Origin of the sequence: Pseudomonas marincola, assembly GCF_900116605.1 — a bacterium.
GTDB classification, from domain to species: domain Bacteria; phylum Pseudomonadota; class Gammaproteobacteria; order Pseudomonadales; family Pseudomonadaceae; genus Aquipseudomonas; species Aquipseudomonas marincola.
In genome coordinates, this window is sequence record NZ_FPBC01000001.1 from 742,963 (window position 1) to 973,648 (window position 230,686).

At 58.0% G+C, this 230,686-nt stretch carries 189 protein-coding genes and 1 pseudogene (1 of these 190 cut by a window edge); 77 read left to right on the forward strand and 113 right to left on the reverse strand.

The window, feature by feature from the left end; translation table 11 throughout:
- The 6 genes from BM395_RS03610 to BM395_RS03635 all read left to right on the forward strand — a co-directional run.
- A protein-coding gene (locus BM395_RS03610) for an HvfC/BufC N-terminal domain-containing protein (RefSeq protein WP_090508917.1) crosses the window boundary here: on the forward strand, positions 1-697 show its 3' portion. Its footprint begins 92 nt before the window's first position; only the last 697 of its 789 coding nucleotides appear in the window; the start codon falls outside the window, past its left edge; it ends in the stop codon at positions 695-697.
- Entirely contained in the window at positions 690-1,211 is a 522-nt protein-coding gene (locus tag BM395_RS03615) for a DoxX family protein (protein WP_090508918.1), read from the forward strand. The genes BM395_RS03610 and BM395_RS03615 overlap by 8 nt, the downstream gene beginning before the upstream one ends.
- Positions 1,212-1,228: 17 nt before the next feature.
- Positions 1,229-1,582, forward strand: coding sequence for a hypothetical protein (locus BM395_RS03620; RefSeq protein ID WP_090508919.1), 354 nt, complete (start codon positions 1,229-1,231; stop codon positions 1,580-1,582).
- A 99-nt stretch (positions 1,583-1,681) separates the two neighbouring features.
- A complete protein-coding gene (locus tag BM395_RS03625) occupies positions 1,682-2,944 on the forward strand; it encodes a TolC family protein (protein ID WP_090508920.1) in 1,263 nt (420 codons plus the stop codon).
- Positions 2,941-4,428 (forward strand): efflux RND transporter periplasmic adaptor subunit, encoded by a 1,488-nt coding sequence (locus BM395_RS03630; protein ID WP_090508921.1) that lies wholly within the window; start codon positions 2,941-2,943, stop codon positions 4,426-4,428. Before BM395_RS03625 ends, BM395_RS03630 begins: the two co-directional genes overlap by 4 nt.
- Positions 4,425-7,541 carry an efflux RND transporter permease subunit gene (locus BM395_RS03635; RefSeq protein ID WP_090508922.1) on the forward strand — a complete coding sequence of 1,039 codons (3,117 nt, stop codon included), beginning with the start codon at positions 4,425-4,427 and terminating at the stop codon, positions 7,539-7,541. The genes BM395_RS03630 and BM395_RS03635 overlap by 4 nt, the downstream gene beginning before the upstream one ends.
- Before the next feature lie 38 nt (positions 7,542-7,579).
- Here the strand turns inward: BM395_RS03635 and BM395_RS03640 are convergent, their stop codons facing one another.
- The 5 genes from BM395_RS03640 to ppc all read right to left on the reverse strand — a co-directional run bounded on the left by BM395_RS03640 (position 7,580) and on the right by ppc (position 13,343).
- The gene (locus tag BM395_RS03640; RefSeq protein WP_090508923.1) at positions 7,580-8,440 is read right to left on the reverse strand and encodes a DUF72 domain-containing protein; all 861 of its coding nucleotides are present in this window, start codon (positions 8,438-8,440) and stop codon (positions 7,580-7,582) included.
- 51 nt (positions 8,441-8,491) lie between these two features.
- Positions 8,492-8,851 carry a hypothetical protein gene (locus tag BM395_RS03645; RefSeq protein WP_090508924.1) on the reverse strand — a complete coding sequence of 120 codons (360 nt, stop codon included), beginning with the start codon at positions 8,849-8,851 and terminating at the stop codon, positions 8,492-8,494.
- Positions 8,852-8,950: 99 nt separating this feature from the next.
- On the reverse strand, positions 8,951-9,634 hold the full coding sequence (gene tsaB, locus BM395_RS03650; protein WP_090508925.1) for a tRNA (adenosine(37)-N6)-threonylcarbamoyltransferase complex dimerization subunit type 1 TsaB: 684 nt from the start codon (positions 9,632-9,634) through the stop codon (positions 8,951-8,953).
- 175 nt (positions 9,635-9,809) lie between these two features.
- A complete protein-coding gene (gene adk, locus BM395_RS03655) occupies positions 9,810-10,457 on the reverse strand; it encodes an adenylate kinase (RefSeq protein ID WP_069899515.1) in 648 nt (215 codons plus the stop codon).
- A gap of 249 nt (positions 10,458-10,706) precedes the next feature.
- Positions 10,707-13,343: a phosphoenolpyruvate carboxylase gene (gene ppc, locus BM395_RS03660; protein WP_090508926.1), complete on the reverse strand. Its 2,637-nt coding sequence runs from the start codon at positions 13,341-13,343 to the stop codon at positions 10,707-10,709.
- 184 nt (positions 13,344-13,527) lie between these two features.
- Between ppc and BM395_RS23275 the strand changes: the two genes are divergently transcribed.
- The gene (locus BM395_RS23275; RefSeq protein WP_170860540.1) at positions 13,528-13,671 is read left to right on the forward strand and encodes a hypothetical protein; all 144 of its coding nucleotides are present in this window, start codon (positions 13,528-13,530) and stop codon (positions 13,669-13,671) included.
- An 88-nt stretch (positions 13,672-13,759) separates the two neighbouring features.
- The gene (locus BM395_RS03665; RefSeq protein WP_090508927.1) at positions 13,760-14,089 is read left to right on the forward strand and encodes a hypothetical protein; all 330 of its coding nucleotides are present in this window, start codon (positions 13,760-13,762) and stop codon (positions 14,087-14,089) included.
- Positions 14,090-14,286: 197 nt separating this feature from the next.
- On the opposite strand, the gene BM395_RS03670 is transcribed toward BM395_RS03665, so the two are convergent.
- The 20 genes from BM395_RS03670 to BM395_RS03765 form a co-directional block, all read right to left on the reverse strand.
- Positions 14,287-14,634: a hypothetical protein gene (locus tag BM395_RS03670; RefSeq protein ID WP_090508928.1), complete on the reverse strand. Its 348-nt coding sequence runs from the start codon at positions 14,632-14,634 to the stop codon at positions 14,287-14,289.
- 69 nt (positions 14,635-14,703) lie between these two features.
- Positions 14,704-15,384 (reverse strand): hypothetical protein, encoded by a 681-nt coding sequence (locus tag BM395_RS03675; RefSeq protein ID WP_090508929.1) that lies wholly within the window; start codon positions 15,382-15,384, stop codon positions 14,704-14,706.
- A 470-nt stretch (positions 15,385-15,854) separates the two neighbouring features.
- On the reverse strand, positions 15,855-16,181 hold the full coding sequence (locus BM395_RS03680) for a PA3694 family proteiin (protein WP_069899521.1): 327 nt from the start codon (positions 16,179-16,181) through the stop codon (positions 15,855-15,857).
- Positions 16,178-17,056, reverse strand: coding sequence for an alpha/beta hydrolase (locus tag BM395_RS03685; protein ID WP_090508930.1), 879 nt, complete (start codon positions 17,054-17,056; stop codon positions 16,178-16,180). The genes BM395_RS03680 and BM395_RS03685 overlap by 4 nt, the downstream gene beginning before the upstream one ends.
- A complete protein-coding gene (locus BM395_RS03690) occupies positions 17,056-17,802 on the reverse strand; it encodes a TIGR00266 family protein (RefSeq protein WP_090508931.1) in 747 nt (248 codons plus the stop codon). The genes BM395_RS03685 and BM395_RS03690 overlap by 1 nt, the downstream gene beginning before the upstream one ends.
- A gap of 62 nt (positions 17,803-17,864) precedes the next feature.
- Positions 17,865-18,491: a PAQR family membrane homeostasis protein TrhA gene (gene trhA, locus BM395_RS03695; RefSeq protein ID WP_090508932.1), complete on the reverse strand. Its 627-nt coding sequence runs from the start codon at positions 18,489-18,491 to the stop codon at positions 17,865-17,867.
- Positions 18,492-18,742: 251 nt separating this feature from the next.
- The gene (locus BM395_RS03700; RefSeq protein WP_170860541.1) at positions 18,743-20,038 is read right to left on the reverse strand and encodes a flavohemoglobin expression-modulating QEGLA motif protein; all 1,296 of its coding nucleotides are present in this window, start codon (positions 20,036-20,038) and stop codon (positions 18,743-18,745) included.
- A gap of 29 nt (positions 20,039-20,067) precedes the next feature.
- Positions 20,068-20,619 carry a hypothetical protein gene (locus BM395_RS03705; RefSeq protein WP_090508933.1) on the reverse strand — a complete coding sequence of 184 codons (552 nt, stop codon included), beginning with the start codon at positions 20,617-20,619 and terminating at the stop codon, positions 20,068-20,070.
- A 195-nt stretch (positions 20,620-20,814) separates the two neighbouring features.
- Positions 20,815-21,519: a TetR/AcrR family transcriptional regulator gene (locus BM395_RS03710; protein WP_244528918.1), complete on the reverse strand. Its 705-nt coding sequence runs from the start codon at positions 21,517-21,519 to the stop codon at positions 20,815-20,817.
- A gap of 165 nt (positions 21,520-21,684) precedes the next feature.
- The gene (lysS, locus tag BM395_RS03715) at positions 21,685-23,184 is read right to left on the reverse strand and encodes a lysine--tRNA ligase (protein ID WP_090508934.1); all 1,500 of its coding nucleotides are present in this window, start codon (positions 23,182-23,184) and stop codon (positions 21,685-21,687) included.
- A 212-nt stretch (positions 23,185-23,396) separates the two neighbouring features.
- Positions 23,397-24,492, reverse strand: a protein-coding gene (prfB, locus tag BM395_RS03720; RefSeq protein WP_141124073.1) for a peptide chain release factor 2 whose coding sequence is annotated in 2 segments (ribosomal slippage) — positions 23,397-24,419 and positions 24,421-24,492 — 1,095 coding nt in all. Because the reading frame shifts where the segments join, the coding sequence is not laid out codon by codon here.
- An 89-nt stretch (positions 24,493-24,581) separates the two neighbouring features.
- The gene (locus BM395_RS03725; protein WP_239655495.1) at positions 24,582-25,571 is read right to left on the reverse strand and encodes a response regulator; all 990 of its coding nucleotides are present in this window, start codon (positions 25,569-25,571) and stop codon (positions 24,582-24,584) included.
- Positions 25,572-25,625: 54 nt separating this feature from the next.
- Positions 25,626-26,630 carry a chemotaxis response regulator protein-glutamate methylesterase gene (gene cheB / locus BM395_RS03730; RefSeq protein WP_090508935.1) on the reverse strand — a complete coding sequence of 335 codons (1,005 nt, stop codon included), beginning with the start codon at positions 26,628-26,630 and terminating at the stop codon, positions 25,626-25,628.
- Complete coding sequence (locus tag BM395_RS03735) at positions 26,627-28,990, reverse strand: hybrid sensor histidine kinase/response regulator (RefSeq protein WP_090508936.1); 2,364 nt, start codon at positions 28,988-28,990, stop codon at positions 26,627-26,629. The genes cheB and BM395_RS03735 overlap by 4 nt, the downstream gene beginning before the upstream one ends.
- Positions 28,987-29,661 (reverse strand): chemotaxis protein CheW, encoded by a 675-nt coding sequence (locus BM395_RS03740; protein ID WP_090508937.1) that lies wholly within the window; start codon positions 29,659-29,661, stop codon positions 28,987-28,989. Before BM395_RS03740 ends, BM395_RS03735 begins: the two co-directional genes overlap by 4 nt.
- Positions 29,654-30,922 (reverse strand): CheR family methyltransferase, encoded by a 1,269-nt coding sequence (locus BM395_RS03745; RefSeq protein WP_090508938.1) that lies wholly within the window; start codon positions 30,920-30,922, stop codon positions 29,654-29,656. The genes BM395_RS03740 and BM395_RS03745 overlap by 8 nt, the downstream gene beginning before the upstream one ends.
- Entirely contained in the window at positions 30,915-31,439 is a 525-nt protein-coding gene (locus BM395_RS03750; protein ID WP_280142207.1) for a chemotaxis protein CheW, read from the reverse strand. Before BM395_RS03750 ends, BM395_RS03745 begins: the two co-directional genes overlap by 8 nt.
- 4 nt (positions 31,440-31,443) lie before the next feature.
- Positions 31,444-33,084, reverse strand: coding sequence for a methyl-accepting chemotaxis protein (locus tag BM395_RS03755; RefSeq protein ID WP_069899535.1), 1,641 nt, complete (start codon positions 33,082-33,084; stop codon positions 31,444-31,446).
- A gap of 137 nt (positions 33,085-33,221) precedes the next feature.
- Complete coding sequence (locus BM395_RS03760; RefSeq protein WP_090508939.1) at positions 33,222-34,874, reverse strand: GMC family oxidoreductase; 1,653 nt, start codon at positions 34,872-34,874, stop codon at positions 33,222-33,224.
- A gap of 145 nt (positions 34,875-35,019) precedes the next feature.
- Positions 35,020-35,799, reverse strand: coding sequence for a tellurite resistance TerB family protein (locus tag BM395_RS03765; RefSeq protein WP_090508940.1), 780 nt, complete (start codon positions 35,797-35,799; stop codon positions 35,020-35,022).
- A 239-nt stretch (positions 35,800-36,038) separates the two neighbouring features.
- On the opposite strand from BM395_RS03765, the gene BM395_RS03770 reads away from it, so the two are divergent.
- From BM395_RS03770 to BM395_RS03800, 7 genes are all read left to right on the forward strand, one after another.
- Positions 36,039-36,950 (forward strand): LysR family transcriptional regulator, encoded by a 912-nt coding sequence (locus tag BM395_RS03770; protein ID WP_069899538.1) that lies wholly within the window; start codon positions 36,039-36,041, stop codon positions 36,948-36,950.
- Positions 36,951-37,059: 109 nt separating this feature from the next.
- On the forward strand, positions 37,060-38,526 hold the full coding sequence (locus BM395_RS03775) for a gamma-aminobutyraldehyde dehydrogenase (RefSeq protein WP_090508941.1): 1,467 nt from the start codon (positions 37,060-37,062) through the stop codon (positions 38,524-38,526).
- 92 nt (positions 38,527-38,618) lie between these two features.
- Positions 38,619-39,770, forward strand: coding sequence for a putative ABC transporter substrate-binding protein YdcS (gene ydcS / locus BM395_RS03780; RefSeq protein WP_090508942.1), 1,152 nt, complete (start codon positions 38,619-38,621; stop codon positions 39,768-39,770).
- A 269-nt stretch (positions 39,771-40,039) separates the two neighbouring features.
- Entirely contained in the window at positions 40,040-41,080 is a 1,041-nt protein-coding gene (locus BM395_RS03785; protein WP_090508943.1) for an ABC transporter ATP-binding protein, read from the forward strand.
- Between the two features lies 1 nt (position 41,081).
- On the forward strand, positions 41,082-42,032 hold the full coding sequence (locus tag BM395_RS03790) for an ABC transporter permease (RefSeq protein ID WP_090508944.1): 951 nt from the start codon (positions 41,082-41,084) through the stop codon (positions 42,030-42,032).
- Complete coding sequence (locus tag BM395_RS03795) at positions 42,022-42,831, forward strand: ABC transporter permease (RefSeq protein ID WP_090508945.1); 810 nt, start codon at positions 42,022-42,024, stop codon at positions 42,829-42,831. Before BM395_RS03790 ends, BM395_RS03795 begins: the two co-directional genes overlap by 11 nt.
- 64 nt (positions 42,832-42,895) lie before the next feature.
- The gene (locus tag BM395_RS03800; protein WP_090508946.1) at positions 42,896-44,320 is read left to right on the forward strand and encodes a gamma-aminobutyraldehyde dehydrogenase; all 1,425 of its coding nucleotides are present in this window, start codon (positions 42,896-42,898) and stop codon (positions 44,318-44,320) included.
- A 351-nt stretch (positions 44,321-44,671) separates the two neighbouring features.
- On the opposite strand, the gene BM395_RS03805 is transcribed toward BM395_RS03800, so the two are convergent.
- The 3 genes from BM395_RS03805 to BM395_RS03815 form a co-directional block, all read right to left on the reverse strand.
- A complete protein-coding gene (locus tag BM395_RS03805) occupies positions 44,672-45,442 on the reverse strand; it encodes a tellurite resistance TerB family protein (protein WP_090508947.1) in 771 nt (256 codons plus the stop codon).
- Between the two features lie 226 nt (positions 45,443-45,668).
- Positions 45,669-47,384 (reverse strand): single-stranded-DNA-specific exonuclease RecJ, encoded by a 1,716-nt coding sequence (gene recJ, locus BM395_RS03810; RefSeq protein WP_090508948.1) that lies wholly within the window; start codon positions 47,382-47,384, stop codon positions 45,669-45,671.
- 45 nt (positions 47,385-47,429) lie between these two features.
- Positions 47,430-47,957: a winged helix DNA-binding protein gene (locus BM395_RS03815; RefSeq protein ID WP_069899547.1), complete on the reverse strand. Its 528-nt coding sequence runs from the start codon at positions 47,955-47,957 to the stop codon at positions 47,430-47,432.
- A 254-nt stretch (positions 47,958-48,211) separates the two neighbouring features.
- Here BM395_RS03815 and BM395_RS03820 point away from each other — a divergent pair, with 254 nt between their 5' ends.
- The 5 genes from BM395_RS03820 (at position 48,212) to BM395_RS03840 (ending at position 52,729) form a co-directional block, all read left to right on the forward strand.
- Positions 48,212-48,973 carry a 5-oxoprolinase subunit PxpA gene (locus BM395_RS03820; RefSeq protein WP_090508949.1) on the forward strand — a complete coding sequence of 254 codons (762 nt, stop codon included), beginning with the start codon at positions 48,212-48,214 and terminating at the stop codon, positions 48,971-48,973.
- Complete coding sequence (pxpB, locus tag BM395_RS03825; RefSeq protein WP_090508950.1) at positions 48,970-49,674, forward strand: 5-oxoprolinase subunit PxpB; 705 nt, start codon at positions 48,970-48,972, stop codon at positions 49,672-49,674. The genes BM395_RS03820 and pxpB overlap by 4 nt, the downstream gene beginning before the upstream one ends.
- Positions 49,671-50,588 carry a 5-oxoprolinase subunit C family protein gene (locus BM395_RS03830; protein WP_090508951.1) on the forward strand — a complete coding sequence of 306 codons (918 nt, stop codon included), beginning with the start codon at positions 49,671-49,673 and terminating at the stop codon, positions 50,586-50,588. The genes pxpB and BM395_RS03830 overlap by 4 nt, the downstream gene beginning before the upstream one ends.
- A 27-nt stretch (positions 50,589-50,615) precedes the next feature.
- Positions 50,616-51,407, forward strand: coding sequence for a putative hydro-lyase (locus BM395_RS03835; protein WP_090508952.1), 792 nt, complete (start codon positions 50,616-50,618; stop codon positions 51,405-51,407).
- Positions 51,408-51,502: 95 nt separating this feature from the next.
- Positions 51,503-52,729 (forward strand): NRAMP family divalent metal transporter, encoded by a 1,227-nt coding sequence (locus tag BM395_RS03840; RefSeq protein WP_069899552.1) that lies wholly within the window; start codon positions 51,503-51,505, stop codon positions 52,727-52,729.
- Between the two features lie 74 nt (positions 52,730-52,803).
- On the opposite strand, the gene BM395_RS03845 is transcribed toward BM395_RS03840, so the two are convergent.
- Positions 52,804-53,346 (reverse strand): YaeQ family protein, encoded by a 543-nt coding sequence (locus tag BM395_RS03845; protein WP_069899553.1) that lies wholly within the window; start codon positions 53,344-53,346, stop codon positions 52,804-52,806.
- Between the two features lie 94 nt (positions 53,347-53,440).
- On the opposite strand from BM395_RS03845, the gene BM395_RS03850 reads away from it, so the two are divergent.
- Entirely contained in the window at positions 53,441-54,640 is a 1,200-nt protein-coding gene (locus BM395_RS03850) for a CaiB/BaiF CoA transferase family protein (protein ID WP_090508953.1), read from the forward strand.
- Positions 54,641-54,757: 117 nt separating this feature from the next.
- A complete protein-coding gene (locus tag BM395_RS03855; RefSeq protein ID WP_069899555.1) occupies positions 54,758-55,471 on the forward strand; it encodes an endonuclease in 714 nt (237 codons plus the stop codon).
- A gap of 50 nt (positions 55,472-55,521) precedes the next feature.
- Here BM395_RS03855 and gtfA read toward each other — a convergent pair whose 3' ends face one another.
- Positions 55,522-56,964 (reverse strand): sucrose phosphorylase, encoded by a 1,443-nt coding sequence (gene gtfA, locus BM395_RS03860; RefSeq protein WP_090508954.1) that lies wholly within the window; start codon positions 56,962-56,964, stop codon positions 55,522-55,524.
- Between the two features lie 857 nt (positions 56,965-57,821).
- Here gtfA and BM395_RS03865 point away from each other — a divergent pair.
- Positions 57,822-61,148, forward strand: coding sequence for an autotransporter outer membrane beta-barrel domain-containing protein (locus tag BM395_RS03865; protein ID WP_170860542.1), 3,327 nt, complete (start codon positions 57,822-57,824; stop codon positions 61,146-61,148).
- A 73-nt stretch (positions 61,149-61,221) separates the two neighbouring features.
- Here BM395_RS03865 and thrC read toward each other — a convergent pair whose 3' ends face one another.
- The 4 genes from thrC to xerD form a co-directional block, all read right to left on the reverse strand.
- Positions 61,222-62,631, reverse strand: a complete 1,410-nt coding sequence (gene thrC, locus BM395_RS03870; RefSeq protein WP_069899558.1) for a threonine synthase — start codon at positions 62,629-62,631, stop codon at positions 61,222-61,224.
- Positions 62,632-62,679: 48 nt separating this feature from the next.
- Positions 62,680-63,984 carry a homoserine dehydrogenase gene (locus BM395_RS03875; RefSeq protein WP_069899559.1) on the reverse strand — a complete coding sequence of 435 codons (1,305 nt, stop codon included), beginning with the start codon at positions 63,982-63,984 and terminating at the stop codon, positions 62,680-62,682.
- Between the two features lie 134 nt (positions 63,985-64,118).
- A complete protein-coding gene (gene dsbC, locus BM395_RS03880; RefSeq protein ID WP_069899560.1) occupies positions 64,119-64,856 on the reverse strand; it encodes a bifunctional protein-disulfide isomerase/oxidoreductase DsbC in 738 nt (245 codons plus the stop codon).
- Between the two features lie 172 nt (positions 64,857-65,028).
- Positions 65,029-65,925, reverse strand: coding sequence for a site-specific tyrosine recombinase XerD (gene xerD, locus BM395_RS03885; protein ID WP_090508956.1), 897 nt, complete (start codon positions 65,923-65,925; stop codon positions 65,029-65,031).
- Positions 65,926-66,031: 106 nt separating this feature from the next.
- Between xerD and BM395_RS03890 the strand changes: the two genes are divergently transcribed.
- Positions 66,032-67,867 carry a cation:proton antiporter gene (locus BM395_RS03890; protein WP_090508957.1) on the forward strand — a complete coding sequence of 612 codons (1,836 nt, stop codon included), beginning with the start codon at positions 66,032-66,034 and terminating at the stop codon, positions 67,865-67,867.
- Between the two features lie 55 nt (positions 67,868-67,922).
- On the opposite strand, the gene BM395_RS03895 is transcribed toward BM395_RS03890, so the two are convergent.
- The 6 genes from BM395_RS03895 to ffh all read right to left on the reverse strand — a co-directional run bounded on the left by BM395_RS03895 (position 67,923) and on the right by ffh (position 72,068).
- Positions 67,923-68,339 (reverse strand): acyl-CoA thioesterase, encoded by a 417-nt coding sequence (locus BM395_RS03895; RefSeq protein ID WP_090508958.1) that lies wholly within the window; start codon positions 68,337-68,339, stop codon positions 67,923-67,925.
- Between the two features lie 177 nt (positions 68,340-68,516).
- On the reverse strand, positions 68,517-68,867 hold the full coding sequence (rplS, locus tag BM395_RS03900; RefSeq protein WP_069899564.1) for a 50S ribosomal protein L19: 351 nt from the start codon (positions 68,865-68,867) through the stop codon (positions 68,517-68,519).
- A 42-nt stretch (positions 68,868-68,909) separates the two neighbouring features.
- Positions 68,910-69,662 (reverse strand): tRNA (guanosine(37)-N1)-methyltransferase TrmD, encoded by a 753-nt coding sequence (trmD, locus tag BM395_RS03905; protein ID WP_069899565.1) that lies wholly within the window; start codon positions 69,660-69,662, stop codon positions 68,910-68,912.
- Between the two features lie 5 nt (positions 69,663-69,667).
- Positions 69,668-70,204, reverse strand: a complete 537-nt coding sequence (gene rimM / locus BM395_RS03910) for a ribosome maturation factor RimM (protein WP_090508959.1) — start codon at positions 70,202-70,204, stop codon at positions 69,668-69,670.
- A 6-nt stretch (positions 70,205-70,210) separates the two neighbouring features.
- On the reverse strand, positions 70,211-70,462 hold the full coding sequence (gene rpsP / locus BM395_RS03915) for a 30S ribosomal protein S16 (RefSeq protein ID WP_069899567.1): 252 nt from the start codon (positions 70,460-70,462) through the stop codon (positions 70,211-70,213).
- Positions 70,463-70,688: 226 nt separating this feature from the next.
- Positions 70,689-72,068, reverse strand: coding sequence for a signal recognition particle protein (ffh, locus tag BM395_RS03920; protein WP_090508960.1), 1,380 nt, complete (start codon positions 72,066-72,068; stop codon positions 70,689-70,691).
- 157 nt (positions 72,069-72,225) lie between these two features.
- Here ffh and BM395_RS03925 point away from each other — a divergent pair, with 157 nt between their 5' ends.
- Both BM395_RS03925 and BM395_RS03930 read left to right on the forward strand, forming a co-directional pair.
- A complete protein-coding gene (locus tag BM395_RS03925; RefSeq protein WP_069899569.1) occupies positions 72,226-73,026 on the forward strand; it encodes a cytochrome C assembly family protein in 801 nt (266 codons plus the stop codon).
- Positions 73,027-73,035: 9 nt separating this feature from the next.
- Positions 73,036-74,322 carry an HlyC/CorC family transporter gene (locus BM395_RS03930; protein ID WP_090508964.1) on the forward strand — a complete coding sequence of 429 codons (1,287 nt, stop codon included), beginning with the start codon at positions 73,036-73,038 and terminating at the stop codon, positions 74,320-74,322.
- On the opposite strand, the gene BM395_RS03935 is transcribed toward BM395_RS03930, so the two are convergent.
- The 5 genes from BM395_RS03935 to BM395_RS03955 form a co-directional block, all read right to left on the reverse strand.
- Positions 74,291-75,061, reverse strand: a complete 771-nt coding sequence (locus BM395_RS03935) for an SGNH/GDSL hydrolase family protein (protein ID WP_090508966.1) — start codon at positions 75,059-75,061, stop codon at positions 74,291-74,293. The two genes, BM395_RS03930 and BM395_RS03935, sit on opposite strands and share 32 nt — an antisense overlap.
- Positions 75,058-76,239: a formate-dependent phosphoribosylglycinamide formyltransferase gene (gene purT / locus BM395_RS03940; RefSeq protein WP_090508968.1), complete on the reverse strand. Its 1,182-nt coding sequence runs from the start codon at positions 76,237-76,239 to the stop codon at positions 75,058-75,060. The genes BM395_RS03935 and purT overlap by 4 nt, the downstream gene beginning before the upstream one ends.
- A 119-nt stretch (positions 76,240-76,358) precedes the next feature.
- Positions 76,359-76,547, reverse strand: a complete 189-nt coding sequence (locus tag BM395_RS03945) for a DUF1289 domain-containing protein (RefSeq protein WP_069899573.1) — start codon at positions 76,545-76,547, stop codon at positions 76,359-76,361.
- A complete protein-coding gene (locus BM395_RS03950; protein WP_069899574.1) occupies positions 76,547-77,071 on the reverse strand; it encodes a gamma carbonic anhydrase family protein in 525 nt (174 codons plus the stop codon). Before BM395_RS03950 ends, BM395_RS03945 begins: the two co-directional genes overlap by 1 nt.
- A gap of 16 nt (positions 77,072-77,087) precedes the next feature.
- Positions 77,088-77,690 (reverse strand): CoA pyrophosphatase, encoded by a 603-nt coding sequence (locus tag BM395_RS03955; protein WP_090508970.1) that lies wholly within the window; start codon positions 77,688-77,690, stop codon positions 77,088-77,090.
- 167 nt (positions 77,691-77,857) lie between these two features.
- On the opposite strand from BM395_RS03955, the gene BM395_RS03960 reads away from it, so the two are divergent.
- A complete protein-coding gene (locus BM395_RS03960) occupies positions 77,858-78,415 on the forward strand; it encodes an NUDIX hydrolase (RefSeq protein WP_090508971.1) in 558 nt (185 codons plus the stop codon).
- A gap of 19 nt (positions 78,416-78,434) precedes the next feature.
- Positions 78,435-78,944 (forward strand): L,D-transpeptidase family protein, encoded by a 510-nt coding sequence (locus tag BM395_RS03965; RefSeq protein WP_090508973.1) that lies wholly within the window; start codon positions 78,435-78,437, stop codon positions 78,942-78,944.
- 51 nt (positions 78,945-78,995) lie between these two features.
- Here BM395_RS03965 and BM395_RS03970 read toward each other — a convergent pair whose 3' ends face one another.
- The 3 genes from BM395_RS03970 to purL all read right to left on the reverse strand — a co-directional run bounded on the left by BM395_RS03970 (position 78,996) and on the right by purL (position 83,607).
- Positions 78,996-79,313: a YqfO family protein gene (locus tag BM395_RS03970; protein ID WP_090508975.1), complete on the reverse strand. Its 318-nt coding sequence runs from the start codon at positions 79,311-79,313 to the stop codon at positions 78,996-78,998.
- A gap of 109 nt (positions 79,314-79,422) precedes the next feature.
- Positions 79,423-79,692: a CDGSH iron-sulfur domain-containing protein gene (locus tag BM395_RS03975; RefSeq protein ID WP_090508978.1), complete on the reverse strand. Its 270-nt coding sequence runs from the start codon at positions 79,690-79,692 to the stop codon at positions 79,423-79,425.
- 18 nt (positions 79,693-79,710) lie between these two features.
- A complete protein-coding gene (gene purL / locus BM395_RS03980; protein ID WP_090508980.1) occupies positions 79,711-83,607 on the reverse strand; it encodes a phosphoribosylformylglycinamidine synthase in 3,897 nt (1,298 codons plus the stop codon).
- 167 nt (positions 83,608-83,774) lie between these two features.
- Between purL and mltF the strand changes: the two genes are divergently transcribed.
- Entirely contained in the window at positions 83,775-85,244 is a 1,470-nt protein-coding gene (gene mltF / locus BM395_RS03985; RefSeq protein ID WP_090508982.1) for a membrane-bound lytic murein transglycosylase MltF, read from the forward strand.
- Positions 85,245-85,286: 42 nt separating this feature from the next.
- Here the strand turns inward: mltF and tadA are convergent, their stop codons facing one another.
- The 4 genes from tadA to guaB form a co-directional block, all read right to left on the reverse strand.
- Positions 85,287-85,775, reverse strand: coding sequence for a tRNA adenosine(34) deaminase TadA (gene tadA, locus BM395_RS03990; protein WP_090508984.1), 489 nt, complete (start codon positions 85,773-85,775; stop codon positions 85,287-85,289).
- Positions 85,775-87,142 carry a multicopper oxidase family protein gene (locus BM395_RS03995; protein WP_069899582.1) on the reverse strand — a complete coding sequence of 456 codons (1,368 nt, stop codon included), beginning with the start codon at positions 87,140-87,142 and terminating at the stop codon, positions 85,775-85,777. The genes tadA and BM395_RS03995 overlap by 1 nt, the downstream gene beginning before the upstream one ends.
- Before the next feature lie 379 nt (positions 87,143-87,521).
- Positions 87,522-89,102, reverse strand: coding sequence for a glutamine-hydrolyzing GMP synthase (guaA, locus tag BM395_RS04000; RefSeq protein ID WP_069899583.1), 1,581 nt, complete (start codon positions 89,100-89,102; stop codon positions 87,522-87,524).
- A 211-nt stretch (positions 89,103-89,313) separates the two neighbouring features.
- Complete coding sequence (guaB, locus tag BM395_RS04005) at positions 89,314-90,783, reverse strand: IMP dehydrogenase (protein WP_069899584.1); 1,470 nt, start codon at positions 90,781-90,783, stop codon at positions 89,314-89,316.
- Positions 90,784-91,081: 298 nt separating this feature from the next.
- On the opposite strand from guaB, the gene BM395_RS04010 reads away from it, so the two are divergent.
- Entirely contained in the window at positions 91,082-92,722 is a 1,641-nt protein-coding gene (locus BM395_RS04010) for a mechanosensitive ion channel family protein (protein WP_090508986.1), read from the forward strand.
- Between the two features lie 537 nt (positions 92,723-93,259).
- Here the strand turns inward: BM395_RS04010 and BM395_RS04020 are convergent.
- From BM395_RS04020 to tssA, 18 genes are all read right to left on the reverse strand, one after another.
- A complete protein-coding gene (locus BM395_RS04020; RefSeq protein ID WP_090508989.1) occupies positions 93,260-95,671 on the reverse strand; it encodes a type VI secretion system Vgr family protein in 2,412 nt (803 codons plus the stop codon).
- A gap of 39 nt (positions 95,672-95,710) precedes the next feature.
- Positions 95,711-96,724 (reverse strand): serine/threonine-protein kinase, encoded by a 1,014-nt coding sequence (locus BM395_RS04025; RefSeq protein ID WP_090508991.1) that lies wholly within the window; start codon positions 96,722-96,724, stop codon positions 95,711-95,713.
- Positions 96,721-97,449 carry a PP2C family protein-serine/threonine phosphatase gene (locus BM395_RS04030; protein ID WP_090508993.1) on the reverse strand — a complete coding sequence of 243 codons (729 nt, stop codon included), beginning with the start codon at positions 97,447-97,449 and terminating at the stop codon, positions 96,721-96,723. Before BM395_RS04030 ends, BM395_RS04025 begins: the two co-directional genes overlap by 4 nt.
- Positions 97,449-100,964: a type VI secretion system membrane subunit TssM gene (gene tssM / locus BM395_RS04035; RefSeq protein ID WP_090508994.1), complete on the reverse strand. Its 3,516-nt coding sequence runs from the start codon at positions 100,962-100,964 to the stop codon at positions 97,449-97,451. Before tssM ends, BM395_RS04030 begins: the two co-directional genes overlap by 1 nt.
- Before the next feature lie 23 nt (positions 100,965-100,987).
- On the reverse strand, positions 100,988-101,848 hold the full coding sequence (gene icmH, locus BM395_RS04040) for a type IVB secretion system protein IcmH/DotU (protein WP_090508996.1): 861 nt from the start codon (positions 101,846-101,848) through the stop codon (positions 100,988-100,990).
- 5 nt (positions 101,849-101,853) lie between these two features.
- Positions 101,854-103,185: a type VI secretion system baseplate subunit TssK gene (tssK, locus tag BM395_RS04045; protein WP_069899591.1), complete on the reverse strand. Its 1,332-nt coding sequence runs from the start codon at positions 103,183-103,185 to the stop codon at positions 101,854-101,856.
- Entirely contained in the window at positions 103,182-103,673 is a 492-nt protein-coding gene (gene tssJ, locus BM395_RS04050) for a type VI secretion system lipoprotein TssJ (protein WP_170860543.1), read from the reverse strand. The genes tssK and tssJ overlap by 4 nt, the downstream gene beginning before the upstream one ends.
- A gap of 5 nt (positions 103,674-103,678) precedes the next feature.
- Positions 103,679-104,875, reverse strand: a complete 1,197-nt coding sequence (gene tagH / locus BM395_RS04055; RefSeq protein WP_090509000.1) for a type VI secretion system-associated FHA domain protein TagH — start codon at positions 104,873-104,875, stop codon at positions 103,679-103,681.
- A gap of 19 nt (positions 104,876-104,894) precedes the next feature.
- Positions 104,895-105,035 carry a type VI secretion protein gene (locus BM395_RS23770; protein ID WP_090509219.1) on the reverse strand — a complete coding sequence of 47 codons (141 nt, stop codon included), beginning with the start codon at positions 105,033-105,035 and terminating at the stop codon, positions 104,895-104,897.
- Positions 105,036-105,107: 72 nt separating this feature from the next.
- The gene (locus tag BM395_RS04065; RefSeq protein WP_090509221.1) at positions 105,108-106,625 is read right to left on the reverse strand and encodes a sigma-54 interaction domain-containing protein; all 1,518 of its coding nucleotides are present in this window, start codon (positions 106,623-106,625) and stop codon (positions 105,108-105,110) included.
- A gap of 10 nt (positions 106,626-106,635) precedes the next feature.
- On the reverse strand, positions 106,636-109,251 hold the full coding sequence (tssH, locus tag BM395_RS04070; protein WP_170860544.1) for a type VI secretion system ATPase TssH: 2,616 nt from the start codon (positions 109,249-109,251) through the stop codon (positions 106,636-106,638).
- 6 nt (positions 109,252-109,257) lie between these two features.
- Positions 109,258-110,265, reverse strand: coding sequence for a type VI secretion system baseplate subunit TssG (gene tssG, locus BM395_RS04075; RefSeq protein WP_090509003.1), 1,008 nt, complete (start codon positions 110,263-110,265; stop codon positions 109,258-109,260).
- Entirely contained in the window at positions 110,229-112,016 is a 1,788-nt protein-coding gene (gene tssF, locus BM395_RS04080) for a type VI secretion system baseplate subunit TssF (RefSeq protein ID WP_090509005.1), read from the reverse strand. Before tssF ends, tssG begins: the two co-directional genes overlap by 37 nt.
- A gap of 251 nt (positions 112,017-112,267) precedes the next feature.
- The gene (locus tag BM395_RS04085) at positions 112,268-112,540 is read right to left on the reverse strand and encodes a PAAR domain-containing protein (RefSeq protein WP_090509006.1); all 273 of its coding nucleotides are present in this window, start codon (positions 112,538-112,540) and stop codon (positions 112,268-112,270) included.
- 11 nt (positions 112,541-112,551) lie between these two features.
- Positions 112,552-112,962, reverse strand: coding sequence for a type VI secretion system baseplate subunit TssE (gene tssE / locus BM395_RS04090; RefSeq protein WP_069899597.1), 411 nt, complete (start codon positions 112,960-112,962; stop codon positions 112,552-112,554).
- Between the two features lie 14 nt (positions 112,963-112,976).
- The gene (gene tssC / locus BM395_RS04095; RefSeq protein ID WP_069899598.1) at positions 112,977-114,452 is read right to left on the reverse strand and encodes a type VI secretion system contractile sheath large subunit; all 1,476 of its coding nucleotides are present in this window, start codon (positions 114,450-114,452) and stop codon (positions 112,977-112,979) included.
- Positions 114,453-114,477: 25 nt separating this feature from the next.
- Positions 114,478-114,978, reverse strand: coding sequence for a type VI secretion system contractile sheath small subunit (gene tssB, locus BM395_RS04100; RefSeq protein WP_069899599.1), 501 nt, complete (start codon positions 114,976-114,978; stop codon positions 114,478-114,480).
- A gap of 29 nt (positions 114,979-115,007) precedes the next feature.
- Positions 115,008-116,564: a type VI secretion system protein TssA gene (gene tssA, locus BM395_RS04105; protein ID WP_090509008.1), complete on the reverse strand. Its 1,557-nt coding sequence runs from the start codon at positions 116,562-116,564 to the stop codon at positions 115,008-115,010.
- A gap of 876 nt (positions 116,565-117,440) precedes the next feature.
- Between tssA and arcD the strand changes: the two genes are divergently transcribed.
- Entirely contained in the window at positions 117,441-118,868 is a 1,428-nt protein-coding gene (gene arcD, locus BM395_RS04110; protein WP_090509010.1) for an arginine-ornithine antiporter, read from the forward strand.
- A 119-nt stretch (positions 118,869-118,987) separates the two neighbouring features.
- Here arcD and BM395_RS04115 read toward each other — a convergent pair whose 3' ends face one another.
- Positions 118,988-119,977: a sulfate/molybdate ABC transporter ATP-binding protein gene (locus BM395_RS04115; protein WP_090509012.1), complete on the reverse strand. Its 990-nt coding sequence runs from the start codon at positions 119,975-119,977 to the stop codon at positions 118,988-118,990.
- Positions 119,978-120,569: 592 nt separating this feature from the next.
- Here BM395_RS04115 and cysP point away from each other — a divergent pair.
- The 3 genes from cysP to cysW are packed head-to-tail and all read left to right on the forward strand — an operon-like array spanning position 120,570 to position 123,330.
- A complete protein-coding gene (cysP, locus tag BM395_RS04120) occupies positions 120,570-121,583 on the forward strand; it encodes a thiosulfate ABC transporter substrate-binding protein CysP (protein WP_090509014.1) in 1,014 nt (337 codons plus the stop codon).
- A 41-nt stretch (positions 121,584-121,624) separates the two neighbouring features.
- On the forward strand, positions 121,625-122,503 hold the full coding sequence (gene cysT / locus BM395_RS04125) for a sulfate ABC transporter permease subunit CysT (protein WP_069899721.1): 879 nt from the start codon (positions 121,625-121,627) through the stop codon (positions 122,501-122,503).
- Complete coding sequence (gene cysW / locus BM395_RS04130) at positions 122,500-123,330, forward strand: sulfate ABC transporter permease subunit CysW (RefSeq protein ID WP_069899604.1); 831 nt, start codon at positions 122,500-122,502, stop codon at positions 123,328-123,330. Before cysT ends, cysW begins: the two co-directional genes overlap by 4 nt.
- Before the next feature lie 198 nt (positions 123,331-123,528).
- Here cysW and BM395_RS04135 read toward each other — a convergent pair whose 3' ends face one another.
- Genes BM395_RS04135 through BM395_RS04150 form a run of 4 tightly spaced genes read right to left on the reverse strand, consistent with a single transcriptional unit; the run spans position 123,529 to position 127,857 of the window.
- Positions 123,529-124,923 (reverse strand): amidase, encoded by a 1,395-nt coding sequence (locus BM395_RS04135; RefSeq protein WP_090509016.1) that lies wholly within the window; start codon positions 124,921-124,923, stop codon positions 123,529-123,531.
- Positions 124,920-126,218: a TRAP transporter large permease gene (locus BM395_RS04140; protein ID WP_090509017.1), complete on the reverse strand. Its 1,299-nt coding sequence runs from the start codon at positions 126,216-126,218 to the stop codon at positions 124,920-124,922. The genes BM395_RS04135 and BM395_RS04140 overlap by 4 nt, the downstream gene beginning before the upstream one ends.
- A complete protein-coding gene (locus BM395_RS04145; RefSeq protein ID WP_069899607.1) occupies positions 126,215-126,787 on the reverse strand; it encodes a TRAP transporter small permease subunit in 573 nt (190 codons plus the stop codon). Before BM395_RS04145 ends, BM395_RS04140 begins: the two co-directional genes overlap by 4 nt.
- 29 nt (positions 126,788-126,816) lie before the next feature.
- Entirely contained in the window at positions 126,817-127,857 is a 1,041-nt protein-coding gene (locus BM395_RS04150) for a TRAP transporter substrate-binding protein (protein ID WP_090509019.1), read from the reverse strand.
- A gap of 332 nt (positions 127,858-128,189) precedes the next feature.
- Here BM395_RS04150 and BM395_RS04155 point away from each other — a divergent pair, with 332 nt between their 5' ends.
- From BM395_RS04155 to BM395_RS04170, 4 genes are all read left to right on the forward strand, one after another.
- Positions 128,190-128,867 (forward strand): GntR family transcriptional regulator, encoded by a 678-nt coding sequence (locus BM395_RS04155; protein ID WP_201970346.1) that lies wholly within the window; start codon positions 128,190-128,192, stop codon positions 128,865-128,867.
- A gap of 253 nt (positions 128,868-129,120) precedes the next feature.
- Positions 129,121-129,849, forward strand: a complete 729-nt coding sequence (locus BM395_RS04160) for a maleate cis-trans isomerase family protein (protein ID WP_090509021.1) — start codon at positions 129,121-129,123, stop codon at positions 129,847-129,849.
- 1 nt (position 129,850) lies between these two features.
- Positions 129,851-131,290: a dihydropyrimidinase gene (gene hydA / locus BM395_RS04165; RefSeq protein ID WP_090509026.1), complete on the forward strand. Its 1,440-nt coding sequence runs from the start codon at positions 129,851-129,853 to the stop codon at positions 131,288-131,290.
- Positions 131,287-132,072 (forward strand): 2-keto-4-pentenoate hydratase, encoded by a 786-nt coding sequence (locus BM395_RS04170; protein ID WP_090509028.1) that lies wholly within the window; start codon positions 131,287-131,289, stop codon positions 132,070-132,072. The genes hydA and BM395_RS04170 overlap by 4 nt, the downstream gene beginning before the upstream one ends.
- Before the next feature lie 9 nt (positions 132,073-132,081).
- Here BM395_RS04170 and BM395_RS04175 read toward each other — a convergent pair whose 3' ends face one another.
- The 6 genes and pseudogenes from BM395_RS04175 to BM395_RS04200 form a co-directional block, all read right to left on the reverse strand.
- Positions 132,082-140,967: an Ig-like domain-containing protein gene (locus BM395_RS04175; protein WP_090509030.1), complete on the reverse strand. Its 8,886-nt coding sequence runs from the start codon at positions 140,965-140,967 to the stop codon at positions 132,082-132,084.
- Positions 140,968-141,611: 644 nt separating this feature from the next.
- Positions 141,612-153,821 (reverse strand): annotated as a pseudogene (locus tag BM395_RS23535) (tandem-95 repeat protein); the annotation flags it as partial.
- 18 nt (positions 153,822-153,839) lie between these two features.
- Positions 153,840-155,966 carry a site-2 protease family protein gene (locus BM395_RS04185; protein WP_170860545.1) on the reverse strand — a complete coding sequence of 709 codons (2,127 nt, stop codon included), beginning with the start codon at positions 155,964-155,966 and terminating at the stop codon, positions 153,840-153,842.
- 2 nt (positions 155,967-155,968) lie between these two features.
- Complete coding sequence (locus BM395_RS04190) at positions 155,969-157,468, reverse strand: efflux RND transporter periplasmic adaptor subunit (protein WP_090509036.1); 1,500 nt, start codon at positions 157,466-157,468, stop codon at positions 155,969-155,971.
- A complete protein-coding gene (locus BM395_RS04195) occupies positions 157,465-158,238 on the reverse strand; it encodes an efflux RND transporter periplasmic adaptor subunit (RefSeq protein WP_090509037.1) in 774 nt (257 codons plus the stop codon). Before BM395_RS04195 ends, BM395_RS04190 begins: the two co-directional genes overlap by 4 nt.
- Positions 158,235-159,749, reverse strand: coding sequence for a TolC family protein (locus BM395_RS04200; RefSeq protein ID WP_090509225.1), 1,515 nt, complete (start codon positions 159,747-159,749; stop codon positions 158,235-158,237). The genes BM395_RS04195 and BM395_RS04200 overlap by 4 nt, the downstream gene beginning before the upstream one ends.
- Positions 159,750-160,267: 518 nt before the next feature.
- Between BM395_RS04200 and hmgA the strand changes: the two genes are divergently transcribed.
- The 4 genes from hmgA to BM395_RS04220 all read left to right on the forward strand — a co-directional run bounded on the left by hmgA (position 160,268) and on the right by BM395_RS04220 (position 164,283).
- Positions 160,268-161,554 (forward strand): homogentisate 1,2-dioxygenase, encoded by a 1,287-nt coding sequence (gene hmgA / locus BM395_RS04205; protein ID WP_170860546.1) that lies wholly within the window; start codon positions 160,268-160,270, stop codon positions 161,552-161,554.
- 354 nt (positions 161,555-161,908) lie between these two features.
- Positions 161,909-162,700: an outer membrane protein OmpK gene (locus tag BM395_RS04210; protein WP_212633013.1), complete on the forward strand. Its 792-nt coding sequence runs from the start codon at positions 161,909-161,911 to the stop codon at positions 162,698-162,700.
- Between the two features lie 168 nt (positions 162,701-162,868).
- Complete coding sequence (locus BM395_RS04215; protein ID WP_090509044.1) at positions 162,869-163,711, forward strand: DMT family transporter; 843 nt, start codon at positions 162,869-162,871, stop codon at positions 163,709-163,711.
- An 89-nt stretch (positions 163,712-163,800) separates the two neighbouring features.
- Complete coding sequence (locus BM395_RS04220) at positions 163,801-164,283, forward strand: LEA/WHy family protein (protein WP_090509045.1); 483 nt, start codon at positions 163,801-163,803, stop codon at positions 164,281-164,283.
- Here the strand turns inward: BM395_RS04220 and BM395_RS04225 are convergent.
- Positions 164,277-165,356, reverse strand: a complete 1,080-nt coding sequence (locus tag BM395_RS04225) for a GGDEF domain-containing protein (RefSeq protein ID WP_090509047.1) — start codon at positions 165,354-165,356, stop codon at positions 164,277-164,279. The two genes, BM395_RS04220 and BM395_RS04225, sit on opposite strands and share 7 nt — an antisense overlap.
- Positions 165,357-165,782: 426 nt before the next feature.
- Between BM395_RS04225 and BM395_RS04230 the strand changes: the two genes are divergently transcribed.
- From BM395_RS04230 to BM395_RS04245, 4 genes are all read left to right on the forward strand, one after another.
- A complete protein-coding gene (locus BM395_RS04230; protein WP_090509049.1) occupies positions 165,783-166,148 on the forward strand; it encodes a hypothetical protein in 366 nt (121 codons plus the stop codon).
- A gap of 101 nt (positions 166,149-166,249) precedes the next feature.
- The gene (locus tag BM395_RS04235; RefSeq protein ID WP_069899622.1) at positions 166,250-166,594 is read left to right on the forward strand and encodes a zinc ribbon domain-containing protein YjdM; all 345 of its coding nucleotides are present in this window, start codon (positions 166,250-166,252) and stop codon (positions 166,592-166,594) included.
- Between the two features lie 143 nt (positions 166,595-166,737).
- A complete protein-coding gene (locus BM395_RS04240) occupies positions 166,738-167,529 on the forward strand; it encodes a substrate-binding periplasmic protein (RefSeq protein ID WP_090509051.1) in 792 nt (263 codons plus the stop codon).
- 2 nt (positions 167,530-167,531) lie between these two features.
- Complete coding sequence (locus BM395_RS04245) at positions 167,532-167,738, forward strand: hypothetical protein (protein WP_090509053.1); 207 nt, start codon at positions 167,532-167,534, stop codon at positions 167,736-167,738.
- 16 nt (positions 167,739-167,754) lie between these two features.
- Here the strand turns inward: BM395_RS04245 and BM395_RS04250 are convergent, their stop codons facing one another.
- Positions 167,755-168,204 (reverse strand): YHS domain-containing (seleno)protein, encoded by a 450-nt coding sequence (locus BM395_RS04250; RefSeq protein ID WP_090509055.1) that lies wholly within the window; start codon positions 168,202-168,204, stop codon positions 167,755-167,757.
- Positions 168,205-168,408: 204 nt separating this feature from the next.
- Here BM395_RS04250 and BM395_RS04255 point away from each other — a divergent pair, with 204 nt between their 5' ends.
- Positions 168,409-169,203 carry an NYN domain-containing protein gene (locus BM395_RS04255; RefSeq protein WP_090509057.1) on the forward strand — a complete coding sequence of 265 codons (795 nt, stop codon included), beginning with the start codon at positions 168,409-168,411 and terminating at the stop codon, positions 169,201-169,203.
- A 369-nt stretch (positions 169,204-169,572) separates the two neighbouring features.
- Here the strand turns inward: BM395_RS04255 and BM395_RS04260 are convergent, their stop codons facing one another.
- From BM395_RS04260 to BM395_RS04290, 7 genes are all read right to left on the reverse strand, one after another.
- Positions 169,573-169,926, reverse strand: coding sequence for a RidA family protein (locus BM395_RS04260; RefSeq protein ID WP_090509059.1), 354 nt, complete (start codon positions 169,924-169,926; stop codon positions 169,573-169,575).
- A gap of 37 nt (positions 169,927-169,963) precedes the next feature.
- A complete protein-coding gene (locus tag BM395_RS04265; RefSeq protein WP_090509061.1) occupies positions 169,964-171,367 on the reverse strand; it encodes an FAD/NAD(P)-dependent oxidoreductase in 1,404 nt (467 codons plus the stop codon).
- On the reverse strand, positions 171,364-171,681 hold the full coding sequence (locus tag BM395_RS04270; RefSeq protein WP_090509226.1) for a (2Fe-2S)-binding protein: 318 nt from the start codon (positions 171,679-171,681) through the stop codon (positions 171,364-171,366). Before BM395_RS04270 ends, BM395_RS04265 begins: the two co-directional genes overlap by 4 nt.
- Positions 171,674-172,798 (reverse strand): NAD(P)/FAD-dependent oxidoreductase, encoded by a 1,125-nt coding sequence (locus tag BM395_RS04275; protein ID WP_090509063.1) that lies wholly within the window; start codon positions 172,796-172,798, stop codon positions 171,674-171,676. The genes BM395_RS04270 and BM395_RS04275 overlap by 8 nt, the downstream gene beginning before the upstream one ends.
- Before the next feature lie 107 nt (positions 172,799-172,905).
- Complete coding sequence (gene dctP, locus BM395_RS04280) at positions 172,906-173,907, reverse strand: TRAP transporter substrate-binding protein DctP (protein WP_090509065.1); 1,002 nt, start codon at positions 173,905-173,907, stop codon at positions 172,906-172,908.
- Positions 173,908-173,946: 39 nt separating this feature from the next.
- Positions 173,947-175,245, reverse strand: coding sequence for a TRAP transporter large permease (locus BM395_RS04285; RefSeq protein WP_090509067.1), 1,299 nt, complete (start codon positions 175,243-175,245; stop codon positions 173,947-173,949).
- On the reverse strand, positions 175,238-175,801 hold the full coding sequence (locus BM395_RS04290) for a TRAP transporter small permease (RefSeq protein WP_090509070.1): 564 nt from the start codon (positions 175,799-175,801) through the stop codon (positions 175,238-175,240). Before BM395_RS04290 ends, BM395_RS04285 begins: the two co-directional genes overlap by 8 nt.
- A gap of 151 nt (positions 175,802-175,952) precedes the next feature.
- On the opposite strand from BM395_RS04290, the gene BM395_RS04295 reads away from it, so the two are divergent.
- Positions 175,953-176,909: a LysR family transcriptional regulator gene (locus BM395_RS04295; RefSeq protein WP_090509072.1), complete on the forward strand. Its 957-nt coding sequence runs from the start codon at positions 175,953-175,955 to the stop codon at positions 176,907-176,909.
- A gap of 294 nt (positions 176,910-177,203) precedes the next feature.
- Here the strand turns inward: BM395_RS04295 and BM395_RS04300 are convergent, their stop codons facing one another.
- The 3 genes from BM395_RS04300 to aptA all read right to left on the reverse strand — a co-directional run bounded on the left by BM395_RS04300 (position 177,204) and on the right by aptA (position 180,444).
- Entirely contained in the window at positions 177,204-178,700 is a 1,497-nt protein-coding gene (locus tag BM395_RS04300; RefSeq protein WP_069899631.1) for a CoA-acylating methylmalonate-semialdehyde dehydrogenase, read from the reverse strand.
- Between the two features lie 101 nt (positions 178,701-178,801).
- Positions 178,802-179,098 carry a cupin domain-containing protein gene (locus BM395_RS04305; RefSeq protein ID WP_090509074.1) on the reverse strand — a complete coding sequence of 99 codons (297 nt, stop codon included), beginning with the start codon at positions 179,096-179,098 and terminating at the stop codon, positions 178,802-178,804.
- On the reverse strand, positions 179,098-180,444 hold the full coding sequence (gene aptA / locus BM395_RS04310; RefSeq protein WP_090509076.1) for an omega-aminotransferase AptA: 1,347 nt from the start codon (positions 180,442-180,444) through the stop codon (positions 179,098-179,100). The genes BM395_RS04305 and aptA overlap by 1 nt, the downstream gene beginning before the upstream one ends.
- A 120-nt stretch (positions 180,445-180,564) precedes the next feature.
- Between aptA and BM395_RS04315 the strand changes: the two genes are divergently transcribed.
- The 14 genes from BM395_RS04315 to BM395_RS04380 all read left to right on the forward strand — a co-directional run bounded on the left by BM395_RS04315 (position 180,565) and on the right by BM395_RS04380 (position 195,831).
- Positions 180,565-181,494, forward strand: coding sequence for a LysR family transcriptional regulator (locus tag BM395_RS04315; RefSeq protein WP_090509078.1), 930 nt, complete (start codon positions 180,565-180,567; stop codon positions 181,492-181,494).
- 159 nt (positions 181,495-181,653) lie between these two features.
- Positions 181,654-182,577 carry an aldo/keto reductase gene (locus BM395_RS04320; protein WP_090509080.1) on the forward strand — a complete coding sequence of 308 codons (924 nt, stop codon included), beginning with the start codon at positions 181,654-181,656 and terminating at the stop codon, positions 182,575-182,577.
- Between the two features lie 16 nt (positions 182,578-182,593).
- The gene (locus BM395_RS04325; protein ID WP_090509082.1) at positions 182,594-183,895 is read left to right on the forward strand and encodes an NTP/NDP exchange transporter; all 1,302 of its coding nucleotides are present in this window, start codon (positions 182,594-182,596) and stop codon (positions 183,893-183,895) included.
- 304 nt (positions 183,896-184,199) lie between these two features.
- Positions 184,200-184,865 carry a TetR/AcrR family transcriptional regulator gene (locus tag BM395_RS04330; RefSeq protein ID WP_069899637.1) on the forward strand — a complete coding sequence of 222 codons (666 nt, stop codon included), beginning with the start codon at positions 184,200-184,202 and terminating at the stop codon, positions 184,863-184,865.
- 12 nt (positions 184,866-184,877) lie between these two features.
- Positions 184,878-185,465 (forward strand): IMPACT family protein, encoded by a 588-nt coding sequence (locus BM395_RS04335; protein WP_090509084.1) that lies wholly within the window; start codon positions 184,878-184,880, stop codon positions 185,463-185,465.
- A complete protein-coding gene (locus tag BM395_RS04340; protein ID WP_090509086.1) occupies positions 185,462-186,019 on the forward strand; it encodes a DUF922 domain-containing protein in 558 nt (185 codons plus the stop codon). The genes BM395_RS04335 and BM395_RS04340 overlap by 4 nt, the downstream gene beginning before the upstream one ends.
- A 191-nt stretch (positions 186,020-186,210) precedes the next feature.
- Positions 186,211-187,785, forward strand: a complete 1,575-nt coding sequence (locus tag BM395_RS04345) for an ABC transporter ATP-binding protein (RefSeq protein WP_090509088.1) — start codon at positions 186,211-186,213, stop codon at positions 187,783-187,785.
- 10 nt (positions 187,786-187,795) lie between these two features.
- On the forward strand, positions 187,796-188,902 hold the full coding sequence (locus BM395_RS04350; RefSeq protein ID WP_069899641.1) for an ABC transporter permease: 1,107 nt from the start codon (positions 187,796-187,798) through the stop codon (positions 188,900-188,902).
- Between the two features lie 42 nt (positions 188,903-188,944).
- Complete coding sequence (locus BM395_RS04355) at positions 188,945-189,871, forward strand: ABC transporter permease (RefSeq protein WP_069899642.1); 927 nt, start codon at positions 188,945-188,947, stop codon at positions 189,869-189,871.
- A gap of 201 nt (positions 189,872-190,072) precedes the next feature.
- Positions 190,073-190,759, forward strand: a complete 687-nt coding sequence (locus BM395_RS04360) for an SDR family oxidoreductase (RefSeq protein WP_090509090.1) — start codon at positions 190,073-190,075, stop codon at positions 190,757-190,759.
- Positions 190,760-190,941: 182 nt separating this feature from the next.
- On the forward strand, positions 190,942-192,297 hold the full coding sequence (locus BM395_RS04365; RefSeq protein WP_069899644.1) for an 8-oxoguanine deaminase: 1,356 nt from the start codon (positions 190,942-190,944) through the stop codon (positions 192,295-192,297).
- Positions 192,298-192,600: 303 nt separating this feature from the next.
- Positions 192,601-193,683 carry a BMP family ABC transporter substrate-binding protein gene (locus BM395_RS04370; protein WP_069899645.1) on the forward strand — a complete coding sequence of 361 codons (1,083 nt, stop codon included), beginning with the start codon at positions 192,601-192,603 and terminating at the stop codon, positions 193,681-193,683.
- A 94-nt stretch (positions 193,684-193,777) separates the two neighbouring features.
- Positions 193,778-194,737 (forward strand): 2-oxoglutarate and iron-dependent oxygenase domain-containing protein, encoded by a 960-nt coding sequence (locus tag BM395_RS04375; RefSeq protein WP_069899724.1) that lies wholly within the window; start codon positions 193,778-193,780, stop codon positions 194,735-194,737.
- Positions 194,738-194,883: 146 nt separating this feature from the next.
- Entirely contained in the window at positions 194,884-195,831 is a 948-nt protein-coding gene (locus BM395_RS04380) for an adenosine deaminase (protein WP_090509092.1), read from the forward strand.
- Positions 195,832-195,935: 104 nt separating this feature from the next.
- Here the strand turns inward: BM395_RS04380 and BM395_RS04385 are convergent, their stop codons facing one another.
- The 4 genes from BM395_RS04385 to BM395_RS04400 form a co-directional block, all read right to left on the reverse strand.
- On the reverse strand, positions 195,936-196,403 hold the full coding sequence (locus tag BM395_RS04385) for a copper chaperone PCu(A)C (RefSeq protein ID WP_090509094.1): 468 nt from the start codon (positions 196,401-196,403) through the stop codon (positions 195,936-195,938).
- A 76-nt stretch (positions 196,404-196,479) separates the two neighbouring features.
- Entirely contained in the window at positions 196,480-197,856 is a 1,377-nt protein-coding gene (locus BM395_RS04390; protein WP_090509096.1) for a PepSY-associated TM helix domain-containing protein, read from the reverse strand.
- Positions 197,857-197,920: 64 nt separating this feature from the next.
- Positions 197,921-199,966: a TonB-dependent receptor family protein gene (locus BM395_RS04395; RefSeq protein WP_090509098.1), complete on the reverse strand. Its 2,046-nt coding sequence runs from the start codon at positions 199,964-199,966 to the stop codon at positions 197,921-197,923.
- Between the two features lie 166 nt (positions 199,967-200,132).
- Complete coding sequence (locus tag BM395_RS04400; RefSeq protein WP_069899650.1) at positions 200,133-200,522, reverse strand: DUF2946 domain-containing protein; 390 nt, start codon at positions 200,520-200,522, stop codon at positions 200,133-200,135.
- Between the two features lie 296 nt (positions 200,523-200,818).
- Here BM395_RS04400 and BM395_RS23305 point away from each other — a divergent pair, with 296 nt between their 5' ends.
- Positions 200,819-200,992, forward strand: coding sequence for a hypothetical protein (locus BM395_RS23305; protein WP_090509100.1), 174 nt, complete (start codon positions 200,819-200,821; stop codon positions 200,990-200,992).
- Positions 200,993-200,999: 7 nt separating this feature from the next.
- Here the strand turns inward: BM395_RS23305 and BM395_RS04410 are convergent, their stop codons facing one another.
- The 3 genes from BM395_RS04410 to BM395_RS04420 all read right to left on the reverse strand — a co-directional run bounded on the left by BM395_RS04410 (position 201,000) and on the right by BM395_RS04420 (position 206,556).
- On the reverse strand, positions 201,000-202,187 hold the full coding sequence (locus BM395_RS04410) for a multidrug effflux MFS transporter (protein ID WP_090509101.1): 1,188 nt from the start codon (positions 202,185-202,187) through the stop codon (positions 201,000-201,002).
- A gap of 75 nt (positions 202,188-202,262) precedes the next feature.
- A complete protein-coding gene (locus tag BM395_RS04415; protein ID WP_090509103.1) occupies positions 202,263-205,403 on the reverse strand; it encodes an efflux RND transporter permease subunit in 3,141 nt (1,046 codons plus the stop codon).
- A 4-nt stretch (positions 205,404-205,407) separates the two neighbouring features.
- Positions 205,408-206,556, reverse strand: a complete 1,149-nt coding sequence (locus tag BM395_RS04420) for an efflux RND transporter periplasmic adaptor subunit (RefSeq protein ID WP_069899653.1) — start codon at positions 206,554-206,556, stop codon at positions 205,408-205,410.
- Between the two features lie 143 nt (positions 206,557-206,699).
- Here BM395_RS04420 and BM395_RS04425 point away from each other — a divergent pair, with 143 nt between their 5' ends.
- Positions 206,700-207,323: a TetR family transcriptional regulator gene (locus BM395_RS04425; RefSeq protein ID WP_069899654.1), complete on the forward strand. Its 624-nt coding sequence runs from the start codon at positions 206,700-206,702 to the stop codon at positions 207,321-207,323.
- Here the strand turns inward: BM395_RS04425 and BM395_RS04430 are convergent.
- Complete coding sequence (locus BM395_RS04430) at positions 207,318-207,524, reverse strand: heavy-metal-associated domain-containing protein (RefSeq protein WP_069899655.1); 207 nt, start codon at positions 207,522-207,524, stop codon at positions 207,318-207,320. The two genes, BM395_RS04425 and BM395_RS04430, sit on opposite strands and share 6 nt — an antisense overlap.
- Positions 207,525-207,714: 190 nt before the next feature.
- Here BM395_RS04430 and BM395_RS04435 point away from each other — a divergent pair, with 190 nt between their 5' ends.
- The 3 genes from BM395_RS04435 (at position 207,715) to cueR (ending at position 211,457) form a co-directional block, all read left to right on the forward strand.
- Positions 207,715-208,101, forward strand: a complete 387-nt coding sequence (locus BM395_RS04435) for a hypothetical protein (RefSeq protein WP_069899656.1) — start codon at positions 207,715-207,717, stop codon at positions 208,099-208,101.
- Between the two features lie 98 nt (positions 208,102-208,199).
- The gene (locus BM395_RS04440; protein ID WP_069899657.1) at positions 208,200-210,575 is read left to right on the forward strand and encodes a heavy metal translocating P-type ATPase; all 2,376 of its coding nucleotides are present in this window, start codon (positions 208,200-208,202) and stop codon (positions 210,573-210,575) included.
- Positions 210,576-211,055: 480 nt separating this feature from the next.
- Positions 211,056-211,457 carry a Cu(I)-responsive transcriptional regulator gene (gene cueR / locus BM395_RS04445; protein ID WP_090509105.1) on the forward strand — a complete coding sequence of 134 codons (402 nt, stop codon included), beginning with the start codon at positions 211,056-211,058 and terminating at the stop codon, positions 211,455-211,457.
- A gap of 37 nt (positions 211,458-211,494) precedes the next feature.
- Here the strand turns inward: cueR and BM395_RS04450 are convergent, their stop codons facing one another.
- From BM395_RS04450 to BM395_RS04460, 3 genes are all read right to left on the reverse strand, one after another.
- Positions 211,495-212,100: an HAD family hydrolase gene (locus BM395_RS04450; RefSeq protein ID WP_090509107.1), complete on the reverse strand. Its 606-nt coding sequence runs from the start codon at positions 212,098-212,100 to the stop codon at positions 211,495-211,497.
- The gene (tesB, locus tag BM395_RS04455; protein WP_069899659.1) at positions 212,097-212,966 is read right to left on the reverse strand and encodes an acyl-CoA thioesterase II; all 870 of its coding nucleotides are present in this window, start codon (positions 212,964-212,966) and stop codon (positions 212,097-212,099) included. Before tesB ends, BM395_RS04450 begins: the two co-directional genes overlap by 4 nt.
- 187 nt (positions 212,967-213,153) lie before the next feature.
- Positions 213,154-213,729 carry a GNAT family N-acetyltransferase gene (locus BM395_RS04460; protein ID WP_090509108.1) on the reverse strand — a complete coding sequence of 192 codons (576 nt, stop codon included), beginning with the start codon at positions 213,727-213,729 and terminating at the stop codon, positions 213,154-213,156.
- 137 nt (positions 213,730-213,866) lie between these two features.
- On the opposite strand from BM395_RS04460, the gene BM395_RS04465 reads away from it, so the two are divergent.
- From BM395_RS04465 to BM395_RS04490, 6 genes are all read left to right on the forward strand, one after another.
- Positions 213,867-214,787 carry a histone deacetylase family protein gene (locus BM395_RS04465; RefSeq protein WP_069899661.1) on the forward strand — a complete coding sequence of 307 codons (921 nt, stop codon included), beginning with the start codon at positions 213,867-213,869 and terminating at the stop codon, positions 214,785-214,787.
- 90 nt (positions 214,788-214,877) lie between these two features.
- A complete protein-coding gene (locus BM395_RS04470) occupies positions 214,878-215,525 on the forward strand; it encodes a TetR family transcriptional regulator (protein ID WP_090509110.1) in 648 nt (215 codons plus the stop codon).
- Positions 215,526-215,704: 179 nt separating this feature from the next.
- The gene (ureE, locus tag BM395_RS04475; protein WP_090509112.1) at positions 215,705-216,205 is read left to right on the forward strand and encodes an urease accessory protein UreE; all 501 of its coding nucleotides are present in this window, start codon (positions 215,705-215,707) and stop codon (positions 216,203-216,205) included.
- A complete protein-coding gene (locus BM395_RS04480) occupies positions 216,202-216,876 on the forward strand; it encodes an urease accessory protein UreF (RefSeq protein WP_090509114.1) in 675 nt (224 codons plus the stop codon). The genes ureE and BM395_RS04480 overlap by 4 nt, the downstream gene beginning before the upstream one ends.
- 14 nt (positions 216,877-216,890) lie before the next feature.
- Entirely contained in the window at positions 216,891-217,505 is a 615-nt protein-coding gene (gene ureG / locus BM395_RS04485; protein WP_069899665.1) for an urease accessory protein UreG, read from the forward strand.
- 24 nt (positions 217,506-217,529) lie between these two features.
- Entirely contained in the window at positions 217,530-218,102 is a 573-nt protein-coding gene (locus BM395_RS04490; protein WP_090509116.1) for a HupE/UreJ family protein, read from the forward strand.
- 22 nt (positions 218,103-218,124) lie between these two features.
- Here BM395_RS04490 and BM395_RS04495 read toward each other — a convergent pair whose 3' ends face one another.
- The 4 genes from BM395_RS04495 to BM395_RS04510 form a co-directional block, all read right to left on the reverse strand.
- Positions 218,125-219,366, reverse strand: coding sequence for a TIGR03862 family flavoprotein (locus BM395_RS04495; protein WP_090509118.1), 1,242 nt, complete (start codon positions 219,364-219,366; stop codon positions 218,125-218,127).
- 113 nt (positions 219,367-219,479) lie between these two features.
- Entirely contained in the window at positions 219,480-220,808 is a 1,329-nt protein-coding gene (rhlE1, locus tag BM395_RS04500; protein ID WP_090509120.1) for an RNA helicase RhlE1, read from the reverse strand.
- 33 nt (positions 220,809-220,841) lie between these two features.
- Positions 220,842-221,462: a 3'-5' exonuclease gene (locus BM395_RS04505; protein ID WP_090509122.1), complete on the reverse strand. Its 621-nt coding sequence runs from the start codon at positions 221,460-221,462 to the stop codon at positions 220,842-220,844.
- An 8-nt stretch (positions 221,463-221,470) separates the two neighbouring features.
- Positions 221,471-221,950 (reverse strand): NYN domain-containing protein, encoded by a 480-nt coding sequence (locus BM395_RS04510; RefSeq protein ID WP_090509124.1) that lies wholly within the window; start codon positions 221,948-221,950, stop codon positions 221,471-221,473.
- A 201-nt stretch (positions 221,951-222,151) separates the two neighbouring features.
- On the opposite strand from BM395_RS04510, the gene BM395_RS04515 reads away from it, so the two are divergent.
- A complete protein-coding gene (locus BM395_RS04515; protein WP_090509127.1) occupies positions 222,152-222,721 on the forward strand; it encodes a cysteine hydrolase family protein in 570 nt (189 codons plus the stop codon).
- A 52-nt stretch (positions 222,722-222,773) separates the two neighbouring features.
- Positions 222,774-223,433 (forward strand): YciC family protein, encoded by a 660-nt coding sequence (locus tag BM395_RS04520; protein ID WP_090509129.1) that lies wholly within the window; start codon positions 222,774-222,776, stop codon positions 223,431-223,433.
- Between the two features lie 9 nt (positions 223,434-223,442).
- Here BM395_RS04520 and BM395_RS04525 read toward each other — a convergent pair whose 3' ends face one another.
- The 3 genes from BM395_RS04525 to hrpB form a co-directional block, all read right to left on the reverse strand.
- Entirely contained in the window at positions 223,443-224,186 is a 744-nt protein-coding gene (locus BM395_RS04525; protein WP_090509131.1) for a substrate-binding periplasmic protein, read from the reverse strand.
- Positions 224,186-225,031 carry an SDR family oxidoreductase gene (locus BM395_RS04530; protein ID WP_090509134.1) on the reverse strand — a complete coding sequence of 282 codons (846 nt, stop codon included), beginning with the start codon at positions 225,029-225,031 and terminating at the stop codon, positions 224,186-224,188. Before BM395_RS04530 ends, BM395_RS04525 begins: the two co-directional genes overlap by 1 nt.
- A gap of 257 nt (positions 225,032-225,288) precedes the next feature.
- On the reverse strand, positions 225,289-227,826 hold the full coding sequence (gene hrpB, locus BM395_RS04535) for an ATP-dependent helicase HrpB (RefSeq protein WP_090509136.1): 2,538 nt from the start codon (positions 227,824-227,826) through the stop codon (positions 225,289-225,291).
- Between the two features lie 140 nt (positions 227,827-227,966).
- Here hrpB and BM395_RS04540 point away from each other — a divergent pair, with 140 nt between their 5' ends.
- On the forward strand, positions 227,967-228,386 hold the full coding sequence (locus BM395_RS04540; protein ID WP_090509138.1) for a polyribonucleotide nucleotidyltransferase: 420 nt from the start codon (positions 227,967-227,969) through the stop codon (positions 228,384-228,386).
- 219 nt (positions 228,387-228,605) lie between these two features.
- Positions 228,606-229,490, forward strand: a complete 885-nt coding sequence (locus BM395_RS04545; protein ID WP_090509140.1) for a cation diffusion facilitator family transporter — start codon at positions 228,606-228,608, stop codon at positions 229,488-229,490.
- A gap of 31 nt (positions 229,491-229,521) precedes the next feature.
- On the opposite strand, the gene BM395_RS04550 is transcribed toward BM395_RS04545, so the two are convergent.
- Positions 229,522-229,956 carry a DUF6515 family protein gene (locus BM395_RS04550; protein ID WP_090509142.1) on the reverse strand — a complete coding sequence of 145 codons (435 nt, stop codon included), beginning with the start codon at positions 229,954-229,956 and terminating at the stop codon, positions 229,522-229,524.
- Between the two features lie 147 nt (positions 229,957-230,103).
- On the reverse strand, positions 230,104-230,673 hold the full coding sequence (locus BM395_RS04555) for a hypothetical protein (protein WP_244528919.1): 570 nt from the start codon (positions 230,671-230,673) through the stop codon (positions 230,104-230,106).
- Between the last annotated feature and the right edge of the window lie 13 nt (positions 230,674-230,686).

The window sequence follows — 230,686 nt, forward strand, 5'->3', positions numbered from 1 at the left end:
GCAACGCTTTGCGATCTATCGCAACAACGTCACCCGCTCGTTGATCGACGCGTTGGCAGACACTTTTCCGGTGGTCGCTGAGCTGGTGGGTGCAGACTTTTTCAACTTGCTGGCGCACAGCTACATTCAACACAGCCCACCCACCAGCCGGCTTCTGGTCGAGTACGGTGAAACCTTTGCCGACTTCATTCAAGGCTTTGCACCGGCCGCCAGCGTGCCGTATCTGGCGGATGTCGCGCGCCTTGAGTTCGCCAGAGTCCGGGCTTATCACAGCGCCGATATCACCGCCCTGACGCCGGTTGCGATCGCCGAGGTAATCGGCCAGCCCGAACACTTGGCCAACATGACTTTCGCCCTGCATCCGTCCGTGCAGATAGTCCACTCACGTTTCGCCCATGTCTCGATCTGGGCCGCGCATCAAGGCACGCATGACCTCGCCGCGGTTGATAGCCAATGCGCCGAAACAGCGCTGATTTTGCGCAACCGTTTAATCGTCGAAGTCATGGCCATTCAGCCAGCCGACGCGGCGTTTATCAGCGCACTGCAACAGGGCCAGCCGTTTGCCAAGGCGGCCGAGCTCGCCATGGACGTGGTCGCTGAATTCAATCTAAGCCCACCACTCGCTCACCTGATCAACACCGCCGTGATCGTGGGTTATGCCTATCCGGGCGCCTCATTAGGAAACAACCATGTCTGACTCCCCAACATTCGCCAACGCCTCGGCACCGGTAAAACTGATCGCAAAAGCGATCGACTGCTGCAAGCGGATTCCCTACAGCCTGATCGCTTTTATTGCGCGCTTCTCGATTGCAGCGGTGTTCTGGAAATCGGGCCAGACCAAGGTTCAAGGCTTTGTCATCGACATCGTCTCTGGCGATTTCGAATTGGGCGTGCCGCAGTTGTCCGGTTCGGCAATTCCCTTGTTCACAGAAGAATACAAAGTGCCGCTGCTTTCCCCGGAGTTTGCCGCCACGCTGGCCGCGTTCGCCGAGCACCTGTTCCCAGCGCTGCTTTTATTGGGCCTGGCCACTCGTTTTTCTGCGCTGGCACTGCTGGCCATGACGCTGGTGATTCAGTTGTTCGTATACCCCGATGCCTATCCGGTTCATGGCACATGGGCGGCGGTATTGCTGATGCTGGCGGCCAAAGGGCCGGGCAAGCTATCAATCGATCATCTGATCGCAAAACACTATGGCTATAAATCAGCCTGAGACGTTAAAGTACGACCATGACTGCCATCACTCGCCTGTGCCTGCGTTTGCTCATCGGCCTGACCCTTGCCTTTAATGGCATGGCTCAAGCCGAGACGCATATGCCCTGCCCGATGCAGGCAAGCGAGCAGAACGCCATGCATGCCCAGCACATGATGGATACGATGGATTGCTGCAACGACGCGGCAGATCACCAGTCCAGCAAAACGCCCTGCAAAGACGGCCAGGACTGCAGCAGCGCCAATATTGTGTTGCCCCTGCCCGGCCTGACTACGCCGCTGGCGTTCTCTGCGCAGCGCACCCTCTCGACCTATCAAAGCTTCATCCCTGCCAAGACCCCGTCCGGTGTCTGGCGCCCGCCCCGGGCCTGATTCCTGTTCTGACTTGATCACATCGCTCACGCCTTGCGCCTGAGCGAGCTGGCGTGCCGTTGCGCACGCCAGATCATCAATATGACTGGAATCAGTACGATGAAAGTTCACCGTAGTCATCCACGACGCAGTGCCTGCGCACTCGTCTGTAGCCTCGTGCTTGGCGAGTTCATCCCGAACATCAGCAGCGCCCTGACGCTGGATGAAGCCTTGCGTATCGCCGAAGCACAAGCGCCCTCCCTGAACGCCCAGACTGCCGATGTTGAACTGGCGCGCAGCATGGCCAAGCCGGCCGACCAATTGCCCGACCCGAAACTCTTGCTGGGCCTGAACAACTTTCCCATCAGCGGCGATAATCGGGGCGAGTTGAACGCCGAGCCGATGACCATGCAAATGGTCGGCATCTCTCAGGAAGTCACCAGCAGCGACAAACGTCAGGCGCGGGTGGCCATGGCTCAGGCCACAATCGAAACGGCGCAGGCCCAGCGCCAGATCGAGCGGTTGAATGTGCGCCTGCAAACAGCGCTGGCATGGATTTCTGCGCGGGCGACTGAGCAAAAACTGCAGTTGTTCAAACAGCTCTACAGCGAAAATAAACTGTTCGCCGCCGCCATTCGCGCCAGCATCGCCGGGGGTCAGGGCCAGTCTGCCGACAGCGTCGCGCCCCGCCAGGAAGCCCTGTTATTGGCAGAACAACAGGACAGCCTTGAGCAGGAACGCAGCCAGCAACGTGCCGCATTGCGCCGCTGGATCGGCGAAGACGCCCGCCAACCGCTCACCGGCAAGTTGCCGCAATGGCAGCCTGCCCCGGCGCAATTCAGTCATGCACTGGAGCAGCATCCCGAGCTTGCGGTGTATGAACCCATGAGCCGTCAGGCCGACGCTGCGATCAGCGCCGCCGTTGCCGAAAAGCAGCCGGACTGGGCCTGGCAGGTGGCGTACCAAAAGCGCGGCGCAGATTTCGGTGACATGGTCAGCGTGCAATTCAGCGTCGACTTGCCGGTGTTCGCTGGCTCGCGCCAAGACCCGAAAATTGCCGCTAGCCACTCCGCGCGCAATCGTCTGGACGCTCAACGCGAAGCCAAACTTCGCCAGCACCGCCAGCAGCTCGATGATTTGCAGGCGCAGTACCACCGGCTCGACCGCGCCGTGGAGCGCAGCCAGTCACAGTTGATCCCGCTGGCTATCGACAAGGTGCAACTAAGCCTTGCCGACTACCGCGCCGGCAAGAATCAACTCGCCAATCTGATCAGCGCCCGCCGTGAACTGATTGAAGCCCGCCTCAGGGATATCGACCTGCAACAACAGCGCTCACTCGTCAGCGCCAACCTGCATTACGCCTACACAGAGATCAGCCAATGAACACTCATCGCACCTACACGCTGCTCGGCGCGGCAATTCTGATCGGCCTCGGCGCCGCCGGGGGTTATTGGCTGGCACTGAGTAGCGGCGAGCACGCCGCCGACATGTCGGCGATGCAACCCGCTGTGGCCGATAAAAAGGTCCTGTACTGGTACGACCCCATGTATCCGCAGCAGAAGTTCGATAAACCCGGCCCGTCACCGTTCATGGACATGGCCCTGGTGCCGCGCTACGCCCAGCAAGAAGCCTCGGGCGCTGCCGTGAGAATTGACTCCGCCGTGGCCCAGAACCTTGGCATACGCTTGGCGCCAGTGGTTCGCGACACGCTCGATTCGACACTGGACGCCACCGCCAACCTGAACATCAGTGACCGCGACCGCGCCGTATTGCAGGCCCCCGAACAGGCCTTTATCGAGAAGGTGTATCCGCTGGCAGAAGATGATCTGATCCGCGCGGGTGAGCCGATAGCCGACCTGCTGATTCCCGAATGGGTACGCGCGCAAGAAGAGTTTCTGGCGCTGCGCAGCAGTGGCAACCGCCAACTATTGGCAGCCGCCCGCCAGCGCATGCGCCTGATCGGCATGCCGGCCGCGCTGATTGCAACGGTTGAGCGCGGCGGCAGGACCCAGACCGTATGGACATTGACCAGCCCGATTAACGGCGTAATCAAAAGCCTGGATGTGCGCCGTGGCATGCGCCTCAATGCCGGCCAGGATTTGGCCAGCATCAGCGGTTTGGGCACGGTATGGCTGGACATAGACATCGCGCAGGGCAATGCAACGCGCGTGCAACCTGGCCAGTCACTGGAGGCACGCCTGAGTGCATTTCCAGGTGAAGTGTTCAGCGGCAAGGTCAAAGCCATATTGCCGGAAACAGACACCGACAGCCGCACGCTGCGGGTTCGCGCAGAACTTGATAATCCACAAGGACGCTTAAGGCCGGGCCTCACTGCGCAGGTTCGGATAAATACCGGAGCCGGTCGCGAGACATTGTGGATACCCACCGAGGCACTGATTCGCACCGGCCAACGAACACTGGTCATGTTGGCAGTCGGTGAAGGTGCTTATCAGGGCGTGGAAGTTCGCACAGGGCTCGAAGCCGGAGACCGCAGCGAAATTCTCGCTGGCCTGCAGGCGGGGCAAAACGTCGTGGTTTCAGGGCAGTTCCTGCTCGACTCCGAAGCCAGCTTGCAAGGGGTCGAGATACGCCGGCTGAGTGACAGTGCGGCAACCGAAGATGCAACAACTGCAAAACCTCTGCATGCCTCGCAAGGTGAAGTCATCGAGGTCAGTGCCAACGCTATCACCGTCGCCCACGGACCGTTCGAAACACTCGGCATGCCGGGCATGACCATGAGTTTCAAACTCGCCAAAGCAGAGCTTGCCGACGGTATTGAGGTTGGCGCGCACGTGCGCTTCGCGGTCAGCGAAGCGGATGCAGGGCTGATCGTTGAGCAACTGCAGGCAATGGAGGCTCAGCCATGATTGCTGCGTTGATTCGCTGGTCGGTTAACAACCGGTTTCTGGTATTGCTCGCGACCTTGTTCATCACGGCATGGGGAACGTGGGCGGTGCAGAATACCGCAATTGATGCCCTGCCCGATCTCTCCGATGTACAGGTGATTATCCGCACGCCCTACCTCGGACAGGCGCCGCAGATTGTCGAAAATCAGGTCACGTATCCGCTCGCCACGACCATGCTTTCAGTGCCCGGCGCCAAGACCGTTCGCGGCTATTCGTTCTTTGGTGACAGCTACGTGTATGTGCTGTTTGAAGACGGCACCGATCTGTACTGGGCGCGCTCGCGCGTGCTCGAATACCTGAGCCAGGTACAAAGCCGCTTGCCCGCCGAAGCCAAGCCCAGCCTGGGCCCGGACGCCACCGGCGTTGGCTGGATATACCAGTACGCGCTGGTTGACCGCAGCGGCAAACACGACCTTGCGCAACTGCGGGCATTGCAGGACTGGTTTCTCAAATTTGAGCTGAAAACCATCGCCAACGTCGCTGAAGTCGCGACTATCGGCGGCATGGTCAAGCAATACCAAGTGGTACTTGATCCGGTGAAAATGGCCAGCCTGGGGATAACCCAGGCGCAGATCACCGCGGCAATTGGCGAGGCCAATCAGGAAACCGGCGGCGCGGTCATGGCGCTGGCCGAGACCGAGTTCATGGTGCGCGCTTCGGGCTACCTGAAAACATTGGATGACTTTCGCGCCATCCCCCTGAAACTCAGTGCACGCGGAGTCCCGGTCACGCTCGGTGATGTGGCGCACATTCAACTGGGCCCGGAAATGCGCCGGGGCATTGGCGAACTCGATGGCGAAGGCGAAGTGGTGGGCGGCGTGGTGATTTTGCGCAGCGGCAAAAACGCCCGCTCCACCATTGCCGCGGTGAAGAGCAAACTGGAGGAACTCAAGAGCAGCCTGCCGGAGGGCGTCGAGATCGTCAGCACTTACGACCGCAGTCAGTTGATTGACCGCGCGGTGAGCAATCTCAGCTTCAAGTTACTTGAAGAGTTCGTGGTGGTTGCGTTGGTCTGCGGGCTGTTTCTCTGGCATCTGCGTTCCGCCATGGTCGCCATCGTCTCGCTGCCGGTTGGCGTGCTGATCGCCTTTGCCGTGATGCACCAGCAAGGCGTCAACGCCAACATCATGTCGCTGGGCGGCATCGCCATTGCCATCGGCGCAATGGTCGATGCCGCGGTGGTGATGATCGAGAACGCGCACAAGAAGATCGAAGCCTGGCATGAGCAAAATCCGGGCAAAACCCTCGAAGGCGCTGCGCATTGGCGAGTCATTACCGACGCCGCTGTAGAGGTCGGCCCCGCGCTGTTTTTCAGCCTGATGATCATTACCCAGTCGTTCATTCCGGTGTTCACTTTGCAGGCGCAGGAAGGCCGCTTGTTCGGCCCGCTGGCGTTTACCAAGACTTACGCCATGGCAGCCGCCGCCGGTTTGTCGGTGACGCTGGTACCGGTGTTGATGGGCTACTGGATTCGCGGGCGTATTCCCAGCGAAAAGCAGAATCCGCTCAACCGCGGCCTTATCGCGATTTACCAGCCGCTGCTCGACGCGGTTCTGCGCAAACCCAAAACCACTATGATGGCTGCAGGCCTGCTGTTCTTGAGTGCAGCCTGGCCGTTGGCGCATTTGGGCGGCGAGTTTTTACCGCCCCTCGACGAAGGTGATCTTTTGTACATGCCGTCCGCGCTGCCGGGTTTATCCGCGCAAAAGGCCGGGCAGTTGCTGCAGCAGACCGATCGCCTGATTAAAACCGTGCCAGAGGTTGCCAGTGTGTTTGGCAAGGCCGGGCGCGCCGAGTCCGCCACCGATCCGGCGCCGCTGGAGATGTTCGAAACCACCATTCAGTTCAAGCCACAAGCGCAGTGGCGCGAGGGCATGACGCCCGCCAAATTGATCGAGGAGCTTGACCGTGTGGTGCAAGTGCCGGGCTTGAGCAACATCTGGATCGCGCCCATCCGCAACCGCATCGACATGCTCGCCACCGGCATCAAAAGCCCAATTGGGGTCAAGGTTGCGGGGCAGAATCTGGCGCAGATCGACGCCATTACCCAGGCCGTTGAAAAGGTCGCGAAACAGGTTGATGGCGTTAGTTCGGCACTCGCCGAACGGTTGACGGGCGGGCGTTATATTGATGTCGATATCAAGCGCAAAGCCGCCGCGCAATACGGCCTTAACATCGCCGAGGTCCAGGCGATTGTCGCCGGTGCGATTGGTGGGCAGAACATCGGTGAAACCGTAGAAGGCTTGGCGCGCTTCCCGATCAGCGTGCGTTACCCGAAGGAGTGGCGTGACTCGCCGAGTCGCCTGCGCGAACTGCCGATCATCACCGCGAACGGCAGCCAGATTACCTTGGGCATGGTCGCCAGCATAAGCGTCAGCGACGGACCGCCGATGCTCAAAAGCGAAAACGCCCGTCCCTCGGGCTGGGTTTACATTGATGTACGCGAGCGCGATCTGGCCTCGGTGGTCAGCGACTTGCGCGAAGCAATCGATCAGAACGTGACGCTACAGCCGGGCATGAGCTTGAGTTACGCCGGGCAATTCGAGTTTCTTGAGCGCGCCAATGCGCGCCTGAAACTGGTAGTACCGGCGACATTGCTGATCATCTTTGTGCTGCTGTATCTGACCTTTCAGCGGTTCAGCGAAGCGCTGCTGATCATGTCCACCCTGCCCTTTGCCTTAACCGGCGGCATCTGGTTTCTCTACTGGCTGGATTACAACTTGTCGGTGGCAACCGGGGTCGGTTTTATCGCCCTGGCCGGCGTCGCGGCCGAGTTCGGGGTCATCATGCTGCTGTACCTGAAAAACGCCTGGCAACAGCGATTGGCGCTCGGGCAAAACTCGCCAGCAGCCTTGCTTGATGCAATCCGTGAAGGCGCCGTTCAGCGCGTAAGGCCCAAGGCGATGACCGTGGCGGTGATTATTGCCGGTTTGCTGCCGATTCTGCTCGGCAGTGGCACCGGTAGTGAGGTGATGAGCCGTATCGCCGCGCCGATGGTGGGCGGCATGATCACCGCGCCGCTGCTGTCGCTGTTTGTACTGCCCGCGGCCTACCGGCTGATGCAGCGCAAGTAGCCCATGCCCGCCGTGCAGCGCCAGGCGCGCTGCACGGATCACAGCAAACCGAGTTGCTCGGCGGGTGGCGCAATGTCGATGGCAGGCAATGCCGGCAGACCCGGCAAACGCGTCATCAGTTGTTCGTGAAAGCGCCGTGCCAACAACGGCGCCAGGCGATTGTCCGAGGTGTGCAAGTACACATGCGGGGTGAGACCGGCTTCGATCCACTGCGCCACTTTATCCAGCCAAGGCTCGATAAATGGATCATTCGCCAGTAACTGCGGATGGCCAATAAAACGTACCTGCGGCGCCTGGCTGAACGCAGCGGGGCGAATGGGCAGCCGCGGCTTTTTATCCTGCGCATGCACAACCGAGGCATCTGCGGAGGTACAACTGAACAGCGCGCGCGAGTCCAGACAAATGCGCTCAACGCCTCTGTCCAGCAACAATCGGTTAAGTGCTTTCTCCTCCTCGCCTTTAGCGAAAAAGTGCGGATGACGCACCTCGACGGCTAACGCCCCTTCCCCCCAATGGTCGATAAAGCTGGCTAACTCGGGTAACCGCCGCGGCTCGAAACTGGCTGGCAATTGCAGCCAGTACGGGGTCACTCTCGGGCCTAATGGCGCCAGCAATTGGCGGAACTGATCAACCGCTTCAAACTGCAGGCGCAAGTCACCGGAGTGGCTGATATCGCCAGGCAATTTGGCGCAAAAACGGAATGAGCCGGGCATGGTCTCAGCCCAGCGCGCAATCGTCGCCTGCGAGGGCCGCGCATAGAAAGTGGTGTTGCCTTCAACGGTATTGAACAGCTGGCAGTAATGGCCAAGAAAGTCAGTGCTGCGGGCCTCATCGGGATACACCAGGCCGCGCCAGGCGTTCTCACTCCACGACGGGCAACCCAAATAATAAGGAATCATTGATAACCCAGCAGACGGTCAGTTGCTGCAACGCCCGTACGCATCAGCCGGTCAGGCGAACAGATCGAGACCTACGACCTGCAGGCCATCGGAGTCGGCGACAAAGGCGGCGGTGCTGCTGTAACTGGCGATGGCCTGAGCGGCGCGGTTGTTCAGGCGCGGTTGGTAGTCCTGATCAGGCTGCGTGGCAGGTAACCGGCCGTACAAGCTGTCGGTGGTCGATGAGGCAGTTGTTGCAGAATAGACCTGCAAACCCGATGTGGACGAGCCCGGCGCAGGGCTGACAACTGCATCCGGACGCTGCGCGGTTTGCTGGGTGTCTTGCTGGATTTGCCGATACGCAGACGAAGCCGTTCCCTGTCGCGGGCTGCGATCCAGTGAAACCGGCAATGACGGGGCGTCTATACGCATCTAATACTGCTCAAAAAATAATCAGAACGCTAATTTGAACTGCAATTTAACCTGCGCCCGGCACCTTGGCAACAATGGCCAGGTGCCGGGCATCACAAACTACTGGCGTTCAGCCTTCGGCGTGGCGACCTGATCACGCAAGTACACCGGCAACGCCTGATCCGCCGGCAGTGCCTCGCCACGCGCCCAGGCAAAACCGGCCAGCGCCAGAACGTCTTCAGCGTGTGGCAGCATGGCGGGTTCGCACGCCTTGAGCGTGACATCAATACGCTCGGCAAACGTGCCCCAACCGGTGCCTGCACCGTACCAGTCGCCACTCGCGCCGGCTGGCAAACTGGCAGATTCTGGCGCGCAAACGCGCTCGTTTTCCTGCAAGCGCATCTCGCCATCTTCGAGGCTGTAGCAGCCCCAGTAGACTTCATCCATGCGCGCATCAATCGCCGCCGCTACTTGGCTTACGCCCTGCTCGCGATAGGCCCGCTGAGCCAGTGCCGCCAGATTGGAAACCGGCAGTACCGGGCGGTCCAGCGCAAAACCCAGCCCCTGAACCACACCGATGGCAATCCGAATACCGGTAAACGCGCCAGGCCCACGGCCAAAAGCGATGGCGTCGAGTTGAGACAATTCAACACCCGCCTCCGCCAGCAGGTTCTTGATCATCGGCAGCAGACGCTGCGCATGCAGGCGTGGAATCACCTCGTAATGACTGGTCACCTTGCCGTTATGCAGCAAGGCAACCGAACAGGCTTCAGTCGCGGTATCCAGGGCCAACAAGGTGGTCATTGCACAATCCAGAAAATCGGAGCCAGTGAATTCAGGCGGGGGCGCATTATACCTGCAGTTGCGCCGCTAAAACGACTACGGCCCGCAAGCGGGCCGTAGGATGAGCAATCAGGGCATGAGGCCAGTTGCTCGCTAAAACCTCAGGTAAGCCGCAAAGGCGCTTACCTGTGCAGTCTTAGCTAAGTGCTGCCAACACCTTGGCAGTGATCTCGTCGACCGAGCCAACGCCTTGAACGGCGGTGTACTTTGGCGTGCCTTCAGCAGCCGAAAGTGCCTGATAGAAGGCGACAAGCGGTTGAGTCTGCGAGTGGTAAACCGACAGGCGATGACGCACGGTCTCTTCCTTGTCGTCTTCACGCTGAATCAGTTCTTCACCGGTTTCATCGTCTTTACCGGCCACTTTCGGCGGATTGTGTTCGGTGTGGTAAACGCGGCCCGAGGCCGGGTGAACGCGACGACCGGCAATACGGCCGACGATTTCTTCGTCGTCTACTGCAATTTCGATAACGGCGTCGATGACCACGCCTGCGTTCTTCAGGGCTTCTGCCTGAGGAATGGTGCGCGGGAAGCCGTCAAACAGGAAACCACCGGCGCAATCCGGCTGAGTCAGGCGCTCACGGATCAGATCAATGATGATTTCGTCAGATACCAGACCGCCGCTATCCATCACACCCTTGACCTTGAGGCCAAGCGGGCTGCCGGCTTTGACCGCTGCACGAAGCATGTCACCGGTGGAGATTTGTGGAATGCCGAACTTCTTGGTAATGAAGCCGGCCTGGGTACCTTTACCGGCACCGGGCGCCCCTAGCAGAATCACGCGCATCGATGTGCTCCTCAAACATTAAGTAGTAATCGTCGGACTCGCCTCATGGGGCCAATCTCAATAATAGGTTTCGGCTGTTGGACACAGGGGTGCCAAATTGCCAAAGGCCGATCAAGATACACAGCGCACACCCAGCGCACAAGCCATCGAAAGTAGCAGGAACCTCAATGGCACAAAAGTCGCACGTGGTCTAATGTCGCAGGCCCGAAAAGACCCGAACCTGCGCCATCACACGTCGATAAACGAGCCTTATCCAGTGTTGCGCAAACCCGCCGCAATACCCGCAACGCTCACCAGCAAAGCCTGTTCCAGAGGGCTGTCTGCGGTACTTTCGCGCATTCTCGAGCGTGCCAAAAGCTCGGCCTGAAGCAAATGCAGGGGATCGAGATAGGTATTGCGCACACTGATCGAGGCCAGGGTCACCGGCGAGTGACCCAGCAGCCGGGACTGGCCAGTCAGCTCCAAAACAGCCGCGCACGCCTGCGACAATAGGTCGCGCAAATGATCGCCCAGCGGTCGCAAATCCGCACTCACCAACCGCTCATCGTAGAGTTTTGCGATGTCGGCGTCCGCTTTACTGAGGACCATTTCGAGCATGTCGATGCGCGTCCGGAAGAACGGCCAGTGCTCACGCATGTGCCGGAGCAAATCGCCTTCGCCGCGCTCAATCGCCTTGCCCAGTGCATGATCCCAGCCCAGCCAGGCCGGTAACATCAGTCGCGTCTGGGTCCAGGCAAATATCCACGGAATCGCCCGCAAACTCTCAATGCCGCCCGCCCGACGCTTGGCCGGGCGACTGCCGAGCGGCAAACGTCCCAATTCCTGCTCAGGCGTGGCCTGACGGAAATACTCGACAAATTGCGGATGGCTGCGCACCACGCCCCGGTATCCCTCAACGCCATCTGCCGACAAGCGGTCCATCATTTCCCGCCATTGCTGCTCGGGAGCAGGCGGAGGCAGCAAGGTGGCTTCAAGCACCGCCGACAGATAAAGGTTGAGGTTCTGCTCGGCAATTCTCGGCAGGCCAAACTTGAAGCGAATCATCTCGCCTTGCTCAGTGGTACGAAAACGCCCATTCACCGAACCCGGCGGCTGCGAAAGGATCGCCGCATGAGCAGGACCGCCGCCCCGCCCAACCGTGCCACCACGGCCATGGAACAACAACAATTCAACCTGATGCGCTGCACACACCTGCACCAGACTTTCCTGCGCTCGGTACTGCGCCCAGGCGGCTGCGGTTGTGCCCGCATCCTTGGAGGAGTCGGAATAGCCGATCATCACTTCCTGCGGCCCGCTGAGCCGCGCGCGGTAACTTTCCAGATCGAGCAATTGATCGATCACAGCGCCGGCGTTGTTCAGATCTGCCAGTGTTTCAAACAGCGGCACCACCCGGATCGGCCGCTGCAATCCCGCTTCTTTAAGCAGCAGTTGCACCGCCAGTACATCCGAGCCTGCACCCGCCATCGAAATAACATAAGAACCCAATGAGGCCTCGGGCGCGGCGGCGACTTCTCGGCAGGTTGCCAGCACCTCGGCGGTATCGGCTTCTGGTTTGAAATGCGCGGGCAACAGTGGCCGACGACTGTCCAGCTCGGTTTGCAGGAACTTCAGCCGCGCCGGCTCATCCCAGTCGGCGTAACGACCCAGCCCCAGATATTCGGTGATTTCAGTCAGTGCGGCGGTGTGCCGGCTGGAATCCTGGCGGACATCGAGGCGCACCAGGAACAAGCCAAAGGTGGCCACCCGACGCAGACAATCGAGCAGCGGCCCGTCGGCGATCACGCCCATGCCGCACTCATGCAGTGAGCGGTAGCAGAGCGCCAGCGGCGCCATCAGTTGCTCGTTGTCCTGCAGCACAGCAAGCGGCGCAGGCACTTCGCGGGTGAGTGAAGCGTGCGCCCAGTTACGTGTTTCACGCAGGCGGTCACGCAGCAGTTTCAGCTGCGCGCGATACGGCTCAGCCGTTTTGCCGACGACAGAACACAACTCATCGCTGGCCTGCTGCATGGAAAGCTCGGACGCCAGTTCATCGACATCACGCAGGTAAAGATCTGTCGCCATCCAGCGCGCCAGCAGCAAGACTTCACGGGTCACGGGGGCGGTTACATTGGGGTTGCCGTCGCGGTCACCGCCCATCCATGAGGCAAACCGGATTGGCGCCGCCTCGATAGGTAAGCGTTTTCCGGTGGCGGCCAGCAGTTGCTGATCGGTTTTTCGCAAGAACTGCGGCACTGCCTGCCACAGCGAGTGTTCGATAACCGCAAAGCCCCACTTGGCCTCATCAATCGGCGTTGGTCGCACCCGACGAATCTCTTCGGTGTGCCAGGCCTCAGAAATCAACCGCTGCAAACGCTGCTGCACTTGCTCGCGCTCCTCGGGCAGCAGGTCATCGTGATCCTGGGCAGCCAACTGCGCGGCGATTGCATCGTATTTTTGGATAAGCGTGCGGCGTGCCACCTCGGTCGGATGCGCCGTCAGCACCAGCTCAATATCGAGCGAGGCGATCTGTTCAGCCAGTGCGGCGCTTTGATGCCCGCTGGCCAGCAGGCGCTGGAGGAGTTCCGGCAGCACGCAATCGGCCAGTTGTTCTGGCTCATCGGCGCTGCGCCGGCGGATACAGTGATATTGCTCGGCAATGTTGGCCAGATTGAGGAACTGGTTGAAGGCGCGGGCAACTGGCAGCAACTCGTCGTCGTTCAGGCTGTCGAGGGTCTCACTGAGCTGCTGAGCGCCTTTGGCAGAGCCTTGACGGGCGGCCTTGGCACCTTTGCGAATGCGCTCGATCTTCTCCAGAAATGCATCGCCACGCTGGTCGCGAATGGTATCGCCAAGCAACTCTCCGAGTTGATGAACATCTTCGCGCAGTCGTACGTCGATCTCAGCCATGCCAGAACCTCCTGCAAATCCATGTATGCCAAGAGTGCACAGCGCGGCGCGTTCTTACAAGAGTGCGACAGCTGTCGGCATATCCGCTGCGTTAGAACTAATCTTGCAGATGACGACTCCAAAAGAACGTTAACACCCGCGTAATCACACACGCCTACCACGAATAGGCTAAGGATTGAGCTGAATGAAAATTCGCGAACCAATACACCATTGGGAACATAACGCCAAAGGCAGTGATGTCGTTGCTACTGCCGAGATTGGCGATCCGCTCCATGACAAAGACGGGCAAGCGTTAGGAAAAACTGAATATCTCCTGAAAGCTGCATGACACGCAGCCTACCGATCACCCAACAGCCGTGATCCTGAAAGGCAGCCACACCGTTTAAGAACAAACCCAGCCAAGCAGGAGATTTCATATGACCACTTTCAGAGACATGTTGAACAACTGGGAATCCAAGTCGCAGGAAGCCAGTGAGCGGGTTGAATTCACCCTCACTATGCACAAGCATGACCTGGTCAAAATCAAAGCCTTCGCCAAAGCTTATGGACTGGACGAAGCCACCATCACCGAAGACCTGATCCGCTCGGCCATTAAAGAAGCGGAACAGGCTATGCCCTACGTAAAAGGCCAAGAGGTCATCAGGATCGAAGAAGGCGAAGAGATTTATGCCGATGCCGGCAAAACCCCATTATTCGTGGAAGCCGAGCAGGCGATTTCTCACGAGATGCATATGAAAAGTCAGTGACTAATCAATTGCACTCGACTTGGCCGATACGAGGCATATTTCGATAGGCTGAGATCGGCCAATAGCGGTCATCTAGTGACTATGGCACCATGGAAGATTCACACTTCGCCACGCCATTTAACCTTGGATTAAGGGGCGAGCGTCAGCGAGTCCAGTCCACGCTTATTGGGGCGCTTTGGAATTGCCTTGCTATACGCTTAGTCTGGTTTTGTTTGAATAATGGTCATATTTTTAGCATTAGCTATTAATACCGTGACTTCTTTCTCTGAGAAGCCCTCAAGGTGAAAAACTTCATTATCTTTAGTATTAAGGATTACTTTACGAGATGCTTTGTTTTTTAACCACTGAACGACCACTGCCGCAATGGATGGCGCCAAAGACAAACCTGAAAGAGCTTTAATTATCTCTAGCGTCTCACCGGTAGCAAGAACGGTACCCGGAGGAAAATGGTTTACCTTGCTGCAAGGAATATCGTATTTGTCCAAAAGCGCAGTAAAATCATCAGCTCCATTTTTAAATAATCTAACTTCTAGTGCTTCGTCCATTCCTTAACTCCATCCGTCGTGATCCATAAAGCTGCGCTCTACGGAAATTTGTCCGGCAGCATCGCTTTGTTAGGCCTTCGCGATCTCTCGCTCGAAGTCATCTCTGAAATTGTACATCAACCGATCTAACTCCCAACCGTTGAGGCCGGCTGCTCCCGCTACGTCAAGAAAAAAATCTTCATGCTCTTGATATTTTATGAAATTCAGACCTAATGTCTCAGAAATCGCCTTGATCCGCACATCAATGGCTATGCTATCTCTGAAATCTTCATGATAAACATCCATCATGATGTTTCTTGCATATTTAGGCCCTATGCCTGGAAGTTGCTGAAGAAATTTCATTTTCCCATCGCGACCTTCTGCTGAAAGAAGTTTTTGTTTTGCTTGTTTCAACCCACCCAGATCCTTTAGAGCTTTAAAGCAACTAAGAATAAAACCAGCTTTTCTATCTGGCATTCTGATCTTAGCAACTCGGCAAACTGATTTAACAACTTCCTCCCTTTCCTCATCACTCAAGCCAGAGAGTGCATCAAAAGTAACTTGATTATAATTATCTTTATTACCGATAAGCCCTTCCCAGCCAGACGACCTTCCCATTGTTGAGAAGCTTTGGAGTAAGAAATGCCACAAAAAATCATCTCGTTCAATTTCGGAGTATTTTTTCTTCAATGAATCGAGATACTCTGCATTCTGCTCGTATATATTTCTTGCGATAGTCGCCAGCTTGGCAACTTCTACTTTGTATGGCATGTGCTTCCTCATAGGACTAACGATAATGTTAAGGGGCATGCTTTAGCCCGCCCCTGTGAATGAAATGAGCGTTTTGAGCGCATTGCTATACGAGTCCACACGATATCTTGTTGTCTGTGTGTGTCGAGTTGAATCGACCCAGTTTTCCTAGACACAAAATGCCCCCTCAAGGCTGATTGCTGCCATACACTTCAGGCTAAAGTCTGCCGTATGCAGTCAGCAGATTATCTCTAGAAAACTCGGGACGAATTACTGCAGTCCGGAATTGATAGCCAATATCCATCAACATAAAACAATCGATAATTCGAACTTCGACCAACGCCTAAGGAAGTCGGCCCGACGCCACGTTTTCTGGCGCTGTCACGCAAACTCCTGCACACGCAGGCAGAACCACTCGACAACGCCGAGCACCAGCATTTACAGCCTTCAGCCACCCCCTCCATGCGGCGTGTGTGGCTGAACGGCGGCGTTTAAGGCATTACCTTGGTTGGGGTTTCCTGGCCAATGCAATGCACGGCTTGTTTGCGTGAGTCGACCAGCACGCCAGAGAGGCCCTTCTGCTCGGTATCAAACAACACCAGCACGCCATCGATGCACTGAGCCACCTGACTGGCGGGCTTGAGCGAGATTTTGTAGTCCTCGCCCGGCACTGTCTTGAGCATGGTGAATTCGGAAAGCAGCAGTGCGTCCTGCTCTTTGGCGAAGTGCACATAGCCGTAGTAAGAAAGAATTGCGATGGTCGCGCAGACGCTACCAATGGCAGTGAGAATCAGCGGGATTGGGTCACGTTCACTCATTGTGGGCTCTCAGGGTCAGGAACTTCAGCCAAACGGCGCAGGCCGGTGAATCCGCGCGGATCGCTCATAAACAGCAGCATCACCTGGCGCCATGTCGGGTCGGCAAATGTTTGCACATGATTGCCACGGGTTGGCTGGAACACCCGTGGCGGCGGCGCAGCTTGATACAAACTGACGCCGTTGGAAAGAGGCACAACCGGATCATCAATGCTGTGGAAGATCAGTAACGGCACGCCAGTTAGCTGCGGCATGGCCTTGATGGCGCTGTCGCCATCGGGCACAAACCAACTTAGCGGCACCTGTAACGGCCATGTTAGCCATGCATTACCCAGTGCGAATTGAGCGACATCACGATAACTGGCCGGTACGCCATCGAGCACCAGCGCCTTGAGTTTTTTACGCTGCTGCGGTTGCTCGGTCAGATAATGCACGGCCATCGCGCCACCCAAGCTCTGTCCGAGCAGAAACAGCGGCTTGCCAGCGACTTCCGGGGCTTGATCGAGCCATGCAAATGCCGCTTCTATATCTTCGTACACCGCCGGTAAGGACGGCGTACCGGCGGAGGTGCCAAAGCCGCGATAATCCAGCATCAGCACTTGGTAACCCTGTTCCGGCAGCCAGAATGGCCCGCCCAGATGCGCCGCCATATTGCCGCCATTGCCGTGAAGGTAGAGCACCGTACCTTGCACATCGGTTCCCGCCTTGGCCGGCAGCCACCATGCGCTCAAGCGCGTACCGTCGGCGGCCACAAGGCTGACATCACGGTATTCAAGCTTGGCAGCAGCCGGTGTGTAAGCCAGATGCTTATCGGGATAGAACAGCAACTCGCTGCAGCCTTGCAGCAGCAACAGCGCCAGCAGCCAGACGAGGCGCATTATTTGCCACCTGTGCGCACTTCCTCGCGGGCCTTGTAGGTGGCCTCGTAAACGCGCTCGGCCAGCCGGGAAAATGGCAGGCTTTGAATCCATACGGTGCCAGTGCCCTTGAGCGTAGCCAGCCAGATGCCCTCGCCGCCGAACAGCATGCTTTTCAGGCCACCCGCCAGTTTGATGTTGTAATCAATGCCCTCACTGAACGCCACCAGGCAACCGGTATCGAGACGCAGCGTCTGATTGTTCAACTCTTTGCGGATGACAGCGCCGCCCGCATGCACAAACACCAGACCGTCGCCTTCGAGTTTTTGCAGGATGAAGCCCTCACCGCCAAAGAATCCGGCGCCAAGGCGCTTGCTGAAACTGATGCCAATCGAGGTGCCGCGAGCTGCACACAGAAACGCATCCTTCTGGCAATGCAACGTGCCGCCAACATCCGCCAACGAAATCGGCACCACCGTGCCTGGATAAGGGGCTGCAAACGCCACCCGCGCCTGCGTCTTACCGTCATTGGAGAAGTGCGTCATGAACAGCGACTCGCCGGTGACCATGCGCTTTCCGGCGCTCCACAACTTGCCCAGCACACCCGTCGCGGAACCATCCCCCATGCGAGTCTCGAAACGTACATCTTCGGTCATGTAGTTCATCATCCCGGCCTCGGCAATCACCGTTTCACCCGGATCCAGAATGATCTCAACGCACTGCGCCGAGCTGCCGATGATTTCGTATTCGAGTTGATGGCTGTCCATAGAGCGTCCTTGTGTTCAGGCACCGGATTGACTGGGTCACAGACCGTGCGGGTCAGGCAATACTATCGAACATAACCAATAATGGAAATGAAGTGTGACATCGAGCCTAACAATACAAACAGGTGCCAAATACCATGACTGTGCCGCAGACTTATAACTTCATCCAACACATAAAAAATAATACCGACTGTATAAAACAATCCACCCGCCACTAACCAATAAAAACCCGCTGCGTGCAACGCCTGCTTCAAGGCGGTTAATTCCAGCGCGCAAGTCCAGCCCATTATCAAATAAATACTTATTTGCAGAATCTCGACCCGGTTCTTTTTGAATACATCGATACAGATCCCGACCACCGCCATCGACCAGACAAAGATCAGCAGCTCCAGCCCATGGCTGTGCTCCAGCGAAACCAGCATGAACGGCGTGTAGGTCCCAGCGATCAGCAGATAGATCGCCACGTGATCGAGCTTGCGAAATATTCGCTTGAGCGTCGGCAGGTAGAAGCTGTGATACAGCGTGGAACACACATACAGAACAACCAAAGCAAAACCAAAAACTGCATAACTAATGGTTAGCTTTAAATCTTTCAGCATAACGCCAACTGCAATCAGCGCACCCAGCCCCACCAACGCAAAAACAGCACCGACCAAATGGGTAATGCTGTTAAATTTCTCACCGCTATACATTTATAATATCCATATTAAAATTCCAGGCTTCCAAAGCAAGGGTAAATATTGAAGCCAGTGCTGCCCCAAAGTTCACACTTTAAATGGTTACGATTGATATAAATCACCCGCCAAGGATGCAACGCGCGCAGGCCCGCCGGGGTACTTGTTAAAAGGCGCTGTTTACGATGAGTAAATGAGCATTTTCAACAGGCACTCCGGCGCAGTGGCAGCCAGCGCAGCAGCCCGCCATCCGCCATCCGCCATCCGCCTCAGAGGATATTGGCGTAATCGGCCTCGATTCTTTCCAGACTCAGGTGATTGAGGAAGTTTGAGAAGCACATCCACGCCGACAGCGAGTTCAAGTCGCTGAACTGCGGCGGCAGATACTTGGGCGGCACCACCAGTCCTTCATCGACCAACTGGCGCAACGTGCGCATATCTTCGAGGGTGGTCTTGCCGCAGAACAGCAACGGAATCTGCTCCAGCTTGCCTTTGCGCACAGCGAGCTGGATGTAGTTGTAAATCATGATGAAGCCTTTCAGGTACGAAAGGTCCTTGGTGAACGGTAGACCAGTCGGCGTAGAGCCACGGAATGCCCGGTTGGCATTGCTGTAGCTCTCTTCCATGCTGAATCCCTGCTCACGGTAGAAGTCGAATACCTGCAGGAAATCAGCGCCCTCCTCGGCCATGTGAATGGCGCGAGTGCGGTTGGTCAGTTTGCGCAAACGGGTCGGATACGAGGCGAAGGTGATGACTTCCATCAGAATCGCCAGACCTTCCTGCGTAACTGTTGATGAAGGTGGACCTTTGGCCAGAAAGGTACAGATCGGCTGATTCTGCCCATTCAGGGTCGTTGCCACATGCACCAGCCCTTCGTGCACTTCAAGCGCACGCACATCGCGCTCGTTGAACATGGCATCGGTGCGGATCTTGATGTAGTCGGCGCCTGCGGCTGCGTCGGCGAGAATGCCGTCGGACTCGAACACGCGAATCGTGTCTTCATGCTCGCCGAACACCTTGTTCAGGCGATGCTGGAGCAGATCGACCGCTGTTTTAGCGTCCAGATCTTTCGCCTCGTCCTTGAGGTCACCGCGCTTATCGATGTTATTCAGAAAGCCCGAGAACATTACGCCGAGATCAGCCAGGGTCGGATCACCCGCATGAAAGGCATCCGAGGCCGCGCCGTAGAGTTCCTGCGAGATAAGACCGAAGTCTTCGGTGCCGCGCGCTTCGAGCATGCGAATAACCATGCGGTATTCACGGCACATGCGGCGCATGATCTGGCCAACCGGGTTGAACTGCCCCAGTTGGCGGGTGACATCGCGTTCGATGTTTTGTAATTCGAGTTTCTTCGCGGCGGTATCAAAGGCCAGCGGGCGATTGACGTAATAATCACGATCAACCTGCGGCAGCGCCTTGCCTTTGTGTTTGAGGAACTCGTTGCGTACGTTCTCGTCCCACTTCACCGCATCCAGCACGCGGATCGGGGTTTGCGCCTCTACAATCCGGTCGGACAGTGCGCGGACGACTAATTGGTAATCGTCCAAACCTACATGACTGTTCATTGCTCTCTCACGACCTCACACCCACACAATCACTCGCTGGTACGCTGATAACGGCCGACCTCGACAAACACATCAGAGTTGGCCGGGTCGTTCAGGTAAGCGAATACTTTTTCCATTGGCGAGGTGATCAACAACCCTTCGCCGATTGGCATGTCGACCCGTTCACCTTGCCACAGGCCATCGTCAAGCTCTTGCAGCATGCGCTCGACATCCAGAGCATACAATACCAGCTCGTTATCATTGGTCAGCTCGAAGCCACCAATCGCAAAGTTTGCTCCCAGACGCTTCGGCAAACCGGTGGACAGATACCAGCGCTTACCGTGATGGGCCACGGTAAAACCAAATTCCTGCATGCTCTCCAGGTTGTCCGGGCTGTTCTCGTAGGTTCGCGCCTTGTAAGTATTGGAGCCGGCGCGGCTGATTTCGAGATACTGCATCTCACCCCATTCATCCTTGCGCGCCCAGTCGCCCAGCAATGGAATCGGGGCAGCCTCGTTGGCCGGAATCGGATCTTTGAACGTTACCAGGCAGCCACTCAACAATATGAATGATAACGCGACCATCACACGCCAGGCCTTCATTCAGCTCTCCTTCTGAAAACAAGTTGGCAAAGCAATACGCACGGTGCAGCTGATTACCCTGACATTGGACAGTTGCACTGGATAGCAACCGCCACTGTCAAAGCATGCAGTTACAAAATAGCCGATAAACGGTCGCGAAGAGCGGTTACCCGCACAAAAACCAGCAAAAAAATCCACGGGCGTGGATTGAACGGTTCAAGCCAGCTTCAACACCAGGTACATGTGGCGTTTGAGAATGGCCAGCATTGCTGACTTGTCTAGGACTTCGACGCCGTCGATCAGGCCCTGATATTCCATTTGCAGAATGACCGACATCAGCAACCTTGAGTCTTCAAAGGGCTGATCCGAGCCTAAAGCCTCAAAGAATTTACTCACGCCAAACAGCACCATTTTGCGGTGCGCACGCCATAGCTCATGCAAACCGGGATTGAACAACGCGGCGTGATAGAACGCCTGCCCGGCAATGAGCTGATCGCGCCGCGTGGTCAGTTGCATCACCACGTAATCGAGGGCGATCTGCGCCAGCTCGTCAGCCAGCACCTGACGCTCGTTCGGGCATTCACCACGGGCTTTCAAGCTGGCAAAAAGCCGGGTTTCAGTCTGTGACCAATAGGCTTCAAGGTTGGCCGAGCTTTGCTCGACAAACTGGGTGAAGGTGTCGTTGATCAGGTCGTCGATATCATCGAAATAATAGGTGGTGGCCGATAGCGGCACCTGCGCTTCGGCGGCGACTGCCCGATGGCGCACCGCACGCACGCCTTCACGGACAATAAGGCGCATGGTCGCATCGAGAATCGCCTGGCGGCGCAATTCACTGCCAGCCCGGCTGGCCTTGCGACCCTGGTACTGCAGCGTATCGGCAACCGTTTTGGCTTTGGGCGTGTTGAGTGTAGGGATCACAGCAGATCTCCTTAAAGTGAAGCATCAGTACATATTTTTGTTTTTATCGGGTGAGCCAACTGTAACCGCTAAAAACAAAAAACCGCCAGCGCTGGCGGTTTTTTGTTTTTAGCTTTAATTGCTAATTCGAATAAGCGAGTCAGGCAGAAGACTGCCTGAGGCTGCTTAGCTTTCCGGGCGCATGTGCGGGAACAGAATCACGTCACGGATCGACGGCGCGTCAGTCAACAGCATCACCAGACGGTCGATACCAATGCCCTCGCCCGCAGTTGGCGGCATGCCATATTCGAGCGCACGGACGAAATCGGCATCGTAATGCATGGCTTCGTCGTCGCCGGCATCCTTATCCGCGACCTGCGCCATGAAGCGCTCAGCCTGATCTTCTGCATCGTTAAGCTCGGAATAGGCGTTGGCGATTTCGCGACCACCAATGAACAGCTCGAAGCGGTCAGTGACGCTTGGGTCCTGATCGTTGCGGCGCGCCAGCGGCGACACTTCGAACGGGTACTGAGTGATGAAGTGCGGCTGCTCCAGCTTGTGCTCGACCAGTTCTTCGAAAATCATCACCTGCAATTTGCCCAGGCCTTCAAAACCGAGCACCTTGGCACCGGCCTTCTTGGCGATTTCACGGGCCACGTCGATGTCCTGCAACTGCTCGGCAGTGACGTCGGTGTACTTGAGGATCGAGTCGAATACCGACATCCGCGCAAACGGCTCGCCAAAGTGGAAAACCTTGCCCTGATACGGCACATCGGTGGTGCCCAGCACCAACTGCGCCAACTCACGGAACAGCTCTTCGGTGAGGTCCATGTTGTCTTCGTAGTCGGCGTAAGCCTGATAGAACTCAAGCATGGTGAATTCTGGGTTGTGACGCGTCGAAACACCTTCGTTACGGAAGTTGCGGTTGATCTCGAACACGCGCTCGAAGCCGCCAACAACCAGGCGCTTGAGATAAAGCTCAGGCGCAATACGCAGGTACATCGGCATGTCCAGCGCGTTATGGAAGGTCTCGAACGGGGTCGCCGCCGCGCCGCCCGGGATGGTTTGCAGCATTGGCGTTTCAACTTCAAGGAAGTCACGCTCGGCGAGGAACTTGCGAATGTGCGCAATCACCTGCGAACGCACGCGGAAATCCTGACGCACTTCTTCGTTAACGATCAGGTCAACGTAACGCTGACGATAGCGCTGTTCGGTGTCGGTCAGGCCGTGGTGCTTGTCTGGCAGCGGGCGCAGCGACTTGGTCAGCAGGCGCACGTTGCTCATTTCAACGTACAGATCACCTTTGCCGGAGCGTGCCAGCGTGCCTTCAGCGGCAATGATGTCGCCCAGATCCCAGGTTTTAACCGCTGCCAGGGTTTCTTCCGGCAGAGTTTTACGGTTGACGTAAACCTGAATGCGGCCAGTCATGTCCTGCAGCACCATGAAGGCACCACGGTTAAGCATGATGCGACCGGCAACCTTGACCGGAATAGCGGCTTCGGCCAGCTCTTCCTTGGTCTTATCGACGTACTGTTTCTGCAAGTCCGCGCAGTAGCTGTCACGGCGGAAATCGTTCGGGAAGGCATTACCCTGCTGACGCGCGGCGGCAAGTTTTTCCTTGCGCTGGGCAATCAGCTTGTTCTCTTCCTGTTGCAGTTCATTCGTGTCGATGTGTTGGTCGCTCATGGTTTTCGTCTATTCCTGTATTCGTAGGTTCTTGCTGAGCGCAGCGATGCTCAACATCCGGCCAGCCGGCCGGTCTCCTACGCAAATGCAGCGCCGCTCGTTGGACCTAGCACAGCTTAGCCCAACCTACATTGCGTGGTTATTCAGCGCCGGAATTCAGCGCCAAACAGCGAAGTTAGCCGGGATAACCAGCCAACTTCGCCTATGTCGCCTTACAAGCCCTGTTTCAGACTGGCTTCGATGAACTCATCGAGGTCGCCATCAAGCACCGCATCGCAGTTACTGTTCTCGATGTTGGTGCGCAAATCCTTGATCCGCGACTGGTCGAGTACGTAAGAGCGAATCTGGTGGCCCCAGCCGATGTCGGACTTGGAGTCTTCCAGCACTTGTGAGGCTGCGTTGCGTTTCTGCACTTCCTGCTCGTACAGCTTGGCCCGCAACATTTTCATCGCGGTATCTTTGTTCGCATGCTGCGAGCGTTCGTTCTGGCAGCTCACCACGGTATTGGTCGGGACGTGGGTAATACGCACGGCCGAGTCAGTGGTGTTTACGTGCTGACCACCCGCGCCCGAGGAGCGATAGGTGTCGATGCGCAGGTCTGCCGGGTTGATCTCGATCTCGATGTTGTCATCGATTTCTGGCGAGACAAACACCGCAGTGAACGAGGTGTGGCGACGGTTGCCCGAGTCGAACGGACTCTTGCGAACCAGACGGTGAACACCGATTTCGGTGCGCAGCCAACCAAACGCGTACTCGCCCTTGATGTGCACGGTAGCGCCTTTGATACCGGCAACTTCACCGGCCGACAGCTCCATGATGGTCGCGTCGAAGCCGCGTTTGTCTGCCCAGCGCAAGTACATGCGCAGGAGCATGTTGGCCCAGTCCTGGGCTTCGGTACCGCCGGAACCTGCCTGAATATCCAGGTAGGCATTGTTGGCGTCCATCTCGCCGCTGAACATGCGGCGAAATTCGAGCTGTTCAAGAATGCCGCGCAGGCGCTCGACCTCAGCGGCCACATCGTCGACAGCCAACTGATCATCCTCTTCGGCGGCCATTTCAAGCAGATCACGGGAATCTGCCAGGCTGCCGTTGAGGTCATCCAGGGTTTCGACAATCAGGGCCAGAGAGGCGCGTTCACGCCCCAGATTCTGGGCGTATTCGGGATCATTCCAGACGTTCGGGTCTTCGAGCTCTCGGTTAACTTCAACTAGACGATCATGCTTTTGATCGTAGTCAAAGATACCCCCGAATAGTCTGGGTGCGCTCGGACAGGTCCTTGATGCTATTAAGGATCGGGTTGATTTCCATGGCTGGCAGCACTCGCAGGTAAAACGTTCGAAAAGCCGAACATTATACCTGCTCTGTCAACTCACCGACAGCCCGTGAATGCACAAGCCTTAATCGGCGATGCCGACCTGATTGCGACCGCCGGCCTTGGCTTGATAAAGCCCCTGATCGGCCTTCTCGACCAGCCCAACCGGATCTTGCCCTTGCTGCGGCACCATGGTCGCAACGCCAATACTGATGGTTACGTGCGAGCCTTCTGCGGGCATGTTGTGGGCGATATTCAGCTCCTCAACCGCACGGCGCAGCTTCTCGGCCTGCAACCGCGCACCGCCGCTCGAAGTGCCGGGCAGCACCATGACGAACTCTTCGCCGCCATAACGCGCGGCCAAATCACTGGCCCGGCTACAGGCCGCGTCCATCGCCTTGCCGAGCATGCGCAGCACTTCGTCGCCGGCAACATGGCCGAAATGGTCGTTATATTTCTTGAAATAGTCGACATCGATCATCACCAGCGACAACTGGCTGCTCTCGCGCATGGCGCGCTTCCACTCAATGTCCAGGTATTCGTCGAAGTGACGGCGATTGGCCAGACCGGTCAGGCCGTCCGACTTCATCATGCGTTGCAGCACCAAATTGGCTTCGAGCAACTGCTGCTGGCTTTCGCGCAATGCCCGAAACGCCTCGTCGCGCTGCTGCAGCGCGAGAAAGGAGCGCGAGTGATAACGAATGCGTGCGACCAACTCGATCACATCCGGCAACTTCACCAGATAATCATTGGCGCCGGCGCTGAACGCGGCACACTTGATCTGCGGGTCTTCCTTGGTCGACAGCACAATAATCGGCACGTCGCGCAAATTGGGTTCCGCGCGATAGGCCGGCAGCAGGCTCAAGCCATCGACGCCGGGCATCACCAGATCCTGCAGAATCACCGTCGGTTGTATCTGCAGCGCAACGGCCACGGCCTCATGCGGGTCTGAGCAGAAATGAAAATCGATACCGGGCTCGCTGACCAACGCGCGGCGCACGGCCTCCCCGATCATGGCCTGATCATCCACCAGCAGCACCATCACGGCTTGGTTTACCGAGACTGCAGATCGCATACTTCGCCCTTCAAATCACTCATTTAATTGCCATCGCAACAGACGATGGATGGTTTAGCCAAACGCGCGCATCAACCGCGGGGCGATATCGACCAACGGCAAAATTTCATCGGCTGCATCAATCGCAGCAGCCGCCTTAGGCATGCCGTAGACCGCACAGCTCTTCTGGTCCTGGGCGAGGGTGAGAAACCCGCGCTCACGCATATGTTTCAACCCTTGCGCGCCATCGCGGCCCATGCCAGTAAGCAATACGCCAACCGCATCGCCGCGCCAATGCTGTGCAAGGCTATCAAAAAAGACATCAATCGATGGCCGGTATATCTGCCCAAGCGGTTCTTCGGCATAAACCAGCCGGCCACCCGCCTGCAGGCACAGATGATTATTGGTGCCCGCCAGCAGAACCTCACCGTGTTTTGGCGACTCACCGTCACACGCCAACCGCACCGGCATTTGCGACTCACTGCTCAGCCAATGGGCCATGCCCGCCGCGAACTCGGCGTCGACATGCTGCACCAGCACAATGGCTGCATTAAACGTAACCGGCAATTGCTTCAACACTTCCAGCAACGAGGCCGGGCCGCCCGCCGAGGCGCCAATGGCGACCAGACGCTTGTTGTTTTCAGTCGCGCGGGGCTTAGCCTGAATGGTCGCGGCTTTTTTATCCGGCTGGCCAATCACCCAGCTTATGTTGTGCAACTTGCGCAGCAACGTACTGGAATCCAGCCCTTGCGGGCCGCCCAGACTCGGCGTATCCACCACATCCAGCGCGCCGTGGCCCATGGCCTCAAACACCAGGCCCATATTGCGCTGAATATCGGCGGTGACAATCAGGATCGCGCACGGCGCTTGCGCCATAATCAGCCGCGTTGCCTCGACACCGTTCATGACCGGCATCAGCAGGTCCATCAGCACCACGTCGGGGGTATTTTCCAGGCAGCACTCCAGCGCTTCGCGGCCATCGTGCGCCACCCACACCACCTGATGCCTTGGCTCGTGCGCAAGTGCCCGCCGCAGCGCCTCGACGGCAAGCGGCATGTCATTGACGATCCCTATCTTCATTGCGACGCATCCCCAATCAGTAGCTGCACAGCATCCAGCAGTGCTTCGTCGTGGAAGCTGGCCTTAGCCAGATAATAGTCTGCTCCGGCATCCAGACCGCGCTGGCGATCTTCGGCGCGGTCTTTGTAAGACACCACCATGACCGGCAGAGACTGCAAGCGACTGTCGCGGCGAACCAGCCCGACCAGTTCGATGCCGTCCATGCGCGGCATGTCGATATCGGTAATCAGCAGGTCAAACGACTCGGCGCGCAGCGCATTCCAGCCATCCATACCGTCTACGGCTACCGCCACATCATAGCCGCGCGCCAACAATAATTTGCGCTCCAGCTCACGTACCGTCAGTGAGTCATCGACCACCAGTACACGCTTGCGCGCGGCCGCTCCGGCTTGCCGTTCACGGCGGTCAACCCGCTGCAAACTGCCGCTGCCGAGGAGCTTGCCAATTGAGCTGCACAGGTCTTCCACATCGAGGATCAGCACCGGCGTGCCGTCATCCAGCAAGGCACCGGCAGACACATCGCGGACCTTGCCCAAGCGCCGGTCAAGCGGCATGACCACCAGCGTGCGCTCGCCAATGAAGCGCTCCACCGCCAAGCCGTAAACCTGTTCGCGGTCGCTGAGAATCACCACGGCAATATCCGTTTGCTCGCCGCGCTTGTCAGTCTTCTGCAACAGCTGACTGGCCGACACCAGGCTGACATGGCGGTTTTCATACCAGAAGTGCTGACGCCCTTCGAGTTGAACAATGTCCTCTGGCTGCAAGCGGATCATCCGCTCGATGTGCGCCAGCGCAATGGCATAGGCTTCGCCGCCAATTTCAACCACCAGGCTGCGCACCACAGAAAGGGTTAACGGCACTTCAATGAAGAACCGACTGCCGCCCCCGACCACCTGCTGCATGCGCACCCCGCCGCGCAACTGGCGCACCTCATGCATCACCGCATCCAACCCGACGCCACGCCCCGATACTTCGGTAACGCTTTCGCGCATGCTGAAACCGGGCAGGAACAGGAAGGCCAGCAGCTCATCTTCGCTCATGCGCTCCACGGCATCCTGCGGCGCCAGCTTGCGCGCCACAATCGCCGTGCGCAGCCGCTGCAAGTCAACGCCCGCGCCGTCATCGTGCAGCTCCAGGGCGAGCATGCCAGCGTGATGACGGGCACGCAGCAATAGCCGGCCCTCGGCAGGCTTGCCCTGATTGATGCGCACTTGCGGGTCTTCAATTCCGTGATCCACGGCATTACGCAGCAAGTGTGTCAGTGGCGCTTCCAAGCGCTCCAACACATCGCGGTCGACCTGTGTCGACTCGCCTTCGATATCCAAGCGCACTTGCTTACCCAGCGAGCGGCCCAGATCACGCACCATCCGCGCCTGCCCTTTGAGCACGTCGGCAAAGGGCCGCATGCGCGATTCCAGCGCGGCGTCATAGAGCTGCTGGGTGCGCCGACTACCCTGCCAGGCGAAGTCATCGAATGCTTCCATGTGTTCGGCAAGCATCTGCTGGCTGTCACCGAGCAACTTGCGCACCTCGCCCAGCAACGCCTGCGCGGCAGGATCGAGGTCGCTCTGCTGGGTAATTTCGCGCAGGTTATCCAGGGTTTTACTGGCGGCCGCCTGTGTGCGTTTGAGGCGCATTAATGACTGGCTCAGCGCTGTAGTCTGCTGGAACTCGACCAGCGACTTACCCGACATATCCAGCAGATGATCCAGCCGCGCCGAAGACACCCGCAGTACGCGGCCACGGCCCGTTTCAGCGGCCTCTGCAGGCCCCTCGCCAGTTGCCTCGGCAAGGGTCGACTGCACTGGAGTAGACGCTGGCAGGCTTTCTGCGGCCTTGGCTTCTGCTGGCGTGTGTGCAGTGAAATCCAGCGCATCACGTTCGCTTTCAGGCTCAACGATTGGCGGCTCGGAAGCCGTCGCGGCGGGTGGCTGCGTCGGCATGGCCAAGCCCGGCGAGCCCTGCACAAACAGGGTCTGCAAACGTGCGACCAGCGCGCTGACCGCTTGTGCTTGCTGCTCGGCACCCGCCTCGCTGACTGGCGTGGCTATTTGCATGAGCATATCGGCGCCTTGCAGCAAGCCATCAATATGCTCAGAGGCCAGCGTTAACAGCCCCTCCTGCGCGGCGACAAAAATGTCTTCCATGGCGTGGGCGATCTTGACGCCGGGGTCGAGCCCGACAATACGTGCCGCGCCCTTGAGTGAGTGGGCGGCGCGCATGCAGGCTTCGAGTTGCCCGGCATGCTGCGGCTCGCGCTCCAGCACCAGAAGCCCTGCGCCCAAGAGCTGGGTTTGCGCTTCAGCCTCGAGCTTGAACAACTCCAGCAGGGATGCGTCCCTCATCTGATCCGGGGTCATTGCAGGCTCCTGACCATCGCGTGCTGGAGCAATTGCTCATCCAGCAGGGTAATACTGCGCTCGCGCCACTGCGTGACTCCCTGAGCAAACTGCCCTGCTGTTTGGCCGGCAGCGCGATTGGCCGGCACGATGGCCGCGAGCGGCAAGGGATGAATGCCTTCAACCTCATCCACCGGGCTGACCAATACGCCGTCCGCGCCCTGCAAAATCAGCATTCGCGGCACTACCCGGCGCTCGCTGGAAACGCTGCTGGCAGCCTCCAGCCCGAGCAATTCGCTGAGCGACAAACAGGCGACCAGCGCGCCATTGACGTTGGTCACGCCCAGCAGACTGCGTGTGCGCTGATGCGGCAGCGAATGAATCGGGGTTTGCGCAACAACCGCGACCAGACTGCGGGTCGCCAGCCCCAGCCATTCATCGCCAAGCCGGAAAATCAGGGTCGAACGCGTCTCGCCAATGTCATCGGTGTCAGCCTGAGCCGGTTCGTCTTCGTACTGATGCAGCGCGCCGTAGCGATCCAGCAACACCACCGCCGCCTCGGCATAAACCTCACAGTTGCGGCAATGCACATGTTTGGCCAAGCGCTCGCAACTCTTGTCACCGTATACGCCAATGCGCTTCCAGCAGTCGTCAATCACCGGCATTTCACCCACGCCAACGCCCTCATCCATCTTGCTTCACTCCACGACTGGCGCGCTCTTGCAATCGCCGGGCACCGGCCAGATCGCCCTTGGCCGCGAGCAACAGTGCCAACTGGGCCAGCGCCTCACGGTGATGCGGGTCGATGTACAAAACCTTACGGTAATAATTCTGCGCAGCATCGGCCTGGCCAGCGCCGTCGCTGAGCAAGCCCAGCCAGTAGAAAACCCCGGCCGAACCACCGCGCTCTGCCAGCAAACGTTCGCAGGCGGCGCGGGCCTCATCACTGCGACCGCTGTTGGCGAGCTGCTCGATATTGCTCAGCTCAAGCGCCGCAGCATCGCTCTGATTCGCAGCTGGGCTCGGCGACTTGGCCGGTTCAATCTTGTTCAGGGCCGGTTTTTTGCTGACGGCCGGTCGCGCAACAGGCTGGCGAGAAATCGGCGGGGCAACCGGGACTGGAATCACCGGCGGGCGATAGTTCAGTGCGGGCCTCGCCGGGCGCTGGTCACGCTGGAACACGAAACTCAGCGGCACCCCAAGCGCGCGCAAACCATTGCTGCTCATCAGCCCGGCTTCTGCTGGCCCGGTAAACAGCGAGCCGTTTTCATCCAGCAAACCCTTGAGCACTTTGAGCGCCTGTTCCTGAGTCGGCCGGTCAAAATAAATCAGCAGGTTGCGGCAAAAAACCATGTCATAACGCGGCTGCGTCGCCAGCACCGGGGCGGCCAGCAGGTTCGCGCAACTGAAATTGACCTTGTCGCGTACCTCGGCATTCAACTCAAAGGCATCGCCGCGTGCGCTGAAATAGCGCCGTTGAAAGGTCAGGTAATCGCCACGAAACGCATTGCGTCCGTATACCCCGGCCTTGGCGTGCTGCACGACGCGCTCGCTGATATCAAACGCATCAACACTGAAGCGGGCCTTGTCGATACCGGCATCGAGCAACGCCATCACAATTGAATAGGGTTCCTCGCCGGTCGAACACGGCAAGCTGATGATGCGCAGCGGGCGACTGCCGGCAAGGCTGGTGAGCCGTTCCTGAGCCAGACGCCCGAGCACGGCGAAGGATTCGGGGTAACGGAAAAACCAGGTCTCCGGCACCACAATCGCTTCAATCAAAGCCTGCTGCTCGCGACTGGAGCCTTGCAGCAATTGCCAGTAAGCCGCGGGATCGGCGGTACCCGCTGCACGTTGCCGCTGCTTGATTGCCCGCTCCAAAGCGCTATGGCCGACGGACTCGATATCCATGCCAATGCGCTGATGCAGCCATTGCTGAAATTGCTCAAGCATCGCTGCGCACCTGCGCTGCGTTCTCGCCCAGCAAAAACGCGCGTAAATCCGCGTCGAGCAATTGCTCGACCGTGATTTTTTGCAGCACACCATCAACTGCCGGCTGAACCGCACCGAGATACTCAGGCTGCCCGGCCATCGGGCTGGCACTGAACGCGGCATCGTTAATACGCCGGGTTTCACTGACCCGTTCGAGAATCAGCCCCACCGTCAGTAATGGCTCGTCAGCGTCTTGCTGCTGGCGGTAGTGCACCAGCACCAGCCGCGTACTGGTGCGCAATTCGGCGGGGCGTGCGAAAGCCCGGGCAGACAGATCGAGCACCGGCAAAACCTGCCCGCGATAGTTGAACAATCCGGCCACCCAGTGCGGCGCCTCGGCGACCTGCTTGAGCGGCGGCAACGGCAAGATGGCGACAATGTCCTTCGCGGCCAGTGCGTAGCGGTCGTCACCCATGCGAAACAGCAGGTACAGCGCATCACGCTGCTGCGCTGCAGAACGGGCGCTGCTGCGGTTCACAGGTTTATACCCGGAAACGGCTAACGCCGGTACGCAAGCTGTTGGCGACCTGATTTAGCTCATCAATCGCCGAGCTGGTCTGGCGCAATGATTCGACTGTCTGGCCGCTGGCCTCGCCCAACTGGGCCAGTGCCTGATTGATTTGATCCGCGCCGGTGGCTTGCGCCTGCATGCCTTCGTTGACCATTTGCACACGCGGCGCCAGCGCCTGAACCTGCTGAATAATCTGCGAGAGCTGCTCACCAACCTGCGCGACCTCAGAGATTCCTCGTCTGACCTCTTCTGAGAATTTGTCCATGCCCATGACACCGGCCGATACCGCGGACTGAATCTCGCGCACCATCTGCTCGATATCGTAGGTGGCAACGGCGGTCTGGTCGGCCAAACGTCGTACTTCGGTGGCGACCACGGCAAAACCACGGCCATATTCACCGGCCTTTTCCGCCTCAATCGCGGCGTTGAGCGACAGCAAGTTGGTCTGATCGGCAAACTTGACGATGGTGGTAACCACTTGCGTGATATTGCCTGCCTTCTCGTTGAGTATCGCCAGCTTGGCGTTTACCAGATCCGCCGCACCCATGACCTGATGCATGGTGTCTTCCATGCGCGTCAGGCCCAACTGGCCGGAGCCGGCCAACACCGAGGTGTGCTCGGCGGTGCTGGAGACTTCACTCATGGTGCGCACCAGATCACGGGAGGTCGCGGTAATTTCCCGCGAAGTAGCGCCGATTTCCGTGGTCGTGGCGGCAGTCTCTGTCACCGTGGCTTGCTGCTGCTTGGAGGTCGCGGCAATTTCGGTCACCGAGGTGGTCATCTGCACGGCCGAGCGCTGAGCCTGAGTCACCAGCCCTTTAAGGGCTTCGCTCATGTTGTTGAAGCCTTCTTCGATGGCGTTGAATTCGTCTTTACGCTGCAAATCCATGCGCACCGACAAATCACCACCGCCCATAATCTTGAGCGTATTGACCACCTGCGCGATTGGCTGGGTAATCGCCCGCAACAACAGGAAGCCACTGACCGCCGCCAACGCAACCGCGAGTAAAACGGCGAGCAGCATGCTCAGCTCCAGCTCGGTCACGGACTCGTGGATATCCGCCACCGAGGTAATCGCAACATCGCGGTTAACTTCAACCAGCTTGTTCAACACTTCACGGCCCTGCTGCCAGTCTGCAAGCATCTGGCCGGTACTCAGGGCAAAGGCATCGGCACTGCGACCTTGCTTGTGCAACGCCAGCATCTGCTCGTGCAAGCCCAGATACTGCTTGCGCAGCTGCTTGAATTCGGCAATCAGGGTGCGCTCATGCGCCTCGGTAATAGTGGTTTCATAGATATTCAGGTCTTGTTCCAGCGCTTGCTCGGTTTTGCTGAACTGCGCCTCGTCCTGATCCAATAACTGCGACTCGGCCACGCCATTGTTCTGCGAGGCAACCAACAATTCCTTGCGGGTCAGCAGCATGTGGTCGACCCAAGAACTACGTATGCGCGATATCTGATACAGGCCAGGAACGGCGTTATCACGCACCAACTGCGCGCCTCTTTCCACGACTACCAGGCGGTTGTAGGCAACTGCCGCCATGAGCAGCAAGATGGTGATCACAACAGCAAAGCTTGCGATGATGCGCAGCTGAACAGACCAGTTCTTCACAGTATTCCCCGATTCCAAGTTTGCAGGCATGCCTACAGTTTTAGCGCACAAGGCTATGCACGCGACTCTAGAGGCTCGCCCGCTGCCGGGCAAGCGACTAACTGCAATCGCTGCAAACTTATCAGCCGCCCCTCGGTTTAAACGTGGAGTAAGTCTGGCGCATGCACCTGGTTATCGGCCGCACTCGCCTGCTGCTGAAGAATTAGTTCAGAGGCCTTTTCGGCAATCATCACCACCGGCGAGCAAGTGTTGCCTGAGATGATCGTCGGCATGATTGACGCATCGGCGATGCGCAGGCCGCGAATACCGTGCACACGCAACTGCGCATCCACCACAGCGGCGGCATCGTTGCCCATCTTGCAGGTGCCTACAGGGTGGAAAATGGTCGTGCCGATTTCGCCGGCCGCGCGCTGCAAATCAGCTTGAGACTGATACGCAGGGCCCGGTTTGTATTCACGCGGCTCATAAGCTGCCAAGGCGGGCGATGCGACAATTTTTCGGGTCAGTCGAATCGCATCGGCTGCCACCTGCAAGTCGCGCTCGTCACTGAGGTAGTTGGGCGCAATAAGCGGCGCAGCAGCCGGATCAATCGAATTGATCTGCACCTGCCCACGGCTGTGCGGGCGCAGGTTGCAGACCGAGGCGGTGAATGCGGGAAACTCATGCAGCGGATCGCCAAAACGCTCCAGCGAAAGCGGCTGTACGTGATACTGCAAGTTTGCCGTGGCGTGTTCCGGGCTGGAGCGGGCAAATGCGCCGAGCTGGCTGGGCGCCATCGACAAAGGCCCGCTGCGCTTGAGCATATATTCAAGGCCCATGCCCATTTTGCCCCACAGGCTGGCGGCGATCTGATTAAGGGTTTTAACCCCGCTGACCTTGTAGATCAGCCGCAACTGCAAATGGTCCTGCAGATTGGCGCCCACCCCGGGCAGTTCATGGCGCACGCCGATGCCGAGCTTTTCCAGCAATGGCCGCGGACCAATGCCAGAGCGTTGCAGCAATGCGGGGGTGCCGATAGCGCCTGCACACAGAATGACTTCACGGTTGGCGCGTACAGTTACTGGCTGGCCCTGATAAATCAACCGCAATCCTTCGGCCCGGTCATCCTTAAGCTCGACCCGGTCAACCAGCGTATCGGTTATTACCTGCAGATTGGGCCGCTGTTTAATGTCACGCAGAAAAGCCTTGGCCGCATTCCAGCGCACGCCGCCCGACTGATTAACCTGAAAATAGCTGCAACCAAAGTTATCGCCGGTGTTGAAATCCGCAACGCTGGGAATACCGTTCTGCGCGGCGCCCTCCCGAAACGCTTCAAGTATCTGCCAGGTCAGGCGCTGCTCAGAAACCTTCCACTCGCCCTTGCCGCCGTGCATATCACTGTCACCGGCAAAGTGGTTCTCACAGCGTTTGAACAACGGTAATACATCGCTCCAGGCCCAACCCGAATTACCCTGCGCGGCCCAACCGTCGTAATCCGCCGATTGCCCGCGCATGTAGATCATGCCGTTGATTGAGCTGCTGCCGCCAAGCACCCGCCCCCGCGGATATTTCAGCGAACGGCCATTGAGGCCCGGCTCACTGGCCGTTTCAAAGCACCAGTCGGTACGCGGATTACCGATGCAATACAGATAGCCGACAGGGATATGAATCCACGGGTAGTTGTCCCGCCCACCCGCTTCGATCAGCAACACCCGAACAGCCGGATCGGCCGACAGCCTGTTAGCCAGCAAACAACCCGCAGGGCCGGCGCCGACAATCAGGTAATCATAACGATCAAGAAGTGGTTGCATGTGCGCCTCGCGGTCGGATCATGTGAGTGATGACCCGCAGACTAACGCGCGCGCAGAAGGAACGACATACGCCATAGGTTGCAGACATAAGCCAACATTCAGCCTGTCGCACACACTGGCAACCGGCTGAATAATGGTCTGGGCATCAAGCGTTGATCTGCTCCTCAAGATGCGCCTGCAAGCCGGGCTCTATCCCCAAATGCTGCGCCAACTGGTCCAGATAAACTCGCTCGCCGCCCTCCTGACGCCCCACCAACAAGGCGCTGGCCAAGTACATTTCCGCCGCCATTTCCGGGGTTTTCGCCGCAATCGCAACGTCTGCCGGATTCAGCGGGCGACGCACCTCAGCATCCAGCCACGCCTGCAGGCCGGGGTCATCCGCGAGCTTGTGAATCTCGGCGTAAATCAGTTTCTTCTCCTGCTCATCAATTCGCCCGTCTGCCTTGGAGGCGGCAATCAGCGCCCGCAACACCGCATTGCTGCGTTCCTCAAGTTCAGGGCCAGCCGAAGGTCCGGCCAGCAATTCTTCGGATTGCGGCGCATTAACGAACGCATTGCGGGTAGCCGTCTGCGCGCCGGAATCCTGATTACGTTGCCAGGCGCTGTAGGCTTGAAACGCCAGCATGCCCAGCGTTGCCAGGCCGCTGTAGTTAATCCCGCCGCCTGAGCCCTGTTGCCGCCCACCGGCTTGAGTTGGCGCTGCGGAGGACGGCCCACCGCCGAGCAAACCGCCCAGCAGCCCGCCTAAACCACCCATACCGCCAGAAGCTCCAGAACTCTGGCCGCCTCCACCCAATAAACCGCCCAACGCCCCACCCAGCGCGCCGCCAAGACCGCCCATCCCTGAGGTGCTTTGGCGACCGCCACCGCCTTGCCCAGAGAGCCCGGACTTGAGTAACTGCTCAAGTAAATCACTGGTGTTCATTGATGCCTCCTTCGGCAGATCCAGCCGATTCAGGCTATTGAAGATAGCCCAAGCCCGGAGTCACGCGATGGCGTCCGCCAAACGGCGGGATCACGCCGGCTCGACGAATAACTCGAACGGCTTACGCAGTTGCCACATCAAGGTATAAAACAGCCATCGATCTATCTAAATAATCGAAAGTATCGCTACATTATTGTAAATTCAGCTTAAACCGCAGCCAAAAGCAGCCATAAAACACCATGATGACCCTGCGCCAGATTCGCCACTTCATCGCTGTCGCCGAAACCGGCTCGATCTCCGCCGCCGCTCAGGCGGTGTTTATTTCGCAATCGACCCTGACTCTGGCGATTCAGCAGCTCGAAGAAGAAATCGGCGTGAGCCTGTTCAATCGACACGCCAAAGGTATGTCACTGACCCATCAGGGCCATCAGTTTCTGAGGCAGGCACACTTGATTCTGGCCACTGTGGATAACGCCAAGCGCAGCCTGCAACAAAGCACCGACACTGTTGCAGGCAGCCTGACAATTGGCGTAACCAGCTTGGTTGCCGGTTACTACCTGGCCGACCTGCTCACCCGCTTTCAACGCGCCTACCCCAACGTTGAGATCCGCGTACTTGAAGATGAGCGCCCTTATATTGAGCACTTGCTGGTCAGCGGCGAGATCGACGTCGGCGTGCTTATTTTGTCCAACCTCGAAGACCGCCACGCCCTGCAAACAGAAGTACTCACTCACTCGCCACTGCGCTTATGGCTGCCGCCGCAGCACGCGTTGCTGGAACTCGACAGCATCAGCCTGGCCGACATTGTTAGCGAGCCGTTAATCCAGATGAATGTCGATGAAATGGGCCTCAACGCCCAGCGCATCTGGAGTGGTGCCGGCCTGCAACCCAACATCACCCTGCGCACCGGCTCGACCGAAGCGGTGCGAAGTTTGGTGGCGGCCGGCCTTGGCATATCCATCCAGCCAGACATGACGTATCGGCCGTGGTCGCTGGAGGGCGACATTATTGAAGCGCGCTCGGTGGTCGACCTGACTCAGACTCTCGATGTGGGCTTGGCCTGGCGCCGCGGCACGGCGCGTCCCGCGCTGGTTGACCCGTTTCTGACCGTAGCCCGCGAGCTGCCAACCGGGCGCAAGCCATCTATTTAATCGAACACCACCTTCAGTATTAAGAAATTGTAGGCACCGATCAGGCCATCTAGTCTCTATCGCACTATAAGAACTGCGCTACCCGCGCAAACAATAGAGCACAGAAACTATGGCAAGCTCCGCCACCCTGACTCCGCTAAGCCATCACCTGCTGATCAACGGTGAACTGGTGCTTGGCAGCGGCGCGCCGGAAACCGTGCTCAATCCGGCAACCGGTGAAACCCTTGCGCATGTTCACGAAGCCTCTGCCGAACAGGTTGAAGCCGCTATCGTCGCGGCCCATGAAGCCTTCTCCAGTTGGTCGCGCACCACACCGCAACAGCGCTCGGTATGCTTGCTGGCAATTGCCGATGTAATCGAACGCAACGCCGATTCGCTCGCCCGCCTCGAAGCCCTCAACTGCGGCAAGCCCCTGCATCTGGCCCGTCAGGATGACCTGAGTGCGGCAGTGGATGTCTTCCGTTTCTTTGCCGGCGCGGTGCGCTGCCAAAGCGGTCAGTTGTCTGGTGAATATATTCCCGGCTACACCAGCATGGTGCGCCGTGATCCGATTGGCGTGATCGCCTCGATTGCACCGTGGAATTACCCGCTGATGATGGCCGCTTGGAAAATCGCACCGGCATTGGCGGCAGGCAACACCCTGGTTTTCAAACCGTCCGAACACACTCCGTTATCGATTCTGGCGCTCGCGCCGATGCTCAACACAGTTCTGCCGGCAGGCGTGTTGAATATTGTCTGTGGCGGCGGCGAAGGTGTTGGCAGCCACTTGGTTGGCCATCCCAAAGTGCGCATGGTCTCGCTCACCGGCGACATCGTTACCGGGCAGAAAATCCTCCAGACCGCTGCCAAGACGCTCAAGCGCACCCATCTTGAACTGGGCGGCAAAGCGCCGGTGATTGTCTGCAACGACGCCGATCTGCAAGCCGTAATCGAAGGCGTGCGCAGCTACGGTTATTACAACGCCGGGCAGGACTGCACAGCTGCCTGCCGCATCTACGCACAAGCCGGTATTCATGATCGCCTGGTCGCTGAACTGGGTGACGCGGTCAGCAGCCTGCGCTTTGCCCGCAAACGTGATGAAGACAACGAACTCGGCCCGCTGATCAGCGCGCGCCAACGTGACCGCGTGGCCAGCTTTGTAGAGCGCGCGCTCGGCCAGCCGCACATCGAGCGCGTCACAGGCGCAGCCGTGCACTCCGGCCCCGGTTTCTATTACCAGCCAACCTTGCTGGCGGGCTGTCGGCAGAACGATGAAATCGTCCAGCGCGAAGTGTTCGGGCCAGTCGTCACGGTGACCCGCTTTGACCAGCTTGAGCAGGCGGTGGACTGGGCAAACGACTCCGAATACGGCCTTGCCTCTTCGGTGTGGACACAGAATCTGGACAAGGCCATGCAGGTGGCCGCGCGCCTGCAATACGGCTGCACCTGGATCAACAGCCACTTCATGCTCGCCAGCGAAATGCCCCACGGCGGCATGAAGCGCTCCGGTTACGGCAAGGATTTATCCAGTGACTCTCTGCAGGACTACAGCGTGGTGCGCCACATCATGGCGCGCCACGGCAACGCCCTGGATTGAACAGACATAACAATTGATGAAGTCGCCCATAAGGGCACCTGTTGCACGACGTTTAACTGCCCCGACCTAACAATAGAAAAGAGGGAACTCCGATGATCGTGAAAAAAACTCTGCTCCTCAGCGCACTCTCAACTGCGCTGCTGGCCGCCGGTAGCGTCAACGCTGCAGAAGCGCTGCAATCGATCGGCAAAGGCGAAGGCCAACTGGATATCATCGCCTGGCCTGGCTATATCGAGCGTGGCGAAACCGACAAAGGCTATGACTGGGTTACCGGCTTCGAGAAGCAGACCGGTTGCATGGTCAACGTTAAAACCGCCGCCACCTCGGATGAAATGGTCAGCCTTATGGCCAAGGGCGGCTACGATCTGGTTACGGCATCGGGTGACGCCTCCTTGCGTTTGGTCGCGGGCAAGCGCGTACAGCCGATCAACACCGCACTGATCGCCAACTGGAAGAACGTCGACAAGCGTCTGCAAGATGCACCGTGGCACACCGTTAACGGCACGCATTACGGCACGCCGTACCAGTGGGGCCCGAACGTGCTGATGTACAACGCCGAGCTGTTCAAGCAAGCGCCGACCAGCTGGAGCGTCGTATTCAAGGAAACCACCCTGCCCGACGGCAAGAGCAACAAAGGCCGCGTGCAAGCTTATGACGGCCCGATCTACATCGCCGACGCCGCGCTGTACCTGAAAACCGCGCAGCCGGAATTGGGCATCAAAGACCCGTACCTGCTCGACGAGAAACAATACGCCGCCGTGCTTGATCTGCTGCGCCAGCAACACGAGCTAATCCACCGCTACTGGCATGACGCAACCGTGCAAATGAGCGACTTCAAAAACGAAGGCGTGATGGCGTCCGGTTCCTGGCCATATCAGGTCAACGCCCTGCAACTCGAAAAGCAGCCAATTGCCTCGACCGTACCGGCTGAAGGCGCTACCGGCTGGGCCGACACCACCATGCTGCACGCCGATGCCAAGCATCCATCGTGCGCCTATCAGTGGATGAACTGGTCACTGGACAACAAGGTTCAGGGCGACGTCGCGGCCTGGTTTGGCTCGCTGCCTGCCGTACCGGCGGCGTGTGAAGGCAACGAACTGCTCGGCGCCGAGGGCTGCAAAACCAACGGTTTCGACAACTTCGACAAGATTGCCTTCTGGAAAACCCCACAGTCCGAAGGCGGCAAGTACGTGCCCTACAGCCGCTGGACTCAGGACTACATCGCCATCATGGGCGGCCGGTAACTCTCACCTCGCGCTGATTGCGCGATCCGTGGGCGGCGTTGTGTTAACGCACAACGCTCGCCTAGCGGCTGGTTAACGTGGCGTCGTGCTGCGCCATGAAACGCATCTCTTCGCTGTTTTTGAGATTGCTGGGGCGGAGCAAGCCACACGCCCATTGGGTAATTTTTTTGCGTAGCTAGACAGCTTTAGATCCATCGGCACCGACGTTCTGTGTCGGCAAGCCTGAACGATGGCGTGGATGGATTATTTTTCTCCTGGAGTTTTTTGACATGACCCTTGCAGTGCAATTCACCGATGTGTCCCGCGTATTCGGCGACGTAAGAGCCGTAGACCGGGTGTCCATCGACATCCAGGACGGAGAATTCTTTTCCATGCTGGGCCCTTCCGGCTCTGGCAAAACCACCTGTTTGCGCCTGATCGCCGGATTTGAACACCCGAGCGCCGGCTCAATCCGAATTCACGGGGTCGAGGCCGTTGGCCTTGCGCCGTACCAGCGCGACGTTAATACCGTCTTCCAGGACTACGCCCTGTTCCCGCACATGAACGTTCGCGACAACGTGGCCTATGGCTTGAAGGTTAAAGGCGTGGGCAAGTCCGAACGCCTCAACCGTGCTGAAGAGGCACTGGGCATGGTCGCCCTCGCCGGTTATGGCGATCGTAAACCGGCACAGCTTTCGGGTGGCCAGCGCCAGCGTGTGGCATTGGCCCGCGCACTGGTCAACCGCCCGCGCGTATTGCTCCTCGATGAGCCACTCGGCGCACTCGACTTGAAGTTGCGTGAACAAATGCAGGGCGAACTGAAGAAGCTTCAGCGCCAGCTGGGTATTACCTTCATTTTCGTCACCCACGACCAGACCGAAGCCCTGTCGATGTCGGACCGTGTGGCGGTGTTCAACAAAGGCCGGATCGAGCAGGTCGACACCCCGCGCAATCTTTACATGAAGCCGGCCACACCGTTTGTGGCCGAGTTCGTCGGCACCTCGAATGTGCTGCGCGGTGAAATCGCCCAACGCCTGACTGGCAGCGCGCAGCCGTTCTCGATTCGCCCGGAACATATTCAATTTGCCGAAGGCGCCGCCTCCAGCGAGCACGTCGAACTCAGCGGCGTACTCCACGATATTCAGTATCAGGGCGCGGCCACGCGATTCGAACTGAAGCTCGATAACGGCGAAAACCTCAGCATCAGCCAGGCCAACTCGCAGTGGGAAACTCAGGCACAGCCGCTAACGCTGGGCCAGCAAGTGACTGCGCGCTGGCCACGGGAAGCGATGGTCACGCTGCATGACAACGCCGCAACCGAGGCTCGTTGACATGCAAATTTCCACTCCTATCGCGGTCGCCGAGCAACGCCAAGGCGTGATGAATCGACTGTCGAGCCTGCTCTACCGCAAGCCCAACCTGTACCTGTCGATGTTGCTGATTCCGCCGCTGGTGTGGTTCGGCGCAATTTACCTGGGCTCGTTGCTCAACCTGCTCTGGCAAGGTGTTTACACCTTCGACGACTTCAGCATGACGGTGCTGCCGGAACTGACCACGGCCAACTTCACGGCGCTGTTCCAGCCGGCCAACTTCGACATCATCGTGCGCACAGTGAGCATGGCCATTGCCGTTTCGATTGGCAGCGCCCTGATCGCATTCCCGATTGCCTATTACATGGCGCGCTACACCACCGGCAAAACCAAGGCGTTTTTCTACATCGCGGTGATGATGCCAATGTGGGCCAGTTACATCGTCAAGGCCTACGCCTGGACCTTGCTTCTGGCCAAAGGCGGCGTGGCGCAGTGGTTCGTTGAGCACATGGGCCTGACCCCGCTGCTGCAATTCATTCTGGGCATTCCCGGCGTGGGCGGCAGCACGTTGTCGACCTCGCACCTGGGCCGCTTCTTCGTGTTTATCTACATCTGGCTGCCGTTCATGATTTTGCCGATTCAGGCCGCACTGGAACGCCTGCCGCCTTCCCTGCTACAAGCCTCCAGCGACCTTGGCGCACGGCCTTGGCAGACGTTTGTGCAGGTGATCTTGCCGCTGTCGATTCCAGGCATTGCGGCGGGTTCGATCTTCACTTTCTCACTGACCCTCGGCGACTTCATCGTGCCGCAACTTATCGGCCCGCCCGGCTACTTCATCGGCAGCATGGTCTACGCCCAGCAAGGCGCGATCGGCAACATGCCGATGGCCGCCGCCTTCACCCTGGTGCCGATTGTGTTAATCGCCATTTATTTGTCTGTCGTCAAACGTCTGGGGGCCTTCGATGCACTCTGAAAAAGCTTCGCTGGGCCTGAAGATCGCCGCATGGGGCGGGCTGGTATTCCTGCACTTCCCGATCTTCATCATCTTTTTGTACGCCTTCAACACCGAAGACGCGGCCTTCAGTTTTCCACCGCAAGGCTTCACCCTGGATTGGTTCAGCGTGGCGTTTGCGCGGGAGGATGTACTTGAATCGATCAAGCTGTCGCTGCAAATCGCCAGCATCGCCACGCTGATCGCCATGGTGCTCGGCACACTGGCGGCAGCGGCGCTGTATCGCCGCGACTTCTTCGGCAAGGAGAGCATCTCGATGCTGCTGATTCTGCCAATTGCCCTGCCCGGCATTATTACCGGCCTGGCCTTGCTGGCAGCCTTCAAACGCTTCGGTATCGAGCCGGGAGTTATGACCATCGTGATCGGCCACGCAACGTTCTGTGTGGTGATCGTCTACAACAACGTGATCGCCCGCTTTCGTCGCACCTCGCACAGCCTGATCGAAGCCAGCATGGACCTCGGTGCAGATGGCTGGCAGACCTTCCGCTACATCATTCTGCCCAACCTCAGCTCGGCACTGCTGGCCGGCGGCATGCTCGCGTTTGCCCTGTCGTTCGATGAAATTATCGTCACCACCTTTACCGCTGGCCACGAACGGACGCTGCCGCTGTGGCTGCTCAACCAACTGAGCCGCCCGCGCGATGTGCCGGTGACCAACGTCGTCGCCATGATGGTGATGCTGGTGACCATGGTGCCGATTCTGGGTGCGTATTACCTGACCAAGAGCAGCGAAAGCGTCGCGGGTAGCGGCGGCAAATAACCAATTCAAACCACTGCGTGCGCGTGACACGCAGCTAATAAATTCCGACAAGAGGATTGCACAGATGCAAAGCAAAATGCTCATCAACGGCCAACTCGTTAACGGCGAAGGCGCCAGCCAGCCAGTGCTCAATCCGTCTCTTGGAACGGCACTGCTGCACATCAACGAGGCCAGCAGCGAGCAGGTCGATGCCGCCGTTCAAGCCGCCGATGCGGCGTTTGAAAGCTGGTCGCAAACCGCGCCAAAAGATCGCTCGCTGCTGCTGTTGCGCTTGGCCGATGCCATTGAAGCGCAGGCGGAAACTTTCGCCAAGCTCGAATCCGACAACTGCGGCAAGCCATACGCCGCCGCCCTGGGCGATGAAATCCCGGCCATTGCCGACGTATTCCGCTTCTTCGCCGGAGCCAGTCGCTGCCTTAACGGCTCGGCAGCAGGTGAATACCTGCCGGGCCACACCTCGATGATCCGCCGCGACCCGATTGGCGTGGTGGCTTCGATTGCGCCGTGGAACTACCCGCTGATGATGGTCGCGTGGAAAATCGCACCGGCACTCGCCGCGGGCAATACCGTGGTGCTCAAGCCTTCCGAGCAAACACCACTGACCGCCCTTAAATTGGGCGAACTGCTGGCTGAAATCTTCCCCGCTGGCGTGGTCAATATCGTCTTCGGCCGCGGCCCTTCCGTGGGCCAGCCGCTGACCACGCACAGCAAAGTGCGCATGGTCTCACTCACCGGTTCCGTGGCCACGGGCTCGAATATTATCTCCAGCACTGCTGACACCGTTAAGCGCATGCACATGGAGTTGGGCGGCAAGGCGCCGGTGCTGATTTTCGACGACGCCGACATCGACGCCGCCGTTGAGGGCATCCGCAGTTTCGGCTTCTACAACGCCGGACAAGACTGCACCGCCGCCTGCCGAATCTATGCGCAGAAAGGGATTTACCAGAAATTCGTCAAAGCCCTCGGCGAGGCCGTCAGCAGCATCAAGTATGGCCTGCAGGATGACCCGCAAACCGAGCTTGGCCCGCTGATTACTGCCGAGCATCGTGATCGCGTTGATGGTTTTGTTCAGCGCGCCGCTGCTCAGCCGCACATCAGCGTAGTGACGGGCGGTAAAAAGGTTGCCGGCGACGGTTTCTTCTTTGAGCCGACCGTACTCGCCGGCGCACGCCAGGACGACGAAATCGTCCAGCGCGAAGTGTTCGGGCCTGTGGTTTCAGTCACCGAGTTTGAAGACGAAGCACAAGCGCTGGAATGGGCCAACGATTCCGATTACGGCCTGGCTTCTTCGGTGTGGACTCAAGATGTCGGGCGCGCGCACCGCCTGGCTGCACGTTTGCAATATGGCTGCACCTGGGTAAACACGCACTTCATGCTGGTGAGCGAAATGCCGCACGGCGGGCAGAAGCTGTCGGGTTACGGCAAGGACATGTCCATGTACGGGCTCGAGGATTACACAGCGGTGCGCCACATCATGTTCAAACATTGATTTGAGCGTGGCTCGCTTGGCTGGCGGGTGTTGTGAAACGGCTCGAAGTGCTCACGTACTTATGTACGCTCCGCCGCTTCTCCCCATTCCACGCCTACGCCAGCCTGCCCGAGCCGCACTCAAGGGCTGGGATTTGAAGAGCACAGAGCAAAAAACAAAGAGCTTGTTGTGAAGCGGGGCGAAGTGCTGCGTACGTATGTACGCTGCACTTCGCCCCGTTAAAACCTATATACCCGACGGAGGATGGATAAACCGAAGGTTAATCCGTCATTACAATCTCACGGGTAAACACGCTGGCATTTGATTCAAACCAACAACCAATCGCTCACCGGATAAACCTCAAAGCGTCCCTTACTGAGCGCCCAACTCAACGCGCACCTGTTTCTCCAGCTCGGTTTGCAGCGCCGGATCGAGCTTGAGTTGCTTGGCCAGTTCCTGCAGGTAAGCGCGCTCCATGAAGTGTTCTTCATCCACCATCAACACGCTGGCGATGTACATTTCTGCGGCCATTTCCGGGGTGGTCGCGGCGCGTGCGACTTCGGCGGGATCTAGCGGTTTGTTCAGTTCGGCTTCGAGCCAGTGTTGCAGCTCGGCGTCCTGCACCAGCTTGCCCAGTTCGCCTTCAATCAATTGCCGCTCACGCGCATCAACGTGGCCGTCGGCTTTGGCCGCCGCTACCAATGCCCTGAGTATTGCCTGGCTGTGTTGTTCAACCTGCGGAGCGGGCAGGCGGTCGAGTGTTTGCGGCTCTTGCTGAACACTGCCGGCTTGCTGCGCTTGCCAGTTGCCGTAAGCCTTGTACGCCACCACGCCCAACGCCGCGAGGCCGCCATACGTCAGGGCCTTGCCGCCGATTTTGCGGGCTTTCTTGCTGCCCATTAACAAACCCATGGCACCCGCAGCCAACGCACCACCGCTGGCACCGGAAAGCAGGCTGCCGAGGTTGCTTGAGCCGCCGCCCTTGCCGCCCATTACGCTGCCGAGCAAATCGCTAATGCCACCGCCACCGCTACTTTGGGTATTGACGTTATTGGCATTGCTGTTGGAGGAATTGCGCGAGGGTTGCTGCAACATATCCTGACCAGACTTGAGCAGTTGGTCGAGCAAACTACGGGTATTCATGGTCATCTCCAGAGGATTGATTGCGATCCTTAACAGACCCCAATTTACCCGCCGCAGTTGCGCAAACCACGCGTCAGAGTGCATCCAGATATTTCGGAAAATTCCTACAACCCCACAAACACGGAGGATGGATAGCGCCAAGGCGCAATCCGTCAAGGCGCCCCGCGCCCAAACCCTCTAATTCAAAACACAACTCTGAAGGCTGAACGCAGCACGACTCGAACCGTTAACGCGCCGAAAGATGCGCCACCATCAGCTGCACGGTCTCGTTACCTTTGTATTCGTTGACGTCGAGTTTGTAGGCCAACTCGACCCAACGCACCGTGGGATTGGGCCATTGCTCGCGGTCGATATTGAATGCGATGGCATCCAGTGTCTGGCCGCCGCATTCGGTTTTCAAAACCATTTTCAGGTGTCGCTCACCCACCAGACGCTGTTGGACGACCTGGAAAATGCCGTGAAATAACGGCTCGGGGAAATGCTGGCCCCACGGCCCGGCGTTACGCAATGCACGCGCCAGTTCCAGGTTGTATTCCTCGATCGACAAAGTGCCATCGGAAAGCAGTCGGCCTGTCAGATCATCCTCGACCAACTGACGGCGCACTTCCTGATCGAACGCCTCGGCAAACGCCGGGAAGTTGATGGATGGTAGTGACAAACCCGCCGCCATCGCGTGCCCACCAAACTTGCTGATAAGCCCTGGATGCTTGGCGGCGACGGCGTCCAGCGCATCGCGAATATGAAAGCCCGGCACTGAACGCGCCGAACCTTTGAGCACGCCGTCACCGGCATCGGCAAAGGCGATGGTTGGACGGTGGTAACGCTCTTTCAGGCGCGAGGCAAGAATGCCGATCACGCCCTGATGCCAATCGGCCTCGAACAAGCACAGGCCAAACGGCATATCGGCGACTGGCAAATCCTTGAGTTGTGCCAGCGCTTCACGTTGCATGCCCTGCTCGATGGCTTTGCGATCCTGATTGAGCTGGTCGAGTTCAACGGCCATGTCTCGGGCCAGCGCTTCGTCTTCGCAGAGCAGGCATTCAATGCCCAGACTCATGTCATCCAGACGCCCCGCCGCATTCAGACGCGGGCCGAGAATAAAGCCCAGATCGGTTGAGGTAATGCGTCCATGATGACGCCCTGCCACCTCTAATATTGCGCGCAAACCCGGTCGCGCACGACCAGCACGAATCCGCGCCAAGCCTTGATGGACCAGAATCCGGTTGTTGGCATCCAGCGGCACCACATCCGCCACACTGCCGAGGGCGACCAAATCCAGCAACTCGGCAAGGTTCGGCTCGGCCAGCCCCTGCTGGGCAAACCAGCCAGTGTCACGCAGCCGCGCGCGCAGCGCCAGCAGCACGTAAAACATCACCCCGACGCCCGCCAGCGCTTTGCTCGGGAAACTGCAATCCGGCTGGTTGGGGTTGACGATGGCATCCGCCGCCGGCAGCTCGGGGCCGGGCAGGTGGTGATCGGTCACCAACACTTTCAGGCCGGCAGCCTTGGCTGCTGCAACGCCTTCAACGCTGGAAATGCCGTTATCCACAGTCATCAGCAATTGTGGCTGAGAGTTCAAGGCCACCGCGACAATTTCCGGGGTCAGGCCGTAGCCGAACTCGAACCGATTGGGCACCAGATATTCAACATGCGCTGCGCCCAGCAGGCGTAAACCGAGCACACCGACGGTGCTGGCTGTTGCGCCATCTGCGTCAAAATCACCAACGATCAAAATCCGCTCGCGCTGCTGCAAAGCGCTCACCAGCAACTCGACGGCTGCATCCATGCCCTTCAGTTGTTGATACGGGATCAGCCGCGCCAGCCCCTTGTCCAACTCTTCGACCGATTGCACCCCACGGGTGGCATACAAGCGAGTCAGTAACGGCGGCAGAGCGCCCAGATTCGGCAGAATCTGTGGCAATGGACGAGGTTCAATACGCATAAATCAAATTCCAGATGAGCTGCAGCAGGTTAAACCGTGCAGCTTTTACAAAGAGGTGGCAGCGCGGGCGGCTTGGTCATAAAGGCCGGACAAGGCGCGCAGCATGCCCGCGAGGCGATGGATTTCCTCGGGGTCGATATTGAGGTTTTCAAAGGGTGCAATCAGGCACTCCTGACGGATCTCGGTGTACACGGAGCAGAGCTCATGACCCTTTTCAGTGGTCTGATAAAACATCTCTTTGCCCTGCTTTTCTCCGCCGACCAGCCCTAGCTTGCTGAGTTTTTTCAGCGCGTAGGTCACGGTGTGTGTGTCTTCGATATTCAGCAGCAGGCAGATATCGGCCTGGCGCTTGGCCCGGCCGCGACTGGTCAGGCTGTGCAAAACCATTACGTCGAGCGCGTTCATCTCGATGCCACCGGAGGCTTTCATGCAGCGCTCCATCCAGCGCATGAACGCATTGCCCGCAATGATCAGGCCGAACTCCATTTGCGAGAGTTCCTGCGACTGCTCTGCCAGATGGCTGGAAGCCACAATTGAAGTACGCGAATTACGAGAGGCCTTGCCGTCAGTCATCTGAAGTCCGTCGTTGCTTGTTAGATCGCCGAAATACGCAGTTTATTCACGAATTTCTCGCCACTCCGCAGCGCTGGACTCAAGAGTTGAACAGGCGCGGCAGGCAAGCATACAACAAAGCATTTGGCCTGCGAGTTCACCGTTCGGATGAATGGCAAGAAAAATACATTGACGTTTTATTGATAATTTATCATCGTTTTGTCACATAAAGTCCTGTCCACTTGATGGACATCAATAATAAACACAGGATTTAGATGATGAGCGTGCGACTCAATTGCGACATTGGTGAGAGCTTTGGTGCATGGCAAATGGGCCTGGATGCTGAGGTGATGCCCTTCATCGACTGCGCCAACATTGCTTGCGGCTTTCACGCCTCCGACCCCAGCATCATGCGCCGCACAGTTGCGCTGGCGGTTGAACACAACGTGCTCATTGGCGCACACCCGGCCTACCCCGATCTGGTCGGATTCGGCCGCCGCTCAATGGCCTGCTCCCCCGCCGAAATCGAAAACATGCTGCTCTACCAAATCGGCGCGCTTGAAGGCATGTGCCGCGCCGAAGGCACGCAGGTCGGTTACGTCAAACCGCATGGCGCGATGTACAACGACATGATGCGCAACCCGCAATCATTGCGCGCGGTCATGCAGGCCGTCGCCCGTTATAACCCCGAACTGCCGCTGATGCTGATGTCGACCCGTGACAACAGCGCCAGCCAGGCGCTGGCCGATGAAATCGGTATCAGCCTGTGGTTTGAAGTTTTTGCCGACCGCGCCTATGACTCCGCCGGCATGCTGGTATCGCGCGCCCAGCCAGGCTCGGTGCATCACGACGCGGCGACCATTATCAAGCAGGCCACCGATCTGGCCACCGGCACGGCGCTGACCGCCAGCGATGGCAGCAGCCTGACCCTGCGCGCCGACACCTTGTGCGTGCATGGCGACAACGCCGGTTCCGTCGCCGCCGTGCAACAGATTCGCGCCGCCCTGAGCGCGCTGCAGGGAACTGCAAAGGCATGAAGTTAGCCATAGAAGTGGTGGCTATCGACACCTTGATGCTGCGCCTGTTTGATCAGATCGAAGAGTCCAACATGCCCTGGCTGCTGGCGGCCGCCGAGCGCCTGCGCGACGTATTCGCCGACAAATTGCTGGAACTGGTGCCCTCCTACACCACCCTGCTCGTGCAGTACGATCTGACGCAACTGGATGACCAACAAGCCCGCGAACTGATCAAACAAGCCCTCACCGACCTGTCCCCGCAGGCGGCAACTGCAGGGCGAGAACAGCAAATTCCGGTGTGGTACGACACCAGCGTCGGCCCTGAACTGGCAGCCATCGGCAGCCGCAGCGGCCTCGGCGTTGCGGGCGTTATCGACTGTCACAGCCAGCATGTGTATCAGGTGTTCGCGTTGGGTTTCGCGCCCGGCTTTGCCTTTATGGGGCTGGTTGACGAGATCATTGCCAGCCCGCGCCTGAGCACACCCCGCCAGCAAGTGCCCGCCGGAAGCCTGGGTATTGCGGATCGCCAAACAGCTATTTATCCGCTGCAATCACCGGGCGGCTGGAACCTCATCGGACGCAGTCCCACGCGCCTGTTTGACCGTGAACTGGATGGCTACAGCCTGTTGCAGCCAGGCGACCGCGTGCGTTTTGTCGCGGTAGACCGGGCCGAGTTCGTACGTTTGGGTGGCGACGACACACCATTTGAGGTGAAGCCATGAGCCTGTTGATTGAACGCAGTGGCGCCCTCGCCAATCTGCACGACAGCGGCCGCGTCGGTGTTCGCCATCTGGGCGTGACACAAGGCGGCGGCGCCGACTGGATTGCCCAGAACTGGGCCAACTGGCTGCTGGGTAATTCGCTCAACGCCGCCGTGATCGAGATTACCCTCGGCAGCCTCGAACTGCTGGTTGAGCGCGATGCGTGTCTGGCCCTTTGCGGTGCGGATCTTGGCGCGCAACTCGATGAGCAAAACATCAAGCCGTGGCGCAGTTTCAACGTACGGCGCGGCCAGCGTCTGCGCTTCAATAATCCGCTGCAAGGTGTGCGCGCCTATCTGGCCGCACCCGGTGGGTTCAGTGCACCGCTGGTACTCGGCAGTTGTTCCAGCGTGCGCCGTGATCAGCTTGGCGGCCTGCACGGTGACGGCCAACCACTTAGCAATGCCGACCGCCTGAGCTGGAACGCCACACAGGCTCCAAGCCCGCGCGAACTCGCCGCCAGCCAGATTCCGCAACGCCCGGAGAACAGCAACCTGCCGGTAATTCTTGGCGCGCAGATTGCCGATTTCAGCGGCCAGAGCCTGTTCGATGCCTTCAACAGCACCTGGACAGTTGACCAACGTGCGGATCGCATGGGCGTACGTTTGCTCGGGCCAGCGCTGCGCTGCGAGCGCCAGCAAATGGTCTCGGAAGGTGTGCCACTCGGCGCCATTCAGGTGCCAAGCGATGGCCAGCCGATTGTGCTGCTCAACGACCGGCAAACCATTGGCGGCTACCCGCGCCTCGGTGCACTGACTCCAGCGGCCGTGGCGCATCTCGCGCAATGCCTGCCGGGCACCGAGTTGCAATTTCGGCCCATGGCATTGGCAGAGGCGCAGCGCCAGCATCGCCTGTTGTTGGCGCAATGGACCTGACCGCACACACGCAGAGTATTTAGCCACATGCAGCCACTCAACACGCAAAGCCCCGAGCAACTGCGCCAGCTGATTCGCGCGGGCCAATTCAACGGTCCAACTGCCGGGCTGGCCGCAGGATTTGCTCAGGCCAACCTGCTGATCGTCAAACAGGCGCAAGCCTATGACTTTCTATTGTTCTGCCAGCGTAATCCACAAGCGTGCCCGCTGCTCGACGTCACCGATGTGGGCTCGGCCATCAGCCAATACGCGGCGCCTGGCGCAGATATTCGCAGCGATCTGCCGCTCTACCGCCTCTATCGCCACGGCGAGTTATGCGAGGAAGTGAGCGATATCAGCGCTCACTGGCAGGACGACATGGTGGCGTTTCTGATCGGCTGCAGTTTCAGTTTCGAGAGCGCGTTGCTGGCCAATGACGTGCCCGTGCGCCACATCGAAGATAACCACAACGTGCCCATGTACATCAGCAATCGCCAGTGCCGCCCAGCCGGGCAGTTCAGCGGGCCGATGGTTGTGAGCATGCGGCCGATGCCCGCCGACAAGGTGATACGCGCCACACAAGTCACCTCGCGTTTCCCCGGCGTGCATGGCGCGCCCGTGCACATCGGCGACCCCGCTGCACTGGGCATCACCGACATCAACAAGCCGGACTTTGGTTGTGCTTCGCATATCCACGAAGGTGAAGTGCCGGTGTTCTGGGCGTGCGGTGTGACCCCGCAAGCGGTGGCGATGCACAGTAAGCCCGAACTGGCGATTACTCACGCACCAGGCCACATGCTGATCTGCGATCTGCGCAACGAACAGCTCGGCGTGTTCTGAGCCGTGGCCGGGAACCCGGCCCTGAACCAACAAAACAATTCGAAATTCATACCCTAAAAAACGCCCTGCCAAACTCCAAAAAAAAGAAGGTATTCATGCAATCCACGGCAAGCACTCTCAGCACCGCTCCCGAGCAACAGCGCAGCGTCATGCGCGGGGCGATATTCATCATGGCCACGTCCTCGATTGGCCCGGCGTTTCTCACCCAAACCTCGTTGTTCACCGCCAAATACATGGCCAGCTTCGCCTTCGCGATTCTGGTTTCGCTGCTGATCGACATCGGCGCTCAGCTGAATATCTGGCGAGTGCTCAGCGTCTCCAATCTGCGCGGCCAGGATGTCGCCAACAAGGTATTGCCCGGCGTCGGGCATTTGGTTTCCGGCTTTATTGTGCTCGGCGGTATTGCCTTCAACATCGGCAACATTGGCGGCGCAGGGCTGGCGATGAATGTGTTGTTCGGCGTGCCGCCAGTCATCGGCTCGCTGATTGCAGCGGTCGGCATCATTGGCATTTTCATGCTGCGCAACGCCAGCAGCGTGATGGACAAAGTCATGCAGGTGCTGGGATTGGTGATGCTGTGCATGATCGGCTACGCCATGCTGCAGTCCAATCCACCGATCATGGAAGCCTTGTCGCAGAGCATAAACCCGGATGATCCGCTGCTTCTGCTGCTGCCCATCGTCACACTGGTTGGCGGCACCGTGGGGGGTTATATCTCGTTCTCTGGCGGCCACCGTCTGGTCGATGCGGGCATCACCGGCGTTGAGAATGTCGGCGCCGTTACCCGCGCCGCCGTGATCGGCATTGCCACCACCGGCGCAGTACGGGTTTGTTTGTTCCTCGCCGCCCTCGGTGTCGTCAGCCAGGGCTTGATACTCGACCCGGGCAACCCGGCTGCCTCAGTGTTCTCGCACTCGATGGGCACCATCGGCTACAAGGTTTTTGGCGTGGTCCTGCTCGCAGCGTCCGTCACTTCGGTCATTGGCGCGGCTTACACCACGGTCAGCTTCATGTACTCATGGCATGCAGGCATCAAGCGTCACAGCCAGCGCATGGTGATCGGCTTTATCGCCTGCTCGACGCTGATCTATAGCCTGGTCGGCCAACCGGTCAAGGTACTGGTGGTCGCCGGCACACTCAACGCACTGGTTCTGCCTCTGGCACTGGGTTGCATCCTGATTGCGGCGAAGAAGCCGAGCATTGTCGGCACAGACTACAAGCACCCGAACTGGATGCTGGCATTTGGCATCCTCGCAGTCATCGCGACCTGCGTAGGCGTGGTGCTGTCGTTCGATTCGTTCGTGAAATTCTGGATGTCTTGAATACGCAGCGCGGAAACTAAAAAGGCTTGGCGGGATATCCTCGCCAAGCCTTTTTATTGTTCACAACAAACGCGTTAGCCGCGTTCGCCGATCAGCCATTCCAACGGGATTTCATGCTGGCCGCGCTCGTCGGTGATAAACATTTCACCGTCGCTGATCATCACGCTCCAGCTCAGGGCGCGCGGCATATCCAACGCCAGATTAGCCAGCGCCTCCTGATCGAGGGCCACCACGTTGATGTTTTTCAAGCTGCGAACCGGGTCGAGGCATTTGGTTTGCCAAACACGCAGATTGCCGTAGGCGATCAGGCTGAAACGCTCGGTGCGACGCGAGCACCAGGTCATGCGTTCGCTGTCTGGCTGGCCAACTTCAATCCAGTGCAATACACGGTCGTCCAGGCTCTTTTCCCACAACGCCGGCTCATCAACATCCGACAAGCCACGGCCAAAGCTCAGTTGCTCGTGATAGAACAAGGCATAGGCGATCAGGCGGGCGGCAAGGCGCTCCTCGGTCTCGGAGGGATGCTTGGCGACAGTGAAACGCAGGCTTTCGTAAACGCTGCGGTCCATGTCCGTGATGTTCATGTCAATTTTGTAGGGTGTGGATGGCAGGGCCATGTGCAGGCTTCTTGATTGATCAAATAGGCGGCAAGTCTACCCGATGCAGCTTGCGCACGTTAGAGTCACGTCCATCGTCTGATGGGTGGAAACCATGAACCTGCCAACCAAACCCCTCGCGGGACTGAAAGTTATCGAACTGGGCACGCTGATCGCGGGTCCGTTTGCCTCACGTATTTGCGCCGAGTTTGGCGCGCAGGTGATCAAGGTCGAATCGCCGGATGGCGGCGATCCACTGCGTAAATGGCGCAAGCTTTATGAAGGCACTTCGCTGTGGTGGTTTGTGCAGGCGCGCAACAAGCAGTCGATTACCCTCAACCTCAAACACGAGCAAGGCCGCGAGGTGCTGAAAAAGCTGCTGAGCGAGGCTGACATTCTGATTGAGAACTTCCGCCCCGGCGTGCTGGAAAAACTCGGGCTGGGCTGGGATGTACTCCATGCGCTCAACCCTAAACTGGTCATGGTACGGCTTTCTGGCTTCGGCCAGACCGGGCCGATGAAGGATCAGCCGGGTTTTGGCGCGGTCGGTGAATCAATGGGCGGGCTGCGCTATATCACCGGTTTTGAAGATCGCCCGCCGGTGCGTACCGGCATCTCGATTGGCGATTCGATTGCCGCACTGTGGGGCGTAATCGGCGCACTGATGGCCCTGCGTCACCGCGAAGTCAACGGCGGCGAGGGCCAGGTGGTCGATGTGGCGTTGTATGAGGCGATATTCGCGATGATGGAAAGCATGGTGCCGGAGTTCGATGTGTTCGGCTTCATTCGCGAGCGCAGCGGCAACATCATGCCGGGCATCACGCCCTCTTCCATTCACACCAGCAGCGATGGCAAGCACGTGCAGATCGGCGCCAACGGTGATGCCATCTTCAAGCGCTTCATGCAGGCGATTGGTCGGCAGGATCTGGCCGAGGACCCGACCCTTGCCAACAACGATGGCCGCGATGCTCGCCGTGATGAAATCTACGGAGTCATTGATCGCTGGGTCGCGGCGCACTCCCTCGATGAAGTGCTGACCGCCCTGAATGCCGCCGATGTACCGGCGAGCCGGATCTATTCGGCGCAGGACATGTTTACCGACCCGCAGTTTCTTGCCCGCGAGATGCTCCTCAGCGCCAAATTGCCCGACGGCAAAGACTTCAAGATGCCTGGCATCGTACCCAAGCTATCCGACACGCCAGGCAGCGCCGAATGGGTGGGGCCAGAGTTGGGCGAACATAATGAGGCGGTACTGGGCGCACTGGGTTACGACGCCAGCGCGATTGCCGAACTGAAAGCCAACGGCGTGCTGTAACTGCGCCAGCGATCACACCCTGGCCCAGCCGATGCCCTTACTGGCAATGAAGCCTGATTGCCAGCATTGGCATCTGGGTCAGGGTTGGTATGATGCAACGCTTTTGGACCCAGCCACATGCTTGTTCGCGCTGCCATCGCGTTGTTTTGCATCACCTTTTTCTCCTTTGCTTACGCCAATCCGCCACGCACTTTCAGTGAAGCCAAGAAAATCGGCTGGAAGCTTTATGCGCGCCAATCGGTGGAGTTTTACTGCGGCTGTAAATTCACGGGCAATCGCGTCGATTTGAAAAGCTGCGGCTACAAACCGCGCAAGAATGCCAAGCGCGCCCAGCGGATCGAGTGGGAACACATTGTCGCGGCGTGGGAAATTGGCCACCAGCGTCAGTGCTGGCAGAAAGGCGGCCGCAAGAACTGCTCGAAAAATGATGATGTCTATCGCCTTGCCGAAGCCGATCTTCACAATCTGGTACCGGCAATTGGCGAGGTCAACGGCGACCGCAGCAACTTCACCTACGGCTGGCTTCCACAAAAGCCCAGCCAGTACGGCGCCTGCCCGGTAGTGGTCGACTTCAAGGCCCGCAAAGCGATGCCACGCCAGAAGGTACGCGGCATGGTCGCGCGCACTTACCTTTATATGAGCGATCGCTACAAGCTGCGGCTGTCGAGCCAGAATCGCAAACTGTTCAACGCCTGGAACAAGGCATACCCGGTGGAGCCATGGGAGCGTCAGCGCAATCAACTGGTGGGCTGCGTGATGGGCTGGGGCAATCCGTATGTGGGCAAGGTCAATCAGCAGGCTTGCAGCAAGCAGCTGCTGGGCACGCTTTAGAGCCTGTTACAGAGGGCGCGGCGCAGAACACACGCCCTCTGCATGGCTAATCAGCAGTGCATTTCCAGCTCGCAACAGCCGTCGACATCGCGGTAGTCGATGCGCGCGGTTTTGTTGATCAAATCGACGCTCAGGCGGCAATAGTATTCGCCATGACGCCAGCCCATGACCACGAAGCTGTCGCGTGACGAGTTGAGTTCGAAACGTCCCTGAAACGCCGGGTAATCGCTGCGAAAGCGCATCAACGCCAGCAACCGTTGCACCACGGGTTTGCACATGGCGCTGTCGACTTCATCGAGGCTGAAAAACTCGCGATTGATATCCCGCGCCTCGCTGGTTCGCTCCATCAGCTCGTAATCGTTACGCCCGGCCAACAGCCCGACGTAATAGACCTGCGGAATGCCGGGCGTGAAGAATTGGATGGCGCGGGCGATGATGTACGCATCATCGTCACACAGCAGCGCCTCATAGAAGGTGCAGGTGAGCTGATAGATAGCGCCGACACTGTGCACACTCACCGCCGAGCGGCGCATGATCGGGTCGGCACTGCGCTGCGAAACATCGTCGATCAAGGCTTTGATCTGATCGTCCGGCAATACGCCTTCGACATCTGGAATACAGATGCCGTCATGGGTATCGAGCAAGGTGATTTGATTGCGCGGGCACATGCGCAACCAGTTTTTCAGATACCGGCTGTCCGCCATCAACAGGCAATGCAGCACCAGCGGCGGCAATGCAAAAGCATACGGGCGCATGCCGCGGCGTGAAATAGCATGTTGATAACTGAAGTGATCGTGCACTTCGGGCAGGGTTTCAGCGCCATATTTCTGCGTGGTGTCGCGGAACCACTCAAGAATCCGATAGACCTCGGGCTCGACCAGAAAGCAATTACTGCCGATGCGTTTGGTGGTGTAGCCGAATGCATCGAGGCGGAACAACTTGACCCCACGCGCCACCAAAAAGGCGATGTATCCCTCCATCAACTGATAGGTGTGCGCCGAGGTGTAGTCGAGATCAATCTGCTGCTCGGTGAAGGTGCACCAGACCCGGCCGCGCTCGCCATTGGCAAACTCGACATCGCGAAACGGCTCCTTCTCTTTGCGGATGTGAATCAGCGACAGATCATCATGGCTGATCTCACCAAGTCGATCGACCTGCACAAAAAGGTCGGCGTAGGCAGAGGCCTGGCCATTTTTCAGGAAGTCCTGAAACTCGACCGACTCATCGGAGATATGGTTGATGGTCACGTCGAGACACAGGTCAAAGCGCGAACTGATGCGCTCAACATCGGCCCAGATGCCAAAGCTCGGATCAACCTCGGTGTGGGTCAGCGGCGAGAAGCCGTTATCCGCATTCGACGGATACAGCGGCAAGATATGCACGCCACCAATCGCGTCACTCAGGTGTTTGTCGATCACTTGATACAGGTCGCCGAGATTATTTCCCAGACGATCGGGGTAGCAGATCAGCTGAACCTGGTTGCGCAACGCCATGGCAATGTCCTTCAGTTATCGACTGTCTTTGCCACACCCTAACAAGGTTTCACCCGCACACCCTACCGGTTTTAGGTTGATAAACGCCCAACGAGTGCCGTCGTGGGCTGCTTCGGCTTACTCACAGCATCAATAAATGCAGTGCAACGTTCAGGAAAAGATGCCGAACACTGTTTTGTATTCACGGCAATGAACCACGCTTTAGCGCGAAAAGATGTCGGAACACGTTCTATATGCTCAAAACATCATAGAAAACCCCCAATTTTGAGCCGATACGCGCAATAACACTCACAGCTGTATTGACTCAGGTCAACCGCCTCTCGCGCAAAATCATACACAGTGCACACGTGTTTTTATTGACGCCATTTAAGTGCCGCCATCAATTCGATTAGCTCGCACTTATCAGTAGCAGCTTTGGAGCGGGACAGCGTTGAAGTCGATTGAATGGCGAGAGTTACGACGACACACAACTAATCATTAACCCTAGAGGCAGAAGTGAACAACCAGAAACGCAACACACGGCTGAAGTTAATCATCCTCTCATCACTCGGCTGTTTCCGACTCCCCTGAGTTCAAACCGCCTCCCTGCGCAGCAGCGCAGCATCGTCGCCCCTTGAAGCGACTTCCGGGCTGGTTCTAACCACGCCGACACCCTCACCGAGTCGAGCTACAGCTTGAGGCCTTGCCTATGCGCTGCAGCCCGCATTCCGCTCGATTCAGCAGCCACAAGGAGCGTCGTGCTGCCTATTGAGACCGGAACATTTGGCCATCTATAGGGAGGTCACACTGTTATGAAATTGTTAAGCCATTCAGGTAATTCACAAAGGCTGGATACACCTACAGCAAATCTTAAGTTGATGGCTCTCGCTGTTGCGTTGGCTGTGAGCGGAATCAGCCAAGTTGCTGTTGCAGGCTCGTGCACGACCTCCAGCGCCGGCAGTTGGACATGCAGTGGCGCAGCCGATCCAACCACCGACAGCTTTATCCATATAAGCGAAAGCGGCAGCTTGGATCTTATGATGGAAGATGACTTCGGCCTGAATGTGGACACCCCGGAAGCGGCCATCTTGGGCGTAGTCACGCCCGGCAGCACAGGCGATCTGGTTATCACTCAGGGCACTGGCACCATTACCCAAAATGGTACGGGCACTGCGGTGGGCGGCCGAAATGAAGGCACTGGGAATGTCATCATGAACATCGGCGCGCAGGGTGACACAGGAACCAGCGGCAGCCTGTATGCCGACGCCCAAGGCGGCGGGGACATTACGCTGAATGTTTACAAGTCTGTATCCAGCAAGGGTTACAGCGCAATTTCAGCCAGCACCACGGCCAACGGCAATATCAATATCTACGCCGCCGAAGATATTGACGCGATGAATACCAACTCAAACAGTAGTCGCGGTATTTTAGCCACTGCCGACGACGGCAACGTCGATATAAAGGCTGACGGCAATGTCAGCGGTCAAGCTGGCGGCGTCTACGTCACAGGCGGCAAGGATGTGAACATCGACATTAACGGTGATGTGACCTCTGGAGTGACCTCGCTTGCAACTGCTGGCGTGGGCGTCGCCAATAACACCGGCAGCACTACGGTTAACGTTCAGGGCGACGTGACATCTCACACGGATGATGGTGTCATGCTCTATGCGCATTCAGGCGCTGGCAGCCAAAGCGTGCATGTAGGCGGCGATGTAACGGCAACCGATGGCGGAGGCATAGCCGTTACGAGCACGGGTAGCAGCGAAGCCATCAACATTGCAGTTGATGGCAATGTGACCGCTAACGATTTCACACATGGCGGTATCTATGCATTTCAGGACAACGGCTCAGGAGATATTCATGCAACAGTCGGCGGCGATGTAACCACGACTGACGGCCGCGGTTCTACCCTGTATGCGGATCGTGGCGGCGACGTGACCGTACACATTGACGGCGATATTAATGCCAAGACAGATGGGGTCTACGCAGTCTCAAACAACAAGGACTCTTCTGCTCATGGCGACGTCAACGTTTCAGTTGGCGGCGATATCAATGCCGGACGCCATGGCATTAGAGCCACTTCAAACGGTTCAGTAAACGTGCAAGTAGGTGGCAACGTTACAGCTGGCGATGCACTCGGTATCTCTGCCATATCCACAGATCAAGGAAGCGAAGGCGGTATCACCATTGAAGCGATGGGTGATGTCACGTCCGGCACCTCCTCCAACGCAAATCCTGAGTGGACCATCTACGCCGATAATCAAGGCACTGCAGATTCTTACATCCGTACGCAAGGTGATGTCACCGGAGGCGATGTTGGCATTAAGGCCAACTCTGGCGGTGATGTTGTGGTGGATGCGCATGGTCTGATCTCTGGCGACAGCGGTGTCGCCGTCGACATGACCGGCGTGAGCGGCGCGTCCACCTTGATGCTCAGCGATAACTGGGCTCTTTCAGGCCAAGCCCAAGCTGGTAATGGCACCAATGATGTTCTGCAATTGGCGGGCAATACCGATTCCGCGCTGGACTTGAGCACTGTCGGCGACACCGGCAATGCCAACGGCATCATTGGCTTTGAAAACCTGCTGAAAACCGACAGCGCCACATGGACGCTGAACGGCGAGCAAACCCAGGGCGGATTCGACTCGGTAACGCTGCAAAGCGGCACAACCGTTTTGAACAACGCCACCTTGTTGGCCACCGGCTCGCCTGTGGATATCCAGCAAGCCGCCACCCTGCAAACCAATGGCAGCTCAACCATCAATGGCAGCGTCAATAACAGCGGCACCATGAGTTTTGACTCAACACAGCTCGGCTCGACACTGACCATCAATGGCAACTACACCGGCAACAATGGTTTGCTGCACTTCAACACTGTGCTGGGCGACGACAATTCACAGACCGACAAACTTGTCGTACAAGGCGACACCGCTGGCACCACTAATGTGGCTGTCACCAATGCAGGCGGGACTGGCGCCTCGACCCTCAATGGCATTGAGCTGATTGATGTCGGCGGCCAGTCGAACGGCGAGTTTGTCCAGCAAGGCCGGATTGCCGCCGGTGCCTATGATTACAGCTTGGTACGCGGTCAGGGCAGCAACGCCAACAACTGGTATTTGAGTAGCCAGGTTTCCGCCCCGATTACACCACTAACACCGGCGGTTCCCCCAGTCACCACAGAACCGGGCACACCGTTAACGCCAACGGTCCCGCCGGTGATCACAGAACCGAGCACTCCACCCGCTCAGCCGGAGATGATCCTGCGGCCGGAAGGCGCAAGCTACAGCGCCAACCTGGCAGCTGCCAACACCCTGTTTGCCATGGACATGCATGACCGCATCGGCTCCAGCACCTATGTGGATCCAACAACAGGCGAGCACAAACGCAGCAAATTGTGGCTGCGCACTGAAGATGGCCACGGTCATTTCAACGACAGCAGCGAGCAATTGCGCACCCACAACGACCACACGGTGGTGCAGTTGGGCGCTGATCTGTTTGGCGGCAGCTTCAATGGCACCGACAAATGGGAAGCTGGTTTGATGGCAGGCTACGGCAGCAGCGAGAGCGAGTCGCACTCCAAGGTCACCGGCTACTCATCCGAAGGTGAGGTCAGTGGTTACAGCGTGGGCGGTTATGCCACCTGGTTTGCTAACGCGAATGAGCAAACCGGCGCATATGTGGACACATGGGCACAATATGGCTGGTTTGATAACCGCGTTAAGGGCGACGGTTTGCAGGCGGAGCATTACGACTCCAGCGGTCTGACTGCATCGATCGAGTCTGGCTACACCTTCAAATTGGAAGGCGAGCAGCATGACTACTTTGTACAGCCCCAGGCGCAGCTGATCTATATGGGCGTGACAGCCGACAACCACACCGAGCATAACGGCACCCGAGTGCGCGATGCTCAGGACAAGAACGTGCAGACTCGCCTTGGTGCGCGCGCCTCCATGCGCAGCAAGATCAAGCAAGGGCTCGAGCCGTTTGTGGAAGTGAACTGGCTGCACAACAGCAATGAGTTTGGCAGCAGCCTCGACGGAGTCACTGTAAGCCAGGACGGCGCACGCAACATCGGCGAGATGAGCCTTGGTCTCAGTGGCAAGGTAGGCAAGAACGTCGAAGTCTGGGGCAAGATGACCCAGCAGATCGGTGAGGATGACTACCGCGACTCGGCAGCTACAGTTGGGTTGAAGGTTAACTTCTGATCACACCTTAAAAACTGCAACCATAAAAAAGGCCAGCTCCCTTCGGGACTGGCCTTTTTTACATGCAGCGCTCTTACAGTGGCTTACCGCGATTGCCATGTGCGGCAACGAAGCCCTGCACGGCTTTCAGGTCGTTGGCCAACACAGTGCAACGCTCATCGCGCTCGAACAGGTCGGCGAGATGCGCGGGCAATGTAGGCGACTCGCCGACACCGGCCTTTTCAACGGCATCCGGGAATTTGACCGGATGCGCCGTACCCAGAACCACCATAGGCACAGCCAGGCTGCGACGGCATTCGCGGGCGGCGCGCACGCCGATTGCAGTGTGCGGATCGAGCAATTCGCCGCACTCGTTGAACACTTCAGTGATGGTTTCGCAGGTTGCCTGATCATCCACAGCCAACGAATCGAACAGCTTGCGGGCTTCGGTCCAACGATCATCTTCGATGCTGAAACCACCGCCCTGCTTGAAGTTGGCCATCAACTCGGCAATCGACGCGCCGTTGCGACCGTGCAGGTCGAACAGCAAGCGTTCGAAGTTAGACGACACCATGATGTCCATCGACGGCGACAAGGTCGGGTGCAGCGTCTCTTTGACGTACTGATTACCGCTCATGAAGCGGTGCAGAATGTCGTTACGGTTGGTCGCAACGATCAACTGGCTGATCGGCAGGCCCATGTTACGCGCGAGGTAACCCGCGAAGATGTCACCGAAGTTGCCGGTTGGCACCGAGAACGCGACAGAGCGCGCCGGGCCGCCAAGCTGCAGGGAGGCGTGGAAGTAGTAAACGATCTGGGCCATGATCCGCGCCCAGTTGATCGAGTTCACGGCAACCAGTCGCGTGCCTTTAAGGAAGCTCTGGTCAGCAAAGCTGTCCTTGATCATCTCCTGGCAATCGTCGAAGTTACCCTCAACGGCGATGTTGTGGATGTTCTCGCCCATGATGGTGGTCATCTGGCGACGCTGAACTTCCGAGACGCGGTTGTGCGGGTGCAGGATGAAAATGTCGACGTTTTCGCAACGGCGGCAGCCTTCAATCGCAGCCGAACCGGTATCGCCGGAGGTTGCGCCCATGATGACCACGCGCTCACCGCGCTTCTCAAGCACATAATCGAGCAGGCGACCGAGCAGCTGCAGCGCGAAGTCTTTAAACGCCAAGGTCGGGCCGTGGAACAGTTCGAGCACCCACTCGTTGCTGTTCAGCTGACGCAATGGCGCGACCGCATTGTGGGCAAATACGCCGTAGGTTTCTTCAAGGATTTTCTTGAAGTCGGCATCCGGAATGCTGCCGGTTACGAACGGGCGCATCACGCGGAAAGCCAGTTCGTGATACGGCAGGCCAGCCCAGGAAGCGATTTCTTCCTGGGTGAAACGTGGCAGGTTCTCTGGCACGTACAGGCCGCCGTCGCTGGCAAGACCTGCCAGCAGTACATCTTCAAAATTCAGGGCCGGGGCCTGGCCGCGAGTACTGATATAACGCATTTCTACAAACCTTTGGCTTGAGCGTGGGCGGCAAAACCGCCCAGCTGATTAATTCAACTGTTCGACGCGGATGCGCACGACATTGCCGACCACATCATCCAGCGCTTCAAGCGCGCTGATGGCGTCATCAATGTGTGACTCGACTACGCGATGAGTCACCAGAATCATTGGCACCAGGCCGTCATGTTCTTCGACTTCTTTTTGCATGATCGATTCAATATTGATTCCGCGAGCCGACAGAATACTGGCCACCTGAGCCAAAACGCCCGGACGGTCTTTAGCCTGAATGCGCAGGTAGTAAGCGCTCTCGCAGGCATTGATCGGCAGAATCGGGTGATCTGACAACGCGTCCGGCTGGAAGGCCAAATGCGGCACATGATTGGTTGGGTCGGTAGTCAAAGCACGCACCACGTCGACCAAATCCGCCACCACAGACGATGCAGTTGGCTCCATACCGGCGCCAGCGCCGTAGTACAGGGTTGAACCAACAGCGTCACCGTTAACCATCACGGCGTTCATTACGCCGTTGACGTTGGCGATCAGGCGATCAGCCGGGATCAATGTCGGGTGAACGCGCAATTCAATGCCCGCGTCAGTGCGGCGAGCCACACCCAGATGCTTGATGCGATAACCCAGCGCGTCAGCGTAGTTGACGTCTGCCGAGGTCAGCTTGGTGATGCCCTCGGTGTAGGCCTTGTCAAACTGCAGCGGCACACCAAAGGCGATGGACGCCAGAATGGTCAGCTTGTGCGCCGCGTCGATGCCTTCAACGTCGAAGGTTGGGTCTGCTTCGGCATAACCCAGCGCCTGCGCCTCTGCGAGCACGTCTTCGAAGGTACGGCCCTTCTCGCGCATTTCGCTGAGAATGAAGTTGCCGGTGCCGTTGATGATGCCCGCCAGCCAGTTGATACGGTTGGCAGCGAGGCCTTCGCGGATGGCCTTGATCACCGGGATGCCGCCAGCAACAGCAGCTTCGAATGCGACGATTACGCCCTTCTCGCGCGCTTTGGCGAAGATCTCATTACCGTACACAGCAATCAGCGCCTTGTTGGCAGTGACCACGTGCTTGCCGTTCTCGATGGCCTTGAGCACCAGATCGCGGGCGATGGTGCTGCCACCAATCAACTCGATGACGATCTCGATTTCAGGGTTGTTGGCAACCTCGAATACATCGTTGGTAATCGCAGTGCCGGTTGTATCGCATTGTGGGTTGGCTGAACGCTGCGCAATCTGCGCCACTTCAATACCACGCCCAGCGCGCCGCGCAATTTCTTCGGCGTTACGCTTGAGCACGTTAAATGTACCGCCACCGACAGTACCTAATCCACAGATGCCTACTTTGACCGGTTTCACACTGAACTCCCATCAGTACTGCATAAAACGACCGACTGATAAGCCGGCCGCAGAAAATAGAGCCGCACATTACGAAGCGGCTGCTTATTAGTCAATCTACATGGGCGCCAAGCTGATCAGCGCCCTGCTGCATATTACTTGGCGTTGAGGGCCAATTCAGCCACTTGTGCTGCCGGCTGATAGCCGGGGATCAACTGGCCGTCTTCCAGAACGATTGCCGGCGTGCCGTTTACGCCCACCGACTGGCCAAGCATGTACTGCTTGCTGACCGGGTTGCTGCACTTGGGTGCAGAGATATTCTGGCCTTCAACCATGGCGTCCATCGCCTTGGTGCGATCGGAAGAACACCACACAGCCTGCAATTGCTTGTCGCCAGCAGAGCCTGGCCCTTGACGCGGGAACGCCAGGTAACGTACTTCGACGCCGCGCTTATTCAACTCGGCCACTTCACCATGCAGCTTGTGGCAATACGGGCACGTGGTATCGGTAAATACAGTGATGTGAGTTTTGGCTTCGCCCACCGCCGGGTACACGACCATTTCGGCGGTTGGAATGCCATTGATGGTTTTGGCGATGCCGGTACGCTCGGCTTTCTCGGTCAGGTTGACCGGGGCGCCAGGCGTCATCTGAAACAGATTGCCCTGCATCAGAAACTGACCATCGGGGCTGGCATACAGCACGCGACCGCCCTGCAGATGGACTTCATATAAGCCTTTTAACGGGCTGGCAGCAACGCTTTCGACCGGCACACCAAGCTGGATTGCCTCCAGTGACTTGCGGATAGCCTGCTCGGCATCATCGGCATGAGTGACAGTGCTCATGAGAGCCAGAACAGCGGTGGCAGCGGCAGCAATAATTCGGGTTACGCGCATGGGTACTCCTGTCGAGCAGCGCAATCTTTAGGGTCGTTGAGACTACCATAACGGGCCGAAAAGGCCGACTCTGAGACGCACTTCTGGCGCCATCCTATGCATGAGTGGTGCGTTAATCGGCAAAACTGCAGCATTGTCCTGCAGTTTTATCAGCCAGTCGCAGAGAACTGCCCTAGCCGCGCGGGTGATGCTTGCCGTGCAACTCCTGCAACCGTGCTCGGGCGATATGGGTATAAATTTGCGTGGTGGATAAATCACTGTGGCCGAGCAGCATCTGCACCACCCGCAAATCTGCGCCGTGGTTGAGCAGGTGCGTGGCGAAGGCGTGACGCAAGGTGTGCGGCGACAGTGACTTGGCAATCCCGGCGACCTTGGCCTGATGCTTGATGCGGTGCCAGAAGGTCTGGCGCGTCATCTGTTCGCCGCGCAAACTGGGGAACAACACGTTGCTCGGTTTGCCATCAAGCAAAAAGGGCCGAGCCTCTTTGCTGTAGCGCTCTATCCAGGCAATCGCCTCCTCACCCAGCGGCACTAACCGCTCTTTGCTGCCCTTGCCGAATACACGCAACACGCCCTGGCGCAGATTGACTTGCTCCAGGGTTAGACCAATCAGCTCGCTCACCCGCAGCCCGCACGCGTAAAGCACTTCGAGCATGGCGCGATCACGCAGGCCAATCGGGTCATCCAGCTCAGGCGCGGCGAGCAAGGCCTCAACATCCGCCTCGGACAGCGATTTAGGCAGCGGCCGGCCTAACTGAGGCATATCGACCTGCAGGGTTGGGTCGAGCTCTATCACCCCTTCGCGCACCAGATAGCGATAGAAGCCGCGCGCGCCGGAGAGGAAGCGCGCAGTTGAGCGCGCCTTGTAACCTTCATTTAATCGCCAGGCCAAGTGGTCAAGTAACGCTTCACGACCCACACTGATCAGGTCGAGATCACGCGTATGCAGCCACGCATGGAAATGCTCAAGATCACTGCGATAGGCATCGCGAGTGTGCTCACTCAGGCCTTTTTCAAACCAGAGTGCTTCGAGGAATCGTTCTATGTGCGGATGTTCTAGCGTTGCCATTGAATACTGCTTTAATGTTGCGACCTAAAGAAGCCACCGGCATTTGCGAAGTGGCTGCAACAGTCTTCCACAGCGCAATCAGCATCACCAGCGACAAGGAGTCATGATGGACGAAACAAAGATTATGTTCGCAATCGGCGGCATTGGTGCAGCAGCGCTGGCAAGTCAGTGGCTGGCTTGGCGACTGCGCTTGCCGGCGATTCTATTTCTGCTGCTCAGCGGGCTTCTGGCCGGCCCGTTACTCGGCCTGCTCGATCCCGAAGCACTGTTTGGACCACTGCTGTTCCCAATGGTGTCACTGGCCGTCGCACTGATTCTGTTCGAAGGCAGCCTGACCCTGCATTTATCCGAATGGAAAGAGATCGGCACCGTGGTTCACCGACTGGTGACATGGGGCGCAATGATCACCTGGGCGGTGATTGCCTGTGCCACGCATTACCTGCTCGATTTCAGCTGGGAACTGGCGCTGCTGTTCGGCACCCTGACACTGGTGACAGGGCCAACTGTGATTGTGCCGATGCTGCGCGTGGTACGCCCGAAAGCCTCGATTGCCAACATTCTGCGCTGGGAAGGCATTGTGATCGACCCGATTGGCGCGTTACTCGCCGTTGTGGTGTTCAGCTTTATCGTCAGCCAGGATGGCGGCAGCCCGTTTGGCGCCAGCATGATCACCTTTGCCATGGTCATCGGCACGGGCGCGCTGCTCGGTGCGGTTGGCGGCTGGCTGTTCGGTCAGGTGCTGAAACGCCACTGGTTGCCTGAATACCTGCAAAACCTGGCGTCATTGGCTGCTGTGCTGGGGATTTTCATCGGTTCCAACACCCTGGTGCATGAATCCGGTCTGCTGGCGGTCACGGTGATGGGCATGTGGCTGGCCAACATGCGCGGCGTCGACGTTAAACAGATATTGCACTTCAAGGAGAACCTCAGCGTTCTGCTGATCTCCGGCCTGTTCATCATTCTGGCAGCGCGTCTGGACCTCAACGCGCTAATCGCCCTGGGTCCGGTAACCCTCGTTCTGCTGGCCATCATCCAGCTCGTTGCACGCCCATTGAGCGTGTTCGTCTGCACGCTTGGCTCCAGCCTTAACTGGCGCGAGCGCAGCCTGCTGGCATGGATTGCGCCACGCGGGATTGTCGCTGCGGCGGTTTCGGCAATCTTCGCCCTGCGCTTGCAAGAGTATGGCTACGAGCAAGCAGTGCTTCTGGTTCCGCTGACCTTTCTGGTGATTATCGGCACAGTAGTTCTGCAGAGCGCCACGGCACGCCCGCTGGCGCAATTGCTCAAGGTTGCAGAGCCGGCGCCGAGCGGCTTCCTGATTGTCGGTGCCAACCCGGTCGCCCGCGCCATCGGCAAGGCCCTGACCAAGCTCGACACCCGCGTATTGCTGACCGACTCCAGCTGGGAAAACACCCGTGCAGCGCGCATGGATAATCTGCCCACCTACTTCGGTAACCCGACATCACAGCACGCCGAAGCGCACCTGGATCTGGTCGGCCTCGGTCACATGCTGGCACTGTCGCCGTCGAGTGAACTCAACGCGCTGGCCTGCATGCACTATCGCCATGACTTCCCGGCCAAGCGTCGCTTCACCCTGCCAAGTGGCAATGAAAGCCGTCGCAGTGACAAGCATCGCAGCAGTGATGGTGTGCGTGGCCGGTGCCTTGGCAGCGAGCCGCTGAGCTTCCCGCAGTTCGCCAGTCGCCTGAGCAAGGGCGCCGAAATCCGCACGACCACGCTCACCGAAACATTCGGCTGGAGTGAGTATCAGAAGCTTTATGGCGACAAGGCCGTGGTTATTCTGGCCCGCGACCCGAAAGGCTGGATCCACGTGGCCACCCAGCCACTGGACTTCGCGCCCGGCCCGGACTGGAGCCTGATCGCGTTGATTGAAGAAGAGCCGGCCGAGACCGCCTCCGCCGCGGTAGCTTCAGGCAAATGAAGCAAGTGTGAGGGGTTACTGACGCAGGCTCTCTCGGACCTGCGTCAGGGTTCACTCAGTTAGCAGGAAAGTCCGGCAATACCGGGATCGGCGTCTTCTCGTCATCAATGGCAACGAAGCTGAAAACGCCATGGATCGCGCGCTCGCGACTGTCACAGCTCATGCTCTCGACAAACACTTCAACCTCGACCTTGAGGCTGGTGTTGCCGACATGAATCACCCGCCCGACCAGCTCAACAATCGAACCTGCCGCAATCGCATGTTTGAAGTCGATGCGATCGGATGAAACGGTCACCAGCGGCAGGCGACAAAACCGCGTGGCCGCAATAAACGAAACCTCATCCATCCACGCCAGCGCCGTACCGCCGAACAAGGTGTTGTGGTGATTGGTGGTCGGCGGAAATACCGCCTTAGCGACGCGGGTGGTGGACAGCTCTGTGCGGCGTTGGATTTCTTGCTCGCGAGGGGTCATGCAATGCAACCTATTTTGAATCGGGGAAAGCCACTGAGCCGGAAGATACGGGTCAGTGGCAGATACTTGAGCACCGCCCTGCTGCTCAGAGAAGACGGGCAGTTACGCTGAATAAAATCAGGATTACAGAAACGAAAAAGGCAGCCCGAGGGCTGCCTTTTTTCAGAGAAAAATGTCTTACGACAGTTTTTCCTTGATGCGAGCTGCTTTACCAGACAGGTCACGGAGGTAGTAAAGCTTGGCTTTACGCACGTCACCGCGACGCTTAACAGCCAGGCTGTCTACCAGCGGGCTGTAAGTCTGGAAGGTACGCTCAACGCCTACACCGTTGGAGATTTTACGAACAGTGAAAGCACTGTTCACGCCACGGTTACGCTTGGCGATTACGACGCCTTCGAAAGCCTGCAGACGCTGACGATCGCCTTCCTTAACTTTAACCTGAACGACTACGGTGTCGCCCGGTGCAAAGGTAGGGATCTCTTTGGTCATCTGTTCAGCTTCGAGCTGAAGAATAATTTTGTTGGTCATGCTGCGCTCCTAAGACAAGCGGTCTGGCTTGTCATCGATACATTAACTATCGTCCCGCTGGCGGATGTATTCCTCCAGCAGCTTTTTCTCTTCCCCAGAAAGCGAGCGGCTATCCAGAAGATCGACGCGTCGTTCGTGAGTCCTACCAAGGGACTGCTGCAAACGCCAGCGCCGGATGTGCTCGTGGTTACCGCTAAGCAGTACCTCAGGAACACGCTTATCCGCATACACCTCCGGGCGGGTGTAATGCGGGCAGTCGAGTAGACCATCCGTAAAGGAGTCTTCCTCGGCCGAACCTGCATGACCTAATGCACCAGGCAAAAGGCGCGTTACCGCATCGATCAGAACCATGGCCGGCAGCTCACCGCCAGACAGGACGTAATCCCCAATCGACCATTCTTCATCAACATGCGCCTCAATAAAGCGCTCATCGATGCCTTCGTAGCGACCTGCGATGAGGATCAAAGCCTCTTCGTTTGCCAGTTCGCGTACTGCTGACTGAGTCAGCTGGCGACCCTGCGGCGAAAGGTAAATCACCTTCGCTTTTTCACCTGCGGCTTGCTTGGCATCGAGCAAAGCATCCTCAAGCGGCTTGATCTTCATCACCATGCCAGGACCTCCACCAAAAGGTCGGTCATCAACAGTGTGATGACGATCTGTGGTGTAGCTCCGCGGATTCCAACAATTGAGCTGCAAGAGCTGTTGTTTCACCGCACGGCTGGTAATGCCATATTCGCTGATAGCAGCAAACATTTCCGGGAACAGCGTAATGACTTCAACGCGCAGGCTAGGCATGTCGCTTAGAAGTCCGCATCCCAGTCAACTTGCATCTCGCCAGCACTCAGATCTACCGACAACACGCACTGCTCTGTATAGGGCAGCAAGCGTTCACGATCATCCAGGCTGCCTGTACAAGGCCTGACCACTATCACATCGTTGGCGCCGGTCTCGAACAGATGATCAACCTTGCCGAGCAATTGCCCTGCCTGATCGATAACCTTAAGACCTTCCAACTGATACCAGTAAAACTCGTCATCGCTCAGTTCTGGCAGTTCGCTGCGGGCTACGCAGATCTCGAAACCGGCGTAAGTACGCGCCACTTCACGATCATCGAGACCCTTCAACTTCGCTACCAGGACCTTGCCTTGCAAGCGTCCACTGGCCACTTCAACCTGCTTTACCTCGTTGTCACGCCTAAGCGTCCAACGGCGGTAATCAAGCACATTACTGATCGGGTCGGTAAAGGAATAAACCTTCACGTCGCCTTTCACGCCATGTACCGAAACGATCTTACCGAGTACAACGAGGTCCTCGGCGGTAGCTGGCGTCGTGCTCATAAATACTTAGGCTGCAGCCTGAGCATTTACCTTCAGCAGCTGAGCAACGCGCTCAGACGGCTGTGCACCCTGGCTCAGCCAGTAAGTAACACGCTCTTGGTTAACAGACAGCTTGATTTCGTTACCCGAAGCAACCGGGTTGAAGAAACCAACACGCTCAACGAAACGACCGTCGCGCGCATTGCGGCTGTTGGTCACGGTGAGGTGGTAAAATGGGCGCTTTTTAGAGCCGCCACGGGCTAGACGGATGGTTACCATTAAACTTCGTTCCTGTAGTCGGTGCTGCAAAAAAGAAATGCAAGCATAGGGCACTAGGCCCGAAAGGCCGCATATTCTAAGGATTATCCGGATTTTTGCAAATAACTTTTTGCCCCCGCCGGTCGGGGTACTGGCCTGTCATGCCTGACAGGCTATTCAAACCTTCTGGTTTATTTGGCTAAACAGCCCATTTTAGCGGGCTGCAGGCCTGAACCAAGAGACTGAATTACAGCTTGGGCATCCCGCCGCCACCCGGCAACATTCCACCCATACCACGCATCATTTTCGCCATGCCGCCTTTAGCGGTGAATTTCTTCATCATTTTCTGCATCTGCTTGTGCTGTTTGATCAGCCGGCCGATGTCTTGAACCTGAGTTCCGGAACCCATGGCGATGCGGCGTTTGCGCGAACCACTGATAATTTCAGGGTCACGGCGCTCGCCCGGCGTCATCGAGTTGATGATCGCCTCCATTTGTTTGAATTGCTTTTCAGCAGCGCCCTGGGCATTGCCCATCTGCGCCGGATTCATGCCGCCCATTTGCGGCAGTTTATCCATCAGGCCGCCAAGGCCGCCCATGTTCTTCATCTGTTGCAGCTGATCACGGAAGTCTTCGAGGTCGAAGCCCTTGCCCTTCTTCAGTTTCTTGGTGAGCTTGTCGGCCTTTTCACGGTCGATTGTCTGCTCGGCCTGTTCGATCAGGCTGAGTACGTCACCCATACCCAGAATGCGCGATGCAATACGATCCGGGTGGAATGGCTCAAGGGCGTCGGATTTCTCGCCCATACCAATAAACTTGATTGGCTTGCCGGTCACATGGCGCACGGACAACGCCGCACCACCACGCGCATCACCGTCGACCTTGGTCAGCACAACACCGGTCAGCGGCAGCGCATCAGCGAAGGCCTTGGCCGTAGCAGCGGCGTCCTGACCGGTCATGGCGTCAACCACGAACAGTGTCTCGGCAGGTTTCACTGCCTGATGCAGGGCCTGGATCTCCGCCATCATCTCGGCATCAATGGCCAGACGACCTGCGGTATCGACCAGCACTACATCGATGTACTTGAGCTTGGCTTCGGCAATCGCTGCCTGCGCAATCGCCACCGGCTTCTGGCTGATGTCCGACGGGAAGAAGGTAACGCCCACTTCACCGGCCAGGGTCTCAAGCTGCTTGATCGCGGCAGGACGATAAACGTCCGCAGAAACCACCAGCACCGATTTCTTCTTACGTTCTTTAAGAAACTTCGCCAGCTTGCCGACAGTGGTGGTTTTACCCGCACCCTGCAGACCCGCCATCAAAACGACGGCTGGTGGCGTGACACTTAGGGCCAGATCTTCGTTGGCGGCCCCCATGATCGACTCAAGCTCAGCCTGAACGATCTTCACGAACGCCTGACCCGGGGTCAGACTTTTCGATACTTCGGTGCCGACCGCGCGATCACGAATGCGATTGACGAAGTCTTTAACCACCGGCAACGCAACGTCGGCTTCGAGCAACGCCATGCGCACTTCACGCAGGGTGTCCTTGATATTGTCTTCTGTCAGCTTGGCTTTGCCAGTGACATTTCGCAGCGTTAGCGAGAGGCGGTCAGTTAAATTTTCGAACATGCTCGTTCCTTTCAGGTTCCGCTGAACCGAGGCTGGGCTTGCAACTAGCCGGCGATTATAACCAACTGTCTGCAACACTGACACCGCCAGTGGTCTTTCGTGAACGATCCTTTGTGTGCCACACTCAGCGCCTTTAGGGATTGTCCTAACAGGAATTATGCACCCTCTGCTACCCAGCCTCGTTGCTATCTGCTTGTATGCAGGCGCCGCCGCCTACCAAGGCCTGAGCCTGAAACAGGGCAAGCGCCCCAACACACGCCTGCTGAAAATGCTCGGCGTCATCGCCTTGTGCTTCCACGGCGGCAGCCTCTATATACAGATGCATCACCCGGCGGGCCTTGCGCTCGATCTGTTCAATGCCGGCAGCCTGATCGCCTTTGCTGTGATCGCCATCACGCTATTGGCCTGTTCGCGCATTCCAGTGGAAAATCTTCTGCTGTTTTTGTATCCGCTGGGGTGCGTAACCGTGCTGTTTGCTCAGTTCATGCCCAGCGGCACCATTCAGCCAATTGATGAAGAGCCGGGCATCATCGCGCATATCCTGCTGTCGATTCTGGCTTACGGCATGCTCACCATTGCCGTGTTCCAGTCACTGCTGGTGCTCATGCAAGACCACCAACTGAAACACAAACACCCGACAGGTCTGATCAAGAACTTCCCGCCGCTGCAAACCATGGAGAGTTTGCTGTTCGGCTTTCTCTGGGCAGGCATGGGCATGCTATCGCTGGCCCTGATCTCTGGCGCACTGTTCATCGACAATCTGTTTGCCCAGCACCTGGTACACAAGACCATACTGTCTTGCTTCGCCTGGGTGGTGTTCGCTGTGCTGTTGTGGGGCCGCCATCAGCTTGGCTGGCGCGGCCACAAAGCAATACGCTGGACGCTCGCAGGCTTCTGCCTGCTGATGCTGGCGTATTTCGGCAGCAAACTGGTTCGCGAATTCATCCTGCATATCTAGGCCACTACAGTGAACGATCTGCCTCCCGGCTTTTTGCTTGGCATCCTCATCTTCTTGCTGGCGTGCTCGGCTTTCTTTTCAAGTTCTGAAACCGGCATTCTCAGCCTCAACCGCTATCGCTTGAGGCATCGCGCCAAAGAGGGCCATCGTGGCGCCAAGCGCGTAACTGCCCTGCTCAACCGTCCCGACCACCTGCTCGGCACCATCCTCATTGGTAACAACTTCGTCAATATTCTGGCCTCATCGATTGCCACAGTGCTGGCTATCAAGTTGTATGGCGAAGCAGGCATTGCTATCGCCACCATCGGCCTGACGCTGGCGCTGCTAATTTTCGGCGAAATCACCCCGAAAACCCTCGCCGCCCTGCATCCGGAGCGCGTCGCTTACCCATTCAGCTTGCCGCTGACCATTTTGCTGAAGATTTTTTACCCGTTGGTTATTGCCCTGAGCTGGGTCAGCAACCACCTGCTGCGACTGTTTGGCGTAGATCCGGCCAACCAGGGCACCGACAGCCTTACGACTGAAGAATTGCGCAGCGTGGTGCGCGAGTCCGGTCATGAACTGCCGAAGAACCGCCAGAACATGCTGCTGGGTATTCTCGACCTTGAGCGCGTGACGGTTAACGACATCATGATCCCGCGTAACGAGGTCACCGGCATCAACCTTGATGACGACCTTGAGCTGCTCATCCAACAACTCACCAACACCACACACACGCGCCTGCCGGTATTTCGCAACGACATCAATCAAATTGAAGGCGTGGTGCACATCCGTCAGATTGCGCGCCTGCTCACCAGCAACGAGCTGACCAAGGAGGCGCTTTTGAGCGCCTGCACCGAGCCCTATTTCGTTCCGGAAAGCACCCCGCTGTCGACCCAGCTAATCAACTTCCAGAAGCAGAAACACCGTATGGGCGTTGTGGTTGACGAGTATGGCGACGTGCTTGGCGTAGTCACCCTTGAAGACATTCTCGAAGAGATTGTCGGCGACTTCAGCAACCAGAACATTCTGCGCAGCCCGGACATCCATCCGCAGGACGACGGCACCCACGTTATCGATGGCTCGGCGTACATCCGCGAGGTCAACAAGGCGTTGGGCTGGGGCTTGCCTTGCGAAGGGCCAAAAACCCTTAACGGCCTGATTACCGAAGCACTGGAAAGCATTCCGGACTGCTCGGTATGCCTTAAGATCGGCCAATACCGCCTGGAAATCCTGCAATCGTCCGAGAATCGGGTGAAAAGCGTTAAGGTCTGGCTTGCCGAAGCTACGCCTGAGAGCCCTGAGGCTGAAGCCTGATACCCAACAGCAGGTTATCCGCCCAGAGGCGATAGCCTGCTGCTGATGGGTGGTAACCATCCACCGCCATTAGATGTGCTGCAAAATCCAGATCCAATGCCAGATACTGCGCGCCCGTCGCCGCAGCGGACTCACGCATGGCGCGATCCAGCATCGCGGCGCGCAATCCCAGCAAACGCCGGAACAGCCAGGGCAATGCAGTGAAGTGCTGCAAAGGCGGCACACCGCTGAACACGACGCGATCTGCTGTGGTTTGTGCATGATGCTGCAGGCCTTGAACAATCTGCTGTAGCGAGGCCTGCCAGCGCTTCAAGCTGCTTAAATGCGTGGTGTCGTTGACACCCAGCAGCACGACCACCAGATCATGCGGCCCTGCTGCTGGCGTCGTCACCGATCGCTGCGAAACATACCGCTGATGCAGCTTTGCTGCGGTTATACCGTTCTCACCGCACACTTGCCACGCAACGGGCCGGCTGAAGCGCTGGCTCATTGCTCCCGCCAACTGCCCGGCCAGTGCCAACTGCATGCAGCTAACGCCCACGCCGACCGCAGTCGACTCACCCAGGACCAGTAAACGCAGTGGCTCGCCAGCCAATGCAGCGCCCGCCACGCCAGCTTGCTCGCCTGCAGCCGGCATCAGGCGCAAGGCCTTGCGCCGGGTCAGCACTGCCATTGGCAGCACCACCGGCGATAACGCCAGCACCAGCAACCACCACGCCGATGCTAACGCCGCGCTCATAGTTCGACGTTAATCGCCTGCGCAGCGCGCGTAGCTTTGGCCCGGGCAGCCTGCAGCGACTCGTCGCGTGCGAGCGCCACGCCCATCCGACGTTGGCCGCTGACTTGCGGCTTACCAAACAGGCGCAAGGCGGTATCGGGCTCAGCAAGGGCCGCTGCAAGGTTGCCAAAGCTCACCTCTTGCGACTCACCCTCAACCAGCAAAACGGCCGAAGCAGACGGCCCAAGTTGGCGAATGTGCGGAATTGGCAAGCCGAGGATCGCCCGCGCGTGCAGGGCAAACTCAGACAAATCCTGCGAGATCAGCGTGACCATGCCGGTGTCGTGGGGACGCGGCGAGATTTCGCAGAACCACACCTGATCACCCTTAACGAACAGTTCAACGCCGAACAGGCCGCGACCACCCAATGCCTCGGTCACGGCCAGGGCAATGCGCTCGGCTTCAGCCTGCGCCTTCGGGCTCATCGCCTGTGGCTGCCAGGACTCCTGATAATCGCCTTTCTCCTGACGGTGACCAACAGGCGCACAGAACGTGGTGCCGCCAACGTGGCGAACAGTCAGCAGTGCGATTTCATAGTCAAAGTCGATAAAGCCTTCAACGATCACCCGACCTTTGCCAGCACGCCCGCCGGCCTGTGCATAATCCCAGGCGGCTTGCACATCGGCAGCGCTCTTGAGCACCGACTGGCCTTTACCCGACGAACTCATGATCGGCTTGACCACACACGGAAAACCAATCGCCGCGACGGCTGCCTCAAAGGCCTCGAAGGAATCGGCAAACTGATACGGCGAGGTTGGCAGGCCCAACTCTTCAGCCGCCAGACGACGAATGCCTTCGCGGTTCATCGTCAGCTGCGCAGCGCGTGCACTTGGAATGACCGTGTAGCCTTCGGTTTCCAGCTCGGCCAGTGTCGCCGTGGCAATCGCTTCGATTTCCGGAACGATGTAATGCGGCTTTTCCTGTTCAATGATCGCGCGCAGCGCATCGCCATCGAGCATGTTCACCACATGGCTGCGGTGCGCAACCTGCATCGCCGGCGCGTTGGCGTAGCGATCCACCGCAATCACTTCAACGCCCAGGCGCTGCAACTCGATAACCACCTCTTTACCCAGCTCACCCGAGCCGCAGAGCAATACACGCGTCGCGCTGGGCGACAAAGGGGTTCCGATACGGGGCATAAATAATCCTTGGGCCATTCATTACAGGCAAATAGGTAAGACAACTGTTAAAGGCTGGGCAATAGAAGCGACTTGCAGACGCCGCACGGCCCGCGCAAACGAGCCGCTCAAAGCAGCAATCAGAGCATCAGGCCTTTTTCGCGGGCGCGCTGGTCACACAGCACCAGCACTTGGCGACGCTCTTCGTTCTCCATACGGCTCCAGCGCACGATTTCACTCATGCTGCGCTGGCAGCCGGTACACACATCGTCATCGTCAAGCGCACAGATATGCACGCAAGGCGACTTAACCGGTTTCTCAATGTTCATCAATCGTCTTGCTCAGCAAGCTCCTTGGCATAACGCTGGGCGTTGTGCACGTAATGAGCCGCGCTGGCTTCAAGCATTTTCTTCTGCGCGTCGGTCAGCTCACGCACCACTTTGCCGGGCGATCCCATTACCAGCGAGCCGTCGGGAATCACCTTGCCTTCGGGTATCAGGCTATTGGCGCCGATGATGCAGTATTTGCCGATTTTAGCGCCATTCAGCACCACGGCGTTGATGCCGATCAGGCTGTAATCGTCTACCGTGCAGCCGTGCAGCATAACTTTGTGGCCGATAGTGACGCCTTTACCCAGCGTCAACGGAAAGCCCATGTCGGTGTGGATCACGCTGCCATCCTGAACATTGCTATTTTCACCGATATGAATCAGCTCGTTATCGCCGCGCAGAACAGTGTTGAACCAGACGCTGGCGCCGGGCTCAAGCTTGACCTTGCCCACCAGCGTTGCATTCGGCGCCACCCAGCTCTCCGGGTGGGCATCGACACTGGCAGTACCTAAACGGTATTTCATAAGGGTCCCTCAATGCTCAACTGAGCTTGATAAAGTGCTCGGGTGGGCGCTGCATGTCGATGCCAGCGTCGAAGATAAGATTGACCAGCTCGACCACCATGATTGCGGTGAGCCCCCATATTTTGAATTCGCCAAAACGGTAGCTCGGCACGTACCAACTCTGGCCGAGATAATCGATGCGATGCGTCACTTCACGCGGGTCATCACGAAAGAACGCCAGCGGCACCGAGAACACGGCAGCGATTTCGTCGTCATTGGCCACGTATTCGACGAAGTCCGGCACCACCGCCACATACGGGGTAACCTGAATACCGTGACGGGAAACCAGTGTACTCAGCGGGCCAATAACTTCGACCAGCCCTGGCGGCAGGCCAATTTCTTCTTCGGCCTCGCGCAAGGCGGTGGCGACAAGATCGCTGTCTTCCGGGTCACGACGGCCACCCGGGAAGGCGACTTCGCCGCCATGCGTCGACAAGCCGCTGGCGCGTAAAGTCAGCACCACTTCGGGGTCATCACTACGGGTGATCGGCACCAGAACTGCCGCTTCGGGAAACCCCTGATCCGCCACCATCGTGCGTGGGCGGTAATCGCGTACACGTTGCAGTAAATCGTCCTGCATGTTGAATCTCGACTTTTTCTTCTGCCGCGATGATTGCATGAAATATCCCGACGCCCAAGCCCCGGCAAGCGGATCACCGGCACTGATGGTTGAAAATGCCGCAACCGCATAGCTTGCCGACGCACCTGATATCGCGCCAAGATAGAGGCTTGGCAGGAGATTCCAGCATGAAGTTTTGCAGCCTCTGTGGCGCACCCGTAACTCAGCGCATTCCCGAAGGCGACAACCGCCTGCGGTTTGTCTGCAGCCATTGTGCAACCATTCATTATGAGAACCCGCGCATCGTGGCGGGGTGCGTGCCGATCTGGGGTGAACAGGTTCTACTCTGCCGCCGGGCCATTGAGCCGCGTGTAGGCTACTGGACGCTGCCAGCAGGCTTTATGGAGAACGGTGAAACACTGGAGGAAGCCGCTGCCCGCGAGACCAATGAGGAAGCCTGCGCGCGCGTTAGCGGTCTGGAGCTGTATACGGTGTATGACCTGCCGCATATAAATCAGGTATATATGTTCTTTCGCGCGCAGCTCGCCGACCTCGATTTTGCAGCCGGAATCGAGAGCCTGGAAGTGCAGCTTTTTCATGAACATGAGATCCCTTGGTCAGAGCTGGCTTTCCCGACGGTTGGCCGTACCTTAGAATGTTACTTTGCGGACCGTCGGCATGATGCCTATCCGGTGCGTAACGAACCCCTTGATGCGCTGCGTGCGCATTACAAAAAAGCCTTTTGATCTGCGGGATTATGCTCTGATGCGTTGGTTGTTCGCCCTACTGTGTCTATCGCTCAGCGTTCTGGCTAACGCCAACCCGCAGCCCCCGCAAGCTTCTCCTGCACCCCGGGTCGACAAGATTCTGGTGGTCAAATCCGAGCGCAAGCTACAGCTCATCAGCCATGGCAAGCCATTCAAGTCTTACCGCATATCCTTGGGCAAGGTGCCGACCGGGCATAAGGAACGCGAAGGCGACCAGCGCACGCCAGAAGGTATTTACTGGGTGGATTGGCGCAAGACCAGCGATAACTTCAACCTGTCGATGCACATTTCCTATCCCAACGCACGGGACATGGCCACTGCGCGCAACAAGGGCACCAAGCCGGGCGGCATGATCATGATTCACGGCACCCCGCTCGACGCCGAGTACCCGGAGTGGTTCTTCAATACGCTGGATTGGACCAACGGCTGTATCGCCATGACCAACCCGGACATGCGCGAAGTATGGTCGCTGGTGAAGGACGGCACGCTGATTGAGATCCGGCCTTAAGCCGCTATCGCTGCAAACAAAAATGGCGCCGGGAGCGCCATTTTTTATGCCTCAAAATTGCATGTCCGACAGCCGCCACACATCAAAGGCAGGCGTCTCATAAGGGTGCGCAGCCTTGAGCGCCGCCACGACCTGATGAATAGATTCATCGGCCACGACCAGTTCGACCTTCCACTCATCCACCCGCTCCAGCGCACCCGCCGTGCCTATGAATGGTTGGCTGCCGGGCAATGGCTGAAACTGCCCCTGCCCGAACACCTGCCAGGCACAGTGCTGGTAGTTGCCGATACGTCCGCCACCGGCGTTGAACACCGCCTGTTTGACGGGTTCAAGATGGTTCTCGGGCACATAGAAGCACAATTTGTACATGCGAATTCTCCAACGTCTGCATGCTCAGCTACGACAGCAATCTCCGTACTGGCTCAACATGAGACCCGATTCGCAGCCGCTTGTTCAGCCCTGCAAGCTCGACTGCCTCTCAATTTCTGCGAATAAACCGATGCCACCGCTCGGCCATCGAGCTTACCGGCGGCACATGGCTGCCATCACAGAACGGCAATCGTTTCGAGCGCCCACAACGGCACAACAGCAGGAGCTGTTCACGCGCAGGATTTACAGTGAGGCCACGAGCGCAGCCAGAGGGACAATCGGGACGTTGCAGCGAATGCTCGCAACGGCAAAGCAACAAAGGTTCGCCGGGGCTAACCCGACGAACCTCTGGCAGAATCAATGCGGGCTCATCAGCCATGAGCCCGCACCCGCATGATCAATCCGCCCAGACACGGGCATTACGGAACATGCGCAGCCAGGCACCGTCTTCATTCCACTCATCCGGGGCCCACGAGTTCTGCACGGCGCGGAACACACGTTCCGGGTGCGGCATCATGATCGTGACGCGGCCGTCACGACTGGTCAGACCGGTAATACCGCGTGGCGAGCCGTTCGGGTTGGCCGGATAGTTTTCGGTGACCTTGCCGTGGTTGTCGACGAAACGCATGGCCACGCAACCGGACAGATCCGCTTCCAGCAGTGCTTCTTCGCTTTCGAACTCGGCATGACCTTCACCGTGAGCGATGGCGATTGGCATGCGCGAACCGGCCATGCCCTGCAGGAAGATCGAAGCCGACTCCTGAACCTGAACCATGGCAACGCGCGCTTCGAACTGCTCGGAGCGGTTACGCACGAAGTGCGGCCAGAATTCACTGCCCGGAATCAGTTCGTGCAGGTTGGACAACATCTGGCAACCGTTGCACACGCCCAGCGAGAAGCTGTCTTTACGATCAAAGAAGGCGCTGAACTGGTCACGCGCACGGCTGTTGAACAGAATCGACTTGGCCCAGCCTTCACCGGCGCCCAATACGTCACCGTAAGAGAAACCGCCGCAGGCAACCATGCCCTTGAACTGCTCAAGGCTGACGCGACCGCTGAGGATATCGCTCATGTGCACGTCAATCGCATTGAAGCCGGCGCGGTCAAACGCAGCGGCCATTTCGACCTGCCCGTTAACACCCTGCTCACGCAGCACTGCAATTTGCGGGCGCAGGCCTTTCTTGATGTAAGGCGCGCTGATGTTTTCGTTCACATCAAAGCCAAGCTTGGCGCTCAGGCCTGGATTGTCTTCTTCGAGCAGCGCGTCGAATTCCTGATCGGCGCATTCGGCGTTATCACGCAGACGCTGGATCTGGTAGCTGGTAGACGACCACTCGCGCTGCAACATGCGGCGCTCGCCAGTGAATACCTTCTCGCCGTGATAGCTGATCAGCACTTCACCGTTGTTTACCGGCTGGCCGATCACCGAGACGCAATCCGCGAGGCCCGCTGCACTGAACTGCGAGAGGACTTCAGCGGTAACGTCCTGGTGCACCTGAATCACCGCACCCAGCTCCTCGTTGAACAGCACGCCGGCTACTTCATCAAGGTTTTGCGCGAGCGCATCGAGTTGCAGGTTCAGGCCGCAATGGCCAGCAAAGGCCATTTCCAGCACAGTGGCCAACAGGCCGCCGTCGGAGCGGTCGTGATAAGACAACAGCAAGTTGTCGCGATTGAGACCCTGCATGACCGCAAAGAATGCCTTGAGGTCTTCAGCATCATCAACGTCTGGCGCCTGCTTGCCCATCTTGCCGTATACCTGCGCCAGAATAGAGGCGCCCATACGGTTCTGGCCACGGCCCAGATCGATCAGGATCAGATCGGTTTCACCGCGATCCATGCGCAGCTCAGGCGTCAGGGTCTGGCGAATATCAGTGACCGGTGCGAAGCCTGTGACAATCAGCGACATTGGCGACGTCACGCTCTTCTCAGCGCCGTCATCCTGCCAGCGGGTCTTCATCGACATCGAGTCTTTGCCCACTGGAATGGTAATGCCCAGCTCAGGACACAGTTCCATACCCACCGCTTTGACGGTGTCGTACAGGCGCGCATCTTCACCCGGATGACCGGCAGCGGCCATCCAGTTAGCCGAGAGCTTGATGTCGGAGATCTTGCCGATCTTCGCGCAAGCCATGTTGGTCAGGGTTTCACCAATAGCCATACGGCCCGATGCCGGCGCATCCAGCAGTGCCAGCGGCGTGCGCTCGCCCATGGCCATGGCTTCACCGGTGTAGGCGTCGAAGCTGGTAGCGGTTACGGCGCAGTCAGCCACCGGAACCTGCCACGGCCCGACCATCTGGTCGCGTGCAACCAGACCGGTAATAGTGCGGTCGCCAATGGTGATCAGGAAGTTCTTGCTGGCAACAGCCGGATGACGCAGCACACGGCTGATGGCTTCGCTCAGCTCAACCTTGGCCGGATCGAAATCATCGCCCAATTCGGCTTCGCGGGTGGCTTCGCGGTGCATGCGCGGCGCTTTGCCAAGAAGTACGTTAAGCGGCATGTCGACGGCGTTGTTGTCGAAGTGCGAGTCGGCAACGGTCAGGTGCTGCTCTTCGGTGGCCTCACCGACGACCGCAAACGGGCAGCGCTCACGCTCACAAATGGCTTTGAAACGCTCGAAATCCTTGGCATCAACGGCCAGTACATAACGCTCTTGCGACTCGTTGCACCAGATTTCCAGCGGGGCCATGCCCGGTTCATCGTTAGGCACAGCGCGCAGGTCGAAACGACCGCCACGGCCGGCATCGTTCACCAGCTCTGGGAAAGCGTTAGACAGACCGCCCGCGCCAACGTCATGAATGAAGCTGATTGGGTTGCTGTCGCCCAACTGCCAGCAGCGGTCGATAACTTCCTGGCAACGACGCTCCATTTCAGGGTTTTCACGCTGTACGGAGGCGAAGTCGAGGTCGGCAGAACTGGTGCCGGTGGCCATCGACGAGGCTGCGCCACCGCCCAGACCGATAAGCATGGCCGGGCCGCCCAACACGATCAGCTTGGAGCCGACAGTGATTTCGGCTTTCTGCACGTGATCTTCACGGATGTTGCCCATGCCGCCCGCGAGCATGATCGGCTTGTGGTAGCCGCGCACTTCATCGCCGTGCGGGGTGCTGATCTGCTGCTCGAAGGTACGGAAGTAACCGGTCAGCGCCGGGCGACCAAATTCGTTGTTGAATGCAGCGCCGCCCAACGGGCCTTCAATCATGATATCCAGCGCAGTCACGATGCGCTCAGGCTTGCCGTAAGGCACTTCCCACGGCTGCTCGAAACCCGGAATTTGCAGGTTGGATACGGTGAAACCGGTCAAGCCGGCTTTCGGCTTGGCACCGCGACCGGTTGCGCCTTCGTCGCGAATCTCACCGCCAGAACCGGTCGATGCGCCCGGGAACGGGGCAATCGCGGTTGGGTGGTTGTGCGTTTCAACCTTCATCAGGATGTGCACCGGCTCATTAACAGCAGCGTACTGACGGGTCTCAGGGTTCGGGAAGAAGCGCCCTGCCGTGCTGCCAACGATAACGGCGGCGTTGTCTTTATAAGCCGACAACACACCTTCGTTGTGCATCTGATACGTGTTCTTGATCATGCCGAACAGGGATTTTTCCTGAGCCTGACCGTCGATATCCCAACTGGCGTTGAAGATCTTGTGACGGCAATGCTCGGAGTTGGCCTGTGCGAACATCATCAGTTCGATGTCGTGCGGATTGCGACCAAGACCTGTGAAGCTGGTCACCAGGTAATCAATCTCATCTTCCGCGAGCGCCAGACCCAACTCGACGTTAGCCTGTTCAAGCGCAGCACGACCGCCGGTCAGAATGTCTACCACCGTCAGTGGTTTTGGCGACGCGTGGCTGAACAGCGCGGCGGCGTCTTGCAGGTTGTCCAGCACCAACTGGGTCATGCGGTCGTGCAGCAAGCTCTCTACAACCTGCGCCTGAGCAGCATCCAGCTCGCCACTGACGTAGTAGGCAATACCGCGCTCAAGGCGCTGAATCTTGGCCAAACCACAGTTGTGGGCAATGTCACTGGCCTTGCTCGACCAGGGTGAAATCGTACCAAAACGTGGCACGCTGAGGAAAAGCCGCCCAGAGGGCTCCTGAACCGGCACGCTAGGGCCGTATTTAAGCAGGCGAGCGAGCACTTGCTCTTCGTCAGCGGTGAGCACACCGGTAACATCGGCAAAATGCGCAAACTCGGCGTACAGCCCAGTAACAGCGGGTACTTTGCTGGTTAAAAGCTCAAGCAATTTACCGTGGCGGAAAGCAGAAAGGGCGGGAGCGCCGCGCAAGATCAACATCGGAGACAGCCTCTGGGAAGGGGGTGTACTTTGAGGCCGTGCATTCTAGCGTAAAGCGCCGATAACGGCACCCGTTGACTGCTCCGAAACGATAACTACCTCTGTTAGCAGAGAAGCAGAACGCTGTCGAGATATGGCGAGGTGCAAGCTTTGCGTATACTGCATGGATGTTTGCCCAATCTGTGATCCGCAAGCACTGCACCTTCTGGGTGGCAGTGATCGGTATCCTTCTGCAGCTCAGTGGTTGCGCCGAGGAACAAAAACCTCCGAGCGCACTAGAGCGTGTGCAGACGGAGGGAGTCCTGCGCGTGATCACCCGCAACAGCCCGGCCACCTACTTCCAGGACCGCAACGGCGAAACCGGCTTCGAGTACGAACTGGTCAAACGCTTTGCGGCTGACCTCAAGGTCAAGCTGAAAATTCAGACCGCCGACAACCTCGACGAACTATTTTCCCGACTAAAGGCACCGGACGGCCCCTCTTTGGCGGCGGCTGGCCTGACCTCCAGCGCGGACCGCAAAAGCGAGTTTCAATTTTCCAAGCCTTATTTGCAGGTCACCCCGCAGGTTATCTACCGCCATGGTAATCGCCGCCCTACTCGCCCCGAAGATTTGATCGGCAAGAAAATCATGGTGCTTAAAGGCAGCAGCCACGCCAACCAGCTGGCCATGCTCAAAGTCCAGTACCCCACGCTCGCCTACGAAGAGTCTTCCGATGTGGAAGTGGTCGACTTGCTGCGCATGGTCGATGAAGGCCAGATCGACCTTACTCTGGTCGATTCCAATGAGCTGTCGATGAATCAGGTGTACTTCCCCAACGTTCGCGTGGCCTTCGACCTTGGCGACGAACTGGGTTTGAGCTGGGCCGTACCCGGCGGTGAAGACCACAGCCTGCTCGATGAGATGAACGCTTTCCTCCAGCGCGCCAACGAAAACGGCAGCCTCAAACGCCTGAAAGACCGCTACTACGGCCACGTTGATGTACTTGGCTACGTTGGCGCCTACACCTTTGCCCAACACCTGCAAAATCGCCTGCCACGTTACGAGCAGTTCTTCCGCGATGCCGGCAAGAATCACTCGCTGGACTGGCGCCTGCTCGCGGCAATGGGTTATCAGGAATCACTCTGGCAGCCCACGGCCACCTCGAAAACCGGCGTGCGCGGGCTGATGATGCTGACCTTGCGCACGGCGCAGGCAATGGGCGTGTCCAACCGACTCGACCCCAAGCAGAGTATTCAGGGCGGCGCCAAATACATCGTCAAGGTTAAGGCAGGCCTGCCAGACAGCATTAAAGAGCCGGATCGCACATGGTTTGCGCTGGCGGCTTACAACGTCGGCGGCGGGCACCTTGAAGATGCGCGCAAGCTGACCCAAGCTGAAGGCCTCGACCCGAACAAGTGGCTCGATGTGCAGAAGATTCTGCCGCGGTTGTCGCAAAAGAAGTGGTTCAGTAAAACCCGCTATGGCTATGCCCGCGGCGGTGAGCCGGTGCACTTTGTGCGCAACATCCGTCGCTACTACGACATTCTCACCTGGGTAACTCAGCCACAGCTGGAAGACAGCCAGGTCGTCGACAGCAACATCCACGTGCCCGGCATCGACAAGAACAACCTGAAGAAAGAAACCTCGCCGCTCTAAGCACGCCGCCCAAAACCACTCGACTACGAACTCGAAGGCTTATTACTGGCCTTTGCTGGCCCGCCGCGCACGAAAGAATTCGGTGAGCACCGCGCCGCACTCATCTGCTAGCACGCCGCCCTCAATCATCACGCGATGATTGAGAAACGTCTGATTGAAGAACTCGCCACGGCTGATGGCCACACCGGCCTTGGGCTCGGTTGCACCATATACAACCCGCTCAATGCGCGAATGAACAATCAGCCCTGCACACATGCTGCACGGCTCAAGCGTCACGTATAAGGTGCTACCCGGCAGACGGTAGTTAGATAGCCGCAAAGCAGCATCACGAATCGCCACCATCTCGGCATGGGCGCTGGGGTCGTGGGTGGTAATCGGGCAATTGAAGCCACGCCCGACAATCTCGCCATCCTGAACCAGCACCGCGCCGACCGGCACTTCCCCGACCGCAGCGCCCTGACTGGCCAGCGCTAGCGCTTCACGCATGAAGTGGGCATCGCGAGTGCGATCAATGATTTTAACCGGACGCATCAGGCTACCTTTATCGCCGCCATAAGGCCTGTTTCCATGTGATCAATCACATGGCAGTGAAACATCCACACGCCAGGATTATCCGCTACAAAGGCGATGCGCGCCGTTTCGTTCTTGCCGAGCAGGTAAGTGTCGGTGAAATACGGGATGATTTTCTTGCGGTCGGAGCTGATCACCTTGAAACTCATGCCGTGCAAATGCACCGGGTGCAGGTATTGCGCCATATTGCGCAGCTCGAAAATGTAGTGATTGCCCAGCTTCAACGTGGCGATTGGCCGATCCGCACAGGTCTTGTCATTGATATCCCAGGCCTGGCCATTGATCTGCCAATACTGAGCTGGCCCCGCCTGATTCGGGTCTGCTAATGCAGCGGCCCATTCAAAGTTGAACTTGATGGTTTCAGCCTTGGCCAGATCCGGCTCGGCCACAGGATTGGCTGGCAATGCTGGCGGCCACTCTGCTGGCGCATCGGTGCTGGCGACACTCTTGATTGTCGCCAAACGCAACGGCCCGTTACGCAGTGACAACTCGGTACCCTCTGCCGGAACCTTGAGCGCCAGATCGAGCCGCATTCCCGCGCCCAACCAGTATTCCTTGCCCAGATCACGCGGCTCGATCGGATTACCGTCGAGCGCATAAATCCGCGACTCGGCACCGGGCAGATTTATACGGTAGGTCATGGTGCTGTCGACATTAATCAGGCGCAGGCGAACCACTTGTCCGGCAGGTAACTCGATCACCGGACGCGGCACACCATTGATTGTCGACAGCCTGCCCCGTGTGCCGGCGCGCGCCGCTTCACGGGGAATACTGAACGGGGTGAATGCGCCCTCCTCATCAACATTCCAGGTTTTCAGGCTCAGCGTGCGCTCATGCGCAAAGCCGGTCGGCTCACGCTCATCAATGATCAGCGGCCCGACCAACCCGCGCCCCAGCTGCTTGGAACTGGCCAGATGTGGGTGATACCAGTAGCTACCGGCATCGGGCGGGACGAACTGATAGTCGAAATACTCACCGGGCAATACCGGCAATTGCGATACATAAGGCACGCCGTCCATTTCCAGCGGGATGCGCATGCCGTGCCAGTGAATTGTGGTTTGTTCCGGCAGCTTGTTGATAAAGCGCACACGCAACAGATCGCCCTGACGGCAACGAATCTCGGTGCCCGGCGCCTGCGGGCCAAAGCCCCACACCGGGGTTTTATGGCCCGGAACCAGCTCCATGTCGAAGGGCGCGGCAATCAACTCGTAATCGTGGGTTTTGCGATCAAACGGGCGGCCCAGCCAGTAACGTGCGCCACCGGCACCCAGGCCAACGACGGTTAAGCCAGCCAGCCCGGCGAGAATTTGTCTACGCGTGAACGACATGTAAATGGACTCCTTTAGCCAACATTCATGAGCCCATCAGGCGACGGTTACCAGCGTCTCCTCTGCGGGAAACGGCCAATGTCATAAAGGCTGCGGCATCAGCCTCTCAGCTGATGACTCTGTGAATAGCGGAATGAGAATATTTTAACACGCAACGATCCGGGTTAACGACCACAACAACGCCCGCCATCAGCGCCACTGTGTCGCACCGGTGCAGCGCAGGAACCGCGCAGCTTTTTCAGCCACTGAGAGTTAAGAGCGTAAAGCCGGTGCGGGCCAAATGCCGGACTGTGCAGGCAATAAAAAACCCGCGAATGAGCAGCTGCAAGGCTGTCATCCGCGGGTTCGGGTAACGTCAGGCTAGCGCACTAGCCGGATGTTATTCCCACTCAATCGTTGCCGGTGGCTTGCTCGACACGTCGTAAGTGACGCGGGAGATGCCTTCGATCTCGTTGATGATGCGGTTGCTGACCTTCTCCAGCAGCTCGTATGGCAGATGCGCCCAGCGAGCGGTCATGAAGTCGATGGTTTCAACAGCGCGCAGTGCAACAACCCATGCATAACGACGACCGTCACCGACGACGCCAACCGACTTGACCGGCTGGAACACCACGAACGCCTGACTGGTCTTGTGGTACCAGTCGAAGTTGCGCAGTTCTTCGATGAAGATGTGGTCGGCGCGACGCAGCAGGTCGGCGTATTCCTTCTTCACTTCACCGAGAATCCGCACGCCCAGACCCGGGCCCGGGAATGGGTGACGGTAAACCATGTCGTACGGCAGACCCAGCTCAAGACCGATGCGACGCACTTCGTCCTTGAACAGTTCACGCAGCGGCTCGACCAGTTTGAGGTTCATTTCCTCTGGCAGGCCACCGACGTTGTGGTGCGACTTGATAACGTGTGCCTTGCCGGTTTTAGCGCCAGCAGACTCGATCACGTCCGGGTAAATGGTGCCTTGCGCGAGGAACTTGATGTTTTCCAGCTTGGACGCTTCGGCATCGAACACGTCGATGAAGGTGCGACCAATGATTTTGCGCTTTTTCTCCGGATCGGCTTCGCCAGCCAGGTTATCCAGGAACTGCTTTTCAGCGTTAGCGCGGATCACCTTGACGCCCATGTTCTCGGCGAACATGGCCATCACTTGCTCGCCTTCGTGCAGGCGCAGCAAACCGTTATCGACAAACACGCAAGTCAGCTGGTCGCCAATTGCCTTGTGCAACAGCGCGGCAACCACGGAGGAGTCAACACCGCCCGACAGGCCGAGCAATACGTTGGCGTCACCCACCTGAGCACGAACCGTGGCGATGGCATCTTCAACGATGTTCGACGGAGTCCACAGGGCTTCACAACCGGCGATTTCCAGCACGAAGCGCGACAGAATGCGGCCGCCTTGCTTGGTGTGGGTCACTTCCGGGTGGAATTGCACGCCGTAGTAGCCACGCGAGTCGTCGCTCATGGCGGCAATCGGGCAGCTCGGGGTGCTGGCCAGAACGTGGAAGCCTTCCGGCATGCTGGTGACTTTGTCACCGTGGCTCATCCACACGTCCAGACCGAATACGCCGTCGTCATCGATATGATCTTCGATGCCGTCCAGCAGGCGCGCCTTACCGACAACGTCTACGCGGGCATAGCCGAATTCGCGGACGTCGGAACCAAGCACTTTACCGCCCAGTTGCTCGGCCATGGTTTGCATGCCGTAGCAGATACCGAAGACCGGAACGCCCAGATCGAAAACAGCCTGCGGTGCACGCGGGCTGCCTTCTTGATGAACAGACTCGGGGCCACCGGCGAGAATGATGCCGCGCGGAGCGAAAGCGCGGATGTCTTCATCGCTCATGTCGAACGGGTGCAATTCGCAGTAAACCCCGATTTCACGTACGCGACGTGCGATCAGCTGGGTGTACTGGGAGCCGAAATCCAGAATCAGGATGCGATGGGCGTGAATATCAGGGTGAGCCATAGCCGTCTCTCGTAGCGGAATGCACAAATGACAAAGGGCCGATTAACTCAGCCCCGTACTTCATAAACTTTTCAAAAATAACCTTGCTGCTTCTGCACTGGCTAATACGGCAAGGAGGTAAAGCGCGAACGGCTTATTTGCCTCAGCAAACATCGCCCTCTCGCTTTACCCCGCCTTACCTGCCCTGCGCACGCGAGCAGCAAAGTGATTTTTAACCGACGCGGTAGTTCGGTGCTTCTTTGGTGATCTGCACATCGTGAACGTGCGACTCAGCCATACCGGCGCCGGTAATGCGAACGAACTCAGGCTTGGTGCGCATCTCATCAACAGTCGCGCAACCGGTGTAGCCCATCGAAGCACGCAGGCCGCCCATCAACTGATGAACGATAGCCGCCATAGCGCCCTTGTAGGGCACACGGCCTTCAATACCTTCCGGCACCAATTTCTCGGCACCTGCGGATGAGTCCTGGAAGTAACGGTCGGACGAACCTTGCGCCTGACCCATTGCGCCCAGCGAACCCATGCCGCGGTAGGCTTTGTAGGAACGGCCCTGGAACAACTCGACTTCACCTGGCGCCTCTTCAGTACCCGCCAGCATCGAGCCGATCATCACGCAGGATGCGCCCGCAACCAACGCCTTGGAAAGGTCGCCGGAGAAACGAATGCCACCGTCTGCAATCAATGGCACGCCTGTGCCTTCAAGGGCAGCGGCAACGTTGGCAACGGCAGAAATCTGCGGCACACCAACACCTGCAACGATACGCGTGGTGCAGATCGAACCCGGACCGATACCGACCTTAACGCCGTCAGCGCCCGCCTCGACCAACGCCAGAGCAGCAGCGCCGGTGGCGATGTTGCCGCCGATAACCTGGATATCAGGGAAGCTTTCCTTGACCCAACGCACGCGGTCGATCACACCTTTGGAGTGACCGTGCGCGGTATCAACGATGATCACGTCAACGCCGGCAGCAGCCAACGCGGTTACGCGGTCAGCGGTTTCAGCGCCAGTACCAACAGCCGCGCCAACACGCAGACGACCTTGGTCATCCTTGCTGGCAAGCGGGTAAGCCTTGGCTTTTTCAATGTCTTTTACCGTCATCATGCCTTTGAGCTTGAACGCGTCATCGACAATCAGGACTTTTTCGAGGCGGTGCTTGTGCAGCAACTCGCGGGCCGCTTCTTTAGCAGCGCCTTCTTTAACAGTGACCAGACGCTCTTTCGGCGTCATCACTTCGTGGACTTTAGCGTCCATGCGTGTTTCAAAACGCACGTCGCGGGAAGTCACGATGCCAACCAGATCGCCGTCAGACAGCACCGGAACGCCGGAGATGTTGTTCTGGCGGGTCAGCTCAAGCAGATCACGCACAGTGGCGTTGGCTTCGATAGTAATAGGGTCTTTGACCACACCCGACTCGAACTTCTTGACCTTGCGCACTTCGGCAGCTTGCTGCTCGATGGTCATGTTCTTGTGGATGATGCCGATGCCACCTTCCTGAGCCATGGCAATTGCCAGACGGGCTTCAGTAACGGTGTCCATCGCGGCGGACAACAACGGGATATTCAGTTCAATTCCACGGGTCAGGTGAGTCTTGAGGCTCACATCCTTCGGCAGAACTTCTGAGTAACCTGGAATAAGTAAAACGTCGTCGAAGGTAAGAGCTTCTTGACTGATACGCAGCATGGCGGGGGCTCCCAGACGGGAAAATTGGAAGCGCGTCATTATACCCAGCAGCGGCCCTGCACTCAATGCAAACTATCATTACGCGACGATTTACAGCCTCAAACAGCGCGAAAGGCCCTGACACAGGCAAAAATTGACCAGCAATACGCATAAAAAGCCAAATGCTGGGCTATACAGTTATGCCAAGCTGATTCGCCGGCTGGCATTGTGCGCAGAGGACTGCTCAGTGCCCTCAATGGCGGGCGTCTATAGTCACTTTATGGTCAATACCTGATCTTCGATGTGTAAGGAGCCTCACATGCGTAATCTGCTTCAGGTTTTGCTGTTTGCCTGTCTCAGTGTAATGACACTTTCGGTTAGTTGGGCGCAGGATGAAACGCCGACAAACAACACATCAGGGACCATCAACCCCAATGCTGAACCCGCCGATTTAAAAATAGCCAACCGCACCATCTTCACCTTCCGCGCCGAACTACTCGGTGAAACGCCACAGCTACGGCAACGCCGCGCAGTGGCGGCTATCAATGAGGCACTCGACGAATACACCGACCTGCCTGTGAGCATCGATCAGGTCCAAAAAAGCTACGTCATCCTGATGGGCTCCAACCGGGCATTCTTTGTCACACCGGGCGACGTTGACCCCGTCACACCGTTGTCGACTCAGGAAACAGCCAAAGCGGCCGCCGCCAAACTGGAGCGGGTAATCAGCGAAACGCAGGAAAGCCGCGATCTGAACTTCATGTTCAAGGCTGTGGGTTATTCGGCTGCCGCCACGGTGATCTACATCCTGCTGCTCAACGGTATCGCGCTGCTGCGCAACAAACTCCTGGATCAGCTGCCTAAGTTGCTGCAGCGCCATAACATGTCGCTCAAGGTTGGCCAGACTCAGTTGATTGATACGCGCCAGCTGTATCCGTTGATCTCAAGGATATTCTGGGCTCTACGCTGGCTGTTGATATTGCTGCTGACATACCAGTGGATCAGCTTCGTGCTGTCCTGCTTTCCCTACACGCGCCCGTGGGGCGAAAGCCTTAATGCCTACTTGCTGGATATCGCCGGCTATATTGTGCACGGCGTTATCGGCGCCATACCCGGTTTGGGGATTGCGCTTTGCATCTTCATGCTCGCCCGGGCGACAACTCACTTCACCAAACGCCTGCTCACCCGCATGGCAACTGCTGGGCGTAGCTTCACCTGGCTGAACTTCGAGACCCTGTCACCGACAACCAAACTCACCTCGCTGGCAGTCTGGTTATTTGCCCTGGCGATGGCCTACCCGTATTTGCCCGGCGCTGGTACAGAGGCATTCAAGGGATTGTCGGTACTGGTCGGTTTGATGATCTCACTCGGCGCATCCAGCGTTGTCGGACAAGCAGCAGCCGGTTTGATCCTGACGTATTCGCACACCTTCCGCGTCGGCGAATATGTGCGCTTTGGTGATCACGAAGGCACCGTCAGCGAAATGGGCATGTTCACCACTCGCATCCGCACCGGCCTGGGTGAAGTACTGACCATCCCCAACTCAATGATTACCGGCGGCGTAACCAAGAACTACTCACGCGCCGTAGACGGCAAAGGCTACATCGTCGATACCGTCGTTACCATCGGCTACGACACCCCTTGGCGCCAGGTCGAAGCGATGCTTCTGGAAGCAGCCTCGCGCACACCCGGCATATCCAGCGTACCGGGCGCGGTGGTGTTTCAAACTGCTTTGTCAGACTTCTACCCGGAATATCGTCTGGTCGCCCATGCAATGCCCAGCCAGCCACGCCCACGCGCTGAGCTTCTGAGCGCACTGCACGCCAACATACAGGACGTATTTAACGAGTACGGCGTACAGATCATGTCGCCGCACTACCTCGGCGACCCCGCACAAGAGAAGTGGGTACCTAAAGAGAAGTGGTATCAACAGCCGGCAAAACCGGAAGAAGAGGTTTAAACAATTGATGCCTGCTGAGCCCAAATAGCTCAGCAGGCATCCGTTGGAGCGTTCTGACCCATTACGATTACATTGCTAAGATCAATCCCGCCTCCACTTAGCTGAACACTTCATAACCTACTTAGCTCACAAATTTTCGTAACGTGTAAATCTTCACAATCTCCGAGACAGTTAAAAGTATCAAGGACACGAAAATTCCGAACAAGCCAAAGAAGCCAATAAAAATTAATACGATAGAGATTGAGGGTATGTAATAGACCAACCGCAAAGGTATTTGAAAATAATATAACCACATGAAACGGGTACTCCGCTTCAACAAGAGCACAGCACTGACGATTAGCGATATCTGAAGCAACCACTGTCCGCAGGCAAAAATGTAAGCCGCAACTCCGTGATCAGGGAGTAATCTCCAGGTTGAGGAAATATCGGTCACATAGGGAATATTCCCTCTGACAAAGCTCTCAATCGAGTACCAGGCGATGTAGAGCAAATCAAAAACTCCCCACACAAACAATGTTGTATTACGCGACCTATTCATTATTGCTCTTCATCATCGTCATTAAATCCGTAATCTGTGTCAGAAGTCACTGGTAGCCAGTGCCATGAGGTACCTTCAATAGCCCATTCATCAGGCCCTTGACTGTACGTTTGAGTAATTACTCTTTTTCTTCCATATACGTTTTTCGCTGTTTTTCTACCACTACCAGAAAGGCCAATTAACTCAGCGTTGTTCAAAGGAGTCCATTGCTGAACAACATCGCGCTGAGTGTTTGCATAATCTTTACCATCTCCCCCAAAGACTCTACCTTCGTCACCTAGAGAGGTGAGACGATTCAAAATCATTTCTGCAGTATTTCTCAAACCATGATAATCAATTCGTAAAGTAACCCACTTACCTTCTCCATAGCTCTTAGATTGATTTTTTGACACTGGATTAATTAATCCGAACAGACTTTCACTTACCGGTGGTGTTCGATCCGTAGAACTACCAGACGAGCTTAGGCTCACTAAACCCGGTATCTCAGCCCCCAGCACATATATCCCTGAGCCCTTCCCTGGTTTGCCTCCGGCATTGATGCGGATAGTCGGGCCAACCATGCTGATGCCGCTCGGGTCGAGCTTGAGGAAGCTGCCGCCGGCTTTGCCGGTAAGTTCGATGGCGGCTTCGGCGACGACTTTGTCACCGGCATACAGATGAACTTCTCGGCCCGCGCGGGTGAGTAGCGCGGTGCCGGCTTTGATGTGCTGGGTTTGGCTGACGCTTAGGTGGTCGCTGGCCTTGGCCTCGACTTTGCGCGCCAGGTCGATGGTGATTTGCTCTTGCGCCTTGAACTCGCTGTAGCTGTTGGCGGTAACGGCATCGTGGCGCTCGTTGCCGACCGTGATGCTCTGGTCGTGCTTGATGTGTTGGTCCCAGTCGCGGGCTGCGTGAACGAATATTTGCTCTTCGCCTTTTTTGTCTTCAATGCGTAACTCGTTAAAGCCTCCGCCGCCGGGTGAGCTGAGGGTTTTGAAGCTGCTGCGGGTTTTATTGGCGGGCAGCACATAGGCCGTGTTGTGGCGTTTGTGATACAGGCAACCGCTGATGATGGGCTGATCGGGGTCGCCCTCAAAAAAACTCACCAGCACTTCCATGCCGATGCGCGGGATAACAACAGAGCCGTAGCGTTTACCGGCCCAGGTTGATGACAGGCGCAACCAGCAGCTGCTTTTGTCATTGCCCTGGCCGAGTCGGTCCCAGTGAAACTGCACTTTGACCCGGCCGTATTCGTCGCAATGAATCTCTTCACCCGCAGGCCCCGTAACCACCGCCGTCTGGTTGCCCAGCACTTTGGGCTTCATGTGAATGCGCGAGGGGCGAAAGAACACATCCCATGGCGTGGCAGTGAAACGGTTGCGGTAGCCCTGATGGAAGTCTTCAGCGTTTGCGGTGGTATCGCTGGTGATGTGTTCTTCGAGCACTTGCGGCTGTTTGCCTTCGTGCACGAGGCTGGTCAGCAGCCACAAATCGTTCCATTCGCTTCGCGGGTGATCGCTAAGGCGCAGGAAGTAGCCGCTGCACAACTGCGGATCATCGCCACGGCCTTCGACCAATGCATAGTCCGCGCGATGGCGCTCAAGGGCGCGTTGACTTAAATGTCGGCAGCGGTCGCGGTCATAAACGCCGGCTGGATAGGCGTAATCCTCAAGGTCGGGTTCGGCGCCGTTATTCAGAGGGCTGTCATCGGCTTCGAGCAACAGGCACGGTTTCTCGAAGTTGTAGTCGCGCCTTGTGGTGCGCTGGGTACGGGCTTCCATGCGCAAGGCGAAGCTTTTGATCACCGGTTCATCGGCAACCATGCCGCTGTCTTGTTGATACGGGGTGGAATTTTCGAGTTTGCGGAAGAAGGTCTGATCATCGGCAAACACCATCAGGTGCCCGTCCTGGCTGTGTTCGAAGTGGTAGTGAATACCCTCCTCTTCGCACAGGCGCTGGATAAAGTGCAGATCGGTCTCGTCGTATTGCACGCAATACACGCGCTTGGGATACACGGTTGGACCAAGATCGAAGCGGTAGGCCGTACCCAGAATGCCATGCGCTTCAAGCACCTGACTGATGATTTGCTCGACCGTCAGGTTCTGGAAGATCCGCTGATTGCTGCTGTGCTGCAAGTACGCCACGTGCGGCACCAGCACCATCGCGTAACGGTGCAAGCGCTTGCCCGAATCGCCTTGGGAGACCTGATAAACCTGGCCGTGAATACCGTTACCGGCCGGATCGAACGAGAGGAAGACCTGACGATGCAACAGTTGGTCAAGATCGAAGTCCGGGGTTTCACTGACCAGCTCTATCGAGAATTGATACGGCGTACTGATCGCTTCGGTGCCAGTAAAGCCCAGCACCTGAAAGTCGTGCTGCAAGCCTTGTATCTGCACGCTGAAATGGGTTTCGTTGCTGGGGTTGAACATGGCGGACTCCCTGTCCCTTGTACTGTTACGTCCATGGCATTAGCCAAAAGATGCAGAAACACCTCTCACGGGTACGGCATTGAATGCGTCATACAAATGCAGTGCATTGCTGGTTCGGCAGTTAGGGTTTAGCCTTAGCGCGCGCTTTAATGCGGGCCAGCAGCGGCGGGGTAATTTTCTGGGGCGACGCAATGTGCGCCCGAGGTTCAGGTCTCTGGCCAGATCAGATGAGACTCTCAAGTAAGGATGCTTGCCGCAGGCCAGCTCGAAGAGTACGCAGGCAACGGCAAACATATCGCTACCCGTCGACAGACCGAAGCCATCAAAGAGCTCGGGCGCGGCATAGCTAGGCGTCCAGGCATTGAAACGCTCGCGACTGAGCCGGGCCAAGCCTGGCAGGACGCCGCCAAACGACTGCCCCAAACCGAAGTCGAATAACTTCACCCTGTAGTTGTCGAGCATCACGTTGCTCGGTTTGATATCGCCGTGCAGAACCCCGTGCGCATGCGCGTAGGCCAGAGCATCGAGCAGTTCCAGCGCGATGTCCCGCAACTCTGACCACGGCAATCCATCGGGGCGCTCGCAAAGCAGCTTGTCCAGGGTCAGGCCCGACATCAACTCCTGAGTGATAAACCCACGTTGGCACTCAGGCTCCATGTTGAAGCTGTAAACGCGCGCTATGTTGGGATGCTGCAGGTGACGGGTTAACGCAAATTCACTGAAGAGCAAGGCACTGGCATCTGCGCAGTCGGCAATCTCTTCACCGAGAATTTTGATGGCGACAGATGGATCAGGGTCGCCGTATTGTTCATGCAACAAGTCGCGGGCTTTATAGACCAGATTCATCCCGCCCACGCCCAGTAGGCGTTCGATGCGGTAGCGCCCGGCCAATACGCGCGGGATTTCTTTAACGGCTTGAGCTTGAGATGGCTGGACTTGATCGTGCGCCGGAACAAAACCGAAATAGGTCAAATCACGCGGCGCATCCGCCGCGCCCGTTAACGTGACCGGCACCTCGCCACCGGCAAACGTCAGCGACTGCTCATCGCTCATTGGCGCACCACCACAGCGCTGATGTTGTCGCGCGCTGCACTTTGCAGGACGTTGGCGAACAGTCGATCAATGGCAGCTTCGGGGCTGTCCATGTTGAGCGCGCGACTCAGAGCGTTAGCGTCGAGATATTGATACAGGCCATCGCTGCAAAGCAGAAATACATCACCCGGGCAGACTTCAAACTCGAGCACTTCAAGATTGAGCTGCACGCTGGCACCGATTGCCCGGGTCAGCGCATGCGAGGATGGATGCTGCTGGGCTTGCTCGGCGCTCATTTGCTGCTCGAATATCAACTCCTCATACAGCGAGTGATCTCGGGTGAGTTGATACAACCGCTGTTCGCGCAACATATAACAGCGACTATCTCCGGCCCAGACGCAGGCGCCATGATTACCCTCGATCAGTAACGTCACCACCGTGCTGCCCATGATGCTGCTCTTGCGGTCTGCGGTGACGGTGAGCTCCTGCCCCAGCCTGCGGTTTAGCCAATGCAGGCACTGGCGTATATCGCGCAAGTGCCTGACAAACTTGCCATCAAACACCAGATCGGCCAGGCTGCTGACAATCAACTGACTGGCAACATCCCCGGCCAGGTGCCCGCCCATTCCGTCGGCAACAGCCCACAAGCCCTGCGCCGAGTTTTCGAGCAAGGCATCCTCGTTACGCGAGCGTACCTTGCCTGCATCGGTCCTTGCCGCACTGCGCCATGGTGCTTCGGCGCTCATTACAGATGGCTCGGCAACTGAAACCGGCGCAACACTCGCAGATCAAACGGATTCGGCGTGCGTTGGCTGGACAGCAGATAGCTGGCATGTACATCGTCTACCCGCGCCTTGACCAACAGCACATCGCGCCCGCGCAGCGGCTCGGTCTGCATCATGTCGAGAAAGCGGAACAGTGACCACGGCCCTGTGTCTTTCTTGACCCCGACAGCGCGTCCGACCAAGCGCTCAAGCACCAGGCTGGTCTGGCCATTGTTGGCATCTGTCGGCCAGACGAACGACTGCGTCACAACCGGACCGTGACGATATTCCATGCGCTGCTCGCCAAAGGTGAACTCGGCGCGACTCACGCTCGGATCAAGGTTGTAGGGTTCAAGCTCAAACTTGACCACCGCCTGATCCGGATTCTCGGCAAAAAAGCTCTGGCGAATGGTACGCACGTTACTCATTTGCTTCAGGAAAGCCCCGGTCATCGGCAAGCTGTGCCCAGCAATGCTGCGTAACCGGTAATGGCCAGAACTGCCGGTTACAAAGGGGCGCATGTAGTTGTCGAAGAACTGCTGGGCAATGCCCTGATCCTTGAAGAACATGTTGAAATCGTTGATCGACACATCGCTGTGGCTGCCCGCGGAGAACGGGTAACGTCGGGCGATTGCCTTGCTGTAAAAGCTGTAAAGCTCACTTTGATAACGCTGATTGAGGTAACTGTAGGCGTCCGCCAATGCGAGGCCCCAAGTCTGGTTCGCGATGCCTGCAAACCAGCCGCCGACGGGCTGTGGCAGACGCACAGAAGCGGTGAGCAGATTGCCCAATGCATCCTGCTCACCGCTAATACGACTCTTCGCGTACTCGAACGAAGCCTGTCCAGACTGACCCGCACGCGCGCGATTGGCCATCTGCAATTGCAGATCGTTAACCGCTTGCAGTGCCGGGGTAAGGTCGGCTGTGGGGCTGCCTTCATCAGTCAAAAGTTGATGCAACGGATCAAAGCGGCGTTGCAGTAGTTTCTTCGCCGCATCCGGCAAATTCTTGCTGATATCCACTTTGGACTTAGCCGCCTTGGCCGCATCCGCCACAGCACCCGCCACACCAGAATCAGGCACTTCGGGCAAATCCTCTGCCGACTCAAGCAGCGTCGGGAAGCGGGTATTGGTGCGCACCTCCGTGAGCAGCAGTAACAGAGGCGAATTGGCAGATGTCAGACTCGCCAGCTGATTAGCGCCTTGCTGCGCATTGGTGATTTCGTGAAGCTCCACACGCCCGACGGCTTCACTCCAGTAGTCGGCATAATCGCTGAAGTACAACTGCTCAAGCTCGACCATCAACTGGCGTAAATCCATGCCGCTGATGTCGGTATTTTTACCCAGCACCCAGTTGTCGCGCAGGATCTCACTGACCATGCTGACACCCCGGGATATGAAGTACTGCTTGTATCCCTGCTGGGTGTAGAAGCCGGGGATAAGGTAATCCGTACCCGAGAACACGCCGCTTTGCGATCCCATATGCTGGCCCAGCCGATACTCAGGCAAGCTCCCCGCTTCATCGCGCAATATGCTGTAAACCACACTGGCAAATGACTCGCTGAGCAACACTTGCCTTGCCTGCGCAATAAGGGGTTTATCCGTTGCATAGGTAAACGGCAGCTCAAGCAGGCGATCAAGGTGCGCACTCAGTTGCTGCTGGGTTTGTGCATCGCCGCGATAGAGTGCAGACCAGCGACTGGTGATCTGTTGTTTCAACAGCTCCGGGTCACGACGCTTGGTATCACTGAGCATCAAATAGCCACGCAGGTTTTCCAGCAGTTGCTGGCGGTCATTCATGTGCGTGTGTATTTGCGTTTCAAACAGGCGGGCGATGCGCGGCAACAGAACGCGTTGCAACTCGTTATCGTACGCGGTCTCCAGCACTGGATTACTCGCGTCGCCCTGATACAGCCCCGTGCGCTCATGCAGCGCAACATCACCATCCGGCGGGAATACTTGTGTGGCGTTATAGCTGCTGTTGAGTGGTTTCAACGCCGCACGCACACCATCTGCCGGCGATAATTTTTGATCCTGCTTTTCGAGGGTCTGAGCGATGCTTTTGACCTCATCCAGACGCTCAAAGTTGGCCGAAAAACTCGTCGCCCAGGCAATGCCGAACACCGACAGTGCAGCCGCCGCGCCCAGATAGATTGCGCGCTGCCCCCAATTGATACGGCGCTTTTCATTCTTGTCGAGGCCAGCAAGCACAGCCTCTGGGAATATTACCTGGCTGAGCAAATTATGAATGAAGCGAGAGCGGCCCTGATGCAGGGTCGGCAGCACGCTGCTGGCAATCCCGAGATTGGAGCCAATTCCAGCCACATTAGAATCAAGGGTTTCGGTCAGGTACGGCGCGCTGGTCAGATAAAAACCGCGCAATAAGGTTTTGCGCTGGTAGCGATTACCGGTAAACGCCATGTCGACAAACAGGCACAAACGCTCACTGATTTCGGCAAGCTGATGCGGAAAATCAAGCACGCGACCCCGTCGAGCGGTGTCGCGCTCCTGATGCATGCGCAAAATCACCTGGCTGTTGAGGCGCTGTAAGAGCTTTTCGAGTTCCTGACGCAAGATAGTTACGTCAGTGCCATTCTGATCCTTGCGAAAGGTCGCGCCCAACACCTGTTCGCTCTCTTCGCGAGACAGTTGATCGAAGAACTCATTGAACCCAAGCAGTTGGTCGGCCTTGCTCAGCACCAGATACACCGGCACATCGATATGCAAACGCTGATGAATCTCCTGCAGACGCGCACGAACTTGTATACCCAGCCGCTCCAACGCCTGCTCGCCGCCCTTGGCCAGCAGATCAATCGGAATATTGACCAGCACGCCATTGAGCGGCCTGCTCCGCCTGTGCTTACGCAACAGCATCAGCAAGGTGTCCCAGGCGCTGCTATCCGTCGGTTTATCCGGCTGGGTCAGAAATCGGCCAGCGGTATCAATCAGTACACCATGTTCAGCAAAGAACCAGTCGCAATTGAGTGTGCCTTTGGTGTCACGGGTTAACTTGCGCTCGATCTTGTTCAGTGGAAAATCCAGCCCGGAGAAGTCCAGCAAACTGGTTTTGCCGCTGCCCTGCGGACCAATCAATACATACCAAGGCAACTCGGAGCGCCAGCGCTCGCTGCGCTTCCTGTAGAGGCTGGTACTTTTGAGCGTATAGAGCGCGTCTTTAAAGCGGCGACTGATTTCTTTCTGTTGGCTCTCAGTCTCCTCCTCACGGCGTAAACGCTCCTGCCCTTCCTCACTGTCCTCGACTTTCTTTATGCGCACACTGCTGCGCCAGCTGAGAAATACGACCAACAATCCCCACAGCAGAAACAATCCGCAGATGGTCAGTAACCGTGCATCTGTGCTTTCCCAGATGCTGTAATCGGCGAAGGAAAATAAAGGCCCCACGAACCAAATGAAGATCGCCGCCAACACCACCAAAATCAGTGTCCAAACCCATGACTTACACAGGAAGGCGGCTATTTTTTTAAAGTAGTTTTTCATTACACATCCCTGTAATTCGGCTTTTACTCGACGTTGACCGCGTCGGGCGGCTGATACGGTTGCAGTACCGACTCACGGTGTTCGCTCAAGACCCAGGCGAAGCCGGAATACATCACTAACAAGCACGCCCCGGTGAATGCCACTACGAGCCACCACGGAACGATTCGAACCAAACCGCGCCCCTTATCGTTAAGGCCCTGCCATTGTGGGGAGAGCTGGCGAGGTACATCACCGCGCAGCTGGCCTATCTGGCGATAAAGGCTGTCGCGGATTGCCTCAAGGTCGAGCATGCCGCGCGGAATAACCCGGTATTTGCCCTCGAACCCAAGAGCCAGGCAGAGGTACATCAACTCCAGCATTGGCAAATGCTTGACTGGGTTTGCCGAAAGACGCTCAAGCAGTTGAAAGAACTTTTCACCGCCGAAGGTTTCGTGGTGAAAAGTACTCAGCAGGCTCATGCGCGCCCACTCACTTTCAACCCCCCAAGATGTGGTTACCACAGCCTCATCCACGACCGTGCAAAGTATGTAGCGCGCCGCCATTACCTGGCTGCTCTCACTGCCATCACGCAAAGCCCGTGCTTCGAAAAGCTTGAGGTTTGAAGACAGCCGTTGATTGAGTTCGAGCATGTCTTGCGGGGTACTGTCGCGCTTTAGCCGCACCACATCTGAAAGCACAGTAGAAGCTGCTGCGACCAATGGATTAAGACTGACATTGAACGAGTCTGCCGGCCCCAGCCTTGCGGCATAGATCATTCGCTCTTCCAACTGCTCAAACTTTGGAACCGTATCAAAATCGGTGAGTGGGTCTTGCCCACGCTCGTAGCCCGGGCGGTCCAGGAGCACCGTTTTATCGTCTTGCGGATTGCCCATATCCCTGGTCATTTTGATTAATTCCTTATGGCCCAAAACTTCATTTCCAACTCGTCAAACTCACCACTAACATGGAAAGCAAAGCCACCTGAGCGCTCTAACTGGTCCAGGTCTTCCGGGGTCAGATCAAGAATGAAGTAGGTCTTTTTCGAGTGGAACGGAATCTGTCGTGGCGCGACCGGAAGCGGCGTCACTTTGATGCCTGGGAGGTGCAGGTTTACCAGCTGCCGGATGCTCTCGACCGAGCCCACCTTGAGGTGCGCCGGTAACCGATGGCGCAACTCTTCAGAGTCGCAGTTGGCACTCGCCGCCAGCACAAATGAGCCGGTCTCCAGCAGTGAGCGATCATTCAGTTGCGAGACCAGTACCCCGTACTGACGCGCTTGCAGCACCAACTCCAGCGCATGCTGCTCAAGCACCATCGACAGCACCTGGCGTATGGTTTCCATCAGCTTGCGGAAACAGGCGCCCTGATCGGTATGCAGGTAGCTGTTGTCCAGCCTGGGCCGCTTGCTTTCGCTGGAAAACGTCGAGAGATCGCCGAGCATTACCAGCAGTACGCGATAAAGCTCTTCCGGGGTAATTTGCTTGATGCTGAGGTAGTGGCGCAGAAGCAGCTCGGTGCGATTGATCAGTTGCAGCATCATGAAGTCGCCGACCTCTGCGCCACCCACCTTGCCGTTCGAGCGAATTCGTTCGGCGATGGTATCGCCCCGATGTGCCAGCATGCTGATCACTTCTTTCAGGCAAGACAGCAGATAGCTCGATCCGTGGGCATGGATGAAGGTCGGAATAAAATCCGCATTCAGGCTGACGATGCCATCAGGTCCGGAATTGAGGATTTCACAGATTTTAAGTTTTACGCTGCTTTGCTCGCTCTGCGCCTCGCCGAGCAGCAAACGAAAATCAGGACGGGCGCAACTCACCTGGGAACTGACGTCATCCCCAGCGTTGGAATCAACCACATCCAGCTCATAGGCAATATAACGCGCAAATACATCAGTCTGCGCCGCGGTTCGTGACTCGACATGATTGCCAGTCACCAAAGGCAGCGCCAGATAAACATCGCAAACCCCGGTGTTCGGAGGAACTTCAAGCGTTAGTGGCTCGCTATTTCCACCCAAATCAAACAGGCTGCCGTCTGGCAATACGCCAGCGGCCTTACTGATTACAATTTTGCCCATATTGAGAAACTGCACATCTATCTCGATGCTCAGAAAACCCCATGAATAGCTTCCCAGCAGTTGGGTGCGCATCTTCATCTGGTTATCGTAGTAACGATCGTTGTGCTGAAAGTGCTGAGGCCTCAAAAGCATGCCTTCACGCCAGATTACTTTGTGATCATTCATGGCTGAGCATCCATATTGTTGGCACTTTCGTTAGCGTTAGTGATTCCTTGCTGGTCGAGCGTCAGGGCAGTCTGCGTTTGCCCGTCAGGAGTAACCTTGATCACATAGCGCCACTGCGCATCGGATAAATCCCGGTATGCAGCCAACACGCCGACGTAACGGCTCTCTGTGTGGACGCTCAGTTTCAAGTTAACAACCTGACCTGGACGCAGCTCCATTTCTTCGTTTGCGACCAGATCAGGCGCCAGGGTTTTCTTGGCGGACTCATACAGGCTGAAAAAGTCTGCGTTCTCGAATGAGACCGGGTTCTTCAACTCAAACAAACGCACGACAATTGGCGAGGGCCGGCCATTGAGGTCAGGATTAAGCCGTTCGCTGGCAGTCAGTTTCAGGTCCAGCTTGGTTAGCTTTGAGTAGGGCGAGAGCACCGAGCAGCCCGATACCAACAAACTGATGAGCAAACCACTGACAATGTATATCCGCTGCATATCAATCATCCTTGATCTTCTTTGTTGAGCGTTGCTATCAATTGGCATTGTTCTTCGTAGGCCTGCGCAAAATCGCGGGCCAGCAGCCGCTCAGTCCACTCATCATCTTGTTGCAGTGCCTGGTGATAACGTTCGTATGCGCGCCAGCGACGGCCCGCCTTGGCGAACAACGGCTTGTTGCCGTCGCGCTCAAAACGCAAGGTGAGTTGCTGCGGAGAAAAGTGTTCAAGCGCGCTCTGCAGGGCTGCACGACTGGCGCTCAGCATGGCCACCTGATGCGCTTGCAGATCGCGAAATGCCTGGTATATCGCCTGGTCTGCGGTGACGGCACCGGCCTTGGGCGGGCTCAGTAACACGCCGACAGCCTCATCGGTATTAGTGGCATACTTGAGTGGATTCTTGGCCGCTTTGTGTACCACGCTGTGGCTCAAACGCAGCTGGTTTTTCAATTCCCGGCGCGTGTACAAGGACTGCTGCAGATTAAGCATGCTCTGCCTGAACAGGCGCGCACTGTTGACCGCCATCGCCTCCCGATCCGCGTTTTCCATTCCGGACATATCAACGCCCAGCGCCTCACTAAAACGTTGCCAGAACGCTTGATTCAGAGGCGCAACCACAGGCTCATCGGGTAGCGGCTTAAATACCTTGGGAGCAATCAGCTCAGGCAACACCAGATGTTCTTTATCGACCCGCGCATAATCGGCGCGCTGATGGTCATCTGTTGCAGCGGACTTGAGCGCCAGCAGTTCATCGAATGGCGCGTAGGCGTCTTCTTGCTGATCCAGTGCCACGAGCGGATCAAGATCAAAATTGACATCATCAGGAATGATGCTGCCAGCGGGCAAAGGCTGGCCAATTTCGCGGGTATAGGGCGCCAGACGCTCAATCAAACTCGCCCGGATAATCAACCGGCCCAGCCGATAAGAGCTGCCGCTCTCTATGCGTTGTGCCACCCCTTTAGGCAACAGCGCACCACTCTCAATCAATTGTGTGCCGTTACTGCTGATATCGGTGATGTAATAACCATCGTTGCGATAGCTGATCAGCGCATGCTGATTGGACAAGTGCCGGGTCGGGTCGGTAATCACCCACTCGCAATCATCACCACGCCCGATCAAGCCCCCCGCGTACTCGAACGTCTTGTGAAGCAACTGGTCTGGTGCGCATTCATGCGCCTCTACTATTTCTAACACCAACTGCATAAGCTCGCGCTCCTTGCGATTATTGTTCGCGATTTAGGGTCGCAGGCTCACCTAAGGGTCGATATTCATCATCGTTGTATTTGAAATTGCCACTACAGCCTCCAACGGTCAGTAGTGCACTTATTAAAAGCGCGGCAATTAGCCAGTTCCGGTCCAACATCTGTTCCCTCCCAAAATGCCCAGCAATGGCGTTGTAGTGCCCGTACATGTCAGCCCCCCGATAAAGCGTGGGTTAGCCATGACTCGCGTTGTAATGGATGTTGAGTCGCGACAGCCGATAAATCAGGGTTCGCCGAGGCAGCGCCAGTTCGCGGGCTGCCTGAGTTTGATTGCCGCGGTTTTTGCGCAAGCATTCGATCAGCAAATCTCGCTCAACCTGATCGAGTTTCTGGCGTAACCCGCAATGGGTTTGCTCGACTGAATGCGCCTGTAAAAGACTGAAATGTGCGGGCAATAAAACGCCTTGATCGCACATCAGCACGGCACGCTCGACAGCGCCTTTGAGTTCTCGAACGTTGCCCGGAAAACTACACCCAGCCAGATACTCAAAGGTTTCGGGTGCCCATTTGAGGGAATCACGCTGCAAAAATATGCAGGCCTTGTCTGCAAAGTGCTGAGCCAGAATCCGAACATCACCCTGTCGTTGCCTGAGCGGTGGCAACTCGATGGGAAATTGCATCAACCGGTAATACAGATCCTCTCTGAAACGGCCTGCCGCTACAGACTCTGGAAGATTGCGGTGCGTGGCCGCGATAATCCGCACATTGATCTTGTGGGTACTGTTCGCGCCTAACGGGCGAATTTCACCTTCCTGCAACACGCGCAACAACTTGGCCTGCAAGGACATTGGCATGTCCCCAATCTCATCAAGCAGCAAGGTGCCGCCCTCTGCGGCATCGAACAGCCCGCGACGATCACGGTCGGCGCCGGTAAACGCGCCCTTGCGATAACCGAACAATTCACTTTCAAGCAAGTTCTCGGGCACTGCTGCACAGTTCTGCACGACAAACGCATGTGTCTTGCGCGGCCCCTGCTCATGAATCGCTCTGGCAACGACGTCTTTACCCGTGCCCGTCTCGCCCGTTAGCAAAACCGTGTAAGGGCTGGAAATCACCTTGGCGATAAGACGGCGGGTTTCACCGATAGCAGGGCTTTCGCCGATCAGCCCGAACAGGTTGCCCGTTGATCGGGTATCAGTTGTGCCCGTCAGGCCATCATTCAACGGGCGGGAGCGCTGCAACAGCCAGGCCTGTTCAGCAAAAAACTGGCCCAACTCAGAAAGCGCTGAGGTATAGCCGCTCAAGTCCCGAATCCGCGTACTGGCCAACAACAGCAAACCATTCACCGTGCCAGTGCGTTTAGCCAAGGGCACACACAACAGCGATGACCAGCGTTGCTTGAACGCCGGCAAAAACTCGATTGAGTGCAGGCCCGAATCCACTTGCTGCAGACACACCGGACGGTTCTGGCTCAGCGAAAACTGCAGCAACTGCTCATCCCGGTAATCACTCGGAACCGCCGCATCGAGAGTTCTCTGAACGTCACCTGCGAGGCATTGCACGCTCAGATTCAACCGGGTGTGAGCCGCATCCAGCTGATAGACCTGGCTCAACTCACACTCTGTAAGCGCAGTCATGGCCCGCGCCAGCTTCAGTTGCAGTTCGCCGACATCTGCGGCGACGTGCAAGCCTGCAATTTGCCTGACAAAGCTCTCGGCAAACTGCACCGGTTGCGCTACTGGGGAAAACATCAGACGCGCCTCATGCGAATTCACACGCAATTTGTCCATTGGCGAGCGTTGCATGAACCCGACTAATCGACTCCCCCGTTGCCATGGCGTCGAGCAACCGGTCTGCGATCAGCGGCAGCAGATGCAGGTCGAGCAAATGATCGATAAAGCGTGCGCCGCTGTCGCTCTGCTTGCAGCGCTCAGACAAAAGCGCGACCAGTTGCGGGCAGTAACTGAGCTGCAACTGTCGCTTAGCCAGTCGTACTTGCAAGCGTTGCAACTTGAGTTCAACCAACTCACGCAAAATCTGCTCATCCACCGGGAAATAAGGCACCACTTTCATGCGCGCCAACAGCGCAGGTTTAAAGTGCTTGCTGAGGGTCGGCTGGATGGCCTCTTGCAGTTGCTCAACGCTGGGTTTTGCATCCAGATTGCACAAGGCGCTTATTTGCTCGCTGGCAAGATTGGATGTCATCAGGATCAGGCAATTGCGAAAATTGATCTCGCGCCCTTCCCCGTCGTTGGCGACGCCTTTATCAAAAATCTGATAGAACAGATTGAGTACATCGGGATCGGCCTTCTCGACCTCGTCGAGCAATATCACCGAATAAGGTTTTTGCCGAACGGCCTCGGTTAACATGCCGCCTTCGCCGTAGCCCACATAGCCAGGTGGGGCACCAATCAGCCGCGAAACGGTATGTTTTTCCTGAAACTCGGACATGTTGATCGTGGTGATAAAGCGGTCGCCGCCGTACAGCAACTCAGCCAAGGCCAACGCGGTTTCGGTTTTGCCAACCCCACTGGGGCCAACCAGCAGGAACACGCCCACCGGCGCATCCTGCTTACTCAAGCCAGCCGCGTTGGCCCGCATGGAACGATCGAGCGCCTCAATGGCCTGCTCCTGCCCGAGAATGCGCAAGCGCAGATCAGTCGCAAAGCTGGCGATTCGGGCGTTATGTTCACGCGCCAGCTGGGCGAGGGGCACACCGGTCCATGCGCTGATAACTTCGGCAACCAGCCGTGGGCACACCTCAAAACTGACCAACCGCTCGGCCTGCTGCGCTTCGCACAAGCTTTGGTGCACCCAGCTCAGCTCGGCTTCGAACGCTAAAATATCGGCATCGGTATTGCTGTCTTCTAACGCCTCACCTGCGTTTTCAGCTTTGGCACGTGCAGCCGCGAGTAACTGGCGAAGCTCAAGCAAGCGCTCCGCCATATCACGTTGCTTGCTCCAGCGCTCATGCAAGCTCTGCTGCTCGAGCTCAGCTTCGACAAGCCGCGCTTGCAGCAGCGCCAGGCACTCTTGATCAACCGGCAGGCCGGACTCGGCATCGCGCTGCAACGCCTGAAGCTGTCGGTTGCCCTGAGCCAGTTCAGCGCGCACGCGCTCCAATGCATCGGGCGCGGCGGCGAGACTGATGCGCACTCTTGCGCACGCCGTATCCAGAACATCCACAGCCTTGTCCGGAAGCAGGCGACCCGCCAGATAACGTGCCGATAACTCAGCAGCGGCGACGACCGCATCGTCGCGAAGATAGATGCCATGGCTTTGTTCATAGACCTGCGCCAATCCGCGCAAAATCGTTACGGCCTCATCCACCGTCGGCTCATGCAGCTGGACTGGCTGGAAACGGCGCGACAAGGCAGGGTCTTTCTCAAAGTACTTCTTGTACTCAGCCCAAGTTGTCGCGGCAATGGTGCGCAACTCACCGCGTGCCAATGCCGGCTTAAGCAGATTGGCAGCGTCCGAGCCTCCAGCATCGCCCCCTGCCCCGATGATGGTATGCGCCTCGTCAATGAACAGAACGATTGGCTTGGGTGAGGATTTAACTTCATCGATCAGGCCTTTCAGGCGGCGCTCGAACTCTCCCTTAACACTCGCACCGGCCTGCAACAGGCCCATGTCCAACGCTAGCAGCTCGACGCCCTTGAGAACCTCCGGAACTTCACCGGCAGCTATGCGTGAAGCAAGCCCTTCAACAATTGCGGTTTTGCCGACACCGGCCTCGCCCACCACAATCGGATTATTCTTGCGCCTACGAGCAAGAATATCGATCATCTGGCGAATCGCAGCGTCGCGGCACAACACCGGATCAAGCTTGCCGTCGCGGGCTTGCTGGGTGAGATTGTGGGTAAAGCGCTGCAGCTGTGACTCGCCGCCGTGAGCAGTTGCTGGCGGTGCTTTGCCGGCCTCGTTATGCAAAGAAAAATCGCGGATACGTTGTGCGTTCAACTTGGCGATGATCGGTTGATAACGGCTACCGGCATACCGTAACGGGTTGCCTATCAGGGCTAGAATCAAGGCGCGCTGATCAATCTGACTCTGCCCCAATTCCAGGGACGCGACCAGCAACGCATCCTGCATCCACTGCACCAACTCCGGCGCAAAGACCGGATTATTCGAGGCGCATTGTTCGGTTTTAAGCTGCAAAACCGCCTGCAAAGCATCCGGCGTAATCTCTGCGTCCTGCAGCGCGCGCACCAGCAATCCATCACGATGCTCAAGCAACGCGAGCAGCAAATCCTCGATCAACACCTTGTTGCCGCCACGCGAGATACAACGCTCAGCGGCACTTTCAAGATCACGTCGGGCCTCTGTTTCGAGTGCCTGAATGAGCTGTTGCAGGTCGACGTTAATCATCTTCATCAGTCCTTAATGAGTTTTGCTGCCGAGGGTGACAACACCATCAGCGCGCTCGCAGCCAAGCCAACTGGTCCAACCCAGCAGGCAGGCACTTTCCTGACCAATACGCAGTTCGCGAATTTCTTCGGGGATAAGCACCAGGCGGATGTCGTAATCGAGTGGATCACGCAAGGTAAAACGCACCAACGCGCAAAGCGGTTGGTAGCCGGTGCCAATGGGTAAAAAATGGTGAAACTGCACCCAGCTCAAGCGCCGAATGTGAATGCGAAACTTGCCACTGCAATCGCGTACGCGTTCGCCCAGTACCAAATCATGGGCCAGGGTGTAATTGGCGGTGCCCAGGCTGTTCTGTTGCCTGGGTTGGATATCCACAATCCGCACCACGCATTGCTCGATATTCATGTCGGCATGCTTGAAGTAGTAACGCAAAACCGCCTCGATCAACGCGGCGGAGTGAGCCCGTAAACTCAGCAGGCCCAAATACGGCAGCAAGCGTTTCCAGTTGAGTTCCTGCGCGTTGCGTATGTCTTGTCCGGCCAGACCAACCAAGGCGAACATCTGCTCGGAGAACGGATCATTCGCCCCCGTGCGAAAGCTTGAGCGATAGCGGTACTTGCGCCAGATCGGCAACAGCAAACGCTGAAGCCGGTGATTGAACAGGTCGAGAAACTCGCGTGTCGGGTTACCTTCCGGGCTGTCGCCAAGCGCCTGTTCGCCATAGAAAGCCGGAATGGGCGAGCTGGCACCAAACAAGCCAATCAAGTTGAAGCGCAAACGACACCGCAGCAGCCCTTCTTCCTGAAAGAACTCCACCCGATCCACATCGCTTCCCGGAAACCCGAGGCTGGGATTGGCCTGAAACTCCAACTGATCGTAGAGTTCCTCCTCACTCATGAATGGGTGAGCTTCACGCAGGCGATACAGCACACGCTGCACAGCCTGAAACAGTGAGTATTCGCGTATTACCTGGCTAAGCCCGCTTAAAGCAGGGGCTGTAACCCCATGCGTGGCATCCATGTGTACACTTCTCCCTGTGTGCTCTCTACGCGCAATTCGTGATATGAGTTAAGGCTGGCGTACAACGCAAAAAACTCATTGAGTACCGAGGCGAAGACGAACAGGTCGCCTTCGCAGATGTATCCTTGCGAGTCCATCGACAACACGCTGCACAAGCCGCGTATGGGCAATCCCTGATGCAGTCGGTCGACGTGGGTATGCTTGATCGACTTCAAACCGCCGAGTAATCGTTTGCTGACCCGCTGCGCATGCTGATCATAAAAACTCGGCAAGTCGTAGGTTTCCAGAATGACCTTGAGCGCATCGACATTCGCCAACGACAAATAGTTGAGCGACATATTGCTGATCAGCTTCCACAGAAAGTCCTGATTCAGCGGCGGCGCAAAGCTGGAGGTTGCGGCCGTTATATTCTTGAACTTGAGAAACTCGGGCGTGCCATCGCTGGGTACGCAGATATCACCCAGCTTCAGCTTTCGGGGCAGGTTCTGATTGGTGCAGGTCAACTCGATAGACAGGGTTTCATTGATTTCCTCTTCACTCATGCTGAAGCTCAAGTGCGTATCGAGCCCGTCATGGTGCAGCGAAGCGCGCTGGCGAATGCTGTAATGCGCCAGCGCCTGCGGCACATCAAAGCTTGGGTCATGCTCGAATGACTCGAATGGCACATAATCGCGATACCCCAAGCCACCTGGCCGCCAACCCAGCACGGCGTCTATCGAGAACACCCCGCAGTGCTCAAGGTTGTACTTGGCCGGCACCACCAGGTACTCATCCTGCTTGCCATCAAAACGAATGGGCGACGCATCGTGCTTGAATAAATTGACGATGGGCGTGCAGTTCAGCGCTATGTTGTCCAGCGTTGGGCGGGCGCGCTGAAGATTACCTTTGGCCAGATTGAAGCGAATCTCAAAGCCGCGCGTCTGCTTGAGAATTTCCTCGGGCAAGGCATTAAGCCGATCAAGCCCGGTCAAATCGACAAACAGAAATTTGTCCTGAAAGGCAAAGTACTCCTGCAAGTAGCGGTATCCGCGAAAGCTGTTTAACGGATATGGGATAAGTGCCTCTTCCTCCGCGAAGCCGACAGGCTGCACGCGGTCTGGCGATAGACCAAAGGAAATAGTCTTGTCGCCCTCACTCAGAAACGGCTTGTTCTCGCTGTCGAGCGGCACCAACTCAATCGCGTTGAGGTGGCGCAGCAAACCTAGATACAAGGTCTGACTGATGTACCGCTCACCAGTAAAATGCAGGCGCAAGCGACTCAGATCCAGACTACCCAGATGCCCCTCGCTGGTCATTGCCAGTCGCAGGTTGAGTAGCGCTCCATCGCCCTGCATCGAGTAGCTCAATGCCTGTAACTCGAGCGGCAAGATTTCAGTGGGATAACAGGTGCGAAAATGGCACGTGACCCCATCAACCGGAACACTTTCAACGGGCGTGTCACGTTGTACTTTATGTGCAGGGCCAGACTCAGTTAACGGCTCAAACTGCAAGATGCTGAACGCCGGCAGCGGACGCATGTAATTGGGCCACAGCAAGTGCATCAGCGAATGACTGAGCTCAGGGAGTTCGTCATCAAGCTTTTGCCGCAAGCGCCCGGTTAGAAAAGCAAATCCTTCCAGCAAACGCTCGACATCGGGGTCGCGCCCAGCCTGCAGCAGAAACGGCGCCAACGCCGGGCTGCGCTTGGCAAAGCGGCGCCCCAACTGACGTAACGCCGTAAGCTCACTCTGGTAGTAATTATTGAACGACATCTCAGCGCCAACCTGTCTGAGCAGGTGCGCAGTGCTCTGTACTCACCCGAATCGGCACTGAACTGCTTGCTGCGTAGGGTGCTGTGGCGGCATGGGTAAAAAGCACTAATCAATCCTTGATATAGAAATGGCGGCGCTGAATCTCGCGGATATCTGCGAGGTTCAGCCACCAAAACGTCCTTGTTTCGGCAGCTCAAACGGCATTGCCAAGCGCTGCAAATAAACGGGCAGTGTTCACGCTGCCAGCGGGACTAACCGATAATCACGGTTCCTGCGCCACTGATGACAACATTGCCGTGGCTGCCGACCGAACCCACGGTAGCGGCTGCTTTGCCATTGATGAAAACCGTGCTCGAGAGCTGTTCCGCCAAGGCGCCACCGCAAGCACTGGTGTCGCCCTCGCGCGCGGCGTTAGCGCCCTCGATAAGCACATCCGGCGAGCCGGTTGCGATTGGATTATTGCCATGCCCGCTGTGCGGACAATCGGTTGCGTCACCAACGCGTGCTGCAGGTTGACCAGCCATGTGAGTACCCCTCATTTATTAACGTTGACCTGCCCGCTACCATCGAGCGTCGCAGAAAAACTGACGTGTCGTTTGAAGCCCTCGACAGCCAGATTGCCCTCGATATTGAACGCCAACTTGAGTCGGTCATTACCGCCGGGTAAAGCCACTACATGCACATTGCTCAAGCGCGGCTCGTAAGCCTCAATGAAGCGTTCAATTTCGCGCCGCGCCTGTTTGAGTGAGTCGTGCAGGCTGAGGCGCATATCATTGAGATCGGGTAAACCGTAGTCGGGGAGCGTCTGCACGCTCCCCGCACGGGTGCTGAGCATTTTGCCCAGATGCGCTGCAACCGAGGCCATCGCGCAGGACTCAAGGCTTGAGCCATTGCGCTTATCCAGCTCACCGCTAAGGCGTTCGAATAGGCTCCCGTATGCAGCCATGCTCAGCCTCCGACCTACTCTTTATCCAGCTTGCCGACCAGCGACAGAGTGAAATCTGCGCCCATGTACTTGAAGTGCGGCCGCACGTTCAGGTTGACCCGATACCAGCCAGGCTCGCCTTCAACATCGCTCACAACAATTTGCGCGGCGCGCAAAGGGCGACGGCCACGGACTTCCGCACTCGGATTTTCTTGATCGGCAACGTACTGGCGAATCCACTTGTTCAATTCAAGCTCAAGATCCGTTCGTTCCTTCCAGGCGCCCAGTTGCTCGCGCTGCAGCACTTTCAGGTAATGCGCGAGTCGATTGACGATCATCATGTAGGGCAGTTGCGTACCCAGCTTGTAATTCAACTCGGCAGCTTTATCTTCGCTGCTATTGCCAAAGAACTTCGGCCGCTGAACCGAGTTGGCCGAGAAGAAAGCCGCGTTATCGCTGCCTTTACGCATGGTCAGTGAAATGAAGCCTTCGTCAGCCATTTCATATTCGCGCCGGTCCGAAACCAATACCTCGGTTGGAATCTTGGTTTCGATTTCGCCCATGCTCTCAAAATGATGCAGCGGCAAATCTTCAACCGCGCCACCGCTTTGCGGACCGATAATGTTCGGGCACCAGCGAAACTTGGCAAAACTGTCAGTGAGCTTGGTCGCAAATGCATAAGCGGTATTACCCCACAGGTAATGCTCATGACTATTGGCGACGTTCTCTTGATAGACGAAGGTTTTGACCGGATTCTCTTCAGGGTCGTACGGGTTGCGCAGAAGAAAACGCGGCACAGTCAAACCCACATAGCGTGAATCTTCCTGATCACGGAAGCTCTGCCACTTGGCAAACTGAGGGCCTTCGAAGTGATCCTTAAGATCTTTCAAATCTGGCAGACCGGTAAAGCTCTCCAGCCCGAAGAATTTCGGCCCTGCTGCGGCAACGAAAGGCGCATGAGCCATGCACGAGACATTAGACACGTACTGCATCAGCTTGACGTCGGGTGCGCTCGGCGACATGAAATAGTTGGCGATGATTGCGCCCACCGGATTACCACCAAACTGGCCGTATTCAGCGGTGTATACATGCTTGTAGAGGCCCGACTGGACGACTTCCGGGGAGTCCTCAAAGTCATCCAGCAAATCGTCCTTGGAGACGTTGAGCATTTCGATTTTGATGTTCTCGCGGAAATTGGTGCGGTCCACGAGCAACTGCAAGCCACGCCACGCCGACTCCAGCGCCTGGAAGTCGCTGTGGTGGATGATTTCATCCATCTGCCGACTGAGCTTTTCATCAATCTCGGCGATCATCCGATCAACCATGGCTTTCTTGACCGGCTCACCGCTGTTCTGCGGTTTTAACAATTCCTCGATGAAAGCTGAAACACCGCGCTTGGCGATTGCATAGGCTTCATCATCAGGATTGAGCCGGGTTTCGGCGATTATAGTGTCGAGTATGCTGTATTCAGTTTTTGCGTCAGTCGACGTCTTTGCCGCGTGATTGCTCATAATTCCGATCCCTGCTGAAATTGATTTAAGCGTCCTTAGTGACTGCCGGATTAATGCCCAGCTCACCCAAAACCCGCCCGCGCGACTCATCGTCACTCAACACCCCTTCAATCGACTTGCGAAAAGCCGGTGTATTGCCCAACGGCCCTTTCAAAGCCACAAGTGCGTCGCGTAACTCCATCAACTTTTTCAGCTCGGGAATTTGCTCAACCAGATTTGCCGGGTTGAAATCTTTCATTGAGTTGATATTGATACTCACCGCCAACTCTTCGGCGTTCTCATCCAACTGATTGGGTACACCAAGAGTCAAGCTCAACTCCTGCTTGGCCAGCACTTCATCAAATGAGTCTTTATCAATACCAACTGGCTTGCGATCTTCTACCTTTCGCTCATCTTCGCGCTGAATAAAGTCACCCAGCACCAACAATTTCAAAGGCAGCTCTACATCTTCCTGAGCATTTCCAGTCGCCGGCTTAAACGTGACATTAATCCGTTCTTTGGGTGCTATTGAGCCTTCTTTGGCCATGGTAAATCTCCTGAGTTTAACCCTTGGGTCTATTCGAGTATCACGTCTAAATCGAGGTGGCAAAGTCTGCGATAAACATCATCTTTACATTCACGAACAACATTGCTCTGCGGCATCAGTTCACAGCAGCGGTATAACAAATGGAGAATTTCTAGCGCCAAGTTTGGCTCCCAGGCATTTAAACCTGACGCCAACAATTGCTGATCCAAAGTTTCCAGCTGAACTTTTACCAAGTCATACTTTTTCGCCGAGAAACACAGCCGAGCCAAGCTCAGCTGCCAGAAAAAAATTGCGCGGCCGCCCTGCGCACTTTGCAGGCCTTGATTGAGCAGCCTCACGGCGGCTTTCAAGCCTTCATCACGCAATACCGGCAAGGCATCGGCGAGCGCAATGTCCCAAGGCTCTTCAACATAAGCAGTGTGCTGCGGATCCTGGGTCTTGGGGGCTTGCAGGTGATGATTGACCTGCGCACTTATCCAGGCACGAGTTTGCTCATCGGCAAACGGCTCGCCATCATGGAAGCGCAGCTCAATGAGACTCGGCAGGCGCTGTTGCAACAGCGCAAAGTGGATTTCAATTTCACGCATTGCCAGCTGAGCATTCAGGCCATCAAGGCACTCCCACACCATGCGCTGACCATCAAACCAGAACGGTGAACGCGCGATGCTGGCCTCAAGCTCGACAAGCAGATCGGCATACTGCTTTTGCTCAAGACGTTCCTGATAGTTCTTTTGTTTATCAGCAGGCAATCCACGCAGCGCAGTAATCTGCTCGGCGTTGCATTCCGGCAAGCTATCAATGTTCAGCCAAAGCAGGGTTCTGTTGAGTTTCAACGCCCGGACATCCGTGGCCTTCTGGCGCAGCCACCACGCGCACAAGGGCCGCGCGCCCTCTTGCAGATTACGCAGCGACTTATGCGCATCTTTTTCGTTGTCGATCTCAGCGTTAGGGCTCAAAAACTGACTGGCGGCCTGCTTCACCTGAGTGACTACACCACTAATCGAAGTCGGCTCCAATTGATCGTTGGCGGCGCGATCAACCATGCCCGACAGACGCCGGCAAATAGGCAACAGCAGCGGCGCTTCATCCTGCAGATGGTTGGTCAGTAGCAGATCAAGCGCTTCGAGGTGCAGCACGAACTGGCGAAACAGAGGCAGCTGCTCCTTGACCGGCACGGTCTCACTCAGAACGCCTTCCATGCGTGGCACCAACCAGTTGAAAGCCGCAGAGCGAGTACGCATTTTCAGCGGATACAAGGTTTGCCAATGGTGCTCACAGAGATGCCGCAACATGCCCAACCCAGCCAACAGTCCGGGTAAAGCTTCACGTTGGTGCAACGCCCATGTCAGCCAGACAGCTGCACGCAAATCCTTGGACTGTTCACGTAACAACAACTCGCTTCCATCCAACACCTTGAGCCAGTCAACATGACCATTGCCATGGATACTATTGGCTTTACCAAGTTCGCGCTCCAGGGCCTCATATTCGCTGGTAAAGCGTACGTCTTCACCGCTGAATTCATATTCAGAGATTGGCGTTTTCGCGAGGCGAATATAATAACTGGAAAGCTTGCGGGTATTACTCATCACTCAGTTCTTCCGGCTTAATTGCATCCACAATCATTCAGAGTTCGCGCCAGACGTATCCATACGAACGAAACTTAAAAATCTATATAAACTTACACCAGTTTTGTTTTGTGACAAGCACCTAAAGAAAATCCCTACAACAACTTACACCCCGGCAAACCTATCAAATAAATAAGCGCAACCACTATAACCACGTATACGCCCAACAAAGCAACCCGCCACTAATTCTAAACCCTCTTCAGGCCAGGCAGCGCTTATGCAAGTTCTTGCTCAATGAACGTGCATATTCAGCCAACTACACCCGCATCCCCAGCAATAACACCGCAATACTTATCCGAAGACAATTAATAACAGTGAGCAACTTCTTGCTCACTTTGATAAATACAAATCAATCAAGCAGGCGCGACAACTCTGAATAACAAACAAGCCGTTGCTATACAGTCACTTACTGGTCAACTGCAGGTATGTATCAATCATTCCCTGTAAACTTGAAACCGCGCAGTGCGCAACGATTGGTTCACCCTTAAATGCACGCAGCCCTGTTATTCCGGGGAGACACCCGGCAAGACCCGATTACCGCTGTACTTCGCTGTTCGCATCGGACAATTTCGATTCAATCGATCACATAAACGCTACGTGTCTGGCCAGGCGCCTCTTTTAGTGCCACGCACAGCCTGTTTCCGTTTGCACTGAACGATCAGAGCGATAACCGAAGGGGGACTAAAGCGACCTTGATCCACCGCCGCTTAAGCTATGCTTGAGAAAAATTTGCAGCGACGTATGCGGTCTCGGTTGGAGCTTTTCAAAATGGCTTAACCGCATCGCCAAGGTGCTTCGCTGGATGTTTGAGCATCAACTACGGAGAAAGGAAGCAGCATGCCTGAGCCTGCACAGAGACTACGGATTGGCGCCTTGATCGCTTTGGTTGTGGGGTCGATGATTGGTGGGGGTATTTTCTCTTTACCGCAGAACATGGCCGAACGGGCAGATGCCGGCGCCATCATGATCGGCTGGACCATCACAGCTGTCGGCATGCTCAACCTGGCATTTGTGTTTCAGGTGCTGGCTAATCGCAAACCTGAACTCAACTCCGGGGTGTATGCCTATGCCAAGGCGGGCTTCGGTGACTACATGGGCTTTTCATCGGCCTGGGGCTACTGGATAAGCGCCTGGCTGGGTAACGTCGGCTACTTTGTGCTGTTGTTCAGCACGCTGGGTTACTTCTTTCCAGTGTTTGGTGAGGGTAATACACCCATCGCCATTGCAGCCTCATCTGCTCTGCTTTGGGCCGTGCACTTTCTGGTGTCGCGCGGGATCAAGGAAGCAGCCTTCATCAATATGGTCACGACAATCGCCAAAGTAGTGCCCTTGCTGATCTTTATCGTTATTGCCGCCATAGCCTTCAGTATGGATATCTTCACGCGTGATATCTGGGGCTATGAAAACCCGGATTTCGGCAGCGTGATGAACCAGGTGCGCAACATGATGCTGGTGACCGTGTTCGTTTTTATCGGCATCGAAGGCGCCAGTGTTTATTCAGCACGCGCACAAAAACGCTCGGACGTCGGCCGCGCTACGGTAATCGGCTTCCTCGGCGTGTTGGCGCTGCTGGTATTGGTCAACGTGCTGTCGCTGGGCGTGATGACTCAGCCAGAACTGGCCGGATTACAGAACCCATCTCTGGCCTCGGTACTTGAACATATCGTTGGGCCCTGGGGCGCGCTTCTGATCAGTCTCGGGCTGATCGTTTCCTTGCTCGGCGCCCTGCTCTCCTGGGCGTTGCTGTGCGCCGAGATCCTGTTTGCTACCGCGCAGGACAACACCATGCCGGCGTTTCTGAAAAAGCAAAACGCCAATCAAGTCCCGATCAATGCATTGTGGATGACCAATGTAATGATCCAGCTGTTCCTGCTGATAACACTGTTTTCGGCAGGCACTTACACCAGCCTGATTTACCTCGCCTCCTCGATGATTCTGGTCCCTTACCTGTGGTCAGCCGCTTATGCGTTTCTGTTGAGCTGGCGCGGCGAAACCTACAAAGCCAAATCAAAGGAGCGGATCAAAGACCTGTGTATCAGTTCAATCGCATTAATCTACGCGGTCTGGCTGCTCTATGCAGGCGGCGTCAAATACCTGCTGTTGTCTGCACTGCTCTACGCACCAGGAGTGGTGCTGTTTGCGATAGCCAAGCGCGAACAACGCGCTGCATTGTTCACACCGATAGAAACGGCGGTATTTGTGCTGGTAGTGGTAGGCGCAGGCTTCGCGGCCTACGGTTTGGAGACGGGCATATTGACGATGTAAGCCGGTAATGGCGCTGGGCCGATCAAGTCTCGGCAGCCCAGCGTGTTTGCCGTGGGTGGCAAAGCCTAAGCTTAACCACCCAATTGCAGCACCCACAGGGCATGGGTGCTGCTAAGCAATCACTGATTAGCTTGCGGCTGCCCGGCCTTGGGCTTGAAGTACAGGGTCTCGCCACGATTGAGATTGGCCAGGCTCAGGTGATCTTTAGCCACCTCGGCCTCAATCAATTCGCTTTGCCCGGCCACCTTCAGGGTCACCCGGGTGATTGCACCGAGCGGGCGAATATCACGCACTTCAGCGGCCTGATGATCCGTTTCGGCATTACGCGAGAGGTGCACTTCATGCGGGCGGAACAGCACGTGGTGATCTTCACCCACATACAGGCGGTTCGCATCCCCGAGGAAGTGGTAAACGAAGTCGCTGGCAGGCTTTTCATAAACCTCGGCCGGTGTGCCGATCTGCTCGATCACACCTTTATTCATAACCACGATCCGATCGGCAACTTCCATCGCCTCTTCCTGATCGTGTGTAACGAACACCGATGTCAGATGAACCTCTTCATGCAAGCGCGCCAGCCAGCGGCGCAACTCTTTACGCACCTTGGCATCCAGCGCGCCGAAGGGTTCGTCAAGCAGCAACACCTTGGGCTCAACAGCTAGCGCACGGGCCAAAGCGATCCGTTGGCGTTGCCCACCAGAAAGCTGCTCAGGATAGCGATCCGACAGCCAATCCAGTTGCACCAAACCCAACAGCTCGTGCACTTTTTGCTTGATGACAGTCTCGCTCGGGCGCTCGCGCTTAGGCTTCATGCGCAAGCCGAATGCGACGTTGTCGAATACAGTCATGTGGCGGAACAAGGCGTAATGCTGGAATACAAACCCCACATTACGGTCGCGCACGTCGTGCTCGGAAACATCTTCACCGTGGAACTGAATAGAGCCGCTATCGGGTGTTTCCAGACCGGCGATAATGCGCAGCAGCGTCGTTTTACCGCAACCGGATGGCCCCAGCAGCGCAACTAGCTCGCCACTTTTGATATTCAGGTTGATCTCGTTCAGCGCCTTGAACGCATTAAAATTCTTACTGACGTTGGTGATTTCAATCGACATGTTCTTGCGTCCTCAGCCTTCTGGCGCGGGCGGTTAATTCGTACATATCCCGCAGCGATAATGACAGCAGGGAAACAGCGCCCAAGGAAGGAGGCTGATAAGGCGGTGTAAGTGTATCGGGTCAGGTGACGTATAACGACTGCACAGAGGTCTTCAGACCCTGACAAATCCAGCACACACGCAACCTTTTAAAAAGTTGAGCGAATCATAGGGCCGACCCTATATTCATAAAAATATCATTTAGTAACATTGATATTCGTTTTAAGCATATAAATCAAGATGCCGCGCCATCTACGCTCTGCCGGCGACCTTACTCTTGGCTTTGGATAATGCTGGCTCAAGCGAAACACCGGGCCAACAGTTGCCGAGCTAGCTGACTGATCAGAGCCCGTAGAGCAGCAATTAAGCTGCCTTGGCGCTACACCGAGGTTAACGCACCTAAAAATTCGATATCGTTATATACATAGCTCAAAAAATTACTTTTTAAGAATAAAAAACTTAGGCAGTATCACCGCCCATAAGTTGGCCGATGTGCCAGAAAAATTAAATGGAGCCTTAAATACAGGGCTCAGTGACGAGGAACGTCTTCATCATGCTAAAGAAATTGCTTCTGGCCAGCCTTATCTCTACCAGCCTGTTGAGCAGCGTATCTGCACTGGCTGACGACAAGCCGATCCTCAACGCTTCATACGACATCGCACGTGAACTGTTTGCCGAGATCAATCCTAAGTTCCTCGCCAAGTGGAAAGCCGACACCGGTAAAGAGCTGAAGATCGACCAGTCTTTCGCCGGTTCTTCGCGCCAGGCGCAAGACATCATTCAAGGCAAAAAGGTTGATACCGTTACCTTCAACCAGGTAACCGACGTCGACATCCTCGCCAAACGCGGTCTGGTACGTAAAGACTGGGCACAGCAGTTCCCGAACAACAGCTCGCCTTACTACAGCACCACCGCATTTTTGGTACGCAAGGGCAACCCAAAGAACATCAAGAACTGGGACGACCTGGCCCGCAGCGATGTGAAACTGGTGTTCCCAAACCCGAAAACTTCGGGCAACGCGCGCTATAGCTATTTGGGCGCGTGGTTGTATGCAAACGAGAAGTTCGCCGGTGATGAAGCCAAAGTCAAAAGCTTCGTCGGCAAGATCCTGCACAACGTACAAAACTTCCCAACAGGCGGTCGCGCCGCAACCATCGCCTTTGCCCAGAACGGCCAGGGTGATGTATTGCTGACTTTCGAATCGGAAGTGGTGAACATTGCCAACGGTGAAGAGTTCAAGTCCGGCGAATACGAAATCGTTGTACCGCCAGTCAGCGTTCTCGCCGAGTTCCCGGTGGCAATCGTCGATAAGGTTGTCGACTCGAAAGGCACCCGTGATGTTGCCAAAGCCTACCTGGACTTCCAGTACAGCAAAGACATCCAGCAACTGCTGACCACCTACAACTACCGCGTGCACAACCCGGAAGTCGTGAAAGCCACCGCCGACCAGTTCCCGCAGGTGCGCCTGATCAACCCGACAGAAGTACTCGGCAGCTGGGATGACATCACCGCCAAGCACTTCGATGCCAACGGTGTCCTCGACCAATTGCTGGCCGAAGGTCGCTAAGACTGCTTTGATTTGAGCAATACAGCAGGCCGCCGTCCATGATGGCGGCTTGTGCATTCAGGGACATTTGCGTGCTTACAACTCCCCGCTTTTTTGTGCAGAAACCCGTACTGCCAGGCTTTGGCCTGAGCTTTGGTTTCAGCACGTTTTATATTTCTCTGGTGATCCTGTTCCCTCTGTCGGCACTGCTGCTTTATGTCAGCGACATGAGCTGGGCGCAATATTGGCAGGCCATCAGTGATCCGCGCGTGGTGCAGAGCTACAAGGTGACGGTAAGCGGCGCGTTCTACGCCACGATCGCCACCGTATTGATCGGCATGTTGCTGGCCTGGATCATCACCCGCTATGACTTCCCCGGCCGCCGCCTGGTCGATGCTTTCATCGACCTGCCATTCGCGCTGCCCACCTCGGTTGCAGGTTTAACCCTGGCCACCCTGCTCGCACCGAGTGGCTGGCTGGGCATGTGGCTTGAACCGATGGGCATCAAACTGGCCTACGCCTATCCCGGCATTCTGATCGCAATGGTTTTCACCAGCCTGCCCTTCGTGGTGCGCACCGTGCAGCCAGTGCTGCAAGACATGGGACACGAATACGAAGAGGCCGCCCGGACCTTGGGCGCTAATCGCGTGCAGACTTTTTTCCACGTCGTATTGCCAACGCTATTACCGGCGTTGATGACCGGCGCATCGCAGTCATTCATTCGCAGCCTGGGTGAGTTTGGCGCGGTGATCATGCTGGCCGGCAACATTCCGTTCAAGACGGAAGTGTCCTCGCTGATGATTTTCGTGCGCTTGCAGGAATTCAACTATCCGGCGGCAGCAGCAATTGCCTCGGTGATTCTGCTGGCCTCTCTGGTACTGCTGTTCAGCCTGCAAGTGCTGCAGGGTCGAATCTTCAAATGGCAACGGCAAGGCAAATGAAAAAACCTCAACACTGGCACCAGTGGCTGTTGATCGGCCTTGGCTTGAGCCTCGTCACGCTTATTCTGCTAATCCCGCTGGCGCTGATTTTCAGCAAGGCGTTTTCCGGCGGTCTGGCCCTGTTGTGGGGCAACCTCAACGAAGACTACATGATCCACGCCATTGGCCTGACGCTGCTGGTTGCGGCCATGACAGTGCCAATCAATCTGGTGTTCGGCATCTTGCTCGCCTGGTGCGTAACCCACTACGACTTCCGCGGCCGCAAGTTGCTGACCACTGTGATCGACATTCCCTACGCGGTATCGCCCGTGGTGGCCGGCCTTTGCTATCTGGTGGTGTACGGCATCGAATCCTCGCTGGGCCGCTGGCTCTACGATCAAGACATCCAGCTGATGTTTGCCTGGCCGGGCATTGTCATGGTCACGGTCTTCGTCACCGCGCCTTATGTCGCGCGTATTCTGATTCCGGTGATGCAGGCTCAGGGCCAGGATGAAGAGACCGCCGCCATGTGCCTTGGCGCAAACGGCTGGCAGATTTTCCGCAATATCACCCTGCCGAAAATCAAGTGGGCATTGCTCTATGGCGTAGTGGTAACCAACGCACGGGCAGTGGGCGAGTTCGGCGCGGTTTCAGTCGTCTCCGGCACCATCATCAACCAGACGCTAACCCTGCCGCTGCTGGTTGACCAGCTCAACAACGACTACAAACCGGCCGCCGCCTTTACCGCCGCCGCATTGCTGGCGATGATGGCATTGCTGACCCTGCTGCTGAAAACCTTCATGGAATGGCGCCAACGCACCTTGATGCAGCGCGCCGAGGCCAGCTAGAGCCGGTATTCGCTGTAAGCACAGATTGAAAAAGACGCCCACGGGCGTCTTTTTCATGGCTGACGGTTTAGTCGCACCCCAGGTCAAAGGCTTTCATTGCGCCGTTTGTAGCTGAGCAGCCCGAGGTTAATTGGTGTGATTGGCCTGCGCCTGTAAGGGGAGCTTAATACCTGTTGGTAACCGACAGCAGCCAAACATTCAGCTACTTGCCTGCCACAACTTATTAAACCGAGAGTGCCAAGGCATCGCCTGTTCGATGCGCGCAGCCAGCGCTAGTAAATCGCTATCGGCGCCCATGGGCGCGACTAATTGAATGCCTATCGGCAGCCCTTCGCGGGACTCTGCAATCGGCAGGCTGATCGCCGGCACACCTGCAGCATTCACCCAGCCAGTGAAGATCGCATGGCCACGCGGACCGACTGGCTGGCCATCAATGGTCTCGGGATAAGCCTGTTCGGCGGGCCACGGCAGGGCGGCTGCCGTAGGCATCAACAGTACGTCATAGTCTGCAAACATTCGGTCGACTTCGACTCGTAGCGCCTCTACCTGTTCGATGATGGCCCATAAACGGCTCGCCGGCAGGCGCTCCCCGACGTCGGCGAGTTGTTGATATTTGGAAGACGCACCAGTGCGCCATTGTGGATAACTGGCAAACAGATGAGCCAGACCGATCTGACCAATCTCAGGCCAAGCCCGATTCAATGCACTCAGATCAATCGGCAGCTCGGCTGTTACAACCGTGCAGCCCAACTGCTCAAGCAAGCCGGCAGCTTCGGCCGTAGCGCAGCGCACCTGCGGATCTACCGGCGCGCCATCGAGAGTTTGTACATAGAGCACACGCTGCAATTGACGCCTGGCTTGCACCCGCGCCAATGAACGGCGATCGCGGGTATCCGCGCCAGACAGCAAGCTAAACATCAACTGCACGTCGGCAACGCTGCGCCCCACCGGCCCGACTACTTCAAAGTCCAAGAGCAAGCCGGGAAATCCTGCGCCCCGGGCAATCGCGCCGATTGAAGGCTTTAAACCGACCAGCCCGGTGTGCGCGCAAGGCCGACGGATCGAGCCGCCGCCATCGGTACACAACGCCAACGGCGCAATACCCGCCGCAACGGCCGCCACTGCACCGCCGCTGGAACCGCCGGGCGTGAGCTGGATGTCCCACGGATTGCGCGTGGTGCCAAACAAGGCGTTGCCGGTGTAACCCTCAAGGGTAAACTCCGGCACATTGGTTTTTCCCACCAGCACCGCGCCCATGGCCCGCAAGCGCGCCACAGGCAATTCATCAGCTGCAAAATTATCTGCCAACGCCGGGCATCCCCATGTAGCGGGCACACCGGCCATCAACAGATTGTCCTTGATGGTCATCGGGATGCCATCCAGTTCGCTCAACGGGCAACCTGCGGCATAGCGCGCCTGGCTGGCCAGCGCGGCGGCATGTGCATCAGGAGCCAGCGCGATAAGCGCATTGATTTGCGAATTGACCTCGGCAACTCGCTCAAGCACCGACTCGAGCGCTGCAACCGGCGACCACAAGCCCTGTCGAAAACCTTGCGCCAACTCGACTGCGCCCAGTTGCCATAGCTTGCTCATGCAGCCTTCCCCGGCAGCCAGGTGACGATATCCGGCATGGCTATAAGCAGTAGCGAGAACACCATCATGATCGCGGCGTACGGCAGCGCGCCACGAATCACATCCGTCATGTTGCCTTTGTCCGGGCGAATACCGTGCACCACAAACAGGTTCATGCCCACCGGCGGCGTGATCAGACCGAGTTCACACATCAGCACCACGAAGATTCCGAACCAGACCGGATCAATGCCCAGCGCGATGGCCATCGGGAAGGTGATCGGAATCGTCGCCACCTGCATCGACAAGACGTCCATGAACATGCCCAGCACCAGATAGAACACCACCAGCACCAACAGGAACGCCGTGGCGCTGAGGCCAAGCGAATTGACCCACGCCGACATGTCCTCAGCAACGCCCGTCAGGCTGATGGTCAGGTTAAGGATGAAGGCCGACGTGATAATCAGCAGAATCATTCCGGACACCCGCGCCGTCTGAATAAAGCAGGTGCGCAGGGTCGGCCAGTTCAGCGCCCGCGCAGAAGCTGCAAAACCCAGCGCTACCATCACACCTAGCGCCGCCGATTCAGTCGTGGTCGCAAGGCCGGTGTAGATGCTGCCCATGACCACGCCGAAAATCACCACAGGCGCAATCAGGTGCACCGAGGCACGCAACTTAAGCGCCAATGGCACGTTTGCTTCACGCATCGCCGCTTTTTCAGCGCCGCAATGGGTAAGCGCAATAAACAACATGAACAAACCGCTTAACAGCAAACCTGGAACGATACCGCCCATGAACAACTGGCCAATCGAGGTATTGGTCAGTGAGCCATAAATGATCAGGTTGACGCTCGGCGGAATCAGAATGCCCAGCGTGCCGCCCGCCGCCAACGTGCCCAGCGACGGCGCCACTGCATAACCGCGCGCCTGCAAAGATGGTAACGCCACAGTACCGACTGTTGCAGCAGTGGCCACCGACGATCCCGAAGTGGCGGCGAACAACGCGCAAGTGGCGATATTGGAATGCAGCAAGCCTCCGGGCAAACGCCCCATCCACGCCGACAACGCCAAATACATGCGGTCGGCAATACCGGCTCGCAGCAGAGTTTCACCGAGCAGAACGAACAGTGGAATCGAGGTCAGCAGATTATCGTTCTGCACGCCCCACACCACCGGAGAAATCGAATCGAGAAACGGCATGCCATACGCCAGCACACCACCAATAATACCAACAACCGCCATCACCACAGCAATCGGCAGACCTGCCAGCATCAGCAGAATCATCGCCACAAAGGCGATCAGTACAAATACGACACTCATACCGGCTTCACCTGGCTGCGTTGTTCGATGTTGCCCAGTTCTTCGGCCAGTTCATCTTTGGCCCCGCGTGGATTGAAGCCATGGTTCAGCGCATGAATGCGGCGGTTTACCAGCAAGTAGGTCGCCCGAACCGCCATGCCGAACGCTACCAGCATGAAAATCACCTGTCCGGCAAACCACAAGCTCTGTGGATAAATCAGCGGCGTTGCCCATGGCGTTTGTGCGGTGCTTTGATAGTCCAGCGTGTCGCGCACCACGCCCCAACTTAGGAAACCCAACAGGCCTGCAAAACTGGCCATCAGCACGCTGGAAAACCAGTTCAGCGCCGCCTGCCAGCCCGCCGACAAGCGCTCATAGAACACATCCACACGAATGTGATTACGCCCGAACAAAGCCAGCGTGAAGGCCAGCGTAGCCCCTACTGCCAAGGCATAGCCGCCCAGCTCATTGGCGCCTTGCAACGAGACGCCAAGAAGCTTTCGCGCCAGCACTTCGATGCTGATCCAGCCGGACAGGGCGATAAAGATGCCGCCAAATATCGCTGCAAGCGTGTTTTCGATACGCGACATGATGATCGCCCTCCGCTGAATGGTTTGGGTTACTTCAGGCCAACAACAGGACCGACCTTGGCTTTCCAGTCAGCCGAGCACTGTGGGTTGACCTTGTCGCATACGGCGGCCCAATTCGGCAGCGAAATAGACTGCAATGCACCTTTGAGCAACTGGCGATCGGCATCACTGGGCTCAACGCTGATCAGCTTGTATTTCTTGCCAGTGGTGCACGGTTCCGCGCCAACGTTGCAGTTCAGAGCATCCTTATAAAGCTCTTCGGAGTACGCCCAGATTTTGCTGTTAAGGATGTCGAAGGCTGTCTGCAATTTGGCTTGCTGCGCAGCGTCGAGCTTGTTCCAGGACTTGAGGGAAATGCCGTAGCCGTTCAGGCCCATCTGCACGCCGAGGGGAATCTGCCTAGTGGCAATTTCTGTCCAGCCTGCCGAGTTGGCCGAGCTTGGCCCGGTGATAGCGCAATCAACCACGCCGAGCGAAAGGGACTGATGCGTTTCAGCAAAGCTCATTGGCACCGGAATCCCGCCGATGGACTCAACGAACTGCGCAAGGTTCTGATCCGATACGCGCACCTTCAACCCCTTAACATCGGCAAAGCTTGCAACCGGCGACTTGCAAAAGAGAATTTGCGGACCGAAAGGCCAGACGCCCAGCAGCTTGACGCGAAACTGCTTCTGCAGGCGCTGATCGAGGGTATCGAAATAGGCATCTGCAACCTTGCGACCAGTCTCGTAGTCTGGGTTCAGGCCAACCAGATCAAGACCCAGCAAGGCCGGTTCATCACGCGAGTTTTGCGAGGCGCGGATCGAAACCAGATCGAACAGGCCGGACTTGAGTACACGCAATTGTTCGGTGTCCTTGATCCCGGTGGTGTCGATTGGCTTGTAGTCCACCGTGACCGGCAACCCGGTATTTTCAGCAAAGTTCTCGAAGAACGGCTGCTCGATGTTCTTCTGGATCAGGCCGGTTGCCAGCGGCTGGCCGATTGCCTTCCATTTGATCGCTTCATCCGCCTGAGCGGAGCTGATTGCAAGGGTCGCGATCAAGCTGGCAACGAGGGGGGTGATTCTCATAAAGGGCAAACTCCTGGACGATTGGCTGTTTTGTGGGTCAGCGAACTGCAAGTGAGTACATAACTTTCAAATGTATTGCGTACATTCTTGAAATCACTTTTGCAGGTATTGTGCCAATCAGCTGTATACCCCTGCGTAGCGGGAAAGGCTGCTCGCTGCTTGCCTGAAGTGATCACGTACCGGGCATGAGACTGGCACCGCGAGGGTGCGCGACGCTGAAGGAGGCACCGCATGAGTGCAGTGTGTTGTGTCACTTGACAGCGAGAGGGGTACTGCTCATTGTTCAGAATTATTGGGTACAATATTTTTGTACAATTGATTGAGGCTGAATCGTGGAATCAACCAACAAGCCGGGCATTAATGAAATTGCCGACCGCATCGTCAACGCGATCATGGAGCACCGGCTGCCGCCCGGCATCAAGCTTGCGGAAGAGAAACTGGCCAGCGCGTTCGGGGTCAGCCGCACCAAGATTCGCCAGGCATTAACCCGGCTGGCCAAAGATGGCCTGGTACGCCTGACGCCCAACCGCGGCGCCTTTGTGGCAAGCCCAACCGTACAGGAAGCGCTCGACCTGTTTGCCGTGCGCCGCCTGCTCGAACCCGAGGTTATTCGCAACACCGTTGAACGGGCTGGCAAGGCCGAAATTGACCGCCTCAACCAGCATTTGAAGCTCGAAGCCGAGGCCCGCGCACGTCACGACCGGCGAGCAATCATCAAGCTTTCCGGTGAATTTCACATGCTTCTCGCCGAGGTATCCGGCAACAGTTTCATCAGCAAGATGATGGCTGAACTGTGTCCGCTTACTTGCCTGATCATTGCCCTGTACGACTCGCCGCAAACCCCGGCCTGCCCCGAAGACGAGCACAGCAAGATCGTCGAAGCAATTACCGCCAAAGACAGCGATAAGGCCATTGAGCTGATGCTCCATCATCTCAACCATGTCGAGCAGGAACTCAATCTGGGTGGCCACAGCAAGCCCGATATCGACTGGGACCAGATGTTCGGCTAAGCCATTCGCCAGCCGCCCAGCCCGTACACCTGCCCTGCAGAGGTTGCCCGTCCCCGGAGGCAACTTCTACAGGAAACACATGCCGTTCTATCCCCAGCGCGCCTCCAGCCTTGACCTTGTCGAGCAATTATTGGCAGGCATATTGCTTAGATAAACTCCAAGATTGCATCCAATTTTGTTTTTTATTATGGATGCACATATATTCAAACCAATAGGCTCATGCGCTGGGCTGCAGATAAACGGATCTTCATTAATGACTAAACGTATTCGGCTCGGCGTGCTGACGCCCTCCTCCAACACCGCACTGGAACCCATCACTTCCGCAATGGTTGCCCAAGTGCCAGGCGTTACGGCGCACTTCTCACGGTTTACGGTGACTGAAATATCGCTGGCCGAGCAGGCACTCGGCCAGTTCGATGACAGCAAGATTCTCGCCGCGGCCAAGTTGCTCGCCGATGCGCACGTCGATGTGATCGGCTGGAGCGGCACTGCCGCAGGTTGGCTTGGGTTTGAGCACGACCGTAATCTGTGCCGCCGCATCACCGAAGCCACCGGTATTCCTGCTACCACCTCGGTGCTGGCGCTGAATGAGATCCTCCAGCGCACGGGCCGCGAAGACTTCGCTCTGGTTTCGCCCTACACCGCCGATGTGCAGCAACGCATCATCAACAACTACACAAGCGCAGGCATTGCCTGCAAGGGCGAGTCGCACCTGAATATCAGTGTGAATTTCGACTTTGCCGAAGTGGATGCACAAACCCTGACCCGCCAGGTCATGGATATGGCCAAAACCAACCCTGCTGCGATTCTCACCTACTGCACCAATCTGCAAGCCACACCACTGGTTAAGGAATGGGAAGCCGAATTGGGCATCGCAGTAATCGATACCACTGCCACTGTCGTCTGGAAAATGCTGCGCATGTGCGGTATCGACACCACAACCATCAACGGCTGGGGCCGTTTCTTTGCGGAGGCCAAATAACATGGCTGCATTCGATCTGGTCATCCGCAACGCCCGTTGCGCTACCGCGGCCGACACCTTCAATGCCGACATCGGCATCATTCAGGGGCGCATTGCCGCGCTTGGGCTCGACCTTGCTGGCGGCGCAGAAGAAATTGATGCGGCCGGCCGCTGGGTATTGCCCGGCGGTATCGACGCGCATGTCCATTTCGACCAGCCGACCAATGACGGCTCGCGCATGGCCGATGACTTTCTCACTGGCACCCGCTCGGCAGCCTGCGGCGGCACCACCACGGTGATCCCGTTCGCCTGCCAGCAAAAAGGCCAGAGCCTGCGCGCGGCGGTTGAGGACTATCACCAGCGCGCCGAAGGCAAGGCCAGCGTTGACTATGCATTCCACCTGATTGTCGCGGACCCGACCGACAATGTGCTGGACGTCGAACTGCCCGCGCTGATCCGCGAAGGCTACAGTTCGTTCAAGATTTACATGACCTACGATGATCTCAAGCTCAACGACCGGCAGATCATCGACGTGCTCGCCATTGCCCGCGCCGAAGGGGCGATGGTGATGATCCACGCGGAGAACACCGACTGTATTTCGTGGCTCACCGAGCGCCTGCTCAAGCAGGGTAAAACCGCACCCCGCTACCACGCGCAATCGCGGCCGATGCTGGTTGAGCGGGAAGCCACGCACCGCGCTATCGCCCTGTCTGAGTTGGTCGATGTACCGATTTTGATTGTTCACGTCTCGGGGCGTGAAGCGGTCGAGCAGATCCGCTGGGCGCAAGGTCAGGGCCTGCGCATTTATGCCGAAACCTGCCCGCAATACCTGTTCCTCACTGCAGAGGATCTCGGCCTTGAAGACGATGAACACAACCATGGGGCGAAATGCATTTGCAGCCCGCCGCCGCGCGATAAAGCCAACCAGCAAGTGATTTGGGACGGCCTTGAGTCAGGGCTGTTTCAGGTGTTCTCATCTGACCACGCGCCCTTCTGTTTTGATGGCCCGGACGGCAAGAAAGCGGCCGGCGCAGACGCCAGTTTCGACAAGATTCCCAACGGCATTCCCGGCGTCGAAACGCGCCTGCCGCTGCTGTTCTCGCACGGCGTACTCAATGGCCCGCTGGAGATGAGCCAGTTTGTCGCGTTAACGTCCACCAACCCGGCGAAAACCTACGGGCTGTATCCACGCAAAGGTTCTATCGCCGTGGGCGCCGACGCCGATCTGGTGATCTGGGACACCGGCCTCGAGCGCACGATCAAAAATACCGATCTGCACCACGCCGTCGATTACACACCCTATGAAGGCATAGCCGTGAGCGCCTGGCCTGCGATTACCCTGCTGCGCGGCGAGATCGTCTGGCGTGACGGCGAGTTCACGGGACAGGCTGGCAAGGGCCAGTTCCTGCCGTGCGACTTACCCACACCCGCGCACCCGAAAACCCGCAAGGACCACTCATGACCGACACATCACAACTGCACGATGCACTGATCGAGACGTGGCGTTCGGGCAAGCCGCTCAGCGAGGAAGCCGCTACTCGTTTGGCGCCGGCCGATAATCAGGCGGCGTATCGTGTTCAGCATCAGGTGGGCGAGGCGTTGCAATGGTTTGCGCAGGGCCGTCCACACGCTTGGAAAATTGGCGCGGCCAGTAAGGAATCACTGCCCACCGCCGCCCCGATTGCCGATGCGGTGGTTATTCATGGCTTGCCAGAAAGCCCTGCACAGTTGCCACTGAGCGCACGCCACACATTGTTTGGCATTGAGGTGGAACTGGCCATTCGCTTGGCCCGCGACTTGCCGGCAAGCACCGATGCCGCGCAAATAAAGGCGGCGATTGCCGAGGTCATTGTCGCCATTGAAGTCTGCGATGTGCGGGCGCAGGCGTGGCAAAAATTGCCAGCCACGTTTCGGCTGGCAGACCAGCAGATGAATCGCTGGCTGATTCTTGGCAATACGACTGCGGGAGGCTGGCAAGACGACTACGCGCAGCGTGGCGTGCAATTACAGGTGAATGGTGCGCCAGTTGCACTGAAGGACTCGCGTCACCCGCTGGGTGATCCGCTGTGTCTGTTGCCGTGGTTGTGCAATCACGTCGCCGAGCAATATCCGGCTGGGCTGCGCGCAGGCGACGTCATCACCACCGGTACCTGGACCGGATTGTATGAGGCGCAACCGGGCGACCGCATCTGCGCCAGCTTCGACGGGCTCGGCGGCGTTGCGCTGAATATCGCCAACGCCTGAACCGCCTTGCTAACGCAGGGCCCGCATCAGGGCCGCATCGGCCGCCGACTCGCCGCGACTGGCTTGCGTCAGTTGTTCGGCGAAAGGCAGTGAGGCCAGCGGCCGCGCCTCTACGCTGTCAATTGCCGCGCCATTGCGCCCGGATGCACCGCTGATGGGGCGCATTTGCACCTCGAACGCGTTGAAGTTGATGTCCAGGATGTAACGATCAACAACGCCATTTTCCCGTTCAATGCGCAACTGCAGCGCGATCCCATCCACGTTTGCAGGTCGGTCCATCGACAAATGGCCTAGCCCATCACCCCGCGCCCATACGGGCAAGGCCCCGCCATCGGCAGCACTGAAACGGGCACGCACGATCCGCTGCTGCTCAGCGTCCAGTTTGTTGATCACATCCAACCATGCGCGAGGCCCGTGCGTATGCATCTGCACCGTGGCTTTGCCATCGTGCGAGGTCACGGATGCGGCCGACTCTGCCGCCGCATCATAACCATCACGGCCGTGGATCACGCTGCTCTGCTGCAAGTGTCCGAACAGGCCCAGATCACCGTTGTTGCCACGGCTACGCTCGTCGATGCCAAACAATGACGACACGCCATTGGCCGCTGCCAGTACAGCACCATCGCCCGACAACGTAGTAATGCCATTGAGATCATTGAGCTGATCGATCCCCAACTCCTCAATTGCGGGCGGGTTCAACCATGCCGGTGAATCCGAACGATCCGGTGACTGCCGCCCGGGAGTAAAGCTGGAGCCCGGCGCTTGCGGTTCAAGGTGGACGATGTCCTGATTGAGCAGATCAGTGAAACTCAGCGTGCTCGTGCTAAAGGCCTGTCCATCGGTAATCGTATAACTGACCACAGGCACAGGGCCGTTGTAGTCTGGCCCCGGAATCAACACAAAGCTGCCATCGGCGCCCAGAGTCAGGGTGCCAATCAACGTGCCATCGGCGCTGGTCAGTTGCGTGCTGGTCGCGCCATTATCCGGCACGTTAAAACGCTCGGCGATGCCATCTCCGTTGGTATCGACGGCAAAACTGCTGACCCGCAGCGGGTCGCCATCCGGATCGCGGTCGTTGCTCAGCACATTGCCGGTTGTCGGCGTGTTGGCAGTGGCTGTAATCGGGCCATCGGCCACGGCAACCGGCGGATCGTTAACCGCCACAACCGTAATCGAAATAACCGCCGTGGCCGTGCCGCCTTGGTCATCACTGACCACGTAAGCGAATCGAGTAACGCCATTGAAGTCAGGCGCGGGGATGAACGTCAGAGCGCCGTTGGCCGCCACGCTCACGCTGCCGTTGGGCACCGCAATGTTCTGCGCCACACCGGGCGTGAGCTCCACGCCGTTAATCGACTGCACCCGCAGCGCATCGCCGTCAATGTCCACGTCATTGAGCAGCGGCGTAATCACCAGCGGCGTGTCTTCCTGCGTGGTGTATGGATCGTCCTGCGCGACCGGCAGATCGTTCACCGGTGTGACATTAATGCTTATCGTCGCGGTGGCCGTGTCCACGCCATTGCTGATCACATAGCTGAAACTCAGCGGGCCGTTGAACTGCGGCGCGGGCATAAAACTCAGGCTGCCGTCGGCGGCGATGTTAATCGCGCCGGTCACTACACCCGCCGCGTTGGTCAGCTGGATAACTTGCGCACTGCCTGGCGTTAGCACCACGCCATTGATTGACTGAATGCTCAGCACGCCGCCGTCTATATCCACATCATTGAGCAACGGCGTGAGGGCCACAGGGGTATTTTCTGCGGTGCTGTAGCCATCGTTGTTGGCGACGGGCAAGTCGACAACAGGATTAACAATAATATTGATCGTGGCGGTTGCGGTGGCCGCGCCATCACTGATCACGTAAGCCACGTTGAGTGTGCCGTGTGCGTTGGCGGCGGGCACAAAACTTAGCGCGCCGCTGGCGCTCACGTTAATCAGCCCGGCGTTACTCACGGCAATGCTTTGCGCCACACCGGGGGTAAGCGTGACGCCGTTGATTGACTGAATCGTCAGCGCCTGGCCGTCGGGATCACTGTCGTTATCCAGTGGCGTGAGCGCGATGGCCACATCTTCGTTGGTGATGTAGGCATCGTTGACGGCCACGGGCGGGTCGTTAACCGGCGTGACAATAATGGCCACCGTTGCACTCGCGGTGGCGACGCCGTCGGTAACGACATAACCGAAACTCACCGGCCCGTTGTAATTGGCCACCGGGGTGAAACTCAGGCTGCCGTCGGCCGCAACATTAACGCTGCCGATAGTCGTCGTGCCGTCGCTGATTGCGATGCTTTGCGCCATGCCCGGCGTCAGCACAACGCCGTTGATTGATTGCAGCGTCAGGCTGGTTTGCGGGTTGTCCACATCGGTGTCGTTGGCCAGCAGATCCAGCGCAATCGTGGTGTCTTCAGGCGTGGTGTAGTTGTCATCCACCGCCACCGGCCCGTCATTGGCACCGCTGATGATAATGCGCAGTTGCGCGCTGCTGACGTTGCCGTCGCTGTCGGTGATTTGATAGGTGAATACATCGACCCGGCTCTCGCCTGCCTGCAATGCATCAACCACCGGATTGCTGTTATCCAGCACGTAGGTGTAACTGCCATCCGCGCTCAGGGTCAGGTTGCCATAAGTGCCCGCCAACGCCGTTACCGGAACAAAATTGGCATTACCGCCCACCGTTACCAGCGTGACCGGTGTTGCAGTGGTGTCTGCACCAAGGATGTCGTTGCTGATCAGCGAGCCGCTGACACTGCCCGGCGCGGCGTCTTCGGTGATGCTTTGCTGATCGTCCTGCGCCTGCGGCGCATCGTCGACGATCTCGATCCTGAGAAACTTGGGAAACGCCGAGGTGTCGTTATTGACGCTGTCGATCATGCTCAGCGCAATGCTGTCGAACACCTCACCAGCGCTGTGATCGGCAGCGCTAAGCAGGGTGAAGCTGTAACTCACTTCACCGCTCACCGCATCGTAGCCGGTCAGGATCAACTGGCCATGCGCCGTGTCGATTGGCGCGGAGGCAGTGGTGTTGAAGCCGTCCAGTTCGGCAGCGCTGTAGGTCACCGTGCCGTTACTGCCTGTCAGCGTCAGGCTGGCCAGCGGCGATTGCGGGCTGGCGACAAAGAAGCTGCCGGCATACACCTCGCCCACTCCCGACGCATTGCTGCCCGTCGCCAGATCAGACTCAAGAACGCTGCCGCCATCGGTGCCAATCAGCGTTGGCGTGCCGTAGATTGAAACGGTCAGTGTGGTTACCGCCGAACTGCCGTCCGCATCAACAATCTGATAGGTGAACGTGTCGCTCAATGACTGCCCGGCGGTAAGCGTCGCCACTGCCGGGTTGGTGTAAAAAGGCGTGTAGGTGTAACTGCCGTCGGCGTTTAGAATCAGCTCGCCATAACTGCCGGCCAGCGGCGCACCAAGATTGCCGGCGCTGAGGCTGTTGGCCGCCAGACCAACGCTGGCAATCGCATTGCCAGCGCCCAAGTCATCGGCACCAATCACATCGGCAACCCCGTCGGTGGCGTCGGGATCGACTCCGCCAACACCGGTGAAGACGTTACCCGAGGCGATGCTGCTGGGCTGGGAGTCGATATTGATAACGTCATCAACATCCGCCCTGGCCAACGGCGCATCATCAATAATCTGTACAGCCAGCGTGCCCGCATTGAAGATGAAATCACCGTCAATGTCGGTCAGGCTCAGGATGAAGCTGTCCGTTACCAGCGCAACCGTGTGGGCAGCAGTGCTGAGCAAGGTGTAGCGGTACTGCACTGCGCCACTGGCGCTGTCGTAGCCATTTATTTGCAGGGTGCCGTTGCTGCCGGTAATGGTGATCGGCGTGGTGGCCGAGGCCTGCAATTGCGCCAGCGTGATATCGCCGGACCCACCCAGGCTGAAACTGCTCAGGTTCGCACCTGGCCCCATACTGAAAGTACCGTCAAGAATGCGCCCGCTGGCATCGGGTGAGGTGCCCGTGGCCAGCGCACTTTCCTTGACCGCGCCATCGGTGCCGGCCGCCGCGCCATCACCCAGACCGCTGACCGTGACATCGTCCGGTACGGCAGTCACGTTAATGGTCACCGTGGTGGTTTCGGTTACACCGCCAGATGTGACGGTGTAACTAAAACTGGTGACGCCGTTGAAGTTGGCGGGCGGCGTATAGATCATATCGCCGTTGGCGCTAAAGCTGACGCTGCCCTGCCCGGCTGGCGGCTGGGTGATCGCAGTCACCTGCGCGCCAGGATTCTCGAAACTGTCGGCGCTGGCACCGCCCGCGCCCGTGAGTACGTTGAAGCTGATTGGCGTGTCTTCATTGGTGGTGATCACGTCGGCAACGCTGTCTGCCACCGGCGTAACCGTAATGCTCACGGTGGCGCTGGCAGTGCCGCCATTGCCGTCGCTAAGCTCGTAAGCAAAACTCACCGGCCCGTTGTAATCGGCCGTGGGCACAAAGCTCAACGCACCATCCACCGCGACATTCACCGTGCCATTGCTGACGGCGATGCTCTGCGCCACACCTGGCGTAAGGGCTACGCCATTAATCGACAGCACTTGCAGCGTATCCGGGTCAACGTCGCTGTCGTTGGCCAAAAGATCCAGCGCCAGCGCCGGGCCATCCTCGGCCATGCTGTAGGTATCGTTGACCGCCACCGGCAGATCATTCACCGGCGTCACGATGATAGTCACCGTCGCTGTGGCAGTTGCCCCAGCCGGGTCTTGCACGATGTAGGCAAAACTGACGCTGCCGTTGTAGTTGGCCACCGGCACGAAATTCAGCGAGCCATCGGCGGCCACATTGACGGTGCCGGTGTTGCCGGGCAGAACAATGCTTTGCGCCACACCTGGCGTGAGGGCGACGCCGTTAATCGACTTGATGCTCAGTTCGCTGGCGAGGTTGTCGACATCCGAATCATTGGCCAGTAAATCGAGTGCCACTGCTGTGTCTTCAGCGGTGGTGTAGCTGTCGTTCACCGCAACCGGCGGATCATTGACCGGGGTAATATTGATGGTAATGGTCGCGTTTGCCACGCCGCCTTGCCCATCGGTTGCCGTGTAGGCAAAGCTCACCGCGGCGGTGCGATCGGGGTCCGGAGTGAAGCTCAGGCTGCCGTCAGCGGCGACATTCACTGTGCCGCCGGATACCGCAATGCTCTGCGCTGTTCCGGGCGTCAGGGCTACGCCGTTGATCGACTGCAGGCTCAGCGCATCGCCGTCGACATCGCTGTCATTGAGCAGCGGCGTCAGCGCAACCGGGGTGTCCTCGACCGTGGTGTAGGTGTCGTTCACTGCCACCGGCAAATCATTCACCGGCGTCACATCGATGTTAATCGTCGCGTTTGCTGTTAACCCGGCCGCATCCTGCATTACATAGCCGAAACTCACCGGCCCGTGATAATTCGCATTCGGGGTGAAACTCAGGCTGCCGTCGGCGGCCACCGTGACCGTGCCGTTATCGACCAGAATGGTTTGCGCCGTGCCGGGCGTGAGCGTCACGCCATTGATTGATTGCACGCTGAGCACATCGCCATCGACATCACTGTCATTGAGCAATGGAGTCAGGGCGACGCTGGTGTCTTCGGCCGTGCTGTAGGTGTCGTTCACCGCCACCGGAGGATCATTCACCGGTGTCACATTGATGGTGACCGTGGCGCTGGCGATTGCGCCGTTGGGGTCCTGCGCCTCGTAGACAAAACTCACCGGCCCGTTGAAGTTCGCAGCCGGAACAAAACTCATCGTGCCATCGGCGGCGATCTGTACCGTGCCGGTATTACCGGGCAGCACAATGCTCTGCGCCACGCCCGGGGTCAGCGCGACGTTATTGATCGACTTGATGCTCAGGGTTTCGCCATCGGCGTCGCTGTCGTTGGCCAGCAGCGCAAGCGCTACTGCGGTGTCCTCGGCGGTGGTGTAGGTGTCATTGACCGCCACCGGCCCATCATTAGTACCAGTAATGGTGATGCGCAGTTGTGCGGTACTGACATCACCGTCGCTGTCAGTTATTTGATACGTGAACAAATCCACCCGCACTTCACCGGCTTTTAGGCTATCGACACTGGGGCTGGCGTTGTCCAGCACATAGGCGTAGCTGCCATCGGCATTCAACGTCAGTTGACCATAACTGCCTGTCACTGCGGTGCCGACATTGAGCGCTGCCACCGTGCCGCCAACCCCGACGGCCGTCACTGGCGTTTGCGTGGTGTCGGCGCCAACGGTGTCGTTATCGAGCACCGAACCTGAAACCGTATCCGGCGCCGCATCTTCGCTGATGGCCGCCGCGTCTGCGGTCGCCAGCGGCTGGTCGTCGACAATATTGATCGACAACAACTTAGGGTTCGGTGCCGAGCTGTTACCCGCCGAATCTGTCACGCTCAGAACTAAACTGTCGGTCACTGCCGCCGCACTGTGATCGGCCTCCGAAGTCAGGGTGAAGCGATAACTTACCGTGCCGGTGGCTCTGTCGTAACCGCTGATCACCAGTTCGCCATGCGTGGTGATAATTGCAGGTGATGGAGCCGCGTCGCTGAATCCGGCGAGTTGCGTCACGGTAAAGGTGGTGCCGTCGACCGTGAGACTTTCTACCGGGAATTGGCCGCTGGCGATAATGAAACTGCCAGAAAATTCAGCACCGCCCGCCACTGGATTGCTGCCTGTTGCCAGCCCCGATTCAAGCACCGAGCCGCCGTCGGTGCCGACCAGCGTTGGCGTGCCGTAAATATTCAGGGTCAGGGTGGTGGTTACGCTGTCGCCATCGGCATCGGTGATTTGATAAGTGAAACTGTCGCTCAGTGATTCACCCGCCAGCAGCGCTATCACATCGACATTGGCGAAATCCGGCGTGTAGCTGTAACTGCCGTCGCTGTTCAACGTCAGGCTGCCGTAATTACCCGCCAACGGCAGGCCGACGTTGCCCGCTGCCAGCGCATCGCCAGTCTTGGCCAGCGCGGTTACCGCACCTCCCGCCGACTCGCCGTCTGCGCCAATGCTGTCAGCGACACCGTCGGTAATGTCGGGGTCTGCACCGCCAATGCCGGTAACCACGTTGCCATTGGCCACACTGCTCGGTTGCCCGGCAGTATTGAGCACGTCATCAATATCTGGCCGGGCTATTGGCGCATCATCGACCACCTCCACCGCCAGCGTGCCCGCGTTGGCTGTCACATCGCCATCGCGGTCGGTCACGCCGATGATGAAACTGTCATTCACCGAGCCCGCACTGTGATCAGCCACGGCGGTCAGGGTGTAGGTATAACTCACCTCGCCAGTGCTGCTGTTATAGCCATTGATTACCAGCTCGCCGTAACTGCCGAGCACGGTGATTGGCGTTGCTGTCGAGGCCTGCAACTGGACCAGGGTTATTGGCCCGGAACCGCCCAGACTGAAGCTGAGCAGGTTCGCCGCCGGGCCCATGTTGAAACTGCCATTGAGCACCACACCCGCCGCACTCGGCGCCGTGCCATTGGCCAGAGCGCTTTCCAGCACGGCGCCATCGGTGCCGTTGGCCGCGCCGTCGCCCAGCCCGCTGACGGTAATATCATCAGGCACCGAGGTGACATTGAGGGTGACGGTGGTGGTTTCAGTCACGCCGCCCGAGGTCACGGTGTAGGTAAAACTGGTGACGCCGTTGAAGTTGGCGGGCGGCGTGTAGGTCATGTCGCCATTGGCAGTGAAACTGACACTGCCCTGCCCCGCTGGCGGCTGGGTGATCGCGGTTACCTGCGCCGCAGGATTTTCAAAGCTGTCGGCGCTGGCCCCGCCCGCGCCGGTGAGCACATTGAAGCTAATCGGCGTGTCTTCATTGGTGGTCAGCGTGTCGGCGACAATGTCCACCACCGGCGAGACGCTGATGCTGACGCTGGCGTTGGCCGTGGCACCGCTTGCGTCCTGCAGCACATAGTTGAAACTGACCGCGCCGTTGTAGTCGCCCGTCGGGGTGAAACTCAGACTGCCATCGGCGGCTACATCAACGCTGCCGTTAGTCACGGCAATACGCTGCACACCGCCGCTGAGCAACACGCCATTGATTGACCTGACACTCAGCGCATCGCCATCCAGATCGCTGTCATTGGCGGTCAGATTGAGCGCAATCGGGCTGTCTTCTGCCGTGCTGTAAACATCATTCACCGCCACTGGCGGATCATTGACCGGGGTGACGGTGATGCTGACATTGGCGCTGGCAACTCCGCCCTGGCTGTCTTGCACCTCATAGGCAAAACTCACGGCGCCATTGAAGTTCGGCGTCGGGATAAAGCTCAGGCTGCCATCGGCCGCCACGCTCACGGTGCCACCTGTAACCGCAATGCTTTGTGCGACGCCGGTCAACTCGATGCCATTGATCGACTTGATGCTCAGTGCGTCACCGTCAACATCGCTGTCGTTGAGCAGCAGGTCGAGTGCCAGCGCCGTGTCTTCGGCGGTGGTGTAAACATCATCAACAGCCACTGGTGCGTCGTTCAACGGCGTCACGTTAATGGTGACCGTGGCCGTCGCTACACCGCCGTTGCCATCGCTGACGCTGTAGTCGAAGTTCACCACGCCATTGAAGTTGGCGGCGGGGATAAAGCTCAGGGTGCCATCTGCCGCCACATTCACGGTGCCGTTTGTGACCGTAATGCTTTGCGCAGCGCCGGTCAGCGTCACGCCATTGATCGACTGCACGCTCAGGCTATCGCCTTCAACGTCGCTGTCGTTGGCCAGCAGGTCCAATGCCAGCGGCGTATCTTCGGCGGTGATGTATGCATCATCAACCGCCACCGGGGCATCGTTACTGCCGTTGATGGTGATGCGCAATTGCGCGCTGCTGATATCACCGTCGGCATCGGTAACTTGATAGGTAAACAGATCAACCAGCGATTCGCCGGCCTGCAATGCATCAACGCTGGCATTGCTGTTATCCAACACGTAGCTGTAGCTGCCATCGGCGTTGAGGGTGAGTGCGCCGTAACTGCCAGTGACTGCGCTGGCGACATTGCCGGTGCCCGCTGTACCGCCCCCACCCTGACGCCGGTGACCGGAGTGGCGCTGGTATCGGCACCGAGCTGATCGTTGCCAGTCACGCTGCCGTTAATGGTATTGGGCGCAGCATCTTCACTGATGCTGGTCGCATCGTTGGCGGCGATGGGCGCGTCGTCGACGATCTCGATAATGAGCTGGTTTGGATACGCCGAGGTGTCGTTACCGGCGCTGTCGGTCAGGCTCAAGGTCAGTTGGTCAAATACGCGGCCACCGCTGTGATCGGCAGGCGTCAGCAGAGTGAAGCGATAGTTCACAATACCGGTGACGCTGTCAGCGCCGGTCAGTACCAGTTGCCCATGTGCGGTGGTAATGGCAGCTGACGGATTGGTGTCGCTGAAAGCCAAGAGTTGAGCACGGCTGAAGGTGGTGCCGCCGACAGTCAGCGAGGCCACGAAAAAGCCCGGCGAAGGAACCACCTCGAAGCTGCCATTGTAGATTTCAGCACTGCCCGCAGCGTTACTGCCGCTGGCCAGATCGGACTCCAGCACAGTACCGCCGTCGGTGCCGACCAGAGTTGGTGTGCCATAAATGTTCAGGGTCAGCGTGGTGACGGCACTGCTGCCGTCGCTGTCGGTGATCTGATAAGTGAAGGTGTCTGTCAGCGACTGCCCGCCGGTGAGCGCTGCGACAACCGGATCATTGTAATCGGGGGTGTAGCTGTAGCTGCCGTCTGCATTGAGGGTGAGGCTGCCGTAAGCGCCGGCCAGCGCGATACCGAGATTGGCCGCGTCCGGCGTTCCGGTTCCGGCAATCACACCACTGACCACGGCACCGGCCGCCACGCTGTCGGCGCCGGTCATATCGGCAACGCCGTCGCTGGTGTCAGGGTCTGTGCCGCCAACGCCGCTGAACACATTACCGTCAGCCACGCTGCTCGGCTGGTTTGGAATATTCAGTACATCATCAGTATCGGGTCGGGCGATTGGCGCATCATCCACAATTGCCAACGCCAGCGTGCCCGCATTGCTGGTCACATCACCATCGATGTTAGTGACGCTGAGCACAAAGCTGTCGTTCACCGCTCCAGCACTGTGGTCGGCGACGCTGGTGAGGGTGTAGGTATAAGTGACAACGCCCGCTGTGTTGTCGTAACCCATTATCACCAGCGTGCCGTTGATGCCGGTAATGCTGATTGGCGTCGTGGCGCTGGCCTGCAATTGCGCCAGCGTCAGCGGGCCTGAGTTGCCCAGACTGAAGCTCTGCAGGTTAGACGCCGGGCCGAGGTTGAAACTGCCGCTCAGGTTGGTTCCGATGCCCGGCGCGGTGCCGGCAGCCAATCCACTTTCGAGCACCGTGCCATCGGTGCCAGCGACTGCGCCATCGCCCAGACCGCTGACGGTAACTTCGTCAGGTACCGCAGTGACGTTGAGCGTGACCGTGGTGGTTTCCGTCACGCCGCCCGAGGTGACGGTGTAAGTGAAACTGGTGACGCCGTTAAAGTTGGCTGCCGGTGTATAAACCATGTCGCCGTTGGCGGTGAACGTCACCGTGCCTTCGCCCGACGGTGGCTGGGTAATCGCCGTGACCTGCGCGCCGGTATTTTCAAAGCTGTCCGCATCGGCGCCGCCAGTTCCGTTGAGCACATTGAAACTGATCGCGGTGTCTTCATTGGTGGTCAGTGTATCGGCGACGATATCCACCACCGGCGTCACTGTAATGTTCACCGTGGCGCTGGAGGTCGCGCCGCTCGGATCTTGCATCACGTAGGCAAAGCTGACTGCGCCGTTGAAGTCGGCTGTCGGGGTGAAGCTCAGGCTGCCATCGGCGGCCACGTTAACCACACCATTGGGCACGCTGATCGCCTGCGCGCCCCCGAGCAACATCACACCATTGATAGACTGGACGCGCAGCACATCGCCGTCGACATCGCTGTCATTGCCCGTCAGATCAAGTGCCAGTGCCTGGCCATCCTCGGCCATGCTGTAGTTGTCATCGACGGCTACGGGCGTATCGTTGGCGCCGTTGATGGTGATGCGCAGCTGCGCCGAGCTGACGTCGCCGTCGGCATCGGTAATCTGATAAGTGAACAGGTCCACCAGACTTTGCCCCGCTTGCAGGGCATTGACGCTGGCATTCTCGTTATCCAGTGAATAGCTGTAACTGCCGTCGCTATTCAGCGTCAACTGGCCATAACTGCCGGTCAGCGTCTCGCCCACAACACTCGGCGCCGCGCTGCCGCCCACCACCACGCCAGTCACCGGGGCCGGAAGATCGGCGCCAAGCGCATCGTTACTGACCACCGAACCGCTGACACTGGCATTCGCGGCATCTTCAGTGATGCTTGCGGCATCATTGCTGAGTACCGGGACGTCGTCGACGATCTCAATGCTCAACAGTTTCGGGTTGCTGGCCGAGCTATTGCCCACGTTGTCGACCACGCTCAATACCAGACTGTCACTGACAGGACCGGCGCTGTGATTGGCGGCTGCAAGCAAGGTAAAGCGATAACTGACGGTGCCCGTGGCAGCGTCGTAGCCGGTGATCACTAGCTGGCCGTGGGTGGTCGCAATCGGGCTGGACTCGCTGGTGTTGAAACCGTTGAGATCACTGACGCTGAATGCGTTGCCATCAACAACCAGAGTTTCCAGTGCGAATTGCCCACTGGCGATGATAAAGCTGCCGCTGAACGCCTCGCCGACACCTGCGGCGTTGCTGCCTAGAGACAGATCGGATTCCAGTACGCTGCCACCATCCGTGCCCAGCAACGTCGGCGTGCCAACGATATTGAGGGTTAACGTGGTGGTCGCCGTATTGCCGTCACCATCGGTGATTGAATAGCTGAATACATCACTGACGGATTGCCCGGCGACCAGGGCGGCCACTGTGGTATTGGCGTAATCGGGCGTGTAGGTGTAACTGCCGTCGGCGTTGAGGGTCAGGCTGCCGTAGGTTCCCGCCACGGCTGTACCGAGATTACCGGCAACCGGCGTACCGGTGCCCGCCACCACGCCGCTGAGCTGCGTCGCGCCGGGGCCGTCGGCGCCGGTCAGGTCGGCCACACCGTCGCTTATATCCGGATCAACGCCGCCCACACCGGTGAACACGTTGCCATCGGCGATACTGCTGGGCTGGCCGGCAATATTCAGAACGTCATCGGTGTCGGCACGGGCGATCGGTGCATCGTCAATGATTGCCACTGCCAGCGAGCCCGCATTGGCTTGGGTGTCGCCATCCAGATCGGTGATGCCAAGCACAAAGCTGTCTGTCACCGCTCCGCCACTGTGGTCCGCCGCCACCAGCAAGGTGTAGGTGTAGCTGACCTCGCCAGTGGTGCTGTCATAACCATTAATCTGCAACGTGCCGTAGGCGCCGTTAACGTTGATTGGCGTGCTGTTTGAGGCTTGCAACTGGGCAAGAGTGAACGGCCCCGAAGCGCCCAGCGTAAAGCTCACCAGATTATCCGCAGGCCCCATATTGAAGGCGCCACTGAGTGAACTGGCCGCAGCATCCGGCGCAGTGCCGCCCGGCATCGCACGCTCAAATACACTGCCATCAGTACCGTTTACCGCGCCATCGCCTAAACCACTGACAACCACTTCGTCCGGCTGCGCGATCACGTTAACGGTCACCGTGGTGGTTTCCGTTACGCCGCCCGAAGTCACCGTGTAACTGAAACTGGTGACGCCATTGAAGTTCGCCGCCGGGGTGTAGGTCATCTCGCCATTGGCACTGAAAGTAACCGTGCCCTGCCCGGCCGGCGGCTGAGTGATCGCGACCACCTGTGCGGCGGCGTTTTCAAAGTTATCGGCATTCCCGCCGCCCACGCCCGTGAGCACGTTGAAGGTGACCGGCGTGTCTTCGTTGGTGCTCAGCGTATCCGCCACAATGTCGGCGACAGCACTGATGGCGATGCTCGCGCTGCTGGTTGTATTCAGCGTGCCATCTGAAACATTGAGGGTCAGCGTGGCGCTGCCGTTGTAGTCGGCCACCGGCACAAAACTCGGCGCCGCAGCACTTGCCAGATAGGCGTTCAGATCCGCCAGTGAGCCGCTCAGCACCAGCGTGCGAGTACCGGAACCGCTAACGCTAACGCCACCGCCTGCGACCGCCAGTAACGTGCCGCCAGTGGCCGGCACGCTGAGGGTCAGCGTTATAGTGCTACTGCCGGCATCAACGTCGCTGAGCACAATCGCGCTCAAAATAACCGGCACATCTTCAGCCGTTGCGTAGGCGGCAGGCTGGGTGACGGTTGGCGCATCGTTCACCGGAGTAACAATGATGGTGACCGTGGTGGTTTCCGTCACGCCGCCCGAGGTGACGGTGTAGGTGAACGTGGTGCTGCCGTTGAAGTTGGCGGCCGGGGTGAATGTCATGTCGCCATTGGCGCTGAACGTGACCACGCCATTGGCCGGCTGGGTAATGGCCGTGACCTGCGCGCCGGGGTTTTCGAAGGTGTCGGCGCTGGCACCGCCCGCTCCGGTGAGCACGTTGAAATTGAGCGGTGTGTCTTCGTTGGTAGACAAACTATCGGCGACGATATCCGCCACCGGCGTAACCGTGATGCTGACTGTACCGCTGGCTGTCGCCCCGTTGGAGTCTTGCATCACGTAGTCGAAATCCACGGGGCCGTTGTAATCTGCGCTCGGCACAAAACTCAGGCTGCCATCGGCGGCCAAATTAACCGTGCCGTTGAGCACGGCAATGCTTTGTGCGCCACCGCTGAGCGACACGCCATCGATCGAGAGGATACTCAAACTGTCGCCGTCAATATCGGTGTCGTTGGCCAATAAATCGAGCGCCAGCGGCGCGCCATCTTCAGCCATGCTGTAGACATCATTCGTGGCCAACGGCGCATCATTCAGCGGAGTCACCACAATGTTGACGTTGGCCGTGGCGATTAGGCCGCTGCCATCGGTCATTTCGTAGGCAAAACTCAGCGAGCCATTGAAGTTGGCATCCGGGGTAAAGCTGATCACTCCCGCCACAATGTTAACCGTGCCATTGGGCACCGCGATGATCTGGTCCGCGCCGGTCAGCGCGACACCATTTATCGACACCAGACTCAGGCTGTCGCCATCGACATCGGTGTCGTTCGCCAACAAATCCAGCACCAGAGCGCTGGCGTCTTCACTCATGCTGTAGTTGTCATCGACCGCCAGTGGCGCATCATTAACCGGGGAAACCGGGCCGAGAATCAGGTCTGCGCTGGCCGTGGCATTGCCGTCGGTGATGGTGTAAGTCGCCACCGGCACCGGCCCGTTGTAGTCCGCGGCCGGGGTAAAGGTATACGCGCCATTGGCGTTCAGGGTCAGGCTGCCGACATTGGCAATCACCGCGCTGTCACCGGCGTTATAAACCGTGGAATCTCCGGCGATAACGAAACTGACCACGCTGAGCGTATCGCCATCCGCGTCGGTGTCGTTGCCGAGAACATTGCCGCTCAGCGGCGTGTCTTCCACCACCGTCGCACTGTCGTCAACCGCAACCGGCGGGGTATTGCTCGGGGTCACGGTAACGCGTGCAACGGCGGTTGCCGAACTGGCGCCAGTGCTATCAGTGAGGATAAAGCTCAGTGCGCGCACACCATCGGTGGCAGCGGTCAGGGTATTGCGATAGCGAATGCTGCGCACCAGCGCATCGACACTGGCCTGCGGCATGATCGCCCCGCCGTTGCCGCTGATCACAAATCCCAGCGCCAGGCTGTAGCTGACATCAAAAGTACTGCCGCCAATCGTGACTTGCTGGCTGCTGTCGGTGCCCAACGCGAAGTCGACACCTGCCACGCTGATGATCTCGTTATTGCCATCCACCACGCCGGCCAGGCTGATAGTCAGTTGAGTCAGGTCGTTGTCACCCAGATCGCTGGCATCGGCGCTGCTGCTGGCGACGGCAATCGAGGGCGAAGCGGCGAGATAACCCACCGCATTATCACGGGACGGATCATCAACCGAGGCCGCCGAGTTAAGGTCGATAATCGGCGTGCTCTGGTTGTCGCGATAATCAAAATCCGCCACCAACGGCACGGCACCCGCGCCATTGGCGGCGGTGTCCCTGTCGCTGTCCGCGAAGTTGAAACTAGTGCCATTGAGGTTGAAGTCGTTAACGTTGTAGCCATCGTTAACGTCTGAGCCCTCAAAGATATCCAGCAGGCCATCGCCGTCGGTATCAGTCAGGTCGGTGAGCGACGTAGGCGCGCCATCACCGCGCTCAACGATGTCTGCGATGCCATCGTTATCGCTGTCGTCATCCAGATAATCGGGAATGTCATCCGGCACGGCGGTGCCCGCATCGGTATTAACCGGTATCAGGCCCACACTGGCAGCAGCGTTTGGATTAGTGGTGTCGGCATCGTAGTTGTCATCGAGGCCGTCACGGTCGATATCGACCATCGCTGTGCCCTGTCCGGAAGGGGCGATATAACCGGCGGTAGTTTGCGCCTCGACGTTGTCAGTGATGCCATCCTTGTCGCTGTCCAGATCCAGGCTGTTGAGGTAACCGTCATCATCGTAGTCGCCATTGGTATTGCCGTTGGCGCCGGGGGCGTAGTTGATTGATGGCTTGCTGTTGGTCAGGCCGAGTTCACGAATCTGAAAGTTTGGATTGGCCTGTGGACCACTGGTATAAACCTCGCGCACCACAACGCTGAAGCCGCCCACGTTGCTGTACGTCAATCCTGAGGTGAAGGTGTATACGCGATAACCCACCGAGTCGCTGTTATCCAGATCCACCAGCGTTTCAGTCGCCAACAACGCACCATTGATGTCGAAGATTTTCACATCCACGGTTTTCAAACCGTCGCCCACAACACCAATGTCGTTGGCCAGGTAAAACCCGTCCACGGTAATCCCACCCGCCCCTGCCGGCGCCGCCACGCTCAATTCAACTGGCGTGGTGAGCACGGTGTAGCCGGGAAAATTGATGCCATTGGCCGGATCAGCGCGAAACACCGGGGTGTCATTGACGCCGTCAAACACCTCACCAAGCGTGCCAGTGCCAACTGAACCACCCACAATTACGGCGGTATTGCTGTCCCAGAATGAGGGGCCGATGTAGTTCATGCCGGGGCCAAATGCGCTCAGTTGCGGCGACTCGACGATGTCGAGAATGCCGTCGTTGTCGTCATCAATATCGGCAACATCGGCGACGCCATCGCCATCGGTGTCGACCATGCGAATCACCGCGGTGGCCACGTTGGATGCCGTCGGCGCTGTCGCCGATACCGCAGACACCGTGATGGTGCGGTCCGCCGTATCGCTGGAGGTGGTTGAGAACCAGATCTGCCTGAGTGCCTGTTGATAATTGGCCAACGAACTGTTGCCGGTGAGCGACAGCACGCCGGTGGTCGGGTTATAGGTGACGGAAATACCGGACGGCACCAACCCATAAAGCGCCAGCGTGTCGGCCGTGGTGGGATTGGATAACGTCACGGTCATCGAAACCAGATTGTTTCCTTCCGGGTCCGTCACCGATATGGCTTCACCGAGTTGCACCGGCAATTCACGGTGATTGACCAGCGATCCGGTGCCCGCCGCACCCGTATCCAGGTCGATAAGCGGCGCATCTGGCGCGGGCGAAATCGTCACCCGCACGTTAGCGGTTTCAGTTACACCACCACCCGAGGTGACGGTGTAGCTGAAGTCCACCGTGCCGTTGAAGTCGGCTGCGGGAGTAAATGTGAGAGTCTGGTCAGCGTTGAGCACGACACTGCCGTTAGTCACGGCCATCGCCGGGCCGCCCGCGCTGATGGCCTGACCGTCTACCGCACTGATAAAACGCGTCGGGTCTTCGAATGTGTCGTTCGCCAGAACCGCAATCACCACCGGCGTGTCTTCAGCGGTGGTCGCGGTGTTGGCGACAATATCGGCAATCGGATTAACGGTGATCGCCACCGTGTCGGTGGCAATGGAGAAGGCTGTGGTTCCGCCATTGTTGCGCGTGTCTGCTTTATCGCCCGCCACGCCGCTGCTCAGGTCCCAGGCCCGCACGGTGAGGCCATCCAAAACGCTGCCGTTGAAGTCGGCATTAGGCCGGAAAAACACCCGCCCAGATGAGGCGCCAGCCCCCGCTTGTATCAACAGCGCACTGGCCTCGGAAACCGCACCGACTACCTGCCAACTGGCGCCGTTATTGAGGCTGAAATACCAGGTGCCGTTACTTGAGTTAGTGCCAATAATGGCCAGCCCGTTGGAGTTGTTGTTGTCGATGTCCGACACACCGCTCATCAACCCGGCGATGGTCTGCCCCATTGCTCCACTTGGCGCAGGCGTTGGCTGATTCTGATTAAGGTCCTCATTGAGGGTCGGCATCGTCAGGTTGGCAGCCGGATTAAGCACCGGCGCATCGTTGACCGGATTGACCGTTACCGCGATGGTTTCCACGGTGGTGGAAAACGCGGTGGTGCCACCGTTAGGCGAGATCGACACCTTGCTGCCCGCGACGCCGCTGGTCTGATCCCAGGCGCGGAAACTCAGGGCTGAGTTGCCGGCATTGCCGGTGAAGTCGGTCTTGGGCACAAAGAACAGTCGCGTCTGGCCGTTGTCGGCCAACAGCAATGCGCTGTTATTACCCACAGTCCCTATCTGCGCCCAGGTCGAGCCGTTGTTGGTGCTGTAATACCAGGTGCCATTGGTCTCGACGCTGGCAGTGACCGCGATGCCTTTTACCGCACCGGCGTCGATGTCACTGATGCCACCGGTGAAACTCGACAGCAACGCGCCCACCGGCCCAACGGGTGCAAGTGAATCTTCATTGACCGTGAGCGTAAGCACCGGCGCGGTATCAAGCAGCGGCGCATCATTGACCGGCGTAACCGTGACTTGCACAACATCGGTCGCGGTTGAAAAAGCGCTGCTGCCGCCATTGATGCTGGTGTCGGCAACGCCGCCCGCAGACCCGCTGGTAGTGTCCCAGGCGCGGAAGGTTAAACCGGCGGTCATGTCGCCGTTAAAGTCCGAGTTCGGCCGGAAGTACACCCGCGCAGTGGTGTTACTCAGCAACAAGCGCGCGCTGACATCCGACACCGAGCCCAAGGCAAACCAGTTGGAACTGTTGTTGGAATACCACCACGTGCCATTGCTGGTATCCGCCCCGGTGATCGCAATGCCTTGGACCGCGCCGCTGTCGACATCAGTGATGCCGCCGACCAGGCTGGACACCAGCGTGCCCGCAGTACCGGAAGGTGGCCCGGCATCTTCCACCTGAGTGATGACCAATGGCGTATCGGCCAGCACCGGCGCATCGTTGGTGGGCGCCACACTGATGGTGGTCGTGGCAATGGCGGAGTCCAGATCTCCGTCGTTGATGCTCACTTGCACGGTCCGGTTGACCGTGAGGGGATCATCCCCGGCCGCAGAGAAGGTAATACCCTGAATCGCCGCGTTGTAATCCGCCTTGCTGGCCGTGCCGCTGAGGGTAATCGTGATGACGCCGGACACCGACGTATCAACCACCGCGCTGATACCCGCTGGCAATGCGCCGACATTGAGCACATCACCCGCTTGCGCGTTGGTCAGCACGATACGCGCCGACTCGATGTTCTGATCACTGAGATCGCGCACCGTGCTGTCCGTGTCGGCAATCGAAATGGCGGGGCCATTCTCGGTGTAAACGGTGCTGAAATCGACGCCGGCGGTAGCGTCATTGGCCACTGCCGAACTGGTCGACAGCAGGCTGATGTTATCCACCCTTACAGTCGTTACGCTAGCGCCTGTGGGTGTCATGCTCAGGACCAAATCGCCCTTGGCTGCCACATCGCTCGGGAGATTGATCTGTATGGTTGCCACGCCCCACGTGCCAGACACGCCCGGCGCCAGAGTGTCCGGCGAACCCGTAGCACCATTGAGATATTGCAACGTACCCACGCCACCCGGAACGGTGGTCAGCCGTGCGTAAACCACACCGCCCACGGACACATCAAAGATGACCGCCTCGCCCCCGTTATCTGCCCACGCCAAGTCGAGAGACAACACCGCTGCACCGCTGGGCGCGTCGCCCGAACTCCAACCATTGATCGCGCCTTGGGTAAGCGTTGCATCACCGTCGAAGCGTATGCCGCGACTCTGACCGCCACCGCTGGTTTCTGAAATCGCGCCCTGAGTTTGCCAGCCGTTGAAGTTATTGTTCCGGCCCGACTGCAAATTACCATTGCTGATCTGCTCGGTCGGCGTGTTGCCCGAGTTAAGGTCAACTTCCGGCGGGTCATTGATCAGGATCAGCAACGTGTCGCTGTCTGTTAACTCACCGCCAGTGCCGGTATTTGCTGCATCATTGCTGAGCATGGTCAGTTGCACCGGGCCTTCGAAAACGGTCGGCGCATTGAAGGTCACCCCCCCAGCCAGCTTGGCATTGATACTGGCGAGCGTGCCGGTAAGCAGCACCGAAGCACTGTTATTTCCTGCCAGACTGACGCCACCCCCGCTGGTCACGCTGAGCGTGCCACCGGTAACACTCAGGCGAACGTTAAAGCTGTTGGCATCACCTGCATCCAGATCCGCCACCGACAAACCGGTCAGCAGCAAACTGCTGCCATCGGTCACTGAATAACTGGCTGGCAAGGTATTGACCGGCGCATCGTTTACAGCCACCACCGCGATGGTGCTGGTGACGACTGCCGAGTTGACGCTGCCATCGTTTACGCTGAACTCGATGGTGCGACTGACCGTGCTGGGTGCATCGCTGCTGTTGGCAAAGGTGATACCGCGCAGCGCTGTTGCATAGTCGGCTGTGCTGGCAATACCGCTGAGATTGATGACAATTTGCCCGGCAATGGAGGTGTCGACGGTTGCAGTGATGCCCGCCGGCAACGTGCCAAGATTCAGCGCATCACCGGCTTGAGCATTGGTCAACACAATGGTCGCCGCGCTGAGATCGGCACTGTCGGCGTCGACGATACTGGCCGTGGGAGCCGTCACCGCGACCGGGCTGCCATTCTCGGTAAATGTCGCGGAATAGGAGTTGGCCCGCGACAGCACGCTGATGTTATCGACCTGAAAATCATCGGCGCTGCCACCCGTTGCCGAGAAAAAGAACCGCAGCGTGCCGGTGTCGGCAACCGTGCCGGGCAGCTGGATACGCACGGCATTGTTAACCAGTGCGTCGAGGGTCGCCGGTGAACCTGTAGCGCCGTTAAGGTATTCGATGGTGGCGACCGAGCCATTGTTAACTGCCGTAATCGCGCGCGCATAAACCACGCCACCAATGGAGATTTCCAGCGTTGCCGGCACTGATGTATCGCCCGGCACACCGCCCGAGTTGTTCCAGCTTAAATCCAGCGTCAGCGTCGCCGCCCCCGAGGGGCTGTCACCGACACTCCAACCGCTGATCCCAGTCTGCTCAAGGAAACCGGTGACGTTATTTTCGCGGAAGTTATAGCGCTGGCGTGTGGCATCGTAGGCGCCGGCATTGCCACCCCGATTCCAGCCGGCAATATTGCTATCAAGCGTGCCGTTGGTGATCAGCTCGGTGCTCACCGTGTCCGAGTTTAAGTCGATCACCGGCACATCGTTTACCGCCGTTACGGTGACGGTGGCGGTACGCGCCGCTGAGGTCGCACCCGTGTCATCGGTAACGGCAACGCTGATCAGCCGGTCAAGGGTTGCGGGCGTTTGCGAGTTGGAAATAAACGCCAGGGACTGAATCGCAGTCTGATACGCCGCGACGCTTTGGTTCCCGGTCAGAGTCATGGTGAAGCTGGCGGCATCGTAGTGAAAACTCAGGCCATCGTTGATCGCGCCGCTGAAAAACAGCACATCGCCGGCCTGGCCATTAGTGATGCTGAACGTGGCACTGGACATCAACCCGCCGTCGACATCGGTCAGGGTCGCGGCCGGGGCAATCAGCACAAAGCTGCCCTCGGTGTTGTTGGCGGTAACATCGACCCCAGCGCCTGCGCCATTCAGATCAAGCTCGGGCGGCGCTAGCAAATGGTCCCAGTCGACCGCGCTGATCGCGAGGGCTTCGATGCTGCCGGTGGCGTATTCAAGCTGCCAGTCACCACCCAACCGCGCGGCGCCAGTGTCATCAATCGAAGCGGCGACATCCGCGCCAGTCAGCGCCGCCAGCAGCGCGACAGACTGCTCGCCAGCCGGGCCGGCGGCAAAGTCGCAGCCATAAAGTAAAATATCGCCCTCTGCGCTCAGACTCAGGCCGATGCTGGCCAGTTCATCGCTGTATTCAGCCTGCATGCTCGCGGCACTCAAGCTGGCACTGCCCAGTTGCAACTGCCCCGCCGTACTGTGGCTGAACACATGGATCGCCCTGATATCGCTGCGCCCGGCCAGCGTTTGCGCAATCTGTTCAACACCGTCTTGGCCAGCCTGCAACACGTGCACTTCGGCGTCCGGGCCGAACGACTCAATCAGTGCCTGTGAGTCGGCAACGGCGCTGTCGACAAAATAAACCTGGATGCCCGAATCGGCGCCCGACTGAGCCGATGCGACCTCGGCCTGCGTATCGGTAACGGGCTGCGGTTCAATGCTGGCATGCGCCGCGGGATCAGCCGGTTGTGCGTTGCTACGCTGCTCGGTCGGGCCCGGACTACTGACAGCAGGGTTGGACGCCAGCGCGGCCATCAACTCATGGTTGGCATCTTGGGCAGGCTCGGGGGCGGCGGGCGCGGACTGCTCACTGACGGTGGTAGCAACCGTTACGGCGGCGGCATCGAGCAACACACGCGGCTCCAGCGCACGCATTTGCAAGGATGCCGCGAGTGCCGATTTACGGCTCGGCGCGGCGCTGTCTGAAGCTGAGTTACGAGTGCCTTTGAACATGCTGTTATCCCTGAATGTTCGGTGTCCCGCCATCGCACGGGGGTGTCGGCTTTACGCCGCGCTCTCGCGTATCAATACCCGCATGACACGGCTGAACATGCGCAGCGCCAGGCTCTGCCAATCGCCACGCAACTGAATCTCGCCACGCACCTCAGTCAGCGGTGGCGTTGCTGGCAACTGGCTGACCTGCGCCGCCACTTCGAACACCGCGTATTCGGAACGCGGTGCGTTGCGGTCCGCACGCGCCGCCACGGTGCCGCCATGGGTTGAGGCCAGCAGCCAGTTGTCCAGCGTGTCGGACGCAGCAGCGGCAATGCGCTTGACCTGGACAGCCAACGGCGGATCGCGAAATTGCTCATCAATGAACTGGCCCTGCTCACCCACCTGCACACGGGCCAGATCTTCGCTGTCGAGATAGCCGCGCACTTCCAACTGCTGCGGCTGAGCTATAAGCACCAATTGCGTGGTGGCATCGACCCAGCGCCCGGCATGCAGCTCGGGCGTCAGCTCCATCACCACGCCATCAATTGGCGCACGCACCACAAGTCGCGCCCGTTCGCGCTCAAAGCCCAGAATCCGGTCACGCTCCAGACGCAACTCGCGGCCAAGCACCAAACTCTCAGACAAATCCCGCGAATCCGACACCCCGCGGTCGAGGCGCGAGACCAGTAGTTGTTCGCGTTTGCGAGCGTTCTCCAGTTGCTGTTCAAGCTCCGGCGCCGACAACTGCAAGATCACTTGCTGCGCCCTCACCGTTTGCCCGGGAGCAACCAGCACCTGTTCGATGCGTGCGGGGCGCGGAGCAAATGCAGGCACTTGCTGCGCAGCGGTGAGCACGGCCGGAATGCGCACCATATACGGCCAGGGCAACAGAAAAGCGAGCAGCAACAACGCCCCGAGTAACACGCTGGTGCGCCCGCGCGCTGTGGCTTCCTGACGCCGTGAAAACCAGACTTTCAACTCGCGCCAGATAGGCAGAACGATGAACCAGCCGAGCTCGACCGCGAACATGAAAATGCCCAGCACCTTGAAGAAGAAGTGGTACACCAGCAAGGCAATGCCGAGGAACAGGAAGAAGCGATACAGCCAGGTTGCAAAGGCAAACACGATAAGCCCGTAGCGCTTTCTCGGGCTGGCAAATTCAGGTTGCTCATCGCCATAACCAAACAACACTTCACGCAACCACCAGCGGCCCATGGCGAACGAGCGTTCTTGCAGATTGGGCACGCCGATCAAGTCGCTGAACAGGTAATAACCGTCGAAGCGCATCAGCGGATTGAGGTTAATCGCCAGGCTCAATACCCAGCCGGTTGTGGCCAACACAAACGCCACATGGCGCAGTGCGCCGTCGGGCAGGAACACCCAAAACAAAGTGGCGATTACCGCAATCAGTAACTCCACGGCCATGCCTGCCGCGTCAATCAGTACCCGCTGACGCCGCGAGGCCAAGCGCCAGGCATCGGTGGTGTCGGTGTAGAGCACCGGAAACATCACAATCAGCGCGACGCCCATGCTCGACACATACGCGCCCATTCGCGCGGCGGTATAGCCATGCCCAAGCTCGTGCAAGGCTTTGACCAGCGCCAGACTGATGCCAAACGTCGCCACTCCGGCCACACTGAACAAATCTGGCAAGGTGCTCAGAAACCGCTCCCATTGCTGCGACACCAGATACAGACTGAGCAGCGCCAACGCCGCGACGCAGCACCAGAAACGGCGACTGAACATGAACTCAACATAAGGCAGCGTGCGCCGCAGGAAGCGGTCTGGCTGCACCAGCGGCACCTTGAGAAACAGGTAGCCGTGCAAGGCCTTGCTCAACAGTGAGCGTTCACGCGCCGCCTTGGCCTGACGCACACGGGCGTAGGTGGCACCCGGCACCGCCTGAACCAGTTCATGCTTTTGCAGAAAACCGATAACGTCGCCAATCAGCCCGGCACTAACTTCGCGACCCAGTTGCTGCTTAAGACGCTGACGCAATCGGCCTACGGTGCCAGCAGACCAGTGCGCCAGAATGTCTATGTAAAGTTGTTCGACCTCATAAAAACGCTGCGCCAGCGGGTCATGGATCTTCCAGTAGCCAGCTTGTGCGGCGCCACTGGCGCTGCCTTGGATCAGCCGCAAGTCCTGACGCAGTGGCGGCAGTTGCTGCTCGTCCGGATCAGGGCGCTCGCTCATCGCTAGATCCCCGACCATTGGCGCAGGGCAACGATTGGCCGACGGAACAGGTAATAAAACAGCGAAACCTGCTCGCCATACACCCGCGCCGTGCCGCGCAAACCCAGCCGCGAAATATTGTCTGCCGCCTCTGGCGCGCGGGCGCTTACGGCAAAGCTGGCAACACCGGCGGGATCGGTTTCGGCTTTGTATGCGGCCCGCACCACTTGCGCTTCAATCGGTTGCAGGGGCGCGGCGTCGAGGAACACTTTAACCCGCGCTGCGTCGCGCAAATTGACCGCATCGGCGACTGCAACCTGAAGTTTGAACTCCACTTGCTGCGGGTTGGCGACCTGCATGATCGCCTCGCCAACAGCTACCGGCCGCCCCACCCAATCGCGCGGATCACCGTACAAAGCCACGCCGGCCTGCTGCGCGGTAATCACCGATTTATCCAGCATGGCCTTGGCAAAATCGCGCTCGGCCCGCGCCACCTGCGCCTCGGTTTGCGCCACCGCCAACTCACGCTTGGCACTGGAGTCACCAATCGAGGCCTGTTGATAGCGAAGCATCTTGGCCCGCGCCACCTGCAGCTTTTGCTCGGCCACTTCAAAGTCGCTGCGCAGCGCCGTGTCGACCAACTGCACCAGCGGCTCGCCAATATTCACCGCAGTGCCGGGCTGAACCACAATTCGCTCGACCACACCCGCCACGGGCGCAGCCACTACAAACGGCGCGCGCGCCACAACTTCTACTGGCGCCAGAGTCATCAGCGGGACTTTGACCAGCGCCAACACCAGAGCCAGCAATAATGCCAATCCGGCAAAAGCTGCCGTGCGCGATTTGTGCCGTCGCCATGCCGGTAACGGCTGCGCGCGCCCGGCAATGGCCAGCGCGCCATGGGCATAGGCCTGCGCCAAGCGGCTGGCCAGGGTAATGTGCTGCTCCTCCCATGCGTGATCGGCTGCCAACAACCAGCCCACACCCAGCGCTGTACCGCCGTCTTGCAACGGCAGCCACAACAAATGGCGCAATGCAGCCTGCTCAGTGCAGGGGTCATGCTCATCCGCGTACTGCGGCAACTCAAATGATTCTGGCTGCAAGCCACCGTCGCTGCTCTGCGTGAGTTTCTCAACCAAACGCTGATACCAAAGCACCATCGGCGCATCACGTTGCACCTCAGCCAGACCGCTGATCGCCAGCACCCGCCACGCCGACGTCGACTTGCCGCGCAACGAGGCTCTGGACTCGAGCACCAGCGATTCGCCGAAGGGAATGAGCACCGCGCTTTCATTGACCAAATGCTGCCAGAGTGCGTCGCGCTGCAAACAGCTGCGCAACTCACCTTCTATACGGATCAGGTGCGCCGCATTGACTGAGGTGGCTGTCGGGCTGGCACTTTGCGCCTCGGCTGCGCGCGCCCGAGAGGCCAGGAACTCGTTGGCATCGACGAGCTTGCGCGACGCCGCACCAACTGTGGTGGCGTCAGTGCCGGTGGCACGTTGCTCGTCCGAGGGATTCATGGGCTTGATTCTGATTCTGGGGTCACGGCCGTCAGTGCATTCATGCTGGACTGGCCGCTCATGCCAGGCAGCACTTGCGCGGGAACATCAGCCACGGTGCTGATGACTTTGATAGTTTGGCTGACCGGATCGACTGCCGCCGAAACGCGGCTGACCTTGGCATTAAGGGTGTCGCCGGTTTCATCTACGGTGAAGGCCACCGTCGAGCCATTCTTGAGCCAGCGCAACCAGCGCGAAGGCACCACCATGTGCAACTCCAGCGGGCCGTCACTGACAATATGAATCAACGGCTCATTGGCTGGCGGGGTTTCACTGGTGCGCGCCAACGTCTCAACCACGCGCCCGGAGAATGGCGCCAGCACCTTACAGCCGAGCATGCTCTGCTCAATGGCCCGCGCCTGCGCTGAACGCTCTTGCCCCTTGAATTTGGCGATGTCGGCATCGGCGCGGCCGGTGGCGCCCATGCGCAGCAACTCATCCTGTACATCCGAATTACGCGCTTCGGCTGCTGCGCCCGCCCGCGCGGCAGACAGCTCAGCCGTTAGCCGTCCGCAATCGAAACTGACCAGCAATGCACCTTTGGCAAAGCGGTCACCCTCGCGCAATGGCATCTCAGTAATGCGCGCAGAAATGGGGCTCGAGAGCACAGCTTCCTGTTCCGCTTTGAGCACGCCGCGCGCCACATTCAAGTCGCCCTCTGCCCACACGCGAGGCAGCACAAAGCTGGCCACTGTGGTCAGCAGCACCAGCGGCCACAGCCGACGTTTCACAGGGCCTCCACTTGGGCCAGAGCATCACCCCGCCCGGCCCACAGTCTGCGTAATTTGCCTGCGAGCACGTCCACCGAATCGGCACTGCTCATGGTGGGATCTATCGGGTCGATCCCGATGGAGGCATAGACATTGGCGTAGGCATTTTGCAGGTCGGCCAACGCCATATCCATGCGCACCTCAGCCACGACCGAGTTCATTTGCTCGCGGATCAAGGTTTGCTGGCTGACACTTTCAGCGCGATAACCGGCATCAATCTGCGCCTCGATCTTGCGTTGCACGCGCAAATAGCGCTCTGCGGTATTGAGCTCACGCTTGCGTAATTCATACCGCGCCTGGCTGACGGATAACTGCGTGGCCACGGCCATGGTCAAGGCCAGCGCACGCTCATCAAGCAACTGCGCCTGAGCATCGATACGATCCCGGTCTGCACCGTAGCGGAATACGTTAAGCAGGTTCCAACTGGCCTGAGCGCCCCAGCCGGTCCAACTGCTGTTGTACAGATAACTGTTGTCATTGACGTTAGCGCCAACGAACAACTTCAGACTGGGCAATGCACGCAGCAACGTGGCGGTGGTTTCACGCTCGTTGCTGCGCATCTGGTAGGCCACTTCACGCAGCTCAGGACGGTTCTCGACCGCCAGCCGCAGCATTTGGCTGTACGGCTGATCAATGCTCTTCCACTCTTTTGGCTCAGCCGGGAATTTAATGCTGTAATCCTGGCCCGGCTCAAGATTCATCAGGCCTGCCAATTGCTGCTTGGCCACACCCAGCTCGCGCGCCAGCGACTGCACATCGCGACTGATCGTCAGCAGTTCGCGCTCATAACTCAAAGCCACCAACGGTCGGGTCAGCCCGCTGGACTCCTGCTCCTCTGCTTGCTTCAAGGCCGCTTCGGTGGTGCGTTCAAGTTCCAGGGTCTTGCCCAACATGCGCTCGGCACAGGCTGCACGCCAAAAAGCTGTGCGCACATCTTCGACAATCCGCTGGATGACTTTGCGCTTACGCTCTTCGGCAAGCATGACTGCGTCACCGGCTTGCTGTGCGCGGACGTACGACAAGCCAAAATCAAGCACATCCCAGCTCAGCGCCAAGTCACTGGCCAGCACTTCACGGTCACTGGAGGTGGACGGTTCGAGGGACTGCTGGCCCGTTAACAAGGAACGGCTACTGCCACCGGAGTCGTTGCTGCGGCCGTTGTAATCGAGGGTGCCGACCAGCCGGGGCAACATGTCGTAGCGGCTCAGATCCAGTTCCCGCACACGCACCGCGTGCTCCATCATTTCCACCCGGTAATCGAGGTTGTACTTGATGGCACGGGCCATAGCCGAATAAAGGTCGATGGGGGCGGTTACAGGCTCTTGCTGGGCGGCGACACGCTTCAACAGGTCATCAGCGCGCTGCTGGTGCTCTTGCTCACTCAATGATTCGGGTTTGACGCTGCAGCCACCAATAGCAGTGCTGAGCAATAAGACGGCTAAAGCAGTTCTGCGATGCCTGAGTGAAAACATGTGCACACTATCCATTGATACATCTGCTCCTAAAGCGCCGCCCGTTGCCGCCGCAACAGACCGTATGAACACTTACGCAAAGCACACAGCAGATCTTCCCCAGCGAAATCGCCTGCCCCTCCTGCATCAGCAGTTCGAGACGGCCACCAAGCGTTGCTACAGGCGAATCTACATCTAAGCCACTTGTTCGAAAGTGTTAGCGACGGGGTGAAATGCTGCCAAGTGAACTGGCTGCCAACTGCATTTCAGATGATTGAAAGTCGTCACATGTATTACGTCAGAACAGCACAGGAACAATTCATTGGCAAATTGGCAAGCACAATTAGGCACTAATTAATTGGTTATAAAAGCTCGGCTATATTCGTCGAAAACAAACTCAAAAGTGGCACATCAAGCAAAGATGACGCCCATCCTCTGACTTAAAAAGCACCCAGAAACAGCTCATTAAACTTACAGGTTGACCACTTTTCGGAGCGCTATTACGATATTCGTAATTCAATTACAAAAAAATACTCAAAATGACCACTCTTCAATATCTCTCAGGCTTTGCCAACGAGTTCAGCAGTGAAGCACTTCCCGGCGCACTGCCTGTTGGCCAGAATTCGCCGCAAAAAGTGCCATACGGTCTGTACAGCGAACTGCTTTCTGGCACCGCATTCACGGTGCCCCGGACAGAAGCGCGGCGTACCTGGATGTATCGCATCAAGCCGTCGGCCAATCACCCGGCATTCAAGCGACTTGAACAACAGCTACCAAACAGCCAGCTAGGGCCTGTCTCGCCGAATCGCCTGCGCTGGAATCCGTTTGAGCTGCCGGGCGAACCCACTGACTTCATCGCAGGTTTGCAGCTTATGGCCGCAACCGAGGCGGCCGATAAAGCCAGCGGCGTCAGCGTTTACCTGTACGGCGCCAACTGCTCGATGCAGCGAGTGCTGATGAACGCAGACGGCGAGTGGTTATTCGTGCCGCAGCAAGGCCGTTTACGCCTGGTAACGGAGTTGGGCGTTGTGCAGGTGGAGCCGCTGGAGATCGCGGTAATCCCACGCGGGATGAAGTTCCGTGTCGAACTGCTCGACGCCACTGCTCGCGGCTACCTGTGTGAAAACCACGGGTGCGCCCTGCGCCTGCCTGATCTGGGCCCTATTGGCAGTAACGGCCTGGCCAATCCACGGGACTTCCTGACGCCAGTCGCGCACTTTGAAAACATCGACCAACCCACGCAGTTGGTGCAAAAGTTTCTCGGCGAACTGTGGGCAACCGAACTGGATCACTCGCCACTCGATGTAGTGGCCTGGCACGGTAATAACGTGCCGTACAAATATGACCTGCGCCGCTTCAACACCATCGGCACCGTGAGTTTCGATCACCCGGACCCGTCAATTTTCACCGTACTCACCTCTCCCGGCGTAACGCCCGGGCAGGCCAATATGGACTTTGTGATTTTCCCGCCGCGCTGGATGGTCGCCGAAAATACGTTCCGGCCACCGTGGTTCCACCGCAACCTGATGAACGAGATGATGGGGTTGATCCAGGGCAGCTACGATGCCAAAGCCGAGGGTTTCAGCGCCGGTGGTGTATCGCTGCACAATTGCATGAGTGCCCATGGCCCGGACAACACCACCACAACGCAAGCCATTGCGGCAGACTTGAAGCCGCACAAGCTGGAAAACACCATGGCTTTCATGTTCGAAACCTGCAGTGTTTTGCGGCCCACCCGCTTCGCGCTGGAAGCGCCGCAACTGCAAAGCAATTACGACGACTGCTGGGCCCACATGGCGAAAACCTTCAACCCTGAGCAACCTTAAACGGTTGTGTATCAAGCCTGGCCTTGCGTGATCCAGACCGGCTCGCGCAAGGCCTTGGCCAGCGCATTGAGCGGCAGTGCTTCGAAATGCCGCATTTTGTGCCCCAGTTCGCTACCTATATGCCCCAATTCGAGGCAAAGCTGTCCTTTCAGTCAGAATCAATGCCCTCCACCCGCCAAATCTGGGCGGATATAAAACCCTGCGCAATTATTTTTCCTTTTAACAACAACAGTTTGTTTGGCTGGCGATATAAAATTAGCTTATCTGGCGCTAATTTTGCTTTAGACCCAGCAGCCTGACCCAATAGACAGGTTTAACAACGATAATTCTGCACACCAGGAGCAACACCGAATGATGCGTACACTCTCCACCATGATTTTGGCCGGCGGGCTTCTGGCGGGCGGCCAGGCAGCAGTTGCGGGCGACTTACTGCAATGGCAAAACAACAGCCTCACCTATCTGTACGGCGAAAACTTCAAAGTAGACCCGGACACTCAGCAAACGCTGACTTTTGAGCATGCCAGTGGTTGGAGCGTGGGCGACCTGTTCTTCTTCGTAGACGGCATTACTTTCAATGACGGCGAAAACGCCGTGGGCGACTCGAAGACCTTCTACGGCGAACTTTCTCCTCGCCTGTCGATGGGCAAGCTGTTCAACAGCAAGATTCAGTTTGGTCCGGTAACAGACGTCCTACTTGCGATGACGTACGAGTTTGGCGAAGACGACACTGAGTCTTACCTGATCGGTCCAGCCGTTGATCTGGCGATCCCGGGCTTCGATTACTTCCAGTTGAACACTTATCTGCGCACCACTGACGGCAAGCGCGATGGTGATAACGTCTGGCAGATTACGCCGGTCTGGAGCTACACCATTCCGGTTGGCAACTCCGACATCCTGTTCGACGGCTTCATGGACTGGGTTGTGGACAACGACGACTCCTACCACGCCAACCTGCACTTCAACCCACAGATCAAATACGACATGGGTAAAGCGCTCAGCTGGGGCGAGAAGCAGCTGTACGTGGGTATCGAGTACGACTACTGGAAAGACAAGTACGGTATCGACAACGACGGTTTCGTTGGCAGTGAAATCCTCGACGGCACCAACCAAAGCGCGACCAACTTCATCGTAAAAGCGCACTTCTAAGTAAGTCCGGCCACAGGCCAACGCTGCCTTGAGTGCAGGTTGGCCCGTGGCTCTCAAAGACCACCCAAACGATCTAGCCTCACCCGACTTTCGAGGCATCCTTGCAGCCCCTCGTTTGTGTTTAGATGGTGCCCTCATCTGTGCACCGTTTATATTCGAGAGCTGCCCATGACTGCGCGTACCTTCCTGCTGACCGCACTGGCGATGCTTGCATTTGCCGGTAACTCGCTGCTCTGTCGCCTGGCGTTAAAAGCCACAACCATCGACGCTGCTACCTTCACCAGTGTGCGCCTGCTCTGCGGCGCGCTGACTTTATGGCTGTTGCTGCAATGGCGCAGCAGCGGCAAAACCGCTGCCGGAAGCTGGGCAGGCGCTGTTTCGCTGTTCATCTATGCGGCCGCGTTCTCGTTCGCCTATATCAGTCTCGACACCGGCGTCGGGGCGCTGCTGCTATTTGGTGCTGTGCAGGTCAGCATGATTGTTTACGGTTTTTACAGCGGCGAACGTTTCAACAAGCTCACCAGCTGTGGCCTGATTCTGGCACTGGCCGGTTTGCTCGTCCTGCTCTTGCCAGGCGCCAAGGCACCCGCACTCGGCGGTGCGCTGCTGATGTTATTGGCCGGTGTTGCCTGGGGCGCGTATTCCTTACTAGGGCGCAAAGTTGCCGACCCGCTGGCCGCAACAGCCGGTAATTTTATTCGCGCCGTGCCGCTGGCCCTGCTGCTCAGCCTGATACTCATCAGCCGAACCCAATGGGACGCCAGCGGTCTGTTCTATGCGGCGCTCTCCGGCGCGCTGACCTCAGGCGTGGGTTACGCCATCTGGTACACAGCCCTGAACGGGCTCAAATCCATTCAAGCCGCCACCGTACAACTCAGCGTGCCGATCTTGGCGGCGCTGGCAGGCAGCCTGGTACTGGGAGAAGCGCTGAGCCTTCGCCTGTTAATAAGCTCGGTGGCCGTGCTTGGCGGCATTGCGCTGGTACTCTCGGCCAAACAACGCGCAGCGTAGGGCCGGTTTGCCTGACTAACGCGCAATACCGCGCATACAACAGCCGCGCCCGCTAGACTCAAGGCTCATTACTGCAAGGAATTCTGCCCATGGTACGCGCCATTACATTGCTGCAACGCGCCCTGTTCACCGCTCTGCTACTCAGCCTTGCGGCGTGCAGCACGCTGGGCATGCGCGACCCGCTGAAGATTAATCTGGTGGGCGTCGAACCTCTGCAAGGCCAAGGCCTTGAGGTGCGTTTCGCGGTCAAATTGCGCGTCCAGAACCCCAACGATTCAGTGATCGACTACAACGGTATTGCCCTTGATCTTGAAGTGAACAATCAGCCGCTGGCCAGCGGTGTAAGCAACCAAAGTGGGCAAGTGCCAGGCTTTGGCGAAGCGGTGATCAGCGTTCCAGTGACCATTTCTGCATTCTCGGCAATGCGCCAGGCCATGGGCGCTACCGGCTTCAAGCCCGAGCAGGGATTGCCGTACAAATTAAGCGGCAAGCTTGCAGGCGGGCTGTTCGGCACGGTGCGTTTCAGCGACACGGGCACACTTGATCTGCCGGCGCCCACAACTGCTTACTGAGCCGCAGGCTGGCCGAGCATCACCTGATTTCGGCCATTATTCTTGCCGGCATAAAGCGCCTCGTCAGCGCGAGCGATTGCGCTGTCCAAACCTTCATGAGGCTGAAGTTCCACCACACCAAGGGTCAGCGTCAGGCCCACATCATGGCCATTCAGGCGCAGGGCATTGCGCGACACTTCAACGCGTATTCGCTCGGCCAACTGCCGGGCTCCCTGAAGATCGGTAACCGGCAGCATGATCAAAAACTCTTCGCCGCCCCACCGACAGCAACTGTCGCCGTCGCGAGCGATCTGCATAATCGTCTGGCTGACATGCAATAAAGCCTGATCGCCGAACTGGTGACCGTAACGGTCATTGATCAGTTTGAAATGATCGATATCCGCCAGAATCATCGACAGCGCCGAATGCTTCTCAAAGCTGTGATCCAACTCATCCGCGGCCACCTCAGCCATGCGCCTGCGGTTGATCATGCCGGTTAACGGATCATAAGCGGCCATGTGTTCCAGCTTGGAGTTCATGCCCGCCACAACCATAAAGTGGCGCATCACAAACAGCGAAATAACACTAAACGCACTGGCAAGATTCAGCAGCCGCAGACACTCGAGAGCCTGCGCTGAAATATCCGGGTCTGGAGCTGTGCGCTGCTCCAGCGCCAACATTTGCAGCATCAGTAACACGCACAGCACAACCTTGTGCCAGATGCGAATTCGGCCACTGAAGGCGACCAGAGGGGTCATCGCAAAAAGCAGATAGTGAAAGCCCGCACGGGCGCCAAATTGAGTGCAATACACGCTCAACTGTATGCCGAAGGCCAATATCAGCAACGCCAAACCGCCGATAAATACCGGGAAAGAGCGACGATTGATGACCAGCAGATAAAGCGGTGCCTGAACCAGAATGAGCAGCGCGCTGAAGGCCCACCAACGGCTGCCGTAAGACAGGAACAGGGAAAGGTGAAGCAGATTGATCACACTGAGAATTACAATTCCCCAGCGCACCAGCGAACGAAACGAGCGGCGGATGAACACGGTGTCGTACGGATCATCTTGCCTGGATTCTGGGTTTGACTGCATATGCGGTACATCCCTGTACGAAACAACCCAATAACTACAAAGCCTACAACAATAGGCCACACCGCCCAGCTTCCTGCTGCGCAGTGGCACATCCGGCTTCTTGCAAGGCCATCGGTCGCGGCTGGCAAGCCGATGGATCAGCCACGCTGTCGCAACGCTATAAAGCGCTCGGCATGACTATTCACAGGGTAGCTGAAAGCGCTTCAATACGGCTGTTTGAGCTTCAGTCAGCAACCTAACACAGCTCACTTTAAGGGAGAGGACAGGGTTGTCAAATTGCTCAATATACATAGTAAGGATGTTTTACAGAGCAAATCGGCCTAATAGCTTTACACAAGCTTTACACGAACTTACGGATAATTACCGAGTTTAGGCGTTCAATATTGTTGTGCGGTATTAGCCGCAATTTTTGCAGGAGTACTCCTTATGATTGGCCGACTTCCCTTACTCTTGGCCGGCATACTCAGCTTGGCCGTTGCAGGTCAGGCCTCAGCCCATGGCCATAATGATGGCGTGATTGCCGGTGCGGTGGTTGGTGCAGTGATTGGTGGGGCAATAGTTGCTAACAGCCGTTATCAGCCGGCGCCGGTGTATGTGCAACCCGCACCGCAGCCGGTGTATTACCCGCCTCAACCGGTTTACTACTCACCGCCGCCACCGGTTTACTATCAGCCAGCACCGGTGTACTACCGCCAGACGCGCGTAATCGTAGCGCCGCGCTATCGCTATTACGGAGGCGGCTACCATCACGGCGGCGGCCATGGTCACGGCCACGGCGGCCACCATCGTTAAGCCAACCAAGCCCCGCTCAATGCGGGGCTTTTTGCATGTGCCCCGGCGAAAGCTAAATCCCTATATAATGCAGGTCTTTAGCCCACCTTTGAGGACTCACCGTGAGCACTTTGCCAGCCTGCCCAAAATGTAATTCCGAATACACCTATCAGGATGGCTTGATGCTGATGTGCCCGGAATGTGCCCATGAGTGGGCAGCGGACGGCAGTGATGAAGCGGCCGCAGACGACGCCAAGGTAATCAAAGACTCGGTCGGCAACACCCTTGAGGACGGCGATACCGTCACGGTCATCAAGGACCTCAAGGTCAAAGGCTCATCGCTGGTGGTGAAGGTTGGCACCAAGGTCAAAGGCATCCGCCTGTGTGATGGCGACCATGATATCGACTGCAAGATCGATGGCATTGGCGCCATGAAACTCAAGTCCGAGTTTGTCCGCAAAGTTTAATCCTCCCCCGCCAATCTCGCCCTGCAACTGGGCGAGCGGCTTCAGCGCAGGAGCTTCTACAAGCCCGCTTCGCGCCCTGTCGGCCAGCCGTTTTCAGTGCATGCTATGGTTGTAGGATCAGCCAATGATCCGAGACAGAGCCAATGCGCGTGATGTTGTTCAGTTTGCTTGTGGGTTTAAGCACCTCGACACTCGCCGAGACTTGGCGGGTGGTTGGTAGCGAACAGTTCGCGCCCTACAGCTACACCACCGCGACTGACAGTGAACCGCAAGGTCTGGATGTCGATTTAGTCCGTGCCGTGCTGGATGAGGCCGGTATTGAATACCATCTGCGATTGTACCCGTGGCAGCGGGCTAAAAAGATGCTGGAGACCGGCGAGGCAGAGATGGCATTCGTGTTTGCCGGAACGGCCGAGCGCCAGCGTCAATACCAGCTGATTGGGCCTATTCGTGAGGGCTCGACACGCTTCATGAGCCGCCGTGATTTCGCCCTTGAAGACTGGCAGAGCCTCGCGGATTTGGCGCCCTACGTGATTGGCCAGGTGCTGGGCTACGCCTACGAAACTGCATTCGACAACGCCGCGCTCAAGCGTGACGAAACGGCCCAGCAACCCGGCCAGTTGGTCTCAATGCTGTTAGCTAAACGGATCGAACTGATTGTTGGCGATAGCTTGCAGTTACAGTACCTGGCACGCCAGCAACATGGCAGCGAACACGTACGGATGTTGCCCACTCCCCTGGTGAAAATGCCGCGTTATGTTGCCTTTGGCAAAAATGATTTGCACCGTGCCAAGCAGTTCAATGCCGCGCTGGAAAAGCTGAGAGACACTGGCGAACTGGACGCTATAGTTGAGCGCTGGAGACAGCAAATTAGATTGCCTCAACCCAACTCGATTGAAGTTGAGCCCGAACCTGCCCTTGAACATCAGAGTTGATCATGCGCATTGCCACATTCGTATTTGCCATTACCTGCCTGCTCGGCCTCAGCGCCTGTGGCCTCGGCGAAACTGCAGCCACCGCCAGCCTGCAGGCCAAACAGGCCGAGCAGGCGCAGCAGCAGATGAAACAACTTAAAGAGCAGGTTGACCTCGCCAATCAGGCCAGCAACCAACGCCTCAACGAGGCCATGAAACAAAGCCAATAGCACGCACGCGCGAGCTCTAGAACTCAAGCAGTTTGAATCCGGCATCGGCCTTTTTCAGCAGCGCTTGTTGGTCGCCAGACTGGTTCCACTTGCTGCGGCCATCCAGCTCCGCACTCTTGTGAAACAACAGCAGCATGCTGCCGACCACCTTGAAGTTGGTCGGGTCGATAGCCATCTTTTTGCCCTCAGTCAGGCTGAATGCACAAAAGGCGCCGTAGTGCGGAACATAGTGCGCCGGATTGCCATTGAACAACGCAACCTGCTCAGGGGATGTCAGGTAATAGGTTTGGTCTTTGTACTCGGCCTGAAACTTTTCACTACCAAGCTCCGCCTTGTTCTTAGTGAAATATGAAACCGGGCTGTAGCCGCCAATGGCAGGCGTTGCAGCCTGCACCTGGCTACAAAACAGGAACGCGCCAACCAGCAGGACCTGAACGGTCCGTAAAAGCGTGTGGGTACGAGACATAAGCTAACCATCCTTAGTGAGCATTGAGAAAACCGGCGCCACCATCCGTGGGCGCATCCTGACTGCACTCTAACATCGCAGCTCGGCGCTGTGGGGCCTGCTGGATTGACCTGAACGTCTGCGCGCGACCCGCAGATCAAAATCGTTCATAGCCAAACAGCGAATTTCAAATTACCTTGAATACAAACCAATCAGGGAAGAACGATGGCCAACAAAACCCCACAATCCGCCCAGCAAACTCATCTTGCCGTACTCATCGACGCCGATAATGCGCCGGCTGCGATTGTTGAAGGTCTGTTTGAAGAGATTGCCAAATACGGCATTGCCAGCGTCAAGCGCATCTACGGCGACTGGACGCTGCCCAATCTCGGCAGCTGGAAGAAAGTCCTGCTTGATCACTCGATCCAGCCCATCCAGCAGTTCGCCTACACCAAAGGCAAAAATGCGACGGACAGCTCGCTGATCATCGATGCGATGGACCTGCTCTACACCCGCCGTTTTGACGGCTTTTGCCTGGTCTCCAGCGACAGTGATTTCACTCGGCTGGCAGCACGCCTGCGCGAAGAAGGCCTGACTGTTTATGGCTTCGGCGAAGAGAAAACGCCCTCACCTTTTGTGTCCGCCTGCGACAAGTTCATCTACACCGAAATACTGCGCGCCGACGCAAAAGAGCATGACAAGCAAGCCCAGGACTCGGCTGATGACGCCCACCCGGAACCCGCCAAACAGCCGTCGCAGCGCAAAAACCAGAAAGCCCCGGTCGAGTTTATTGGCAAGGTTATCGATGACATTGATGACGAAGACGGCTGGGTGCAACTGGGCGCACTCGGCTCAAACATCACCAAGCTACGCCCGGCGTTCGATGCTCGCCTCTATGGCTTCAAAAAGCTCAGCGACCTGATCAGAGCCAACCCGCAGCGCTTCGAGTTGCAAACAAAGGCCGTCAGCTCCACCGGCGGCGAAGCACTTTATGTACGCAACAGAAAAGCAGCGAGATAGTGGTATACAGCAGGTGTGAGTGGTCAAAACGGTACTGCAACAGGCATGCGAAACTGCACTCAATTTGAACACCCGATTGTGTTCGGCCTGACCCGTTATTTTCAGTCGGCTTGACCACCGGTTACATCGGACTTGACCGGCACACTTCGTAATCCTGACCGGCAGAGAATGGTCGGTTTTGACCGGTCGAGACAGGCAGTAACCGGCAAAAACCGGTCACTCGAAATTGGTCACGAAAGCAGAGCCGGACTAGTAACTCAGCCTCTCCTTACACAGGTAAGCCATGCATCATACTGTGTCCGCCACTGTCGTACTCTGAAAGTTGAGCAGGCCAGAAAGTGAATATGACCCTGCGCGCAGAGAATTTAACTACTGCGGTACGGCTGCAATCACCGAGATTTCTACCAGCAACTCCGGGCTGGCCATTTTAGCCTCTACGCAGGCACGCGCAGGGGCGAAGCCTGCTGGAACCCAGCTGTCCCATACACTGTTCATCTCGGCGAACAGGCTCATATCTTTCAGGTAGATGGTGGCTGACAGCAGCTGCTCACGATTGCTGCCGACCGACGCCAGCAGCGCATCGACCTTGGCCAGCATGGTGCGGGTTTGCTCCTGAATGCCGCTGCTACGATCTTCAGCGACCTGGCCGCATAAATAAGCGGTCTGGTTATGCACCACGACTCGGCTCATCCGCGCGGCTGTTTCGTATCGGCTAATGCTCATCACTTGTCCTATTGGTTTTTCATGTTGAAATGACACGCTACTGCTTGTCCCCGTGGCTCACCAGAGAAGCCAGTTCACCCAGGCAAAGAGGTTTTATCGGCGCGCGGATCGTGTAATAACCTACTTGGTCGATGGCGACATTGCGCTCGGCGGCGATGATCTGCGCCACGGTGAGACCGCACATGCGGCCCTGACAGGGGCCCATTCCGGCACGACTAAACGCCTTGGTCTGATTTGGACCGCTACAGCCAAGCCCCACAAAACGGCGGATATCGCCGGCACTGACCTCCTCGCAACGACATACGATGGTTTCATCGACCGGCAGCAGGAACTCGACAGCCGGTTGGTAAAGCACATCTAGAAACGGCCGGATAACCATTAACCTATTCAGGGTCTGACGCACCGGCCGTGCCAGCATGTCCCGTTCAGCGCTGCCGAGGCGCCCCTGCTGGCAGGCAACTTGCCAGGCCGTCAGACGCCCGAAGTGCTCTGCAGCCAGTGCGCCTCCTATCCCGGCGGAGTCGCCAGCGACGAAGACACCGCCGATCGAGGTTTCGCCCCAGGAATCGGTCTGCGGATGCCAGCATTGCTGTTGTTCGTGCCATAAATGCCGAGCATCCATGGCACGGGTCAATTGCACATTTGGTACCACGCCCTGATGCACCAGAAGTGACTTGCAGTTGATAACGCGGCTATGGCCTCGCTGCTGAAAGTGCACTTGCGCCACGCGGCCGCTGCTGTCAGCGTCGGCGCTCAGCTTCGTCACCCCACTGAGCATGTTGATACCAGCCTTGCGCAGCGAAACCAGATAGCCGAGGCCCTTGAACAGCATACGCCACCCCCGTAGCGCGCCGAGCCCATGGCGCAATGCTTTGAAGTAGTTGGATGACGGCGTGGTATCGAGCACTGCGCTGATCGACACTCCGGCCTTATGCAGCTGCCAGGCAATCAACAACAACAACGGACCACTGCCTGCCAATACAAGCGGGCCTGGCGGGGTCAGGGCGCTGCTCTTCAACAGAATCTGCGCGGCGCCACAGCTCATCACACCGGGCAGTGTCCAGCCAGGGAAGGGAACCGGCCGTTCCTGTGCGCCGGTGGCCAGCAAGATTTTCGCCGCACGTAAGGTGCGACTATGTCCGCCGATGGACACACTGAGTACGCGCTCCGAGCTGATGTCCCAGACCGTGGTCGAACTAAAGTAATCGATCTGTGTATGCTGCAGCGCATCCACCAGTTTGCGCCCGTAATAGTAATCGGGGCCCAGCACTCGGGTGTCGGCCGGAGCAGGCTTGCCTACGCTGCGGTAGATCTGCCCACCCGGGGCGGCTTGTTCGTCAAGCAAGGCGACATCTAGGCCATGCTGACAGGCCGTAGTCGCGGCGGCCATCCCGGCGGGTCCGGCGCCGACTACGACCAAGTCATATATTCGCTCGCTCACGAGTACATCTCCTGCTCTGCCATCGAGAGGTATCTGGCGCCGGTCTGCGGAAGGATTTTCATACCCTCAGCCACCAGCGTCATGCAGCCCTGCACATTGGGGACGCCATCGACCTCCACTAGGCACTCGAAGCACACACCCATCATGCAGTATGGCGCGCGCGAGCTGCCGGACAGCGGAGTTGTGCGTGAAGGAATCATGCCCGCGGCCAGCACTGCTGCGGCCACTGTATCTCCCGCTCGGGCATTGAATGTCGCGCCATCGATCTCTACCAGCACCGTGCCACCGTCTTCATTTGCCAAGCGTTTAAACATCAAATCGTGCTGCACGGAACACCTCCAAAGAAAAGGCTTCAGGTTTGCCTGCTATCCAGTCGGCGATCGGTCCTGAATGAGCGGCACCAAGGGTGACACCGCTATGGCAGGTCACTAGAAATGCCCCGGGGCAGACACGCGACTCTTCATATATTGGATACCCATCCGGGGTCATCACCCGCAATGCGCCCCAGGCGCGAACCATGCGTACGTTTTCCAGCAGCGGAAACATCCGCGTTGCCCGATGAGCAATCTGTGCCATCACCTCGGTAGTGGTGCCGCTGTTGAAGCCGACGTCTTCCTTGGAGTCGCCCAGCTGCATGGTGCCGTCCCCTGTCTGGCGCACATGACCGGTGGGATAATGGAGAAACGGCTGTATGCGTTCGGTGATCAAAATCTGTCCGCGGTTGGGCTGGACCGGGGCCGACAGCCCCAGTTGGGGGGCCAGTACCTTATTGCCGAGACCGGCAGCCAGCACCACCTTTGCAGAGTTCCAGCGGTCATGCCCGGCCACTACGCTAAAGCCACCGTCCTGCTGACGGATCTCGCCGATGGAGGCATTGCTGAGCAACTTACCGCCCCGGGCGATAAAAGCCTCGGCCAAGGCCCGCAATAGCAGTAACGGATTCAAATGACCGTCCTCCAGCCCCAATGTAGCGCCGGCAACATGGGGGCCGATCGCGGGCACAAGAGCTTTGAGTTGTGCATGGTCAAGCACCTTGAACGGGTAATCGCCGCCAGCCTGCTCGCGCATAGCACAAAGCATGCGCTGGCGTTGTTCCAGTTCGGCGTCGTCCAGGCAAATCAGCAGCCCGCCTTGCTGGGAAAGTTGAACATCGATGCCGGTGAAGGACTCAAGCTCTTGGGCAAAGTCTCCCCACAAACGCGCCGACAAACGTGACAACTGGGCGTATTCGGGACAGGTATCGCCCTTGCCCTGCACCCATACCAGGCCGAAGTTTCCCCGAGAAGCGCGCAGGGCGATGTCGCCCTCATCCAGCACGGTGACCTTCAAGCCATTGCGGATAAGGCCTAGCGCAATGGCTAGGCCAACGAGTCCGCCGCCGATCACGGTGACATCCGTTTCGCGACAGTCTGCCCGTAAGCGAACCGACATGGCCTACTCCTTTTGAAAATATTGAGGTTGCAGGCATAGGACCTGCTGGATGAAAGCGGCAAGGCCGTCCCGGACGTTTATATTTCGGGGGCCTTGCTCAGCCAGGCTCAGTCCTTCAATGCTGCCTTGAGCACCTTCTCGGCCCACTCTTTGCCGATGTCATCGATGATTTCAGGCCATACATTGGTACGGACTTTCCTCACCGTAGCTTCAAGCTCCGCCTCGGACACGTCGACAATGGTGGCACCTGCTTCAGCTAGCAGTTGCTCGTTGGCGGCCTGGTCAGCTTGGGCGGTCAGCCAACGACGGTTTTCAAACTCCAGAGCAACCTTATCTAGCGCCGCTTGTTGCGCTGGATCGAGGTCGTCATAACGCTCCTGATTGAGCAGCAAATACCACACTTCGAAATGGGTATTTGATGGTACGTAGTACTTAGTCACATCACGGAAGGAGGAGTAATAACCCTCGGCACCCGAGCCCATCACCCCATCAACCACACCCGTTTGCACGGCGGTAAAAGCCTCAGAGAGCGGCAGTGGCGAAGCAATGTAGCCCACCTGATTCGCCAACAGTTGGAAGGTTTTGATGGGTGGCACGCGCAGCTTGATGCCCTTAATGGCATTCGGATCGCCAGCACCCTGCACTTCGCGGTTCAGCGCGATTCCGCCGAAATATACCGGCCAAGCGCCCATCACCTTGATGCCTTGTTCTTTATACAGCTCGGCAACAGTTTCACGCAGTGGCGTGCCCGGACCGAACACCTCCCGTGCCTCTTGCCAGTTTTTTACCATGTAGGGCATGTAAATAATCTGGAAGCGTTTGTCTGCGCCGGAGGCTGGCGGTTGAACCGCCATGTCGATAGCGCCGAGGCCCACACGCTCTTGCACCACGGTGTAATCACCTAGAGCATTGGCGGCGTATATCTTGACTTTAATCTTGTTGTCGGTCGCTTTCTGGACATTTTCGGCGAACCATTTGACTTCATTATCAATGACAGTGCCCTGAGGGCGGACATGAGAAAGCTTCAAAGTTTCGGCCTGAATCAAGCCGGTAGTCGCGAGCGTAAGAGCCAGCGCGAGGGCGGATTTTTTTACGAGTGCTAGGTTCACTTTAAGTTTCCTTGTTGTTCGAAGGCCTGAATAGGGAAATCAGTAACCAAACAGCCTAGGGATATATTCGGAAAGGTCGGGCCATGCAGCGACTAGAACTACGACCGGTAAGTAACCGAATAGTAAAATCAACATGGCGGGTTTAACGACATCAGTGAATTTCACTTTGCCAATACGAGCGCCCAAATAGAGGATGCTGGCGTAAGGGGGCGTAACGCCTCCCATCGCAGTGTTCACCCCAACAATCGCGGCGAATTGGATCGGACTGACGTCCAGAGCGATCATCAGTGGCAAAAGCAATGGCGCGGTCAGGATAATGGCGGTGATGTCATTCACTACCATGCCGATCAAGAACAGGAACAACGTCACCAAAATCAGCAGCGTAGTTTTGTCAGACGTGATTTCGAAAATAGCGGCCACCAACGCTTGCGGAATCTCTTCCATGACGTAGATCTGGCTGAGCATTAAGCTGAACAGGATCATGATCATGATGGAGCCAACGGCAGTGGCCGACTCCTTGCCTGACTCAATAAACGCGCGCCAGGTCAGTCCCTTGTAGATCATGAAACCGACAGGTAAGGCGTAGATAACCGCGACGGCGGCCGCCTCCGTAGGGGTCATAATCCCACCATATATCCCGCCTAGGATGATCACCGGCATGATCAATGCTGGCAGGGCATTCACTGTGCGCGACATGCCTTCCTTGAAAAGGTCGGGCATGGACATGGATTCATCGAGCACCAGCTTGAACTTACGCGACATCACTAGGTTGACCACGGCAATGTTGAACATAATCAGCAGGCCAGGGCCCAAGGTGGCGAGGAAGCTAGCCAGGATTGAGGTTTCTGTGACCCAGCCGTAGACGATCATGGTTACGCTCGGCGGGATCAATAAACCGAGAATCGAGGAGTTGGCGATCAAGGCTGTGGCATAGGCCCGTGGGTAGCCTTTACGCTCCATTTCGGGGATCAACAGCGGTCCAATGGCTGCAATGCCAGTGAGGCCACTGCCGGAGATCGCACCGATAATTGCGCAACTGACAGTCGCCACCACACCGAGACCACCGCGGATCCGGCCAACAAATATATTGACGAACTTCAGCAGACTGGCCGCAATGCCACTGACACTCATGATGGTCCCGGCAAACACAAACAGAGGGATAGCCAGTAGCACCGGATTGGTCAGTTGGTTAAAGCCCCAAAGCATCATACCTTTCATGGTGGCATCACCGACGAGCACCATGATCATCAGCCCAGCGCCGAAGCAGTAAGGTAGCGGCACCCCAAGGCTGAGCAGAATAATCAGCAGGGCAAAACCGAGCAGCGCGACTTCAATCATGGCGGTTTCCTTCTTGTTTTTCGGTCAGCACCTGGAACTCAGCAACTTCGGTCGTTTCTGGGTAGTCATGGCTTATTGGCGCGTTCAGTGCGGCGCCGCCGTTGAACAGCACGCGAAGGTTTTTATAGAGGTGCATGCAGACGTATAACGTCATCAGCAGCAGGCCGAGAAACAGCGAACATTCATAAATGAACGTTGGTAAGTAGAGGGTGGGGGTTTCCTTCCATACCCTAAATGCGTAGCGGAAGTAATCCCATGCCCACCAGGTCAGCCAAGCGGAAATAATGATACTGAGGGATTCAGAGATGACCATCAGAAGGCGTCGCGCCTTTTCGGTGTCGAGAAAAATCTCCAGCACGTTGGCACGTATCTGTGTGTCTTCCCGCGACGCGTTAACACTGCCGAGGATGTACAGCCACATGATTGGGATGATCGATACCTCTTCTAGCCCCATGACTGGAGTTTCAAAGACGTATCGGGTGATTACCTGCACGAATTGGAAGCCTGCAACAGTGCTGATTAGCAATGCCAGCGCATACCGGAAGAACGTCTCCATTTTTTCTCTCTTGTTGGACGTTTGTGATGCAGATTTTGCTTGGCCAACTTGATAACATCAAATCGTTTATTATTTGCACTAGATAACAAAATATTATGATCTTGCTTCACATCAATCGTGCTTTAAGGCCCCAAAGTCGTTTGGAGGGTATGTGGCGAAATTAAGTCATCGGCAGGCCGAGGCCTTCCGTGCGGTGATGATCGCCGGCACTATTACCGGCGCAGCAGAGATTCTTTGCGTATCTCAACCGGCCGTGAGCCGACTGCTGGCGGACTTCGAGGATGCCGTTCAACTCAGGCTGTTCGAACGTCACAAGAAACGTCTCACGCCAACGCCAGAGGCTTTGATTCTGTTCGAAGAAGTGGAAAAATCCTTCGTAGGTATCGAGAAGTTGGCCAGAACCGCCGATGAGCTGCGCGGCTATCATCGCGGCTCCTTGAGGATCGCAGCCATGCCAGCTGTGTCCATAGGCTTCCTGCCTAATGTGGTCCAGAACTTCATCAGCGATCACCGCGGCGTTTCAGTGACCCTGCAGGTCCGCAGTTCGCAGCAGGTCGCCGACTGGATCGCTACCCAGCATTACGATGTCGGCATAGTCGCTACTAACGTCTCCGACCCCGCCCTTGAGGTACAACTGCTGGCCGACTGCCGCATGGTCTGCGCACTGCCTGTCGGTCACCGGCTTGCTGATAAGTCGGTGATCACACCCGAGGACTTGCGAGACGAGCCCTTCATTTCACTAGGCACTGAACAAAGCGTGCGCTACAAGATCGATGAGGTGTTCAATCGCGCAGAGGTAAACCGTCAGCTAATTGTGGACACGCAACTATGCTACGTGGCGTGCTCATTCGTACTGGCAGGCAGCGGCGTCACCCTCGTTGACCCACTGACAGCCCTACACTTTGCGCCGCAAGGCTTGGTGGTAAAACGGTTCGAGCCGAGGATTAGTTTCGTTTTCAACGTTCTGTATCCAGGACAAAGAGCGAAATCGCAAATGACCCTTGATTTTACCGACACGCTGCGTTTCAAGCTGGCGCAGTTGGCAGAGTCTTCGTCCGGTTTATTAGACTTCGAGGCACCACCACACGACCAAGGTGGGAGCACTTGATTCGACATGAGTTAGGCCATCTGAATCAGCTCTATTACGGTGACCGCCTTCAAATCTCTTTTTTGCTAGTTCAAATATGTCCGCCAACTACTGCAAAGTGTCGATTTCAGCCGATCACGACAGGCAGTTTTAGCCGGCTGCTGCCAGCCATGGACACGACCCATTCTGCTCAAGTCCTGAGCACAGGATTACTCAGACCGAATGCAATCAGTCGGTCAACTCTGTGCAATTCCCCAATGCAAAAAGCCCAGTCATCGGACTGGGCTTTTTGGTTCCCGCGAAGCGAGTTAAGCGTTAGCCGTTGCTTGGGAAAGCAAACGATGCGGCCTCGTGGGTCGCGCGTTGTGGCCAGCGCTGAGTGATGGCTTTGCGACGGGTGTAGAAACGCACACCGTCCGGGCCGTAAGCATGCAGGTCGCCGAACAGCGAGCGCTTCCAGCCGCCGAAGCTGTGGTAGGCAACCGGTACTGGCAGCGGCACGTTGACGCCGACCATGCCGACTTCGATCTCGTCGCAGAACAGGCGTGCAGACTCACCGTCGCGGGTGAAGATGCAGGTGCCGTTGCCGTACTCGTGATCGTTGATCAGTTGCATGGCTTCTTCGAGGCTGTTGACGCGCACGACACAGAGTACCGGGCCAAAGATTTCTTCTTTGTAGATGCTCATTTCCGGGGTTACGCGGTCGAACAGGCAGCCACCGAGGAAGAAGCCTTTTTCGTTACCGGCAACGCTCAGGCCACGGCCATCGACAACCAGTTCAGCGCCAGCAGCAACGCCAGCATCCACATAACCCTGAACCTTGTCACGGTGCGCGCCCGTAACCAGTGGGCCCATGTCCAGGCCGCAGGAAGTGCCGGCACCGATTTTCAGTGCCTTGATCTGCGGCTTGAGCTTTTCGATCATCGCATCGGCAATCTGATCGCCCACGCACACGGCAACGGAGATGGCCATGCAGCGCTCGCCACACGAACCATAAGCGGCGCCCATCAACGCGCTGACCGCGTTATCAAGGTCGGCATCCGGCATCAGCACCGCGTGGTTTTTAGCGCCGCCCAATGCTTGTACGCGCTTGCCGCGCTTGGTGCCTTCGGCGTAGATGTACTCGGCAATCGGGGTTGAACCAACAAAGCTCAGGGCTTTGACTTCCGGGGCTTCGATCAACGCATCCACAGCTTCTTTGTCGCCGTGCACAACGTTAAGTACGCCTTTCGGCAAACCGGCTTCCTGAAGCAGTTGCGCGATGTACAGCGTCGAGCTTGGGTCACGCTCTGAAGGCTTGAGGATGAAGCAGTTACCGCAGACGATGGCCAGCGGATACATCCACAGAGGCACCATCGCCGGGAAGTTGAACGGGGTAATGCCGGCAACCACGCCCACCGGCTGGAAGTCGCTCCAGGCGTCGATGTTCGGGCCGACGTTGCGGCTGTACTCACCCTTGAGAATTTCAGGTGCTGCGCAGGCAAACTCGACGTTTTCGATACCGCGCTTCAGCTCACCGGCGGCGTCTTCGAGGGTTTTGCCGTGCTCTTCGCTGATCAGCTTGGAGATTTCAGCTTCGTGCTGCTCAAGCAGTTGCTTGAAGCGGAACATGATCTGCGCGCGCTTGGCCGCCGGGGTATTGCGCCAGGCCGGGAATGCAGTTTTGGCCGAGTCGATAGCCTGCTGCACGGTGGCAGTGTCCGCCAATGCAACCTTGTGGATAGCGTCGCCAGTCGACGGGTTGAACACGTCGGCGCTGCGACCGGTTCCAGCGACTGACTCGCCATGGATCAGGTGATTGATAGTGCCCATGAGACTCTCCATTTAATTGTCTGTGCGATGGCGGCAGTTGTGCCCGGCCATCCGAATTTTCTGCTTAGCGGCGACAAGCCTATGGCCTATCACCTTCTGATTCAGCGAGCGGTTTTGATCTCGGTTTCGACAAACACCACTTCATGCTCACTGGCGTTGACCACATTGTGCTTAACGCCGGCGCTGCGAAAATAAGCCTGCCCGGCAACCAGGGTCGCGTACTTGTCGCCCTCGGGTGTTTCCAGCAACAGGGTGCCCGCGGTCATGGGCACCACGACATAGTCGTAACCGTGGCAGTGCAGCCCGGTCTCGGTGCCCGGCGCAAAGCGCCATTCAGTAACGATAACTTGCTCGTTATCGACCTGCACCGTGGCCACGGCCTGAGCCCGGCCGCCCATTAGTCGATGCTCTGCAGGGCTTGGCCGACTGCGTCGAATACGCGGTCAAGGTCTTCGGCCTTGGCATTGAAGGTTGGCCCAAACTGCAGGGTATCGCCACCAAAGCGTACATAGAAACCGGCTTTCCACAGCGCCATGCCCGCCTCGAACGGACGAATCACTGCATCGCCATCACGCGGGGCCAGCTGGATTGCACCGGCCAGACCGCAGTTACGAATGTCGATGATGTGCTTGGCACCTTTCAGGCCATGCAGCGCATTGGCGAAGTGCGGCTCGATCTCGGCAGCTTGCTGCACCAGGTTTTCACGCTTGAGCAGTTCCAGCGAAGCCAGACCCGCGGCGCAGGCAACCGGGTGCGCCGAGTAGGTGTAACCGTGGCTGAACTCGACCATGTGCTCTGGGGATGGCTGGTTCATGAAGGTCTGGTAAATCTCTTTCGAGGCAATCACCGCGCCCAGTGGCACCGCGCCGTTGGTGATCTGCTTGGCGGTGTTCATGATGTCCGGCGTGACACCGAAGTACTCAGCGCCAGTCCACTTGCCCATGCGGCCGAAAGCGGTAATAACTTCGTCGAAAATCAGCAGGATGTTGTGCTGGGTGCAGATTTCGCGCAGGCGCTGCAGGTAGCCAACCGGTGGCACGATGACACCGGCCGAGCCAGACATCGGCTCAACGATGACCGCCGCGATGTTCGACGCGTCGTGCAGTTCAATCAGCTTGAGCAATTCGTTGGCCAGCTCAACGCCACCCGTCTCAGCCATGCCCTTGGTGTAAGCCATGCCGGCTTGCAGGGTGTGCGGCAGATGATCGACGTCCATGAACTGGCCGTACATTTTACGGTTGCCGTTGATCCCGCCGAGGCTGGTACCGGCAATGTTCACACCGTGATAGCCACGTGCGCGGCCGATGAATTTGGTCTTGGCCGGCTGGCCTTTCAGGCGCCAGTAAGCCTTGGCCATTTTCACGGCCGTATCGGCGCACTCAGAACCCGAACTGGTGAAGAACACATGGTCCAGACCTTCCGGCGTCAGCTCAGCCAGTTGTTCGGCAAGCTGGAACGACAGCGGATGGCCATACTGAAAGCCCGGCGAGTAATCGAGGGTGCCCAACTGCTTGGCCACCGCTTCCTGAATTTCCTTGCGCGAGTGACCCGCACCACATGTCCACAAACCCGAAAGGCTGTCGTAGATCTTGCGACCCTGATCATCCTTCAACCAGCTGCCTTCGGCAGACACGATAAAACGCGGGTCACGGTGGAAGTTGCGGTTAGCGGAGAACGGCATCCAGTGAGCGTCCAGCTTGAGCTGGCTGGCGATTGATGGCGTAGCAGTCTGGGGCATATTCATGGTGCAGCCTCGCGAGGAAGACAATGTTCTTGTTGAAGGACTCTTGCCAGTAAAGGTGCCACGCGGATAAAGTCAGTAAAACCAAACTCTTCTTATCTTTAGTTAAGCGCATACTAAACAATGAGCACACGCCGCCCCGAACCGTTGGCCCAAGTCAGTGATTTTGATATCCGCCTGCTGAAACTGTTCCGCAGCGTGGTCGATTGCGGCGGCTTTTCTGCCGCAGAAAGTGTGCTGGGCATCGGTCGTTCGGCGATCAGCCAACAGATGAGTGACCTCGAACAACGCCTCGGCTTTCGCCTGTGTCAACGCGGGCGCGCCGGGTTTGCGCTGACCGAAGAAGGTCGCGAAGTTTTCCGCTCGACCGAGCAGCTATTGGCGGCGCTCGAGAGTTTCCGTACCGAGGTCAATGGCCTGCACCAAAACCTGCGCGGCGAGCTGAATATCGGCCTCACCGATAACCTGGTAACGGTACCGCACATGCGCATTACCCACGCCCTCGCCCGCCTCAAGGAGCGCGGCCCGGATGTGCGCATACACATTCGCATGACCCCGCCCAGTGAGGTCGAACAGGGTGTGCTCGACGGTCGCCTGCACATTGGCGTGGTGCCGCAGGCCAGCTCGTTGTCCGGCCTTGAATATCAACCGCTGTATGAAGAGCGTTCCCTGCTGTACTGCGCGGTCGGCCACCCGCTGTTTTACGTGGACGACACCAAACTCGACGACGAGCGCCTGAATGCGCAAGACGCCATTGCTCCGACCTTCCGCTTACCGCCAGACATTCAGGGCCACTACCAACAACTCAATTGCACCGCCAGCGCCTCGGATCGCGAGGGCATGGCCTTCCTGATTCTGACCGGACGCTATATCGGCTACCTGCCCGACCATTACGCAGCGCCTTGGGTGCAGCAAGGCCGGTTGCGCGCGCTCAAGGCCGACTCGCGCTTCTATGAACTCAATCTGGCGGCGGTAACCCGCAAAGGCCGGCGTCCGCACCTGGTACTCGAAAGCTTTCTTGAAGTGCTCGACGAAACCAGCAACCTGAGCTGAGCCACGCCGTATCAAGCCGATAAAAATCGCAGAACAGTTCTTGGTAACAACCCGTAACAACCAAGCCGTTAGATCGGCGCAGCGGGATGCGCGGGTCTATGCTCGAGGGGTTATTGTTTAACCCTGACCCTCGCACGTTTTCATCGCCAAGGAGGCGCCATGCCCAGTCGTCGTCGATTTATCCAGAACAGCGCTACCCTGCTCGGGCTCGCGGCCTGCAACCCGCTGTTGAGCAACGCCGTATTTGCCGACGACCTGAGCCAACTGCTGAAACGTGAAATTCCCTCCTCTGGCGAAAAGCTGCCGGTCATTGGCCTTGGCACTTCGCGCACATTCGATGTCGGCCTGGACGATGCCAGCCTCAAAGAGCTGGACGGCGTGATGCGTACATTCATCAACGGCGGCGCCAAGCTGATTGATACCGCCCCCAGTTACGGCAATTCCGAGGCGGCCACGGGTTCTTTGCTCAAGCGAACCGGCACGCACGGCAAGGCGTTTCTGGCGACCAAGATTTCCGCCACTGGCCGTGACCAAGGGCTTGCTCAGTTCCAGCACAGCCAGAAGGTGCTCCACCGCCAAACCATCGACTTGCTCCAAGTGCATAACTTGCGCGACACCAACACCCAACTCAAGCTGATGCGCGAACTCAAGGAGCAAGGTCTGGTGCGCTACATCGGCGTAACCCATTATCTGGACTCGGCTCACGACGATTTGCTTGCGGTGCTGGCGCGCGAGAAGCTCGACTTCGTCCAGTTCAACTACTCACTGGGTGAGCGCAATGCCGAGAAGCGCCTGCTGCCGTATTGCGCCGATAACGGCATCGCCACACTGATCAACCGGCCGTTCATGCGCGGTGAATTGCTAGGGCGGATCAAAGGCCAGCCGTTACCGGAATGGGCGATTGAAGTCGATGCCACTTCATGGGCGCAACTGTTGCTCAAGTTCATTCTTTCCAACCCTGCCGCAACCGTGGTGATACCGGCCACATCAACGCCGCGTTACATGGCCGACAACATCAAGGCCGGTATGGGCCGACTGCCAGATGAGCGCAATCGCCAGCGAATTATTCAGGCGTTTTCCTGATTCGCAGGCCGGATAGATGATTAACGCGGCGCCGCGACTGGCCAAGGCAATTAACGCCGAGGCCAATGAGCTGGTGGCGGCCTTGTGCGGTTTCAGCCTGTTTCTCTGCCTGTTCTGCGGCTATTTCATGCTTCGCCCAATCCGCGAAACCATGGGCATCGTCGGCGGTGTGGATAACTTGCAGTGGCTGTTCAGCGCCACATTCGTGCTGATGCTGATCGCCGTGCCGCTATTCGCCTGGCTCAACTCTAACGTGCCGCGTGAGCGTTACATCGACTGGGTCTACGCATTTTTCATCAGCAATCTGCTGATCTTCGCCAGCTTATTCAGCCAGCTGCAACACGATGTGTGGCTAGCCCGCAGCTTTTACGTCTGGCTGTCGGTCTACAACCTGTTCGTGGTCTCCGTGGCATGGAGCCTGATGAGCGATGTGTTCGACAGCCAGCAAGCCAAGCGGTTGTTTGCCTTTATCGCCGCCGGTGCCAGTTGCGGTGGTTTACTCGGCCCGGCATTAGGCGCGTTGCTGATCGGCTGGCTCGGCGAGAGTGGCTTGATGCTCTGCGCCGCAACCTTGCTGGCCATCGCGCTGTTGGCCAAGCGTTACCTGATGAACTGGCGCAGCCAGGGCGGCGCCGGTCGCCCCGGCGCTGTGAGCGATGAAAGCCCGAAACGCCCGGTTCTCGGCAATCCTTTCAGCGGTTTTAGCCTGGTCGCCCGCTCGCCGTATCTGTTGGCGATCAGCGTATTTGTGATTCTTTTGGCGACAGCCAGTACGTTTTTGTACATCGAGCAGGCGCGACTGGTCGCCGAAACATTCCCCACCCGCGAGCAGCAAGTGCGGGTGTTTGGCTTGATCGACTTCACCGTGCAGGCGTTATCACTGATCGCGCAGCTGTTCATCACCGGGCGCATCGCACAAAGCTTCGGCATTCGCGCGCTGCTCGCCGGCGTACCTTTGCTGGTGTGTCTGGGCTTTATCGGTCTGGCTCTGGCGCCTACTTTCGCCATGCTTGCCGCCCTGATGATTGTGCGCAGAGTAGGTGAATACGCCTGCGTGCGGCCGGGCCGTGAAATGCTCTTTGCACCGCTCGATGCGCAAACCAAGTACAAGGCCAAGAACTTCATCGACACCGTGGTTTACCGCGCCGGCGATGCGGCCAGCGCCTGGGCCAAGACCCTGATCGACAGCCTGAGTAACGGCGTGTGGGTTGCAGCAATAGCAGGTGCAGTCTGCGCTGCCATTTGGGCCGCACTCGGTTGGTACTTGGGCGGCCAACGCGAGCAAATCAAACCGCGCGGTGATGAACACAGCGTTTAAGGATCGGGCACCGGCAGACGAGTTGACGACAGCTCCAGCCGATCAGGCAGCGCTCGGTTGGCAATCCGCGAGCGTCGCTTGCTGCTAAGTCCAAGCTGGGCTCAATCTGGCACAAGCGCTCAAAACCAAGCCTTTGCGCTGCGCACCAAGCGACAAAAGCGTGCGTCGCCATCGCAACGCGCACCAGTAAAGTGCGTTTTTCACCGGCAAGTTCGGCTGGCTATTTTTTTCTGACTGCAGAGCTTGTCACGCCCGCGGCACTGGGGTATCTCTGCACTCGTTGCCAGAAAAAAGCGAACCCGTCATGACCTTTGAAGTTCCAGCGCACAGAACGAATACCCCGGGCAAACCCGCAGGCCGGATTCGTCAGAAAAACGAGGAAGCCATCATTCTTGCAGCCGAAGAAGAATTTGCGCGCCATGGTTTCAAAGGCACCAGCATGAATACCATCGCGCAGAATGTCGGCCTGCCAAAAGCCAACCTGCATTACTACTTCAACAACAAGCTCGGCCTGTATCTGGCCGTACTCAGCAATATCCTCGAACTCTGGGACAGCACCTTCAACAGCCTCACGGTTGATGATGATCCGGCACTGGCACTGAGCCGTTACATTCGCGCCAAAATGGAATTCTCGCGGCGTTATCCGAAGGCCTCGCGGATTTTTGCGATGGAGGTGATCAGCGGCGGCGAGTACCTCTCGCAATACTTCGATCAGGACTATCTGGTCTGGTTCAAAGGCCGTGCGCAGGTATTCGAGGCGTGGATAGCCGCTGGCAAAATGGACCCGGTAGATCCGGTTCACCTGATATTTTTGCTCTGGAGCAGCACGCAACACTACGCGGACTTCGCCTCGCAGGTGTGCCGCGTGACCGGTCGCAGCAAGCTCACCAAGCAGGACTTCGACAGCGCCACGCAAAACCTTATCACCATTATTCTCAAGGGCTGCGGCCTCAAGCCAACTGCCGAGTGACACTCAACGCCCATGCCTTTCACCCTGCTCCAGCCTTGCGAGTACAGCGAGGAAATCCGTAAAAGCCGCTTCGTTGCCTACGCCGCCCCCGTCACCAGCGCCGAACAGGCGCAAGCGTTTATCAGCCAGCACAGCGATGCCAGCGCCTCGCATAACTGCTGGGCCTGGAAGGTCGGCCAGCAATATCGTTTCAGTGACGACGGCGAGCCCGGCGGAACTGCAGGCCGGCCCATTCTCAGCGCAATTGAAGGCCAGGATTGCGATCAGGTCGCAGTGCTGGTGATTCGCTGGTACGGCGGCATTCAGCTTGGTACTGGCGGCCTCGCCCGCGCCTACGGCGGCAGCGCGAACAAATGCCTGCAGGCCGCCGAGCGCAAGGAGTTGGTCAAGCGCACGCAGTGCAGTTGCCATTGTCACTTCAGCGAACTGGCGCTATTCAAATCCCGCCTGCAGGATGACCCGGACTTCGTACTGGAAAGCGAAACATTCAATGCCGAAGGCGCCACCCTGCAACTGGCCGTGGTCGATGCCCGCATCGATGAACTGGCTATACTGCTGGCTGATATCAGCCGAGGTCGCGCAGTTCTGCAACGCCAATGAAACCCTGCCTGTTGCTGTTGCTCGTTTTCGCCCTGCCCCTGCGCGCAGAGGTACAGCAGCAACTTGAGCAAACACCCTACATTGCCTGGGGCACGAGCCAGCCAACGCTCGGCGCCGTGCTGCGTGGCGCTACGCCGATTACGTTTGGCGGGCAGCGCTTCATCGGATATACCCGCTGGGACATCAGTTGGCGTTTCTTTTGGTATCAGCAAAGCAACGGCCGCTGCCAGCTACGCCATCCCGTGACCCGCCTGAACGCACAAATGACCCTGCCCGATCTGCGTGGCGGCAACAGCCAGATACATGCTCAATTTGACCAATACTTACGCGCGCTGAAACGACATGAAATGGGCCATTACGCCATCGCTCAGGCCGCCGCCAGCGCCATCGACGAGCGCCTGCGAACGCTGCCCGAACAAGTCGATTGCAACACTTTGCAGCGGGTGGCCAATGAACAGGCGCAAGGCATTCTTGAGCACTACAGGCAACAGGAATTCGACTACGACCTGCAAACCGGACATGGCACATCGCAGGGCGCGGTACTGCCTGACTGACGCGTGAAACTTTGTCCAAACGCCAACCCGTCATGCAGGCGCACCACACTGGCCAACAAGCGCACCAAATCGGTGCCAAATTGACATCACCAGACAGGCAGTCGAAAATTTAACCGCGCCGGTGCAGGTTTCTGACTTACTGGCCAAGTTTTTGCTTATAAAGCGCACGTTGTCATTTAGAGTCACTGCCCATGTCCGTTTCCCCCGAATCTCTGCGCCTGCAGATGCGCGGCATCAGCAAGCGCTACCCCGGCTGTCTGGCCAACGATCGCATCGATCTGAACATTCAGCCGGGCGAAATCCACGCCCTGCTGGGTGAAAACGGCGCTGGCAAAAGCACCCTGATGAAAATCATCTACGGCGTTACCCAGCCCGACAGCGGTGAAATTGTCTGGCGCGGCAAGCCGGTGAAGATGCGCGACCCGGCAATGGCGCGCAGCCTCGGCATCGGCATGGTGTTCCAACACTTCTCGCTGTTTGAAACCTTGACAGTGGCCGAGAACATTGCGCTGGCCATGGGCCGCGCCGCGGGTACGCCGAAGCAGCTTGAAGGGCGTATTCGCGAGGTTTCGCAGCGATACGGCATGGCGCTTGAACCGGAGCGGCTGGTTCACAGCTTGTCGATTGGCGAACGCCAGCGCGTCGAGATCGTACGATGTCTGATGCAGGACATCGAACTACTGATTCTTGATGAGCCGACTTCGGTGCTCACTCCGCAAGAGGCCGACGAGTTGTTCGCTACCCTGCGCCGGCTCGCTGCCGAGGGTTGCAGCATCTTGTTTATCAGCCACAAGCTCGGTGAAGTACGCGCGCTTTGCCACGGTGCTACGGTATTACGCGGCGGCAAGGTGTCTGGCCACTGCGTGCCCCGTGACTGCAGCGATCTGGAACTGGCGCGGCTGATGGTGGGCGATGCAGAAGGCCTTGAAAGCACCTACGCCAAAGTTCAGGGCGGCGAGCACTTTCTGCAGGTGAACGAACTTAGCTGGGAAAACGCCGACCCGTTTGGTACCTCGTTACGCGCCATCAACCTTGAAGTGCGCAGCGGTGAAATTGTGGGGATCGCCGGGGTGGCCGGTAATGGTCAGGACGAACTGCTGGCAATGCTCAGCGGCGAGCAGTTGCTGCACAAGCGCGATGCCGCGAGCATTCGTTTTGCCGGCGAGCCAGTTGCCAACCTGCGCCCCGATGCCCGGCGCAAACTCGGGCTGGCCTTTGTACCGGCCGAGCGTTTGGGGCATGGCGCGGTGCCCGACATGAGCCTGAGCGACAACGCTCTGCTCACTGCTTTTCAGCAAGGGCTGGTGAGCAATGGCCTGATCAAGCGCAACAAGGTTGTGGCCTTCGCCGAAGAAATCATCCGCCGCTTCGCGGTCAAGACGCCGGACGCAGAAACCCCAGCCGGGAGTTTGTCCGGCGGCAACCTGCAAAAATTCATTCTCGGCCGCGAGATCATGCAAAAACCCAAATTGCTGGTCGCCGCACACCCGACCTGGGGTGTTGATGTGGGCGCAGCCGCCGCGATTCACCGCGCCCTGATCGCCCTGCGCGATGCTGGCGCGGCGATTCTGGTGATATCCGAAGACCTCGACGAACTGTTCCAGATCTGCGACCGCATCGGCGCATTGAGCAGCGGCAAACTCAGCGCACTGACCGATACCCCAAGCACCTGCCAAGTTGAAGTGGGCCGCTGGATGGCCGGTGAATTCGGCGCCAATCCTTCCCCTATTGATCAGGCCGCAGCTAACCCTGCCCCGCTGAGCTGACGGAGTTTTTATGTTGTTATCCCTCGAACCTCGCGGCCAGCAATCGCGCGCGATGCTCTGGTTATCACCGGTGCTGGCAGCCGTACTGACGCTCATCAGCGGTTCGCTGCTGTTTCTGGCACTCGGCCACGACCCGTTGGAAACCCTGCACACCCTGTTAATCGCACCGCTCAGCGACTGGTACGGCGTCTCCGAACTGCTGGTCAAAGCCCTGCCGATTCTGCTCTGTGCACTGGGCCTGGCGGTGGCGTATCAGGCGCGCATCTGGAACATCGGCGCAGAAGGCCAACTGCTGATCGGCGCACTCGCCGGCAGCGCGGTGGCGGTCAATATCATCGACTGGGAAAGCCAATGGGCACTGGCGCTGGTCATCATCAGCGGGATTGTTGCGGGCGCGGCGTGGGGCGGTTTAACCGCCTGGCTGCGTACACAATTCAACGCCAATGAAATCCTCACCAGCATCATGCTCAACTACATCGCACTGAACCTGTTGCTGTTCTTCGTCCACGGTGCGCTGAAAGACCCGGCGGGATACAACTTCCCCGAGTCCGCCATGTTCGGCGATGCCAGCCGCCTGCCGGTACTCAGCGAAGATGGCCGGGTGCATGCCGGTTTGTACTTCGCCTTGCTGGCGCTGGTGGCGGTGTGGGTATTGCTGCACAAGAGCTTTCTCGGCTTTCAGGTAAAAGTGCTCGGACTGGACCGCCGCGCTGCAGGTTTTGTTGGCTTTCGCGAGAAGCGTCTGGTCTGGTTCGCACTGCTGGTCAGTGGCGGCCTGGCCGGGCTTGCCGGAGTGGGTGAAGTGGCTGGCCCAATCGGCCAGTTGGTGCCGCAGGTTTCCCCCGGTTATGGCTACGCAGCAATCACCGTGGCCTTCCTCGGCCGTTTGAATCCAATTGGCATTGTGTTCTCCAGTTTGCTCATGGCGCTGCTGTATCTGGGCGGGGAAAACGCGCAGATGAACATGAACCTGCCGCAGGCAATCACTCAGCTGTTTCAGGGCATGATGCTGTTCTTCCTGCTCGCCTGCGACGTGCTGATCATGTATCGCCCACGGCTCAAGGCCGGTCTGTTCAAACGCTCATCAGCCGCGGTTAGCAACGAGGCGGCGGTATGAATCTTCTTCTCTCTCTGGCCCGTATTTGCAAGGTTCAAGCGCATGGATATTGATCTGCTGACTAACATTTTCTACGCCATGGTGCGCACGGGCACGCCTCTGCTTCTGGTCGCGCTCGGTGAACTGGTGTGCGAGAAGAGCGGCGTACTCAATCTGGGCCAGGAAGGCATGATGCTGTTCGGCGCGGTAATCGGCTTTATCGTTGCCTTCAGCACTGGCAGCCTGTGGCTCGGCGTGTTGCTGGCGATTGCAGCGGGCATGTTGCTTTCACTGCTGTTCGCAATTGTGGCGCTGGGTTTCAACGCCAATCAGGTCGCCACTGGCCTTGCATTAACCATCTTCGGCGTGGGCCTCTCAACGTTCGCCGGGGCGGCCTGGGTGGGCAAACCACTGACTGGTTTTGAGCCGATTGCGCTACCGTATCTCAGTGATATCCCCCTCATCGGGCGCATGCTGTTTGCGCAGGATCTGCTGGTGTATCTGTCGTTTGCGCTGTTTGCGCTGGTGGCGTGGGTGATGCTGAAAACCCGTATTGGCCTGATCATTCAAGCTGTCGGAGAAAACCCCGACGCCGCCAGCGCCATGGGCTTGCCGGTATTGCGTGTGCGCACGCTGGCAGTCATGTTCGGTGGCGCGATGGCCGGTTTGGCCGGCAGCTACCTGTCGCTGGCGTACACGCCGATGTGGGCGGAAAACATGACCGCCGGGCGTGGCTGGATTGCTCTGGCGTTAGTGGTGTTTGCCAGCTGGCGGGTGTTCCGTGTGTTGCTCGGCGCCTACCTGTTTGGCCTGGCCAGCATTGTCCATCTGGTTGCTCAGGGCATCGGTATTTCGGTGTCGAGTAACCTGCTGGCGATGCTGCCGTATGTGGCGACCATCGTGGTGTTGGTGCTGCTCTCGCGTGACGCGATCAAGACTCGCCTGTTTGCTCCGGTTTCACTCGGCAAGCCTTGGCAGTCGGGGCATTGATTAGCAGCCGTGGCGATTTCAGACCGCCACGTATGGCCCATCTGAGTCACTGAGTTGAGCGGTTGGGCGTGGTGTCAGTCACCCGCCCAAGCCATGCAGATAAACAGCCATACGCAAGTTGGTTTGGCGCGTTACAAGCCGTTTGCATATTCGGCCTGTAACCGCGCAACATAGTCGCTCCGGATCAACTTGGAGCGACCCATGCAAACTGTCAAAACCGCCCTTATCATCGGCGCCTCCCGCGGGCTTGGGCTTGGTCTGGTCGAGCGACTGCATAGCCTCGGCTGGAACATCAGCGCCACGGTTCGCAACCCGCAACGCTGCGACGAGCTGCGCGCTATCGACGGGGTCACGATTGAAACCCTCGACATCGACGACAGCGCCTCAGTTCAGGCACTGGTCAACCAGCTCGACGGCCAGGTGTTTGACCTGATTTTCGTCAACGCCGGTATTCTCGGGCCTGAACACCAGAGCGCAAGCCAGGCGACCCAGGCTGAACTGGGCCAGCTGTTCATGACCAACGTTGTTGCGCCTATTCGCCTCGCCGAAAAGCTCGTCTCACAATTGCGCCCTGACACCGGCGTGCTGGCGTTCATGAGCTCGATTCTCGGCAGTGTAACCATGCCAGAAGGCAACGAGATGGCGCTGTACAAAGCCAGCAAGGCCGCTCTCAACTCGCTGACCAACACCTTTGTCTGCAGCCTTGAAGGCAATCGACCAACGGTATTGTCGTTGCATCCGGGCTGGGTCAGAACCGCGATGGGCGGGCCGAATGCCGATATTGATGTAGCCACCAGTTGTGCCGGTCTGGTTACCCAGATAGAGCAGTTCAGCGGCAAGGGCGGCCATCACTTCGTTGATTACAAAGGCCAGACTCTGACCTGGTAAATTGCAGCAGACGCAGCCTGCAAAATGCTTCTGAATACCGCCGTCGCGCGTCAGGTCCGGTTGAACTGACGCGCGACGGCGGGTATCTTTAGCGCCGGTCAGATTTTGTCTGACGCACCTGGATCAGCAGACAGGGTTAACACTGAGCTGGCTTACCTGAAATCCCACTCAGAGGCCTGCACATGCCGACCACTCATATCTGGATCAAAAACCCTCTCGATATTTTCACTGCCAACGATGTTGATGCATCGGGCGGTATCGTTGTCGAGCACGGCATCATCACGGAAATTCTCAAAGCCGGTCAGGAGCCTTCGCGCCCTTGCACTCAGGTCTTTGATGCCCGCGAGCACGTTGTGCTGCCGGGGCTTATCAACACCCATCATCACTTCTATCAGACCCTGACCCGCGCCTGGGGCCCGGTGGTCAATCAGCCGTTGTTTCCATGGCTGAAAACCTTGTATCCGGTCTGGGCACGTCTGACCCCGGAAAAGCTGGCACTGGCCAGTAAAGTGGCCTTGGCCGAGTTGCTGCTTTCAGGTTGCAGCACCGCAGCCGACCACCATTATCTGTTCCCCGGCGGTCTGGAAAACGCTATCGACATTCAGGTCGATGTGGTTCGCGAGCTGGGTATGCGGGCAATGCTAACGCGGGGCTCGATGAGCCTGGGCGAGGCCGACGGTGGCCTGCCGCCGCAACAGACCGTGCAGCAAGGCCAGGTGATTCTTGAAGACAGCCAGCGCTTGATCAAGGAGTACCACGAGCGGGGTGATGGCGCGCAGGTGCAGATCGCCCTCGCCCCTTGTTCGCCGTTCTCGGTAACGCAGGAAATCATGCGCGAGAGCGCGCAACTGGCCGAGCAAATGGACGTGCGCCTGCACACCCACTTGGCTGAAACACTGGACGAGGAAGAGTTCTGCCTGCAGCGCTTCGGCCTGCGCACGGTCGACTATCTCGACAGTGTTGGCTGGCTCAGCTCGCGTACATGGCTGGCACATGGCATTCACTTCAATCCGGATGAAATCGCCCGTCTCGGTCAGGCTGGCACCGGCATTTGCCATTGCCCAAGCTCAAACATGCGCCTGGCTTCGGGTATCTGCCCGACTGTCGACCTGGAAGCGGCTGGCGCACCGATTGGTCTGGGCGTTGACGGTTCTGCGTCCAACGATGCCTCGAACATGATTCTGGAGGCGCGTCAGGCCCTGTACATTCAGCGCCTGCGCTTCGGCGCCGAAGCCATCACCCCGGAACGCGCATTGGGCTGGGCAACCAAGGGTTCAGCCAAACTCATAGGACGCAGCGACATTGGCGAAATCGCCGTCGGCAAGCAGGCGGACCTGGCCTTCTTCAAGCTCGACGAGCTGCGTTTCTCCGGCAGCCACGACCCGATCAGCGCCATGCTTCTGTGTGGCTCGGACCGTGCCGACCGCATGATGATCGGCGGCCAGTGGCGCGTAATCGACGGCCAGATCGAAGGCCTCGATGTCGCTCAGTTGATCGCCGATCACCGTCAGGCCGCCAAGGAACTGATCGCCGGCTAAAGAGCCGCTGCACCATAAAGAGGCACTGCATCGGCAGCCAGCTGATCAGCCGCACCATCAACGAACCCCGCCTGTGCGGGGTTTGTTGTTTAAGCGAAGCAGCAACACTAAGCAGGGTATTTCTAGGGTGGCGCGGCTCGCTCACAGCCTCGCCGCCAGCCTGCCTTTACGCGCAGTTACAGGTTTGCGAAGTAATTACACGGGGTAATTGTCTAGTTGGTCAGTTTTTTGCAGTTGACTTACGGTCAACGTATAACAAGCATAATCACGCCATCACCCAACATTTACGGAGCAACACCCGCTATGCACAAGAAGAGCAAAGGACCCTTGCTGCGCACCCTCGTCGCCGCCCTTGGTTTCAGCGCCGCCATGAGCGCCTCAGCCGCTGACCCGCTGAAAGTCGGCTTCGTCTATATCGGGCCTATCGGCGACCACGGCTGGACTTATCAACACGAGCAAGGCCGCAAGGCACTCGCGGAGAAACTGGGCGATAAAGTCGAAACCAGCTTCGTTGAAAACGTACCGGAAGGTGCTGATGCCGAACGTGTTATCCGTAACATGGCAAAAGGCGGTTATGACCTGATTTTCTCGACCTCTTTCGGCTACATGAACCCAACTGTGAAAGTGGCCAAACAGTTCCCGAAGGTAACCTTCGAACACGCCACCGGTTACAAACAAGCGAAAAACCTCGGCACTTACCTGTCGCGCTCGTATGAAGGCCGTTATGTCGGTGGCTATCTGGCAGCCAAGATGACCAAATCCAAGGTTGTCGGTTATGTGGCCTCTTTCCCGATTCCGGAAGTGATCCGCGACATCAACTCGATCCAGCTAGCACTCGACAAGTACAATCCGGGCACCGAAATCAAAGTGGTCTGGGTCAACTCCTGGTTCGATCCGGGCAAAGAGTCTGACGCCGCCAACGCGCTGATCGATCAGGGTGCGGATGTTATCTTCCAGCACACCGACAGCCCGGCGCCGATCCAGACCGCAGAACGTCGCGGTGTTTACGCAGTTGGTTACGCCTCGGACATGGCCCACTTCGGCCCGAAAGCGGTACTCACCTCGATCGTCAACAACTGGGGCCCGCATTACATCAAGGCCAGCGAAGCGGTTATGGCCGGCACCTGGAAGTCTCAGGATTACTGGGGCGGCCTGGATGACGACACCATTCAACTGCCGATCAGCGACATCGTGCCGGCTGACGTAAAAGCTGAAGCCGAGAAGATTATCGCCAGCATCAAGTCGGGTGAATTTCATCCGTTCACCGGCCCGATCAAGGATCAGAGCGGTGCAGTCAAACTGGCTGACGGTGTAGTGGCGACCAACGCCGAACTGGCGTCGATGAACTACTACGTAGAAAATGTTAAAGCTGAGCTGCCTAAATAACAGCCTAAGTAAAAGATGCACTGGCCCGGCATCCGGTTAACTCCGGGTGCCGGGCCAAGGTGTATCTGCAACTGAACGTGAGAATTGCATGAGCATTGATAAACTGCCCGTTATTGATATCGCCCCGTTGTACGGCAACGACCCGGATGCATCCCTGGCTGTCGCCAACGCCATTGATGCGGCGTGTCGTGAATGGGGATTTTTCTACATCACCGGTCATCCAATCAGCCGTGAGCGCATGAGCTCGCTGCTGGATACCGCCAAAGATTTCTTCGCCCGTCCCGACACCGAAAAGCTCGCCATCGATATTACTCAGAGCGCGCATCACCGGGGCTATGGCGCGATTGCCACCGAGCAACTCGACCCGAGCAAACCCAGCGACCTCAAGGAAACCTTCGACATGGGTTTCCACATGCCCGCCGAGCACCCCGAAGTGCTGGCCGGCAAACCCTTGCGCGGCCCTAATCGCCACCCGGATATCGCCGGCTGGAAAGACCTGATGGAAACCCATTACGTCGATATGCACGAGCTGGCAAAAACCCTGCTGCGCAGCATGACCATCGCTCTGGGCATTGAGCGTGACTTCTTTGATACACGCTTCGAAGAGCCCATCAGCGTGTTCCGCATGATCCACTATCCGCCGCGCCACACCGCGACCAGCGCAGATCAGCAAGGCGCCGGTGCACATACCGATTACGGCTGCATCACCCTGCTGTATCAGGATCAAGCCGGTGGCTTGCAGGTGCAGAACATCAACGGCGAATGGATTGATGCACCGCCAATCGCCGATAGCTTCGTGGTGAACCTGGGCGACATGATGGCGCGCTGGAGTAACGACCGTTACAAGTCGACGCCGCACCGGGTCATCAGCCCGCTGGGCGTTGATCGCTATTCGATGCCGTTCTTCGCAGAACCGCACCCGGACACCGAAATCAGCTGCCTGCCCGGCTGCTCGGACGCCAACAACCCGCCGAAATACCCGAGCACCACCAGCGCCGCCTACCTGCTGTCGCGCTTTGCCGATACCTACGCCTATCGCCGCGAAGAAGCGTAAATCAAAGCGACTGTAGCCTGGGTAATTCTCACTTTACCCAGGCTGCGATCATCGCTTATCCCCCGACAATTACACTCGCCGATTCGCACCAATCCTGACCCAGCGGTTAAACTGTTGCCCGATAAGCCCTGCGATGAGATTTCGATATGTACGAATGGTTAAATGCCCTGCCCAAAGCCGAACTGCACCTGCACCTTGAAGGCTCGCTTGAGCCCGAGCTGCTGTTTGCACTCGCCGAGCGCAACAAGATCGCCCTGCCCTGGACCGATGTAGAGGCATTGCGCAGCGCGTATGCATTTAACAACCTGCAGGAGTTTCTCGACCTTTATTATCAGGGCGCGAACGTGCTGCGCACCGAGCAGGATTTCTACGACCTGACCTGGGCGTATCTGTTGCGCTGCAAGGCGCAGAACGTGATTCATACCGAACCGTTCTTCGACCCGCAAACCCACACCGATCGCGGCATTCCGTTCGAAGTGGTGGTTAACGGCATCCAGCAGGCACTCACGGATGGCCAGGAAAAGCTCGGTATCAGCTACGGCCTGATCCTCAGCTTTCTGCGGCATTTGAGCGAAGAACAAGCCTTTGTCACGCTTGATCAGGCACGGCCATTTCGCGACGCGTTTATTGCCGTCGGCCTCGACAGTTCCGAGATGGGCCATCCACCGAGCAAGTTCCAGCGGGTATTCGACAAGGCGCGCAGCGAGGGTTATCTGACCGTTGCTCACGCTGGCGAAGAAGGTCCGCCCGAATACATTTGGCAGGCACTGGACCTGCTCAAGATTGAACGGATTGATCATGGTGTACGCGCTATCGAAGACGAGCGCCTGATGCAGCGCATTATCGACGAGCAAATTCCACTGACAGTCTGCCCGCTGTCGAACACCAAACTGTGCGTGTTCGATGACATGCGCCAGCACAACATTCTCGAAATGCTTGAGCGCGGCGTCAAAGTCACCGTCAACTCGGATGATCCGGCCTACTTCGGCGGCTACGTTGGCGAGAACTTCGCCGCGTTGTACGACAGCCTCGGCATGACCGAATCGCAAGCGCGCAAACTGGCGCAGAACAGTCTCGACGCTCGTCTGGCCTAAAGCGCAATCAGGGGGCTCAATGGCCCCCTGAACATTTGCTAGTCACTGTTATTAACTGGGTGCCTAACCAAGCGTAGCCCGGCTAGCGTGACCCAGATATAAACTCAGTGCTGGTGCTCGCCGTGTTCGTCCGGCGCGGCTTTTTGCACAGCAACTTCAACTGTTACAGCGCCCGATTTCTCGAAGTTAAGGGTTAACGGAAAACGCTCACCGTCCTTCATTTGCCCTTTCAACTGCATCAGCATGACGTGGTAGCCCTTGGGCTCGAAACGCACCTCCCCGCCTGCAGGAATGCCGACGCGTTTAACCTCCTGCATTTTCATCACGCCATCTTCCATGAGGTTCTCGTGCATCTGGGCCAGACCCGCTTGTGGGCTACTGACCGAGATCAGCGCATCCGCTTCCTTGCCATGGTTTTCCACCACGAAATAGGCCGCAGCAGCCGGCGCAACTGGCGGCATTTCGCGTGACCACGGATGTTCGATGTGCAACTGGCCCGCATCGTATTCATGCGCTGAGGCAAACATGCAGGGAACCATCAATGTCACCAGTAACAACGTTTTCTTCAACATAAACACTCCAAAAGTAAAACGAACCGCCCGCAGCACGGGCGGTTGGCGCCGGCAATCTGCGCCGTTAACCAGCAGGCTACTGGGCCTGCAAGCGGGTGGATGAGTTCATCCGTGAAAGTATCAGCCAGTCAATCAATGCGATCAGCAGCAATGAGCCGCCCACCAGCGGGAAAGCAATGCCGACCAGCCCCATGATCACCAACCCGGTTTTCCAGCGCGGCAGATCGTGGCGCAATGGCGGCACACCCAGACGACCTTGCGGCCGGCGCATCCACCAGATCACCAGACCGCTGATCGCACTAAGCAAAATCATCAAACACACGGCCAGCATCAGCAACTGATTGGCCAGCCCAAACATCTTGCCTTCATGCAGCACCACCCCGGTTTCTACCGTGCGGGCAACCAGCCCGTAGTCGGCCCAGCGAATGTCTGCCAACACTTTACCGCTGTATTGGTCGATGTGCAGGGTTGCATCGTTACGCGGATCGTCGGCGAACACCGCCACGGTGTACACACCCTTCTCACCCTTGGGCAGGGTCACGCTGTAGCCGGGGGTGACTTTGTGGGCCGTGGCAGTCTCCACCACAGCTTGCAAACTGACCTTTGGCGATGCCTTGGTGGCAGGTGCCTGCGCATGGCCGTTGTGCGCCGCATGCGGATCAGACTCTGGCATTGGCGTGTTCTCAACCGCCCACGCCACGGTTTGCACGGCGCCATTGTTCAGCGTACGCGCCTCAACATCAGAGACGGGCACCTCTTCCCACATCGCTGGCGGAAAGTGATTCCAGGTGCCGGCAAACTTGGCGCCCCAAAAACCGGTCCAGGTCATGCCGGTAAGCAGCATGAACAGCAAAAAGATCGAGCCCCAGAAACCCAGCACCGAGTGCACATCACGCCAGAATGCCCGACCGCTGTTGGCCATGCGCGGCCACAACACTGCTGCTTTATTGGCCCCGCGTGGCCACCATAAATACAAGCCGGAAATCACCAGCAAGATGCCCCAGCCCGCCGCCAGTTCGACCAGACGATCGCCGAGCGTGCCGATCATCAACTCGCCGTGAATCTTGCGGGCGATGGCTTGCAGGTTGTCATGCGCGTCCTGAGTTCCCAGCACGGTGTTGCTGTACGGGTCGACAAACACATTGAGCGTTTGCTCACCGTTAGCCAACTCGAACATGGCGCTGCGTTCAGCCGCCACAGGTGGCATGTACTTGCTGATTTGCGCCTGTGGATAAGCTTGCTGCACAGTCGCCATCTGCTGATCGGCCGAAACCATTGTGCCGGCCTGCGGCACCTGCATGAGGTCGGCGTACATCAGGTCATCAAGCTGCGGTTTGAACAGGTAGATGATCCCGGTTAACGACAGCATGATCAGAAATGGAATGACGAACAGCCCGGCGTAGAAATGCCAACGCCAGGCCAGGTTATAAAATGAGGGAGTGCTGGTTTTCATTTTGTGGCTCCGGCTAGCGGGTTGTGTGTGTTGTTAGCAACTGCAAGATTGCGTTGATCAGGGCTCATAACCGCCACTCCAGACCGGCGAAGACGCTGCGGCCATCGCCTGGTAAAAACTGAGCACTGTCCTGGCCTCGTGCATCCGCAATCACGCCAGTAGTCGCCACATAGGTTTTGTCGGACAGATTGCGTCCCTCAACAAAAAAACCAATGCCTTCGGGCATTTGGTATCCGGCTTTCAAACCCCATATGAAATAACCATCGGCATAGAGTGTTTCTGCCTGGTCGACGTTGTAATGGGTAGGTGCCCACTCGAATGTAGGCCCGGCGTACCAACCGGATTGCTGCCACAGCGCTTCCCCTTTGAGGTACTGCTTGGGCATGCCAGCAAGCTGATTGTCGCCGTAGACATCATCGTCATCGAAGTGGAAATCATTGAGCAGGTACTGCCCGCGAAATGTCACCTGAGCCAAGCTGACCGCAGCGCCGAACTCGAGCCCCTGATGGATGGTCCGGTCAGCATTGACGGTGCCCAGCGGATCGCCATTGGCATCGTTCAACGATAGCAGTTCGTCACGAATTTCACTGCGGTACGCCACCAGATCAAGATCCAGATTGTCACGCTGCCAGCGCATCCCCAGCTCGAAGGTATTGGCGCGCTGCGCATCGTTATCGGTAACCACTTGCCCGCCCGTCAACTCGCTGAACGTTGGCGGCTCGAAACTCTGGCTGAAGTTGGCAAAGAACTGCACGCCCTCAGCGTAGTCATGACGAACACCAAGGCGCGCGGTACGGCCGATGTAGGTTTTGTTGAATGACTCGTCCTGAGCCAAACAGAAGCCGCTGACAAAGGCATTGCACTGCAAGCGGTCGTCTACGTCGCGTTCCTGATGCAACCACGCGAGGCCGCCAACAACAGCCCAGTCCTTGGCCACGGGCATTTCCAGCTCGGCAAAGGCATTGAAGTTGTTTGCGCTCTGCTGCAGCTCATTAACTTTGCGCCCGGCATGGCCGGACATATTGATTGAGCGCGTATCATCGCTCCTGCCTTCACTGACCTCCACACCGCCCAGCCAGCGCCAACCGTCCTGATTGCTCCAGGTGTGCGTAAGGCGTATGCCATAGTCTTCGCTGTCGACATCCAGCACCTGAAAAATCGGGTGCCACAGCGACTTCTCGCTGTAGAAGGTCGACAGCTGCAACGCATGGCCATCATCGAGTTGCAGGGTTGAGATGTTGCCAATCCGGTCCAGGTTCAGATCGCGTTTTTGATCGCCTGACAAACTGCTGGCTGAAGCCTGCTCGGGGTCATCTCTGAGTTGGGCCTGAGTCAAACTGCCCGGCAGTTCGGAGTCGGACTCAACATGGGTCAGGTAAAAGCGCGTGGCAATGCGGTCATTGATACGCCCGCCGATATTGGCAAATACCCGCTGGTTGTCCTGATCGGAGTGATCGCGGTAGCCGTCCTGCGCCGAGTCCGACAAGCTGACAACGCCGTCCCAATCACCAAAGTCTTGCGCAAACGCACCGTACAACCGGTGATAGCCAAAACTTCCGCCCTCATAGCGCAGGTCTACCGGGGCTGCTGTTTTACCCGTTGGGGTGACAAAGTTCACCGCGCCGCCGAGATTAGCCGCGCCGTAGCGCCACGCATTGGCCCCACGCAAGACCTCGACCCGGCTGACTGCAAGTGGCTCAATGGTTTGAAAATCAAAGCTGCCGTCCGCCAGATTGACCGGCGCGCCATCCTGCATCAACAGCAATCCACGGCCATGAAAGGTGCGCTGCAGGCCAGAACCGCGAATCGATAAACGCGCCTCATCCGAGCCGAAGCGCGGCTGCACAAAGACCCCGGTGGCCAAGCCGAGTGCATCCTGGAAGGTGCTGCTACGACCCGTTTTATAGGTTTGTGCATCAATCACCGAGGCGCCGCCCGGCACCTTGGCAAACTCTTCGCGCTTTTCGCTGAGTGTTGCGGCCGTTGGATCAGACTGCCATTGCCCTTTGACCGTCTCATCCGCCAACTCAAAAGGTTCATCAACGGCGCTCACCACTTGGCATACGCCCAGGGCACAGGCGCCCCAGAGACTCTTTTTAATTCTTTGCATGTGTAACTCCCCATCCCGCAAAGAGCCGGCCAGTCAGCCGGACAGTGTTGCGAAAAGCTCAGACGCTGCACGCCAGAGCACGAAGCTCTGAACGCAGTCAATCTGGATATTTTTTATGGTCTATTCGCAATGGCGCAGCGTTGCCGGCATCCATTGCAGCGATGGATCATGCGAATAGCGGGGAGGCGCGGGGATTGGCCGAGGGCCATAAATAGCGGACAGCTTTGCCAAATAGCAGAGGTGGTTTCAGCGCGGGCTGGCGACCGCTGGCAAACAGCCCAAGTACACCGAAGAAGGCGGCGAGCGCCAAGCCGACAAAGGTTGAACACATGGAGCAACCAAAGCCGCCAGCAGGATTGATCAGCGGAGTGCCTGAACCTTGCAGATCAAAGCCAGAGCCAGAATTTCCGCTGGTTGAGCAGTACGCTCCGTCGATTCCGCTGAGCTGCAGACCAGTCATCTGGCCATGCCCGATACTGCAGGCGAGCGCACTGAACAGCACGCTGATGTACAGCATCCAGGCCAGTAGAACTCGATCAGAGCGGGCAATTTTCATGACGCGGGACTTTAACACTCAGAGATTGGAGAGCAAGCAAAGGTCTTGAGGCAGTTTGTCGCACTCACAGAGCAATGCTAGCTCGGCATTTTCAAGATTGCCACATGCGAAAAGTTTGCAGCTTGCTCCGGGCGCCGCGCGCCTTGCCGCGGGGACCTGCGATATAACCGTGAGTTCTCGCCAAGTTCGCGCTTGTTGCCAATGGCGCTAACCAACCGACGATTGCCTGATGAATGTCAGTGAAAGTTCACAGTGCCTGACTACACTGGCTCAACCGAACTCAGGAGGTGCTCAACATGAATATCGCTATCCGTACCGAGAAGAAACCTGAAAGCTCCTGCTGGCAAGTCTTTGTAGACCAGCAAGCGATTCCCTTTCGCAGCGAAGCCGAGGCCCGCCAGTTCGTAACCACGCTTGAAGCACGCGTGCGCGCTCCTCACTGGCTGCCGGAGCAGAAAATCGCGGGGTAAATCCCGCTCAAACCGGATGCCCCGCACGCAGTTCTGCCCAGCGGGTAAAGCGCGAACACAGCGCCGCCAAAAGCCCGCACCCGCAGATCACCGTTGCCATCGGCATCGCCGTGCCATCATGCAGCACACCCACCATTGCCGCCGCACTGGCGGCAATGCCAAATTGCAGACTCCCCAGCAACGCCGAAGCACTCCCCGCATGGCTGCCCTGCCCGGCCATGGCGCTGGCCGTGGAGTTGGGTAAAAGAATCCCCAGGCAGGATATGCAGCCAAACAGCGGCAACAGAATCGGCCACAACGCGGCGGGCGCCGAACTGGCAACAGCAAGCAAGGCAGCGCCACACGCCAGATAGAACAGCACGACTCTGCGCACCCAGTAACTCGGATTACGCTTGGCCAACAGCCAGGAGTTAAGCTGCGCGACCAGAATAAAGCCGCCCGCGTTAATCCCGAAAACCCAGCCGTAGTGTTCTGGCGGAATGTCGTACAGATCGATGAACACAAACGGCGAGCCGGCGATGTAGGCGAACATCCCCGCAATCGACAAGCCGCCCGTCAGCGCATAGCCCATAAACGGCAGGTCTTTGAACAAGTGCAGGTAATTGCCTATAGCGCCGCTCAGCGGAGCGGGCTTGGCGTCGGCTGCCAAGGTTTCCGGCAGCCAGCGCGCCACCGCCAAACCACTGAGCACGCTGAATGCACACAGGCAGAAAAAGATCGACTGCCAGCCAAGAGTCGCCAGCATCGCGCCGCCCAGTATCGGTGCCAGAATCGGCGCCAGTCCCATGACCAGCATCAACTGCGAAAACACCTTGGCCGAGGCAATCGGGTCGCACAGGTCGCGCACCACGGCCCGCGAAATCACCATGCCAGCGCAGCCACCCAAGGCCTGAATGAAGCGCGCGGCTATTAACCATTCAAGGCTTGGCGCCATCGCGCAGGCCAGCGAACCCAACGTGAACAGGGTTATCCCGACCAGCAGCGGCTTGCGCCGGCCAAAGCGGTCGGCCAATGGTCCATAGAGCAATTGGCCGATAGCCAGGCCGATGAAGTACACCGCCAGCGACACTTGCACATGCTCGATATCGGTTGAGAAAGCTGCTGCTATCGCCGGAAAACTTGGCAGGTAGAAGTCGATTGCCAATGGCCCGAATGCACTCAAAGCGCCAAGGATCAGCAGTGTTCGCAGGTTCATGGGGTGGCTCGCAAAAGGGTTTCTTAAAAACGACAACGCCGCCTTGAATTAAGGCGGCGTTGTTTTACCGGGCAATCACTCTATGTGATCGACTGCTGGTTTGTCTGCTTTTCGCTTGCTGATTTTATCGCCCCACGACTCAACCAACATAAAGAACATGGGAATCAGGAAAGTCGCCAGCAAAGTGGCTGCGAGCATGCCGCCGATGACCCCGGTACCAATCGAGTGACGACTGGCTGAACCTGCACCACTGCTGATAGCCAGCGGCACAACACCCAGGATGAACGCCAGCGAGGTCATCACGATCGGCCGGAAACGCAGACGTGCAGCCTCCAGTGCCGACTCGAAAATACTCTTGCCTTCACGGCGCAGCATCACCGCAAACTCGACAATCAGAATCGCGTTCTTCGCCGCCAGACCGATCAGTGTCACCAAGCCGACCTGGAAGTAGACATCGTTCTCGATGCCACGCAACCATACCGCCAGAATGGCCCCGAATACCGCGAACGGTACGGCCGTGACCACCGCCAACGGCAGTGTCCAGCGCTCGTACTGGGCGGCCAGAATCAGGAACACCATGATGATGCCGAAGATGAACGCCAGGCTACCCGAACCCTGAGTCGCCAGTTCCTGATAAGCCGAACCGGTCCAACCGATGGTGTATTCCGCGCCCAGCACCTTGTCTGCCACTTCCTGCACCGCTTGCAGGGCTTGGCCCGAACTGTAGCCCGGCGCTGGCCCGCCGAGAATCTTCGCCGACGGATACACGTTGAAACGTGCATAGGTATCCGGCCCGAGAATACGCTCGACACTTACCAGAGTCGCCAACGACACCAGCTCACCGGTGGTCGATGAACGCACGTACACCTGCGACAAGTCTTCCGGCTTGCGGCGGAACTCGGACTCAGCTTGCAGGCTCACCTGCCAGGTACGGCCATACAGGCTGAAGTCGTTAACGTAGTAGCTGCCAAACGTTGACTGCATCGCGGTGAATACATCACTGATCGATACGCCCAGAGAACGGGCCTTGGTGCGATCCAGGTCGATGTAGTACTGCGGTACGTTAGCGTTGAAGGTGGTCTGAATATTTGCAAGCTCAGGACGCTTCTTCGCCTCGGCGATCAGTTCGTTCGCCTTGGCAGCCAACTGCTCAGTGGTACCGCCGGAGCGATCCTGAATGTAACCCTCGAAACCACCGGTGGTGCTCATGCCGGTAATCGGCGGCGGGTTGAACGTGGCAACCACGCCATCCTTCTGGCTCGCGCCCATGCCCATGTAGTCATAGATCAGGTTACGTGCGTCCAGCTCTGGCGTATCACGCTCCTTCCAGTCATTGAGGGTGATGAACGACACGCCGGCGTTGCTGCGCGTACCCATGGTCAGTACGTCGAAACCGGCAAAGGTCACCACGTCTTTAACTTCTGGGCGGTCCATTAACTGCTGCGTCACATCGCCGGTCAGTTTCTCGGTGCGCGTCAGCGAGGCGGCGGCCGGCAGGAAGTAGGCGTTGAGTACATAGCCTTGGTCTTCATCTGGCACCAGCGAGCTTGGCACCCGGCCAAACAACACCACCATCAGCGCAATCATGCCGCCAAACAGCACCAGGCCCATCAGCGAGCGCTTGAGGAAGAAGCGAACACCGGCGGTATAACCATTGGTGAGTTTGTCGAAAGCCCGGTTAAACCAACGGAACGGTGCCGCCGGTTCGTGATGGCCGGGCTTGAGCAGCAAGGCACAAAGTGCCGGGCTCAGTGTGAGTGCGACGATGCCCGAGATCACCACCGAAACGGCAATGGTAATCGCAAACTGTTTATACATTTGTCCTGCCAGCCCCCCGAGGAAGCCAACCGGAATAAATACCGCACAGAGCACCAGCACGATGGCGACGATAGGACCCGTCACCTCTTCCATCGCCTTGATGGTGGCCTCTTTCGGCCCGATCTTGTCCGTCGCCATGACCCGCTCGACGTTCTCGATCACCACAATCGCATCGTCCACCACGATACCGATTGCCAGTACCAGACCGAACAGCGTCAGCAGGTTGATCGAGAAGCCCAGCGCATACATGCCGGCAAAGGTACCGATCAGCGACACAGGAATCGCCAGCACCGGAATCAGCGTGGCGCGCCAGTTCTGCAGGAAGATGAACACCACCAGAACTACCAGCACCAGCGCTTCAACGAAGGTGTGGATAACTTCTTCAATCGATACTTTTACAAACGTGGTGGTGTCGTATGGAATCTTGTATTCCATGCCGTCCGGGAACTTGGTCGACAGACGCTCCATGGTCTTGTTGACCGCCTCAGCGGTGTCCAGTGCGTTCGCACCCGGTTGCAGATACACACCGAAGGCGGCGTTCTGCTGGCCATTGAGCGAGGTCACCAGCGAGTAATCCTGTGCGCCCAATTCAATCCGGGCAACGTCCTTCAGGCGCAGGCTGGCGCCAGTCTCATCAGAACGCAGGATGATATTTTCGAACTCTTCAGGGTCAGTAAAACGGCCCTGAGTGGTCACGGTGTAGGTGAAGTCGAGCTTCTGCTTGAGCGGCTGCTGACCAAAACTACCGGCGGCAAACTGCGAGTTCTGCTCACGAATGGCGTTTACCACATCCGTTGGCGTCAGGTTGTACTGCGCCAGTTTGTCCGGGCTCAGCCAGATACGCATCGAGTAGTCTTGCGAGCCAAACTGGGTGACGTCACCCACGCCCGGCAGACGTTTCAATTCGTCGATAACGTTGATCAGCGCGTAGTTACTGATAAACACCGGATCGCGTGAGTCATCCGGCGAGAACAGGGTCACAACCTGGAGAATGTCCGAAGACTTCTTCTCCACGTTTACCCCCTGACGACGCACCTCTTCCGGCAGCTTGGCCAGTGCGGCCTGCACCCGGTTGTTAACGTCGATGGTGGCCTGATCCGGATCACGTCCGACATCGAAGTACACCGCCAAACGCATGGTGTTACCACCCGAGTTCGACTGCTGATAAATCATCCCTTCAACGCCGTTGATCTCTTGTTCCAACGGCGCAGCAACGGTTTCAGCAATTACCTGAGCACTCGCCCCCGAGTAGGTAGCGGTCACCGATACCTGAGGCGGAAGAATCTGTGGATACTGCGCAACCGGCAACGCGCGCATGGCCATAAGACCGGCGAGCACAATCACCACCGAGATGACCGATGAGAACACCGGCCTTTCAATAAAGAAGCGTGAGATCACCTAATTACTCCTCAGCTTTTTTATCGGTGGCAGGCGCCGAACCGACTTTTACGGGAGCATCAGGACGAACCTTTGACAGGCCCTCAACAATCACTTTATCGCCGGCACTGATGCCGGACTCGATCACCCAACGACCATTCGCAGTGCGGCCCGTTTTGATCTGACGAGTGCGGGCAACGCCCTTGTCATCAACCACATACAGGAAGGTGCCTTTAGGGCCCTGGGAAACGGCGCGCTCCGGAACGGTCAGCGCGTCTGGCAGGGAAATGCCCTTGAGCTGAACGCGTACGAACTGGCCCGGCAGCAAGCTTTGATCCGGGTTAGGCACAACAGCACGGGTACTTACGCTGCCAGTACCGCGGTCGATCAGGCTGTCGGTGAAGTTGACCTTGCCTTCCAGCGGATACGTTGAGCCGTCGCCGTAGGCGATACCAACGCGCAGCTCTTTGTCTTCAAGCACCAGCGAACCATTGGCCAGGCCACTGCGGACCTTTTTCACATCGCTGTCGGGCGCGGCGAAGTTAACGTAAATCGGATCGAGCTGAGTAATCTTGGTCAGCAAGCTGGCGTTCGGGTCGCCGGCTACCATCAGGCTGCCTTCAGAAACGGTTTCTTTGCTGGTAATCCCGGAGATGGGCGCCTTGACCGTGGTGTATTCCAGATCAATCTGCTTAGACTGCACTTCTGCTCTGGCGGCCTGAATGTTCGCCTTGCTTTGCTCGAAGTTGGAGACGGCATTGTCCAGCTCGCTCTCGCTGGCATAGCCCTTTTTCTGCAATTCGCGAATACGCTTAAGGTCGCGCTCGGTCTGACGATAACGCGCCTGCTCCTGCGCCAGAGCACCTTTGGCACGCGCTAATGCGGCCTCATAAGTGCGCGGGTCGATGCGGAACATCACCTGGCCCTTAGTCACCTGGCTACCTTCCAGATAGGTGCGCTCCTGCAGAATGCCACTTACCTGAGCGCGCAACTGGATTTCGCGAAAACCTGCAGTACGTGCCGGATATTCGAGCAGTAACGGGAACGCTGCCGGCTGCACTGTTTCGACCGTTACTTCTGGCGCTGGCGGCGCATCTTCGGCGTGAGCGGCATTAAACAGTGTGCTTAGAGCAAAAAATCCCAGAAATGCAGGGAAATGGCGAGCAAAGGACATAGGTGTCTCCGAGACATCGTACAGCACAAAAAAACAGGCCGACGATCCTAGTTACATACAGGTATGTTTGTAAATAGAATAACCAGGCAATTTTTATTACACTCTGTTCCAAAACAGAGCCGTTAAATCAAGCCGATACCGCCATGCGCAGAACCAAAGAAGACGCTGAGAAAACCCGCCTGGCCATTTTAGCGGCTGCAGAAGAACTATTTCTGGAGCGCGGCGTTGCTCACACAAGCCTAGAACAAATTGCGCGAGAAGCAGGGGTAACTCGTGGCGCGGTGTATTGGCATTTCGAAAATAAAGCCCAATTGTTTCACGCGTTACTCAGCCAGGTTCGCCTGCCCCTCGAACAAATGACAGAACGCTTCAACGGCAATCCCGGGGAAGACGCCCTGCAAACCTTGGCAAACCTGTGCATCGAAGCGCTTGAGGGCTTGGTACTCGAACCACAAAAACGCCGGATTTTCACTATTCTGCTGCATCGCTGTGAGTTCACCGACGAGCTACGCGACGCAGAAATACGCCACGAAAGCTTTATCAACGATTTCATCAATCTGGTTGAGCAACAATTCTGCCAACCCGACATCCGCCAGCGACTGCGCCCGGAAATGACCCCGGCACTGGCTGCACGCGCATTGCACGCGATGATTGTGGGATTGTTTTCTGACTGGCTGCGCGACCCTGAATTATTCGACCCGCTCAAGCATGGCCGAATAATCATTGACTCGTTTATTGCAGGGCTGGTGCAGCAACCGAACCTATAGCGCTTCGCTCGCAACCAGCGTGTAACCCTCGCCCTCTATGGCCTCCCCCAGTTTCTCTGCCGGCAACTCGCTTTCGACCAGAACCTTGCCGGCCTGCAAATCGACGGTAACCTGAGCGGCCGGATCGAGCTTTTCAAGCGCCCGAGTGATGCCCTGAACACAATGCGCGCACGTCATACCCGCCACAATGAATATCTGCATGATTGGTTCTCCACTGGTGTGTAATGCCTGCAACGCAGACCGAGTCGCTACTTTCGACCTTGCCACGGGGTTAAGGTCAAGCACCTCATCATGCACCCTTACACACACCTGCGCACCGAAAGTGCACAACACAAGCGCAGTGCCAGCCGCTATGCTAGGGATTCATCTCGCCTTTTAAAGGAGACCGCCGATGCGCCTCGCTTGGCTATTGGCATTGACCACTGCGTTTGCAGCCACCATGACGCAGGCGCAAACCCTGCATTCATCGCAAGCTCAGGCCGGCGGCTTTGCCATACTGGTGGTCTCGCGTGAACGCCTGCAAGTGAATACCCAATGCGAAATCGGCGTGTACCTGCATGACCAACTCGCCGGCCGACTGTTTCAGGGCCAGTCGATCTCGTTCAACTTGCCGCCGGGCGAAATAGCCGTGCGCCTGCAGCCCGTCGGCAGTGGCGAATGCAAATCCGGAGTCGACCTGCGCGACAGCCAGCGCCTGCAATTACGCGCCGGCGATATTCAGCGCTACAACATTGCTGTCAGCAACGGCGGCCTGCATTTGCTGCACGCCAATCGCTAAGCATTCATTGCGTTTGAGGGAGCAGGGCACCGATAGGCCTTGACCTTACCAAGGTGGCAAGGTTGATCCTAGGGGCAACTCACCAAGGAGACTGAGAAATGGCCGCCCCCAGCACGTTTGATCTCCCCATTAGCGGCATGACCTGCGCCAGTTGCGCCGGCCGGGTTGAGCGCGCCCTGCGCCAATTGCCCGAAGTGCACAGCGCCACGGTTAATCTTGCCACCGAGCAAGCCCGCATCGAAGCACCCGCTGACAGCCTCGAAAAACTGCTTTCCAGCATCGAAGCGGCGGGCTACAGCGTGCCCAGCGAGCGAATTGAACTGGCTATCAGCGGCATGACGTGCGCCAGTTGTGTGGGCCGCGTCGAGCGTGCCTTGAACAAACTGCCTGGCGTTGTGCATGCCAGCGTCAATCTGGCCAACGAGCAAGCCACAGTGCAGGTCACTCGGGGCATTACCGCCGAAAGCCTGATTGCGGCCGTCAAGGCTGGCGGTTATGAGGCGCGCGTAATCGACGCCGAAGACCATCAGGTATCCGACGCCGAACGCCGCCTGAAAACCGAGCGCTGGCACCTGATTGCGGCCGCGCTGCTCACGCTGCCATTGGTGGTGCCGATGCTGGTTGCCCCGTTCGGCTTGCACTGGATGCTCCCGGCGTGGCTGCAATTCGCCCTGGCCACGCCTGTGCAGTTCATCATTGGCGCGCGCTTCTACCGCGCCGGCTGGCGTGCCCTGCGTGCAGGCGCCGGGAATATGGATCAACTGGTGGCGATCGGCACCAGCGCCGCCTATGGCCTGAGCATTTACCAATGGCTGAACGCACCCGCCGGCGCCGCCCCGCACCTGTATTTTGAATCTTCAGCGGTGGTGATCAGCTTGATCCTGCTCGGCAAATATTTCGAGAGCCGCGCCAAACGCCAAACCACCACCGCGATTCGGGCGCTGCAAGCACTCCGGCCGGATCAAGCGGTGAGACTGCAGGATGGTCAGGAGCAAGTCGTGGCCCTGAGTGAACTGCAACTCGGCGACAGCATTGTGGTAAAGCCGGGCGAGCGCTTTCCGGTAGACGGTGAAGTACTCGAAGGCCAGAGTCATGCCGACGAGGCCCTGATCAGCGGCGAAAGCCTGCCTCAAGCCAAACAGCCGGGCGATAAGGTCACAGCCGGAGCCATCAATGGCGAAGGTCGCTTGCTCGTGGCGACACGTGCGCTGGGCGCGGAAACCGTATTGGCGCAGATCATACGACTGGTCGAGGATGCGCAGGCCGCCAAAGCCCCGATCCAGAAACTGGTGGATAAAGTCAGCCAGATTTTCGTCCCCGCCGTCCTGCTAATTGCACTGGCCACGCTGATCATCTGGCTGATGCTCGGCGCCACGCTCAGCACCGCCCTGCTCAACTGCGTCGCGGTATTGGTGATCGCCTGCCCTTGCGCACTGGGGCTGGCAACGCCGACTGCGATCATGGCCGGAACGGGCGTGGCGGCGCGCCACGGGATTCTGATCAAGGACGCTGAGGCGCTTGAAGTAGCGCACCAGATCAAAGTGGTCGCATTTGATAAAACCGGCACATTAACCTCCGGCAGCCCGCGCGTCACCGATCTCAAAGCCGCGTCAGGCAGCGAGCAGCAACTGCTGCAATTGGCTGGTGCCCTGCAACGCGGCAGTGAGCACTCGTTGGCCAAGGCAGTGCTCGATGCCTGCACCGAAAAAAAGCTTGAGCTGCCAACTGCCAGTGACAGCCAAGCCCTGCCGGGACGCGGCATCAGCGGCCAGATCGGCGAACGCAAACTGGCGCTGGGCAATCAACGCCTGCTTGAAGACAACCACCTGCAAGCAGGAGACCTCAGCAACGAGGCCAAAGACTGGGAAGCCCAAGGCCGAACGCTTTCATGGTTGCTCGAGCTTGCGCCGCATCCGCAGGTGCTGGGCCTGTTTGCCTTTGGCGACACGCTCAAGGAAGGCGCACAGGAGGCCGTCAGCAAACTAAGAGAATTGGGCGTGCAAAGCCACGTGATCAGCGGCGATAACTGGGGCAGCGTCAATGCCGTGGCCGCCGAACTGGGCATCGAACATGCTCACGCGCAGGTGTTGCCCGGCGAGAAGGCCGAGCTGGTTAGCGAGTTGAGCCAGACTGGCCGCGTGGCGATGGTGGGCGATGGCATCAACGACGCCCCTGCGCTCGCCGCCGCCGACGTTGGCATCGCCATGGGCGGCGGCACCGATGTGGCCATGCATGCAGCCGGAATCACCCTGATGCGCGGCGACCCGCGACTGGTGCCAGCAGCGCTGGAGATCAGCCATCTGACGTACAACAAGATTCGGCAGAACCTGTTCTGGGCGTTTGTGTACAACCTGATCGGCATACCGCTGGCGGCGATGGGGTTGCTGAATCCGATGTTGGCGGGTGCGGCGATGGCGTTTTCGAGCGTCAGCGTAGTGGCCAATGCCCTGCTTCTCAAGCGCTGGCACCCTTGAGGGTGATCATTCTGAGGCTACTGCGCTTAGGGATTGCTGCGTTATAAACAGGCTCGGAATGCTCATTTACACCAGTAAACTCCGCTTCCTCGCCTGTTTATGCCTTGCACTCCCGTCGCTCGCTACGCCTCAGAACGATCACAGAATTGCAGTGAATGTGGGAAGAACAAGGGCTTTTTTGGGTAGAAGAGCAAGACTGAAACTGCGTTACACGTGGTGCAAGCGGGTGGGGTTAACGGCAGTACAGCGTCAGTAAATCGCTGAAAACTAATGCGCCTAGGGATTGCTGCGTTATAAACAGGCTCGGAATGCTCATTTACACCAGTAAACTCCGCTTCCTCGCCTGTTTATGCCTTGCACTCCCGTCGCTCGCTACGCCTCAGAACGATCACAGAATTGCAGTGAATGTGGGAAGAACAAGGGCTTTTTTGGGTAGTAGAGCAAGACTGAAACTACGGTTAGAACGCGATGGAGGCGAGTGTGAATATTGGGCAGGCGGCGAAGAAAACTGGCTTGAGCGCGAAGATGATTCGTTACTACGAATCCATCGAGTTGCTGCCGGCGGCGGGGCGCAGCGAGAGTGGTTACCGGCAGTACAGTGCCGGTGATTTGCATCGTTTGGGGTTTATCAAGCGGGCGCGGGATTTGGGTTTTTCGCTGGATGAAGTGGCGCGACTGCTAACGCTGTGGCAGGACCGTCAGCGTGCCAGCGCCGATGTTAAAGCGTTGGCGGCGGAGCATATCGACGAGTTGAACCGCAAGATCATCGCCATGAGTGAACTGCGTGACACGCTGCAAGACCTGATGGATCACTGCCACGGCGATGATCGCCCGGACTGCCCAATCATCAAGGCGCTGGAGCATTCTCCCGACGCGCGATAGGCGTCGGCATGGCGTTATCCGGCAATAGTCAGCGCCATCAAGCCTTCGAACAGTCGGCAACCGCCTCAAGCAGCGCGCAGCAATCGACAGCGAAGTGGTCGACCAGACTCGGCCACGGATTCTCCGCCAGGTTCACCAACACGCTGTAGGCACCGGCGGCGCGGGCGCATTGCAGGTCGTAGAGATAATCACCGACCATCACCAGCTCATCGGGCTGCACCTGCCATTGTTCGGCCAGATGCAGTAAACCGGCGGGGTCCGGTTTCGGATGCGCTTCATCACGGCCCAATACGGCATTGGCAGCGAAGCAGTCCGCAACGCCAATGGCTGCAAGCGTGAGCCAGGCCAATTCGTGAGCATTGCGGGTCAGGATGCCCAGTTGGTAACCGCGCTGATGCAGCGCCTGCACCAGCTCGACCGCCCCCGGTGCTGGTTTGGCGCTAAGCGCCAGTTCGCGCTCATGCTCAAGCAGCCAGGCATGTTTGGCTGCCGCATCGGCAGCCGGCAGGCCAGCCAGATGGTGCAGGATGTCGTGTTCCAGCGGGATGTCGAGATAGCGTTTGATCGCTTCGAAGTCATGCACGGCGAGCGTCAGCGTGCCGTCCATGTCGAACACCCAATGGCGCGACTGATTCAGCTTCATTTCCAGTCTTCACGCAGGCGAATCAAGCCTTCCTGAGCCACCGAGGCCACCAACTGGCCTTGCCGGTTGAACACGCTGCCCCGCGAAAAACCACGCGCATTACCGGCCCAAGGGCTGTCCATGGCGTAGAGCAGCCAGTCGTCCATGCGCAGGTTTGCGTGGAACCACAAGGAGTGATCGAGGCTGGCGACCTGCATGTGTTTCTGCCAGACCGAGACGCCGTGCGGCTGCATCGAGGTGGTCAGCAGGTTGAAGTCCGAGGCATAACCGAGAATATATTTATGGATCGCCGGAATGTCCGGCAAGGTGCCATCGGCACGGAACCAGACGTACTTGACCGGCTCCATCACCTCGGGCGCGAACGGGTTGCACTGGGTAACCGGGCGGATCTCGATCGGTTTCTGGCTCAGCGCACGCTCGCGCATTCTTTCTGGCAGCAGATGAGCGATTTCAGCGACCAGCTCGGTTTCGGATTTAAGATTCTCAGGGCCGACCACGTCGGGCATCTGGGTCTGATGGTTAAAGCCTTCTTCGTCATACTGGAACGAGGCACTGCAGGTGAAAATCGGCTGACCCTTTTGAATCGCCATGACCCGCCGTGTGCTGAAACTGCCGCCATCGCGCACGCGATCGACCTGATAAACCACCGGCAGTGTCGAGTCGCCGGGGCGCAGAAAGTAGCCGTGCAAGGAGTGCACATGGCGAGCATCTTCGACTGTCTGGCTGGCGGCAGAAATACATTGGCCAAGTACTTGCCCACCAAACAACTGGCGAAAACCGAGATCCTGGCTGACACCACGAAAGAGGTTTTCTTCAATATTTTCGAGGCTGAGCAGAGCAACCAGCTCTTCGAGTACCTGACTCATGTATTTCTCCATTACCTGCGCTGCGCAGGCGGTAATCAATACAACAGGAAGCGGCGGCTATGGGTAATCGGCGCGGCCTGTTGTAAAACAATTAGTGCTTGGTCAGTGATTATCGGTCATATCCTACCGTTGGTGCACGGCATCATCGCAATAGCCGGATAAAACAGTGCCTGAATAACCCCGGTGTTTATGTCTTTCGAGGCGCCGCCAGCCAATCCTCATGAGTTATACGATAGAGCACATGACGACTCAGCCAGTGCCCGGCAGGCAGGGCTGGATGCTCAAAATCCTCGCGGCTTTGGTGCTGCATGCCGAGAGCCTGCATGAGCTGAATCGACGGCCGATTGACCTCGGCAGTAAAGGCTACGACCTCGGGCAATTGAAGCTGGCTGAACGCACAATCAAGCGCGGTACGCGCCGCTTCGCTGGCATAGCCCTGATGCCAGTATTCACGCGCCAGCCGCCAGCCAATCTCGACAGCGGGGTTGGTAGCCGGACTGAATGAAGCCTCGAAACCTACGCGGTTCAAACCGGTAAAACCTATTAACTGCCCGCTGGCTTTTTGCTGCAGCGCCCAGAAGCCATAGCCTTGCGCGGCAAATTGGCCACACAAGCGCTCAAGCATCTGCGCACTTTGCTCACGGCTCAACACGGCGGGGAAAAAGGGCATCACCTCGCTGTCGGCATTGAGCGATGCCAGCGCTGGCAGGTCTTCCGGCGTCCACTGGCGCATGATCAATCGCGGCGTTTCAAGCTCAATCATCAATCCTCCGATGCGCCTTGGCCTTGAGTGATAAAGGTAGGCAGGCTCATACTCGCATGCCAGCCGCCACGCTGTTTACTAGCGCGGATAACGGCACGGAACTCTGTACATCTGCACGTCGCTCAAGGCTTATTTGCATGCACCTGCCCCTCGTCTACCACGAAGACTACAGCCCGCCCTTCCCCGAGGGCCATCGCTTCCCAATGGAGAAGTTTCGCCTGCTGCGCGATCATCTGCTGGAGTCCGGTCTGGTCACGGATGCGCAGCTGCAACGCCCGGAGCTTTGCCCGGCCGAGATTCTCGCCCTGAGCCATTGCCCGGCGTATATCGAACGCTACATGAGTGGCGAGTTGCCCTACGCCGATCAACGCCGCCTTGGCTTGCCCTGGAGTGAAGCGCTGGCGCGACGTACTGTTCGGGCGGTGGGCGGTTCGCTGTTGGCCGCCGATCTGGCGCTCAAGCATGGGCTGGCGTGTCATCTGGCCGGTGGCACGCACCATGCGCACTACGATCATCCGGCAGGCTTTTGCATCTTCAATGATCTGGCCATCATCAGCCACTCATTGCTGGCAGCCGGGCGGGTGCAGCGCGTGCTGATCTTTGACTGTGATGTGCATCAGGGCGACGGCACTGCGCGCTTGCTGGCAGATACCCCGGATGCAATCACGGTATCTCTGCACTGTGAAAAGAACTTCCCGGCGCGCAAGGCCGAAAGCGACTGGGACATTGGCCTGCCGATGGGCATGGGTGATGCGCAATACCTGCAGGTGGTTGATGAGGCGCTGAATTATCTGTTGCCGCTTTATCAACCCGACCTGGTGCTATATGACGCAGGTGTCGATGTGCACAAAGATGACGCACTGGGGTATCTTCAGCTTACTGATGCTGGCGTTGCGCAGCGTGATGAGGCCGTACTTAATCACTGCCTCGGACGCGATATTCCAGTGGTCGGGGTCATTGGTGGCGGCTACGACAAAGACCGCCGGGCGTTGGCCAAACGCCATGGAATCCTGCACCACAGCGCCGCTAAAGTCTGGCAACAACGCCAAATGGGTTAGACGCACGGTTATCCGCCAGCGCAAATAAGCTCTAAAATGCGCAACCTGGCTGTGCTGCCTACACCGCTAACTGTAACTGGACCTGCCTGAATGCTCCCTCGCTCCGAACAGAAACAGCAAACCCGCCTCGCACTCATGGCTGCCGCCCGCAACCTGATGGACAGTGGTCGCGGTTTTTCCAGCCTCAGCCTGCGCGAAGTCACGCGCTGCGTGGGCATTGTGCCGACCGGCTTTTATCGTCACTTCAACGATATGGACGCTCTGGGTCTGGCGCTGGTTGAGGAAGTGGGCCATACGTTCAGCAGCACCATCCGTATCATCCGCCACCATGAACTTGAACTCGGCGGCTTGATCGATGCTTCGGTTCGGCTGTTTTTAGACGGCGTCGCCCAGCATCGCTCGCAGTTCCTGTTTCTCGCCCGTGAGCAATTCGGCGGCTCACTGCCTGTGCGTCAGGCGCTCGGGACTTTGCGCGAGCGCATCACCGCCGACCTTGCCGCCGACCTGCGCACCATGCCCAAACTGCGCCATCTGGATGATCCGGCGCTGGATATTCTCGCCGACAGCATTATCAAAGTGGTGTTCGCCACACTTCCGGAACTGGTCGATCCACCCGAGTACGAGCTACCGGCGCACCTGACGCCGCAAGCTAAACTGATCGAGCAATTGCGCTTCATATTCATTGGCGCGAAGCATTGGCAAGGCCTCGGCAGCGCCCATGCGCACGATGAAAGCTGAGCCGCGCACCAACTCAGTGCATCAGCGTTTTTAACGCACCAAATAAAACCTGACTGACGCCCCAAGTTTTGGCGCAATGGCGTGCGCGCGCCTGTTCACGGGGCATACGGCAAGTTGGCAAGCACCTTGCTCCTGTCGCTGCATCTATTTGTAGCGCATTAATCTGCCGGAACTTACCCATGCTGGTGATCCACCAAAGAATTGCTGCTCAGCCTGACTGGGACGCCGAATTACTCCTGACCTTCGAGGCGCGCAGCAAAAGCCGCCTGCGCACCTTCTCGACCACCGGCGAAGATGTCGGTTTGTTCCTTGAACGTGGCCAGCCGCCCCTCTACGACGGGGAATGCCTGCGCGCCGAAGATGGCCGCGTAGTGCGCGTTTGCGCCCGCCCGGAACAACTGCTGCACGTCACCTGCGCCACGCCGTTCGAGCTGATGCGCGCGGCTTATCATCTGGGCAATCGGCATGTCGCGCTGCAACTCGGTGACGGTTGGCTGCGCCTGCCGGACGACTACGTGCTCAAGGCCATGCTCGAACAACTCGGTGCCCAAGTCGAACTGATCGAAGCGGCCTATCAACCGGAACATGGCGCCTACGGTGGAGGCCATCATCATTCGCACGCGGGCGATGCCGAGTTCAGCTACGCACCGCGCCTGCATCAGTTTGGTGTGCGCAAGTGAATAACAGCTGGGCCTTGCTCAGGCTCGCCAGTCCGCAGCTGCCGATTGGCGGATACAGTTATTCACAAGGCCTGGAGATGGCCGTCGAAAATGGCCTGGTCAATGATCCGCAGACGGCCAAACAGTGGATAACCGATCAATTGCTGCTCAATCTGGCGCGCTTCGAGGCGCCGCTGTTGCTCGCCCATTGCCGCGCTGCTGCCGACGGGCAATGGCAAACGCTCAAGCAGTTGGCCGATCAACACCGCGCCAGCCGTGAAACCCGCGAGTTCCGGCTGGAAAGCCGACAGATGGGTTACTCGTTGCGCCAGTTGCTGCACGACCTGCCTGAGACCGATGACGCCGCCCGCGACATGTTCGCCGCCTTCACCGAGCCCGGCCTTGCGCTGGGCTGGGCACTGGCTGCGCGCGCCTGGCAAATCAACCCGCAAGATGCGCTGACAGCCTGGCTCTGGGGCTGGCTGGAAAACCAACTGGCGGTGCTGATGAAAACCCTGCCGCTTGGCCAGCAGGCCGCTCAACGCCTGACGTCCGAATTACAACCTGCACTGCAGCAAGCGCACAGCACCTGCTGCCAACTCGATCCCGCCGACTGGGGCAGCGCCGCCTTTGGCCTGAACCTGTCGAGCATGGCGCACGAGCGCCAATACAGCCGACTCTTCCGTTCTTGATAAGGAAACAGCACATGAACAGCCAACCTTTGCGCGTCGGTATCGGCGGCCCGGTAGGTTCCGGTAAAACCGCACTGACCCTCGCCCTGTGCCTGGCGCTGCGCGAGCGCTACAACCTGGCCGTCGTCACCAACGACATCTACACCCAGGAAGACGCCCAGTTTCTGGTACGCAACGAAGCCCTCGCCCCCGAGCGCATCATTGGCGTGGAAACCGGCGGCTGCCCGCACACCGCGATTCGCGAAGATGCCTCAATCAATCTGGAAGCGGTTGAGCAGCTGAATCAGCGTTTCCCCGGCCTCGACCTGATTATCGTTGAGTCTGGCGGCGATAACCTGTCTGCGACCTTCAGCCCGGAATTATCTGATCTGACCATTTACGTGATCGACGTTTCCGCTGGCGACAAGCTGCCGCGCAAAGGCGGCCCCGGCATCTGCAAATCCGACTTGCTGGTCATCAACAAAGTCGATCTGGCGCCCATGGTCGGTGCCTCGCTGGAAGTAATGGACCGTGACACACGCAAGATGCGCGGCGACAAGCCATTCGTTTTCAGTAACCAGAAAGTTGGCCAGGGTCTGGACCAGATCATCGCCTTTATCGAACGTCACGGCATGCTCACCGCCGCCTGATTCGCTGAGCCCAAGGAGCTTCACATGAACCTACGCAAACCCGTTATCGCCCTCGCCCTGCTGTGCAGCCCAGCGTTGGCGTTGGCCCATCCCGGCCACGATCACGCAGGCCTGATGGCCGGCATGGCTCACCCGCTGTTCGGTCTCGATCACTTGCTGGCAATGCTTGCCGTTGGCCTGTGGGCCGCGCAGCAACAAGGCGCTGCGCGCTGGGCACTGCCGCTGACATTCGTGGCGAGCATGTTGCTCGGCGGCGTGATGGGTTTCTATGGCCTGCAAGTGCCGATGCTGGAAACCGGCATTGCCGCCTCAGTGCTGGCTTTCGGCCTGCTGGTTGCAGTGGCGATGCGCCTGCCAATGGCACTGGCGCTGGGCATGACCGCCCTGTTCGCCCTGACTCATGGCGTTGCCCACGGCCTGGAACTACCCGCTATGGCCAGCGCCTGGACTTACGCGCTAGGCTTCGTCGCCGCCACAGCCGCGCTGCATGCCACGGGTTACGCGCTGGTTCGTTACCTGCCGCAAGCCGCCGCGCCGCTGGTGCGTTTGGCCGGTGTTGGTTCGGCAATCACTGGTGTGTGGTTGCTGGCTAACTGAGCCGACAAAGGCCAGGGCTGAGTTAAGCCTTGGCCTTATTCAACCAGTTGATCATGCCCTGCCCTGCGCGCCGACCGCTGGCAAAACAACCGGTAAGCAGATAGCCGCCGGTTGGCGCTTCCCAGTCGAGCATCTCGCCGGCGCAGAATACCCCCGGCAAGGCATTGAGCATGAGATTAGCGTCCAACTGCTCGAACGGCACGCCACCGGCGCTGCTGATAGCCTCATCCAGCGGACGAATCCCCACCAGCGTAATCGGCAACGCTTTGATCGAACGCGCCAGACGCGTGTGATCATCGAACTGCTCGGGCGCAAGCAACTCGCGCATCAGTGCCGCCTTGACGCCATCGAGCCCCAACGTGCGATGCAGGTGTTTGGCCATCGAGTTTGAACCGCGCGGTTTCAGCAGTGCTTTCTTGACGACTTCGAGGCTGCGCTGCGGCAGCAAATCGAGGTACACCGTTGCCTCGCCCTTGCTGTGGATAAGTTGGCGGATCGGCGCCGACAATGCATACACAAGGCTGCCTTCGATGCCTTTCTCCGTGAGCACGAACTCGCCCGCACGCGGCGCTTGACCGGATAGGTTGAGGCTGACGTTCTTCAGCGGTGCGCCGGCAAATTTATTACGCAGAAACTCGCTCCACGCCGCGACTTCGAAGCCACAATTACTCGGCAACAGTGGCTGTACATTGACCCCCTGCGCTTCAAGCAGCGGCGCCCAGGCGCCGTCGGAACCGAGGCGCGCCCAACTCCCGCCACCCAAGGCCAGCAGCGTTGCGCGGGGCTTTAAAAGCAGTTCACCGTCGGCATTGGCAATGCGCAGTTGGCGTTTAGCGTCCCAACCCAGCCAGCGATGACGGTTATGGATTGTCACGCCGTGCTCACGCAGACGCCGCAGCCAAGCGCGTAGCAGTGGCGCGGCTTTCATGTCCTTGGGGAATACCCGCCCCGAAGTGCCGACAAATGTCTCGATTCCCAACTCATGAATCCAGTTGCGCAGCGCGTCGGCATCGAACTCGCCCAGCAGTTCCGCCATTTCGGCTTCACGCTCGGCATAGCGCGACAAAAAGGCTGGCTTGGTTTCGGAATGGGTGATGTTCATGCCGCCCACGCCGGCCAGCAGAAACTTGCGCCCAACCGAGGGCATGGCATCGAACAGGTCGACCTTGATCCCGGCCAGCGCCAACACTTCGGCCGCCATCAGCCCGGCAGGACCGCCGCCGATAATGGCAACACTGGAAGTAGCAGAAGCGGTAGCAGTCATATCAGGCAGGCCTTGAACGCAAGCAAACGGGAATGGGATTTGCGGCAGCCGCCAATATTGGCGCTGCCTTTGGACTCACAATGAGCGGCACTGAAAGCCGCCGGCAGCAATACCTAGCCCTTCTTTTTCGGGCCTTTGCCGCCAAAACTCGGAACCTTGCGCACGGCCTTGGCCTTGGGCGCTTCTGACTCTTCAAACCAGTTACCGAGATGGATCTTGCCCTTACCGCTGCCAGGCACAGTCTTAACTTTTGGCTTCTTCGGTTTTTTAACCACCACGCCACCGGCAACAGTCACCGGCACGCGGTGATCGGGAATGAAGTCCGGCTCGTCTACACGCTTGAGCAATTGTCCGGTCAGGCTCTCAATTGCCGACAGCAACTGCACCTCGTCGGCGCACACCAGCGACACCGCCTCGCCGGTCATTCCCGCGCGGCCAGTACGGCCAATCCGGTGAACATAATCTTCGGCCACAATCGGCAAGTCGAAGTTGACCACCAGCGGCATATCGTCGATATCCAGCCCGCGCGCCGCCACATCGGTTGCCACCAGCACCAGCACCTCGCCGGCTTTGAAGCGCTGCAAGGCACGCAGACGCGTCGCTTGCGGCTTGTCGCCGTGAATCGAATCGGCACTGATGCCGTTGCGCTGCAACTCGGCTTCCAGTTCATCCACGCCTTTGCGGGTTTTCACGAACACCAGCGCCTGCTGCCAACGGCGGTTCTGATACAGGTGCAAAAACAACTCAGGCTTGCGCTTCTTGTCGACCGGAATCAGCCATTGCTTGACCGACTTGGCCGCGGCGTTGCGCGGGCTTACCTCGATACTCAACGGGTCTTTGAGCATTTCGCCGGCCATTTGCCGGATTGCCTCGGAGAACGTGGCCGAGAACAGCAAGGTCTGACGCTTTTTCGGCAATGCACTGAACACCGCGTCCAGTTCGTTGGCAAAACCCAAGTCGAGCATGCGGTCGGCTTCATCCAGCACCAGGGTTTGTACCTGATTGAATTTCACCGCGTTCTGGCGATAAAGATCGAGCAAGCGGCCCGGCGTCGCGACCAGCACATCAAGGCCTTTGCGCAGCTTCATCATTTGCGGGTTGATACTGACGCCGCCATACACCGCATAGGTGCTCAACGGCAGATTCTGCGCGTAAGTCATGAAGCTCTGATGCACCTGCTCGGCCAGCTCACGCGTCGGCACCAGCACCAGCGCCCGCACGGAGTTGCTGGCCACAGTCGGCCCTTCCATCATCAAGCGCTGGAGCACGGGCAAAGCGAAACCGGCGGTTTTACCGGTGCCGGTCTGCGCCGCCGCCATCAGGTCGCGGCCCTTCAGGACAACAGGAATGGCCTGCGCCTGCACGGGCGTCGGGGTTTTGTAGTCCAGCGTTTCGAGGGTACGCAGCAGCGGCTCGATAAGGCCGAGAGAGGCAAATGTCATGGTGGATAACCGGGCGAATCAAAGAGGCCTAGTTTAGCAGGCTGCGGCCTGTCTTATCCGCGCTAATGCTTGCGCAATTTTCGCCGCCGGGACTTTTTGCAAACCGCAGAGCAACTCGTGGGAAACCTGCCCGATACCATGATGCTCGCGCAATACCGCGCCCATGAAGCCCATCAGGTTAGCCGCCATCTCGGCATCTGCCATTGCCCTGTGCGCCGTGCCAGTGCTTGGCAGGCCTGCCCAACGGTTGAGGTTGCCGAGTTTATGGCTGGGCGCTTGCGGCAGCAGTCTGCGCGCCAGCAACAATGAACAGGCGAAGGACTGACGTCGGGTGCGGCGGATCAGGCCAAGCTCGGCGTCCCAGAATTTCTGGTCAAAAGCTGCGTTGTGCGCCACCAGCGGAATATCGCCCACAAAGTCTGCGACTTCGTGCATCACCTGTGCGGCGGGTGGCGCATCACGCAGCATGGCATTGCTGATACCGGTCAGTTGCTCGATAAACGCGGGCACGTGTGCACCGCTGTTCATCAGGCTCTGATAGCGCGAAACGATTACGCCGTCTTCCACGATCACCACGCCAATCTCGGTGGCGCGGGCATTCTGAGCTGGCGACAGGCCAGTCGTTTCAAAGTCGATAACGGCAATAGGGTCCACAAACACTCTCAATTACGAAGTAACAACTGGCCTTCAACTGGCACGTAGACACTGGCGGCGCGCACCAGCGATTGCGCTGTCAGCCCCGGCACACCATAGGCCACAGCTTCGACGCCATCACGGCTGCGGACTTTATCCAGGAGCATGTCGAAGTCGCCATCGCCGGAAGCCAGCACAATCTCGTCGACGCGCGGCGCGGCGTCCATGATATCGATAGTAATACCAACATCCCAATCACCTTTGGCCGAGCCATCGCTGCGCTGGATGAACGGTTTGAGTTTCACGGTGAAACCCAGATTGCGCAGAATCTGCTGAAACTGCTGCTGCTTGGGGTCGCCGCGATCAATCGCATAGGCATAGGCCTCGACGATTTCACCGCGCTGGCTGACCTGCGACCACAAGGCCGCGTAATTGAAATGGCAACCATAGGCCTGCCGCACGGTGTAATAGAGGTTCTGTACATCGGCGAATACGGCTATTTTTTTCACCGGAATTCCTCGGTTAGCGGCTGACGGGCAGCGGCGTGCAGGATAAAGTCATTGGCCAGTATGCCAGCCTCGCCGTGATGAGGAAGTAAAAAGCGCACAAATCAGGCATTGCATAAGGCTGGTGAATAGCGGGTTTAGCGAATTTCGAACCCCGCAAAAGAGCAACCCTACACACCTATTTCGCTCACAGGGAGGTGTTCAATGCACACCATAGAGCTTGCAGCGGCGCTGCTGACCATCGACATGCAACAGGGCATTCAGCGCCTGCCAACACCGCGCAACAATCCGCAGGCCGAGCGCCATATTGCCCAATTGCAGCAGCATTGGCGGGCACAAGGTTGGCCACTGGTGCATATCCGCCATATCTCCGTGGATGCGGATTCGGTATTCGCGCCCGGCCAGTCGGGCGCGGCCTTTCAACCCGAACTGGCGCCACAGGCGGGCGAGGCAGTGTTCGAGAAGAATGTGACCGATGCGTTTTGTCACAGCGCACTTGAACGCTGGCTGCATGTACGCGGCATTGCCAAGGTGGTTATTGTCGGGGTTGCCAGCGAGAACTCGGTGGAAGCCACTGCGCGTACAGCCAGCAACCTGGGCTTTGCCACGGTGGTGGTGCCAGATGCCTGCTATACCTTTGGCAAGACAGATTTCGCAGGTATTTCGCGCAGCGCCGAAGACGTACACAACATGGCCATGGCCAACCTGCGTGACGAATATGCACAGCTGCATTGCACCGCCGAACTGTTCAAGCAGATGTCGCGCTTGGGTTAGCCCATCTCAATCGGCTAGAGTGACGGCCTGTTTTCCCAGACGATAATTGTCCATGAATAGCATCCAGGTCCTGCGTGACGCTTGGTACTTTTTCCGCAACAACCTGTCGGCGATTGCACGCCTGTGCCTGCCGCTGATTGTGCTTGAGTCACTGGCCCAACAACTGCTCAGCCAGGCAGTCGGGCCGGACACGCAAGCGCCTTACAGCTTGCTGATCGGGCTGATTTTTTACCCGATTTATACGGGCGCGCTGATCCTCTTTCTGGATGCGCGCAGCAATGGTCAGGCGCCTGCTGCCCGCGACCTGATCGCCACCAGCCTGAGGTTCTGGCCGCAACTGGCCTTACTGACCGGGCTGAGCACCCTTGCCATTTTGCTCGGCGCCTCGCTGTTCGTGCTGCCGGGCTTGTGGATCATGATCAAGCTGGCCTTTGCCGAATACCTGCTGGTATTGCGCGGGCTTACCCCGCTCAAAGCCCTGCATGAGAGTTTTGAGCAGACGCGTGGCGCGTTCTGGCAGATTCTCACCTGTGTGCTGTGCGTGATGGTGCCGTTGTGGTCGTTGGACTTGCTGATACAGGGCAATGAGCCGGGCAGCAATATGCTGCTCAATGTGGCGATGGACAGTGGCAACGGCTTTTTGCAGTTGTTTGCCAGCGTGGTGCTGTTTCGCCTGTTTATGCTCAACACGCCGCAACCGGCCGAGGACTAATCTGGCGGGTTACTCCACCTGAGCGTGATAGCGCTCGGCCGCTTGAGTGACCCAGCCCTCCTCGCGCAATTGCTGCAACGCGGCACTGAGCGCATCGAAGGTCTGAGGATTCAGACGCTTGCGCGAGAAACCCAGGTACAAATGCGTCGGCGACTCAGGTCGATACGCAGCCTTGGCGGCGACTTGACGCCAAGCGGTATCACGCAGTTCATAGTCGACCTGACAATCCGTGCCGATCAATAGCTGAATCCGTCCGCGCTTGAGCATTTCCAGCAACTGCTTCTCGCTGTTGACCGCGACCTTGTTCAGGCTGGTATCCGAGTCGAAGGGCTCGAAATAAGCCGACCCCTGTACATAGCCGATTTTCAGCCCCTTGAGTTGGCCGTATGTGTTGATATCCATCGCCCTTGAGGGCTTGGCGTAAAAACGCGCTGAGCAGGCGTAATACGGTTTGTCGCTGTACTGGACATAGGTTTCGCGGGCTGGGGTTTTGGCTAATCCGGTCATCATGTCTGCCGAGCCGCTTTCCAGTGCGGCCAGCCCTCGCGCCCAAGGTGCGCGAATAATCTCAAAGCGGATGCCAGTGCGCTCGGTCAGCTTTTCCAGCAGGTCTATATCCAGCCCTTGCAGCTTGTCGGGGCCGACAGCGATACGAAACGGCGGCCAGACATCGGTCATTACCCGCAATTTCAGTGGTTCTGCGCCAAGTGCAACAGTGGATAAAAACAGGCTGGCGAGCAGCGCCCAGCGCATCAACCGGGCTCGCCTTCAGAGGGCTTCATGCCAGACAAACGCGGGAGCAGCACCCGCTCGAACACGCGCGGGAAGAATCTCGCCAGCACCCGCGCACGCCAATCGACATTAGACAACACCAGCAATCGCCGCCGTTTCAGCGCACCGCTGTAAATCGCCTCGGCAACGTCTTGCGGCGATGCCACCTTGCCCATCGCCAATGGCGGCTGCGCGGCGACAGAGCCATCGCCGACCAAGGCATTCTTGCGCAAATCAGTTGCGGTAAATCCGGGACACACCAGCATCACATTGACCCCGGAGCCCTTGAGTTCATAGCGCAGGGTTTCGAACAGGCCGTGCAGCGCATGCTTGCTGGCGTTGTAGGCACTGCGATAAAGCAACGGGGCGAAGCCCGACAAGGAGCTGAGGACGATAATCTGCCCGCTTCTGGCGATGATGCTGGGCAGCGCCGCTTGCGTGCAATGCACCGCGCCGAAGTAGTTAACCGCCATAACCCGCTGGAAAACGCTCAAATCGGTGTCGGTGAAACTGCTGCGATGCGTAACCCCGGCGTTATTGACCAACACATCAATCCCGCCAAAGCGCTCAACGGCCAGCGCCACTGCGGCGGTGACAGCTTCAGCATCGGCCACATCGCAACACAGCCCAAGCGCTTCGGCATTGTGATGATCCGCCAGGTGCTGCACCAGGCTGTCGAGCGCCTCGCGCTGCAGATCAAGAATCACCAGCCGGGCACCGGCCTGCGCCAGTCGCACGGCCAGAGCGCGGCCAATCCCGGCGCAACCACCACTGATCATCACAACCTTGCGGTCAAAGACTTTGCTGGCGAAGACTTTGCGGTGCATAGCTGCCCCTCGGCGGTTACGACTGTTGTTTGGCTGACACTAAAACCAATCGCGCAAGTCGCGCAACCAATAGCTGCATCGATGGCCGGGAATCTGTGACGAAAGCGCATTTCAGCGCCAAAAACGCAGCGCGCAGCTGGCCGAATCTGCGACTTGAGCAGCATGCCTAATGGTCAAGTTAGCGCATCAGCCACAGCGCAGCAGATCAACTGCAGTCTTTAAGTCGACATGCCTGCAGGCAATCAGTCATCGCCCGGTCACTTGCGCGGTTTGGCTCGCGCCGTGGGTTCGGCAACCAGCGGATCATCTGGCCAGTAATGTTTTGGGTAGCGACCCTTGAGGTCTTTTTTAACCTCGGCATAGGTACTGGCCCAGAAGTTGGCAAGGTCCTGAGTGACCTGCACAGGCCTGCGCGCTGGCGACAGCAAATGCAATTTAACCACCTGCCTGCCACCGGCAATTCGCGGGGTATCACTCAGGCCGAATAACTCCTGTAAACGCACCGCCAGCACGGGCGGCTGCTCGCTGTAATCAATGCGGATATTCGAGCCGGAAGGCACCGCGAGGGTTTTCGGTGCAAGTTCCTCAAGGCGTTGTGGCAACGGCCAGGGCAGTAAGGTCTGGAGCATGTTGTGCAGCTCCAGATTGGCGAAGTGGCTGAGCCGGTTAACCTTGCCCAGATACGGCCCAAGCCATTCGGGCATGCGCTCAAGCAATGCGGCATCGCTGACATCCGGCCACTCGCTCTGCCCGTTGGCCTCCAACTCAAGCGAGCGTAGCAGCGCAATTCGTGCCTGCCATTGGCGAAGCTCCGGCGTCCACGGCAAGAGTTCCAGACCTTTGCGGCGAACCAGATTGATCAGCGCATCAGTTCGGGCTTGCGGGTCGAGCGCCGTCAGCGGCTCACGCGACACTACCAGCTCGCCAATCCGCGCCTGCCGCTCGGCGCGCAGCAGCCCTTCGCGCTCATCCCAGTCCAGCACATCGTGCTGGCTCACCAACTCACTGAGTTCGCGCTCGAACAATTGTTCATCCAACTCGGCTGCCAGATAGATGCGCTCTTCGCGCTGGCCCTGGCGGCTGCCAAGATCGGCGATGACCAGCCAGCTATGCTTCATCAACGCATCGGGCTCACTGAACAGCGCAGCACGCCCATTGGCCAGACGATACTCAGCCCCCGCCTCGCGGCGCTGGCGGGCGATTCGGTCGGGATAGGCAAATGCCAACAACGCGCCCAGCCAGCGCGGGTGCTCAGGATCAGCCGGGGGATTGACCGCCGCGCGCCGCTGCAAGAAGCCATGAAACTGTCGCGCCAGTTGCCGCGCACGACTAACGCCGCCCTGCGCGCCTCGCGCTGCACGCATCTCGCCAGTGAGCAAAGCCAGCCGACTGTGCAAATCGGCCCCCGCGCCACGCAAAATATCGCGTTCACCGAGCAGCGCCGCCACATCACACGCCAGCTTGGCCAATCCCAGTGCATGCCCACGCAACAGTAAATGGGCAATTCGCGGGTGCGCCGGCAGTTCGGCCATGGCTTGGCCCTGCGCCGTCAGCACGCCGCTCGCATCCAACGCATCAAGGCGCTGGAGCAGGTCGAGTGCTTGCGCGTACGCTGCCGCTGGCGGCGGGTCCAGCCATACCAGCTCATCCGGCGTTACGCCCCAACGCACCAGTTGCAGGGCTACGCCTGCGAGATCGGCCTGAACGATTTCTGCCGCTGAATACGCCGCCAACTGTTCGTGTTGCGCCTGCGACCACAACCGATAACACGCGCCGGGCTCAAGACGGCCAGCACGCCCTGCGCGCTGAGTGGCCGAGGCTCGCGAAATTCGCTGCGTTTGCAGGCGCGTCATGCCGCTGCCCGGATCGAACACCGGAACCCGTGCAAGCCCTGCATCAACAACCACGCGAACACCCTCAATGGTCAGGCTGGTCTCTGCAATATTGGTTGCCAGCACGACCTTACGCTGCCCGTTCGGGGCGGGCTCGATGGCGGCACGCTGGGCACTCAGATCCAATTCTCCGTGCAGCGGGCACACACGAATGTCTGTCTGCCCGGCCAGTGCTTGTTCCAGCTGCTCGCAAACCCGGCGTATCTCGGCCTGTCCCGGCAGAAAAACCAACACGCTGCCGGCCTCGTCAGTGAGCGCCTGCAACACGGTCTGCACCACCTTGGGTTCCAGCCATTCACCAGGCTGCGTGGCTTGCCCCCAACGAATATCCACAGGGAACATGCGCCCCTCGCTGCGCAGCACCGGCGCATTGTCGAGCACACTGGCCAGTCGCTCACCTTCGAGCGTGGCGGACATTAGCAGCACTTTTAGCGCGGGCTCGCCACTGTCTGCACCGCGGAACATCGAACGCCCGTTAAGCGTTAATGCCAGTGCCAGATCAGCATCGAGACTGCGCTCATGAAATTCGTCGAATATCACCAGGCCGACGCCTTCCAGCGCCGGATCATCTTGCAGACGCCGCGCCAGAATGCCTTCGGTGACCACCTCGATGCGCGTGCGCGGCCCCACTTTGCTGTCGAGGCGGATGCGGTAACCGACCGTTTCGCCCACCGCCTCACCCAACTCGCTGGCTAAACGCTCCGCCGCTGCCCGCGCGGCCAAACGCCTAGGTTCAAGCATGATGATGGTTTGCCCTTGCAGCCAGGGCTCAGCCAAAACAGCCAAAGGCACCCGCGTGGTTTTACCCGCGCCGGGCGGCGCCTCAAGTACCACTTCGTGGCGCTCACGCAGTGCCTGACAAAGGCTCGGCAGCAGGTCATCAATAGGCAGCGGCAGGGGCATGGCAACTCCAATCTGGGGCGGCGATTATAACGGTTAATCGGCCCACAGTTTTTGCCGTATTGCTGCGCCACACCTACAATCCAGAAGCGTAGTGGGCCTACCCTTGGTATAGTTTCGCAACTTTTATCAGGAGATTTTGAATGCGTACGTCTACCCGTTTTATTGGCGGTGCTCTGGCTCTCTCCTTAATGACTCAGCTTGCTGCCTGCGGCACGTTGTTCTATCCGGATCGCCGTGGCCAGATTTCGGGCAAAGTGGACCCGGTTATTGTGGCGCTGGATGCCATCGGCATTCTGTTCTACGTGATTCCGGGGCTGATCGCGTTTGGTGTCGACTTTGCGACCGGCGCGATTTACCTGCCTAACGGCAAGACTGCTCAGGTCGATCCGGAGCAACTGCGTGGCGTGCTAGACGCTAACGGTGAAGTGGATCGCGCGGCCCTCAAGGCGCTGATCGAGACGCAAACCGGCACCAGCCTGCCGCTGGATGATCCGCGTCTGATCCAGAAAAGTGGCTCGATCCAGCAACTGGCCGCTTACGGCCTCGTTCCTGCTGCCTGATCAGAGCACGGCTATTGCGCTGCCCATCCGCTCCCGGCGGGCAGCGCAACATCGCATCCTCGATAACATCACCAACACCCCAGCACGACTTGCTTGCCGCGCTCAGCCGCACGCACTTGCCTGCCTGCCGACCGAAGCGCACCATGCAACGCTTAACGTGCGGCGTATCGAATAGCCAGCCTGCGTATTTGTTCCACTGATTCACCAAACGGAAAACAGATGGCCCCTTCACCGCAACATGCACGCCTGATGCGCCTCGCCAGCTTCGCCGCCCTCGCCCTCGCGCTCTCATTAGCCTTGGCCAAGGCCATTGCCTGGTGGTTGAGCGGCTCGGTCAGCTTGCTGGCCGGCCTGACTGATTCGTTACTGGACGGCGCCGCATCGCTGCTCAATCTGATTGCCGTACATTACGCGTTGCGCCCCGCCGATGACGACCACCGCTACGGCCACGGCAAAGCCGAAGCCCTCGCCGGCTTGGGGCAGGCGTTGTTCATTGGCGCGAGTGCTGTATTGGTTGGCGTGCAAGGCGTCGACCGCCTGCTCCATCCGCAACCTCTGCAAGCAGAAGCATTGGGCATCGCCGTGATGGTGTTGTCGCTGGTAATGACCATGGCGCTGCTGGTGTATCAGCGTTATGTGGTGAAACTGACCGGCTCGACGGCGATCCACGCAGACTCGCTGCATTACCGCTCGGACTTACTGCTCAACAGCAGCATTCTGCTGGCCCTGTTTATTGCCAGCTTCGGCTTTGTGCAGGTGGATGCAATCTTCGCGATCGGCATCGCCTTCTACATTCTCTGGAGCGCCATATCGATTGCCCGCGAAGCGGCAGCCGTGCTGATGGACAAAGAACTGTCACCGGAAATCAGCGAACACATGCATGAGCTGGCGTGCGCCGTACCGGGCGTGGTTGGTGCACACGACTTGCGCACACGCATCTCCGGCACGCACTGGTTCGTGCAGCTCCACGCAGAGCTTCCGGGCAGCCTCAGCTTGTCGCAGGCGCACGCTATTTGCGATCAGGTTGAAGCGGCTATTTGCAAGGAATATCCACGCGCCGAAGTGCTGGTTCATGCCGACCCGCTGGAAGTGGTTAAGCCGTAATCCACTGATTACGGCTCCAGCCTGCTGCACGTCAACGGCGCTGATTGTCTGCCTCGACCCACGCCACAGCCGGCGCTCGCGGGGCACGCACCACCTGATATTGATGGCCCTTGCCGACCGGCTGATAAAACACGCCCGCCACCTGATAGTAACGCTCATGCCCCACTCGCACGATCTTCGCCTTGCCTGGCAGCGCATTCACGCGCAAGCCCGGCGGCGGGCTGATCAGCACATAACGCCCAGCTTGCGGCCGATACCACTGAGTGCCAACGGTGTAATAGTCGTGACCGCCATAACGCACCTTTTGATAGCCACGCGGTAATTTGGCGATGCCCTGATGCTTGTCGCTGACGTGATGACTGGCTTCATAACGTGCCGGCTCATGCTTGTCGTGGGCCTGCACCAGTGGCGACATGCCCAGCACCAGCAACGCTGCAATCTCAATCCATGCAATCCGCTTGTTCATCGCACTCACTCCAATCTGTAGGGACGATTAGAGTGTCTATCAACGTGCGTATAGGTGCGGTCAGGCCAATGTAAAGCAGAGGTAAATCCCAACCCGGCTGATCAACCCCAGATGGCTCGATCGCTGCGCTAAAGGGTGCCGGAGACCTCAGACAAAATCTTCTTCAACCTCGCTAATACCGAAGTACTGCAAGTATGTTTTACCTTCTGCATAAGCTTTGCGGGCTAAAGCGCTTTGCTCTAATAGCTCAGCACTTGGCTTGGCGTGCTGCTCACAAGGCAGTGCTTTTGACCACTCAATTACATCTTTTGGAAAGCCTGTTCTAGGCAGCTTGTTGATCAAGTTGGAGATATGGCACGGTATTGTCCAACCGCTGCAGAACTGGATGACGACAAAACCGAAGAAGTACTTCAACCCACTGTGATACTTGCGGTAGTCGTCGCGGCAGGAATAGAAGTATTCCACGCTACCCAGTTCAATCTGTTCATCTTCGGGCAGGGGCCTTAACAGTGCCGCTGGGCCGTGCTCCATGTAGGTGCGAATAGCCTCCCACTCACTCATGGCCTCTGCAACACTTGAGGCCGCAACGCTGACCCACAGCACATCACCGCGAGTTGCATCGCGCAAACCTATCTTGAGCAAGAACCGGGGAATGACTGCATATTCGGTGATTGTTTCGTCCACCGACACGCAGGCAATGACTTCTTCCCACGGCACGAATCGAGCGCGC

What these genes read in the sequence shown, in the direction of transcription:
- BM395_RS03615 (WP_090508918.1), top strand. Translation starts at nt 690, where the DNA reads ATGTCTGACTCCCCAACATTCGCCAACGCCTCGGCACCGGTAAAACTG.
- BM395_RS03620 (WP_090508919.1), top strand. Translation starts at nt 1,229, where the DNA reads ATGACTGCCATCACTCGCCTGTGCCTGCGTTTGCTCATCGGCCTGACC.
- BM395_RS03625 (WP_090508920.1), top strand. Translation starts at nt 1,682, where the DNA reads ATGAAAGTTCACCGTAGTCATCCACGACGCAGTGCCTGCGCACTCGTC.
- BM395_RS03630 (WP_090508921.1), top strand. Translation starts at nt 2,941, where the DNA reads ATGAACACTCATCGCACCTACACGCTGCTCGGCGCGGCAATTCTGATC.
- BM395_RS03635 (WP_090508922.1), top strand. Translation starts at nt 4,425, where the DNA reads ATGATTGCTGCGTTGATTCGCTGGTCGGTTAACAACCGGTTTCTGGTA.
- BM395_RS03640 (WP_090508923.1), bottom strand. Translation starts at nt 8,440, where the DNA reads ATGATTCCTTATTATTTGGGTTGCCCGTCGTGGAGTGAGAACGCCTGG.
- BM395_RS03645 (WP_090508924.1), bottom strand. Translation starts at nt 8,851, where the DNA reads ATGCGTATAGACGCCCCGTCATTGCCGGTTTCACTGGATCGCAGCCCG.
- tsaB (WP_090508925.1), bottom strand. Translation starts at nt 9,634, where the DNA reads ATGACCACCTTGTTGGCCCTGGATACCGCGACTGAAGCCTGTTCGGTT.
- adk (WP_069899515.1), bottom strand. Translation starts at nt 10,457, where the DNA reads ATGCGCGTGATTCTGCTAGGGGCGCCCGGTGCCGGTAAAGGTACCCAG.
- ppc (WP_090508926.1), bottom strand. Translation starts at nt 13,343, where the DNA reads ATGGCTGAGATCGACGTACGACTGCGCGAAGATGTTCATCAACTCGGA.
- BM395_RS23275 (WP_170860540.1), top strand. Translation starts at nt 13,528, where the DNA reads ATGAAAATTCGCGAACCAATACACCATTGGGAACATAACGCCAAAGGC.
- BM395_RS03665 (WP_090508927.1), top strand. Translation starts at nt 13,760, where the DNA reads ATGACCACTTTCAGAGACATGTTGAACAACTGGGAATCCAAGTCGCAG.
- BM395_RS03670 (WP_090508928.1), bottom strand. Translation starts at nt 14,634, where the DNA reads ATGGACGAAGCACTAGAAGTTAGATTATTTAAAAATGGAGCTGATGAT.
- BM395_RS03675 (WP_090508929.1), bottom strand. Translation starts at nt 15,384, where the DNA reads ATGCCATACAAAGTAGAAGTTGCCAAGCTGGCGACTATCGCAAGAAAT.
- BM395_RS03680 (WP_069899521.1), bottom strand. Translation starts at nt 16,181, where the DNA reads ATGAGTGAACGTGACCCAATCCCGCTGATTCTCACTGCCATTGGTAGC.
- BM395_RS03685 (WP_090508930.1), bottom strand. Translation starts at nt 17,056, where the DNA reads ATGCGCCTCGTCTGGCTGCTGGCGCTGTTGCTGCTGCAAGGCTGCAGC.
- BM395_RS03690 (WP_090508931.1), bottom strand. Translation starts at nt 17,802, where the DNA reads ATGGACAGCCATCAACTCGAATACGAAATCATCGGCAGCTCGGCGCAG.
- trhA (WP_090508932.1), bottom strand. Translation starts at nt 18,491, where the DNA reads ATGTATAGCGGTGAGAAATTTAACAGCATTACCCATTTGGTCGGTGCT.
- BM395_RS03700 (WP_170860541.1), bottom strand. Translation starts at nt 20,038, where the DNA reads ATGAACAGTCATGTAGGTTTGGACGATTACCAATTAGTCGTCCGCGCA.
- BM395_RS03705 (WP_090508933.1), bottom strand. Translation starts at nt 20,619, where the DNA reads ATGAAGGCCTGGCGTGTGATGGTCGCGTTATCATTCATATTGTTGAGT.
- lysS (WP_090508934.1), bottom strand. Translation starts at nt 23,184, where the DNA reads ATGAGCGACCAACACATCGACACGAATGAACTGCAACAGGAAGAGAAC.
- BM395_RS03725 (WP_239655495.1), bottom strand. Translation starts at nt 25,571, where the DNA reads ATGCGATCTGCAGTCTCGGTAAACCAAGCCGTGATGGTGCTGCTGGTG.
- cheB (WP_090508935.1), bottom strand. Translation starts at nt 26,630, where the DNA reads ATGAAGATAGGGATCGTCAATGACATGCCGCTTGCCGTCGAGGCGCTG.
- BM395_RS03735 (WP_090508936.1), bottom strand. Translation starts at nt 28,990, where the DNA reads ATGACCCCGGATCAGATGAGGGACGCATCCCTGCTGGAGTTGTTCAAG.
- BM395_RS03740 (WP_090508937.1), bottom strand. Translation starts at nt 29,661, where the DNA reads ATGGATGAGGGCGTTGGCGTGGGTGAAATGCCGGTGATTGACGACTGC.
- BM395_RS03745 (WP_090508938.1), bottom strand. Translation starts at nt 30,922, where the DNA reads ATGCTTGAGCAATTTCAGCAATGGCTGCATCAGCGCATTGGCATGGAT.
- BM395_RS03760 (WP_090508939.1), bottom strand. Translation starts at nt 34,874, where the DNA reads ATGCAACCACTTCTTGATCGTTATGATTACCTGATTGTCGGCGCCGGC.
- BM395_RS03765 (WP_090508940.1), bottom strand. Translation starts at nt 35,799, where the DNA reads ATGAACACCAGTGATTTACTTGAGCAGTTACTCAAGTCCGGGCTCTCT.
- BM395_RS03770 (WP_069899538.1), top strand. Translation starts at nt 36,039, where the DNA reads ATGATGACCCTGCGCCAGATTCGCCACTTCATCGCTGTCGCCGAAACC.
- BM395_RS03775 (WP_090508941.1), top strand. Translation starts at nt 37,060, where the DNA reads ATGGCAAGCTCCGCCACCCTGACTCCGCTAAGCCATCACCTGCTGATC.
- ydcS (WP_090508942.1), top strand. Translation starts at nt 38,619, where the DNA reads ATGATCGTGAAAAAAACTCTGCTCCTCAGCGCACTCTCAACTGCGCTG.
- BM395_RS03785 (WP_090508943.1), top strand. Translation starts at nt 40,040, where the DNA reads ATGACCCTTGCAGTGCAATTCACCGATGTGTCCCGCGTATTCGGCGAC.
- BM395_RS03790 (WP_090508944.1), top strand. Translation starts at nt 41,082, where the DNA reads ATGCAAATTTCCACTCCTATCGCGGTCGCCGAGCAACGCCAAGGCGTG.
- BM395_RS03795 (WP_090508945.1), top strand. Translation starts at nt 42,022, where the DNA reads ATGCACTCTGAAAAAGCTTCGCTGGGCCTGAAGATCGCCGCATGGGGC.
- BM395_RS03800 (WP_090508946.1), top strand. Translation starts at nt 42,896, where the DNA reads ATGCAAAGCAAAATGCTCATCAACGGCCAACTCGTTAACGGCGAAGGC.
- BM395_RS03805 (WP_090508947.1), bottom strand. Translation starts at nt 45,442, where the DNA reads ATGAATACCCGTAGTTTGCTCGACCAACTGCTCAAGTCTGGTCAGGAT.
- recJ (WP_090508948.1), bottom strand. Translation starts at nt 47,384, where the DNA reads ATGCGTATTGAACCTCGTCCATTGCCACAGATTCTGCCGAATCTGGGC.
- BM395_RS03815 (WP_069899547.1), bottom strand. Translation starts at nt 47,957, where the DNA reads ATGACTGACGGCAAGGCCTCTCGTAATTCGCGTACTTCAATTGTGGCT.
- BM395_RS03820 (WP_090508949.1), top strand. Translation starts at nt 48,212, where the DNA reads ATGATGAGCGTGCGACTCAATTGCGACATTGGTGAGAGCTTTGGTGCA.
- pxpB (WP_090508950.1), top strand. Translation starts at nt 48,970, where the DNA reads ATGAAGTTAGCCATAGAAGTGGTGGCTATCGACACCTTGATGCTGCGC.
- BM395_RS03830 (WP_090508951.1), top strand. Translation starts at nt 49,671, where the DNA reads ATGAGCCTGTTGATTGAACGCAGTGGCGCCCTCGCCAATCTGCACGAC.
- BM395_RS03835 (WP_090508952.1), top strand. Translation starts at nt 50,616, where the DNA reads ATGCAGCCACTCAACACGCAAAGCCCCGAGCAACTGCGCCAGCTGATT.
- BM395_RS03840 (WP_069899552.1), top strand. Translation starts at nt 51,503, where the DNA reads ATGCAATCCACGGCAAGCACTCTCAGCACCGCTCCCGAGCAACAGCGC.
- BM395_RS03845 (WP_069899553.1), bottom strand. Translation starts at nt 53,346, where the DNA reads ATGGCCCTGCCATCCACACCCTACAAAATTGACATGAACATCACGGAC.
- BM395_RS03850 (WP_090508953.1), top strand. Translation starts at nt 53,441, where the DNA reads ATGAACCTGCCAACCAAACCCCTCGCGGGACTGAAAGTTATCGAACTG.
- BM395_RS03855 (WP_069899555.1), top strand. Translation starts at nt 54,758, where the DNA reads ATGCTTGTTCGCGCTGCCATCGCGTTGTTTTGCATCACCTTTTTCTCC.
- gtfA (WP_090508954.1), bottom strand. Translation starts at nt 56,964, where the DNA reads ATGGCGTTGCGCAACCAGGTTCAGCTGATCTGCTACCCCGATCGTCTG.
- BM395_RS03865 (WP_170860542.1), top strand. Translation starts at nt 57,822, where the DNA reads ATGGCTCTCGCTGTTGCGTTGGCTGTGAGCGGAATCAGCCAAGTTGCT.
- thrC (WP_069899558.1), bottom strand. Translation starts at nt 62,631, where the DNA reads ATGCGTTATATCAGTACTCGCGGCCAGGCCCCGGCCCTGAATTTTGAA.
- dsbC (WP_069899560.1), bottom strand. Translation starts at nt 64,856, where the DNA reads ATGCGCGTAACCCGAATTATTGCTGCCGCTGCCACCGCTGTTCTGGCT.
- xerD (WP_090508956.1), bottom strand. Translation starts at nt 65,925, where the DNA reads ATGGCAACGCTAGAACATCCGCACATAGAACGATTCCTCGAAGCACTC.
- BM395_RS03890 (WP_090508957.1), top strand. Translation starts at nt 66,032, where the DNA reads ATGGACGAAACAAAGATTATGTTCGCAATCGGCGGCATTGGTGCAGCA.
- BM395_RS03895 (WP_090508958.1), bottom strand. Translation starts at nt 68,339, where the DNA reads ATGACCCCTCGCGAGCAAGAAATCCAACGCCGCACAGAGCTGTCCACC.
- rplS (WP_069899564.1), bottom strand. Translation starts at nt 68,867, where the DNA reads ATGACCAACAAAATTATTCTTCAGCTCGAAGCTGAACAGATGACCAAA.
- trmD (WP_069899565.1), bottom strand. Translation starts at nt 69,662, where the DNA reads ATGCCTAGCCTGCGCGTTGAAGTCATTACGCTGTTCCCGGAAATGTTT.
- rimM (WP_090508959.1), bottom strand. Translation starts at nt 70,204, where the DNA reads ATGAGCACGACGCCAGCTACCGCCGAGGACCTCGTTGTACTCGGTAAG.
- rpsP (WP_069899567.1), bottom strand. Translation starts at nt 70,462, where the DNA reads ATGGTAACCATCCGTCTAGCCCGTGGCGGCTCTAAAAAGCGCCCATTT.
- ffh (WP_090508960.1), bottom strand. Translation starts at nt 72,068, where the DNA reads ATGTTCGAAAATTTAACTGACCGCCTCTCGCTAACGCTGCGAAATGTC.
- BM395_RS03925 (WP_069899569.1), top strand. Translation starts at nt 72,226, where the DNA reads ATGCACCCTCTGCTACCCAGCCTCGTTGCTATCTGCTTGTATGCAGGC.
- BM395_RS03935 (WP_090508966.1), bottom strand. Translation starts at nt 75,061, where the DNA reads ATGAGCGCGGCGTTAGCATCGGCGTGGTGGTTGCTGGTGCTGGCGTTA.
- purT (WP_090508968.1), bottom strand. Translation starts at nt 76,239, where the DNA reads ATGCCCCGTATCGGAACCCCTTTGTCGCCCAGCGCGACGCGTGTATTG.
- BM395_RS03945 (WP_069899573.1), bottom strand. Translation starts at nt 76,547, where the DNA reads ATGAACATTGAGAAACCGGTTAAGTCGCCTTGCGTGCATATCTGTGCG.
- BM395_RS03950 (WP_069899574.1), bottom strand. Translation starts at nt 77,071, where the DNA reads ATGAAATACCGTTTAGGTACTGCCAGTGTCGATGCCCACCCGGAGAGC.
- BM395_RS03955 (WP_090508970.1), bottom strand. Translation starts at nt 77,690, where the DNA reads ATGCAGGACGATTTACTGCAACGTGTACGCGATTACCGCCCACGCACG.
- BM395_RS03960 (WP_090508971.1), top strand. Translation starts at nt 77,858, where the DNA reads ATGAAGTTTTGCAGCCTCTGTGGCGCACCCGTAACTCAGCGCATTCCC.
- BM395_RS03965 (WP_090508973.1), top strand. Translation starts at nt 78,435, where the DNA reads ATGCGTTGGTTGTTCGCCCTACTGTGTCTATCGCTCAGCGTTCTGGCT.
- BM395_RS03970 (WP_090508975.1), bottom strand. Translation starts at nt 79,313, where the DNA reads ATGTACAAATTGTGCTTCTATGTGCCCGAGAACCATCTTGAACCCGTC.
- BM395_RS03975 (WP_090508978.1), bottom strand. Translation starts at nt 79,692, where the DNA reads ATGGCTGATGAGCCCGCATTGATTCTGCCAGAGGTTCGTCGGGTTAGC.
- purL (WP_090508980.1), bottom strand. Translation starts at nt 83,607, where the DNA reads ATGTTGATCTTGCGCGGCGCTCCCGCCCTTTCTGCTTTCCGCCACGGT.
- mltF (WP_090508982.1), top strand. Translation starts at nt 83,775, where the DNA reads ATGTTTGCCCAATCTGTGATCCGCAAGCACTGCACCTTCTGGGTGGCA.
- tadA (WP_090508984.1), bottom strand. Translation starts at nt 85,775, where the DNA reads ATGCGTCCGGTTAAAATCATTGATCGCACTCGCGATGCCCACTTCATG.
- BM395_RS03995 (WP_069899582.1), bottom strand. Translation starts at nt 87,142, where the DNA reads ATGTCGTTCACGCGTAGACAAATTCTCGCCGGGCTGGCTGGCTTAACC.
- guaA (WP_069899583.1), bottom strand. Translation starts at nt 89,102, where the DNA reads ATGGCTCACCCTGATATTCACGCCCATCGCATCCTGATTCTGGATTTC.
- guaB (WP_069899584.1), bottom strand. Translation starts at nt 90,783, where the DNA reads ATGCTGCGTATCAGTCAAGAAGCTCTTACCTTCGACGACGTTTTACTT.
- BM395_RS04010 (WP_090508986.1), top strand. Translation starts at nt 91,082, where the DNA reads ATGCGTAATCTGCTTCAGGTTTTGCTGTTTGCCTGTCTCAGTGTAATG.
- BM395_RS04020 (WP_090508989.1), bottom strand. Translation starts at nt 95,671, where the DNA reads ATGTTCAACCCCAGCAACGAAACCCATTTCAGCGTGCAGATACAAGGC.
- BM395_RS04025 (WP_090508991.1), bottom strand. Translation starts at nt 96,724, where the DNA reads ATGAGCGATGAGCAGTCGCTGACGTTTGCCGGTGGCGAGGTGCCGGTC.
- BM395_RS04030 (WP_090508993.1), bottom strand. Translation starts at nt 97,449, where the DNA reads ATGAGCGCCGAAGCACCATGGCGCAGTGCGGCAAGGACCGATGCAGGC.
- tssM (WP_090508994.1), bottom strand. Translation starts at nt 100,964, where the DNA reads ATGAAAAACTACTTTAAAAAAATAGCCGCCTTCCTGTGTAAGTCATGG.
- icmH (WP_090508996.1), bottom strand. Translation starts at nt 101,848, where the DNA reads ATGACCAGGGATATGGGCAATCCGCAAGACGATAAAACGGTGCTCCTG.
- tssK (WP_069899591.1), bottom strand. Translation starts at nt 103,185, where the DNA reads ATGAATGATCACAAAGTAATCTGGCGTGAAGGCATGCTTTTGAGGCCT.
- tssJ (WP_170860543.1), bottom strand. Translation starts at nt 103,673, where the DNA reads ATGCAGCGGATATACATTGTCAGTGGTTTGCTCATCAGTTTGTTGGTA.
- tagH (WP_090509000.1), bottom strand. Translation starts at nt 104,875, where the DNA reads ATGCAGTTGGTGTTAGAAATAGTAGAGGCGCATGAATGCGCACCAGAC.
- BM395_RS23770 (WP_090509219.1), bottom strand. Translation starts at nt 105,035, where the DNA reads ATGTTGGACCGGAACTGGCTAATTGCCGCGCTTTTAATAAGTGCACTA.
- BM395_RS04065 (WP_090509221.1), bottom strand. Translation starts at nt 106,625, where the DNA reads ATGTTTTCCCCAGTAGCGCAACCGGTGCAGTTTGCCGAGAGCTTTGTC.
- tssH (WP_170860544.1), bottom strand. Translation starts at nt 109,251, where the DNA reads ATGAAGATGATTAACGTCGACCTGCAACAGCTCATTCAGGCACTCGAA.
- tssG (WP_090509003.1), bottom strand. Translation starts at nt 110,265, where the DNA reads ATGGATGCCACGCATGGGGTTACAGCCCCTGCTTTAAGCGGGCTTAGC.
- tssF (WP_090509005.1), bottom strand. Translation starts at nt 112,016, where the DNA reads ATGTCGTTCAATAATTACTACCAGAGTGAGCTTACGGCGTTACGTCAG.
- BM395_RS04085 (WP_090509006.1), bottom strand. Translation starts at nt 112,540, where the DNA reads ATGGCTGGTCAACCTGCAGCACGCGTTGGTGACGCAACCGATTGTCCG.
- tssE (WP_069899597.1), bottom strand. Translation starts at nt 112,962, where the DNA reads ATGGCTGCATACGGGAGCCTATTCGAACGCCTTAGCGGTGAGCTGGAT.
- tssC (WP_069899598.1), bottom strand. Translation starts at nt 114,452, where the DNA reads ATGAGCAATCACGCGGCAAAGACGTCGACTGACGCAAAAACTGAATAC.
- tssB (WP_069899599.1), bottom strand. Translation starts at nt 114,978, where the DNA reads ATGGCCAAAGAAGGCTCAATAGCACCCAAAGAACGGATTAATGTCACG.
- tssA (WP_090509008.1), bottom strand. Translation starts at nt 116,564, where the DNA reads ATGAGTAATACCCGCAAGCTTTCCAGTTATTATATTCGCCTCGCGAAA.
- arcD (WP_090509010.1), top strand. Translation starts at nt 117,441, where the DNA reads ATGCCTGAGCCTGCACAGAGACTACGGATTGGCGCCTTGATCGCTTTG.
- BM395_RS04115 (WP_090509012.1), bottom strand. Translation starts at nt 119,977, where the DNA reads ATGTCGATTGAAATCACCAACGTCAGTAAGAATTTTAATGCGTTCAAG.
- cysP (WP_090509014.1), top strand. Translation starts at nt 120,570, where the DNA reads ATGCTAAAGAAATTGCTTCTGGCCAGCCTTATCTCTACCAGCCTGTTG.
- cysT (WP_069899721.1), top strand. Translation starts at nt 121,625, where the DNA reads ATGGCGGCTTGTGCATTCAGGGACATTTGCGTGCTTACAACTCCCCGC.
- cysW (WP_069899604.1), top strand. Translation starts at nt 122,500, where the DNA reads ATGAAAAAACCTCAACACTGGCACCAGTGGCTGTTGATCGGCCTTGGC.
- BM395_RS04135 (WP_090509016.1), bottom strand. Translation starts at nt 124,923, where the DNA reads ATGAGCAAGCTATGGCAACTGGGCGCAGTCGAGTTGGCGCAAGGTTTT.
- BM395_RS04140 (WP_090509017.1), bottom strand. Translation starts at nt 126,218, where the DNA reads ATGAGTGTCGTATTTGTACTGATCGCCTTTGTGGCGATGATTCTGCTG.
- BM395_RS04145 (WP_069899607.1), bottom strand. Translation starts at nt 126,787, where the DNA reads ATGTCGCGTATCGAAAACACGCTTGCAGCGATATTTGGCGGCATCTTT.
- BM395_RS04150 (WP_090509019.1), bottom strand. Translation starts at nt 127,857, where the DNA reads ATGAGAATCACCCCCCTCGTTGCCAGCTTGATCGCGACCCTTGCAATC.
- BM395_RS04160 (WP_090509021.1), top strand. Translation starts at nt 129,121, where the DNA reads ATGACTAAACGTATTCGGCTCGGCGTGCTGACGCCCTCCTCCAACACC.
- hydA (WP_090509026.1), top strand. Translation starts at nt 129,851, where the DNA reads ATGGCTGCATTCGATCTGGTCATCCGCAACGCCCGTTGCGCTACCGCG.
- BM395_RS04170 (WP_090509028.1), top strand. Translation starts at nt 131,287, where the DNA reads ATGACCGACACATCACAACTGCACGATGCACTGATCGAGACGTGGCGT.
- BM395_RS04185 (WP_170860545.1), bottom strand. Translation starts at nt 155,966, where the DNA reads ATGAGCGAGCGCCCTGATCCGGACGAGCAGCAACTGCCGCCACTGCGT.
- BM395_RS04190 (WP_090509036.1), bottom strand. Translation starts at nt 157,468, where the DNA reads ATGAATCCCTCGGACGAGCAACGTGCCACCGGCACTGACGCCACCACA.
- BM395_RS04200 (WP_090509225.1), bottom strand. Translation starts at nt 159,749, where the DNA reads ATGTTTTCACTCAGGCATCGCAGAACTGCTTTAGCCGTCTTATTGCTC.
- hmgA (WP_170860546.1), top strand. Translation starts at nt 160,268, where the DNA reads ATGACCACTCTTCAATATCTCTCAGGCTTTGCCAACGAGTTCAGCAGT.
- BM395_RS04210 (WP_212633013.1), top strand. Translation starts at nt 161,909, where the DNA reads ATGCGTACACTCTCCACCATGATTTTGGCCGGCGGGCTTCTGGCGGGC.
- BM395_RS04215 (WP_090509044.1), top strand. Translation starts at nt 162,869, where the DNA reads ATGACTGCGCGTACCTTCCTGCTGACCGCACTGGCGATGCTTGCATTT.
- BM395_RS04220 (WP_090509045.1), top strand. Translation starts at nt 163,801, where the DNA reads ATGGTACGCGCCATTACATTGCTGCAACGCGCCCTGTTCACCGCTCTG.
- BM395_RS04225 (WP_090509047.1), bottom strand. Translation starts at nt 165,356, where the DNA reads ATGCAGTCAAACCCAGAATCCAGGCAAGATGATCCGTACGACACCGTG.
- BM395_RS04230 (WP_090509049.1), top strand. Translation starts at nt 165,783, where the DNA reads ATGATTGGCCGACTTCCCTTACTCTTGGCCGGCATACTCAGCTTGGCC.
- BM395_RS04240 (WP_090509051.1), top strand. Translation starts at nt 166,738, where the DNA reads ATGCGCGTGATGTTGTTCAGTTTGCTTGTGGGTTTAAGCACCTCGACA.
- BM395_RS04245 (WP_090509053.1), top strand. Translation starts at nt 167,532, where the DNA reads ATGCGCATTGCCACATTCGTATTTGCCATTACCTGCCTGCTCGGCCTC.
- BM395_RS04250 (WP_090509055.1), bottom strand. Translation starts at nt 168,204, where the DNA reads ATGTCTCGTACCCACACGCTTTTACGGACCGTTCAGGTCCTGCTGGTT.
- BM395_RS04255 (WP_090509057.1), top strand. Translation starts at nt 168,409, where the DNA reads ATGGCCAACAAAACCCCACAATCCGCCCAGCAAACTCATCTTGCCGTA.
- BM395_RS04260 (WP_090509059.1), bottom strand. Translation starts at nt 169,926, where the DNA reads ATGAGCATTAGCCGATACGAAACAGCCGCGCGGATGAGCCGAGTCGTG.
- BM395_RS04270 (WP_090509226.1), bottom strand. Translation starts at nt 171,681, where the DNA reads ATGTTTAAACGCTTGGCAAATGAAGACGGTGGCACGGTGCTGGTAGAG.
- BM395_RS04275 (WP_090509063.1), bottom strand. Translation starts at nt 172,798, where the DNA reads ATGTCGGTTCGCTTACGGGCAGACTGTCGCGAAACGGATGTCACCGTG.
- BM395_RS04285 (WP_090509067.1), bottom strand. Translation starts at nt 175,245, where the DNA reads ATGATTGAAGTCGCGCTGCTCGGTTTTGCCCTGCTGATTATTCTGCTC.
- BM395_RS04290 (WP_090509070.1), bottom strand. Translation starts at nt 175,801, where the DNA reads ATGGAGACGTTCTTCCGGTATGCGCTGGCATTGCTAATCAGCACTGTT.
- BM395_RS04300 (WP_069899631.1), bottom strand. Translation starts at nt 178,700, where the DNA reads ATGGGCACTATCAATCACCTGATCCATGGCGAGTCAGTCGCTGGAACC.
- BM395_RS04305 (WP_090509074.1), bottom strand. Translation starts at nt 179,098, where the DNA reads ATGGGCGGCCGGGCTCAGGCCGTGGCCACGGTGCAGGTCGATAACGAG.
- aptA (WP_090509076.1), bottom strand. Translation starts at nt 180,444, where the DNA reads ATGAATATGCCCCAGACTGCTACGCCATCAATCGCCAGCCAGCTCAAG.
- BM395_RS04315 (WP_090509078.1), top strand. Translation starts at nt 180,565, where the DNA reads ATGAGCACACGCCGCCCCGAACCGTTGGCCCAAGTCAGTGATTTTGAT.
- BM395_RS04320 (WP_090509080.1), top strand. Translation starts at nt 181,654, where the DNA reads ATGCCCAGTCGTCGTCGATTTATCCAGAACAGCGCTACCCTGCTCGGG.
- BM395_RS04325 (WP_090509082.1), top strand. Translation starts at nt 182,594, where the DNA reads ATGATTAACGCGGCGCCGCGACTGGCCAAGGCAATTAACGCCGAGGCC.
- BM395_RS04330 (WP_069899637.1), top strand. Translation starts at nt 184,200, where the DNA reads ATGACCTTTGAAGTTCCAGCGCACAGAACGAATACCCCGGGCAAACCC.
- BM395_RS04335 (WP_090509084.1), top strand. Translation starts at nt 184,878, where the DNA reads ATGCCTTTCACCCTGCTCCAGCCTTGCGAGTACAGCGAGGAAATCCGT.
- BM395_RS04340 (WP_090509086.1), top strand. Translation starts at nt 185,462, where the DNA reads ATGAAACCCTGCCTGTTGCTGTTGCTCGTTTTCGCCCTGCCCCTGCGC.
- BM395_RS04345 (WP_090509088.1), top strand. Translation starts at nt 186,211, where the DNA reads ATGTCCGTTTCCCCCGAATCTCTGCGCCTGCAGATGCGCGGCATCAGC.
- BM395_RS04350 (WP_069899641.1), top strand. Translation starts at nt 187,796, where the DNA reads ATGTTGTTATCCCTCGAACCTCGCGGCCAGCAATCGCGCGCGATGCTC.
- BM395_RS04355 (WP_069899642.1), top strand. Translation starts at nt 188,945, where the DNA reads ATGGATATTGATCTGCTGACTAACATTTTCTACGCCATGGTGCGCACG.
- BM395_RS04360 (WP_090509090.1), top strand. Translation starts at nt 190,073, where the DNA reads ATGCAAACTGTCAAAACCGCCCTTATCATCGGCGCCTCCCGCGGGCTT.
- BM395_RS04365 (WP_069899644.1), top strand. Translation starts at nt 190,942, where the DNA reads ATGCCGACCACTCATATCTGGATCAAAAACCCTCTCGATATTTTCACT.
- BM395_RS04370 (WP_069899645.1), top strand. Translation starts at nt 192,601, where the DNA reads ATGCACAAGAAGAGCAAAGGACCCTTGCTGCGCACCCTCGTCGCCGCC.
- BM395_RS04380 (WP_090509092.1), top strand. Translation starts at nt 194,884, where the DNA reads ATGTACGAATGGTTAAATGCCCTGCCCAAAGCCGAACTGCACCTGCAC.
- BM395_RS04385 (WP_090509094.1), bottom strand. Translation starts at nt 196,403, where the DNA reads ATGTTGAAGAAAACGTTGTTACTGGTGACATTGATGGTTCCCTGCATG.
- BM395_RS04390 (WP_090509096.1), bottom strand. Translation starts at nt 197,856, where the DNA reads ATGAAAACCAGCACTCCCTCATTTTATAACCTGGCCTGGCGTTGGCAT.
- BM395_RS04395 (WP_090509098.1), bottom strand. Translation starts at nt 199,966, where the DNA reads ATGCAAAGAATTAAAAAGAGTCTCTGGGGCGCCTGTGCCCTGGGCGTA.
- BM395_RS04400 (WP_069899650.1), bottom strand. Translation starts at nt 200,522, where the DNA reads ATGAAAATTGCCCGCTCTGATCGAGTTCTACTGGCCTGGATGCTGTAC.
- BM395_RS23305 (WP_090509100.1), top strand. Translation starts at nt 200,819, where the DNA reads ATGAATATCGCTATCCGTACCGAGAAGAAACCTGAAAGCTCCTGCTGG.
- BM395_RS04410 (WP_090509101.1), bottom strand. Translation starts at nt 202,187, where the DNA reads ATGAACCTGCGAACACTGCTGATCCTTGGCGCTTTGAGTGCATTCGGG.
- BM395_RS04420 (WP_069899653.1), bottom strand. Translation starts at nt 206,556, where the DNA reads ATGTCCTTTGCTCGCCATTTCCCTGCATTTCTGGGATTTTTTGCTCTA.
- BM395_RS04425 (WP_069899654.1), top strand. Translation starts at nt 206,700, where the DNA reads ATGCGCAGAACCAAAGAAGACGCTGAGAAAACCCGCCTGGCCATTTTA.
- BM395_RS04430 (WP_069899655.1), bottom strand. Translation starts at nt 207,524, where the DNA reads ATGCAGATATTCATTGTGGCGGGTATGACGTGCGCGCATTGTGTTCAG.
- BM395_RS04435 (WP_069899656.1), top strand. Translation starts at nt 207,715, where the DNA reads ATGCGCCTCGCTTGGCTATTGGCATTGACCACTGCGTTTGCAGCCACC.
- BM395_RS04440 (WP_069899657.1), top strand. Translation starts at nt 208,200, where the DNA reads ATGGCCGCCCCCAGCACGTTTGATCTCCCCATTAGCGGCATGACCTGC.
- BM395_RS04450 (WP_090509107.1), bottom strand. Translation starts at nt 212,100, where the DNA reads ATGAAGCTGAATCAGTCGCGCCATTGGGTGTTCGACATGGACGGCACG.
- tesB (WP_069899659.1), bottom strand. Translation starts at nt 212,966, where the DNA reads ATGAGTCAGGTACTCGAAGAGCTGGTTGCTCTGCTCAGCCTCGAAAAT.
- BM395_RS04460 (WP_090509108.1), bottom strand. Translation starts at nt 213,729, where the DNA reads ATGATTGAGCTTGAAACGCCGCGATTGATCATGCGCCAGTGGACGCCG.
- BM395_RS04465 (WP_069899661.1), top strand. Translation starts at nt 213,867, where the DNA reads ATGCACCTGCCCCTCGTCTACCACGAAGACTACAGCCCGCCCTTCCCC.
- BM395_RS04470 (WP_090509110.1), top strand. Translation starts at nt 214,878, where the DNA reads ATGCTCCCTCGCTCCGAACAGAAACAGCAAACCCGCCTCGCACTCATG.
- ureE (WP_090509112.1), top strand. Translation starts at nt 215,705, where the DNA reads ATGCTGGTGATCCACCAAAGAATTGCTGCTCAGCCTGACTGGGACGCC.
- ureG (WP_069899665.1), top strand. Translation starts at nt 216,891, where the DNA reads ATGAACAGCCAACCTTTGCGCGTCGGTATCGGCGGCCCGGTAGGTTCC.
- BM395_RS04490 (WP_090509116.1), top strand. Translation starts at nt 217,530, where the DNA reads ATGAACCTACGCAAACCCGTTATCGCCCTCGCCCTGCTGTGCAGCCCA.
- BM395_RS04495 (WP_090509118.1), bottom strand. Translation starts at nt 219,366, where the DNA reads ATGACTGCTACCGCTTCTGCTACTTCCAGTGTTGCCATTATCGGCGGC.
- rhlE1 (WP_090509120.1), bottom strand. Translation starts at nt 220,808, where the DNA reads ATGACATTTGCCTCTCTCGGCCTTATCGAGCCGCTGCTGCGTACCCTC.
- BM395_RS04515 (WP_090509127.1), top strand. Translation starts at nt 222,152, where the DNA reads ATGCACACCATAGAGCTTGCAGCGGCGCTGCTGACCATCGACATGCAA.
- BM395_RS04520 (WP_090509129.1), top strand. Translation starts at nt 222,774, where the DNA reads ATGAATAGCATCCAGGTCCTGCGTGACGCTTGGTACTTTTTCCGCAAC.
- BM395_RS04525 (WP_090509131.1), bottom strand. Translation starts at nt 224,186, where the DNA reads ATGCGCTGGGCGCTGCTCGCCAGCCTGTTTTTATCCACTGTTGCACTT.
- BM395_RS04530 (WP_090509134.1), bottom strand. Translation starts at nt 225,031, where the DNA reads ATGCACCGCAAAGTCTTCGCCAGCAAAGTCTTTGACCGCAAGGTTGTG.
- hrpB (WP_090509136.1), bottom strand. Translation starts at nt 227,826, where the DNA reads ATGCCCCTGCCGCTGCCTATTGATGACCTGCTGCCGAGCCTTTGTCAG.
- BM395_RS04540 (WP_090509138.1), top strand. Translation starts at nt 227,967, where the DNA reads ATGCGTACGTCTACCCGTTTTATTGGCGGTGCTCTGGCTCTCTCCTTA.
- BM395_RS04545 (WP_090509140.1), top strand. Translation starts at nt 228,606, where the DNA reads ATGGCCCCTTCACCGCAACATGCACGCCTGATGCGCCTCGCCAGCTTC.
- BM395_RS04550 (WP_090509142.1), bottom strand. Translation starts at nt 229,956, where the DNA reads ATGAACAAGCGGATTGCATGGATTGAGATTGCAGCGTTGCTGGTGCTG.